The organism is Alteribacter salitolerans, assembly GCF_016901055.1.
GTDB lineage: Bacteria > Bacillota > Bacilli > Bacillales > Salisediminibacteriaceae > Alteribacter > Alteribacter keqinensis.
In genome coordinates this window covers 115,343-346,028 of record NZ_JAFEUX010000002.1, presented here as the reverse complement: position 1 = coordinate 346,028, position 230,686 = coordinate 115,343, and the positions used below count along the sequence as shown (strand labels likewise).

The 230,686-nt window shown below is 45.6% G+C and carries 213 protein-coding genes and 3 riboswitches (2 of these 216 cut by a window edge); of the genes, 60 read left to right on the top strand and 153 right to left on the bottom strand.

The features are described 5' to 3' along the window. The 21 genes from JSY36_RS04725 to JSY36_RS04625 all read right to left on the bottom strand — a co-directional run. Positions 1-396, bottom strand: partial view of an NlpC/P60 family protein gene (locus JSY36_RS04725; RefSeq protein WP_205165457.1) — the 5' portion only. The gene continues 1,923 nt to the left of window position 1, outside the view; only the first 396 of its 2,319 coding nucleotides appear in the window; it begins with the start codon at positions 394-396; the stop codon falls past the left edge of the window. 273 nt (positions 397-669) lie between these two features. Continuing rightward, positions 670-960 (bottom strand): hypothetical protein, encoded by a 291-nt coding sequence (locus JSY36_RS04720; protein ID WP_205165456.1) that lies wholly within the window; start codon positions 958-960, stop codon positions 670-672. 165 nt (positions 961-1,125) lie between these two features. After that, the gene (locus JSY36_RS04715; protein WP_205165455.1) at positions 1,126-1,728 is read right to left on the bottom strand and encodes a hypothetical protein; all 603 of its coding nucleotides are present in this window, start codon (positions 1,726-1,728) and stop codon (positions 1,126-1,128) included. A gap of 638 nt (positions 1,729-2,366) precedes the next feature. Next, on the bottom strand, positions 2,367-2,660 hold the full coding sequence (locus tag JSY36_RS04710; RefSeq protein ID WP_122900699.1) for a hypothetical protein: 294 nt from the start codon (positions 2,658-2,660) through the stop codon (positions 2,367-2,369). Between the two features lie 14 nt (positions 2,661-2,674). Next, positions 2,675-4,423, bottom strand: a complete 1,749-nt coding sequence (locus JSY36_RS04705; protein ID WP_205165454.1) for a hypothetical protein — start codon at positions 4,421-4,423, stop codon at positions 2,675-2,677. 316 nt (positions 4,424-4,739) lie between these two features. Continuing rightward, positions 4,740-5,177: a hypothetical protein gene (locus JSY36_RS04700; RefSeq protein WP_205165453.1), complete on the bottom strand. Its 438-nt coding sequence runs from the start codon at positions 5,175-5,177 to the stop codon at positions 4,740-4,742. Between the two features lie 341 nt (positions 5,178-5,518). Next, positions 5,519-7,081 (bottom strand): hypothetical protein, encoded by a 1,563-nt coding sequence (locus JSY36_RS04695; RefSeq protein ID WP_205165452.1) that lies wholly within the window; start codon positions 7,079-7,081, stop codon positions 5,519-5,521. Positions 7,082-7,134: 53 nt separating this feature from the next. Next, positions 7,135-7,878, bottom strand: coding sequence for a pilus assembly protein TadG-related protein (locus tag JSY36_RS04690; RefSeq protein WP_205165451.1), 744 nt, complete (start codon positions 7,876-7,878; stop codon positions 7,135-7,137). 42 nt (positions 7,879-7,920) lie between these two features. After that, positions 7,921-8,316 carry a TadE/TadG family type IV pilus assembly protein gene (locus JSY36_RS04685; protein ID WP_205165450.1) on the bottom strand — a complete coding sequence of 132 codons (396 nt, stop codon included), beginning with the start codon at positions 8,314-8,316 and terminating at the stop codon, positions 7,921-7,923. A gap of 31 nt (positions 8,317-8,347) precedes the next feature. Next, positions 8,348-8,566 carry a hypothetical protein gene (locus tag JSY36_RS04680; RefSeq protein WP_205165449.1) on the bottom strand — a complete coding sequence of 73 codons (219 nt, stop codon included), beginning with the start codon at positions 8,564-8,566 and terminating at the stop codon, positions 8,348-8,350. 81 nt (positions 8,567-8,647) lie between these two features. Next, entirely contained in the window at positions 8,648-9,592 is a 945-nt protein-coding gene (locus tag JSY36_RS04675) for a type II secretion system F family protein (protein WP_205165448.1), read from the bottom strand. Positions 9,593-9,595: 3 nt separating this feature from the next. Beyond that, positions 9,596-10,528, bottom strand: a complete 933-nt coding sequence (locus tag JSY36_RS04670) for a type II secretion system F family protein (protein ID WP_205165447.1) — start codon at positions 10,526-10,528, stop codon at positions 9,596-9,598. Further along, positions 10,525-11,850: a TadA family conjugal transfer-associated ATPase gene (locus tag JSY36_RS04665; RefSeq protein ID WP_205165446.1), complete on the bottom strand. Its 1,326-nt coding sequence runs from the start codon at positions 11,848-11,850 to the stop codon at positions 10,525-10,527. Before JSY36_RS04665 ends, JSY36_RS04670 begins: the two co-directional genes overlap by 4 nt. Positions 11,851-11,885: 35 nt before the next feature. Further along, positions 11,886-13,016, bottom strand: a complete 1,131-nt coding sequence (locus JSY36_RS04660; RefSeq protein WP_122900677.1) for a CpaE/TadZ family protein — start codon at positions 13,014-13,016, stop codon at positions 11,886-11,888. Then, a complete protein-coding gene (locus JSY36_RS04655; protein ID WP_205165445.1) occupies positions 13,013-13,798 on the bottom strand; it encodes an SAF domain-containing protein in 786 nt (261 codons plus the stop codon). The genes JSY36_RS04660 and JSY36_RS04655 overlap by 4 nt, the downstream gene beginning before the upstream one ends. 18 nt (positions 13,799-13,816) lie before the next feature. Beyond that, positions 13,817-14,608 carry a hypothetical protein gene (locus tag JSY36_RS04650; RefSeq protein ID WP_205165444.1) on the bottom strand — a complete coding sequence of 264 codons (792 nt, stop codon included), beginning with the start codon at positions 14,606-14,608 and terminating at the stop codon, positions 13,817-13,819. 911 nt (positions 14,609-15,519) lie between these two features. After that, positions 15,520-16,497: a nucleoside hydrolase gene (locus tag JSY36_RS04645; RefSeq protein WP_205165443.1), complete on the bottom strand. Its 978-nt coding sequence runs from the start codon at positions 16,495-16,497 to the stop codon at positions 15,520-15,522. Continuing rightward, entirely contained in the window at positions 16,497-17,306 is an 810-nt protein-coding gene (locus JSY36_RS04640) for a DUF2935 domain-containing protein (protein ID WP_122900670.1), read from the bottom strand. Before JSY36_RS04640 ends, JSY36_RS04645 begins: the two co-directional genes overlap by 1 nt. Before the next feature lie 60 nt (positions 17,307-17,366). Next, on the bottom strand, positions 17,367-18,035 hold the full coding sequence (locus JSY36_RS04635) for a hypothetical protein (protein ID WP_205165442.1): 669 nt from the start codon (positions 18,033-18,035) through the stop codon (positions 17,367-17,369). 214 nt (positions 18,036-18,249) lie between these two features. Continuing rightward, on the bottom strand, positions 18,250-18,381 hold the full coding sequence (yjcZ, locus tag JSY36_RS04630) for a sporulation protein YjcZ (RefSeq protein WP_122900666.1): 132 nt from the start codon (positions 18,379-18,381) through the stop codon (positions 18,250-18,252). 534 nt (positions 18,382-18,915) lie between these two features. Next, a complete protein-coding gene (locus JSY36_RS04625; RefSeq protein ID WP_205165441.1) occupies positions 18,916-20,226 on the bottom strand; it encodes an anaerobic C4-dicarboxylate transporter family protein in 1,311 nt (436 codons plus the stop codon). Positions 20,227-20,423: 197 nt separating this feature from the next. Between JSY36_RS04625 and JSY36_RS04620 the strand changes: the two genes are divergently transcribed. Next, complete coding sequence (locus JSY36_RS04620) at positions 20,424-21,545, top strand: glycosyltransferase family 2 protein (RefSeq protein ID WP_205165440.1); 1,122 nt, start codon at positions 20,424-20,426, stop codon at positions 21,543-21,545. A 75-nt stretch (positions 21,546-21,620) separates the two neighbouring features. On the opposite strand, the gene JSY36_RS04615 is transcribed toward JSY36_RS04620, so the two are convergent. Beyond that, positions 21,621-22,526 (bottom strand): diacylglycerol/lipid kinase family protein, encoded by a 906-nt coding sequence (locus tag JSY36_RS04615; RefSeq protein ID WP_122900660.1) that lies wholly within the window; start codon positions 22,524-22,526, stop codon positions 21,621-21,623. A 211-nt stretch (positions 22,527-22,737) separates the two neighbouring features. Between JSY36_RS04615 and JSY36_RS04610 the strand changes: the two genes are divergently transcribed. Next, on the top strand, positions 22,738-23,571 hold the full coding sequence (locus JSY36_RS04610) for a hypothetical protein (RefSeq protein WP_205165439.1): 834 nt from the start codon (positions 22,738-22,740) through the stop codon (positions 23,569-23,571). A 548-nt stretch (positions 23,572-24,119) separates the two neighbouring features. After that, on the top strand, positions 24,120-25,247 hold the full coding sequence (ytvI, locus tag JSY36_RS04605; RefSeq protein ID WP_205165438.1) for a sporulation integral membrane protein YtvI: 1,128 nt from the start codon (positions 24,120-24,122) through the stop codon (positions 25,245-25,247). Between the two features lie 39 nt (positions 25,248-25,286). On the opposite strand, the gene JSY36_RS04600 is transcribed toward ytvI, so the two are convergent. The 5 genes from JSY36_RS04600 to JSY36_RS04580 all read right to left on the bottom strand — a co-directional run bounded on the left by JSY36_RS04600 (position 25,287) and on the right by JSY36_RS04580 (position 29,427). Then, positions 25,287-26,276, bottom strand: a complete 990-nt coding sequence (locus JSY36_RS04600; protein ID WP_142996803.1) for a helix-turn-helix transcriptional regulator — start codon at positions 26,274-26,276, stop codon at positions 25,287-25,289. A gap of 295 nt (positions 26,277-26,571) precedes the next feature. After that, entirely contained in the window at positions 26,572-27,153 is a 582-nt protein-coding gene (locus JSY36_RS04595; RefSeq protein ID WP_205165437.1) for a DUF4352 domain-containing protein, read from the bottom strand. A gap of 164 nt (positions 27,154-27,317) precedes the next feature. Then, positions 27,318-28,337 carry a WD40/YVTN/BNR-like repeat-containing protein gene (locus JSY36_RS04590; RefSeq protein ID WP_205165436.1) on the bottom strand — a complete coding sequence of 340 codons (1,020 nt, stop codon included), beginning with the start codon at positions 28,335-28,337 and terminating at the stop codon, positions 27,318-27,320. Between the two features lie 30 nt (positions 28,338-28,367). Continuing rightward, positions 28,368-28,862, bottom strand: a complete 495-nt coding sequence (locus JSY36_RS04585; protein WP_205165435.1) for a hypothetical protein — start codon at positions 28,860-28,862, stop codon at positions 28,368-28,370. A 349-nt stretch (positions 28,863-29,211) separates the two neighbouring features. Continuing rightward, a complete protein-coding gene (locus JSY36_RS04580; protein WP_122900647.1) occupies positions 29,212-29,427 on the bottom strand; it encodes a hypothetical protein in 216 nt (71 codons plus the stop codon). Positions 29,428-29,572: 145 nt separating this feature from the next. Here JSY36_RS04580 and kynU point away from each other — a divergent pair, with 145 nt between their 5' ends. Further along, positions 29,573-30,850 (top strand): kynureninase, encoded by a 1,278-nt coding sequence (gene kynU, locus JSY36_RS04575; RefSeq protein WP_205165434.1) that lies wholly within the window; start codon positions 29,573-29,575, stop codon positions 30,848-30,850. Between the two features lie 52 nt (positions 30,851-30,902). Here the strand turns inward: kynU and JSY36_RS04570 are convergent, their stop codons facing one another. From JSY36_RS04570 to JSY36_RS04560, 3 genes are all read right to left on the bottom strand, one after another. Beyond that, positions 30,903-31,133, bottom strand: coding sequence for a hypothetical protein (locus JSY36_RS04570; protein WP_122900643.1), 231 nt, complete (start codon positions 31,131-31,133; stop codon positions 30,903-30,905). A gap of 83 nt (positions 31,134-31,216) precedes the next feature. Then, on the bottom strand, positions 31,217-31,975 hold the full coding sequence (locus JSY36_RS04565) for a TspO/MBR family protein (RefSeq protein ID WP_205165433.1): 759 nt from the start codon (positions 31,973-31,975) through the stop codon (positions 31,217-31,219). A 152-nt stretch (positions 31,976-32,127) separates the two neighbouring features. After that, positions 32,128-32,322 (bottom strand): hypothetical protein, encoded by a 195-nt coding sequence (locus tag JSY36_RS04560; RefSeq protein WP_122900639.1) that lies wholly within the window; start codon positions 32,320-32,322, stop codon positions 32,128-32,130. A gap of 279 nt (positions 32,323-32,601) precedes the next feature. Here JSY36_RS04560 and JSY36_RS04555 point away from each other — a divergent pair, with 279 nt between their 5' ends. Beyond that, on the top strand, positions 32,602-33,999 hold the full coding sequence (locus JSY36_RS04555) for a Glu/Leu/Phe/Val family dehydrogenase (RefSeq protein ID WP_122900637.1): 1,398 nt from the start codon (positions 32,602-32,604) through the stop codon (positions 33,997-33,999). A gap of 191 nt (positions 34,000-34,190) precedes the next feature. On the opposite strand, the gene JSY36_RS04550 is transcribed toward JSY36_RS04555, so the two are convergent. Both JSY36_RS04550 and JSY36_RS04545 read right to left on the bottom strand, forming a co-directional pair. Beyond that, complete coding sequence (locus JSY36_RS04550; RefSeq protein WP_205165432.1) at positions 34,191-37,427, bottom strand: SNF2 helicase associated domain-containing protein; 3,237 nt, start codon at positions 37,425-37,427, stop codon at positions 34,191-34,193. Positions 37,428-37,864: 437 nt separating this feature from the next. Further along, on the bottom strand, positions 37,865-39,778 hold the full coding sequence (locus JSY36_RS04545) for an ABC-F family ATP-binding cassette domain-containing protein (RefSeq protein ID WP_205165431.1): 1,914 nt from the start codon (positions 39,776-39,778) through the stop codon (positions 37,865-37,867). A 203-nt stretch (positions 39,779-39,981) separates the two neighbouring features. Here JSY36_RS04545 and JSY36_RS04540 point away from each other — a divergent pair, with 203 nt between their 5' ends. Further along, complete coding sequence (locus JSY36_RS04540; RefSeq protein WP_122900631.1) at positions 39,982-41,277, top strand: TraB/GumN family protein; 1,296 nt, start codon at positions 39,982-39,984, stop codon at positions 41,275-41,277. A 37-nt stretch (positions 41,278-41,314) separates the two neighbouring features. Continuing rightward, a complete protein-coding gene (locus tag JSY36_RS04535) occupies positions 41,315-41,509 on the top strand; it encodes a hypothetical protein (protein WP_205165430.1) in 195 nt (64 codons plus the stop codon). Between the two features lie 384 nt (positions 41,510-41,893). Here the strand turns inward: JSY36_RS04535 and desB are convergent, their stop codons facing one another. After that, positions 41,894-43,003 (bottom strand): Delta(10) desaturase DesB, encoded by a 1,110-nt coding sequence (desB, locus tag JSY36_RS04530; RefSeq protein WP_122900630.1) that lies wholly within the window; start codon positions 43,001-43,003, stop codon positions 41,894-41,896. Between the two features lie 218 nt (positions 43,004-43,221). Between desB and JSY36_RS04525 the strand changes: the two genes are divergently transcribed. Then, on the top strand, positions 43,222-43,410 hold the full coding sequence (locus JSY36_RS04525; protein WP_205165429.1) for a hypothetical protein: 189 nt from the start codon (positions 43,222-43,224) through the stop codon (positions 43,408-43,410). Between the two features lie 356 nt (positions 43,411-43,766). Further along, positions 43,767-46,079 carry an RNA polymerase recycling motor HelD gene (gene helD / locus JSY36_RS04520; protein ID WP_205165428.1) on the top strand — a complete coding sequence of 771 codons (2,313 nt, stop codon included), beginning with the start codon at positions 43,767-43,769 and terminating at the stop codon, positions 46,077-46,079. Positions 46,080-46,158: 79 nt separating this feature from the next. On the opposite strand, the gene JSY36_RS04515 is transcribed toward helD, so the two are convergent. Both JSY36_RS04515 and JSY36_RS04510 read right to left on the bottom strand, forming a co-directional pair. After that, positions 46,159-47,460, bottom strand: a complete 1,302-nt coding sequence (locus JSY36_RS04515; RefSeq protein ID WP_205165427.1) for a YheC/YheD family endospore coat-associated protein — start codon at positions 47,458-47,460, stop codon at positions 46,159-46,161. A 256-nt stretch (positions 47,461-47,716) separates the two neighbouring features. Beyond that, positions 47,717-48,850 carry a DEAD/DEAH box helicase gene (locus JSY36_RS04510; RefSeq protein ID WP_205165426.1) on the bottom strand — a complete coding sequence of 378 codons (1,134 nt, stop codon included), beginning with the start codon at positions 48,848-48,850 and terminating at the stop codon, positions 47,717-47,719. Between the two features lie 732 nt (positions 48,851-49,582). On the opposite strand from JSY36_RS04510, the gene JSY36_RS04505 reads away from it, so the two are divergent. The 3 genes from JSY36_RS04505 (at position 49,583) to JSY36_RS04495 (ending at position 54,612) form a co-directional block, all read left to right on the top strand. Then, on the top strand, positions 49,583-51,139 hold the full coding sequence (locus JSY36_RS04505; RefSeq protein ID WP_205165425.1) for an ABC-F family ATP-binding cassette domain-containing protein: 1,557 nt from the start codon (positions 49,583-49,585) through the stop codon (positions 51,137-51,139). A 391-nt stretch (positions 51,140-51,530) separates the two neighbouring features. Next, the gene (recQ, locus tag JSY36_RS04500) at positions 51,531-53,663 is read left to right on the top strand and encodes a DNA helicase RecQ (RefSeq protein WP_205165424.1); all 2,133 of its coding nucleotides are present in this window, start codon (positions 51,531-51,533) and stop codon (positions 53,661-53,663) included. A gap of 295 nt (positions 53,664-53,958) precedes the next feature. Then, a complete protein-coding gene (locus tag JSY36_RS04495; protein ID WP_236784562.1) occupies positions 53,959-54,612 on the top strand; it encodes an SIMPL domain-containing protein in 654 nt (217 codons plus the stop codon). Positions 54,613-54,666: 54 nt separating this feature from the next. Here JSY36_RS04495 and JSY36_RS04490 read toward each other — a convergent pair whose 3' ends face one another. From JSY36_RS04490 to JSY36_RS04445, 10 genes are all read right to left on the bottom strand, one after another. Continuing rightward, on the bottom strand, positions 54,667-55,512 hold the full coding sequence (locus JSY36_RS04490) for an SMP-30/gluconolactonase/LRE family protein (RefSeq protein WP_205165423.1): 846 nt from the start codon (positions 55,510-55,512) through the stop codon (positions 54,667-54,669). 261 nt (positions 55,513-55,773) lie between these two features. Next, complete coding sequence (locus tag JSY36_RS04485) at positions 55,774-56,562, bottom strand: YheC/YheD family protein (RefSeq protein ID WP_205165422.1); 789 nt, start codon at positions 56,560-56,562, stop codon at positions 55,774-55,776. A gap of 165 nt (positions 56,563-56,727) precedes the next feature. Next, positions 56,728-58,062: an aspartate aminotransferase family protein gene (locus tag JSY36_RS04480; protein ID WP_205165421.1), complete on the bottom strand. Its 1,335-nt coding sequence runs from the start codon at positions 58,060-58,062 to the stop codon at positions 56,728-56,730. Between the two features lie 24 nt (positions 58,063-58,086). Then, complete coding sequence (locus JSY36_RS04475) at positions 58,087-59,481, bottom strand: YjiH family protein (RefSeq protein WP_205165420.1); 1,395 nt, start codon at positions 59,479-59,481, stop codon at positions 58,087-58,089. Positions 59,482-59,752: 271 nt separating this feature from the next. After that, complete coding sequence (locus JSY36_RS04470) at positions 59,753-60,361, bottom strand: flavin reductase family protein (protein ID WP_205165419.1); 609 nt, start codon at positions 60,359-60,361, stop codon at positions 59,753-59,755. Between the two features lie 4 nt (positions 60,362-60,365). After that, entirely contained in the window at positions 60,366-60,980 is a 615-nt protein-coding gene (locus tag JSY36_RS04465; protein WP_205165418.1) for an alpha/beta hydrolase, read from the bottom strand. An 11-nt stretch (positions 60,981-60,991) separates the two neighbouring features. After that, positions 60,992-61,924, bottom strand: coding sequence for a ring-cleaving dioxygenase (locus tag JSY36_RS04460; RefSeq protein WP_205165417.1), 933 nt, complete (start codon positions 61,922-61,924; stop codon positions 60,992-60,994). A gap of 309 nt (positions 61,925-62,233) precedes the next feature. Then, the gene (locus JSY36_RS04455; protein WP_205165416.1) at positions 62,234-62,473 is read right to left on the bottom strand and encodes a BhlA/UviB family holin-like peptide; all 240 of its coding nucleotides are present in this window, start codon (positions 62,471-62,473) and stop codon (positions 62,234-62,236) included. A gap of 191 nt (positions 62,474-62,664) precedes the next feature. Further along, entirely contained in the window at positions 62,665-64,515 is a 1,851-nt protein-coding gene (locus tag JSY36_RS04450) for an ABC transporter ATP-binding protein (RefSeq protein ID WP_205165415.1), read from the bottom strand. Beyond that, positions 64,508-66,238, bottom strand: coding sequence for an ABC transporter ATP-binding protein (locus JSY36_RS04445; RefSeq protein WP_205165414.1), 1,731 nt, complete (start codon positions 66,236-66,238; stop codon positions 64,508-64,510). The genes JSY36_RS04450 and JSY36_RS04445 overlap by 8 nt, the downstream gene beginning before the upstream one ends. Before the next feature lie 362 nt (positions 66,239-66,600). On the opposite strand from JSY36_RS04445, the gene adh reads away from it, so the two are divergent. The 3 genes from adh (at position 66,601) to JSY36_RS04430 (ending at position 70,343) form a co-directional block, all read left to right on the top strand. Then, positions 66,601-68,121, top strand: coding sequence for an aldehyde dehydrogenase (gene adh / locus JSY36_RS04440; protein ID WP_205165413.1), 1,521 nt, complete (start codon positions 66,601-66,603; stop codon positions 68,119-68,121). A gap of 114 nt (positions 68,122-68,235) precedes the next feature. Further along, positions 68,236-68,589: a DUF779 domain-containing protein gene (locus tag JSY36_RS04435; protein ID WP_205165412.1), complete on the top strand. Its 354-nt coding sequence runs from the start codon at positions 68,236-68,238 to the stop codon at positions 68,587-68,589. Between the two features lie 80 nt (positions 68,590-68,669). Continuing rightward, positions 68,670-70,343 carry an acyl-CoA dehydrogenase family protein gene (locus JSY36_RS04430; RefSeq protein WP_205165411.1) on the top strand — a complete coding sequence of 558 codons (1,674 nt, stop codon included), beginning with the start codon at positions 68,670-68,672 and terminating at the stop codon, positions 70,341-70,343. A 139-nt stretch (positions 70,344-70,482) separates the two neighbouring features. Here JSY36_RS04430 and JSY36_RS04425 read toward each other — a convergent pair whose 3' ends face one another. The 3 genes from JSY36_RS04425 to JSY36_RS04415 all read right to left on the bottom strand — a co-directional run bounded on the left by JSY36_RS04425 (position 70,483) and on the right by JSY36_RS04415 (position 75,106). Further along, complete coding sequence (locus JSY36_RS04425) at positions 70,483-71,490, bottom strand: sigma-54 interaction domain-containing protein (RefSeq protein WP_205165410.1); 1,008 nt, start codon at positions 71,488-71,490, stop codon at positions 70,483-70,485. 765 nt (positions 71,491-72,255) lie between these two features. Further along, a complete protein-coding gene (locus JSY36_RS20810) occupies positions 72,256-73,632 on the bottom strand; it encodes a YheC/YheD family protein (protein WP_205165409.1) in 1,377 nt (458 codons plus the stop codon). Positions 73,633-73,762: 130 nt separating this feature from the next. Beyond that, positions 73,763-75,106 (bottom strand): YheC/YheD family protein, encoded by a 1,344-nt coding sequence (locus JSY36_RS04415; RefSeq protein WP_205165408.1) that lies wholly within the window; start codon positions 75,104-75,106, stop codon positions 73,763-73,765. A gap of 336 nt (positions 75,107-75,442) precedes the next feature. Here JSY36_RS04415 and JSY36_RS04410 point away from each other — a divergent pair, with 336 nt between their 5' ends. Further along, the gene (locus JSY36_RS04410) at positions 75,443-76,501 is read left to right on the top strand and encodes a M14 family zinc carboxypeptidase (RefSeq protein WP_205165407.1); all 1,059 of its coding nucleotides are present in this window, start codon (positions 75,443-75,445) and stop codon (positions 76,499-76,501) included. A 111-nt stretch (positions 76,502-76,612) separates the two neighbouring features. Here JSY36_RS04410 and JSY36_RS04405 read toward each other — a convergent pair whose 3' ends face one another. Beyond that, the gene (locus tag JSY36_RS04405; RefSeq protein ID WP_236784554.1) at positions 76,613-76,987 is read right to left on the bottom strand and encodes a nuclear transport factor 2 family protein; all 375 of its coding nucleotides are present in this window, start codon (positions 76,985-76,987) and stop codon (positions 76,613-76,615) included. Positions 76,988-77,181: 194 nt separating this feature from the next. Between JSY36_RS04405 and JSY36_RS04400 the strand changes: the two genes are divergently transcribed. Further along, positions 77,182-77,439: a hypothetical protein gene (locus JSY36_RS04400; protein ID WP_122900580.1), complete on the top strand. Its 258-nt coding sequence runs from the start codon at positions 77,182-77,184 to the stop codon at positions 77,437-77,439. A 364-nt stretch (positions 77,440-77,803) separates the two neighbouring features. On the opposite strand, the gene JSY36_RS04395 is transcribed toward JSY36_RS04400, so the two are convergent. From JSY36_RS04395 to JSY36_RS04375, 5 genes are all read right to left on the bottom strand, one after another. Further along, on the bottom strand, positions 77,804-79,462 hold the full coding sequence (locus tag JSY36_RS04395) for an AMP-binding protein (protein ID WP_205165406.1): 1,659 nt from the start codon (positions 79,460-79,462) through the stop codon (positions 77,804-77,806). Between the two features lie 134 nt (positions 79,463-79,596). Further along, positions 79,597-81,018 carry a YheC/YheD family protein gene (locus JSY36_RS04390; RefSeq protein ID WP_205165405.1) on the bottom strand — a complete coding sequence of 474 codons (1,422 nt, stop codon included), beginning with the start codon at positions 81,016-81,018 and terminating at the stop codon, positions 79,597-79,599. 259 nt (positions 81,019-81,277) lie between these two features. Continuing rightward, positions 81,278-82,030: a YheC/YheD family protein gene (locus JSY36_RS04385; RefSeq protein ID WP_122900576.1), complete on the bottom strand. Its 753-nt coding sequence runs from the start codon at positions 82,028-82,030 to the stop codon at positions 81,278-81,280. A 180-nt stretch (positions 82,031-82,210) separates the two neighbouring features. Continuing rightward, positions 82,211-83,533 (bottom strand): YheC/YheD family protein, encoded by a 1,323-nt coding sequence (locus JSY36_RS20805; protein ID WP_205165404.1) that lies wholly within the window; start codon positions 83,531-83,533, stop codon positions 82,211-82,213. 286 nt (positions 83,534-83,819) lie between these two features. Then, on the bottom strand, positions 83,820-85,280 hold the full coding sequence (locus tag JSY36_RS04375) for a protein adenylyltransferase SelO (protein WP_205165403.1): 1,461 nt from the start codon (positions 85,278-85,280) through the stop codon (positions 83,820-83,822). A 348-nt stretch (positions 85,281-85,628) separates the two neighbouring features. Here JSY36_RS04375 and JSY36_RS04370 point away from each other — a divergent pair, with 348 nt between their 5' ends. The 4 genes from JSY36_RS04370 (at position 85,629) to JSY36_RS04355 (ending at position 90,490) form a co-directional block, all read left to right on the top strand. Beyond that, positions 85,629-86,759 carry a glycosyltransferase family 4 protein gene (locus tag JSY36_RS04370; RefSeq protein ID WP_205165402.1) on the top strand — a complete coding sequence of 377 codons (1,131 nt, stop codon included), beginning with the start codon at positions 85,629-85,631 and terminating at the stop codon, positions 86,757-86,759. Further along, complete coding sequence (locus tag JSY36_RS04365; RefSeq protein WP_205165401.1) at positions 86,756-87,856, top strand: glycosyltransferase family 4 protein; 1,101 nt, start codon at positions 86,756-86,758, stop codon at positions 87,854-87,856. The genes JSY36_RS04370 and JSY36_RS04365 overlap by 4 nt, the downstream gene beginning before the upstream one ends. Before the next feature lie 29 nt (positions 87,857-87,885). Then, a complete protein-coding gene (locus JSY36_RS04360; RefSeq protein ID WP_205165400.1) occupies positions 87,886-88,908 on the top strand; it encodes a phosphotransferase in 1,023 nt (340 codons plus the stop codon). A gap of 235 nt (positions 88,909-89,143) precedes the next feature. After that, on the top strand, positions 89,144-90,490 hold the full coding sequence (locus JSY36_RS04355) for an amidohydrolase family protein (protein ID WP_205165399.1): 1,347 nt from the start codon (positions 89,144-89,146) through the stop codon (positions 90,488-90,490). 61 nt (positions 90,491-90,551) lie between these two features. Here JSY36_RS04355 and JSY36_RS04350 read toward each other — a convergent pair whose 3' ends face one another. Both JSY36_RS04350 and JSY36_RS04345 read right to left on the bottom strand, forming a co-directional pair. Further along, on the bottom strand, positions 90,552-90,797 hold the full coding sequence (locus JSY36_RS04350; protein WP_205165398.1) for a DUF6429 family protein: 246 nt from the start codon (positions 90,795-90,797) through the stop codon (positions 90,552-90,554). 320 nt (positions 90,798-91,117) lie between these two features. Then, a complete protein-coding gene (locus JSY36_RS04345; RefSeq protein WP_205165724.1) occupies positions 91,118-92,101 on the bottom strand; it encodes a tRNA dihydrouridine synthase in 984 nt (327 codons plus the stop codon). A 569-nt stretch (positions 92,102-92,670) separates the two neighbouring features. On the opposite strand from JSY36_RS04345, the gene JSY36_RS04340 reads away from it, so the two are divergent. Then, a complete protein-coding gene (locus tag JSY36_RS04340; RefSeq protein WP_205165397.1) occupies positions 92,671-93,528 on the top strand; it encodes a hypothetical protein in 858 nt (285 codons plus the stop codon). Positions 93,529-93,800: 272 nt separating this feature from the next. Here the strand turns inward: JSY36_RS04340 and JSY36_RS04335 are convergent, their stop codons facing one another. The 11 genes from JSY36_RS04335 to JSY36_RS04285 form a co-directional block, all read right to left on the bottom strand. Continuing rightward, entirely contained in the window at positions 93,801-94,760 is a 960-nt protein-coding gene (locus tag JSY36_RS04335) for a carbohydrate kinase family protein (protein ID WP_205165396.1), read from the bottom strand. Positions 94,761-95,012: 252 nt separating this feature from the next. Then, positions 95,013-96,473, bottom strand: coding sequence for a GH32 C-terminal domain-containing protein (locus tag JSY36_RS04330; RefSeq protein ID WP_205165395.1), 1,461 nt, complete (start codon positions 96,471-96,473; stop codon positions 95,013-95,015). A 20-nt stretch (positions 96,474-96,493) separates the two neighbouring features. After that, a complete protein-coding gene (locus JSY36_RS04325; protein ID WP_205165723.1) occupies positions 96,494-98,095 on the bottom strand; it encodes an extracellular solute-binding protein in 1,602 nt (533 codons plus the stop codon). 78 nt (positions 98,096-98,173) lie between these two features. Then, positions 98,174-99,085 (bottom strand): carbohydrate ABC transporter permease, encoded by a 912-nt coding sequence (locus tag JSY36_RS04320; protein WP_205165394.1) that lies wholly within the window; start codon positions 99,083-99,085, stop codon positions 98,174-98,176. A 19-nt stretch (positions 99,086-99,104) separates the two neighbouring features. Continuing rightward, entirely contained in the window at positions 99,105-100,067 is a 963-nt protein-coding gene (locus JSY36_RS04315; protein ID WP_205165393.1) for an ABC transporter permease, read from the bottom strand. 406 nt (positions 100,068-100,473) lie between these two features. Further along, positions 100,474-101,433, bottom strand: coding sequence for a LacI family DNA-binding transcriptional regulator (locus JSY36_RS04310; RefSeq protein WP_205165392.1), 960 nt, complete (start codon positions 101,431-101,433; stop codon positions 100,474-100,476). 162 nt (positions 101,434-101,595) lie between these two features. After that, positions 101,596-102,207: a YesL family protein gene (locus JSY36_RS04305; protein ID WP_205165391.1), complete on the bottom strand. Its 612-nt coding sequence runs from the start codon at positions 102,205-102,207 to the stop codon at positions 101,596-101,598. 596 nt (positions 102,208-102,803) lie between these two features. Next, positions 102,804-103,088 (bottom strand): hypothetical protein, encoded by a 285-nt coding sequence (locus JSY36_RS04300; protein WP_205165390.1) that lies wholly within the window; start codon positions 103,086-103,088, stop codon positions 102,804-102,806. Positions 103,089-103,766: 678 nt separating this feature from the next. Continuing rightward, a complete protein-coding gene (gene rlmD, locus JSY36_RS04295; RefSeq protein ID WP_205165389.1) occupies positions 103,767-105,143 on the bottom strand; it encodes a 23S rRNA (uracil(1939)-C(5))-methyltransferase RlmD in 1,377 nt (458 codons plus the stop codon). 169 nt (positions 105,144-105,312) lie between these two features. Beyond that, positions 105,313-106,026, bottom strand: a complete 714-nt coding sequence (gene cuyB / locus JSY36_RS04290) for a cysteate racemase (protein WP_205165388.1) — start codon at positions 106,024-106,026, stop codon at positions 105,313-105,315. 195 nt (positions 106,027-106,221) lie between these two features. Further along, positions 106,222-106,746, bottom strand: coding sequence for a hypothetical protein (locus tag JSY36_RS04285; RefSeq protein WP_205165387.1), 525 nt, complete (start codon positions 106,744-106,746; stop codon positions 106,222-106,224). A 176-nt stretch (positions 106,747-106,922) separates the two neighbouring features. Between JSY36_RS04285 and JSY36_RS04280 the strand changes: the two genes are divergently transcribed. Then, complete coding sequence (locus JSY36_RS04280) at positions 106,923-107,957, top strand: SEC-C metal-binding domain-containing protein (RefSeq protein ID WP_205165386.1); 1,035 nt, start codon at positions 106,923-106,925, stop codon at positions 107,955-107,957. A gap of 104 nt (positions 107,958-108,061) precedes the next feature. On the opposite strand, the gene JSY36_RS04275 is transcribed toward JSY36_RS04280, so the two are convergent. Next, positions 108,062-108,346 (bottom strand): hypothetical protein, encoded by a 285-nt coding sequence (locus JSY36_RS04275; protein ID WP_205165385.1) that lies wholly within the window; start codon positions 108,344-108,346, stop codon positions 108,062-108,064. A gap of 174 nt (positions 108,347-108,520) precedes the next feature. On the opposite strand from JSY36_RS04275, the gene JSY36_RS04270 reads away from it, so the two are divergent. The 4 genes from JSY36_RS04270 to JSY36_RS04255 all read left to right on the top strand — a co-directional run bounded on the left by JSY36_RS04270 (position 108,521) and on the right by JSY36_RS04255 (position 112,362). Then, positions 108,521-110,269, top strand: a complete 1,749-nt coding sequence (locus tag JSY36_RS04270; RefSeq protein WP_205165384.1) for a carbon starvation CstA family protein — start codon at positions 108,521-108,523, stop codon at positions 110,267-110,269. Positions 110,270-110,759: 490 nt separating this feature from the next. Further along, positions 110,760-111,011, top strand: a complete 252-nt coding sequence (locus JSY36_RS04265; RefSeq protein ID WP_122900544.1) for a cory-CC-star protein — start codon at positions 110,760-110,762, stop codon at positions 111,009-111,011. Positions 111,012-111,034: 23 nt separating this feature from the next. Beyond that, positions 111,035-111,955 (top strand): ArsA family ATPase, encoded by a 921-nt coding sequence (locus tag JSY36_RS04260; protein ID WP_205165383.1) that lies wholly within the window; start codon positions 111,035-111,037, stop codon positions 111,953-111,955. A gap of 167 nt (positions 111,956-112,122) precedes the next feature. Then, positions 112,123-112,362, top strand: coding sequence for a hypothetical protein (locus tag JSY36_RS04255; RefSeq protein WP_122900540.1), 240 nt, complete (start codon positions 112,123-112,125; stop codon positions 112,360-112,362). Positions 112,363-112,554: 192 nt separating this feature from the next. Here the strand turns inward: JSY36_RS04255 and neuC are convergent, their stop codons facing one another. Genes neuC through JSY36_RS04240 form a run of 3 tightly spaced genes read right to left on the bottom strand, consistent with a single transcriptional unit; the run spans position 112,555 to position 115,857 of the window. After that, entirely contained in the window at positions 112,555-113,688 is a 1,134-nt protein-coding gene (neuC, locus tag JSY36_RS04250; RefSeq protein WP_205165382.1) for a UDP-N-acetylglucosamine 2-epimerase, read from the bottom strand. After that, positions 113,678-114,730: an N-acetylneuraminate synthase family protein gene (locus tag JSY36_RS04245; protein ID WP_205165381.1), complete on the bottom strand. Its 1,053-nt coding sequence runs from the start codon at positions 114,728-114,730 to the stop codon at positions 113,678-113,680. Before JSY36_RS04245 ends, neuC begins: the two co-directional genes overlap by 11 nt. 2 nt (positions 114,731-114,732) lie before the next feature. Next, positions 114,733-115,857 carry a DegT/DnrJ/EryC1/StrS family aminotransferase gene (locus tag JSY36_RS04240; protein ID WP_236784552.1) on the bottom strand — a complete coding sequence of 375 codons (1,125 nt, stop codon included), beginning with the start codon at positions 115,855-115,857 and terminating at the stop codon, positions 114,733-114,735. A 204-nt stretch (positions 115,858-116,061) separates the two neighbouring features. On the opposite strand from JSY36_RS04240, the gene JSY36_RS04235 reads away from it, so the two are divergent. From JSY36_RS04235 to JSY36_RS04225, 3 genes are all read left to right on the top strand, one after another. Then, positions 116,062-117,078, top strand: coding sequence for a polysaccharide biosynthesis protein (locus JSY36_RS04235; RefSeq protein WP_122900534.1), 1,017 nt, complete (start codon positions 116,062-116,064; stop codon positions 117,076-117,078). Then, on the top strand, positions 117,078-118,403 hold the full coding sequence (locus JSY36_RS04230) for a capsular polysaccharide export protein, LipB/KpsS family (protein ID WP_205165380.1): 1,326 nt from the start codon (positions 117,078-117,080) through the stop codon (positions 118,401-118,403). The genes JSY36_RS04235 and JSY36_RS04230 overlap by 1 nt, the downstream gene beginning before the upstream one ends. Positions 118,404-118,667: 264 nt before the next feature. Then, complete coding sequence (locus JSY36_RS04225) at positions 118,668-119,288, top strand: acetyltransferase (protein ID WP_122900529.1); 621 nt, start codon at positions 118,668-118,670, stop codon at positions 119,286-119,288. 118 nt (positions 119,289-119,406) lie between these two features. Here the strand turns inward: JSY36_RS04225 and JSY36_RS04220 are convergent, their stop codons facing one another. From JSY36_RS04220 to JSY36_RS04185, 8 genes are read right to left on the bottom strand one after another with little or no spacing between them, the layout of a single operon-like run. Continuing rightward, positions 119,407-120,897, bottom strand: coding sequence for a CDP-glycerol glycerophosphotransferase family protein (locus JSY36_RS04220; RefSeq protein ID WP_205165379.1), 1,491 nt, complete (start codon positions 120,895-120,897; stop codon positions 119,407-119,409). Further along, positions 120,876-122,375: a UDP-N-acetylglucosamine 2-epimerase gene (locus JSY36_RS04215; protein ID WP_205165378.1), complete on the bottom strand. Its 1,500-nt coding sequence runs from the start codon at positions 122,373-122,375 to the stop codon at positions 120,876-120,878. Before JSY36_RS04215 ends, JSY36_RS04220 begins: the two co-directional genes overlap by 22 nt. 1 nt (position 122,376) lies before the next feature. Continuing rightward, on the bottom strand, positions 122,377-123,351 hold the full coding sequence (locus tag JSY36_RS04210) for a Gfo/Idh/MocA family protein (RefSeq protein WP_205165377.1): 975 nt from the start codon (positions 123,349-123,351) through the stop codon (positions 122,377-122,379). Continuing rightward, entirely contained in the window at positions 123,336-124,316 is a 981-nt protein-coding gene (locus JSY36_RS04205) for a Gfo/Idh/MocA family oxidoreductase (RefSeq protein WP_205165376.1), read from the bottom strand. Before JSY36_RS04205 ends, JSY36_RS04210 begins: the two co-directional genes overlap by 16 nt. A 21-nt stretch (positions 124,317-124,337) precedes the next feature. Continuing rightward, complete coding sequence (locus JSY36_RS04200; protein WP_122900519.1) at positions 124,338-125,159, bottom strand: SDR family oxidoreductase; 822 nt, start codon at positions 125,157-125,159, stop codon at positions 124,338-124,340. Continuing rightward, a complete protein-coding gene (locus tag JSY36_RS04195; RefSeq protein ID WP_205165375.1) occupies positions 125,143-126,066 on the bottom strand; it encodes a Gfo/Idh/MocA family oxidoreductase in 924 nt (307 codons plus the stop codon). Before JSY36_RS04195 ends, JSY36_RS04200 begins: the two co-directional genes overlap by 17 nt. Then, positions 126,060-126,854, bottom strand: coding sequence for an SDR family oxidoreductase (locus tag JSY36_RS04190; protein ID WP_236784548.1), 795 nt, complete (start codon positions 126,852-126,854; stop codon positions 126,060-126,062). Before JSY36_RS04190 ends, JSY36_RS04195 begins: the two co-directional genes overlap by 7 nt. After that, complete coding sequence (locus tag JSY36_RS04185) at positions 126,844-127,566, bottom strand: acylneuraminate cytidylyltransferase family protein (protein ID WP_122900512.1); 723 nt, start codon at positions 127,564-127,566, stop codon at positions 126,844-126,846. Before JSY36_RS04185 ends, JSY36_RS04190 begins: the two co-directional genes overlap by 11 nt. 196 nt (positions 127,567-127,762) lie before the next feature. Here JSY36_RS04185 and JSY36_RS04180 point away from each other — a divergent pair, with 196 nt between their 5' ends. From JSY36_RS04180 to JSY36_RS04150, 7 genes are all read left to right on the top strand, one after another. Further along, the gene (locus JSY36_RS04180) at positions 127,763-128,578 is read left to right on the top strand and encodes a YihY/virulence factor BrkB family protein (protein WP_205165373.1); all 816 of its coding nucleotides are present in this window, start codon (positions 127,763-127,765) and stop codon (positions 128,576-128,578) included. Between the two features lie 77 nt (positions 128,579-128,655). Further along, the gene (locus tag JSY36_RS04175; protein ID WP_122900508.1) at positions 128,656-129,003 is read left to right on the top strand and encodes a DUF5665 domain-containing protein; all 348 of its coding nucleotides are present in this window, start codon (positions 128,656-128,658) and stop codon (positions 129,001-129,003) included. Between the two features lie 21 nt (positions 129,004-129,024). Further along, entirely contained in the window at positions 129,025-129,534 is a 510-nt protein-coding gene (locus tag JSY36_RS04170) for a DUF948 domain-containing protein (protein ID WP_205165372.1), read from the top strand. Positions 129,535-129,558: 24 nt separating this feature from the next. Next, complete coding sequence (locus JSY36_RS04165) at positions 129,559-129,879, top strand: YtxH domain-containing protein (RefSeq protein WP_205165371.1); 321 nt, start codon at positions 129,559-129,561, stop codon at positions 129,877-129,879. Between the two features lie 212 nt (positions 129,880-130,091). Continuing rightward, the gene (locus tag JSY36_RS04160) at positions 130,092-131,540 is read left to right on the top strand and encodes an alanine/glycine:cation symporter family protein (RefSeq protein ID WP_205165370.1); all 1,449 of its coding nucleotides are present in this window, start codon (positions 130,092-130,094) and stop codon (positions 131,538-131,540) included. 281 nt (positions 131,541-131,821) lie between these two features. Further along, entirely contained in the window at positions 131,822-133,012 is a 1,191-nt protein-coding gene (locus JSY36_RS04155; RefSeq protein WP_205165369.1) for a DUF418 domain-containing protein, read from the top strand. A 155-nt stretch (positions 133,013-133,167) separates the two neighbouring features. Then, the gene (locus tag JSY36_RS04150) at positions 133,168-134,097 is read left to right on the top strand and encodes a hypothetical protein (RefSeq protein ID WP_205165368.1); all 930 of its coding nucleotides are present in this window, start codon (positions 133,168-133,170) and stop codon (positions 134,095-134,097) included. 136 nt (positions 134,098-134,233) lie between these two features. Here the strand turns inward: JSY36_RS04150 and JSY36_RS04145 are convergent, their stop codons facing one another. Both JSY36_RS04145 and JSY36_RS04140 read right to left on the bottom strand, forming a co-directional pair. Continuing rightward, entirely contained in the window at positions 134,234-135,148 is a 915-nt protein-coding gene (locus tag JSY36_RS04145; protein ID WP_122900496.1) for a diacylglycerol kinase, read from the bottom strand. A 302-nt stretch (positions 135,149-135,450) separates the two neighbouring features. Beyond that, positions 135,451-135,756: a DUF5658 family protein gene (locus JSY36_RS04140; RefSeq protein ID WP_205165367.1), complete on the bottom strand. Its 306-nt coding sequence runs from the start codon at positions 135,754-135,756 to the stop codon at positions 135,451-135,453. A 153-nt stretch (positions 135,757-135,909) separates the two neighbouring features. On the opposite strand from JSY36_RS04140, the gene JSY36_RS04135 reads away from it, so the two are divergent. Beyond that, positions 135,910-137,043, top strand: coding sequence for an amidohydrolase (locus tag JSY36_RS04135; protein WP_205165366.1), 1,134 nt, complete (start codon positions 135,910-135,912; stop codon positions 137,041-137,043). A gap of 203 nt (positions 137,044-137,246) precedes the next feature. Here JSY36_RS04135 and JSY36_RS04130 read toward each other — a convergent pair whose 3' ends face one another. The 3 genes from JSY36_RS04130 to JSY36_RS04120 form a co-directional block, all read right to left on the bottom strand. Further along, positions 137,247-138,299 carry a YheC/YheD family protein gene (locus JSY36_RS04130; protein WP_205165365.1) on the bottom strand — a complete coding sequence of 351 codons (1,053 nt, stop codon included), beginning with the start codon at positions 138,297-138,299 and terminating at the stop codon, positions 137,247-137,249. Positions 138,300-138,396: 97 nt separating this feature from the next. Then, positions 138,397-139,029 carry a pyridoxamine 5'-phosphate oxidase family protein gene (locus JSY36_RS04125; RefSeq protein WP_336511439.1) on the bottom strand — a complete coding sequence of 211 codons (633 nt, stop codon included), beginning with the start codon at positions 139,027-139,029 and terminating at the stop codon, positions 138,397-138,399. A 142-nt stretch (positions 139,030-139,171) separates the two neighbouring features. Beyond that, positions 139,172-139,531, bottom strand: coding sequence for a DUF3889 domain-containing protein (locus JSY36_RS04120; protein ID WP_236784546.1), 360 nt, complete (start codon positions 139,529-139,531; stop codon positions 139,172-139,174). 127 nt (positions 139,532-139,658) lie between these two features. Here JSY36_RS04120 and JSY36_RS04115 point away from each other — a divergent pair, with 127 nt between their 5' ends. After that, complete coding sequence (locus JSY36_RS04115; protein WP_236784608.1) at positions 139,659-140,156, top strand: GNAT family N-acetyltransferase; 498 nt, start codon at positions 139,659-139,661, stop codon at positions 140,154-140,156. 272 nt (positions 140,157-140,428) lie between these two features. Here the strand turns inward: JSY36_RS04115 and JSY36_RS04110 are convergent, their stop codons facing one another. From JSY36_RS04110 to JSY36_RS04055, 12 genes are all read right to left on the bottom strand, one after another. Beyond that, the gene (locus tag JSY36_RS04110) at positions 140,429-140,881 is read right to left on the bottom strand and encodes a hypothetical protein (protein WP_205165362.1); all 453 of its coding nucleotides are present in this window, start codon (positions 140,879-140,881) and stop codon (positions 140,429-140,431) included. A gap of 335 nt (positions 140,882-141,216) precedes the next feature. Beyond that, the gene (gene gatB / locus JSY36_RS04105) at positions 141,217-142,650 is read right to left on the bottom strand and encodes an Asp-tRNA(Asn)/Glu-tRNA(Gln) amidotransferase subunit GatB (RefSeq protein WP_122900485.1); all 1,434 of its coding nucleotides are present in this window, start codon (positions 142,648-142,650) and stop codon (positions 141,217-141,219) included. Positions 142,651-142,663: 13 nt separating this feature from the next. Beyond that, positions 142,664-144,118: an Asp-tRNA(Asn)/Glu-tRNA(Gln) amidotransferase subunit GatA gene (gatA, locus tag JSY36_RS04100; protein ID WP_205165361.1), complete on the bottom strand. Its 1,455-nt coding sequence runs from the start codon at positions 144,116-144,118 to the stop codon at positions 142,664-142,666. A 10-nt stretch (positions 144,119-144,128) separates the two neighbouring features. After that, on the bottom strand, positions 144,129-144,422 hold the full coding sequence (gene gatC / locus JSY36_RS04095; protein WP_122900481.1) for an Asp-tRNA(Asn)/Glu-tRNA(Gln) amidotransferase subunit GatC: 294 nt from the start codon (positions 144,420-144,422) through the stop codon (positions 144,129-144,131). An 870-nt stretch (positions 144,423-145,292) separates the two neighbouring features. Next, on the bottom strand, positions 145,293-146,744 hold the full coding sequence (gene putP / locus JSY36_RS04090) for a sodium/proline symporter PutP (protein WP_205165360.1): 1,452 nt from the start codon (positions 146,742-146,744) through the stop codon (positions 145,293-145,295). A 628-nt stretch (positions 146,745-147,372) separates the two neighbouring features. After that, positions 147,373-148,521, bottom strand: a complete 1,149-nt coding sequence (locus JSY36_RS04085; protein WP_205165359.1) for a CamS family sex pheromone protein — start codon at positions 148,519-148,521, stop codon at positions 147,373-147,375. A gap of 42 nt (positions 148,522-148,563) precedes the next feature. Beyond that, positions 148,564-150,570, bottom strand: coding sequence for an NAD-dependent DNA ligase LigA (gene ligA / locus JSY36_RS04080; RefSeq protein ID WP_205165358.1), 2,007 nt, complete (start codon positions 150,568-150,570; stop codon positions 148,564-148,566). Between the two features lie 12 nt (positions 150,571-150,582). Next, positions 150,583-152,844 carry a DNA helicase PcrA gene (pcrA, locus tag JSY36_RS04075; RefSeq protein WP_205165721.1) on the bottom strand — a complete coding sequence of 754 codons (2,262 nt, stop codon included), beginning with the start codon at positions 152,842-152,844 and terminating at the stop codon, positions 150,583-150,585. A 69-nt stretch (positions 152,845-152,913) separates the two neighbouring features. Further along, positions 152,914-153,600 (bottom strand): heptaprenylglyceryl phosphate synthase, encoded by a 687-nt coding sequence (pcrB, locus tag JSY36_RS04070; protein WP_205165357.1) that lies wholly within the window; start codon positions 153,598-153,600, stop codon positions 152,914-152,916. Between the two features lie 347 nt (positions 153,601-153,947). Continuing rightward, positions 153,948-154,253, bottom strand: a complete 306-nt coding sequence (locus JSY36_RS04065; protein ID WP_122900470.1) for a YerC/YecD family TrpR-related protein — start codon at positions 154,251-154,253, stop codon at positions 153,948-153,950. A gap of 31 nt (positions 154,254-154,284) precedes the next feature. Continuing rightward, positions 154,285-155,352: a DUF3048 domain-containing protein gene (locus JSY36_RS04060; RefSeq protein WP_205165356.1), complete on the bottom strand. Its 1,068-nt coding sequence runs from the start codon at positions 155,350-155,352 to the stop codon at positions 154,285-154,287. Positions 155,353-155,383: 31 nt separating this feature from the next. Then, complete coding sequence (locus JSY36_RS04055) at positions 155,384-157,126, bottom strand: adenine deaminase C-terminal domain-containing protein (RefSeq protein WP_205165355.1); 1,743 nt, start codon at positions 157,124-157,126, stop codon at positions 155,384-155,386. Positions 157,127-157,254: 128 nt separating this feature from the next. Between JSY36_RS04055 and JSY36_RS04050 the strand changes: the two genes are divergently transcribed. Both JSY36_RS04050 and JSY36_RS20910 read left to right on the top strand, forming a co-directional pair. Then, positions 157,255-157,503: a YgaP family membrane protein gene (locus JSY36_RS04050; RefSeq protein WP_122900464.1), complete on the top strand. Its 249-nt coding sequence runs from the start codon at positions 157,255-157,257 to the stop codon at positions 157,501-157,503. Positions 157,504-157,991: 488 nt separating this feature from the next. Continuing rightward, the gene (locus JSY36_RS20910) at positions 157,992-158,102 is read left to right on the top strand and encodes an EYxxD motif small membrane protein (RefSeq protein WP_419466026.1); all 111 of its coding nucleotides are present in this window, start codon (positions 157,992-157,994) and stop codon (positions 158,100-158,102) included. Here JSY36_RS20910 and purD read toward each other — a convergent pair. From purD to purE, 12 genes are all read right to left on the bottom strand, one after another. Then, positions 158,053-159,348, bottom strand: coding sequence for a phosphoribosylamine--glycine ligase (gene purD / locus JSY36_RS04045; RefSeq protein WP_205165354.1), 1,296 nt, complete (start codon positions 159,346-159,348; stop codon positions 158,053-158,055). The two genes, JSY36_RS20910 and purD, sit on opposite strands and share 50 nt — an antisense overlap. 13 nt (positions 159,349-159,361) lie before the next feature. Next, positions 159,362-160,897, bottom strand: a complete 1,536-nt coding sequence (gene purH / locus JSY36_RS04040; protein ID WP_205165353.1) for a bifunctional phosphoribosylaminoimidazolecarboxamide formyltransferase/IMP cyclohydrolase — start codon at positions 160,895-160,897, stop codon at positions 159,362-159,364. 647 nt (positions 160,898-161,544) lie between these two features. Further along, positions 161,545-162,126, bottom strand: a complete 582-nt coding sequence (purN, locus tag JSY36_RS04035; RefSeq protein ID WP_205165352.1) for a phosphoribosylglycinamide formyltransferase — start codon at positions 162,124-162,126, stop codon at positions 161,545-161,547. After that, a complete protein-coding gene (purM, locus tag JSY36_RS04030) occupies positions 162,123-163,175 on the bottom strand; it encodes a phosphoribosylformylglycinamidine cyclo-ligase (protein ID WP_205165351.1) in 1,053 nt (350 codons plus the stop codon). The genes purN and purM overlap by 4 nt, the downstream gene beginning before the upstream one ends. A gap of 15 nt (positions 163,176-163,190) precedes the next feature. Beyond that, entirely contained in the window at positions 163,191-164,603 is a 1,413-nt protein-coding gene (gene purF, locus JSY36_RS04025; RefSeq protein WP_205165350.1) for an amidophosphoribosyltransferase, read from the bottom strand. After that, entirely contained in the window at positions 164,579-166,807 is a 2,229-nt protein-coding gene (gene purL, locus JSY36_RS04020) for a phosphoribosylformylglycinamidine synthase subunit PurL (RefSeq protein WP_205165349.1), read from the bottom strand. The genes purF and purL overlap by 25 nt, the downstream gene beginning before the upstream one ends. After that, entirely contained in the window at positions 166,791-167,474 is a 684-nt protein-coding gene (gene purQ, locus JSY36_RS04015) for a phosphoribosylformylglycinamidine synthase subunit PurQ (RefSeq protein ID WP_205165348.1), read from the bottom strand. Before purQ ends, purL begins: the two co-directional genes overlap by 17 nt. Beyond that, positions 167,471-167,725, bottom strand: coding sequence for a phosphoribosylformylglycinamidine synthase subunit PurS (purS, locus tag JSY36_RS04010; protein WP_205165720.1), 255 nt, complete (start codon positions 167,723-167,725; stop codon positions 167,471-167,473). Before purS ends, purQ begins: the two co-directional genes overlap by 4 nt. Next, positions 167,725-168,441: a phosphoribosylaminoimidazolesuccinocarboxamide synthase gene (gene purC / locus JSY36_RS04005; protein WP_205165347.1), complete on the bottom strand. Its 717-nt coding sequence runs from the start codon at positions 168,439-168,441 to the stop codon at positions 167,725-167,727. The genes purS and purC overlap by 1 nt, the downstream gene beginning before the upstream one ends. Positions 168,442-168,723: 282 nt before the next feature. After that, complete coding sequence (gene purB / locus JSY36_RS04000; protein ID WP_205165346.1) at positions 168,724-170,022, bottom strand: adenylosuccinate lyase; 1,299 nt, start codon at positions 170,020-170,022, stop codon at positions 168,724-168,726. Beyond that, positions 170,019-171,167 carry a 5-(carboxyamino)imidazole ribonucleotide synthase gene (gene purK, locus JSY36_RS03995; protein ID WP_205165345.1) on the bottom strand — a complete coding sequence of 383 codons (1,149 nt, stop codon included), beginning with the start codon at positions 171,165-171,167 and terminating at the stop codon, positions 170,019-170,021. The genes purB and purK overlap by 4 nt, the downstream gene beginning before the upstream one ends. Continuing rightward, on the bottom strand, positions 171,164-171,649 hold the full coding sequence (gene purE / locus JSY36_RS03990; protein WP_205165344.1) for a 5-(carboxyamino)imidazole ribonucleotide mutase: 486 nt from the start codon (positions 171,647-171,649) through the stop codon (positions 171,164-171,166). Before purE ends, purK begins: the two co-directional genes overlap by 4 nt. 190 nt (positions 171,650-171,839) lie before the next feature. After that, positions 171,840-171,941: riboswitch (purine riboswitch) on the bottom strand. A 170-nt stretch (positions 171,942-172,111) separates the two neighbouring features. On the opposite strand from purE, the gene JSY36_RS03985 reads away from it, so the two are divergent. The 6 genes from JSY36_RS03985 (at position 172,112) to JSY36_RS03960 (ending at position 178,965) form a co-directional block, all read left to right on the top strand. After that, positions 172,112-173,419, top strand: coding sequence for a YheC/YheD family protein (locus tag JSY36_RS03985; protein ID WP_205165343.1), 1,308 nt, complete (start codon positions 172,112-172,114; stop codon positions 173,417-173,419). A gap of 158 nt (positions 173,420-173,577) precedes the next feature. Then, positions 173,578-174,867 (top strand): YheC/YheD family protein, encoded by a 1,290-nt coding sequence (locus JSY36_RS03980; protein ID WP_205165342.1) that lies wholly within the window; start codon positions 173,578-173,580, stop codon positions 174,865-174,867. A 187-nt stretch (positions 174,868-175,054) separates the two neighbouring features. Beyond that, positions 175,055-176,296: a YheC/YheD family endospore coat-associated protein gene (locus JSY36_RS03975; protein WP_205165341.1), complete on the top strand. Its 1,242-nt coding sequence runs from the start codon at positions 175,055-175,057 to the stop codon at positions 176,294-176,296. A gap of 48 nt (positions 176,297-176,344) precedes the next feature. Then, complete coding sequence (locus tag JSY36_RS20375) at positions 176,345-177,634, top strand: YheC/YheD family protein (RefSeq protein WP_205165340.1); 1,290 nt, start codon at positions 176,345-176,347, stop codon at positions 177,632-177,634. 52 nt (positions 177,635-177,686) lie between these two features. Beyond that, on the top strand, positions 177,687-178,061 hold the full coding sequence (locus tag JSY36_RS03965; protein ID WP_205165339.1) for a hypothetical protein: 375 nt from the start codon (positions 177,687-177,689) through the stop codon (positions 178,059-178,061). Between the two features lie 202 nt (positions 178,062-178,263). Beyond that, positions 178,264-178,965: a YheC/YheD family protein gene (locus JSY36_RS03960; protein WP_205165719.1), complete on the top strand. Its 702-nt coding sequence runs from the start codon at positions 178,264-178,266 to the stop codon at positions 178,963-178,965. Between the two features lie 456 nt (positions 178,966-179,421). Here the strand turns inward: JSY36_RS03960 and JSY36_RS03955 are convergent, their stop codons facing one another. From JSY36_RS03955 to JSY36_RS03900, 13 genes are all read right to left on the bottom strand, one after another. Continuing rightward, on the bottom strand, positions 179,422-179,628 hold the full coding sequence (locus JSY36_RS03955; protein ID WP_205165338.1) for an NETI motif-containing protein: 207 nt from the start codon (positions 179,626-179,628) through the stop codon (positions 179,422-179,424). A gap of 6 nt (positions 179,629-179,634) precedes the next feature. Then, the gene (locus JSY36_RS03950) at positions 179,635-180,162 is read right to left on the bottom strand and encodes a DUF2179 domain-containing protein (protein WP_205165718.1); all 528 of its coding nucleotides are present in this window, start codon (positions 180,160-180,162) and stop codon (positions 179,635-179,637) included. A gap of 216 nt (positions 180,163-180,378) precedes the next feature. Beyond that, on the bottom strand, positions 180,379-180,897 hold the full coding sequence (locus JSY36_RS03945) for an isoprenylcysteine carboxyl methyltransferase family protein (protein WP_205165337.1): 519 nt from the start codon (positions 180,895-180,897) through the stop codon (positions 180,379-180,381). Beyond that, positions 180,879-182,027, bottom strand: a complete 1,149-nt coding sequence (locus JSY36_RS03940) for a type III polyketide synthase (RefSeq protein WP_205165336.1) — start codon at positions 182,025-182,027, stop codon at positions 180,879-180,881. The genes JSY36_RS03945 and JSY36_RS03940 overlap by 19 nt, the downstream gene beginning before the upstream one ends. 148 nt (positions 182,028-182,175) lie before the next feature. Then, complete coding sequence (locus tag JSY36_RS03935; RefSeq protein WP_205165335.1) at positions 182,176-183,489, bottom strand: NCS2 family permease; 1,314 nt, start codon at positions 183,487-183,489, stop codon at positions 182,176-182,178. 212 nt (positions 183,490-183,701) lie between these two features. Next, positions 183,702-183,803, bottom strand: a riboswitch (purine riboswitch). 95 nt (positions 183,804-183,898) lie between these two features. After that, on the bottom strand, positions 183,899-185,437 hold the full coding sequence (gene guaA, locus JSY36_RS03930) for a glutamine-hydrolyzing GMP synthase (protein ID WP_122900421.1): 1,539 nt from the start codon (positions 185,435-185,437) through the stop codon (positions 183,899-183,901). A 103-nt stretch (positions 185,438-185,540) separates the two neighbouring features. Beyond that, positions 185,541-185,666: a hypothetical protein gene (locus JSY36_RS20615; RefSeq protein ID WP_272873251.1), complete on the bottom strand. Its 126-nt coding sequence runs from the start codon at positions 185,664-185,666 to the stop codon at positions 185,541-185,543. A gap of 247 nt (positions 185,667-185,913) precedes the next feature. Beyond that, positions 185,914-186,015, bottom strand: a riboswitch (purine riboswitch). 58 nt (positions 186,016-186,073) lie between these two features. Then, positions 186,074-188,314, bottom strand: a complete 2,241-nt coding sequence (locus JSY36_RS03925) for a DUF4129 domain-containing transglutaminase family protein (RefSeq protein ID WP_205165334.1) — start codon at positions 188,312-188,314, stop codon at positions 186,074-186,076. Then, complete coding sequence (locus JSY36_RS03920) at positions 188,298-189,557, bottom strand: DUF58 domain-containing protein (RefSeq protein WP_205165333.1); 1,260 nt, start codon at positions 189,555-189,557, stop codon at positions 188,298-188,300. Before JSY36_RS03920 ends, JSY36_RS03925 begins: the two co-directional genes overlap by 17 nt. Next, positions 189,554-190,531 (bottom strand): AAA family ATPase, encoded by a 978-nt coding sequence (locus tag JSY36_RS03915; protein WP_205165332.1) that lies wholly within the window; start codon positions 190,529-190,531, stop codon positions 189,554-189,556. The genes JSY36_RS03920 and JSY36_RS03915 overlap by 4 nt, the downstream gene beginning before the upstream one ends. Positions 190,532-190,715: 184 nt before the next feature. Next, the gene (locus JSY36_RS03910) at positions 190,716-191,450 is read right to left on the bottom strand and encodes a sulfite exporter TauE/SafE family protein (RefSeq protein WP_122900413.1); all 735 of its coding nucleotides are present in this window, start codon (positions 191,448-191,450) and stop codon (positions 190,716-190,718) included. A gap of 251 nt (positions 191,451-191,701) precedes the next feature. After that, the gene (locus JSY36_RS03905) at positions 191,702-191,992 is read right to left on the bottom strand and encodes a hypothetical protein (protein ID WP_205165331.1); all 291 of its coding nucleotides are present in this window, start codon (positions 191,990-191,992) and stop codon (positions 191,702-191,704) included. Positions 191,993-192,268: 276 nt separating this feature from the next. Beyond that, positions 192,269-192,910: a nitroreductase family protein gene (locus tag JSY36_RS03900; protein WP_122900403.1), complete on the bottom strand. Its 642-nt coding sequence runs from the start codon at positions 192,908-192,910 to the stop codon at positions 192,269-192,271. A 147-nt stretch (positions 192,911-193,057) separates the two neighbouring features. On the opposite strand from JSY36_RS03900, the gene JSY36_RS03895 reads away from it, so the two are divergent. The 3 genes from JSY36_RS03895 to JSY36_RS03885 all read left to right on the top strand — a co-directional run bounded on the left by JSY36_RS03895 (position 193,058) and on the right by JSY36_RS03885 (position 195,153). Beyond that, positions 193,058-193,849 carry a fumarylacetoacetate hydrolase family protein gene (locus JSY36_RS03895; protein WP_205165330.1) on the top strand — a complete coding sequence of 264 codons (792 nt, stop codon included), beginning with the start codon at positions 193,058-193,060 and terminating at the stop codon, positions 193,847-193,849. Between the two features lie 2 nt (positions 193,850-193,851). After that, positions 193,852-194,604 carry a fumarylacetoacetate hydrolase family protein gene (locus JSY36_RS03890; RefSeq protein ID WP_205165329.1) on the top strand — a complete coding sequence of 251 codons (753 nt, stop codon included), beginning with the start codon at positions 193,852-193,854 and terminating at the stop codon, positions 194,602-194,604. Positions 194,605-194,763: 159 nt separating this feature from the next. Then, a complete protein-coding gene (locus tag JSY36_RS03885) occupies positions 194,764-195,153 on the top strand; it encodes a 5-carboxymethyl-2-hydroxymuconate Delta-isomerase (RefSeq protein WP_205165328.1) in 390 nt (129 codons plus the stop codon). Positions 195,154-195,178: 25 nt separating this feature from the next. Here JSY36_RS03885 and JSY36_RS03880 read toward each other — a convergent pair whose 3' ends face one another. The 9 genes from JSY36_RS03880 to hpaI form a co-directional block, all read right to left on the bottom strand. Continuing rightward, complete coding sequence (locus JSY36_RS03880) at positions 195,179-195,634, bottom strand: SRPBCC family protein (RefSeq protein WP_205165327.1); 456 nt, start codon at positions 195,632-195,634, stop codon at positions 195,179-195,181. Between the two features lie 485 nt (positions 195,635-196,119). Continuing rightward, a complete protein-coding gene (locus tag JSY36_RS03875) occupies positions 196,120-196,470 on the bottom strand; it encodes a YidH family protein (RefSeq protein ID WP_236784541.1) in 351 nt (116 codons plus the stop codon). A 195-nt stretch (positions 196,471-196,665) separates the two neighbouring features. Then, positions 196,666-197,322 (bottom strand): lytic transglycosylase domain-containing protein, encoded by a 657-nt coding sequence (locus JSY36_RS03870; RefSeq protein ID WP_205165326.1) that lies wholly within the window; start codon positions 197,320-197,322, stop codon positions 196,666-196,668. 144 nt (positions 197,323-197,466) lie between these two features. Beyond that, positions 197,467-197,841, bottom strand: a complete 375-nt coding sequence (locus JSY36_RS03865) for a DoxX family protein (RefSeq protein ID WP_205165325.1) — start codon at positions 197,839-197,841, stop codon at positions 197,467-197,469. Between the two features lie 109 nt (positions 197,842-197,950). Next, entirely contained in the window at positions 197,951-198,412 is a 462-nt protein-coding gene (locus JSY36_RS03860; RefSeq protein ID WP_205165324.1) for a flavin reductase family protein, read from the bottom strand. Between the two features lie 19 nt (positions 198,413-198,431). Continuing rightward, on the bottom strand, positions 198,432-199,418 hold the full coding sequence (hpaD, locus tag JSY36_RS03855; RefSeq protein WP_205165323.1) for a 3,4-dihydroxyphenylacetate 2,3-dioxygenase: 987 nt from the start codon (positions 199,416-199,418) through the stop codon (positions 198,432-198,434). 15 nt (positions 199,419-199,433) lie between these two features. Beyond that, on the bottom strand, positions 199,434-200,909 hold the full coding sequence (gene hpaB, locus JSY36_RS03850; protein ID WP_205165322.1) for a 4-hydroxyphenylacetate 3-monooxygenase, oxygenase component: 1,476 nt from the start codon (positions 200,907-200,909) through the stop codon (positions 199,434-199,436). Positions 200,910-201,041: 132 nt separating this feature from the next. After that, positions 201,042-202,571, bottom strand: coding sequence for a 5-carboxymethyl-2-hydroxymuconate semialdehyde dehydrogenase (gene hpaE, locus JSY36_RS03845; RefSeq protein ID WP_205165321.1), 1,530 nt, complete (start codon positions 202,569-202,571; stop codon positions 201,042-201,044). Between the two features lie 75 nt (positions 202,572-202,646). Then, positions 202,647-203,570, bottom strand: coding sequence for a 2,4-dihydroxyhept-2-ene-1,7-dioic acid aldolase (gene hpaI, locus JSY36_RS03840; RefSeq protein ID WP_122900378.1), 924 nt, complete (start codon positions 203,568-203,570; stop codon positions 202,647-202,649). Positions 203,571-203,713: 143 nt separating this feature from the next. On the opposite strand from hpaI, the gene JSY36_RS03835 reads away from it, so the two are divergent. After that, positions 203,714-204,598, top strand: a complete 885-nt coding sequence (locus JSY36_RS03835; protein ID WP_205165716.1) for a LysR substrate-binding domain-containing protein — start codon at positions 203,714-203,716, stop codon at positions 204,596-204,598. A gap of 640 nt (positions 204,599-205,238) precedes the next feature. Here the strand turns inward: JSY36_RS03835 and JSY36_RS03830 are convergent. Both JSY36_RS03830 and JSY36_RS03825 read right to left on the bottom strand, forming a co-directional pair. Continuing rightward, positions 205,239-205,538 carry a rhodanese-like domain-containing protein gene (locus tag JSY36_RS03830; protein ID WP_205165320.1) on the bottom strand — a complete coding sequence of 100 codons (300 nt, stop codon included), beginning with the start codon at positions 205,536-205,538 and terminating at the stop codon, positions 205,239-205,241. A gap of 155 nt (positions 205,539-205,693) precedes the next feature. Next, complete coding sequence (locus tag JSY36_RS03825) at positions 205,694-206,530, bottom strand: VOC family protein (RefSeq protein ID WP_205165319.1); 837 nt, start codon at positions 206,528-206,530, stop codon at positions 205,694-205,696. A 351-nt stretch (positions 206,531-206,881) separates the two neighbouring features. Here JSY36_RS03825 and ectA point away from each other — a divergent pair, with 351 nt between their 5' ends. The 4 genes from ectA to JSY36_RS03805 all read left to right on the top strand — a co-directional run bounded on the left by ectA (position 206,882) and on the right by JSY36_RS03805 (position 209,847). Beyond that, positions 206,882-207,403, top strand: coding sequence for a diaminobutyrate acetyltransferase (gene ectA / locus JSY36_RS03820; protein ID WP_205165318.1), 522 nt, complete (start codon positions 206,882-206,884; stop codon positions 207,401-207,403). Between the two features lie 4 nt (positions 207,404-207,407). Beyond that, positions 207,408-208,682: a diaminobutyrate--2-oxoglutarate transaminase gene (ectB, locus tag JSY36_RS03815; RefSeq protein WP_236784537.1), complete on the top strand. Its 1,275-nt coding sequence runs from the start codon at positions 207,408-207,410 to the stop codon at positions 208,680-208,682. A 176-nt stretch (positions 208,683-208,858) separates the two neighbouring features. Continuing rightward, complete coding sequence (locus tag JSY36_RS03810; protein ID WP_205165316.1) at positions 208,859-209,248, top strand: ectoine synthase; 390 nt, start codon at positions 208,859-208,861, stop codon at positions 209,246-209,248. A gap of 113 nt (positions 209,249-209,361) precedes the next feature. Beyond that, a complete protein-coding gene (locus tag JSY36_RS03805) occupies positions 209,362-209,847 on the top strand; it encodes a glutathione peroxidase (protein ID WP_205165315.1) in 486 nt (161 codons plus the stop codon). Between the two features lie 83 nt (positions 209,848-209,930). Here the strand turns inward: JSY36_RS03805 and JSY36_RS03800 are convergent, their stop codons facing one another. Then, the gene (locus JSY36_RS03800; protein ID WP_205165314.1) at positions 209,931-210,584 is read right to left on the bottom strand and encodes a glycosyltransferase; all 654 of its coding nucleotides are present in this window, start codon (positions 210,582-210,584) and stop codon (positions 209,931-209,933) included. A 207-nt stretch (positions 210,585-210,791) separates the two neighbouring features. Next, positions 210,792-211,145: a PH domain-containing protein gene (locus tag JSY36_RS03795; protein ID WP_122900362.1), complete on the bottom strand. Its 354-nt coding sequence runs from the start codon at positions 211,143-211,145 to the stop codon at positions 210,792-210,794. Between the two features lie 388 nt (positions 211,146-211,533). Here JSY36_RS03795 and JSY36_RS03790 point away from each other — a divergent pair, with 388 nt between their 5' ends. Then, positions 211,534-211,743 (top strand): 2-hydroxymuconate tautomerase family protein, encoded by a 210-nt coding sequence (locus JSY36_RS03790; RefSeq protein ID WP_205165313.1) that lies wholly within the window; start codon positions 211,534-211,536, stop codon positions 211,741-211,743. Positions 211,744-211,804: 61 nt separating this feature from the next. Here JSY36_RS03790 and JSY36_RS03785 read toward each other — a convergent pair whose 3' ends face one another. Next, complete coding sequence (locus tag JSY36_RS03785) at positions 211,805-212,326, bottom strand: DinB family protein (protein WP_205165312.1); 522 nt, start codon at positions 212,324-212,326, stop codon at positions 211,805-211,807. Between the two features lie 118 nt (positions 212,327-212,444). Here JSY36_RS03785 and JSY36_RS03780 point away from each other — a divergent pair, with 118 nt between their 5' ends. The 4 genes from JSY36_RS03780 to JSY36_RS03765 all read left to right on the top strand — a co-directional run bounded on the left by JSY36_RS03780 (position 212,445) and on the right by JSY36_RS03765 (position 215,811). Continuing rightward, positions 212,445-213,353 carry a ketopantoate reductase family protein gene (locus tag JSY36_RS03780; RefSeq protein WP_205165311.1) on the top strand — a complete coding sequence of 303 codons (909 nt, stop codon included), beginning with the start codon at positions 212,445-212,447 and terminating at the stop codon, positions 213,351-213,353. Positions 213,354-213,494: 141 nt separating this feature from the next. After that, positions 213,495-214,457, top strand: coding sequence for a D-2-hydroxyacid dehydrogenase (locus JSY36_RS03775; protein WP_205165310.1), 963 nt, complete (start codon positions 213,495-213,497; stop codon positions 214,455-214,457). Between the two features lie 241 nt (positions 214,458-214,698). Continuing rightward, on the top strand, positions 214,699-214,947 hold the full coding sequence (locus tag JSY36_RS03770) for a hypothetical protein (RefSeq protein ID WP_205165309.1): 249 nt from the start codon (positions 214,699-214,701) through the stop codon (positions 214,945-214,947). Between the two features lie 216 nt (positions 214,948-215,163). Then, complete coding sequence (locus JSY36_RS03765) at positions 215,164-215,811, top strand: SGNH/GDSL hydrolase family protein (RefSeq protein WP_205165308.1); 648 nt, start codon at positions 215,164-215,166, stop codon at positions 215,809-215,811. A gap of 18 nt (positions 215,812-215,829) precedes the next feature. Here the strand turns inward: JSY36_RS03765 and JSY36_RS03760 are convergent, their stop codons facing one another. The 18 genes from JSY36_RS03760 to JSY36_RS03675 form a co-directional block, all read right to left on the bottom strand. Next, on the bottom strand, positions 215,830-217,098 hold the full coding sequence (locus tag JSY36_RS03760) for an MFS transporter (RefSeq protein ID WP_205165307.1): 1,269 nt from the start codon (positions 217,096-217,098) through the stop codon (positions 215,830-215,832). A 69-nt stretch (positions 217,099-217,167) separates the two neighbouring features. Beyond that, complete coding sequence (locus tag JSY36_RS03755; protein WP_205165306.1) at positions 217,168-217,764, bottom strand: TetR/AcrR family transcriptional regulator; 597 nt, start codon at positions 217,762-217,764, stop codon at positions 217,168-217,170. Positions 217,765-217,885: 121 nt separating this feature from the next. Then, positions 217,886-218,218 (bottom strand): hypothetical protein, encoded by a 333-nt coding sequence (locus JSY36_RS03750; protein ID WP_205165305.1) that lies wholly within the window; start codon positions 218,216-218,218, stop codon positions 217,886-217,888. Between the two features lie 105 nt (positions 218,219-218,323). Continuing rightward, positions 218,324-218,581: a stage VI sporulation protein F gene (locus JSY36_RS03745; RefSeq protein WP_205165304.1), complete on the bottom strand. Its 258-nt coding sequence runs from the start codon at positions 218,579-218,581 to the stop codon at positions 218,324-218,326. A gap of 134 nt (positions 218,582-218,715) precedes the next feature. Beyond that, positions 218,716-218,811, bottom strand: coding sequence for a YjcZ family sporulation protein (locus JSY36_RS03740; RefSeq protein WP_122900340.1), 96 nt, complete (start codon positions 218,809-218,811; stop codon positions 218,716-218,718). Positions 218,812-219,102: 291 nt separating this feature from the next. Next, positions 219,103-219,630, bottom strand: coding sequence for a DUF6241 domain-containing protein (locus JSY36_RS20800; RefSeq protein ID WP_205165303.1), 528 nt, complete (start codon positions 219,628-219,630; stop codon positions 219,103-219,105). Then, entirely contained in the window at positions 219,617-219,826 is a 210-nt protein-coding gene (locus JSY36_RS03730) for a hypothetical protein (protein WP_205165302.1), read from the bottom strand. The genes JSY36_RS20800 and JSY36_RS03730 overlap by 14 nt, the downstream gene beginning before the upstream one ends. Then, positions 219,819-220,082 carry a hypothetical protein gene (locus JSY36_RS03725; protein WP_205165301.1) on the bottom strand — a complete coding sequence of 88 codons (264 nt, stop codon included), beginning with the start codon at positions 220,080-220,082 and terminating at the stop codon, positions 219,819-219,821. The genes JSY36_RS03730 and JSY36_RS03725 overlap by 8 nt, the downstream gene beginning before the upstream one ends. Positions 220,083-220,228: 146 nt before the next feature. Beyond that, positions 220,229-220,708, bottom strand: a complete 480-nt coding sequence (locus JSY36_RS03720; RefSeq protein ID WP_205165300.1) for a DUF456 domain-containing protein — start codon at positions 220,706-220,708, stop codon at positions 220,229-220,231. A 152-nt stretch (positions 220,709-220,860) separates the two neighbouring features. Next, entirely contained in the window at positions 220,861-221,577 is a 717-nt protein-coding gene (locus JSY36_RS03715) for a hypothetical protein (RefSeq protein WP_122900332.1), read from the bottom strand. Positions 221,578-222,216: 639 nt separating this feature from the next. Further along, positions 222,217-223,383 (bottom strand): anhydro-N-acetylmuramic acid kinase, encoded by a 1,167-nt coding sequence (locus JSY36_RS03710; RefSeq protein ID WP_205165299.1) that lies wholly within the window; start codon positions 223,381-223,383, stop codon positions 222,217-222,219. Positions 223,384-223,397: 14 nt separating this feature from the next. Next, entirely contained in the window at positions 223,398-224,258 is an 861-nt protein-coding gene (locus JSY36_RS03705) for a MurR/RpiR family transcriptional regulator (protein ID WP_236784535.1), read from the bottom strand. 65 nt (positions 224,259-224,323) lie between these two features. Continuing rightward, positions 224,324-225,859: a beta-N-acetylhexosaminidase gene (nagZ, locus tag JSY36_RS03700; RefSeq protein WP_205165298.1), complete on the bottom strand. Its 1,536-nt coding sequence runs from the start codon at positions 225,857-225,859 to the stop codon at positions 224,324-224,326. Between the two features lie 63 nt (positions 225,860-225,922). Beyond that, a complete protein-coding gene (locus JSY36_RS03695) occupies positions 225,923-226,756 on the bottom strand; it encodes a carbohydrate ABC transporter permease (protein WP_122900324.1) in 834 nt (277 codons plus the stop codon). Beyond that, complete coding sequence (locus JSY36_RS03690) at positions 226,753-227,643, bottom strand: carbohydrate ABC transporter permease (RefSeq protein WP_205165297.1); 891 nt, start codon at positions 227,641-227,643, stop codon at positions 226,753-226,755. Before JSY36_RS03690 ends, JSY36_RS03695 begins: the two co-directional genes overlap by 4 nt. Before the next feature lie 118 nt (positions 227,644-227,761). Then, complete coding sequence (locus JSY36_RS03685) at positions 227,762-229,117, bottom strand: sugar ABC transporter substrate-binding protein (protein WP_205165296.1); 1,356 nt, start codon at positions 229,115-229,117, stop codon at positions 227,762-227,764. 60 nt (positions 229,118-229,177) lie between these two features. Then, positions 229,178-230,104, bottom strand: a complete 927-nt coding sequence (gene murQ, locus JSY36_RS03680; RefSeq protein ID WP_336511437.1) for an N-acetylmuramic acid 6-phosphate etherase — start codon at positions 230,102-230,104, stop codon at positions 229,178-229,180. 366 nt (positions 230,105-230,470) lie between these two features. Continuing rightward, a protein-coding gene (locus JSY36_RS03675) for a glycoside hydrolase family 10-like protein (protein WP_205165295.1) crosses the window boundary here: on the bottom strand, positions 230,471-230,686 show its 3' portion. The gene runs 1,284 nt beyond the window's last position; 216 of the gene's 1,500 nt are visible here — the last part of the coding sequence; the start codon falls outside the window, past its right edge; the stop codon is at positions 230,471-230,473.

Below are 230,686 nucleotides of genomic sequence, written 5' to 3'. Positions count from 1 at the left end.
ACCCACGTAAATCTCTGACCAATAATCACTCGTCTCCATATTTCTTTCTGAAATGCCGTCGCTTGTAACGATTACAAACCGGCCATTCCCAATATAGATCCCGGACATTAACGACGAGCCCTGGAAAAACACAACGTCACCAGCCTGTAAATCATCCCGGTTCACTTCCGTCCCTGCCTCTATCTGCTCCCTGGCGAAACGAGGGAGGGATATTCCTTTTGTTTGTTCAAATATATACTGGACAAGCTCTGACGTAATAAAACCCTGCTCATTGGGACCGACCATGTCAATAGCTAACGCCGCTGCAGCGTCCTTTTCTTCCTGCGCAAACGCGTCATCATGGAAGAGCCCGAACAGCATCAACAGGACGAAGGGGAAAACCAGATACTTTTTCATCCAACCACTCCTTTTACCGTTTCATAATTTCACAATATCCAAATCCATTTCCCCTGTTATTTTACTGTAAAACCACTATAGAGAACGAAAGGGTAAAGTCGCATGAAAGGTGCCTGTCACCTCCCGAATTGTGTCGAATTTATCATTCTTGAACGGAAAGACTCCATCCAAAACCACCAGATCTCACTCATTTCTTTCATGAGTAAAAATTCCTTTGGATAAAGACAGGTAAAGTCAACATTCACCGCTGCCTTTTCCTCTATGTACAGCTTTCTAAGTCCTTGAAAAATAAAGAAAAAGACCTAATAACAACACCATTAATACCGTCGCAACCACTGTTCCCTTCTTTAATCCTCCGTCTTTCTTTGCAGCAAAGCCCAGTGAAAAAAACAATAGCGCCGTAACTGCAGATAACCCGATTAATACCAACACCCAAGGATAATTCTGCGAAAATTCCGGCCCGTATTCCTGATACTTATTCCCAAAATAAACAAGACTCGAAAGTAACCCCACGATATAAACAAAGCTTACGAATTGCACCACTGTCCATTTTTTTTTAGTCATCTTCATCTCCAAACTGTCATTCCTCTATTTCAAACTTTAGCAAGACCTTAAACTTATTTATGAAACCACCTTTATGAAACCATTGTTCCATTTTCTGCGTTCCATCAGTAACCCTCATTTCTTACCTGACAGAGTAAACAACATCAAGGCTTTTTTGAATTCTGCTTACATTTCGTTCCTCATCTGATTACTAAGTTCGGGGTTCATCTTAATCATATATTTTCCGTAAAACGCATCGAATTTATTTACATATTGTTCCCTTGAATTGAGGAGGAGAATGAGTACAAATGCCAAGGTGATCTCTTCCCGGTGAGCGAGGACGTGTCCAATGGCCCGAAATCCTGCGATCATAAAGAAGAATAGTAAGACACTGATAAAAACCAGGAAGCCTAAACTATCAATTGGAGCGAAAATTAGCGCCATAAATAGAGCCGGGAGCAGGGAAAACACAACACCTAATATCCCCCATTTTGCGGTACGCTTCCCGTCTCTCAAAAACAAGAAACGAACCATGTGATAGAAAGGAAAATAACAAACAGCGAATGTGACGAGCAGAGCTGATACAGCCCGATACCAGTTTGCACCTGCTTTTTCGTCTTTATGATAGGCCGGATGCTTCAGAGAGAGCCATTTGTTAACAACCTCTTCATCTGTCGAATAAAGCTCCTCTATCATCTTACGCTTTCGACCTTCTTTTTTCGCCTTAAGCTCATATTCAAACGCCTTAAACGCTTTACCACTCTGCTTGTATCCCACAACCAAACTCAATGCCCATATCCCCACTATCCCTAAAAAGGTTGACAGTTGAATATCAAAGCGGGGATGAAAAAACATAAGCAGGGAAATACAAAAACTAAAGAACAACACCATGTATAAGATTCCGACATTCCTGTAAAGCTTCATCCCCAGTTTTTCATGAAGTATAGAAGAAAGAGTGCGGGGGAAATTGTTTAAGTGACACTTGCATTCATCCTTTCCCATTAATCTCGTTTACAGCAAAGACATCCGGATAGACTGAAAGAGGCTGGGACATAAAGAAAGTGTTTAGCTGAGAATCCGAACAATGCACGAACATAGCGGATGAAATATACGCAGACTCCTGCGGAATGAAAAGCAAAGGTGAGACCCCGCAGTGCGCAGCACTAGGAGGCTCACCAGCTTTCCGCGGAAAGCGGAGTATATTTCAGGAGCGATTTATTTGCACCGCATGTTGTTTGTTCGGATTCTCGTTGAGTAAAACACTTCTGTCCCAGCCTCTTTCGGCATTTGTGAATATTTATTATTTGCTCTCTGCTAAAGTACACGCTGATGCATAAGGAGACTGTAGTGAAATGTCACACACCGTATCTTTCAAACATAGCCAGACACCCTATAACTTTAAAAAATTAATTTAAATTAATCTAAACTTATCTCCCTTGAAAAAAATAGAGGAAAACACCAAACACCACAATCATAGAAACCGTTGTTACGACTGTTTGTTTATTTAATTCTCCTTCCTTCCTGACCACAAATCCCAAAACAAATAACAAAAGGGCAATGCCCGCTGTAATAAGAATCAAGATAACTACCCATGTATGTTGTTGCGCAAAGTTACTCATCACATCATAATACCGAGCTCCAAAATAAGAAGAGCCAATAACTAAGCCTAATAAGTACATGATGCTTAAAATTTGAATGATCGTCCATTTCTTAGTTGTCATGAAGTTTCACCTTCTTATACGTAATACTTTCCTGTATCGTGTTTAAATTTAGGTCCTTGTTCTTTTTCCAATTCCTTAATGTCTTTAAATGGGTCCGGTTCATTTTGTTTAAGTTGCTTATGAAGATCTTCTTTCATAGGTGACTTGAATTTATCCTCAAGCCAATTAAGCATCACATTTGGTAATAAAGACTTCGCCTGGGATTGAGAACCAAAAGTGACTTTTGCTACAATTGCTTTTTTTGCTAATCCGACAACCGGATTTGCAACAAATCCAAAGACAGCCCCTACGATAAAGCTATTTATCTCCCAGTTTCCCGTCATTACAAATTCTTTTAATAGCTCAGCTCCACCTACCAGTGTTCCTGATAATGTCATTAAGCCTAGCTTCCCTGCAGTTGAAGCCTTCTTAAATTTATCTAGTAATCCAAAAGTAGCAATAGACATTACACCAGCAAAGTTTGCATCAATTAACATCTCACTTAAAGGAATCAGTGGCTGACCTCCGATGAGCGCTTCAGCTTGTTTGATAAGGGATACAAATAAAGATGTAGCGAAACCCAAGCCATACAGCTGCGCACCTTTAACCATCGCCATCTTCATTCCTTTAAGTAATCCCACATTGCCGATTTTCCCAAACAACGAGCCGAGTACTGGAATTTTCCCGAGTCCCCGGGCAATCCAGCCTCCCACTCCTCTAGCTGCTCCAGCCAATGCAGAACCAATCGATCTGGCAGCTCCGGCGAGCCATCCACCTGAGGCTCTTGCCGCTCCAGCAAGCCATCCTCCAGCGGTTCTCGCAGCTCCTAAGGCTGCGGATCCTAACGTTTTTGCAGTTCCTGCGACCCATGAACCAGCCGCTCTTGCAGATCCTGCAAGCCACGATCCGGCTGCCCGTGAGGCTCCTGCCAACCAAGAACCTCCTCTTGACACCCATCCTGCTATCATTTGTGGACTTTGTCTCAGCCATGCCCAAGAGGACAATGCCGCTTTTTTACCCAGCGTTCCCAGAGCTGCGAGCGCCCCCGTCGCCTGTAAAATACCTCCAAGGATCGCACCACCGGTTGTCCAAAGAAGACCATGCACCCAGTTAAATGCATCGGTACCACCGTAAATGATAAAGTAGCCGATTCCAAAGACAGCAGCACCAATCCCGGCCACTATAGCTACAGGAACTGAGATGATTCCCAGGGCTACCAGCGCTACGATCCCCACACCGACTCCTACGATTGTAAGAACAGTCTTAACCAGGTCCTGTCCCCAGTCCCCCAGCCATTCCCAGGCAGAAGTAGCTTGATCTACAGTCCAGTCCCAGGCATCTACAGCCCGATCCCTGGTCCAATCCCAAGCTGTTTCCCCCATATCCGCCATCCAGTCCCAGGAGCCTGAACCAACTTCCCTTAAACCGTCCCAGGCGTCCGAGGCAAATTCTCTCGTATCATTCCAAAAATTACTTATTCCATTTAAAATCCGGTCACCCAGACTCGTGTCGTCGGCATTCGGATCTCCCGGGGCAGGAGAACTTGGTCCAGGCATATTTGTATTCGGATTTCCCCCAGGTAAAAATCCTCCACCATTCCCCGGCCCCCAGGCATCGTCCCCTGCATCTGTATCGGAAAGTGAGGAATTATCCCGGTCCGGGAATATAACGCCCCGATCATCGCCGGAAGCGAGGGCCGGGTTCCATAAAATTAACAAACTGCTCATTGCCATCAGAACGAATACAATCAAAACCTTAGAATAAGAACACTTTTTTATTTCCAACCCAACCACCCGCTTTTTTTAGCTTTTAATACATTTGAAAATGTCCGTTATCTCGCTCCGCACCATTAGTAATTCTGTAAAATGATGGATTATCATCATAAAATAGCAAGATTTTATCAAAAAAAGATAACATTCAAATATGAATAGTACTTCTATAATGACTAAAGTACAACTTGCTCTTTTAGTATCCGTCTGCTAAATGTGGTTTTGGACTGAACAGCTAAAATGAAAATGAGATTAAATAACTTTATAGTCTACCTTAACCATCTGGTGCTCTTTTCATCTCACTTCACTTTTTTGTCTATTATTTTGTCTATTAAAAACTAATCACTTTTTCATGTTTAGCCTTATTTACAAATCCATTAAAGATACTTTTAATTTCTTTTATCCCATCTCTTTTTACTTCTTGGACCAATTGTTCATTATCCAGATTAAATACCCACTCTCCAGTCCTTATTAAATCCTTCAAAGAACTCTTGGTATAGCCGTTTTCAGCCGCTATTTTCCTCATACTCTTATAAATCGGCCTTACTAGCCTAACATAGTACCTACCAAAAAAATCGATACCCAATTTATAAAAAATACGCTCCTGAACAATCATGATCCAATCGTATTCATCTCTGCTAAAATCCGTTGCAAACGTTTTTAATCCAAGGTCTTTTACTTCAAGTCTGAAAATTACTCGATATGGCTTAATATCCTCTTCCACATAGTCTTCTTCAACACTCAATGTATAAAAATCTTCTTTTCTCACTAGCTATCCCATCCTACATATATAATGATATTTTTATCGATTGAAAAACATCCATCCAGCAATAGCTATTAATAATACAAATAAACTGGAAATAAAAACGGAAGCGTTGACCTCTCCAGTTTTTTTTCGGAATTCTGCAAAATAAATCATGTAAAGAGCAAATAACATAAATATAGCCATGATACCCCACAAGGTTTTATATTTATACATGATCTCCTCACTTAACTGCGAATCAGACGTACCTATCCAAAACGTTATTGAACCAGAGAGAATAAGGTACATTATTGCCACTAATTGTACTAAGTTCCATTTTCTTTTTTCCAATTTTAGTTCTCACCATCCTATCTATAATACTTTCTATCTAGATTAGCAGGGGCTTTACCTTCTGTAACATCTATTAACTCTTTTCTTTCTCTATCTATAGTGGGATGATCTTTACTTACTTGATTCCCTTCATATTCCATCCATTTTTCCACAAAAGTTTCCGCCCCCTTTGTAGCAAATTTTTCAGCAATCGAATACTGTGAAAAATTTCTGATTTGCCACAGTATCTTTACTGCCTCATATTCAATCTGTTTTATCTTGTTACTTGAGAGTTTAATAAGAACAGAGAATACAGGGGATATAATTAATCCCACTCCAAATCCAATTATGAAATTGCTTATATCAAAGACCCCTGTGAGAGCATAATTTCTAAATAATTCAATAGATCCACCAGTTACTCCCGATAATCCGAACCATCGAAGTTTACTTAATCCTTTTGCAGCAATAATGCCTGCTGCATATTTAACACTTATAGCTCCCGCGCTACCATAGAATAAAGTATTAATCAACAATTCCCTGGTATTAAATCTAATAGGCTCTCCATTGATCACAAAATTCCCCCATGCAAAAGTAAATTCTAAACCAAGGTATGATACGCCACTAATAGCAGTAGATTTCAGAAAACCTCCAGCCATTTTGCCTATCGTTGACCCCATGAAAGCTTTGAATGTAGATCCAATACCCTTCATACTTGTAAGAAGTACACCCTTACCAGTGGTAAACAACCAAGAAATCCTAGATTTCATTGTTGCAACCACTCCTCCTGCTTTCCCTAAAACAAACCTGGCACCTCCTCTTGCTGCAGCCCATGCAGCAGCAAGCAATCCTGATCCAGCGGCTCCACCGGCTAAGCCCCCAGATACGGTCCAGAGTAAACTATGGAACATATTAAAGTTGTCGGTTCCTCCAAACAGAAGAAAGTAAGTTCCTCCCAGGACAATGGCACCACCCCCTGCAACAACAGCAACTTTGGCTCCGATTATACTAAGTGCAACAAGACCTGCCGCTCCAATAATGACAAGGGTTATATTAACGATACTTTTAATTAAATCCTGAATATAAGGACTGAACTCATTCCATAAATTAACCAGTCCTTCTGCAACAGGGTCGTATACATTTTCTTTTGTCCACTCAAACAAATTGATATAGTTATCAATTCGGTTATTAATACGTTCACCTACACCAGAGACAATACTTTTTGTCCCGTCGACGATCCAGTCACGGGCTCCTTCTAAACTGAAACCATCAATAACGTCCCGTGCGTCGTTCACCCTATCCCTCAGCCATTCGGGCATCCAGCTGTTTTCACTGCCCTCAGGGGTGTTCGTATTCGGATCATTAGGATCTTGACCGTTCGGCCCCGGAGTATTCGTATTGGGATTTCCACCAGGCTGAAAGCCCCCGCCACTCTCAGGTCCCCAGGCGTCGTCGCCAGCATTTGTATCAGACAGGTTGGAATTTTCCCTCTCAGGGAAAGTTACTCCCCCTGTGTCTGTCTCAGAAGCAAAACCGGCAGTGGCGGTAAAGAAGGTCACGATGCATAAGCATAAAGCAATGAATAAAGAAACACGTATCTTCATTTAATCCTACACTCCTTTTTTACCTTCTAACAGACAGACTTTGGTACTGATTCCTACTGACACCTTCCTACAACAAACTGGAAGCCCGGGATGGATTCGACGTTTGCAGCTGCCTGTGCATACAGGTCATTGTTTGAAAGGTCTTCGCTGCTTACAGTTACATAAGACGGGTTTCTTTTGGCATATACTTGTACCCGCATTTCGTTGTTATAGGGAAAACGAACGATAACATCATCCGGGCCTTCGTTAACTGCCCCGTTCTTTTCAGCAAAATAAGTGGCTGCCTCTTCAATACTTCCCCATCTCTGCTGGATCCCCCGGCACATGATCGCTGTTACGTCTCCATGGTCTCCTTCAAAAAAGTAAAGGATGGCATCTACTACATCAATTTCGGCGGTAGGATCCTTCAGGCGTTCAAGAATGGAGTCCGGAATCTCCCAATCATCGTAAATCTCATCGAGAAGGTCATCTTCATCAATTTCTTCTTCGTCTTCTTCCTCATCTTCATCCCTGGCGTCAAGAAGCTCTTCCAGACGATCGTCCAGCTCATCTCCTATATCATCGGCCAGGTCATCAAATCTGGACAGAATTTCATCAGTGAGCTCTTCTTCATACGCATCACGAATCTGGTTGGCGGCTGCAATAGCCCCGGCATCGGCGCTGGTTTGACTGACCCGCTTATTGGCAAACGTCGTAAACATATCAAAAAAGATAAAACTAAGGAAAATAGCAATCATTAAAACACCGACAATCACAAGTAACGTACTGCCCCGCTCTTCTTTCAAAACCTTTTTCACACGATGCCCTCCTTTTCCCATACTCGCTTTTCCGTCTATTTATCAGTCATCCTCGTCCACTTCATACGGCATCGTTGCCGTAGAGGTGACGTTCTGGTCAAGGTTACGAACGAATGGCATCTGAACCATCGGAACCTTTGTGACGACAGTAACCGTAACCTCCTGGCCGTAAGATGACTCAGAAATAGACCGCCCTGGTGTACCTACGATATCAAGACCGACAGCCGATGACTGAACAGCCTGTACATAATCGCCGTCCACCGATGCCGCCCGGGCACCATCCCGGGCAGCTGCTTCGGTAACGACAATGGCATAAGAGACTAACGCCATCTGCCAGATAAAGAGGAAGGCAAAGATAATCAACGGAAACACAGCTACAAACTCAAGTGTCTGGGATCCTTTTTGGTTTTTTCTCAGTCTTTTAAAATGTTTTCTCATTGGTATTCCTCCTCTTTACCTGTTCAGGCTGTTACTGGCCAATCTGGTTGATGAATTCTGTAAGTCTTGCTCGAATGGCATTACCAAATGTTTGATCGTCGCTGAATGCCATCATAACCCCTGAGATAACAACGATAACGAGAAGGCCAAGCGCTACCCACTCAAGGGACAGAGCTCCGCGCTCTTCTTCCAGTGTGTTTTTAACCTCATTCAGCTTCGTATCTGCTTTCACATACAATTTTGTTAACATGTAAATCTCTCCTTTTAAAATTTTTATAGTCTAAAACTTATTGACAACGATGATCTATCATAAAATGGGACTGCTGCCCATCTATGAACCAAAGAAAATATCAAGCCCGAATGCCCCCGGATTATAAATCAGGTTCAGCACCATCAGTCCAACAACAAGAAGAAGGACAGAAGGAGCTACAAGGAAGGTCGTTACCAGCGTGATCTGCGGACTTGCTTTAGCCGCCTTCTCCTTCGCTTTAAACCCTCTTGTATGCCTTAAATCACTGGCCTGGACGTTAAATGTCTGTGAGATTGGAACCCCGAGCTCTTCCCCCTGTACGAGAGAGGTTACAAGACTCTCCAGCTCCTTTGACGTATTCCGTTCCAAAAGTTGGCCAAATGCCGTCTTTCTCGGGACCCCCAGGCTTGTCTCCCGGGTAAATCTGCTAATCTCTTCACTCAACGGACCATCCATACGTTCGGATACCTGCCTCAATGCCCCATCCAGGGAAGCACCGGCTCGAAGAGAAATACTCACCGTATCCATAAAATCCGGCATGGTGGCACTGATAATTTCCTGTCTTTCTTTAGCTCTCAGGCGAATCCAGATGTTAGGAAAGAGAAAACCTGCAATTGGCATGAGCAGCATGAGAATAAGCCCAAAAGGCATGCCCAGCATATTGTAGATCCAGAAAACGAGTAAACTTCCAAACCCGAGGAGGTAGCGCATGCCGTAAAAGCCTTCCAATGTCAGTCCCATTGGGTGACCGGCGTACGTGAGCTGTTTTTCATCTCTTTCTTTATTTACAAACAATGGATATTTAACCGCTGTGGGACCTACATAATGACTGCCTTTTAAGACCGGCTCCCAAAGCTTCTCTTTCAAGGACCGCTTCTTCTTTTTCTTTTGCTTCGACTCGCCTACGTAACGGATGAGCTTCTGTTTTTTTGCCACATACAGCCAGATAAACACAAATGAAATAAGGAGTAAGAGGAGCACAATGGCATTTAACATCGTTACAACTGACATAAATCCTTCATTCATACGCTACACCCTAATCTTTGTAATCTGACGTATAATCCCTACTGCAACGAGCTGGAATACTATGAATACAGCAAGGAGAATCAATCCCAGCGGGGTAAACAGAGGGTTTAAAAATCCCGGAATAATAAAATTCATCATCAGTGCCATGACCACCGGAAGCGCAGGAAGCATAATTGCAATCGTCCGCGCCTCTGCTGTTAGCGTATTGATCTCTTTGTTTACTCTCTCCCGCTCCTCGAGCGTTCCAGCCATGATTCCGAGAACCTCTGCCAGGTTTCCTCCGACCCTTCGCTGGATCGAAATTGTATTAACGAAGATCTTCAACTCTTCACTGGCAATTTTGTGTGTAAGACCATTCATCACTTCATCAAAGTTTCCACCCAGATTCAGCTCCTGGTTCATTTCCCTAAATTCCAGACCAGCGGGAGCCGGCAGCTCTTTTGCTACAATGTCGATTCCCTGGTGGAGCGTCATTCCGGCTTTAACAGTGTTACTCATCATCCGGCAGATTTCCGGCAGCTGCTTATTAAATTCATTGGAGCGTTTGTTCTTTTTTGAATTAAGAAAGAGTTTCGATCCACCCCAGACGAGAAAATAAGCAAGTACCACATCAAGGGGAAAGAGGAGCTGCAGCAGAAAATGATGTAAGAACCACAGAACAGCAAAAAGGAGGATACATACCGCCGCATACTCCGACGCTTTCATGGACATATTCGCATGTGCAAGCTTTTCCTGAAGGTTATCCGAAAGCTCCGACTCGTCATATTTATCACCAAACAGGTAGATAAAACTCTTTCGCTTCTGTTCATCTTCCGCTTCAAACCAGACTCTTGCCCGTTTTTGCGCCCGTTTTGCCTGCTTGCTTTCCCAGTAAAAGTAAAAGGCTGTGAAAAAGGCGAAAAACGTGGCGCTTAAGGAGATCACGGCTGCATTCATGTGAGCTCACCTTCTTTGAAGATGTCCGGCGTAAGGTCGATTCCGAAGGCCTTTATTTTTTGATAGGCTTTCGGTACGTATCCTGTGGCTTCGAAATGTCCGAGGACGTTGCCCTCATCATCCAATCCGACACGTTTATAGCGAAACACATCTTTGATCAGGACTTTCCCGTCTTCTTCAATGATTTCGGATATATTCACGAGCTTTCGCTGTCCATCCGGCAGCCGCTCGCTTTGTACGATCAGGTCAAGGGCTCCGACAAAGTAGCCCCGGATCACATCGACGGTCAAAGGCAGTCCCGACATAATCACCATCGCTTCCAGACGGCCGAGGGCATCCTTTGGCGTATTGGCGTGAACCGTTGTGAGTGACCCTTCGTGACCGGTGTTCATGGCCTGAAGCATGTCCAATGCTTCCGTACCACGTACCTCACCGACGATAATCCGGTCCGGCCTCATCCGGAGGGCGTTTTTCACAAGGTGGCGAATAGCGATCTCCCCGCTTCCTTCCATGTTCGCAGGCCGCGCTTCCAGGCGTACGAGGTTGTCGTAATCAAACCGGAGTTCCGCCATATCCTCGATCGTCACGATTCGTTCCCCTTTAGGAATCGATGCACTTAACACGTTCAGGAGGGTCGTCTTCCCGCTCCCGGTGCCTCCGGATACGAGCATGTTGCACTTTGCTTTTACCAGTGCACGGAGAAATTCACCCATCGTTTCGTGGAAGGAGCCGAATCCAATCAGCTCGTCCATGGAGAATGGATCTGCTTTAAACTTCCGTATGGATATAACCGGTCCGTCAAGGCTGATCGGCGGAATGGCCGCATTTACCCGGCTTCCGTCTGTAAGCCTGGCATCCACCATTGGAGAACTCTCATCGACCCGGCGCCCGATCGGGGCAATGATGCGGTCAATGATATGGCGGATATGTTCTTTGTCCTTAAAGCGTACCGAGGTCTTTTCAAGCCTTCCGCGCCGCTCAATAAACACGTCTTTCGGGCTGTTCACCATGATCTCCGTAATATCAGGCTGTTCAAGGAGGGCTTCAAGAGGTCCGTACCCCACGCTTTCGTTGATCATCTGCCGGATGATTTCCTGCATCACCTGGGACGGAATGATCACCCTCTCTTCCTCAATCATCTTTGAAACAAGGCGTTCGATCGTCTGCTTCCGCTCATTGGCATCCAGCTTCGTTATCGACTCAAGATCCGCTTCTTTAATCAGGCGGGCTTTATAATGCCGAACCCAGCGGTCCACCTCCTGGTCCTGCACGTTGACCGGCTCTTTTGTAGCTGTTGTATTCACTCTTTGCATCCAGGACATGTGTCTCACCTGCTTTCCACTGAGAATATGCTACTTTATGAAACGACGCTCTTTTCTACAAAGCGCTCCACATCTTTCGTTACTTTCGTTTTCGCTTTTTTTCCGTTGCCTAAAAAGAACGGCATCCCCATATTTAACAATGGCTGAAGTCCGAAATAATCAGACCGGATGACTCCCCCGACAGGCACTTCGATAATTTTTTTCACATCCGCTTCGGTCATTTCGTCCTTTTTATCCGTCCGGTTTAAAATGAGGGAGAGCCCCTGTTTTTTCCCCAGCTGGAAGCGGTCAAACAAGGTGAGTGTGTGCTTCAATACCCTGAGACTCATACTGTCAGGATTCAGCACATAATAGATGTGGGATGCCTCGTTCAGACCCATAAAACTGAGTGCTGACACACCGCTTGGCATGTCCACAATCACGTAGTCGTAATGTTCCTTACATACGCGGATCATCCGGCTGATGAGCTCATCTTCCACTTCTTCCGCCTGTTCCGGGTTCGACGGTCCCAAAATGACATCAATCCCCGTCTGTTCATGGGTAATGGCAACATTCTGAATATGGTGAATCGCAAGTTCGTCAAGGACAGGTTTCAAGTCATAGTACGAGCGGTTATGCTCAAGACCGAAAGTCACATCCAGCCCGCCGAACTGGGCATTTAAATCGATGATGACAACATCCTTCTTATGCTTGCCTTTTAAACATTGGGCAGTCATCGTTGACAGGAGGGTTTTTCCTGATCCGCCTTTTGAGCTGTAAAAACTCAGCACTTTCCCCTGGGCCTGATAAGAATCGGCCGTTGCTGCGGAAAACTCGCCCCGTTCCACCTTTTCCTTCAAGTGATGGACGAGGTCTTTCAGTCGGTCCGATTCCTCTTCTTCCACAATCACGTCATATACCCCGAGCTTCATATACGCTCTTACCGCGTCAAAGTTTCGTTCCTTGGCAACAGCGACCACATACATATTCGGCGGTGTCCAGAGGGAGCTTTGTTCTTTTAAAAACACATCATCTATAAAAGCGACAGCGTAGCCTTGCTGGAGACTCTCGTCTTTCAATTCTTCTTCTTTAACCACCGTGAACGAAGCCTCCGAAAGCGCCCCCTCCAGATTTTCTGTAAGCTCTTTATCAGGTGATATGATTAACGCACGCAATGTGTTCATCATTCGTCATCCTCGTCTTCGTTTTCGTCATCTTCTTCTTCGTCGTCTTCGTCATCCTCTTCTTCGTCTTCAGGCTCTTCCTCAGGCTCTTCTTCCTCCTCTGGTTCCTCCTCCACCTGCTCTTCTTCCACAGGCTCGTCTTCCGGAGCTTCCTCCTGCTCGTCCTCTATACCGGACTGCTGAACCTGGTTGGCAAGAAGGATTCGAATGGAGTCTGCTGTATTCTGATGATGGATAAAGCGCTCCGCGTCAGTCAAAGGCATGGACACTTTAATATCGCTCATGCCTTCGCCGCCTTCTTCACGCTGGACTACAGTGACGTTTTCAAAGAGACGCGTTGTCGTAAACTCCTCATCAGCGTCATAGGTGACGATAATATCGACCGTATCGCCTGACGCTACAGGCTGATCCATGACTACGTTACTCGTCGCATTCATCCAGACGATCCGGTGGTCTTCAGGGATGTCTGCCCCCGCCCGGAGAACGTTACTTGTAAGAAGATCTCCCCGCTGCATATTTACTATGGCAATAGTGCCTTCAATTTCACTTGCGTCCCGGACAAATGAGCCGAGGTTTTCAACCTGGGGAATCTCCACCCATTCGATCATGTCTTCCGTAATTTCCGTATACGTCTGAATATCTGTTGCGGCTACAGCCACCTGTGTCCGTTCCCCGAGGGAATCCTGGGCTGCCCTGATCTGGCTAAGAATCAGAATGCTTGTTACAACCGCAAGGACAAAAGCGATGGTTAAAAAGATGGCGGCCTTTCGTTTCGCGTCTATCATAAAGCGTCAACTCCGTCTTTAAGTGTATGTGAGTACTTTTGCTGGTGCAGTCTGAACAAATTGAATATAAGGAATATTTACCGGCAATGTTTGTTCGGATAATGTAACCTCTTCGCCTTTTCCTTGAAGATCAAGCTCCTGATCCAATCCTTTTCGAATCACAAGCCAGTTCTCCCCCTCTTTTAGAACAGCTTCCACGAGCTTGTCCAAGGGCCCCTTTAAAGCAGTCTTCACGGTCTGACCGTGGACTTTTATGAGAGAATACTCTGTGATCTCTTTTTTCTTATATATAGAGAACCTCTTTTTTTTCTCCAGTAACGGCTTGGCCTTCGGTGTAGTGATCACCCACACAGTGCTGCCAGTCTGCCGTTCATCGGTAAAATGACTGAGGTTCTCATAGTCTGTGAGCCCGTCCTTATGTTTAAGGAGTTCTTCAATCAGGAACAGTACCTCTGCGGCTCCTGAAAGGCTGCCCACCGGGACCGGATGTAAAGACGTTTCAGGTAAAAGCCAGTTTCGAACCCGCAGAATCACATCACTTGCCGTGTACTGCTCATCGTAGAAATATACGACCGGCCCGCCTTCCTCTGACACCGACTGGAACCAGGCTACTTCCTCCTGAAGGGAATAAGGAATCGTCTTGACCCCTTTTCTCAAGAATCCGGGCTCCGTTTCCTTTAAATAGTCAGTTAAATGCTGGTCCTTTTTGGAAGAGACCCGCGTGTCCTTGATCACGGCTGCCTCAGGACCATACCGCTCATCTGCCGCTTCCTTTGTAATACCGATACTTTCATCAATTACAAGTTTCATAGGATTGCCCTTCCTTTGTACCTAGTAATATTTCAATAAACCTGGTTCATTTCCATCGACCCGGGCCAAACCTGCATTTCGCCCTTCACCGTCAGAAAATGTGTCCGAATGGTGAATTCTATTTACTATGTTTACCACACGTATACCCAGTTGCCAAATCACGGGTGAAATCGTTTTAGGTCTTTATGACTAATGAATTCTGTAAAAAAAACACACCGGGGAGTATTGCAATCTTATACACTTTTCATTAAACAAGTACTATTGACTCAACCCTCCTTTGGAACTCTAAGTTTTATATGTAAACTTTCCTACTAAGAGTAAAACGCTGTCTTTCAACCACCGCAAAGCTTCATCCCCTCCTCCTCCACCCTTTACTATCATCGCATTTTCCTCTCACGCAGTTCTAACCGACTATTTTTTCGACATTTTACGCACCTGTTAAGTCTATATAACCGGATATAAAAACCTAATTAAAGGTCACTATATTAACATCAGTGGCTATTTACCTTCTTTCATTACCCCACCCAAAAGCTTTACAAACCTTACCATTTTACCTTTTTTTCTCCTTTTACCGAAATGACAGTAATATTTATCCATCACCCATCACATATCAAAAGTCCCCCCTTCTTTCTGTCGAAAAGTTCGGGGGACAGACCCCCGAACAATTGTGTAAAAATGCGGAAAAGGGCGGCACGTGCGCTCTTGTCGAACGCTCGTGCCGCCCTTTCTATTTAAATGGTTGATTAGAGCGGATGTGAAACACTCCTGCGGGAAATGCGAGTTCCGGGGAGACACCTTAAGCGTAAAGCGCTGAGGAGGCTCCCGAACCGCCCACCGCGGAAAGAGAGTACAGCAACAAAAATCAACACCGTACGTAAAAAGACCCTTCCATAAAAGAAACCCATCACTTTTTACATATCCACATCTTTCTTCCGGGACAATATCCTTACAAAATCGTTTAGAAATGCGTGTTCATCTGCCTCCACCGCGACCCGGTGCACAGGACCCGGCTTCAGCTCCTCCAAACGCCTGAGATCAGGAAACGTCACACCCGCAGTGGATGTGTCAGACGATTCTACAAAAACCCGGTAATCGACAAACTCGTAAAACTCTGGATTTACAAGTACGCTCAATGCCACCACATCATGCAACGGAGTACCCAGGAGCTCATCCACCGTCGCCGCTTCATAAAAATCATAGTAATAATCCACCAGCGCCTCAAAAATCACATACCCGTTATCAAACGCAATCTCCCGGATCACTTTCATAGGTACCAAAAGCTGATCGGTCACATTCAAAGGGACAATCGTGATCATCGACGCCTTCCCGATCACAAGCTTCGCCGCAATCGGATCCTCATAGATATTCGCCTCAGCCAGAGGCGTAATATTGCCCGGCACGAAAAACGCACCGCCCATCACCACATACTCAGAAACAACCCTATGCATCAGCATCGGATAAAATGTACAAAGAGCCGCAAGAGACGTAAGCCGGCCCGTTGTCACGATCACCACTTCATCTCGGTAATTCTTAATAACATCAATCACGTCAAAGAAATTCTCAAACGGCTCCACATCAACTTCCTCCGGCACATTGATCGTCCCAAGCCCGAATTCCCCGTGAATATCCGGCTGTTCCTGCACTTCTTTCCCCGTCAGCGGTCCCTCGGCCCCGGCAAACACCGGCACATTCTCCACATGCAGCAGCTCAAGAAGATACACTACGTTCCGTACCGCATTTTCCCGCGTCGTATTTCCGTAATCAGCCACAATCCCCACAAGCTCAATCTGCGGATGCATCACCGCGTAAAAAATCGCAACCGCATCATCAATCCCCGGATCGCAAAAAAGAAGCACCTTCTTTTTTTCCTGATGCACTCTCCCCTTCATCACATCTCATCCTGAAGTCTCGGCTCAGACGGATCACACCCGGGCGCTTCCTGCCCACCCGCCTCAGCCACTTTCATCAGATAGTAGCACTCTTCTCTTGCCATATGATCAGCCATCAGAGGTGAAAACGTACTCAACAGCTCATCAGACAGCTCCATTTCCTCAATCTCATGCAAAAACCCTTTGAACAGCTCGATCTTCAGCCGCACATCATCATTAAACCGCCGCAGGGCAGGAAACGAATCCACATTCGCCCGCAGATACCCGCTCAACTCCACAGCCTTCACATAAAAATCCTCAAACCCCTTTACAAACTCATTGCCCTTCTCCTGCATCTGCTTCTCCACCATATCCAAGCTTCCGGATATGCCTGACGCATGCCCCGCCGCATCCAGGAGCCAGACAAGGTGGTGATGCAGCTCATGAAAAACAGGCGGCTTCTCACCCTTAGCCAGATACGACATCACCAGCTGATACTCCTCAAGCTCGTTAACCATATGATTAATAAATGTCGGCGGCAAATGAATGCGAATCTCCCCATTCAACTGCCTTCCAATAATCGAGAGCTTAAAGCTTCGAAACTGGTCCGTCAGCCGCTCCACACCTTTCGTAAATGAACGGAAGTCACCGACCCCGTTCCTCACTTCCTGCAGCAGCCGATCATACTCCGCCCGGTATTCCTTCGTAATCTCCACATCTTCCATCTCACTAACCGGCAGCGAATCCATGAGAAACCGCGCATGATCACCCATTACCTGCAGCCAGAAGCCATGCTCAAACCGTGCTGTCTCATCAAACAAGAAACACATCCCCCTTCCATGAATACTCCACAATCTACCCTATTCATGAAAATAAAAAGGTATGTGCCCCTACTCAAACCCTTCCAAATACCGCTTCACACTCTCCGACTGCCCCTCATACCCAAACGCCTCCGTAATCCCCCAGTGATCCCCATCCGCCTCATTAATATTCACATCAAGGTCATGAACCACCCTGTGTAAAAAACGCAAAGCCTCCCTGTCTCCACTGACCTCCGCCACTTCGGCAAGCATAAGCGCTGTCCTCACGTCCTCCTTCGCCTTCGAAGCACCGAAACTCTCATATAAATAGTCCAGCTGACCTTTTAGGCGCACCCAGTCAGCATCCCGGGAAAGCATCGTCACATCAATATCCTTCAAACGCCCCCAGCCCGTAAGCTCATTCAGATACTCATGGGCCATCCCCAGCGTCAGCTTTGTGTTTTGTTCCATCCCCGGTTCATAAGCGACAGCCTCAATTTCCCCTGCCTCATCCTCCACCGCTGCACCTTCGCCTTCTTCACTCTCTTCACTCTCAGGCTGTCCGTGGGAACGCTCCTCACTCTCATCTTTTTCCTCTTCCACAGCCTCTTCTTCAACATCTTTTGTCTGTTCCTTTTCCTCCTCATTCGCAGCGGCATCCCGTTCTTCAGGCGAATAAAACGTCATAACAGCGACGACAATACAAAACACTACAAAACAAATTGCCCACACACCATTCTTTTTCATAAACCCCGCCATATGATTGCACCCTCCCCCGGTTGATTGGTACTACACCATTCAACTTTCCGGCGCGCATCTCCTTCGTAAAAAAATAGGAGAGATTGTCACAATTCATACCCGACAAAAAAAGGCTGCCTGCAACAGATGCAGACAACCTTCACTATAATTCACACCCGGTCCGGAGGAAGCAGCAACGTGCGTCCGCCATTTCCTCTGCCAGGTTCATTTTTTTTTACCAGCCACAGCCGCAGCCGTAGCCGTAGGAAGCTCCTCCAACCTGACCGCCGTTGTAGCAAGCACAGCCGATGATCACTAGAAGTACAAAAATGACAAGGATAAAAGAAGCACCATGTGATTTACTCATTCCATTTCCCTCCTTTTCCATAAGCTCCATACAGAATATGTATAAGCTTAATAAGAAGGGCAGGCTGTTATAACGGTTTATCTGAAAATAGACAAACAACCTTACATGCAAGTTAAGCGGCGAATATCGAATCCCATTAAAATGAAGCATGATGAACCTCGAACGTCCATCGCTTTCCGCGGAGGTACCGGTGAGCCTCCTCACTTCCGCAGGGTGATTTTGAGGCTGAAGCGGTGCCCGCGGAAAGCGTCCGCCTGGAGCTTCTGAAACCCTAATCAGTAAATCAAAACAGGCAGTTAACATAGTCTTCTACAAAAACAGACACCCATTCCAACTCATTCACACCATCGCGCAGGAAGATAGGCATGCGGTCTTTTCTGGCAAACCTAACATTTCTGGTTCAGCGTATTGTGCGTAGTTGAACGGAATAAGCGACACTCCTGCGGAAGTGCGAGACAGGCTCAGCGCGAGTCCGCGGAAAGGGAGCGTATTCCGTTCAACGAAGCTTAGAAAACCGATGACTTAATAGCAGTCCTACAAAAACAAAATAAACAAAAACCCGAGTGCCACAGCCGTTACCGTCGTTACAAGCCCCGGAATCATAAAGCTGTGGTTCAGCACATACTTCCCGATTTTCGTCGTCCCTGTGCGGTCAAAGTTAATCGCCGCAATAATCGGCCCGTAGTTTGGAATAAAGAAATACCCGTTCACCGCCGGGAACATGGCAATTAAGAAGAATGGATTAATGCCAAGACTCAGTCCCAATGGCACCAGCGCTGTCACCGTTGCAGCCTGACTGTTAAGCAGAATCGATAAGACAAACAAGGCAGCCGCAAAAAGCCATGGTGCTGCTGTCACAAGACCCTGCATCGATGACTCAATCGCTTCGCTGTTTCCCTGGAAGAACGTATCTCCCATCCAGGCAATACCAAAGATTGCCACCACTGCCACAATCCCTGCCCGGAACACGCTTCCGGACGCAATTTTTCCCACATCCGCTTTGCAGAACAAAATAATCACTGCCGCTACCGAAAGCATAATGATCTGAATCGCATACGGCATGGACAGCTCTTCAACACCGCCACCCGTTTCCCATGCCGGTCTTAACTCCGGAAAGCTTCCGAGAATCACAATGAATATAGAAGCAAACAGAAACAGCCCGACAGCAAACTTCGCCTGTGCTGTTACTACAATCTTCGCTCGCGCCTCCCGGATTGGCTCGAGCCCTCTTTCCAGCCGGCGTTTGTATTCCGGATCTTCCTCAAGCTCCGCCCCTTTTTTACTCACCACAAAAGCCGCCGTCATAATCCCGAGAAACGTTGCCGGAATTGTGACGCCTAAAATCTGAAGAAGGGTTACATCAAAGGGGGCGAGTAATGCCAGGAGCGCCACCGTTGCAGCCGAAATCGGACTCGCCGTAATCGCCTGCTGGGACGCGATCACCGCCACAGACATAGGGCGCTCCGGCCTTACCTTCGACTCCTGACTCACCTCCGCTATAACCGGAAGCAGTGTATAAGCTACATGGCCTGTCCCGGCAAAAAACGTAAACAAATACGTGGTCACCGGGGCCATAAACGTAATCCGTTGTGGATTTTTTCTAAGTATTTTTTCAGCCACCGTCACTAAATAGTCCATTCCCCCGGCCGCCTGCAGGGCTCCGGCAGCTGTGACGACAGCTACGATCATAAGCATTACATCAATGGGTGGTTCTGTCGGCTGCAGGCCAAACCCGAACGTCAGAACCCCAAGGCCCACGCCACCCATTACACCTAATCCGACACCGCCCATTCTTGCCCCGATAAAAATGGCAAGCAGAACGACAGCCAGTTGAATCCAAATCACTGCATCATCACCTTCTCTTCTCGTTGTCCTTTCACCGCAGCAAAGGGTTAAAAGTGGTACCTTCTTTTTTATCATAAAAACTTAAAATGCTCAATACTTCACATAAATTTCCACTCATCAGAACCGTTCTTTTATTCGTTTCAAGCCTTCAGTGGTAAACTAAAATAAACCACCAATAGAACGGGGGGGGGATTCCTTTGATCATATTCATTTACACCAGTACCGTGCTTCTTTTCGTCACCATGATCTGTCTCCAATGGTACTGCGGGATCCGCGAGATTCCTTTTATTACCAGAGCGCCAGACCCCGTCAGCACCGATGAGGCACTCGTCAGTGTCATTATAGCGGCCAAGGATGAAGAAACCGAGATCGAATCAACCATCCGCTCTTTGATGGCCCAGTCGTATACGAACCTTGAAGTAATTGCAGTCAACGACCGCTCAGACGACCGCACCGGCGCCATACTCGATCGGCTCGGGGGGGAGTTTCCCGCTCTTCAGGTTATCCATATCCATGAGCTCCCAACCGGCTGGCTCGGGAAAAACCACGCGCTCTATAAAGGGTACGAACAATCCAGAGGCGACTGGCTTCTTTATGCCGATGCAGATATTCTTTTTTCCGAAAAAGCTGTAGCGGACTCTCTGTATTTTGCCCGTACCAAAAGCCTTGATCACCTGGCTCTTCTCCCGGAAAACAGAGGCGGCACTCTTCCCTACCGGATTTTCTACACGTTCTGGGGTATTATCGGCGTCTGGAACTTCATCGCAGCCGGTCACGCCGGCGTAGGGGCGTTTAACTTAATGAAACGCGATGTTTATAAGCATGCCGGTACACATAAAGCGATCGCCCTCCGCCCCGATGACGACCTTAAGCTCGGAAAAACAATCGTAGACGCCGGATACAAGCAGCAACTCGGCTTCGGCAACGGCATTATTTCCATCCAGTGGTACGAAACGCTTAAGGACATGAGCCTCGGCCTTGAGAAAAATCTGTTTGCCTTTATGCAGTACCGCCTGAGCTTTGTGCTGCTTGCAACAGTGGGCGTCCTTTCTTTTCATGTCACACCTTTTATCCTCGTGTTTCATTCGGACGTTATTGTTCAGCGGCTCAGCGCTGCTGTTGTGGTTTTATATGTGCTCATGTATGTAAAAAACGGCCGGTACTTTTCCCACCCCTGGTGGTATGTATGTACGGTTCCCTTCAGCGCCCTCGTTTTTCTCTACTGCCTGTGGCGGTCTATGATTAAAACGTACAAAAACGGCGGCGTGGAATGGCGGGGGACAAAGTACAGCCTCAAGGAGCTGAGGCAAAAAAAGTAGGCGCTTATCCCATCCCGCGGGCGAATCACATCTTTTCCCTATTAAAAAACCGCTGCTCACCAGCAGCGGTTTCAGTCAGTTTTCATTATATTCCTCACCTGTAATAAACGTGAGATGCTCTTTATACAACCGTATCCGTACAGGGGTTTCATTGTAAACTTCCCCATCCATATCGAGCTCCATCGGGTGGTCCGTCGTGATGGTCAGCTCATTTGCCTCCATAAAATCAAAGGCCTCGTTGTTCATATCCCACTCGTTCAAATCTTTATTCTGAATAAATTCCTTTAAAACAGCCATGCCTGCTTCCCGCAGAACAAACACATTTACATTTCCGTCGTTCATGTTTTCATGAAGGGAAGGAAGCTGATTCGTCCCCAGATAGTTACCGTTTGCCACGAGAATCATGACGGCATGGTCCTGAATTTCCCCCCCGTCGGAAGTTTCCATCGTAAAGGAGAAGGGTTTTGATTCCCGGACCGTTTTGATGGCACTGATAAAGTAACTGAGACGGCCGAATGTTCCTTTCAGGTTCGGGTCGATATTTTGGGACGCATCCGTAATAAGGCCAAGTCCCACAAAATTCGTTACCCACCGATCGTTGACTTTCATAATGTCCACTTTCTCTTTTTTATCTATCAAAATGGTGTTTGCAGCCTGTTTCATATTCTGTGAAATGCCAAGGGACCTGGAAAAATCATTGCACGTTCCTCCAGGGAGAATCGCAATGACCGGAGGATTGGCTAAAGAAGCGAGTCCGTTGATGCATTCATGAACAGTTCCGTCTCCGCCTAAAATACAGACGAGATCCACCTCTTCTCCCCGCTCTCTGCAAATCTCTTCAGCGTGACCTTTTTGTTTCGTCCGTTTTAATGTGAGCTCTTCCACTTTCCCTGCCAGAGCCCCTGCGACGGTCTGAATATGCCTCTCTACTTCTGACTGGCCCGCATTTCCATTATAAATAAGTAAGACTTTGTTATACATTGTTAAACCCCGATTTAGTCAGACGTATCTTTATTTTACCCTGAAACCTCTGTTCCTTAACACACAACGGTACTTCCAACCTATTTATTTCGCTCACCTAAATATATTTAGATAATTTCACATATTTAAAAACAAACGTAAAACTTTCGAAATCCATTAAATATTGTTATAATTTGATAATATTGACCTAGAGAAAAGGAGATGTTTAGTAATGAAAATCATGGCAAAAACGCTTACCGCCGGGATCCTTACTGCGGCTCTCGTCGCATGCGGTTCTACAGATGAGGAAGAGGATACCGCATCAGGCAGCGGCGGTTCGGAAAGTCCTGATACGGAAGAATCAGCCGGGGATGACGAAGGACAAAATGAAAGTGACGAAGAGTCAGGTGAGCAGGAAGAGGCTGCTGCATCTGAAAGCGAAATCACTCTTATTGCAGCCGGAGACGACCAGATCGCCTACGATATAAACGGATCAGAGAGCGTGATTGACGCTGAAGTCCACGAAACGGCTTTCGGCGCAAAACTAAAGCTGCCGGAAGGACTGGAGCTTGAAGACCTTGAAGGCGGAGCACCTACGGCTCAGGTTCTTGTTGATGATGAAGATCATGACCTCTACGGATTGACGATGACTTTGACAGAAACTACAATTCTTGACGCTGAAGGAAACCCGATGGAAAGAGCCATCGACCTGGACCGGGAACTTGACATGGAAAAACGCATGGTCGGTAACCGCGGTCATGTGGAAAACTATGAATCTTTCTACATGCAGGCCGGGGCGGAATTTGACTTTTACATCCGCTCAGAAGGTGATGCAAGTAAACCTGGCAGCTGGTCAGAGGCCATCCGTGGTAATGACTATGTAAACTATGAGTTCTTCAAGATTACCGACACAGGGAAATATACCGTATCTGTTATGTTCCCTGAAGAATCAGCTGACGAAGACTTCGAAGCAAAAGCCACAGCGATAGCGACGACGTTTGAAGCACCTGAAGAAACGGATGGAGAGGAAGAAGAAGAGGCCGAAACCGAAGAAGATCAGGAATAACGATTGCGGGGAGCGCATGGAGGGTAACACTTTCAGGCGTTCTCCTTTTATGATTTAGAGGGCACTGAAAAAGTCCATTTTCTTTTAAACAGGCTCAGAAAAGTCAGGGGTTGATTTCCGCTCATTGCACTTTCCGCGGGCGGTTCGGGCGGTTCGGGAGCCTCCTCAGCATGCTGCTTCTTCCTCTGCCAGCCAGGCTCCGAAGGATATACGTCGAAGCAACTCGAAGCTTATTCATGAAGCAACGCTCGTGCTTGACCGGGTCTCCCCGGAACTCGCTTTTCCCGCAGGAGTGTCGCTTCATTCTCTTCAATCAACACTTTTTAATAACAACAATGATTTTTAGTACATAAAAAAATAATTAAAACTCACATTATGTTGCAATCAAAGCCCTAAAGTGGTGACATTATTATCGGGCTTTGACTTTTTCAGTGGCCTCTGATTTAAGGCAGGAGATTATCAATTTTAGTCGAAACCTATGGAGCACAGGTTTTGGATTCGTTGTTTCCGGAAAAAATAATAGGATAGTGATCGGAGGTGATGGTTGAATGACAAAAGAACAAGCCTGGGTTTTTGTACGGGCAGTGATTACAGCTCTCGTTTTAATTGGCGTATTGTGGCTCACCGGCCGTTTCTTATCCCTTACATACCCGTTTTTAATCGCCGCTCTTCTTGTGTGGCCACTGCTTCCTTTAATCAGGCTGCTCAGAGAACGGCTCCGATTTCCAAACGGCCTCGCTGTACTCACCGCTTTACTGGTGGGTCTCACAACCATTGCCGGTGTGTTTACGGGTCTCGTATTTCTCGCCATTTTCGGTGTTCAGCAGTTTACAAAACATGCTCCACAGTGGTTTGAAACAGCAGCTGTTCATATGCAGGAATTTTTTAACGAAACCATTCTCCCGATCTGGGAGCAGGTTATCGGCATTATTGCCACCCTTACCCCGGAGCAGCAACAGGCTTTTCGTGAAAGCATTACAGGTCTCGGCACGCAGGCAGGCGAGCTTCTCGGCCAGTTCGGACAGGCACTCGCAGACGGCCTCCGCCAGCTCCTGATCGCTGTGCCGTCATCAATTATCATCATTCTTTTCATTCTTTTATCGGTTTACTTTATCGGTAAGGACTGGGGAAAAATGCGGGCATACATATACGATGTGTTTTCCGCACCTGCCTTAAAGAAAACAAAGCTGTTCGGCCGGGCATTCAGAGTCCGCGTCTTCGGCTTTATCCGTGCCCAGCTCATCCTCATGGCTCTGACCAGTGTCATCGTCCTTGTGGGACTCAGCATCATCCGGGTGGAACAGGCTGTTACACTGGCCATTGTAGTGGGGATTGCTGAGATTCTCCCGTATCTGGGGTCCGGGACCATTTTAATCCCCTGGGCCATCTACCTGTTCATTACAGGAGACATTACCCTCGGAATCGGGGTTGCCATCGTCTACGGGGTTACCCTTGTGGCAAGGCAGTCCCTGGAGCCGAAAATCCTGTCATCGAGTATGAATCTTCATCCTCTGGCAGTCCTCATTTCCCTCTTTGCAGGTCTTCAGGTGTTTGGGGCGTTCGGACTTTTCCTTGGACCGTTGTTCCTTGTGATCATCGTGATTTTAAAAGACATTGGAGTCATCGGAGACATCAAACAGTTTGTAAAGCACGGCTTTAAAGAAGAAAAACAATGACTCAGACGGGATCACTTCCCTTCTGAGTCATTGTTATAGTCAGCGACCTTTTTCGTACTTTCCCAAAAGAGTCCGGTATTCTACTGCCATCTGCTCCCTGACCTCTTTTGGCTCAAGAACCTCCGCATTCATTCCGAATGACCGGATCCACCTTAAGAACTCCTCGTTGCTGTTTACCGTCGTCCTAAGCAAAAGGGATCCGTCTTTTTGCGGCATTCTTTCTGTGTCCACGTGAAAGTCGTCTTCCAGCACATAACGGGCCGCTTCTTTTTCAAACCTTACCAGAAACGTCGTCTCCGTATCATCGGAAATGATTGACCAGCGACGGGACAGAAATTCATCAATATTAAAGCTGCGGGGAATCTTAAACGTTTCACCCGTCGGCTTTACCGATTCGAAACGGCTGAGCCGGAACACCCTCATCACTTCCCGAAGGTGACAGTAGGCAATAACGTATAAATGACCTTCCCTCGGAACTAAATAATACGGATCAAGCTTGCGCTGTGTTTTTTTATCCCGGTGAATTGCATAGTAGGTAACCTCAACGGTCTGGTTCGCCGCAATCGCAGGAATCATCGTCGGCATCACATTAAACTGCGACGGATCCTTCGGGCGGGAGTGGAGCCTGATCCGCTCACCAAGGCCTGCCCCGGCCCCTGACAGTTCGTCCCCCTTCTGCACATAAGCCATGACTTTCTCAAGACCTGTCCGGTATGAATGATGAAAGGGATGCTCTCCCGACGTGATCCCTTCAGATAAAATCGGATAAAGGGTAAGCGCCATCCACTCCTCCTTCGTGAGACGTCCTCCGAACTGAATCGGCTTGTGAATCATTTTGTATCCGTACTGTCCTTCCACGTCCAGTGTTACGCCGAGATCAACGAGCTTTTTGATATCCCTGTAAATGCTTCGCACCGATGTATTGCAGTGCTCCGCAAGTTCATTGGCCGTTGCATACTCATGATTGGTCAGGTACTGCAGGATGTAAAAAAGCCTCTCTACTCTCTCCAGCCGCTTTACTTGTGCCAACGAAACCACCGTCCTTTCTAAGTCTATTGTTACATTCTTCTTGACCTTCCTTCAATAAAAACTTCCTTTTTATGCAAGCTGGCTCTGAACCCGATGTATACTTTGGAAGAATGAAATGCATTTTTGATAGAATTAAATGTATTCTTGACAGTATTTAACTGATTTTTGATAGAATAAAATGCATTTTTAATAGTATTTCATCCCGCGCTGAGAACGTAAATCAACACACACGTTTAACAGAGCCTTATGGAAATAGCCGGGAGAGATCCCCCTCCCGGCTTCTTCCCCCGTTTCTTTAGTTCCAGTCCGAACTGTCCATTTCCCAGATTGCCTGACCGCTCATAAATGGATCCTCGAAAATAAATTCAAAGAAATCCGCATCTTCCACGTCAAAGCTGATTTCACCTGCCATCGTACGTCCGGCACCCACTTCGCCGTCAAGACTTCCTCTCGTATCCACAAAGATATCCATGTCCTGGCTGTACCCGCTTGGATCCATGAGGCTCATCTGCATCAGTGTTGAAATGTTTGCTGCTTCATCCGTCGTATTTTCAATGCTCACGTCAAGAATAAGGAAATAGTCGTTGTCCGGTGTTTCCCAGTCTCCGTCCCCCTCATATTTACGAACCTCGTTGACCGTCACATGAAGTCCGTTAAAGTTGACTGTGTCCCCAATGCCGAGCCCTTCTTCTTCAACCACTTCTTCCTCGGCAACATCCTCGGTTTCCGCCGCTTCTTCCTCCACTGCTTCTGTGTCTGTTTCAGTTGCCGCTGCTGCGCTCTCCTCTTTATCTACGTTCTCAATCGTCGATTCCCCGCATGCCGCCATTACTCCTAAAATAAATAACCCTGCCATTAATCCTCTTACTTTTTTCATGTTTTATTTCCCCTTTCAGTATGTGATTACATTTATTACTATAACGACAGCACTGACACAAACTGTCAGGGGAATGGATGTTTGGGGTGATTTTTTTAAAAAAAGTTTATTCTGACTATTATTTCACAACTAAAAAACCGCCTGAGATTCAGACGGTTTTTCATTTAGATTTCCTTTATACAAGCGGCATTGATCCGTTGCTTTTGTAAAAACGGCGGCCATTCCAGGGGAAGTTCGGTCCAGCTTTCTCCCTGATCGGCAGAACGGTAGATACCCCGGTTACAGACGGCGTAAAAAGCCCCCGGCTCTCCCGTATGGGTAAGGAGGTGCGGAACGGTTGTCCCCTCCTCTTCCGGAAGACCATCAGCGATTCGTTCCCACGGGCTTGTTCCTTCTTTTCTGAACAGGCGGTACCGTGCTGTGTCCGGCACATACGCCGTCCCAGGTCCTTCCGCTCCCGCCGCAATCACCACGTTGTGATCGGAAGGATCTGTCGCTGCCTGGACCAGATACGTAAAGTCGCCGAGCCCTTGATTATCCGTTGACCAGGTCCGGCCGGCATCCCGGCTTACGGCGAACCCTCCTCCGGCTGCTTCATAGATGACATCTTTTTCAATCGGATGGAGGACGATATCATGCACGTCGAACTGGGAGCCCTCTTTGCGATCCTCAAACGTATCTCCGCTATCAACCGAACGCATCACCCCGCCAAGTTCAATTCCCGCGAGTATCAAACCCGGCTCATGATAGTTTGTTGCGATGGCTTGGACGTGGTGGGTTTCCGGACGTGGCGGAAAGCTCCATTCAGATTTTGAAGGCAGCTCCGTTAAGGCAGGCATCCGTTTCCATGTTTCCCCTCCGTCAGCCGACCGGTACAACTCACTCGGCTCGGTGCCGGCATATAACGTTCCGTACGTCCCCCCACCTTGCAGCGGAGCTACGTGAAGTGCCGTTACCCGTTCGTGCAAAACATCCTCTCCAATTCTCTCGAAGGTCTCTCCTCCGTTTTCAGACCGGTACAAACCGTGGTCAAACGTTCCTGCAAATATCGCTCCACTGTATGGATCCACAGCGAGAGACTGGATGTCCCCCTTCTCAAGGTCCACATCGTTTACACTCCAGGAATCCCCTTCACCTACTACATGTACAATGGATCCGTGTGATGAAAAATAGATGTTCACCATTGGCTTCGCCTCCACTTTGTTTATGAAAAACTAAAATAGCTGCACAATTAAAATAAAGATTACTAATAAGACAATATAAAACACGATAGCAACCGCGTCGCTTCCTTTCGGCTGATCCTTCTCTTTTGCCACTCCTTGCTCCTTCAGAAGCGCTTCGTACTTTCTCTGAAACAAATAAACGATAACGAAAAGACCGGCTGCTATGACAGCCAGATACACGACACGGTCCACAAGAGGGCCCCCCTGCACTACCTGCATGGTCACAAGAAACGCCGGTGATACCCAAAGGCCCAGAACACTGTATTTACGAAGACGGTTCACCGTCTTGCGCATGTCGTCTGTAACCGATGACTGTTTTGCAAAAATGCGGTAAATGAAAAGCAGCACCGAAAGTCCCGCCACCCCCATAGATAGCATATATGGCCACCCACCGGGATAACCTGCGGGAATGATGGCAAGCACCAGCCCGACCTGAAATAAATAATCAAACCGATTCTGTTTTCCTTCTTGAGGTGTATGAGACATTGCGACTCTCCTAACTCTATTCTCTTTTTCCAGGTAAATGAAACACCTCCACCAGCTTACCACGCTCTTTTTACGGAAACAAAACGGAGATGGTTTTTGATTTTTCATGAATCCGGCAGCCTTTAGCATGAATCTTTTCTTTATATCATGAAGTTCCCACCACTTTTCCTGAATCTATTCTTTTTTCCCTGAATCTACTGTTTTTTTCCTCAATCCACTGCTATTTTCCCGAAATCCATTCTTAATTTTCCTCAATCCTCCGTCTTATTCCCTGAATTCCCCAACACCCACCTGCACTCCCTCCTTCGCACAGAAAAAGCCGCCCCATCCCGGAGCGGCAGCCTGACTCTTACTCACGCAGTTTCATATCTTCCCTTTTCTTTACATCCTCCTCGTTAACCTCACCTTCTTCAAAGTACTCATCCTGATCATAGAAGCCTTCCATCTGCCCTTTTGACAGTTCCACTTCTTCTGCATTCCTCAGTTGTATGAGGTAGTCGTGTACCTCATCAAGCTCAGCCTGATCGAGATGATCAACGATTCTGTGAAGCTCTTGTTTATTCATGTCACTCATCCTTTACAAAACGTTGTACAGCTTCTTTTCCCAATTACCGCATCTTTCAATCCCCTCTTCTATCCATTGGAGGATTTCAAAACCTTCATCTAGAATGAAAGAAAAGAGACCTAAGACTTTAAAGGAGGCATCAGCCATGACCACCGATTTTTCAGAAAAGAAAGCAGTTGAACTCGACAGACAAGACCCCCTCTCCAAATACAAATCAGAGTTTTATATAAATGAAGGTACCATTTACATGAACGGCAACTCCCTCGGCCTTCTTTCCAAACGGGCCGAACAGGCACTCTACACCTCACTTGAGGACTGGAAAAATCAAGGGATTGACGGCTGGATGAACGGGGAAGAACCGTGGTTTTATTTCTCCGAAAAGCTCGGCCGAAAAACCGCCCCCCTTATCGGGGCCAAGCCTGAGGAAGTAATCGTGACCGGATCCATTACCGTGAATATTCACCAGCTTGTATCAACCTTTTACAAACCAACAAACAAGAAGACGAAAATACTCGCCGATGCGATCACATTTCCATCAGACATCTACGCCCTGAAAAGCCAGCTTAAACGAAACGGCTTTGAACCCGCTGAACACCTTATCCAGGTAGAAAGCGAAGACGGACAGACGCTGAATGAAGATTCGATTATCGAAGCGATGACTGATGACGTCGCTCTTATTCTGCTTCCATCTGTTCTTTACAGAAGCGGTCAGGTTCTCGACATGAAGCGTCTCACAGAGGAAGCCCGTAAGCGCGGCATCATCATCGGGTTTGACCTAGCTCACTCGATCGGTGCACTGCCGCACGACCTCCATGCCTGGGGCGTAGACTTTGCCATGTGGTGCAATTACAAGTACATGAACAACGGCCCTGGCGGTGTGGGCGGTCTCTACGTCCACGAGCGTCACTTCGGCACTGAGCCGGGGCTTGCCGGCTGGTTTGGATCGGATAAAGACAAGCAATTTGATATGGCTCATACGTTTACCCCGGCTCCTGATGCCGGTGCCTATCAGATCGGCACCCCCCACGTGCTGAGCACAGCTCCTCTTCTCGGTTCTCTTGAAATGTTCCTTGAAGTGGGAATCGACTTGGTAAGGGAAAAATCATTGTCACTGACCGATTACTTTATTACACTTGCGGACCAAAAGCTTGAAGGGCTGGGTTTTACCCTTGAAAACCCTCGAGAGCCTCACCGCCGGGGCGGGCACATATGTTTGAGACATGAAGAAGCTGCAAGCATATGTAAAGCCTTGAAAGCCAAGGGTATCGTCCCGGATTTCAGATCACCAGACGCCATCCGTCTTGCACCTGTCGCTTTTTATACAAGCTATCACGATGTTTGGCAAACTGTTGAAACCCTTGCTTCTATTATCAAAAACAAAGATCACAAAACGTATTCCAACAAACGGAACGTGATTGCATAAAAAAAGTCCGGCCAATCAGATTTCTGACAGGCCGGATTTTTTGATTATACGTCTAACGTTCACTGTCGCCGCCTCGGTCCCGGTGGGCAAGGTCATCGGTTACGCTAACGTCAGCAGCTTTTGTTTTTGAATCCTGCTCGTGGGGTCCGTCTTCCCCTTCATCTTTAGCATGCTCCATCTTTTCCGTATCTACAAGTTTCTCAAGGTATTCGTGAACAGCTTCCACCTGCTCTTCTGACAATTCATCAATCATTGTACGAACTTCTTCTTTTGTTGCTGCCATGTATAACATCCTCCTTGTTTCCATTGGGTTCAATAAAAGTGTTATACAGGGTATTCCCTTCTGCAGTGGAATTAATCTTTCTTTTACTGGTAAATTCTTTTTTTGGTCACAAAGTAGTACACAAGATACAAGCTGAGAATCGCTGCTGCCGCCCAGGCCGAAACGGCAATGGCCGGGTATTCTCCCTGCCTTTCAACGCCAATACCGATAAAGGCCCAGACAAGAACAAAGGAATAAAACGGATCACGGTTTGTGGCTGTAAACCAGATTCCAAGAGCCAGAGCCACAATCAGGAGCAGGATCGTCCACGTTACGTTTGAAAGAAACAGCCCTTCCTCAAAACCGAGGCTGTTAAAAACAACGCCTACATTCACGATCGTCGCTACCGAAACCCATCCCAGATAAACAGAGAACGGCAGGCACATAAAAAACGTCGTATGAGGGGTGAGCATAATCACCCTGTAGATAATGATCAGGCTGATAAGCAGACCAAGCATAGCTACCATTGTCAGGAGAAAGTATTCGTAGTGAAACAACAAAAGCCACGCTACGTTAAAAAAGCAGCTGATAACAAACCAGTACCCAATGTTTGCATACGCTTCCTCATCGGCAGGCCGGGCAAAAAACTGACGGATGACCCAGATGATCACGAGGAGATAGATCACACTCCATATGGAAAAAACATATCCTGCCGGAGTGAACAAGACATTTAACCTGTCTGAAATTTCCCCTGCCGTCTGACCGTTTATAGGCAGCGTATTGGAGAGCACATTTACAACAATCACAATAACGAGGGCAAAGACGTTCGTCCATTTGAGAATCTTTGATTGCTGGTAGTTCATCGTTTTTTCCCCTTTCGCGTATTATGTTTTTACCCGAATAAAGAAAAATAAAAAGTTCCTGTAGTCATACGTTATTCTGGGTGCATGTCATCATATGCATAACATAATGTTCAAAGAAAGAAGCATGCACCGGGGCATGCTTATAACATCCATTATTCATTTTCCATTTGGGCCGATTCCTCTGTTGAACCGGACGCTTTTTTCTTTGGTCCGGACGCTTCACCGTTCATCGAACGCCGTTGCCTGTTTTCTTTTTTTAGTTTCACAATGTAATGGTATACTTTACCTAATTCACGATCATCCAGATGATCGAGCATCAAACGGATTTCTTCTTTAGTATAGTACAAAATTGGCCTCCTTCCATGGCCTCGTCAACCTGGATCTTTAATTAAACGATTAGTATGCTGTACCCTCCAAAATAGAAAAACAAACCCTTCTCATCCATCATTATCCTTTAATCCAAAAGACAACCAGCTCAAAGTAATACCTCTCCTTTCCCTGCTCCCTGCTTTACTTTGCCGCTAAAAAAACATAAATACCCGAGGTTCAGACAGTGGAAATGCCGTTTCAAATACAGCAGTGAGGGAAGGTGAGTAGTTAGAAGCATTTCTATAGGAGGGGTCGTTTTGAAACGAGAAGAAACACAGGCACTTATCGAAGACGTAATGGACGTACTATCAGATGAAAGCGGATTCCTCGGTATCCGCGAAGAAGAGAAGCGTACAGAAGTATGCGCTTCGGCGAAGGAAATATTGAAAACAACAGATAAGATCATTAAAAGCTACATCCGGGTCTCCCGTGAAAAAAACGGCATTGTAAGAATCCCCGCATACCGGGTCCAGCACAACAACATCAGCGGCTTTTATAAAGGGGGAATCCGCTTTAACGAAAACGTAAGCGAGTCCGAAGTGGAAAACCTGGCTATTCTTATGACAATTAAAAATGCCCTTCACCGCCTGCCTTTCGGGGGGGCCAAAGGCGGGGTTCACATCAATCCAAAAGAATATTCCGATCGGGAACTGAACCTGATCGCAAAAAAGTATGTCCAGCGGTTTAAGCCGGACCTCGGACCGAATCACGATATTCCTGCACCGGATCTTGGCACAAACGAACGAATCATTGACTGGATGGTTGGCGAATACAAAACCATCCACCCCGGAGAAACGTATCTCGGTTCTTTTACGGGTAAAAGTGTGGAAAACGGGGGTGCCAAAGGGCGGCGCGAAGCTACCGGAAAAGGCACCTATCTAAGCTACCAGTGGCTTCTTAACGACTGGTTTAATGACCTTGCGGATAAAAATGAAGTGGAGCGGACCGGGCAGTGGCGTACTCTTGAGTACATTCACGAAGAATACACGGAAAAAGGCCACATAGATATTGCCATTCAGGGTTTCGGCAATGTAGGAAGCGTGGCAGCCAGAGAAGCGTTTGAAGATGAAAAACTCACCCACCACGTTGTAGCCGTGTCAGACCGGGAGGTGACTCTTTACAGTCAGGACGGCCTCAACATTGAAGTCCTCGATGCGTTCGGCTACAGTCACAACCGCCTTCCCAACACCCGGGAGGAACTTACAGATCTCGGCATTAAAGCGGATATTTACGAAGCAGCCGATGTGCTGACTTTAAGTTCGGATGTGCTTATTCTTGCAGCTGTGGAAGACCAGATTCACCGGGACAACATGAAAGCAATCCCTGCCCGGATTCTTGTCGAAGGAGCGAACGCACCTTTATCCCAGGAAGCGGATCAGTACTTTGAAGAGACAGGGAAAATCGTGATCCCTGATATTCTTGTAAACGCGGGCGGGGTAATCGTGTCCTATCTTGAGTGGAAGCAAAGCAAAATAACGGAGCACTACAGTGAAGACGAAATCATTGATGAAATGGCAGCCCAGATGACGGAGACGTTTAAGCGTGTGTACGATACGTATTTTTACTCTGAGGGCGAAACCATGCGTTTTGGCTGCTTCTATCTTGCGTTGGAACGGCTCACGAGCCTTCTTTATAAGCACGGCAAGCTGTTTTAGGTGTAATGATAAAAACCGGGCCCCTTTATGGAGGCCCGGTTTTTTATGAAGAATTTTTCGGTTTTATGGAGAACTTTGGGGTGTTTATGCAGAATTTCAGACGATTTATGGAGAACTTCCGGCCGTTTATGCAGAATTTCAAGCCACTTAAAGAGAATTCGTCACCATTCGACGCCCTCTGCTTCCACCCCCTAAACCTGCAGAAGCTCCTGAATATCATCCTTATTCAGAGACGTAATCGACGTCTCCCCTGTCTGAATCACTTTGTCCATCAGCTCCCGCTTCTGATCCTGAAGCTGGTGGATTTTCTCCTCGATCGTTCCCGCAGTTACAAGCTTCACCACCTGAACCACCTTCTTCTGACCGAAACGGTGGACCCGGTCCGCCGCCTGCTCTTCCACAGCCGGATTCCACCACGAATCAAACAAAATGACTGTATCCCCACCGGTGAGGTTGAGCCCGGTACCTCCTGCTTTTAACGAAATTAAGAACAGCGGCTTACCACCGGCGTTATACTCTTCCGTCATGGCAACCCGGTCACTGGACGGCGTCTTTCCATCAAGGTAGTGATACTCCCAGCCATGCTTTTCAAGCTCCAGCCTGATCATGGCGAGCATCTTCGTAAATTGGGAAAAGATCACGACCCGTTTCCCTGAAGGGACAGCTTCCTTCAGATACTCCATCAGGCGATCAAGTTTACCCGAGTTTCCGGTGTAATTTTCCATAAACAGCTTCGGGTGGCAGCAGATCTGCCGCAGCCTCGTAAGGCCTGCCAGAATTTTCATCCGGTTCTCCTGGAACGAGTCTTCCCGGATCGCCGTCTTCACTTCATTTCTAAGCATCTGCAGCTGAGCGAGGTAAACGGCTTTCTGGCTGTCACTGAGCTCCGTGAACTGGACGTTCTCAATTTTATCCGGCAAATCGGAAAGCACGTCTTCTTTCACACGGCGAAGGACAAAAGGCCGCACGCGTTTAGCTACGTCGGTTTCCTTCATTTCTTTAAATGCCTTCTTGCTCCGGAACAGCCCCGGCAGTACGACTTCAAAGATTGAATAAAGCTCATCCAGTGAATTTTCAATCGGAGTCCCGCTCAATGCAAACGCCTGGCTTGCCCGGATGGCTTTCACCGCCCTCGCCGTCTGGGTCCAGTCATTTTTAACATACTGGGCTTCGTCAAGAATAAACACCGAAAACACCGTTTTTATGTAGTGCTCCGTATCCCGCCGCAACAGCGGATACGAGGTGATCACAACGTCTGCTTCCTTCGCCCCTTCCAACAGGCTCAGACGCTCGGCTGAGGGTCCGGAAATCACCGCCGTGCTGAGTGACGGGGCAAACCGCTGAATTTCCTTTTGCCAGTTGTACACGAGACTCGATGGACATACGATCAGCGCCTGGCCTTCTTTTCCGTCCGCTTTTTCCGACAAAAGATACGCGATCGTCTGAATTGTTTTTCCAAGTCCCATATCATCGGCTAAAATACCGCCAAACCCATAAGTGCCGAGGGTTTTCAGCCAGCCGAATCCGACCTTTTGATACTCCCGCATGGTCGCATTCAGCGTTTCTGGAACGGTCGTATCCACTTCTTCAGGATGATAAATCCGCTCCAGCAGTTCCCGGAACCGTTTGCCTCGCTTGATGGATTCCGCCCCGGCCTCATCAAGCAAAAAAGCCTGCATGAGAGGCACCTGACTCTGCCGGGCGTAGCCATCCATCGGCGTCGGCATCTGCTCCAGAACTTGCTTCATGTTCGCGAAGCGCTCATCCTGGAGGTTCATGTAAGCACCGTTCGAAAGCTTATAGTACTTCCTGTTTTCAGCAAGAGCCGTAAGCATGGCCTCAATTTCCCCGCCTTCAATTCCTTCAAACTGAAAGGTAATATCAAGCAGGTTCATTCGTTCATTTTTTTCCACATGAATTTTCGGATCATCCACCGGTGTATGAATAAACCGTTGGACCTCGGAGGTGGTGTACACTTCCATCATCTCCGAAAGTACCGGCAATTCCACTAACAGAAAATCGAGCACATCCTCCCACACTTCCAGATAGAGCTCTTTGCCGTTGTACTTGAAGGGCAGGCTCTCGATCTGCGATAACAGAAGCATCTCTTTTTCCACATCCCGGACGACAATCTCTTCGCTGTCCGGCTGTTCAAGGTCGAATGGGGATAACGTCATGTCCCCGTAGACAAATTCGAGACGGGCTGTCGCCATGTCATCCACCATATCCACATACAGCTTTCCTGTAAGGGGTTCTGCTTTGATGAGCTGCTTTACGTCCGGGGCCACATCCACAGTTCCGACAGCCATAAGCTGAGGCAGCACAACGGAGGAGAAATCCATCATCTGCTCTTTCGGCACTGTCACCTCTTCAATATCCGCAAACTGACGGTCAATCGTGAGGAGCGTCCGCTTCTCTTCATCGGTAATAAAATAAAATGTCCCATCGAAAAACGCCACATTGTACTTTTCCCCGATTACCATCAGCTTCTCCTTGCTCGTAAACCGAAGCTGGTACTGCTGCCTCTCTTCATCCAAATACTGGAGGGTAAAATGAAGGGGGAGCTTCTCCGGATTGTACTCCACATCAAGTCCTGTGAAGTGATCCCCCGCCCCCATGTTCGTTTCTACCTTCACATCACACACCTTCAGTGCCTCAAGTGTGTCCTTTAAAAAAGAATTGGGAATCTGCATCCGCCGTTTGTCGTCATTTAAACCTGAGTTCCGGTAACCGAAAGACAGGATCTCCTCTTCCACGTGAAAGATTCTTGATAGCTGTCTGAACACACGAAGGTCCTCGTCCTTAAACGAGTAGTCGGACGGGTGGTATGTAAACAGCTTTGAAAACCGTACAGCATCGGACTGCTCCATGGCGAAAAGAAATTCCTTTATGTCTTTTACAACGTAGCGCCGTTTCGGCCCGATTTTCATTTCAAGGTCAATCGCCCCGCTATACGTCCCCCATGAGCTCGTAAGGTTCAGGGTAAACTCTACCTGGAGCTGCTCTTTTTCACTGAATGACTCCTTTTTCCGGTCGTAAACCTGATTGAAGCTTTCAATCAGACTTTTCGCATGATCCTTTCTTCCAACCGTGGCACCTGTCACCGGGGTAAGCCTGCCTCTCTTGTTCTTTCCCGCTTCGTGAAGGATCTGGAGTAAAAAGGCCGATAAATGTTTACAAAGACCCGGATAGGTATCAAAAGCCTGGCACGTGCACCTTGCGCTTGCAATGTCTATATTTCCATTGTTCACATCTACCATCACATCGTAATCGTCCATCCCGATGACGGTAGCTTCATAAACTTCTGCAACACTGGAAAAGGAAAGGTCCTCTACCGCACCATCTTCAAAGTAACGCCGGCCTCTTGAAAAAACGGTAGCTGAGCTTGAAGCATCTTTAATTCGGTCTTCCGTTAATCCTCTAAACACGGTTATCCTCTCCTGCCTGCTGGACAATCAAATTCTATGGATTTTCACTTTCATTGTAGGCTTATTCGTTCTTGAAAATACAGGATAACTCCCGGTTCCTTTCCTCATACTAAACACCAGGACAAAGGGTAAGTTTAAATTCCTTGTTTTTTCGGGAATAGTAAGACAACCCCACAAAAGAGCAGAGGTGAAAGCCATGAGTGTCATCATCCGAAGAATAGTGCGCCTTTTCCTGTTCAGCTTTCTTATGAAATTAGCATCCCGCTTTATCGGGCGTGCTGTAAACCGCATGACAGGAACCGCAAAACGATAATGGATAGAAGGAAGGGTCCCCCTCATAACGGGGTGCCCTTTTTTATTACGCTTTTGTCGGAACGCGGCTCTTCAGGGGACGTTTTTTTGTCCGCACATCTCACCGGGGAAGAACCTTTTGTTACTTACTTTTTAGCAGCATCAATTTCTTCCACGAGCAGAGACAGCTCTTCCCACCGCTCCATCGCCTGTTCAAGTTCTTCTTCTGCTTTTTGCTGTGCGGCATAAAGTTCCTGTACTTTTACAGAGTCACTGCCCGCGCTTACAATTCCTTCCTGAACCGTCTCAATCTTTTCTTCCAGTTTTGCAATGCGGTCTTCAATCGTATTCCACTCCTGCTGTTCCTTATAGGAAAGTTTCTTTGTTTTTTTACCGGCAGAAACAGGCTGTTCCGCCTTTGTCTCAACGGCCGGTTTCTCAAATGCCTGTTTTGCCTCAGCAAGTGACCCGTGCTCTGCCATGTAATCTGAATAATGGCCGAAAAAACGATCTACGTGACCCCGTCCTTTAAACACAAGAAGGCGGTCTACGACACGGTCAAGAAAATAACGGTCGTGGGAAACGGTAATGACCACTCCAGGGAACTGATCGAGGTAATCTTCCAGTATGCTCAACGTCTGGGTATCCAGGTCATTCGTCGGCTCATCAAGAAACAGAACGTTTGGCTCCCCCATCAGCACTCGCAAAAGATACAGACGACGCCTCTCTCCTCCAGACAGTCTCCGGATCACATTCCACTGCACCGGCCGCGGAAACATAAAACGCTCCAGCATCTGTTCAGCAGTAATCACGTCCCCGTCTGCCGTGTGGACAATTTCTGCCGCTTCTTTAATATATTCGATGACTCTCAGGTTTTCGTCCATTTCCTGATGATCCTGTGTATAATAGCCAATCTTCACCGTCTCACCCGTTTCCACATGACCTCCATCCGGCGCAAGGCGACCGGCTATGATATTTAACAGGGTTGATTTTCCCGTTCCATTCGGTCCGATGATGCCAAGACGCTCTCCCGGCACCACGAGATAGTCAAGGTCCGCAAACAACGTCTTTCCTCCCAGATGTTTTGTGACACCTTGGAGTTCAATGACCTTTTTCCCAAGACGGTTTGCCCCGATGGCAAAGTCAAGGTCCCGCTTCTCCCGGTCAAAAGATTCTTCCTGCATGGCTTCGGCCCGCTGGATCCGGGCTTTCTGCTTCGTTGTTCTCGCTTTTGCCCCCCGCTTCAGCCAGGCAAGCTCCCGGCGCAGAATGTTCTGGTGCTTGGCTTCCTGTATTTCCGACTGTGCTTCCCGCTCGGCTCTTTTTTCCAGGTACGTCTCATAATTTCCTTCATATGCGTACAGACTCCCGTGATCGAGTTCGAAGATATGATTGGTAACCCGGTTTAAAAAGTACCGGTCGTGAGTCACAAGAATAATCGCCCCTTTATACTGGGCAAGAAACTGCTCAAGCCATTCAATCGTTGCATTATCAAGATGGTTCGTCGGCTCATCCAATATAAGAATATCCGCCGGCTGAATCAGGGCTTTCGCAATAGCAACCCGCTTCTTCTGGCCTCCGGATAAATGTTGAATCTGCTTCGTAAAATCCGTAATCCCAAGCTTTGTAAGAACGGTTTTAGCGACAGTACTGGCTTCCCAAGCTTCATTTTCCTCCATACGTTCCTGCTGCCTCATCACTTGTGCCTGAAGCTTCTCACTTGATGGATCTTTTTCAAGCTCATGGGAAGCCTTCTCATAATCACGCATGACCCGCATAATGGTTGAATCCCCGTAATAGATCTGTTCAAGTACCGTTCGTTCAGGATCGAGTTCAGGCTCCTGAGGCAGGTATTCAATATGAAAGTCGTTGGCATGGTCCATCCTGCCCCCCTCTGAGCTCTCAATCCCGGCCAGTACTTTCAAAAGCGTTGACTTCCCTGTCCCATTTACACCTAAAAGGCCGATTCGCTGCCCTTTTTTAATGGAAAAAGAAAGGTTGTCAAACAACACTTTTTCACCATATGTTTTTGTTAATCCGTCCACAGATAAAATCGTCATCGGTTTACCCCTTTGAAGTCGTTATCATAATCATCCCTTTATTGTAGCTCATTTTTTGCCGGTTTGAAAAATCTTTTTTAAAACATTTACTTTGCCCTATTCTCAACCCTTACATTATTTAGTAGTATGGTAACTATCATAATTATTCGGAAGTATTACATATTCTCACACAACCTTTATTTTTCACTGCCAGGAGGATACCTATGAAGAGGTTACAAATCTATATGATCCTGATCGCCCTCCTGACCATTGCAGGATGCACAGCACAACCAATGGAGAGTAAAGAATCGTTCTTTAAGGACAGACAACTTGAGGAAGCTGTCAGAGATGCTCTCGGCCAGCCGGAAGGCGATCTCACAGAAACAGGTCTCAGCCAGATAAGGACCCTCCATGCTTTTGAGCGTGACATTAAAAGTCTCGAGGGGATCGATGTCCTTACGTCTCTGGAAGAACTGATCATATTTGGAAACGAAATCGAAGACATCACTCCTCTCCTCGATCTCCCGAGTATTGAGAGTGTGGATATTGAAAACAACCCTCTGAACCTTTCTGTAGGCACAGAGTCATACAGCGTTGTAAGAACCCTCATCGACAATGATGTGTTTGTTTTTATTGACGAGGAACGTTTCGCCCTCGATATGGAGCCTTCCCGCGGGATCTTTTACGAAGTTACCCACGGGGAAAAAACAGTTTACCTTCTTGGATCGATTCACATTGGGTCAGAAGAGCTTTATCCGCTCAATGATGAGATTGAAGAGGCATTTGAATCCTCATCCGCCGCTGCATTCGAAATTGACTTTAATGAACTCTCTGATGAGCGCATGATGGAACTGGCCACAGAAGCAGGAATGCTGGGTCCCGGCGAGGAGCTTCAGGATTACATTACAGAAGAAGAATTCAAACGACTGGCCTTCCTTCTCCGTCCGTTTGGTGTATCAAGCGATGACCTGTCACAATTCAAACCATGGTACGTTCAGGAATTCCTTTTATCCATCGTCTCCATGACGGCCGGATACTCTCCTGAGCTTGGGATTGACATGCACTTTCTCGAACGGGCATCTGATGATGGAAAAGAAATCATCGGCCTTGAAACGGCAGAAAGCCAATTGGCCGTCCAGGAAACACTCACCCTCGATACCCAGGGAGAAATGCTGAGTGAAACCCTCGAAGAGTATGATGAACTCGGAGATGAACTGCTGGAACTCATGGCCATGTGGCGTCTCGGTGACCACGAGTCCCTTACCGAACTCCGTTACGCAGAAGACGATGCACCGGAAGACTATCAGGAATACATCCGCATGCTTACAGATGACCGCGACCGGGCAATGACCGATAAAATTTCAGAGTTCCTCGAAAGCGGTGAACACGACACTTACTTTGTCGTTGTGGGCGCCATCCACCTCCTCGGGGAAAACAGCATCACAGACCTCCTTGAGCAAAGAGGATACGATGTTGAATTAGGTCTCGATCCACAGGAGACGGAAGAGGAAGCAGTATAAAAAATGGAACCGCACTCTCAAACAGGGAGTGCGTTTTTTGTGTTGGACGTATCTACTTTTAGCTAAACGACTAAAAAAACAGACGAAACTGTTAATTGGGGTGATGAAGCCGTTAATGGGGCGGTGCAACCCGGTAATTGTGGCGCCGAAGCCGTTAACAGGCCGGGAGAAACTGTTAATGTGCGAGATGCAGTCCTCTAATGCAGCCCGGCAGTGGTGCGATATCATCTAAACGTAAAATGTCGTCTTGGAAGTGTAAAAAACGGTGCTCTAACTGTAAAATAGCCGGAGCCAAGTGTAAAATAGCACGAGCTAAGTGCAAAAATGATGGATGTAAGTGTAAAAAGCGCAAAACTTAAGCCGCCGGGAGTAGTGAATCCCGGCGGCTTCGTTTAGCAGCCTTCTTTTTTACACTTAGCTGCCATCATTTTACGGTTAGCATCTCTCTTTTTACGGTTAGCATCTCTCTTTTTACACTTATTTCATCGTATTTTACGGTTACCCTCCACATCACCGTATTAAGCTGTCCCCGCGAAAAAACCGCCTCCCTCACTCTGAGGAAAGCGGCTTTATCTCTTTTAACTGTATAATTACACGACTTTTTGAACCAAGTCCACTACTCTTCTTTCTTCTTCCCCAGCTTCAGCTTGCTCAAATCCACATCACGGCTCTTGATATCATTCGGGTCAAGGCCATTACCGAGAGATCCGTATGCCGCAGCCCTCGTCGGGTCCACAAGCTGATCCTGCTCAAAGTAAACCCGTGGTGTTTTCCACAGCGCAATCATTGCCTTACTCATCGGCATTTCGTGATAGCGATCCGGCCACATATCTTTAATGCGGCGCTTCACAATCGGGTAATACTTCGGATTCATACCCGGGAACAGGTGATGCTCCGTGTGGTACGAAAAGTTAAAGTGAAGCACATCCACCCACTTCGGCACCGTGACCGTCAGGCTGTTCGCAAGAGGATCATTAACCGGCACAAGGGGATTCAGGCGGTGATTTGTTGAAATATACGCCATGACAATAAAGTTAGCAATCAATAGGGGCAGCAGGAATGCAAAGATCCACTTAACCGGCCCGATCCACAACAGAAGTCCGATCCATGTCGCCCAAGGAAGGATAAACTGGACCCACACCTTGACCTGCTTTTCTTTATTAAAGTCCTTAATATACGTGACAAACATATGTGAAGAATGAAGGGTAAATGTAAACGCCAGAGCGATAAAGCCCGACAGTGCCCGGATCGTAAACGGAATGCGGTACATCCAGCGCAGGAAACGGCTTTTCGCCAGCTTATTCACCGACGGCCATGCATCAGGGTCCTTATGCTCATCCTGTGTGTGGTGATGGTGCTCCATATTATGCCATTTCTTCCACAGTTCCGGACCGGTTGTCAGAGGCCAGAATGCCACAGCGCCGAGGAAATTACGGAGCCACCGCTTTCTCACAACCGTGCCATGGAGAATTTCATGGCCTAAAAAGCCAAGGGAAGCAAAGCTTGAACCAAGTACCCCTGCAATCAAAAATTTAAGCCAGATATTTAAGTCAAAAAACGCAATGGAGAAAATACCTCCAAGAGCAATCACAGCATAAATCAATCCGCCCCACAATCGTCCAGGTACAGCCTTAAACGCCTTTTTCGGCATATGCGGCGATACCCTGGCAGCATACCATCCGAATGAATGAAACTCGGCTTGTTCTGCGGGCTTATTATTTTCCATATAAACTCACTCCCCAGTGTAAATTTCAATTTTCCGATATTTCGTACTAAACCTGATCTAAACGCTTTCCTTAATCCTACCAAAGGAAAGGGTGCAAATGCAATGGTTTTTTATTACCAGGTACTAAAACTTGGTCTTAGTTTACCATGCCTCACTCTCTATTGATATGAGCATAAAGGAGCGATTAGGATTTATACTAAATGGCGGAGGTGAAGACGATGGATAAAAACAAACAGCCTTATGCCACACACAAAGAAGATGAAACGGAACAGTACCCGAAAACAAGTGTCAAAGACGCCCACTACCGGGGAGATTCCGCTGATGAACTGAGTGCACTTGAAGAAGCAAACCACGACATGGCCGCAAAAGAACTGGGCCAGCAGAACGAAAACGGAGCAGGGAACTAATATCCAACCAAAAGATGATGTCTCAATAGGTAAGTAGATTGGCAATGGCTGACGCACGCTGCTCGCCCCGCAGGAGAAACACACTCCTGCCATACTCTTTAAAAAGGGCAGCGGCTCCACTGCTCCAAATATTAACACAAAAGGGAAAAACCAATCTTTGGGTCAACATCACAAAAAGCCTCTCTTTGGAAGAAAAAGAGAGGCCGCTTTCATATCATTATTTTATTGAATTTCCCACCGGGGCTGTGCTACAATAAATGCACTTGTGTAGTTTATTCCATTTAGTTAAAATTTATCCAATTATAGTTTACTACACTTCCTCTATTGAAGTCAACTATTTTTAAAGGAGTGGTCTTGTGAGCAGCGAAAACGAGCAGCGGCTTACCGAACAAACCCGCGTCGACCGGGTCGTGAACAGGATTGAACAAAAACAAAAGGTGCTCAAAGAAACCTCCACCGAATTAAAAAAAGACATTATTGATGTACGAAAAAGCTTCTGGGACGACGTTACCGTCAACCTGGACGACCCTGATGATGTAATTGAAACCCAGGCCAGCCTTAAACAGCAGGCTGAATTTTTATCTGAACGGGAACGCAGTCACGGACAGCAGTCCGAACGCATGAAAACCCTCGAGGATCTCAGGGATTCTCCTTATTTTGGCCGGATCGACTTTCAGGAAAACGGAGAACCGCAAGCAGAACCCATCTACATCGGGATCTCCTCCCTCATGGACGAAAACGATGAGGACTTCCTGATATACGACTGGCGCGCACCCATTTCAAGCATGTACTACAACTATTCCCCCGGACCGGCGGAATACGAAACGATGGACGGCACCATCGAAGGGGAAATAACCCTCAAGCGCCAGTTCATTATACGAAACGGCCAGATCAAAGGTCTCTTCAACACAGGTGTAACCATCGGGGACAAACTGCTCCAAAACCTGTTAGGCAGCGAATCAAGCCCCCAGATGCGAACCATCGTCTCCACCATTCAAAAAGAACAAAACAAAATCATCCGCAACGAGCGAAGCCGCTACCTCGTTGTGCAGGGCGTGGCCGGCAGCGGTAAAACGAGTGCCGCCATGCAGCGCGTCGCCTACCTGCTTTACGCACACCGGGAGTCTCTCACCTCCGAAAACATGGTCCTTTTCTCCCCAAACCCCCTGTTCAACAGCTACGTGGCAACCGTACTGCCTGAACTGGGTGAAGAAAACATGTGGCAGACCACCTATAACGAATACGTGCAAAAAGAGCTCGGTGCCACCTTCCGCGTAGAAGATCCCTTTGAGCAGATGGAATGGTTTCTTGAAGCTTCTGAAACAAGCGCTGACCAATACCGCAACGAGGCCGTGCAGAGAAAATCGTCACTGACCTTCAAAGACCTTATCGACAAGTATGTAAAAAGCCTTGAAACGGACGGCATCCACTTCCAAAACGTCCGGTTCCGTGGTGAAACGCTCATCGATAAAAACGACATCCAGACGTATTTCTATTCTCTCGACGGCTCCATCTCCATTCCAAACCGGATGGATCTCACATATGAGTGGCTCATGCAGAAAATCAAAGCTGTTCAGCGCACAGAATGGGAAAAGCTCTGGGTGGAAGAAGAAATCCAGCTCATGGACAAAGAGGAATACCTGGAAGGCTTCAGAAAGCTTGAAAAGGACAAGGAGTTCAGCGGCGCTACATTCGATGACTTTGACCGCGAGCGAGAATGGCTGAGCAAACGCGTTGTCAAAAAACGTCTTCTCCCGTTGAAGCAAAAAATCAAAAAACTCGCCTTCGTAAACGTCGTGAAAACATACAGAGATTTTTATACCGAGCTCAAAAACGATCCTGATTGGGAAGCGATCGCTGAAGCGACGATCGAAAACATCCATAAGAAGAAGCTTCTGTGGGAAGATGCAACAGCGTACCTGTATTTTCTTGACCGCCTTAAAGGACGCCGGCCCCTTACCCATATCAGGCATGTGTTTATTGATGAAGCCCAGGACTACTCGCCGTTTCAGTTTGCCTATTTAAAGGATCTCTTCCCTCAGGCCAAAATGACGCTTCTCGGTGATGTGCACCAGTCCATCTACCTTCACGCCATCACGAACCCGACGCCCATCAGTGAGGGGCAGGAAGAAAAAGCAGAGCGAATCACCCTGATGCGCAGCTACCGCTCCACACGGCCGATCGTCACGTTTACGTCCCAGCTCATTGAAGGCGGCGAAGAAATCATCCCCTTTACAAGGGATGGAGAAAAACCCGCTTACATTGAAACGTCTTCCCAGCAGGAAATGCAAAAACGTACGCTCAAGCTTGTGAAAAATCTGTTCACAAAACAGCACGAAACTGTGGCAGTAATCTGTAAAACATCAAGGGAGAGTGAAGCCGTAAGCGCCTATTTAAGTGAGCACTTTGAATACGTACAGCTCATCGGCAAAGAGACACACACTTACAAAAAAGGCCTCGTTGTCATCCCGGCCTACCTTGCCAAAGGAATTGAGTTCGATGCCGTCATTCTCTACAACGCATCACACACCCATTACGCCAAAGAGTCCGAGCGCAACCTGTTCTATACCGCCTGCACCCGGGCCATGCACGAGCTTTACATCATCTCAAACGGCGGTATGAGCCCCCTGATGAAGCGAGTCGACCGGAACACATACGAAACTATCTAATAAAGGCTGTCTCATAAGGTCGATCATTGCCTTAAGAGACAGCCTCTTACTCTATTGTTTCCTCTCCATTCAATTCCATCTAGAATCCGGACAAACTTCTGGCATATTCAAGAGGCTTTGTTAACACTTTGATCTGCAGCTCTGGATCATGATCTTGATAAGCTAAAATTAAATGGTTATGAAGAGCATTCATTTCGAGAATCCATATATTTCTCTCACTGTCTATGATAACATCCAGCCCCACGTCACCGAGATGTCCCAATTTGTCTTCTACTGCTTCACACGCCTCAATGCACCGTTCTACCATTCTTGAATATAAAGCCTCTGCCTCCTTTTTACTGAGGTTTAAGCTCATTTTCATTACTTCAGTACCAGAGGAAATGAGGGAAACATGATTCGTAACGATGACTCCCCTTTTTCCAACCTTGGCCACAACACCGGTTTCTGTCCAGTTTCTATTTCTCCCCTTTTGAATAATGACCCGGTAATCAACCGGCTTACCTTCATACATTAAGGGAACGCTTTGTTGAATCAGGTATCTTCTTTTCATCTTTTTTTCGTTAAAGATCGCCAGAACTTCTCCTATTTCCTCACATTCATGCTTAATTCCTTTACTCTCTGACAGCACGTAGCCAGCAGAAGTTTTATCCAGCTTAAAGCACCCTTTTCCCAAGTTCCCGTTTATAGGTTTTAAATAGACAGATTGATATTTATTAAGCATCTCCGTTACTTTTTCCTGCGTTGAGAAAAACATCGTGTCCGGGGTGTGGGCATAGCCGGCACTTACCAGTTTTTTATACAGCTTCCACTTGTTCATCCTTTTAGAGTTAAATATCATTACATTAAAAGATTTCCGGAGCTTTCTCAATGTTTTTTTCGCTGCCCCCGTCCTGCGGTAAACGACACTCGGTATCGGAAACACCGCCTCTTTCCAAACGTCTTCACTTTTATCGTAATAAAGTCCGGATATCGTTTTATTGTTGAAATCAATGGCATTCTCACAAAATAAAAATACGAGACCGCCTTCTCTCATATAGCTCTGTACCGGCTCCTTCCACACAGACTCAAATCCCCGCTTCGTATGCATAGCTATTCTTCTTTCCGAAACAAGTACTCCTGTCACAGGCCCTATATGAAAGTCTTCTCCTGCAAGTTTCACCTCGTACGGGAAAGTATCCGGAATGCCTCCTCCAGGTAAAAGTGATGCTGATAAAACAACATGATTCTTTTTTACCGCATCCGTTGGCTCGACTGTCACAATGATTGAAAAAGCCCCAATATGGAGGGCCACCTCACTACCTGTAAAGGTCATTTGCTCATAATTCTCTCTTGCTAAAAGTACACAATTATTACGAAGTGTTGAATCCCAGATTATATACAACGTTATCTACTCCTCTCTACTCTATACAATGCCCGTACAAATAAAACGAAACGGTCATATGTGGAGGTGAAAACTGAGAGAGAAAAATAGGCAGAACATAATATAATAAACTTTTTCACCAGGCGGAAGCCGATGAAAAATCCCTATCCAGAAAACATAGCAATCTCTATCTGACGACACTTCTTTAAACACAGGATTTAACGTTTTTCAGGCATAAAAAAAACAGCAGGACCTCCCCGGGCCTGCCGCTTCTTGTTTATTTTCGTTTGACATCTACCAGGCGTCCACGATTGAGCTGCTGCTGCCTAAGCTCAACACCCGCTTCTTTCGCCGCCCGTTTTAAATCACGCTCTTCCCTCGGCTGTACTAGAGAAATCACCGTTCCATCCTGTTTGTTCCGGCCGGTCCGCCCGGAGCGGTGAATGTACTGCTTCGCGTCACGCGGCACATCCATTTGAATCACATGGGTCAACTCCTGAATATCGAGTCCGCGGGCTGCGAGGTCCGTTGCCACCATCAGTGACGTGTCACCTGAACGGAACCGCTTGATCGCCTGCTCACGCTCCTGCTTTTTTGTCTCTCCGTGCAGCACACTTACATCTATCTTTTTAAACTGAAGCTTCTCACCGATTACGTTCACTTCCCCGATGTCGTTCACAAAGGCCAAGGCTTTAATCGACTGGTTTTTCACGAGGCTGTTCACTACTTCGATCTTTTCCCGTGCTTCACATACCACATACACATGCTCCACGTTCCCCGTTGCAATCTGGTCTTTTCCAACACGGACAACTTCAGGCTCACTCATCAGCGTAGCCGCCTTTTTTTCCACCTGCTCAGGCACTGTGGCTGAAAACAGAAGCAGCTGACGGTCTTTCAGCGTTGACTTGATGATCTGCTCAATTGTTTTTTCGTGCTCAGGAATGAGGAGCTGGTCTCCTTCATCAAGAACAACGGTTCTCACTTCGTGCATCTTCAGCTTTTTGATCTTGATCAGCTCGGCCAGACGTCCCGGCGTTCCTGCGATGATTTGCGGCTTCTTTTTCAGCTTCTCCAGCTGGCGTTTCGTGTTTGCCCCGCCGATAAATGACGCAGACTTGATGCCGCTTCCCTGAGACCAATTCTGAATCTGTTCCAGTATTTGCATCACCAGTTCCTGTGAGGATGCTAAAATAACCGCCTGCACGTCCTTCTTTTCCGGGTCGATTTGATGTAAAATCGGCAAGAGGTAGGCTAACGTTTTGCCCGTCCCGGTCGGCGATTCGGCGATCACATCTTTTTTCTCCAGAACAAGAGGTGCTGCCACTTCTTGAATCCGGGTCGGTTCAGTAAAGCCTGCTTTTTCCCAGGCTGTTTGAATAAACGGTTTTAAGTTGCTTGTATAATCGCTCATATTGTTCTCCTTTATGTTTCATCTACCCCTGAGTGTACCCTACCAGAGGGCATAGAGTAAAGAAGAGGACAGCTGTGGATGTATTAAGCTCCTTTTTTAAAATTGTTAGCTATACAAAGTATTGATGTGGCTGCTGCCTCCATGCCTTTCGCTTTCCGCGGGGGCGCCGGCATTCCGACTGCACCACCTTCTCTGTAAAGGCGACTTCAAAGTACAGATTAGGAACAAAAAAGGTTCCGCCTACATCTCCACCGACAATTGAAACCTTTTAACTATCTACCAAAAAATTGTTTTCAAAACAAAAATCCAGTCCTATCGGCTGGTAATGTTTCGTTGATTGGAATATGGGACACTCTTGAGGAAATAAGTGAGAGTCCGTCTTAGGTTTGGCTTTATTTTTGTGATGTGCAAAAAGTCCTTGTTGTTATAAAAGAAGTGTTGATTGAAGCGAATGCGTGACACTCCTGCGGGAGGAGCGGGTTCCAGGGAGACCCCGCAAGCGCGCAGCGCTGAGGAGGCTCCCGACCCGCCCGCGGAAAGTGCAATGAGCGGAAATCAACACGTAACTCTTCTGAGAAAAGTGACTTTTTCAGTGCATCGGCAGTTCTGAAGAGGCTCGGCGCCAGGCCGCGGAAAGCGAAAGGCATGCAGGCAGCACCAACAATCTTTAATAAATGTAGAAAGCCAACAACATAACAAAACAACAAAGAATCAATAGAGGATGTGCGTGTAATGAGTATTTTAACAGTAAAGAATTTAAGCCACGGTTTCGGTGACCGTGCCATCTTCCATGACGTCTCCTTCCGTCTCTTAAAAGGCGAACATATCGGACTCATCGGAGCAAACGGGGAAGGTAAATCCACGTTTATGAACATCATCACAAGAAGTCTTGAGCCGGACGAAGGAAAAGTCGAGTGGGCCAAAAACGTCCGCGTCGGTTTCCTTGATCAGCATACCGTTCTGGAAAAAGGCCTCACCATCCGTGACGTATTAAAGAGCGCCTTTCAATACCTGTTCGACATGGAAAATGATATGAACGCTCTTTACGAAAAAATGGGAGACTCCTCTCCAGAAGAACTCGAAAAACTTCTCGAAGAAGTTGGCACGATTCAGGACATGCTCACAAACAATGACTTCTACACCATTGATGCGAAGGTCGAAGAAATCGCACGAGGTCTCGGTCTTGATGAAATCGGCCTTGAGCGCGACGTAAACGATTTGAGCGGCGGACAGAGAACGAAAATCCTGTTGGGTAAACTGCTTCTCGAAAAACCGGACATTCTGCTTCTCGACGAGCCCACCAACTATCTGGACGAGCAGCACATCGAGTGGCTGAGGCGCTACCTGCAGGAATATGAAAATGCATTCATCCTGATTTCACACGACATTCCGTTCCTGAACAGTGTCATCAACATTATCTACCACATGGAAAATCAGGAGCTTACCCGTTACGTCGGTGATTACGATCACTTCATGAGCGTCTATGAAATGAAAAAGCAGCAGCTTGAATCCGCTTATAAAAAACAGCAGCAGGAGATTGCCGGGCTCAAAGACTTCGTTGCCCGAAACAAAGCACGAATCTCTACTCGAAACATGGCCATGTCCCGTCAAAAGAAGCTCGATAAAATGGACGTGATCGAACTTGCCCAGGAAAAACCAAAGCCTGAGTTTCACTTTAAAAAAGCCCGTACATCAGGAAAGCTGATTTTTGAAACGAACGAGCTTGTGATCGGGTATGACGAGCCGCTGTCACGACCGTTGAACCTCCGCATGGAGCGGGGCCAGAAGCTCGCTCTTGTAGGAGCAAACGGAATCGGGAAAACCACCCTCCTCCGCAGTATTTTAGGGGAAATCAAGCCGATCTCAGGAACCGTTGAACGCGGAGAGCACCTTCACATCGGCTACTTTGAACAGGAAATCAAAACGTCGAACAACAAAACGTGTATCGAAGAAGTATGGGACGAGTTCCCGTCCTTTAACCAATACGAAGTCCGATCGGCTCTTGCCAAATGCGGTCTTATGACAAAACACATTGAAAGTAAAGTCAGCGTGCTGAGCGGCGGGGAAAAAGCCAAGGTCCGCCTTTGTAAACTCATCAACAATGAAACAAACCTGCTCGTACTCGATGAGCCGACCAACCACCTTGATGTAGATGCGAAAGCTGAACTCAAGCGGGCGCTTCAGGAATTCAAAGGAAGCATTCTCATCATCAGTCACGAACCTGAATTTTACGAAGACATTGTAACCGACGTGTGGAACTGCGAAGACTGGACCACGAAGGTGTTTTAAAGAATGTTGAGTATCCTCTATACCTGAGTTACTCTGTCTCCAAATCAAAGAGTTGGTGCAACCCAGCGTCAACTTTCAACATAATCAATATTTATCCTGGAATTATGAGAGAATGCTGACGGAGTTTTGATTCTTTGATGTGCTAGGTTATTGGCGTTAAAAAAGAGTGCTGGTTGGAGCGAATACGCGACACTCCTGCGGAAGTGCGCGACAGGCGAGACCCCGCAGGGGCGAAGCCCAGAGGAGGCTCGGCGCGAGTCCGCAAAAAGGGAGCGTATTCCGTTCAATGAAGCTGAGTTTGAATTCTTTTTCAGGGAGCATTTAACAAAAAGAACTTTAATAATAACTTCACGCGGTTTTCATACCGCCTTATTTTGAAAGGAGTGGACCGGTGATTACCCAGGCTGAACAAACGTTACACGAATATTTTGGCTACACGTCATTCCGTCCCGGACAGAAGCAAATCATTGAACAGGTTTTCAGCGGCACACCCACTATGGGGATCATGCCCACGGGAGGCGGGAAATCCATCTGCTACCAGGTCCCATCCCTTCTCCTGCCCGGCCTGACCCTCGTCATCTCCCCCCTCATATCGTTAATGAAAGACCAGGTCGACGAGCTACACGAAGTCCAGATCAGCTCGTCCTATATTAACAGCTCACTAACGTATGAGGAGACAGAAGAACGCATCGCCGACATCCGCGCCGGTCACACCAAGCTTCTCTACGTCGCACCTGAGCGGTTTGAAGTCCCTTCGTTTGTTAACATGCTCAAAGGACTCAACGTGAGCCTGATTGCAGTCGATGAAGCTCACTGTGTATCACAGTGGGGTCATGATTTCCGCCCGAGCTACATGCGGATTCCCCAGGTGTTAAGCCAGTTCCCGAACCGGCCTGCCATACTCGCCCTGACAGCCACCGCTACACCCGCTGTCCGTGACGACGTATGCCAGGCGTTCGGCATCGAACAGAGCAACGTCGTACAGACAGGCTTTTCCCGTGAAAACTTAAGCTTTCACGTATTAAAAGGGGAAGTAAGAGATCGGTACTGTGCTGATTACATTAAGAAAAACGAAGGCGAACCGGGGATCATCTATGCATCGACGAGGAAAGAAGTAGAAAGCATCCAGGAATTTTTAACCGCAAAAGGCATTGACGCCGGCAAATATCACGGCGGCATGAGCCAAAACGCCAGGGCAAAAAGCCAGGAAGACTTCGTGTACGACCGCATTCAGGTGATGGTTGCCACGAACGCCTTTGGAATGGGAATTAACAAATCCAACGTCCGCTTCGTCATTCACTACCAGATTCCAAGAAACATTGAAAGCTACTATCAGGAAGCAGGACGTGCAGGACGGGACGGAGAGCCAAGTGAGTGCCTTCTCCTCTACTCTCCCCAGGACATCCGGGTGCAGCAGTTTCTGATCGACCAGTCTGACTCAAGCGATGACCGGAAGCAAAATGAATACCGGAAGCTCCACCAGATGGTTAACTACTGCCACACTGAAGGCTGCCTCCAGACGTACATCCTCGACTACTTCGGGGATAAAGACGCCGTACCGTGCGGACAGTGCAGCAACTGCACAGACGACCGGGAAACAGAAGATGTCACCCGGGACGCCCAGATGGTCTTTTCCTGCATCAAACGGATGAACGAACGCTTCGGAAAAACGATGGTCGCCCAGGTGCTTACCGGTTCCCACAACCAGAAGCTTAAGGACATGGGATTTGAGCGCCTCTCGACCCACGGTCTTATGAAGCAGTATACGATCAAAGAAGTCGCCCAGTTTATCGACTACCTCGTTGCAAAAGACTACCTGCGCATGACCGACGGCGCCTACCCGGTGCTCATGCTCACTGAAAAAACACTGCCTGTTTTAAAAGGCGAACTCCCCGTCGCGAAAAAAGTGGAGAAGCGCCCGACTGTTATTACAGAAGCTCACCCGCTCTTTGCCGAGCTGCGGGAACTCCGGACAGCTTTGGCTAAAGAAAACAGTGTAGCTCCCTACATGGTCTTCTCTGACAAGACGTTAAAGGAAATGTGCGATAAGCTCCCTCTTGATGAAGAAGCGATGCTTGAAGTCAAAGGCTTAGGTGCTCAAAAGTTCGACAAGTACGGTGAAGCCTTTCTCGCCAGAATCCGGGGCTATCTCGAAGCGAACCCGGAAGAAACTCCGGCAAAAACAAGCACACCAGCACGGAACAGCGGCATCGCAAAAAAAGACAAGACTCCGAGCCACCTGATTACACTCGACATGTTCAAAAGCGGAAGGACATTAGAGGAAATCGCATCCGAGCGCGGATTTAAAGCTGTGACAGCCGGCGAGCACCTCATCCGCTGCGCAGAAGAAGGGCTCGAAGTGGATTTCACCCGCCTCGTCTCTCAAGAAGAAAAGCAGACGATCCTCAGTGTCATTGGAGAAGTAGACCCTTCTGAAGGTCTTAAGCCCGTTAAAGAAGCTCTCCCGGAAGATATTGATTATTTCCAGATCAAAGCAGTCCTTCAAGGGTTCGTTCATGCCTGAGTCTGTCCCCGGTCATCAGCGAAGGCACTGAAAAAGTTCGATCTTTAACCTTTTCCAGTGCCTTCTAAGCAATGAGCGTAACGCTTGCACTTTTTAAAAGCCTGATACGAGTGGGTTTCTCGTAACAGGCGCGCAACCGGGTGGAGCCATTGCCATTCAAATAAAAGGTACTGAAAAAGTTGTTTTGTACTTTTTCAGTGGCCTCGTCATCAGTGGCCCGGGCTTTTGCATACCTCCTGGTTTTCACTCATACGATGGGTAATAGCAAATCGCATGAAAAAACAGGAGGTTACACATGTACCCTTACCGATACCCCCAGCACCAGGCACGCAACAACACCAGTAAGCTGAAAGTAAAAGGCGAGGGCTCCGTTTCCGCAGCACCGGACAGAGCCAACATCACTGTGGGCGCCGTCACAGAGTCCACAGAAGTAAGCGAAGCACAGCAGGAAAATGCCCAAATCATTTCGCAGGTCACATCGGCGATCACCACATTGGGTGTACCGGAAGAAAGCATTCAAACCGTGGAGTACCGCATCGATACCCAGTACGACTTTGTAGACGGAAAACAGGAGTTCCGCAGCTACCGCGTCACCCATCTGCTGCAAGTAACACTTGATGACATTACCCTCACCGGTTCTGTAATCGACGAAGCTGTAGAAGCCGGCGCCAACACGATCTCTTCCATTTCATTCTCGTTATCCAACCCTGAGGTTCTTTATAATCAGGCCCTTGAACTGGCCCTGCAAAACGCGAGGGAAAAAGCCGAAACAATAGCCGCCGAGCTCGGTGTTGCCTTAAGCACACCACCTGTTTCAGTTGTCGAGATCTCACCTTCCACCACACCAGTCCCGTTCCAGACAGCACTCTACGCCACATCAGAAGGTACACCGATTCAGGCAGGGACCTTGACCATCCTCGCGCTGGTTGAGGTTGAATATAGGTATTAACGAGCGTCCGGATGAGAACCGGCGCTTTCCATCAAAAAAAAACACCGCCCTTTTCTATAAAGAGCGGTGTACTTTAATATGAAACAGGCTCCCTGAATCAGGGTACTCCACCATATCAGGTTCCTGTAAACCTTCAGTCGCGGTGGTGATAAACAATTCATCACCGTCAGGGCCGCCGAACACACAGCACGTCACATTTTTAGCCGGCACCTCAACCTTATCAATCCACTCCCGTTTCCCCGGATCCACAACAGCGACACCGTACCCGCCAAAAAGGGCAATCCACAGGTTTCCGTCCCCGTCAATCGTCATGCCGTCCGGATAACCGTCCTCTTCCTGAAACGTGTAAACGACCTCTTCGTTGGCCAGTGCACCTGTTTTGGCATCATAATGGAACTGATAAACCGTTCTTGTGGGTGTATCAATGTAATACATTGTCTGAGCCCGTTTGTTCCAGGCAAGTCCGTTGGAAATGGACACGTTCTCCATCACGGTCCTCCTCGTTCCATCCTCGAGCCACACGTAGAGAGCGCCTTTTTCCAGCTCTCCCTTCTCATTCATCGTTCCTGCCCAGAGGCGTCCCCAGGGATCTTTTTTTCCATCATTAAACCGGTTGTCGTCCCCCACATCCACACGGTCAACGACTTCAATCTTGTTCTGCACTTTTTCCCATATATAAAGGCCGTCCTCCAAAACCACATACAACTCGTTATCATTTTTTTCTGCCAACGCACACGGCCGTTTATCCATCAGGTATTGCCGGACTGTGTTATCAGCCCCATCCATTTCATAAATAGCTCTTCCTTCAATATCAACCCAGTAAAGCTTTTCTTGACTTTCGATCCAAAGAGGACCTTCTCCAAGTTTATTTTCACAGCCGATCAACTTCTCAGCCTTCATGTCCGCCTCACTCCTACTCACTTTCTGTAATAGTAAAGTCTACCACCAAGTAAGGAGGAAGAAACATCTCTCCTCAGCTGCCTATAATCACAACTCAGTTTCAGCTTTAATATACGCAACTATATACTACAGAGATTCGTTATAATCATTTATATTTTTCCCGAGGAGATTCCCGCTAAAAGCGAGCGTTTGAAACGGAGCCTCCTCCCAAAGAGCATACCTTCTTTTCTTTTATGGAAGGCAGAGATGCACCTTATTATGTTAATTAGAGGTTCTTGTATTTGATTTAAATTTCTTTTTGGCTTTTCTGCCCGCTCTTATATACTCTTTTATTGTTTTCATATGATCAGGGGTAAAGCCTCTCTTTGCAGGACCTCGGTTAATCTCAAAGACGTGGATGCTGCCATCTCTCATCACTCCCACATCTGTACCAAAAATCAGCTGATAGTTATAAGATGGACCAAGAACCTCTGCGGACAGCAAAGAGACTTGTTTAATTTTCTCAAGCAGACCTTTCTGTTTATTAAGAGGTATGTTACAGTTGCTCATCGCTTCTTTAAAGCTCACGACACTTCCCCCTGTATTTGCGTTTGTAATCAGCTTCCCATCACCGGCCACTCGCAATTTATAAGCTGTCACCTTCCATGGGTCATTGATTGAATTGCGCTGGATAATGACCCGCATATCAAAGGGGTTGCCATTGACCACTGCCGTGTGGATTCTTTTTTGAATAATATATGATACCTTCCCAATCCGCTCTCGTAAAAATCTGTATAATTTATGTTTTTTAATAAATAAAAACTGTTCATCAAAGATTTGTACTACATAACTGCCATCTTGCTTTGAGACAAAATAAATGTTTTTCCCCTTAAGCCCTCTGTTCGGTTTTATTACTATATCCCCATGCTCATCAAGCATTTGATATAACCTTTTTTTCCCTACCCATCTTCGTGTATGCGGAAGATACGGGGCCAGCTCTTCAGATTTTTTCATAGCCAGGTACATTTTATACTTATTTCTTCGCTTTATTTTAATCGGTTTCATGCTCATCTTTGTTACCTCCAGAAAAAGACACATTATATAGATAAGCTATGCTCGTTTATAAAAAGGGGGCAGGGTATTTGAAGGAGATCAAAGACATTCTTTTTTTAGCTCATAGCAAAAAGAAGCTGCCGGGTCTTATTACCCGGCAGCTTCTTTCCCTTTGACAATCTCTCAATATACAGCAGAGATCCCGTACTGGCTTTCTTTTTCCTTTACAAAAGCTGAGATGGCGTCATCAAGCATTTTCAGTCCATCATTAACCTGCTCTTTTGTAACAGTAAGAGGGGGGATCATACGAATCACTTCACTTTCGTTTCCGCAAAAATAGAAGAGCACCCCATTCTCCAGCGCTTTATCAAGAATGTTGAAAAGAGCCTCTCCGTCCCCTTCGCCGGTATCAGGATCTACAATTTCAATCCCGATCATAAGCCCGACAGCGCGGATCTCACCAATAACCGAATGCTTCTTTTTTAAATTTTCAAGTTCTGATTTCGCATACGCTCCAAGGTTTTTTGCATTTTCAAGCAGATTCTCTTCCGCGATCACATCCTGAACCGCAAGTGCTGCTTCACAGGCAATCGGATTGCCTCCAAAGGTCGTACCGTGACTTCCCATCGGCCACTTGGCCATCAGTTCTTTCGACGCAACCGTGGCACTCAATGGAATCCCGTTGGCAATCCCTTTCGCAATCGCCATAATATCCGGCGTTACTCCGAACGTCTGGGCAGCGAACATTTCTCCCGTTCTCCCAAAGCCTGTCTGCACTTCATCAAAAATGAGGAGAAACCCGTAGTGATCACAAAGCTCCCGCACTTTCTGAAGCCAGGATGCCGGTGGAATCACGTAGCCGCCTTCTCCAAGAACCGGCTCCAAAATAACTGCCGCCACCTCTTCAGGCATCACCTGATGGTTAAACAACGCTTCAAAGTCCGCTTCCAGTTTATCCATTAAGTACTGCTCTTCATCCACCCCTTCAGGTACCGCACTTCTATCGGCAAACGGAACTTGAAAGGTGCTCGTATGAGGCTGAAATTTCCGGTATTTGGCCTTGGACGTACTCACACTCATGGCTCCCTGACTCCTGCCGTGAAAGCACCCTGTAAAGGAAATCACATAAGGCTTCGCCGTTACGTGACGGGCAAGCTTCAACGCCCCTTCGATCGCTTCCGTTCCGCTGTTGGCAAAAAAGAAGCAGTCAAGATCACCTGGAAGGACCTCCGCCAGACGATCAGCCAGTGTCAATATGGATTCATACATAATCACACCGGACGGACCGTGAGCAAGAGAATCCGCCCCTTTACGGATCGCTTCAACGACCTTCGGATGACGGTGCCCTACATTGGTCGTGGCAATCCCTGATGTAAAATCCAGATACGTCTTCCCATCCGCACCGTAGTAATAGCAGTCTTCTTCTTTGACCACCGGCAGATTCGGATGGTCCTTCGCCATGCTCGGAGCAAGGCGGTCACCCATGTTGTCGTATTTGTCTTTCCATGTATAAGTCATGATCCATCGCTCCTTGTCAGCAGTTTAAAAGAAAAACAGATGTGCCATAAGCGCCGCAATCGGCAGCGTAATGAGTGTTCGCTGGATAAAGATCACAGCAAGCTCTGTAATGGTGAGTGGTATTTTCGAACGGATCAGCAAGATCCCGATTTCAGACATATAAATCAGCTGGGTCAGAGAAAGTACCCCGATCACAAAGCGCGTCAGCTCGGATTCAATTCCGCTTCCGATCACTGCCGGCAGGAACATGTCCGCAAATCCGACGATCATCGCCGGTGCCGCAGCCTCCGCTTCCGGCAGGCGCAACAGTTCCAGAACCGGCACAAGGGGCGCTGACAAAATGTTAAATACCGGCGTAAACTCCGCCACGATCAACGCTACCGTTCCAAGCGCCATCACAAGAGGCAGCAGTCCGACCCAGATGTCCATAACGTTGCGCACTCCTTTTACAGCTACAGACTGGACACTTTTCACGCTCTGGGCCTTCTCAACACCCTGTGTCACCGCCCACTTAAAGGTGGACACATCACTCGGGGTTTCTTCATTAATTTTCTGACCCACCGGTTCGTAGTACGTATCTTTTTTCCAGGACAGCGGGGGAATACGCGGGCAGATCACCGCAGCCGCAAGCCCTGCCACAATAACAGTAAAGTAAAATTCAACAAAACGGTGTTCAATTCCGATCACATTTGCAATCACCAGACTAAAGGCGATGGATGCAATAGAAAAGTTCGTCGCTACTACCGCTGCTTCCCTCTTGGAATAATACCCGTCTTCATACTGCTTTGTTGTAAGCAGCACGCCGACCGTCCCGCTTCCCATCCAGGACGCCATAGCATCCACCGACGAGCGGCCCGGCAACTTGAATAAAGGCTGCATCACCTTTCTCACAAGGGTTCCGATAAAATCCATCAATCCGTATTCAAGCAACAGAGGCATGAATAAACTTGCAAACAAAAACCAAACCGCCAGTACAGGTAAAAGATCATATAATACGACCCCGCCGGTAAACTCATGGCCGATGAGTGCCGGCCCCCACTCCATGAGCGTCATGACCGCAAACGCCCCGCCAACGAGCCTGAGCGTGAGCCAAAACGGAGGAACCCGGAAAACAGTTGAAACTCCGGGATACTTGTCCATCATCGAAGCTGGTGCAACAGAAGCCAGCAAACTCACAACTCCCGAAACAGCAAGTACACCTGCCAGTATAACAGGAAGAGAACTTCCGAGCGCGTTTTGCATACCGTCCGCCATAACACCTAGTCCAATCGTTACCGTGCCGTTAATAGACATCGGAACGAGGAAGAGCAGGATTCCTATTAAAGAAGGAATAATAAACGTTAAGTACTGCCTCAGTGTATATCCTTTTGATTTCGTTTCTGCATAATTTTCCTGATAGTGTGCGCGCTCCGCTTTCATTACAGTTCCCTCCGGTTGTATTTATATAAATGATAAAGTATAAAAATTAATGGATCCGATAGTTTGTAATACTATCATACTACTGTATATACATACAATACTATTTTTGAATTTACAGAAGGCAGTTTTTTCTAAGCTCTATTTTTCACTTTCGTTTGTTTATTTTTCACTTTGAGTGATTTATCTTTCACTTTTGCCGCTTCATTTTTCACTTATCCGGCTGCACAAAAAAAGCTGCCGAAAGGGCATCACCCCTTCAGCAGCTTCTTACTTATTTCGGCCTGTCAATCGTAAAAATCTCTCCCAGCGGTGCATACTCTTTACCGCCAAGACGGGCAATCGGTTTAAGTTTATCAGCCTCCACTTTCCCCGCCTCGTCAAACACCTCATCTGCTACATGATAATGAACGATCCGTCCGAAAATCACATCCGTCTCCCCTTCATTACCGGTGAACGTCAGATGTTTTTCAAGTTTACATTCAAACCGAACCCTCGCTTCTTTTAACCCGGGCACGTCAATAGCTGTACTTTCGACCGGTGTGAGGCCTACTTTTTCAACCTCACTTTCATCGGGAGGAAGATTCGCCGCAGTCGCATTCATTTCCTCCACGTTCGCCTCGTCCGTGACGTGAACAACAAACGAGCCTTTCTCCACAATGTTACGGGACGTATCCTTCTTGTCTCCACCCCGCCTGCCGATTGAAATCATCACCAGAGGCGGGTCTGCGGACACGACATTAAAATAGCTGAACGGAGCCGCATTCAAAACCCCGTCCTCAGAAAGGGTCGTCACAAACGCAATCGGCCTGGGCACAATTGTCTGGGTTAAAAAAGCATAGTTTTCTTTTTTTGAGAGACTTGCCGGGTCAATGGCTTTCATTCTATTACTCCCCCTTTAACAGCTTTTTGTACCAGGAAGCGGCATTTTCGATCTCTTCACGGGTGAGCTGATGTCCCTGATTTGCCCAGAACACCTCTACATCGGCACCCGCTTTTGCAAGAGAAGCTTCAAGCTCCTCTGTTTCTTCCGGCGCACAGATCGGATCATTTTTACCCGAGCCGATAAAGACAGAAGTCCCGCTCAGATCAGGCAGATCGATGCCTCTTCTTGGCACCATCGGATGAAGAAGTGCTGCACCGAAAAGCGCGTCTTTATAGTGGTAAAGCAGGCTTCCGGCAATGTTCGCCCCGTTTGAGTAGCCAACCGCAATCACCTTGTCACGGTCAAATCCATGCTCTTTCGCCGCCTCATCTAAAAATGTATGAAGCTCTTTTGTACGAAACACGAGATCCTCTTCATCAAACACACCTTCACGCAATCTGCGGAAAAAACGCGGCATCCCGTTTTCCAGCACGTTTCCCCGGACACTTAAAACAGATGCTTCTTTATCAATCATGTCTGCGATCGGCAGCAGATCCCGTTCGTCTCCTCCTGTTCCGTGCAGAAGCAGCAGCGTATAAGGATTGTTCTCGCTTCGCTTTTCGAAAATGCTTTTCATTTTATCCACCTCTATTTTGGAATAGTTATTGGTAGTACAATATTTTCGATTTTTTCCCGTGCCGGTTCAAGCCACGGAGGCAGCTTCAGGCTTGTGCCCAGCTCAGGTTCTTTTTCATCCCACCCAAAGCCGGGCGGGTCGGTAGCAATCTCAAAAAGCAGACCACCTTTATCTCTGAAGTAAATAGCCTTAAAATACTGACGGTCCATTACTTCTGTCGGCCGGTATCCGTGCTCCTTCACATGACTTTGCCAGTTGAGCTGATCCTCATCATCAGCCGCACGCCAGGCGATGTGATGAACGGTACCCACACCCAGGTTTCCGAGCTCTGTAATGGACGTATCCAGGTCAATGATGTTCCCCAGGTTCCCTTCAGCTTCAAAGCGTACGAAATTGCCATCGGTCCCGACCTCTTTCAGCCCCATCACATTCGTAAGAAGCTCCCCGGTACTGTCCGGGGCTCCGGTATAAAGAACGGCACCGCCGAATCCTTTTATAGCCTGCTTTTCAGTAATGTTCTCATAAGACCAGTCACTCTCCAGCCCCTGGTCCCGGGCTGCAATTTCAAGCTTTAGTCCATGTGGGTCGGTAAAACTGAGGAACTTTTCCCCGAAGCGTTCCGTCTTGTCGTAGTTGTACTGTTTTCGAGTAAGTCTCTCTTCCCAGAACGGGAGCGCTCCTTCAGGAACCACAAATGTGGTCACACCTACCTGACCGGTACCGATTTTTCCTTTTGCAGCTTTATCCCACGGAAACGTGGTCATAATTGTGCCCGGCGATCCTTCACGGTCCCCAAAGTAAAGATGATACGTTCCCGGGTCGTCAAAATTCACCGTCTTTTTAACAAGACGAAGTCCCAGAACATCAACGTAAAAATCAACGTTCTCCTGAGGATTCCCTACAATTGCCGTTATGTGGTGAATACCTTGAATCGGTCTGTCCATAAGGTCCTCCTTAAGTCTGAATGTTCATGCTTTCAAAAAGTAAGTAGCTATCTATGTATTATGATATACCCCTTTCACAGTGATTTCAAATCATATGATTTAGTCTGCTCGAATTGAGAAGTGCCATTCCGGAGGGAGGATGATTTTTATGGAGAACTATTACCCATTTATGCAGAGTTTCATAGTGTTTATGAAGAACTTCCGTCCATTTCTAAACACTTTCCGCCCGGTTATGCAGACATTCCGACCCGATAAAGAGAATACGACACTATTCGCCAATCCTCCACTCTCTCGAACAAAAAAAGCCTGTTAAGGCCTTTGGCGGTAAATATATTCTTTTATCTGCTTAATATCTCTTTGGGCTTCGTCAAGGCTTTTCAGGCTGTCCGCCTGCTTTTCAATCACAGAGATATAGCGTTGTTCCCGCTCATTATTCATCTTGAATACCCAGCGAACGCCATAAATAGCCGTGCCGAGCAGCATGACGAAGAGCAAGCCGAATATTCCCAGACCTGTCTGAATGCCGTAGCTGATTAATGAATCCCACATAGCGTTCTTCCCTCCTATGAATCTAGTATTTATAATCTATGTACTATCAGCATATGCAGGTGGACAGGTTTGTTTCGGGCAGGATGCCAGCGTCAAAATTCATATTTTTTCAACCTTTATTAACGCCTCCTGCTATTTAACTACTCAAAAAGAAGCGCCTTCTCAGTTGTCACCCGAGAAGACGCCCTTGTTTATGATGTTGTCTGCATTTCCTGTTTGAGCTGGCTGTGATAGAGACCGTGATAGAACCCTTCCTCTTCCAAAAGGTCATCATGGGATCCTTTCTCTACGATCTCTCCATGGTCGAGAACGATAATCTGATCAGCATTTTGAATCGTATTCAGGCGGTGGGCAATCACAAAACTCGTGCGCCCTTCCATCAGCCGTTGAAGAGCTTCCTGAATTTTTATTTCCGTCACCGTATCAATACTGCTGGTGGCTTCGTCCAGAATCAGGATCGACGGATCGGCCAGGATCGCCCGGGCTATGGCCAGAAGCTGGCGCTGTCCCTGACTGATGCCACCGCCGTCCACACTGAGCTTTGTATTAAAGCCATCCGGCATTTTTTCAATAAACGAGCGTGCATTGGCGAGGCTCGCCGCCCTCTCCACTTCTTCATCTGTTGCATCAAGGCGCCCGTACCGGATGTTCTCCCGGATCGTTCCTTCAAACAAAAACGAATCCTGAAGTACAAAGCCCATATGCTGACGGAGATTCTCCCGTTTCACCGTCGTAATGTCCTGACCATCGATCGTAATTTCCCCATCAGTGGCTTCATAAAACCGGCTCAGAAGATTAATGAGCGTTGTTTTCCCCGCCCCCGTCGGCCCTACAAAGGCGACCGTCTCACCAGGGGCTGCTTTAAAACTAAGGTCATTGATCGTGTCATCGTTTCCTTCATAAGAAAACGACACGTGATTAAATCGAACAGCACCGGCAACCCCGGCAAGCTCAAGGGCCTCCGTTTCATCACTCGCCTCTTCTTCCTCATCGATAATGTTAAACACCCGCTCAGCACCGGCAACCGCAGATAACAACAGGTTAAACTGGTTGGCCAGGTCGTTTAACGGACGGGTAAACTGGCGGGCATACTCTGCGAAAATGACGATAACCCCGATGGAAATCATCCCATTTAACGCCAGAATTCCACCGACAAAGGCAATGACTGCGAAGCTGAGGTTATTTAGCATATTCATCAGCTTCGGGATAAAACCGGAGAAGGTCTGGGCCCAGAACGCTGTGCCACGGAGCTTTTCGTTTTTCTCCATAAAGTCTGCGATCACTTTTTCTTCCTGGGAAAAGGTCTTTACGATCCGCTGGCCGCTCATCGTTTCCTGAATGTAGCCGTTCAGTTCTCCAAGGTTTTGCTGCTGGGCTTTAAACAGCTTGCTTGTGCGTTTCGTAATCCACTTCATGCCAAACACCATCGCCGGTATGATCAGCATTGTAATGAGGGTAAGAAGCGGACTGAGCCAGAGCATGACAGCCACTGTTCCCACAAGAGTAAGGACACTTGAAACAACCTGGATCACCGAACTGTTCAGTGTGTTACTTACGTTTTCCATATCGTTGGTGACGCGGCTCATCAAATCACCGTGCTGGCGTTTATCAAAAAACGGAATCGGCAGCTTATGAAGGTGCCGGAACAGCTGGGTCCGCATTTTGAAAACCGTATCCTGGGCAATCCGGATCATCCACATATGCTGCTGCCAAACCGACAGGGAATGAAGCACATAAACAACGGCCAGAGCAATTAGCATGTAGCCAAGAGCACCGATATCGTTTTCCACAATGTAGTTATCAATGGAGACCCCTACAAGGAAAGGTCCGAGAAGAGCCATGGCTGAACTTAACACGATCATCAAAATCACGTAGGTGAGAAGGCCTTTACTCTCAGCAAGGTAGCGGCCGATCCGCTTCACCGTGCCCCAAAAGTTATCGGCTTTCGGTTTTTGAAACGAATAAGCCCCGGCTTTTTTTGTTTCAATTTTATCGAGGTCAATTTTTTTATACTGGAAAGGCTTTTTCAACTCGTTAAGCATGGCCGGACCTCTCCTCTCCAAGCTGTGAATGGTAAATCTGCTGATACAGGGTGGAGTGCTCGAGCAGCTCGGCGTGGGTTCCTTCTGCTGTCACTCTGCCGTCTTCCAGCAGCAGTACTTTATCCGCATTCATGGTGGTGCTCATCTTCTGCGTAATCAGAAGAGTCGTGCACTCGTAAGTATCGAGAGCGTCTAGGAGTCTCGCTTCGGTTTTCATATCAAGGGCACTGGTGCTGTCGTCAAGGAGGAGAATTTTCGGCCTCCGGATCAGCGCCCTTGCAATGGACAGGCGCTGTTTCTGGCCTCCGGAAAGGTTGACCCCTTTTTGCCCGAGTTCCGTGTCATACCCGTTCGGCAGCTTTTTAACCGTCTCATGAATCTGGGCATTTTTTGCCGCTTCCACAATCTCCTCCATGGAGGCGTTTTCCTTCCCCCACAGGATATTGTTTTTGATCGATCCGGTAAACAGCAACGCTTCCTGCGGCACAAATCCGATCTGCTTTCTCAGTCTCTCCATTGTCATGTTGCGGATGTCCGATCCGTCAATATAAATCGTTCCTTCATTCACGTCATAAAGACGGGGAATGAGCTGGAACAGGGAAGACTTACCCGAGCCGGTAGCCCCCATAATCGCCACCTTTTCCCCCGGATTCACCTGGAAGGAAAGATCTTTCAGTACCGGTGTTTCTGTTCCCGGATAATGAAAGGACACCCGGTCAAAGGCAATCTTTCCGTCCTGGATTTTTTTATCGGCACTCGCATCTTTTCCGTCAACAAGATCAATCTCTTCATCAAGAACATCCGCCACACGCTGGGCTGACGCTTTTGCACGGGAAAAAATCATAATAATCATAGAGAAAACGGTCATCGCTCCACTCATCCTCGTTGTATAGTTCACGATTGCTACAACTTCCCCGACTGTCGCGCCTCCGGTATTCACCTGGAAACTTCCGAACCAGAGAACAGCCATAATACTCAGGTTCATAATGAGAAGAATGATCGGCATTGTGATTTCCACTGTACGAAGAGCAGATACGGTCCGGTCCTTCAGCTCACCGCTCGCCTTTGTGAACCGTTTATTTTCATGGTGACGGCGGGTGAAGGCTTTAATTAGGCGGATCCCTGCGAGGTTTTCCTGAACCACACCATTCACATTGTCGACGCGCTTTTGGACTTCCTTAAAAAGACGGCCTGCTCTTTTCATGATCGACAGAAGAAACGCAAGGAGGAGCGGTACACCGATCACCAGAATCAGTGCCAGCATAGGGTTGACGATAAACGCCATAATCACACTTCCGATAACGAGAAGAGGTGCACGAAGCATAATCCGAAGACTCATAAACAGCGTATTCTGCAGCTGGGTCACGTCATTCGTCATGCGTGTAATCAGAGATGACGTAGGGTATTTACTGAAATTCGAAAATGAGAAGGCCTGAATTTTACGAAACAGACTGCTGCGAAGTTCGTACCCTGCGCCCTGGGCTGTGTGGGCAGCAAAAAACGAGTTCGTAATCCCTGCTGCAAAGGCCACAAGGGAAAAAGCAATCATAATGATTCCCCAGTACATCACCTGGGAAAGGTCTCCCTGCATGATGCCGTCGTCAATAATACGGGACATAAAATAAGGATGTAATAATTCTACTGCCAGCTCCACCAGTGTGAGGGTTAACGCCACCGCAATCGGCAGCCGGTAAGAGCGTAAAAAGGGAAACAAAGTTCTCATGTTGCGATCCTCCATTGACTCAGTCAGTAACCATGTGTATTCCGTAATGGGAAAATTCAGAAATTACTTCCCGTAAAAAGTTCGTTAATCTAAAGTTTATCATAAATTTACTATTTCGGGTAACGAAGTGATTCGTTTTCTTCTAGTTCTATTCCCGCTTTGCAGAAGAACTTATCATTTTTTAGAGTCGAGCCGAAAAAACGTCAATTCATAGCCGTTTTTTCGGCTTATTTTATCTGAATCGACTGATTATTCTAACTTAAAACCGCAATACATCAGCATAAGACACACTTCAACAGTTGGCATCAATATTGCATTATAGTGTAAGCGGTTACATAATTTGATTTTTGGGAGGGGTTTGCATGATTTACAGCAATCCGAATACTGATGGTTCAAAGGTTCAATTTAAGTCAAAGTACGACAACTATATTAATGGAGAATGGACAGCTCCGGTTAAGGGAGAATACTTCGAGAACGTTTCACCTGTAACCGGCCAGGTTTTCTGTGAAATTGCTCGTTCGACCTCTGACGATATCGATTTGGCTCTAGACGCTGCTCATGCGGCAAAAGCAAGCTGGGGTCAGACGTCTGTAACTGAGCGTTCCAACATTCTTCTTAAAATAGCTGATCGCATGGAAGAAAACCTTGAAATGCTCGCAGTAGCAGAAACATGGGATAACGGGAAAGCGGTTCGTGAAACGCTTAATGCCGACCTGCCTCTTGCGATCGACCACTTCCGTTATTTTGCGGCTGCGATCCGGTCCCAGGAAGGTACGAACAGCCAGATAGACAACGATACCGTCGCGTATCACTTCCATGAGCCCCTTGGCGTTGTGGGACAGATTATTCCTTGGAACTTCCCGCTGTTAATGGCAACATGGAAGCTTGCACCGGCTCTTGCCGCAGGAAACTGCGTTGTATTAAAGCCCGCAGAGCAGACACCGGCCTCAATTTTTGTATGGCTTGAGCTCGTACATGACCTGTTGCCAAAAGGCGTACTGAACGTTGTAAACGGTTTCGGTGTTGAAGCAGGAAAGCCTCTTGCTTCAAGTGACCGTATTTCGAAAATCGCCTTTACGGGTGAAACAACAACTGGCCGTCTGATCATGCAGTATGCATCTGAAAACATTATTCCGGTCACACTTGAGCTTGGCGGAAAATCACCGAACATCTTCTTCCCTGACGTCATGGACGAAGATGATGCATTCCTGAACAAAGCAGTGGAAGGTTTCGTGATGTTTGCCTTAAACCAAGGTGAAGTTTGTACATGTCCTTCCCGTGCCATCGTACACGAGTCCATATACGACAAGTTCATGGAGCGTGTGGTGGAGCGAGTAAAGCAGATCAAAACCGGCAATCCGCTTGATACAGATACGATGATGGGAGCCCAGGCTTCACAGGAACAGCTTGAAAAAATTCTTTCCTACCTTGATATCGGAAAGCAGGAAGGTGCCGAGTGCCTCGTCGGCGGTCAGCGCAACCAATTAGACGGGGATTACAAAGAAGGCTACTATGTTCAGCCGACGATCTTCAAAGGCGACAACAAAATGCGTGTGTTCCAGGAAGAAATCTTCGGACCTGTTGTATCCGTTACAACGTTCAAAACGCCTGAAGAAGCACTGGAAATTGCCAACGATACCCTTTATGGTCTCGGTGCCGGAGTCTGGACGCGAAACATCAACACAGCGTACCGCTTTGGACGTAACATCGAAGCCGGCCGTGTATGGACAAACTGTTACCACGCCTATCCGGCTCACGCTGCCTTTGGGGGATATAAAAAATCCGGTATTGGACGTGAAAACCACCATATGATGCTCAACCACTACCAGCAGACAAAGAACATGCTTGTCAGCTACAGCGAAGACGCTCTCGGGTTCTTTTAAACCAACCTCTTACCAAAACGGTTGAACCGCAACATTGCGACAGAGTTCTGCCCGGTCGCAGGTAAATTGTGGAGAAGAAAGTCCACTCTTGATAACCACCAAGGAGGTTACCGCATGATCGAACGCGTGACGGCTACAGACGACGCTCTTGAGCTTATCGAAAAACTGAAAGACAAGTTTGGTCCACTCATGTTTCACCAGTCGGGAGGCTGCTGTGACGGAAGTTCTCCCATGTGTTATCCGGACGGGGAATTCCGCGTAGGACAATCTGACGTCAAGCTCGGTGAAATCGGCGGAAGTTCTTTCTTCATTTCCAAAGATCAGTATGAATACTGGAAGCATACCCAGCTCATCATCGATGTGGTCAACGGCCGCGGTGGGATGTTCTCTCTCGAAGGTCCTGAAGGGAAACGGTTTTTAACCCGTTCCCGCGTGTTTACCGAAGAAGAACGGGAGCAGTTAAAGTAACTAAATGAAAGCACCCTGGGTCCGTATTTCGGGCAAAGGGTGCTTACCCTTTTTTCCATCAAATTGTGAGGTGATAGGAAATGAACTTTTACAAGGATGACCCGTTAATTCAAAGCATCCTGAAAGACTCACTGGCACCCGATTTTTTTGAATGGGCAGATAAGGAGCTCAGTGCGTTTGGAGAAAAATGCGCCACGGTGATTGAGGAACGGGCACGGCATACTGACCGGGAAGGGCAGCCCAGACTGGTCCGCTACGACGCCTATGGCAATGAACAGCCCTATGTGTGGGTAAATGAAGGATACAAGCAAACGGTAAAAGAAACCTACAACAAAGGCATTGTCGGCTATATACATAAACCCATTCCGGAACTCAGCCACAAAGGGAACTACCTGTACTCTTTTGCCCAGGGGTACCTGTTATCCCAGACAGAGCCGGGCTTTTACTGCCCGGTTACCCTCACTATGGCTACCGCCTATCTCGTGGAGCAGTATGGCGATGCTGAATTAAAGGCGAAGTATCTTCCCCACATCCTTTCCACCGGAGACGATGAGCTCTATGAAGGAGCAACATTTCTTACCGAGCAACAGGGAGGATCGGACGTTGGCGCTAATGAAACCCGGGCGATTTACGATGAAGAAAAAGGAAGCTACCGCCTGTATGGCTTAAAGTATTTTGCCAGTAATGCGGGCATGTGCGGGGTGGCGGCGGTACTCGCCCGTCCTGAAGGTGCTCCGGCCGGCACTAAAGGATTATCGCTCTTTTTAGTCCCATGGAAAAAGGGGTCAAGTGACACGTCGGGGATAAAAGTGAGACGCCTGAAGGACAAGCTCGGTGTCCGTGCCGTTCCTTCGGGCGAAGTTGAGTTCGAAGGCGCTGAAGCATACATGATCGGGGAAAAAGAGCGGGGCTTCTATTACATGATGGAAGCACTGAATCTGTCCAGAATCTGTAATGCTGTGGCGTCTGTCGGGATAATGCGCAGAGCGTATACAGAGTCTTACTCCTACGCGAGTGAACGGGACGCCTTTGGGAGAAAGCTGATGGATTATCCGATGATTCAGGACAGCCTCGTGAAGATGAATGTGAAGCTGGAGGCAGAAGTCCGCACGGTGTTTGAGCTGGTCAAGGAATTTGATATGTGGTACAACGACCGGTCATCTGTTCCTGAAGACGGTATGCTCCGCCTTATGATCGCATTGATTAAGGCGGAAACGGCGGAAGAGGCTATTCATTTTTCCCATGAAGCCATTGAAATGCACGGCGGAAACGGCTATATTGAGGACTTTGTGACGTCCCGCCTTCTCCGTGATGCCCAGGTGCTTACGGTCTGGGAGGGGACGGCGAATATTCTCGGTCTTGAAGTGCTGCGCCTGTTTACCAAGTTTGATGCCGGAACCCGTTTTGCCGAACGAATGGAAAAAGAGCTGAGTGCCTGCTCGGATGGTATTGAAAAGACAGAGTTGCTTCAGTGTCTTTCCTGGCTGCAGGAGGAGATCAGTGATTTGGAAGATATGGATGAGGCTGAGAAGACACGGCGGATCAAGCCATTGCAAAAGAAAATGGTGTCAACACTCGAAGCGGTTACTCTTTTGAAGGCGGCTGAGAAAAGCGGGAATGAACGGAGCCAGAAGGCTGCTCAGGTCTATGTTGAGCACTTCCTCTATCCGTTATGGGGAAACAGTCAGGAACCCTGGTCATTACAGGACGGTTTAACGATTCTGTCTGCAAAAGCGGCGGTGGAGAAGGGGTAAAATACAGAAGGTGTCTAAGTAGAATGGCAATGGCTCTGCACGCTGCTCGCCGGCAGGAGAAAACCCACTCCTTCCGGCCTCTTTAAAGAAGGCAGCGGCTCCGCTCATTGCTTCGACATTGACCCAAGGGGGTCAATCTCTATTTTTCGTTAAGCCAGTACCGAAGCTTTCGTTCTGTAAGGTCGAGAAGTTCGGCAGCTCTTTTACGGTCGCCACTCGTTTCTTTCAGCACCGTTTCAATCCGTGCCTGAATAAGCTCCTTCTCATACAATCGGACTGCTTCCAGCAGCTCTGGAACGGTACAGTCTGACTCATGGTTCAGGAGGAGCCTTTCATCCAGCCGGCTTTCTGGCAGAGCGAGGTCACCCTCGTCAATGATTGTTTGTTGCGCTGGGAGAGTAACCGCCGTTTTTATCATCACATGGTTAAGTTCCCGGATATTGCCGGGCCAGGGATGACTTTCGAGCCGCTTAAGAGCTTGATCAGTCAGGGTTCTTTCCGGAAGTCCTTCCTTTTGAAAAAGAGAAACTACCAGATCCGGAATATCCCTGAGTCTTTTCGATAAAGGAGGCATGGTGATTTTCCCCACATCGAGACGGAACATCAAGTCTTCCCGAAACGCCCCTTCCTCCACTCTTTTTCTAAGGGGCCGGTGGGTAGCCGTGATGACACGAGCTGTCATTGGCAGGGACCCTTCCGCCCCGATCCGGTAAAATTCCTTTGTCTCGAGGACCCGGAGAAGTTTCACCTGAATAGCTTCTGATGCTTCACCGATTTCATCAAGGAAAAGTGTTCCACCTGCTGCCTGCTCAAACAACCCTTTCCGGTCCCTGTGGGCGCCTGTAAAAGAGCCTTTTTCATGGCCGAACAATTCACTTTCAAGAAGTGAATCTGCCATAGCCCCGCAGTTAACCGCTACAAAAGGGCGGTCCCACCGCTCGCTTGCGTGATGAAGAAACCGTGCCATCAGCTCTTTCCCCGTCCCCGTCTCCCCTTCAATCAACACTTGGTAATCCGTCTTCGCCCAGCGGAAAGCGAGGTCCAGTACTTCTTTCATGACCGGACTTTTCCCTACATACATCCCCACTCCCGCCGACAAATCCACCGGAGTTTCATCAAGTACCGTCATATCGCTCTCATTAGTCAAACGATCACCCCATCATTAGAAAGCGCTTTCGTTTGTATTCGATAAAAGTACCAAAAATCCTTCCTCCGCCAAAAAACGAGCAAACAAGAGGTCAGACAGCAAAACACCATGTTCAGGGGTCTGACCCCATATCCATCAAGTTAAGGAGTGACACTTCATATCGAAGCAAAAGTGTTAGATATGTGACCGGAATGTCCTTCGCTTTCCGCGGAGGTGCCGGCGAGCCTCCTCAGGCTTCGCCCTGCGGGGTCTCACCATGGCCCCCACTTCCGCAGGAGTCTTCGGACATTCCGGTCACATTCGTTTTCTACGCCAAAAAGTCTCATTGGAGTGGCTTACAGGCAGGGGCTGGAGTGTATACCTCCTTTTACAAAATTAAAGGAGGTACTTTTCAGGGGAAAAGCCGTTTTAAAGAAATGAAACAAGCCTTCCGTCCCACTTTTTCTAAACACTCTCTTGATAAGATCGCAAAAGATTGCACGTTTGTTGGAGTCTGACCCCGTAGCGCTTACTGTTTACAGACACAAAAAAGCTCCTGTTGCAAAATTCGTTCCCGCTCTTCTGCAAAAGGAGACTGACATGTGTAAAAGTATAGGCCATAATCATCTCATTTGATGATGCCTCGATAAAATCCCATTCCTGGACGGGTCTCAATTACGCCCCAATTCTCACCGAAACGAAAGTGGCAAACGTTTAAACCAGTATATTTTTACTGACTGCTGTGCAACGCTATTGGGTCTGCCCCCTGCCTCAAATAGTGTGTAATTATCCTGTCTTGGTGAGGTCGGATTGGTTTGTTTGTTGTTTTCCCACCGCGAAACCTTGATATTCAGTCGCATGAATGAACGGCAGCCAGCACAAGTTGTTAAACAACTCAGGGTCATGAAACCGGATTGTCTGGTACTGAGCGATAAAGTTTACTTCCATAAATCTGACCTTCTCATTTTTATCGATCCCAACATCCATTCCAATGTCTGCAAAATGATCATTTGGAAACGTTTCATCAAGAGCATAGCAGAAGCGTTCACAAAAATCACTGACCTTCTTGACAAGCTCCTGCTTCTTCCTTTTTGGATATCCGGAGAATACCTTATCTACTGTGAAAAAGCTCCCTCCTTTTGACCGGTTTGTGATTTTCTGTTTTTTACCAGCTACCCGGGCCATCATCCCACTGCACACCCACTTGTTCTGGTCCCTCTTTTGTACATACACTCGCAAATCAAATGGACGCCCGTTTTTTCGGATAAACTTCACCCACTCCTGAGCGAGATACCTTCCACTCTTCAAATTGATTGTTTTTAGGAAGGTTAAAAAGTCTCTTTTTGAAAAAACGGAGTAATTACACCTTTTTAACCCCCTGTAATCATATACATGATAAGTTTCGTCCACTTTTTTAACAAAGAAGATTCCATTTCCTTTTTTTCCATTCTTAGGTTTTACAATAATGTCTCCATGCCGGTCAAGCTCTGACAATACATCCTTTTTGCTTTTCAGCTCCACGCTTTGAATAATATTACTCTCTAATCCCTTTGTTTTGCCAACCTTTGTTTCAACTATGAGCTTATTATACACATTGGAATTGAATACAAGGCCCCCACGCTCATTGTATTCTTTAAGGATCGTTTTTCTTCGCTTTTTTGACATAGCACATCGCACGAATAACACTTCGGGTAAAGGTATCATTGTCTCAACCCACTTCTTGTTATGATATACCTTTCCTTTTGTGAACCCCTCTTCCGGGCTGAACAACTCAAGCGTGATAACGGCAAAAAGCCCCCCCAGCCTGGAGTAAATATCCGGTTTTCTCCGCTTTCGGGTAAACCGGTCGTTACGAACAAGAATACCGGTTACAGGTCCTAGTTTCAGTGTTTGGTCCTTCATCAGCATTCGATAAGGTAGTCCTTCAATAACAAACATCTTTTTTATTAATGCTGAAGAAACCAGAACTGTGTAGGGCTTAAGCTCAGTCCCGTTTTGTAATTCATCTGTCTCTTCCTCTACCTCCTTCACTGCAAGAGGGAGTTTAATCAGCCCGTGTTGAATGAATTCAGCCTCATTGTACTGGGAAATTAGATTGCCCGGCAGGTGAATTTCATACTCAGACGACTGAAATGTCTGTATATTAACCCAATTAGATTTCACTCGATCACCTTCTCATAAGAAATAACTTCTTATAATCAGTTTATGAAATGAGATCCTTTTCTGTATAACCATATATCCAGAAACGATAAAAAAAGAAAGTCTGTCTCATAAGGCCTGAGACAGACAATTGCTAAGATGCTTTCTTATCCACCTTAAACCCCTGCAGCTTTGTTGCATGAATTAAGGGCTGACAATTTATTTTTCTGTAAATCTCCTCGCTGATTTTCTGGAACCCCTTAAATTGCGGATGAAAGTTGACCTCAATAAAATGAAGCTTCTTCCGTTTATCAATGGCAATGTCAATACCTAAATCTGCAAAACATTCAGAAGGGTAGTTTGTTTCAAGTGTTGTACATATTTTCAAACAAACATCAACAACCTCTTCTTCTAAAGCACGTCTCCTTACCCCTGAGCTCGAAGACAATGCTTCAGAAAGCGATAGAACCGATCCACCTTTTGATATATTGGTAATCTTCTCCCCTTTTTGTGCCACCCTGCATTCAATTCCCGCGCACATCCACGACCTGTCGTCTTTATGCATGTGAACCCTGAGGTCAAAAGGACTTTTATTATAGGTTAAAAACCGGATCCACGGCTGAACCAAATGTGGCTTCCTTTTGAAATTAATGGTATCCAGCAGTTCTGCTAATTTTTTTCTTGAAATAACAGAGTACACTTCTGTATCGCTTTTATTTTTTCTATAGTAATAAACGAGATATTCATTCCTCTTTTTTCTCTTAATAAACATAATACCGTTTCCTTGAACACTCCTTACAGGTTTAAGTACAATTTTCTTATGTGCTGATAATGCTGAGAAGACATCTTTCTTATCCAGTACAGTCCTGCTTTTGATGACATACTTTTGGAGTTCACTCCTTTGCAGCACAGCATTCTCCACTTCTGCTTTGTTGTACCTGTTAGAATTGTAAAATACTCCTCCAAGAGCTTGGTATTTAGTAATTAATTTGACTTTTTTCTTTTTTTTCATTAAAGACCGGTTAAAAATGACCTCGGGGAGCGGTACGGTTTTTAATACCCACCTACTTTTACTGCTGTCATAAACCTCTCCAGTCACTATTCCCTTTTCCCAATCAAATTGACTAGGACTGACCAGTATGCCCCCCAGATGGGGATACACTTCTTCTCTTAAGTTTAACTCTTCCTGGCTTCTGATCATGATGCCGGTTACGGGGCCGAATTTAATGGTATCCCCTCTCGTAGTAAGTCTGTATGGGATATCCTTCAATAAATACAAATCATTCACCAGTGAAGCTGAAACATCAATGATAAAAGGATTCTCTTGAGTGCCTTTCTGACTGTTGTCAGTTAATTTTGCTTTTACAGTGCCATTCTTTTTTAGTAATCCGTGTTGAATTAGAGATAAATGTTCCAGGTGAGTAAAGATTATACTTGGAACACGTATGATTGGGTTTTCTCCAGCTGTTTCATTTATTTTTACCCAGAAACAATTCATTTTTTCACCTTCCCGACGCCTGCAGTTTTGTACAAGATATCTTATGATGGGTCAACTTGGTTGGTATACTCAGATAACTATTTTTCAGCTGGTTATTTCATTGTTCTCTTTCCTCCGTTTATGCCTTGGGGGCAGACCCTGTGTGGAAAGGGGTTACATATTGACAGGTGATTCGGACTGACATTTTTACCTCATTTTTACATAAAATGATACTGATTTCCTGTGATGGAAAATTGGTAGATAATCAGATGGTCTTATTTATTCGATTCTCGAAGGAAATGGATGTCGAAATAACGAAACCGTAGTCGACACTATTTTCAGGAGGGATTTTATATTATGAACCGAAACATCATGAAGCTCGTTTTTGCAAGTGCGCTCACGCTTGTCCTTTTACTGGCATCCCTGCCCTTTCAGCAGGCGGGTGCAGTCGGAAACGGACCGAACATCAACCCGAACCAGTCAATCAACAAAGACCGGGTAAAGACGTACGAAGAAATGTCTGATTTTCTCTATCATGTAACAGACCGATCAGACCGCCTGGAACTTGAAGTCATTGGTCAGTCTGTAAAAGAACGTGACCTCTTTTTAGTAAAATTCGGCAATAACCCTGACAATCCAACGATTGTTTTCCTTACCCAACAGCACGGTAACGAAGAAATGATTACAGAAGGCGCTCTTCATGTCATTAAAAACCTGAGCGGAAACAGCCGGCAGGTCCGTGAGCTTGAAGAAAAGGTAAATGTATTGTTTGTGCCGCGCATTAATCCTGACGGGGCTGAGGGTGATGTGAACTTTGACATCAGTGATTACACAGCAGGGGGAACGTCCACCCGTTTTAACGCCAATGAAGTCGATTTAAACCGTGACCACAATGACCGTACTCAGCCTGAAACCATTGCCCTTCATGAGAATGTTTTGCAGAAATACGATATTGATTATTTAATTGATTTCCATCATCAAGGGACATCACCGGTCCTCGATGACCGCTATGTATCCGGTTCCATGCTTTATCCAACTAATCCTGGTGTAAGTGAAGAAACTGTGATCGGGTCCAAGCAGCTTGGAAGTGTCATCTATGACGCTGTAACTGCTAAAGGATGGGGCCACCTTGCTAAATATCCGGGTGGAAGCGAAAATACCATTGCTCGTAACGGACTTGCATATGAGTATGACTTCTCAACATTATTGTTTGAAATGCGCGGCATGACGGATAACAGCCGTGAAGAAGCTGTTCTTGGCCAGAAGAGTAACGGATACTTAATTAAACAGGCTGTCGTATCCATGGAAGCAGCGATGGAAGCCATTGCTGACGGATCGATTCACGATGCAGATATCAACTTCTGGGACGACCTTCCTTATCAGGAGTACAGGGATCAGGAAGAAGGGCAGGAATAAAACGAAAAACCAGGCGCTAAGATACAGGGCGTCTGGTTTTCGTTCATATTTCGGGAAAGCCGTTATATAGTATTCTTAGTTTTAAAGGTGTTGAGTTTTCTTTTGACTTAATTAAACCTGGCTGCTATCTCTCATTACCGTCCCCTGATGAAAAAACATCTGCCAGCGTCCACTTTCAAACCTCCATACAGAACTTCGTAATGACCTGACCTTTCGTGTTTGGTCATCACATACATACGTTGCCAGAACATCATTCTCCCCCAAAGAATGCAAAGAGAAGCCGGATAGAGTCATCTCTCTTACCCCTACTCCCCCTTCACCAGTACAATCTTTTTTATAAAATACCACTCCCGAACTTCCGTGCTCAAAGAAATCATCATGAAGAAGTTCATTTATTTTTACCGGGTTCGTACGTACGGCAGGACTGAGAAGAGAAACTTCCAGCTCTTTTATACGCTCTTTCAATTGAGTGTTTTCTTTCACCATATTTATCACCTTTCATTCTTTTATTTGAAACAAAGCTTATACGAGGTTAGTCTGCTTTAACTTATGGTCATGGGAATGCCCCCAAAAATTTAATTTCCTATGAAAAATGTACGTTTCTACCAGGAGAAACGTACATTCTCTTAATCGTCATTTTTCATAGAATACAGCATAAAGACCGAAAGGGGGTGAAGCGAATGGGACTTTTAAATTTTTGCTGTGCCGAAGTTACTGCTGATATTTCATTATTAGGAACAGAAATTGCTGCTGATGTAAATTTAGGTTTGTTCACCTTTCCAGTTGATGCTGCTGGTGTAGGAGTTATTGAAGTATTAGGAGTGGTTGTAACAGTAGAGTGTCCAAGCATTGATGCTGTAGTAGATATTACAATAGCACCTGGTCTTACAGCTGAACTAACAATTAATACTACAGAGGGAGCTTGTACGCCAGAGTAACTCTCTCATTTAAAGTTTGACAATCGTATTAAATTGATGAGTAATCAGTGGTGTCCTATAATAGTGTTTTTACTTTATAGGACCCTCTGACTCTGAAAATAAACGTAGCTACTCTCCTCTTTAAAGCCCGATGCAAAATTGATAAGAGCGTGGATTGAACAGGATCGCCAGTTGCTTCGGAGAGGCTGTTCTTTGTAACTAAAAATAGTATATATTTTTTAACTCCGAAAAAACGAGAAGAAATCACTATGATTACTTCTCGTTTTCATTATGTGTTTCTATTCTTACAGAAAAAGGTACGGGTATTTATGACAGCTTTTTATCGATTATTTTCGTAGAGAGAATTTACTTAACCTCACACCTATCATTTTTCCACCCCAGCCCCCGGCTTTGATAATTTATCCACTGCCATTTCCCGCAGCCTGAACTTCTGGATTTTTCCCGAAGCTGTCATCGGGTATTCATCCACAAACTCAATGTAGCGGGGGATTTTGTGCTTGCTTATTCTGCCATCAAAGTAGTTCTTAATTTCATCAGCCGTCGCCGTTTCTCCTTCTTTTAGAACGATCCATGCGGATACTTCTTCCCCGTACTTCTGGTCAGGGACCCCGACAATCTGAACATCCAGTACTTTTGGATGCTGATAGAGAAATTCTTCAATTTCACGGGGATATATATTTTCCCCGCCACGGATAATCATGTCTTTCAGTCTTCCTGTTACTTTTACATAGCCGTCTTCGTCCATCACAGCCAGGTCACCTGTCCTGAGCCACCCGTCCTCTGTAATCACCTCTTTTGTCGCAAGAGGATCTTTATAATAGCCTTTCATCACGTGGTATCCACGAGTGCATAATTCCCCCTGCTGTCCGCGTGGTGCTTCTTCATCTGTGCCCGGATATACAATTTTCACTTCTACATTTGGAAGGGCCCGTCCGACAGTCTCCGTCTTTCGTACAAGGGAATCATTTACCCTGGTCTGTGTAATAACAGGGGATGACTCTGTCTGACCGTAGGCAATGGTCATTTCTTCTGCTCCCATTTTATCAATGACACCTTTCATGACTTCCACCGGGCAGTTGGAACCAGCCATAATCCCTGTTCGAAGGTGTGTAAAGTCATGCTGGTCTATGGCTTTTTCATTCAGTTCAGCGATGAACATCGTCGGCACCCCATGGAGAGCGGTACATTTCTCCTTAGAAACCGCTTCCAATACTGCTTTTGGGGTAAACTCCTGTACCGGGACCATGGCAGCACCAGCATTCACACACGCGAGTGTACCGAGAACACAGCCAAAACAGTGGAAGAACGGAACAGGGATACACATCCGGTCTTCGTTTGACAGATTCATGCACTCAGCAATATTCGCCGAGTTGTTAACCAGATTACTGTGCGTCAGCATAACCCCTTTCGGAAATCCTGTCGTACCCGATGTATACTGCATATTAATGACATCATCCGGCTCAAGGCTTTCCATTCGTTCGTTAAGATCATCATCCGAAATCTCTTCAGCTTTTGCCAAAAGGTCAGGCCAGCTCCACATACCGGGATGCTTTTCCTCGCCCATAAAAATCACGTTCTTTAAGTATGGCAAGCGTTCAGACTGCACCTGCCCGGGTTCAGACTCTTTCAGCTCAGGTACAATCTCGTAGAGCATATCAAGGTATGATGCTCCTTTAAATTCATCCATCAGGATAATTGTCGTTGCATCCGACTGTTTGAGCAGGAACTCCAGCTCAGCGGTTCGGTAATTGGTGTTAACGGTTACAAGAACAGCCCCCATCTTCCCCGTAGCGAACTGAGTTGTTACCCATTCCGGTTTATTTGAAGACCATATTGCCACATGTTCGCCACGCTCAATACCCAGCTTCATAAGTCCCTTCGCTACTCGGCGGCACTCACTATCAAACTGCTCATATGTAAGACGCAGCCCCCGGTCAGGATAGACCAATGCATCGTGATGGGGCTGTTTTGCAGCTGTGTCTTCCAGAAGTTTCCCTACTGTTGAATGAATCATTTCTGCCATATCGAACGCCTCCTATTAAATTCACCTGTTACTGTGATTATAGAGGTTGAATGAGCGCTTGGTCAATCAGATTTCAGAATGTTTCGTCTGTTCCGCGGTCAAATTATTTGTTTTCCTGTTCTCCTTGCCCAGATCTATCCATGCTTTGCATTATGGTCGTTCTTATTTTGTTCCATAAACGATCCATTCTCGTTTGATTCACTTTTCATGAAGGAAGGTGATGACCTTTCATTTATATACCCCTGACACTGTGCGGCATAAAGAAGTGGCTGCCAGCTGATTTTTTTATACATAAGCCTGTTAAAACTCCGAAAGCCTTTAAACGCAGGTGAAAAGTTGACTTCAATAAAGCGAATCGTATAATCTTTTTCCAGACCAATATCCATACCAACGTCCGCAAAGTGATCATCCGGTAAAGCTTGATCTAAATGAGTGCAAAACATATCGCAGAAATGAAGGATCCTCTCCTTAACCATGTCCCTTATTTCTTCGGAACAATTTCCCATTGCCTGGCTGAATGAGATCGCTTTTCCTCCCTTCGATACATTCGTGATCTTTTCTCCTGCTCTGGCAACCCGGCATTCTATTCCATTGCATATCCAACTGCCTTCATCTTTCTGCATGTGAACTCTCATGTCAAAAGGGGCTCCTCTGTACTGCAAAAAGCTGATCCACTCTTGCATTATATATCTTTTACGCGTTGCTAACTGGTTCAAGTACGTCTGCAGTTCCTGGTGGCTGACTACCTGCTGACGTGCTTTCCTCGTTTTCCTGTAATCGTAGATCTGATAAATATCAGTATCTTTCTCTTCAATGAAGATTACTCCTTTTCCCCTTTTACTTTTTGAGGGCTTGAGTACAACCTTTTTTTTGTCTTTCAAAAAATGAATAACACTGTCGGCGTTTTCAATCAAGGTACTTGTAATAAAAGCATCTTTTAACTCTATTATGCCACCTAAATGGTGTTCGATCTCATACTTGTCATGACGCCTTGTGTTAAACAAGATTCCCCCCATTCTGCGATACTCATCCAGCAGCAAATGCCGGTATTTTTTCAAAGTCCCTCTTACATATATCACTTCCGGTAAAGGAACCGTTTTTCCAATCCACACTCTGTTTTTGTGATCATACACTTTTCCTGCCACGGTTTTATTAACGAGGTTTATACTCTTTCTGTTTAAAAAAACCAGTATTCCTCCAATGACGTGGGTTATTTCCTTTCGGGCCGTCCCACTTACCCGATCAGATTTATCCACTATAACCCCTGTAACCGGTCCGATTTTGAGTGTACTGCCAATAACAATTGCCTGAAAAGGCAGATCCTCAATAATGTACAGGCTCTTAATCATTGAACGGGGCATCTCTATCATTAATGGCGATTCCCTGGTCCCTTTCTCCTCTTCATCAATGTCTCGTATTTCAAACGTACATTGTTGTTTCAACAGCCCATGTTGAACATACGCCAAATGACTGAGCAGATGATCAAACTTCCTTGGAAGCTGTACATCACTTTTCTCACACTCTACATTCCTGATTTTAATCCAAATTGAAAACATCTGTCTCCCTCTCTGTCTCATGTAGTTAACCTCTTTCTATTCTATGACCGGTTCATTTTTTTGGCCGAGCATTCACCTAACAGAGAGGAATCTGTGCGAGCTTACCCACAGTTATGCACAGCCTCCATAAAAAAAGAGAGCGATTCATGAGGTATAATGCCGTCTCATGTATCGCTCTCTGAATAAAAGCGCAGCCGCCACTCTCTATTATGAGCAGCGAGCAAGTCTTTTTCAGTTTGATTCTGACTTTAACCGGACGTCACATGCTCTTACGAAAGGCAAGGATATTATTGTATACGCTCTCATCTTCCATCCCCATGAACATGTTAATCATAGGTTTGAAGTTTGCTTCGATAATCCACAGGCGTCCGTATTTATCAATTGCCAAGTCAAGACCAATCTCTTTATCTTTTTTGTAATACTTTTGCAGATGCCTTGCAAGAATAATAGACAGATAGTCAATTTTTTGATTTAACCGTTCGACGGATACACGACCTTCCAATGAAGATTCGCCAATCGCTTCTTCTAATGTTTTAACTTGGATGCAGGCGTTAGAAATAATGTAGTCTTCAAAAGTAACCTTTACGGCTTTTCCGGAAACAACCCAATTCTTTGACCTTTTTTTTCTTTGCAGCATGATCCTCATATCAAATAGTTGGTCATCTATCGTAGCCAGAGGAATGTACCGTTGGATGACGTTTTTTTTCCGGTCTTTTATTCTTTCTACGTAGAATAGCATTGACTGAAAGTTATCAAATGTTTTTGAAGTATTGCCTATATGAACTTCATATTGTTTTTTCCCAAAAAAATAGTTCCTTCCCAGGTCAGAAATCTTGATAACCCCTTTGCCAAGTTTTCCTACATTCGGTTTAATAATGACCTGCTTGTGTCTACCAAGCATTAACAATAATCTCTCTCTTGTATAAAGACACGTTTCTGGAAGATAGTTCGCCAGAAAACGATTTTTTTTCATAATTTTATATTTGGTATATTTTGATTTAGACCTTCCCACACTTTCACCCCCTTTCTACTTTTCTACTCTACTTCCAGCATATTCTCCTCATCCTGCTTCGCCACCGTCAAACACATATATTTCTCTTGCACAATCTGCAATTCAGCTGTTGCAACAGAGAAGACTAAACGAAAACCCGGCGCACAAAAAAACCTTCCCTTGGAAGGTTCAACTCTCTTATTATGAAGCAACAATAAATCCCTGTTTTGACGTTGAATAATAGATTGGCCTTTGACAAATGTCCTGGTAAGATGATGGGGAGATTTTTTTGAACCCTTTAAATAATGGACGGCAGTTCGCCTCGATGAACCATACTTTTCCCGCACTATCCAGTGCAATATCCATGCCTATATCTGCAAAGCAGTCGTCCGGGTACGCCTGATCGATGGCCTCACCTATCGTTTTACAAATTGTTGTGAGTTCGTCTTTCAATTGGTCGCTGTCTGTTTCAGACTCCATAACGGCTTCAAAAGAAAGAGGCTTCCCTCCCTTGGCAAGATTTGTAACCTGCTGGCCCGAAGCAGCCACTCGGCTTTCAATTCCACTGCAAATCCAGCCTTCATCGTTTTTCTGCATATGAAACCGCATGTCAAAAGAATTACCTTTGTAAGTTTTAAATTGTATCCATTTTTGAACGATAAAACGCCCACTATCAAGGTTCCGCTCCTTCATAAAGCTTATTAGTTGATTGGTTGAGAGAATTCTACTCATTGCAATTCTCACATTTTTATAGTCCGCAACCTTAAACCTGTTCCATCCGATTTTCTCGATGAATAATACACCGTTCCCTCCTACCCCGGCTTTTGGTTTGACAACAATCTTTTTAAACCGGTATACCATAATGAATATATCTCCTATGGTGTTTACACCTCTCTGTTCGATAATAAATTCCTTTAATGTTTTATCTTTTGCGAGTATTGCGTCGAGGGCTCCTTTATAAAGGGGTCTCGTATTAAAAATAGTGCCACCCATTTCTTTATATTTTGTAATCAGTTCATCCGAAAATTTTGATCCTCTTCGATAAATAACATCAGGTAACGGAACGGTAGCCAACTTCCACTTTGTCTCGTTTCCTGCATAAACCCTGCCTTTTACTGTTTTATTTTCCCAATCAATATTACTCTTTTTAAACACGGTAAAGATTCCACCGGTTCTGTGATAATTTCTTACCCTATTCATCCCTGTGGATTTGTCACTGGAGACAGTCATACCGGTCAGTGGGCCAATTTTAATCGAAGATCCCTTAAAAATAACCTGATATTTAACACCTTGAAACAAATAAAGCTTTTCCATGATCTTTTTTGAAAAGCTGAGAGTCAATGGACTATCAATTTCTCCACTTTCGCCTGTTCCTTTTTTTGTTATGATCTTGCAAGGAAAGTGCAACAAGCCATGTTGAATACTGGTATGGTTATAAAATTTCTGAAGAAATTCCTCAGGTACAGCAATCTGGTTATCCTCACATTCACTTTCTATCATTTTTGCCCATAATACTCTAGTCACTTTGTGCACCTCCGTCCTATTTCTTCCTTCTATAGTTTATGAACCAAGCTCTTAAATGCTGTAGTTATAAGACTAGTTCGTTAAATGAGGATGGAAGTACGTAAATGACTGTCGTATATGCTGTCATTGAAGAACAAAAACGCTGGCGCTGGACGTGGAAAAGTTTCACCATAAAGTTATCCACATTTTAGTGATTTAAAAATCTCTGGTGTATATAAAATGGACTAAACCATAATAAAAACGCTTCCTTTATACACGGCATAAAGGAAGCGTTCGTGAAGTTTGTTTATGTTCCGCAAAAGGTGCGGTAAGATCGATTGGATGGTTCCGGAGGAGTTGTATATTCCTTCTCTGGTTTTTTTGTGTAGGGTTTGGACAGAGCATCCAGAAGACGTTCCAAAACACTGAAATCCCCTTCTCCAGCAGCTTCCAGTGCCTCTTCCACCTTGTGGTTACGAGGGATAACAGCAGGGTTGGTTTGCTGCATCACTTTCCGGGAAGACTCATTAGATCCTTCCTGCCTGTTCAGCCGTGACTGCCACTGCCCATACCATTCACTAAATTCTGCAGAGCAGGACAATTCATCCACAGGCTGATCAAATGAAAGGGCACGGAAGGTATTCGTATAGTCAGCTTTGTTTTTCTGCATGACACTCAGAAGTTTCTCAACAAGAGATTCGTCTTCTTTTTCTTCGTTTAACAAACCTAATTTTTTTCGCATACCGTCAAGCCAGATACGCTTGTAACGTTTACTGAAATCAGCCATCACAGCCTGTGCAAGCTTTACCGCTTCTTCCTCATCCTTGTGAAGCAGAGGCAGGAGAGCTTCTGAGAACCTTGCAAGATTCCAGCCGGTAATATAAGGCTGATTTCCATAAGCATAGCGACCCTGAACATCGATAGAGCTGAATACGGTTTTTGGGTCATACGTATCCATAAATGCGCACGGTCCGTAATCAATCGTCTCCCCGCTTATAGTCATATTATCGGTGTTCATGACGCCATGGATGAATCCGATATGCTGCCATTTCGCCACAAGGGAGGCCTGAGACCTCATCACTTCCTTAAGGAAGGAAAAATACCGATTTTCATCGTTTTTTACATGGGGATAATGGCGCTCTATTGCATAATCTGCAAGAGTACTGAGGTCATCCACTTTTCCCACTCCTGCACTGTACTGAAAAGTTCCGAATCGAAGGTGACTGGCTGCTGTCCGGGTCAGGATAGCACCCGGAAGTTCCGTTTCACGGTAAACGGGCTCCCCGGTAGTAACGACAGAAAGACTCCGGGACGTCGGGATACCGAGTGCATACATGGCTTCACTGATAATATATTCCCGAAGCATCGGGCCAAGTGCCGCACGACCGTCTCCTCCACGGGAAAAAGGGGTAGGTCCCGACCCCTTCAGCTGAATATCGACCCTCTCCCCATCCGGGGTCATCTGCTCCCCAATCAGCAGTGCGCGGCCGTCTCCCAGCATGGTGAAATTCCCGAACTGATGCCCGGCATAGGCCTGGGCAATAGGTATTGAATCTTCCGGAACATCGTTCCCTGCAAGAACATTTATCCCCTCCTTGCTTTGTAACTCTTCAGCATTCAGGCCCAGTGTGGCTGCCAGCTTACTGTTAAGTACAACAAGCTTTGGATCTTCAACCGGGTTTGGATTGATCAGGCTGAAAAACGATTCAGGCAGCCGGGCGTAGCTGTTATCTAAATTCCAGCCTTTTTCTTCTGGTAATTTCGTCATGAAATCTTCCTTTCTTCATTATATTCCTTTATACAGGTTTATGGTCTTATTAACGTCCGCCGGTCTTCGTTTATTATACGTTTCTAATATGCCTCTATTTTAACTGTAACATTAATGCTTTTCGTGTGTGAAACATATGACCCCTCATACCTGAATCAGGCGAAACCCAAATTGTCTTCCTCTCAGCTTTGTAAGAAATACTCTCTTCGTACATAGTCATATTATCTCAACATTGAATCTTAACTATTATCTCTCCACTAAATTTGTCCTCTATTAGGTAATAGCTGTCGCAAGAGACTCGTTAATACATATAAGTAACAGTAGCACAATAGAGGTGATGAAGCCGTTATGCGTATATTAATGATTGCTCCAGAAAAATTTCCCGTACCACCAAAGGACGGGAAATCGGTTGAAATTTGTATATATAATATTGCTAAAAAATTATCAGAGAAACATATGGTAACCGTGATCAGTGTAAAAAGAAAAAGATTACCCAGAAATACAACAGACGGGAATCTGCAAATCATAAGAGTCAAAGGAGGGCTGAAAAAAAGATATCTCTCACAAGTAGGGAAAGCAGTAAAAGGACGTAAATTTGATATTATTCAGGTTGATAACCGCCCCTCATTCCTTCCTCAAATTCGGAAATTGTTTCCCGATATACCTATCAGCCTCTTTTTACACTCTTTAACATTTGTAACTCCCCCTAAATTATCCAACTCCAGAGCCCAAATGTATCTAAAGTATGCTAATTGCATTGTTGCAAACAGCGATTCTTTAAAAAAAGAATTGAGATTTCTATTTCCCCAACAAGCTAAAAAGATGCACATCATTCATTTAGGGGCCAACCTCACACATTTCCGTCCTCCTACTGGAAAAGAAAGAAAAAGAAGCCGCTCAAAGTATAGAGCTGATGGTCACTTTGCAGTCCTTTATGCAGGACGCTTCATCCCCCTAAAAGGGATTCCCAACTTGCTTAAAGCAGTGCGTATTGCCTCTAAACAGATTCCAACCATAAAGCTTTTTTTGGCAGGGAGTGGAAGTAAAAAATATACTTTCTATTTAAAAAAAGAAGCAGCCAGATTAAACATTCCTGTTCAGTTCCTTGGACGCATTCCGATTAAAGAAATGCCAAAGGTATATTGGATGTCTGATTGTTTTGTCTGCCCGACAAAAGGTCACGAGGCTTTTGGCCTGGTAAATGTGGAGGCACTTGCATGCGGAGTACCAACCATTGCTTCTAAAACAGGAGGGATTCCTGAAATTATTAAGCATCAAAAAACAGGACTACTGGTTTCAAAAATAAACACCCCTCACGCCTTTGCTGCTTCAATGAATCAGCTGGCATCCGATGGTGAACTCGCAAGCCGGTTATCACTTAACGGAAGAAACAAATGTGTCTCTGTATTCAGTTGGAAAACGACCGTCACGAACCTCGAAATCCTATATACATCTTTTATAAAGAGGAGTAAAAAATGAAAAAGAAAACAGTGCTTCATATGTGGGTTTTGACAGCAGAATATGAACCGTATCTACTCGGTGGTTTGGGGACGGCAGCGACTCAATTGACACATGAACTCTCAAAAGAGAAGTGTAAAATAACGGTGATCACCAGACACCAGTCAAAGTCAATGTCCGTTGTACGAAAAGGTAACCTAAACATTCTGCGCTTCCCTACCCACTATAGGTCAAAAAGAATAAAAAGAATTTTAAGAGAGAAGAAACTCCCTCTTCCAAACGTTATTCACATTCATAGTTTGCAATATTTACCCTTAGTCAGAACAATGAAAAAGACTGGTAAAATCCCTGTAGTTTACACATCACACTCAATCGTGAAAGAGAGTAAGGGGAAACGGTCCGTTTTTACACCGAAAAACCAGAAGTCGTTATACAAATTGGCTGACGCCATTGTCGTACCTAGTCAGAGCGAAGCTTTTCTTTTAAAAAGAAAATATCCATTGTTCAAAAATAAAATAACCGTGATTGAACACGGTGTAAAAGGAAGTAATCATACAACCAGCGCCCCTCCCCACTTGTTAGTTTATGTAGGCAGACTGGTAGAAAAAAAAGGGGTTAAACAGCTTTTAAACGCCGTGCCTGTTTTGGTGAAATACAACTCCAGCATGAGGCTGTTTTTTATAGGGGAAGGACCCAAATCCTACGAAAAAAAACTAAAGCAACATGTGAAAGCCTTAAAAATTAAACCTTATATTAAATGGGTTGGGAAATATCCATACAGCAAACTCCAGAAATCCTACCAAAAGTTTGGAGCAGTAATCATGCCAAGCACAACCGAATCATTCGGCTTAGTGGCATTAGAGGCACTGGCCCACGGTGTACCGCTTGTTTCAACACGGGAAGGCGGACTCAGCCTTTTTGTAAATAAACATGTGGCACAGGTTATTCCTAAGGTGGACTCCAAATCAATTGCTGATTCAATTATAAAAATGTGGAAAAACCCGCGATTAACAAAGAAGAGAGTAATAGAAGGAAAAAAGGTTGCCAACTTATATCGTTGGGAGGAAGTTAGCAAGCGCTATTACAAATTATTCATTAACGTTACCAGAAAACGCTAAAGTGAATAAGAAAGGAAGAGGAAGAGAAATTGAAACATTCAACATTACTAAACAGGCTGTCAAATCAATTTAAGATACACGTTTCTAAGAGTCATCGAATTGTTAGTGGAGTATATAAAGTCCGTCTTACGAATGGAAGTGTATATGCTTTAAAATCCATGCCCTATCCTATTTCTAAAATTAAATGGATAGACCGTACTTTGAATCAATTAAGAAAGTCCGGGTTTTCCAAAGTATCCTGGCGTCACCCCTCCAAAAAGAATGAAAAAGTTTTATATGCAAGAGCAGCCTCAAAAAGAGTACCATATATCCTGACTCCTTGGGTTAAGGGAAGATGGGCCTCCCCATATTCAAAAAAAGACATGATTGCCAGCGGAAAAATATTAGCAGAGTTTCATTTGCATGCCGCCTCAATAAAACCTTCTGAAAAGGGAGCGAATAACCGGATCGGATCTTGGCCTTCTGAATTGGAAGAGAAGTACTTGAAATTAAATAAGCATATACAGCTGGCTGCAGCAGGCGGCTATAAAAATATATTAGACAGCCATTTTCGTACCCACGGGGAAGAAATAAAAAAGTACGCCCACCAGTCGTTAAGGCTTTTAGAGAAAAGTTCTTACCAGACTGCGTGTAAGGAAGCTCTTAGGAAAAATCCACTGTGCCATGGGGACGGTGGTCCGGGGAATATCATTATTACGAAAACCGGCCCCTGTTTAATTGATTTTGAAACGTTATGTATTGACCTTCGCTCTTATGACCTTTACCGCGTTATTTTTAACTCCTGTCACCAACACAACTGGGATTTCACTAGTGCAAAACACATTTTGGACGGATATCAATCCGTTACATCACTAAAAAAGAGGGATTTTGAGCTGCTTAAAGTATTGCTTCGTTTTCCTCGTACTACAGCCCTCGTTCTCAATAAGTATCACCGGTCAAGATTGAAACGAAAAAAAAGAGTTGCTAAGAAATTACTTCAGACTATTCATGCTGAAAGGAAAGTTACATCCTTTATTCACCAATTGGATTTGTATGCAAAAAAAAGCAAATAAAGCCTCGTCTACAATTGAGCTGATATTCGAATTACTTTAATAATACTGGCCCGGTTTTGAAACGAGTGTTCCATAAAGTGAAATATAACCTTATGGAACACTCGTTTTGCTTTATGTTAATTAGTCGTATTCACTATCAAGAATTACGTAACGTCCCGAAAAAAGAAGCGATATGTTTATGGTCACACAGGGTATACGTTGACAGAAAGCAATTTATAGAGGAGGGCTAGTCTCAATGAACAAAAAGATAATCAAAAATGGGACTGTGTTAGATCGTCATTTTATCAGGAGTAAATCTGACATTCTGATCGAGGGAAAGTACATTAAAGCCATTCAGCCGGACCTTACTGCTGACAGTGAAACAGAGACGATTGATGCAGAAGGAAAAGTTGTTATGCCCGGCTTTGTCGATTCTCACCGTCATGTCTGGGAATCTCTCATCCGCCATATCGGAACAGACTGGTCACTGCCTCAGTACCTCGAAAACATTTATTACGGGAATTTAGGATCCATGCTCACAACAGAAGACATGTACCTTGCAAACCTGTGGGGCTCTCTTGAAGCCCTGGACGCCGGTGTGACTACGGTCCTTGATTACTCCATGCTGGAAACTCCGGAACACGCGGATGCTGCAATCAATGGTCTTCGCGAAGCAGGAATACGCGCTATTTTTGCTCACGGGGTCTCGGGGCGCGGCGAGTACTGGAACAGGGAGAGTCGGTTGAGGCATCCCGAGGACAGCCGAAGAGTAAAAAAAGAATACTTCCAATCCTCCGATCAGCTTTTAACAATGGGGCTGGCGATTCGAGGGCCTGAATTCAGTGCATGGGAAACCGCCGTTGATGACATTAAGCTTGCAAGAGAACTCGATGCCATTGCATCGATGCACATAGGGTTCGGCAGCTGGGGACCTCATGACAGGTCCATTTCCCGCCTTCATGATGCAGGGCTGCTAAGAGAAGATTTGAATCTGGTACACGTCAACCGCATCCAGCCTTATGAATATAAGCTCATTGCCGAGAGCGGTGCGTCCCTCTCCGTGACTCCTGAAATTGAAATGATGATGGGTCACGGATACCCGGCAACCGGTCGCCTTCACGAACACAATGGCCTGGTGACGCTGGGAGTCGATGTCGTTGTGTCCACAGCAGGGGACATGTTCTCCCAAATGAAGTTTGCCTTACAGGCTGAAAGAGCACGGCAGAATGAGATAATACTGGATAAAGGGGACATGCCAATGGAACTTGGAATTACGACAAAGGATGTTCTAACGTTCGCTACACAAAATGGAGCAAAAGCCCTTCATCTTGATCACAAAGTCGGGACGCTCGAGCCGGGGAAAGAAGCGGATATAATTATTATTGATCCGTCTTCAACGAACCTTCATCCACTCAACAACCAACCTGTAGGGGCTGTTGTCCAGAGTGCCCGCCCTGAGGATGTTGAATTTGTCTTTGTTGCCGGAAAAGCCCTTAAACGTGATGGTAAGCTGGTTTACGGTGAACAAAAACGCCTTCGGGAGCAGGTAGAGGCTGCAAGTGAAAGGATCTTTCAAAGACAGAGAGAGGCTGTGAAGAAGTAGGAGGGTATTAAAGGTGCACCGGTCCATTTCCCGGTGCACCTTCTCTACTATAATCTCAAAGTTAAGAAAAATGACCTTTCCCTAAATACTTCTGCATTAATTTTTCGGCTTCTTTGATACCCTCTTCCGTTAAGTAAACGGACTTTGACCGGGTACTCCCGCGAATAAAATCTTCATCAGTTAATTCATCTAACGTTTCAAACCGGTAGCCCTTCCAGCTTCTTCTCATTTCTTCAAAAGGAGGCTCATCTTTCCAGGATGTTAAGTATAAGAGTAATAATGTAAGGTCCTTCACTTCTTTTTCCATTTTGATAAACCCCCTTTCCTCATATATGATTATTCAGCTAAAAAAGCGATCAAGGTGTTTGCAGGATTGTTGTATTTCTTTTAGTCGTGCCACATAATCCTCATGCTCAGAGTGTATGTGGTAACACAAGCGGCGCTGGTGATCTTACAAAAACTAACGGAGCCAGTATTGCCTGCTTCGTCAGGAATATCTTTCTGCTTCATTCAGGTTTAATTATTGAAGAAATAATAATCTTACCCTAATTAAAGATTACTATTCTAACTATTTGGAGGCACACCAGTTTAACACACTGCTTTACTTTCCCCTTGAATCACGACCTTCTACCGTTCCCCAATGCCCTGCACATTCTTTAACTCAAAGTTATCGAGTAATTCACGGACTTCATCTGTTGACTCTGTGCTCATCAGTTGATTTCTTAATTCACTCGCCCCGCGGAATCCTTTGACATAGATCTTAAAAAAGCGGTGAAGAGCCTTGAACGGACGCAGCCCTAAATGTGAATATTTATCGTGAAGATCCAGATGCAATCTTAAGAGATCAAGCAGTTCCTTACTGCTGTGATCTTTCTTCTCTTTTTCAAAGGCAAATGGATTATGAAAAATACCACGGCCAATCATCACCCCGTCAACACCATATTGATCAACGAGTCTCAAACCGGTTTGACGGTCGGGAATATCCCCATTGATCGTCAAAAGTGTATCCGGTGCTATCTGGTCACGGAGTTTCTTAATCTCCGGGATCAACTCCCAATGGGCATCCACCTTGCTCATTTCATCTCTTGTACGCAGGTGAATGGAAAGGTTAACGATGTCCTGCTTCAAGATGTGGGTAAGCCAGTCCCGCCATTCATCTACTTCCGTAAAACCGAGCCTTGTCTTTACGCTTACGGGGAGCCCGCCTGCTTTCGCTGCCTGGATTAATTCTGCTGCAACTTCCGGACGCCGGATAAGGCCGCTCCCCTTCCCATTGTGTACAACATTAGGTACAGGACAGCCCATATTGATATCGATACCGCGAAAGCCCAGTTCCGCCATACCAATACTCATTTGCCGGAAGTATTCAGGCTTATCCCCCCATATATGTGCAACCATCGGCTGTTCATCCTCTGTAAAAGTCAAGCGCCCGCGCACACTGCGGATCCCCTCAGGGTGACAATAACTCTCCGTGTTTGTAAACTCTGTAAAAAACACATCAGGTCTGGCTGCTTCACTCACTACATGGCGAAAAACTACATCGGTCACTTCTTCCATTGGTGCCAGTATAAAAAAAGGTCGTGGGAGTTCACGCCAAAAATTATCTTTCATCATTAAATCAAAACCCTCTCATTATGGGATACCAGACCAACCGGTTATCCCAAAATTCAAAAGCAGGATGTCCCTGTTTCTTCTACACTTATACCATGTTTAAGCCCTGTTTATCAAACGGATCGGAGATGGTAATTTTTCTTTTATAATCTCTTTACTGCCAAAATATATCTTCCTGATATCCGCCAATTCAATCAGTTCGGAAATTCACTGAAATTATGAAAAGAAAGCGGAAGATCGGAGAAGGCCGGAACAGGAAAAAGGCCCTGAAATCGAACAATTATAAAATTTTTCTCTGGATAGATGACGGTACCATCATGGATATAGAGGATACGCATACTATTTATTTTTTGTCTGAGGAATCTGTGGAGCGACTCAATGATATATTAAACGAGCATTTAACAACAGATTAGACAAATAAACTTCAGATAACTTCAAGCTACTTACCCCTATGCTGAAACAGCTCTTTCTAAAGCCCTTTTACGCCATTCTATTAATTACATGATAGTAAACATATATACTACCTTGTATAATGAATACAAAGTGCTTTAATAAGGAAGTGAACATCTATGGATTTAAAGACCGCGTATGAGATTATGGACGTCTCAAAAGAAGTAACAATAGAGCAGCTTGAGGATCAGTATCTGCTGTGGATCAAAAAACTAAAAGCGCAACAGGACAAGACTAAGACCACTGATTCAAACGTTGCCATTGATATAGGCAGAATTACAGAGGCCTATCATGTTATCAAAAGAAACATCCAGCCTGAAAACAGTACTACAATGAATGCTAGAGAAAAAATGGAATATTTCTTTGAACATTACAAATTCCATACATTGGCTATACTCAGTTCAGTGTTTATATTTGGAGCTATCCTGTATAATTTTATTGACTACAGAATAGAACAATCCAGGCTGGCAGACATACTTCCCCCTGACCTGGAAATCCTGTTCTTAGGAGAATATTATGCGGACGATAGCACTGTAATAAGTGAGGCTATAGAGCAGGAATTCCCTAAATTTGAAAACGTGGAAGTGAAGATAGAATATATCCCTGCCACTTTAACCTCAGAAATGGACATTGCATCCACTCAGAGAATTCCTATTATATTAATGAGCGAAACTCCCGACATTTATATCACGGACCAAACACAGTTCGATTTCCTCTTAAGTATGGAGCCATTTCAGTCTCTAGATTTGCCCGGTGAACTGGAACAAAACCTTCCCTACATTATACTGGAGTATTATCAAGGTGAGACAGATGAAAAAGAGCTGTACGGCGTTGATATATCGGAGAGCGCTATTTTCACCAGGGTTGAAATTGGTGGAGCTGGAAAAATCGCTGCAATTCGCTCCGGTGCTGACCAGCAGGACAATGCGTTAGCCTTTATGGAAAAAGCGATACAGGAACTGCCGGAAACAGAGTAACCGAAGAAAAGCCCATGCGCAGATTTCGTCGGCGGTATGGGCTTCATTATTAAATAAAATCAAAGCTACTTTATTCTCTTACATTAATGATTCCGTTCATAGACCCGATTTCAGGTGATTCAATGGGAAAAGGCCATTTAGCAACTAAGTATTTTTTAATTCATATAACCTTTATTCATTTTTCCATTCTTATTTTATACTAATGTAAATAACCATCTATTTAAGCCTGATAGTGAGTCATAGTTTAAAGACTTAGATATATAGCCCTGCTTTTACTTTAATACTTCTTCAAGGGAAGGTAGTGCAGAAATGGCCCCCACTTTTGTGCATACAACAGCTCCAACCTTATTGCTGAGAGCCGTGATACTTCTTAGCTTATTAAAATCCTCAAGTTCTTTTTTCGGATTTTGCGCTTTTGACAACTGATAAAGCATTGCCCCGACAAATGCGTCACCTGCTCCAGTAGAATCTATCGCATCTATCTCAATGCTTGGAATGATTTCATGGTTCTTTCCGTTAGAAATCAGTGTCCCACGTTTTCCTAGGGTAACTGCTACTGTGTCTGCTCCAAGGTCATGCAGATATTGAACCCCTGCTGTTAAGCCCTTGGTTTCGGAGATGATTCTAAGTTCTTCATCGCTGACTTTTATAAAGTCCGCTTTTGCGGCTACCTTTCTTGCCAAGCTTGTAAAAACAGCTTTTCTGCCTTCCCAGAGGTCGGACCTGTAATTAGGATCAAAGGAAATTAATTGCCCTCCGTTTGCAGTTGCTTCTATCACGTTTAAATAGGTATCCCGAAATGTCCCCTCCAGTAATGCTGTAGCTGAGCCGAAATGCAAAATGCCGGCTTTTCTTAGCCTGCCTTTATCCAACTCGTCTTCCCTTAGGTAAGCATCGGCACCTCTATTAAATACAAAATCCCGTTCTCCATCCGCTTTTAATGATACAAATGCCAATGTTGTTGGATTTTGATTATCCATTACGAGCATGGATGTATCCACATTTACTTCATTTAATGTATTTTTTAGAAATAGTCCGAAGGGATCTTTGCCAACCTTACCTACGAACGAGGCTCTTCCACCCAGCTTCACAATTGCTGCACATACATTGGCAGGTGCTCCCCCAGCATGCTTCTCAAAACGCTTCCCTTTAACTAAGTCAATGTCTACATCTGTACAGAAAAAATCTATCAATATCTCACCTATACAAATAACCGACGAATTTTCGTTCATTATTTTCAAACCCTTCACAATTAATATTCTTTATAATATCAACTCTGATAAAAAACAAATAATTGACCAAGTAATGTTGTTTTTGCAGTTCTTTGTCATCCTGGGTTAAATGAATCAGGCGAGTCCCTGGAGATCGGAGCTCGAGGATGTGCGGCGGAAAAGACACAGATTTGCTACAATATCAACAATCACTATAATATACAAGCAGATAAAAAAGGAGGAAAGATATCCTCTTCCCTCCCCTTTATTAGATTATGTGATCTGATTTTTTTGAGGTTGCGATACATAGCTATCTGTAATCTTAACTGTTCCATCTACAGCAAATACAGAAAATTCTTCGCCAATTTCATCCGGATAAATTAAACTTGTCAGTGCATAAGCTCCATCATTTACAAAGACTTCGACCGATGATGAATCAATCACTAAACGAAGCTGCACTTTAGTTGTGTCTTCCAGCTTTAAAGACTGCTCTTTCGAAAAGTTCTCGGAAAAATCATGCGGTCCTGATTTTAAGCGATCCAGTACTAGCACGTCTTCCTTTGAATCAAACTTCAGAGTTGTTGACTGCTCCTCTGTATGCTTCAGCGTTATACCAAATTGTGTTGCGTCAACCCTCTGAATATTTAAAACAATCTCACCGTAAGAATTAGTCATTTTATAGGATTTCGTTTCAGACTCCCTGACAATAGTCTCCTCCAGGTCTTCCTTATTCGAAAAATAGGAATCTAATTCTTTAACGGCTTTTTGAACTACTTGGTATTTATCTGCCACTTCGCGAAGTGACAACTCACGTGGAAGCGTCATCTGGCTGCGCCAGCCTTCTGTCGGAACTTCATTTGCATATCTCCAGTTACTCATCCAGCCGAGATAGATTCGTCTGCCATCAAGAACGTCGGAGAAACTAACGCCTGCATAATTGTCTTTACCAAAATCGAGCCATCTGATGTCCGTATGTTCTGCTTTGAAAGTGGACCCGTCAAACGATCCGATAAAATACTGTGTACGTGATCCAGCATCGAGTTGAGGGTTATCTCCAATACTTACAAATAAAACCCATTTCTCTTCGTTACTTCCTTCAACCTTTAATTGTAATAAATCCGGGCATTCCCACACACCATCATGAGAGCCGATATTATCTCCAAATTCACTTTCAATCTGCCAATCTATTAAGTTAGGTGAAGAGTAGAAAGTTATTGTCTGCCCTGTAGCCAATACCATAATCCATTTATCCGTATCCTGAAGCCAAAATACTTTAGGATCCCTGAAATCCACCTTTGTTGCATGGCCAAGTACAGGATTTCCTTCATATTTTGTCCAGCTTCTCCCTTTATCATGGCTGTATGCTAAGCTCTGCGTCTGAACTTGCGGTTTTCCTTCAACGCCGTCTTTATGATGTGTAAAAATAGCAACTAAACCAGGTTCATCCGGGAAAAATCCAGTAGTGTTTTTCCAGTCTACTACAGCACTTCCTGAAAAAATTGTCCCGTTCTCATCCGGATATAATGCTATATCCAGCTCTTCCCACGTGATCATATCCTTACTGACAGCATGGCCCCAATGCATAGGACCCCACACGCTGTCATTCGGATTATATTGAAAGAACAGATGATACTCCCCTTCGAAATATACTAAACCATTTGGGTCGTTCATCCAGTTTTCTTTTGGTGCAAAATGTATTTCCGGTCTGTATTTTTGCAAGTCTTGAATTGCCACTGTTTGCCTCCTGTATTGCTTTATTCTGTACTTCTGTCGTAACCATCTTGTTTAATTTCCAGCCATTCAGATAATCCTAAGCGTTCCAGTTCTTCCAAATGTTCATCCCACTCTTCTTCCACTTTTCCATTTGAAATCCATTCAGCTTTCTTTCTCTGTACATAAGGGATTAAATCAGCTTCTATATTAGAGAGGCGATTCAGTTCATCCATTGAGTGGAATACTCTTGGATAAATATTGTCTGCCTGCATGTGAGGAACCATCACTTTTTCCATTAAGCCTAATCTCCATGCAGCATCGTCTGGTTTTGTTGTAAATGTGCCATAATAGCTGTCTAAAATTGCTAATGGACCACCAACGGATGTTCTCTCTCTCAGCTCAACAGGCGCTGTGCCATCGAGTGGAAGATGCCTTAACATTTCTTTATCCTCATCGTATTCAAAAATGTTTTGCATTTCGTCATCGCCATAAGTACCCCAGTTGTTTTGAACAGATTGATGCGGATCATACATTTGATCAATCCATTTTGCTGTTAACTCAAGATTTCGGTTGGCACTTGTAATAACCATTCTTGAACGGTCGAAGCCCATCCCGTTTGTTCTTGCAACGTTAATATGGCCATCTGGACCAGCTAAAGGAGGCATAAGATCATACGAGTCATTCATCCCTGAAATATTCCCTTTATCCCAAGTAAAATATAAACCATAACGGCCCTCTTGCCCTTTAGCTACATATGACGGCCAATCGTGCTCAAAACCTTCAATATCCAACAGATCTTCTTCGTATAACTCATTCATAAATTTAATAGCTTCTTTGTAGCCTTCATCAGCTGAAGTAAGTTTAACTTCTCCATCATTGGTTACTACCGTATGATCCCAGTTGTCACCAAGACCGAAGGAACCGAATAAGAAGCCAGGATCCTGCCCGCCATCGTTGATAATGAAGGACATTGGGATTGTTTGCCCGTCTCCTGCCGGATCATTATCCCTAAACGCGATTAACACTTCTTTTAACTCATCAGTTGTTTCAGGCATGTCTAATCCTAGTTCATCCAGCCATTCCACATTGATCCAAGGAAAGTTATCCACTGAGTGAATACTTTCTCTTCCTTCTCCTAACTCTTCAATCCATGGGAAAGCGTAAATATTTCCATCTTCAGCAGTCATCATTGCTCTGTATAGCGGCGCCTGTTCAAGCACCGCCTGTAAATTAGGCATGTAGTCATCAATTAAATCATTAAGTGGGATAATGGCTTCATCTCTTGCCATCCTTAATAATTCATAGTCACTGTATGCTGCATTTTTTATTGCATCCGGCATTTCACCGCTGGACATAGCCAAGTTTCTTCTGTCAGTAAAGGCTTCACCGACAAAGTTCCTCCACTCAATTTTGACACCAGTTTCCTCTTCTAAGCGTTGGTAGATTAACTTATCATTAGGATCCTCAGGCGCTAACGGCGAGCTTGATGTCATGATTTTTAGTGTTACATCTTCTTCAACTGGAAATGAGATATCTGAGAGCCCATAATCTTCAGACCATGTTTGATCATCGTTCCCCCCGCATGCTGCTAAAACTACTCCTCCAAGTAGGGCTGCCGTCAACGGTTTAGCTATTTTTTTCATCATAAATCCCCGCTTTTCTTATTTATTTTGCTAAACAAACTTAGTTACTTATTTCCACTCGAATCTTTAAAATAGCCTTTACTTTAATGATCCTACCATGACGCCTTTTTCAAAATACTTTTGAAAAAAAGGATACATAATCAATAATGGCAAACTTGCAACAACAATTGATGAGTACTTAATCATTTCAGCAACTCTCTGCATTTCTGCTCTTGCAAGCTGATCTGCAATCATTCCAGGCTGAACTTCATTTTGAATGAGAATTTCCCGTAAAACTAATTGGAGCGGATAAAGTGAACGGTCTTCCAGGTAAATCATAGCGTTGAAGTAAGCATTCCATTGTCCTATAAATGCAAACAGTGCAAGAACAAAAACAATTGGTTTAGCTAACGGCAATACAATCTTCAGAAAGATCATAAAATCAGATGCTCCATCAATTTTTGCAGCTTCCTTTAACTCATTTGGGAGCCCTTTAAAGTAAGTCCGTGCAAGAATGATATTCCATACAGTTACTGCTCCGGGCAGGATAATTGCCCAAGGGGTATTAATTAATCCTAACTCCCTTACTAGAAGATAAGTTGGAATTAAGCCACCGTTAAAGAACATGGTAAAAAGGAAGAAGATCATTAAAGCCTTTTTACCGACCAGCTCATCAACAGATAATGCGTAGCCTGCAAGGATAGAAAATGTAATGGACACCAAGGTAAATCCTCCGGCATACAATACAGAGTTCAAAAAACCTCTCATGATTGAGCCATCCTGGAAGATCCGTATATATCCATCAATTGTCCAGTGTGCAGGATCAAGTGAAATCCCCCTGGTCATCAGAACATGGGGTTGGAGAAAAGAGCCGAGTAATACATATAAAAGAGGACCAGTTACAATGACTACAATTAAGCTCAACAGAATTTTGTTAATAAGCAGTATTAACCGGTCTGTATTTGAGTTATTTATAAGTTGATTTTTCTTTGTGTTACTTAAGTTGCCCATCCTGATTGTCCACTCCTTTCTAAAAAAGGGATTCACCTTTAAGTTTTTTAACTACTTGGTTCACAGTTATTAGAAGCATAAGGTTAATAACTGATAAGAATAATCCTACTGCAGCACCAAATGACCAATCTGCCGCCTGCAGCCCCCGCTTATATACATAAGTCTCGATAATTTCTGATGCAGGTAAGTTCCTGGCAGTCTGAAGGAGATATGCTTTTTCAAAACCTACAGCCATAATTCCTCCAACCGCCAGAATAAATAATACTGCCATAACCGGTTTTAATACTTGTACGTCAATATGCCATATTCTCTGTAACAAAGAGGCTCCATCTATCGTAGCTGCATCATGCAGCTGCGGATCAGCGTTTGAAAGTGCAGCAACATAAATAATAGATGCGAAACCTGCAGACTGCCATATCCCAGATGTAACGAAGATAGTTCTGAAATAATCCGGGTCGGACATAAATGAAATCGGTTGGCCTAAGAATATTGTTAACAAGGCATTTAGAGGCCCTGCTGGTGAAAGAAACATAAAGAGCATGCCGCCAATTACAACTACAGAAATAAAATGCGGTGCGTAAATAACTAATTGTATATTCTTTTTGATACCTACTCTTCTAATCTGATTCAACATAAGAGCGAGAATAATAGGAATAGGAAATCCAAACAGAAGTTCATACGCACTTAATTTCACAGTATTTGTAAATATTTGATAAAAATTAGGTGATTTCATGAAATTTGCAAAGTGAGCAAGTCCGACCCAATCACTTGCCATGATCCCTCTTACTGGACTAAAGTCTTTAAAGGCAATAATTACTCCATACATCGGAATATAATTAAAGATAAAGACGGAAAGCACTGCAGGAAGCAAAAATACATACAACATGATATTTTGCTTCATATACTTTATTGGATTCTGTTTCTTTGTTATTTGCTTTTTAGATAATTGATCACCAATAGTGGTTACCTTGACTGGATTCATAAATTTCACCCCCTAGGGAAATCTAAAATAAAATTTACGATGGTTGCTCAATAATGCTACCCTCATTTTAATACTATTTTTTCTCCCTACCTCCCCTTTAGGAATGTTGTTAGAACTTAAAGTAATGATATTAATCGAAGAACTAACTTCCCGTTAAAACCCCTTAAATGTAATCGCTTTCCAATGTAGCCGATAAATAGATTCAAACTTTAGGAAGTTTGAATCTATTTATCTAACATTTTTTAAAAAGATATATCAAACGCTTTCACAAATAACTTTAGGATCTTATCAGGAGAGGCTTCTTCATAAGCAAAGTATATGTCATCCGGTTTCATGTGTCAACCGGATGACATAAAAAAAACAAAAAATTATTTCCCGGTTTTCAAGATAAAAATCCTCGTTGATTCTATGTTGTTTCACTATCTATAATCTTAACTGGTAATATTCGTTCTAATTCCATACCCTTCTTTTCGCCTTCAATTTGTTTTATCAATAAATCGAATGCTACCTCTGCAATTTCCTTAATAGGCTGCTGCACAGTGCTTAATTCCGGCAGTAAAATTCTAGTGGTCTCTGTCCCGTCATAACCAATTACTTTTAAATCTTTAGGAATATTAATTTTCCTCTGCCTGGCTTCTCTTAATACATTTGCCGCAGCCAAATCATCACTTGCGAAAATACCATCCACATGCGGATTTTCATCAAAAAGTTTTTTTATCACATTATCGCCTATTTCATACGTGTTAACAGATAAATTGTTCTCTCGTATTACATCTTCATATGCTTTTTTTCTCATGTGTGCAGGTGTTTCTAGAGAAAGTGAACCGTGAATATGAATTATATGCTTGCAGCCTTTATCAATTAACAATTGTGTGGCTTGTTTTCCTCCGTCATAGTTATCACTGGAAACTACAGGTACATTCATCGATAAATATCTGTCAACACCTACTAGCGGCAGATTAGGTTTATTATATTCCACAATCCCAGTATTATGGGCACCTGCTATTATTCCATCTACTTGGTTTCTTTGAAGCATTTCTAAATATTTTTTTTCCTTTTCTTCCTGCCCCTCACTATTACACAATAAAATCTTATAACCAGATGAAGCGGCTATCTTTTCCAAATGAAAAATTAACTGGCCAAAAAATGGATTACTTGTTGTTGGAAAAATAACACCAATCAAAAATGTCTTTTTAATAAAAAGGGATCTTGCAATATCATTCGGAAAATAATTCAATTCCTTCATCGCTTCGTGAACTTTTTTTCTTGTTTTTTCTCCTATATAACCACGATTGTTTAAAACTCTCGAAACAGTAGTTGGCGAGACACCAGCCACTCTGGCAACATCACTAAGTTTAACTGTCATTGTTATCTCCCTCTATGCAATTTTATAAGAAATCTATTTTCTAATAGTTTTTTGAAGATGTGGCAAAATTCGTTCCCACCCCTGGTAATTTACTTCTCATTAATTTAACATTACTTTTACTTGACCTTTAGAAAACGGATACAAAAGTTCAAATAAACAAAACTAAATATTTTCTTTGCGAGGAAAGGACAAGGAAGCAGATTTCATAATCACAAAAGCAATCATGCTCATCCCAAATATGAAAATTAACACCATAAAATTTATATACAAGAACAATACAACTGCAAGCCCTGTAATCATAAATATTGTTTGAAACGGCCTGGCAATTGCCAGTATGAGCGCCCGTTTTGGGTATTCCCAGAACTTAAAATTGAAGTGAACAAATATAGGGAAAATATATAGCAACATTAATAAATATACTACAGATATAACAAATGTAATACTAGCTAACGTTAATTGTAATAAGTTGTTGTCTAAGGTTTGCAGCACTCTTAAGTCTATATATAAAAAAATTCCAACAATCAAGAAAAGGTAGCCAATTAAATTGGACTTAACAAACTCTGCTTTAAAATTAATGAAAAATAATTTGAAGATATCCTGATCTTCATCTTCCATAATTAATCGTCTTAGTACTGCAAACAAAGCCGCAGTTGCCGGAAAAAATCCTAATAAAATTAGTCCAGACAGAGTAAATAAAAACCAAAGCAGATTCAAATAGACGATATTATATCCCCAAGTTCCTAATCTCATATACCACTTAGAATAATCTAACATGTTATCACCCCCCCCATTCACTTATGATAAGTAAAAGCTACCAGGCTTTTCACTCCAAAAAATTGCTAAAAAGCAGTTATGAAAAAGAATACACTAATTACTTCACATAGTAAAATGAATATAATATAACAATCCTTCAGTATATGGAAATACTTCTTTTAAACAAAAAAGTACTCCTTGATTGTTTGATCCGGTCTGAATATTCCGAAAGTTGATGCTAGCGTCTGGGCGGAGATGACCGATATAAGGATCAGAAGTATAAATATTCTTGAAAAAGGTAAAGACGTCTCCCATTGAGGTGAAACTGCGGCAACAGTTTCACCTCAATGGGAGACGTCCATCATAAAAACATTATGGTCTTTATATCAAATTATACCTTACTTGGGCAGCAATCAGGCGTTTATTGTTAGAAGTACGCAACGAATCCCCTGCCCTTGTTTTGGTAAATCCCTTAAAGGGGCTTAAGTAGTGGTCTCAGAATATTAATGTAGTGGTGTTTACCTTTTATACTCGTGAATACTTATAGTTGAAGCAGAATTAAGACCTTGGATTATTATCTCGATTTGTCTCATATGGCATGTCTTCACTAATGTGATCTACTCATCTAGATATATATTTTCTTTTGTAAAGCCAATGTTTATCAAATTAATTAATTTTCTAGCCTGTTGTGAATCACCTAATGTATATTTACACATATATTCCAAACTTTCTTTTTCAATTGGTAATGCCTTTACTTTTAATTCACAAAATAAATTATACAGCTCCCCAATCACTCCAAGTATTATTGCCGTTTCACTAGTGTAAATTAGATTTGATTGGTTTTTGATATATTCCCTTTGAAAGTAGTTCTTAAAATTTCCCACTACTATATTAAAATCCAATTGTTAATACCCTTCGAAAGAGTAATTCTCAAAATTTCTTTCTTCTGAAAGATGTTGCGAGTAACTATTGGTCATTTCAGTAATACCAAATTCACTGGTAATTAACTCCGAATACCTATTCCAAACATAACCATGTGAACCACCGCTACCTAAATTATTTGTAACCATCAGCTTTCCTTCATTCAAAAATGCATTAATATCAATTTCAATACCATACTTTGCATGACTAGCTACAAAATTACCGTTCTTATTAATATTCCTTCGATAACTTTTTATTATTTACTAGTTTATAGATTTCTTCAACGAAATTATTACTACGCCCAGAAACTATATATCTTGACTTCCTAAAGGAACACCTATAATTCACTATCGCTTCTCCGCTCCAGAAATTGAAAAAAATACAGCAGGTAACCCCTATATAGGGAATGCGGGTTGGAGGGGGGGAGATTTAGGAAAAGTTTAAATTTGATTTTTCCGACCGCCCCCATTTTGAAGGATTTTCGAATCAAAAGTGGCCGTTTTTCAGCCTGTTTTTTCAGGTTTTTTGGGAAGTTAAAATAAAGTTTACCGATAATGGAAAGAAGAGAAAAACGAAAGATAGATGGGCAAGGGCTGGTGCATGAAAAAGACCCGGAAATCGGAAATGTTTATTTTCACTGAGAAATGTTTATTTTTGGGTTACACTTTTTTAACTATCTGCGACACAACCTCCACATGTGTCGTCTGCGGAAACATATCCACCGGTTGGACTTCTTTCGTCTCGTATCCGTGCTCGTCCAGGTACTTCAAGTCCCGGGCAAGGGTGGCCGGGTTACAGGAAACATAGACAACACGCTCGGGGTTCATGTTTACGATCGCTTCGAGGAGTGCTTCGTCGCAGCCTTTTCTCGGAGGATCGACGACGACCACTTCCGGGCGGACGCCTTGTGCGTACCACCACGGCATCACTTTCTCCGCTTCACCGACAACAAAGTCCGTGTTAGTCAGACCGTTCAGTTTTGCATTGTTTTTGGCGTCCGTAATCGCTTCCGGTACGATCTCCACTCCAAGAACCTTTTTCGCTTTTTGAGCCAGAAACAGGCTGATGGTGCCAATGCCGCAGTAAGCGTCGATTACCGTTTCACTGCCGGACAGATCGGCGTATTCGAGAGCTTTATCATAGAGAACCTTCGTCTGTGACGGATTCACCTGATAAAACGACCGGGGAGAAATAGCGAAGCGGATGTCTCCAATGGAGTCGTAGATTACGTCTTCGCCCCACAGGACTTCTGTTTTTTCTCCAAAAATGACGTTCGTCCGTTTCGGGTTAATGTTCTGCACAATCGACGTCACGTGGGGAAGGTTTTCCCGTATGTCGGCGACGAGATTCTTCTTATTAGGAAGCTCTTTGCCGCGGGTGACGAGGACAACCATCAGTTCGCCAGATGTTTTGCCGTGACGGGTCACGATGTGGCGAAGGGTGCCTTTGTGTTTGTGTTCGTCATATCCGCGGATTCCGTACTTTACCGCGAGCTCCTTCACCAACTGGACCACCTTATCATTCTCTTCGTGCTGAATGACACAGTTTGGCATGTCCACAATTTCGTGGCTCCGCTCGGCGTAGAAACCTGCAATAATGTGGCCACCCCGCTCGCCAACCGGAACCTGTGCTTTATTTCGGTAGCGCCATGGATCGTCCATACCTAGCGTTGTGTAAACCGGAACATCGGGCAGACCCCCGATCCGGGCAAGCACATCCTTCACATGCTTTTGCTTGTACTCCAGCTGTCCTTCATAGGATAAGTGCTGAAGCTGACAACCGCCGCATCGCTTGAAAATCGGGCAGGGGGGCTCAGTGCGGTTGCTGCTCTCTTTTGTTACGTTTATTAACCGGCCAATGGCAAAGTTCTTTTTTACTTTTACAATTTTGATTTCCGCTTCTTCATCAGGAAGGGCTCTCGGTACAAAAATCGGGTAGCCGTTTACTTTCGCTACGCCCGCTCCGTCATGTGTAAGGTCTTCAAACGTCACATTGATCGTGTCGTTCTTCGCTACAGGTGTATCATGTTTAGTCATTATCGTCGTTCCCTTCCGCTCAATCATTCTGCACATGATTGTACCACAAACAAAGCCCGGACAGGAAACCGCCCGGGTTACTTGGAACACCACTGATGAAAACATGCATAAACAAAAGGTCAGACCGCCCAAAACCATGTTCAGGGGTCTGACCCTATTGGCTCTTACCCTATTGGCTCTTTAATTTTTTGCCGCACTTTTTGATGGCTGCACGAGCTAAAATCAAGGTTGGGTCAACCGCATTTATTCCAGTCAAATCCAGATGAGGATACATGAGGGGAATTTCGGTACACCCTCCTATAATCATGTCGATCATATTGTTTTCTTTATAATGCTCTATAAGGTCCTGGATAAGCTTATAGTCACTTGTGTCACATAGACCGCGCTTGATTCTCTCAATCGTATTATCCACCACCCTTTGCTCTCGTTGGTTTGGCGTCAGAATAACTGCACGCTTGTCTAATTCTTTTTTATAGAGCCCCGCTTTTACTGTCCCTTCTGTTGCTAATAACAACACCTTTGGAACGGTTGTCCCTGCTGCATCCTTAATTTCTCTGGCTGTTTCTTTTATTATGTGAAGTACAGGTACATTCACCTGCTCAGTAATTTGGTCATACCAGTAATGAGCGGTGTTGCAGGGCATTACTACAAAAGAAGCTCCCACCAGTTCAAGCAGACGAATCCCTTCTATTATAAATGGAAGAGGAGACTCCCCTGCTCCTGAAATACCTTTTACTCTTGAGGGAATCTGTGGGTTGTTGTTTATAATCACATGGATATGGTCTTCTTCTTTGTCTACTGACGTATTCGAGACCATTTTATCAAAAAAATCAATTGTGGCGGCCGGTCCCATACCACCGAGAACGCCAAGCACAATTTTCACAGTCTATCACCTGGCCTTCCTGTTTGGAGATTCATCAAACCAGCCACTACCTTTCCTCAATCTATTCATAGATTAGTGTATTCTCCTACCCTTTCTTTGTTTGGACAGGTATCCTCTCATCATGCTCTTTCCACATAAAGAGGCCTGTCCCGGAAAGTTGGTACCCTTTCCGAAACAGGCCTCTTTTACAATTGTTTACTCTTCTGTATCCATCTCTCCCTCTTCTTCCCATTCGAGGTTGTATTCTTCAATGTAGTCATCAATCATGTCAAACAGGCTGTTTTCCTGACGCTGGGCTTCTGAGATGAGGCTCTGGAGTGTCAGCTCTTCTTCTGCCCCGAACGCACCTGATGCTTCGGCAGCAATTGCTTCGTAAAATCCTTCAAGGAAATCATCCACTGCTACCACATACTCATAAAACTGATCCTGCAGATCCTGAACAGGCTCGGAGTCATAGCTTCTTCCCTCAAAGGAATCACGGATGGCTCTTATTTCGTCCCTGGCAGCATCCATCATGCTTTCTCCTTCTTCTGTTTCACCGTATTCCAAGCGGATCAGCCCTTCATCGAACCGGTTAAGCTGCTCGTCCACATCCTCCCAGGCCGGATGCATTTCTCCATTATAATAGTCTACAATCGCATCCTCGTCTCCGCATGCAGCCAGAATAACGGTAAGCATAAAAACAACAGGTATGACTAACCACTGCCTCTTCATTCTCATTTTGTCCTCTCCTCGCAATCGTGTTTTCCCGGTTCTTTACCCTCAAATCACACAAATAATCCCTAATATTGTTTATTTTTAGCAAAAAACACAGTGCTTTTGATTCATCCTTAACCTTTCGTTCAATCACTGGTATGATAGGAAGGTCGATTTATTTGAACGAGGTGACCAGAGGAATGGCAAAAGTAAGACGAAACGATCCCTGCCCGTGCGGCAGCCGGAAAAAATACAAAAAATGCTGCATGAACAAACAAGAAGCTTTATCAACAGCAACGTTGCAGGATGAAAAAGATTATCAGCAGTTTTTACCTAAAGTAGTGGAATTCAGTACACCTTATGAAAAAGAATTGCAAGCAAGCATCTGGAAGGATGTCAATGAACTGTGGGTACTGAAAAAAGCCGATCAGCAGGCTTTTGTCCAGAGCATGTCTCTCTGGAGCCTGTTCAATGCAAAGGTCGTTGACGGCAAAACCATTGTGGAAATGTATATTGACGAAAACGGTGCGTCCTACTCGGAGTCCTTCCAGCAGTTTCTGACTCAGTGGCAACAGATTCGCCCGGCCGTTTACCGCGTGGAGCAGGTAGAAGGCAAACAGATGACGATTGTGGAATGGTTCGATAAAACAAGAATTCCTGTGGAAATAACAGAAACGACGAAGCAGCTTTCCAAACAGGATCTGATTATTGGATACCTGTACCCTACTCTCTCAGGCTACGCTCTCGGAAGTGACATCATGATTATTCCTGAGGACTTTGTTGATACATTCGAGTACGAGTGGAAAAAGTTCTACACCTTCTTCAGTAAACCCGGGGAATCGCAGCGTGACCTTCTGACCCGTGAATATCCGTCTGCCCTCCAGATCCTCTCAGGGATCCTGACTGAACTGGCCGTAGGGATCAATGACGATATCCTTTCAGATAAAGCACAGGAGTGCTTTGACATTCTGATCGAGAATATCACCCTCAATGAATTCCCTTACACAAAGATCATTCATGCGAGACTGTTGTGGACGGAATTTATCGAGAAGAAATCCCCACGTATTACAAAACCTGAAGTATTTGCAGCAGCACTTGAATACTGGATGTACCAGTTAAGTGCCCCTGAGAAAAAAGTGAGCCAGAAGAGCCTCGCAGAAAAATACGGTGTATCACCGTCTACAATTTCAAGCAAGTTCAAGCAGTTTGATCTAGACGGCCTGGATACAAAATAACACCTGTAAGAAGCCTTTCAGTAAAAAAGGCTTCTTTTTTCGTATATGGATATGATAGGGTTTGCTTGCCCGAATCACAATACAGCTAAATAAACGAAACCGGTCTACATATCTGCAGACCGGTTTTTCGTGGTGTTCGTATTTGGTTCGAGCCATTCTCCGTATTTTTTTAACCATCCCCGGTACAAATGAGGCCGGACTTCTTTAACCGCCCGGGGGAGACTTACCGATGAGAAACCAAGAAGCATAAGACAGCCTGATAACCGGAACATCCAGTCGCTTTCCGGTTTCCACATCATCAGGAGTGTACTGCAAAGAAGTGTGAGTGCCCCGACAAGCACAGCCTTCCAGGTAATCCTCCACCGTAATTTATGGTTTTGTCCCCACATTTTATTTCCTCCTTCCACTTTCTTCTATATAACTTGCGCCATTTCCCTTTTTTTATGTATTTTCCAAATAAATTATTTGATTATTTAGAACAAAACGAAAATAATAGAAGTGAGGGGATTGAAAGCGGTTACTATTTATCCCCCCTTAAATCAGATAAAGAGAGGGGAAGAAAAATGAGTGCAATTATTTTAGCTGTTGTCGGAATGGCTGTCTTTTTTCTCGGCTATAAGTATTATTCCAAGTTCGTAGCCGAGCGTATTTACCGGCTCGATCCTGATTATGTGACACCTGCCCACAAGTATAAAGATGGTGTCGACTTTGTACCAACGAATAAATGGGTGTTGTGGGGGCATCACTTTACGTCCGTTGCCGGAGCAGCTCCGATTGTAGGACCTGCTATCGCCATCTACTGGGGCTGGCTCCCTGCCTTTTTGTGGGTCGTATTAGGTACGGTGTTTGCTGCCGGGGTTCATGACTTTGGCGCACTTGTTCTGTCTGTAAGGAACAAAGGTCAGTCCGTCGGGACACTGGCCAACAAGATTATCGGCCAGCGGGCAAAAATACTGTTCTTATTTATCATTTTAATTCTCGTATTAATGGTAAACGCCGTATTTGCATGGGTGATTTCAAGCCTCTTCATCAATTTCCCATCAGCGGTATTATCGGTTTTCATTCAAATTCCACTGGCGATCTGGATCGGATACCTCGTTTACAAGCGAAGCGGGAACATGCTTTTCCCGTCCATTGCGGCTCTGGCTACCATGTATATTACAGCCATCATCGCAGCCCGTGTGCCTGCCCTTCAGATTGACCTGCCCAGGTACTTTGGCGGTGCTGAAAATACGGTAGCATTCGGTCTCGACGGTGTTTCCATGTCGTTCTTTGTATGGATTATCGTTCTTATGATCTATGTGTATATCGCATCGACACTGCCGGTGTGGAAGCTTCTTCAGCCACGGGATTATATCAACGCTCACCAGCTTATGGTCGGTCTCGGTATTCTTTACCTGGGGCTGTTATTTTCAAACCCGGAAGTTACTGCGCCAATGATGAATACAGAAGCAACCACGCCTTGGTTCCCGCTTCTCTTTATCACCATTGCGTGTGGAGCCATTTCCGGTTTCCACGGACTTGTTGCCTCTGGAACGTCGAGTAAGCAGCTCAACAAAGAAACCGATGCCCGCTTTGTCGGTTACTTCGGGGCTGTCGGTGAAGGGTTGCTCGCTCTGATTGCCATCATTGCCGTAGCCACATTCTTTGCCAACCCCGGTGCATTCACAGCTGCTTATGACAGCTTCGGCACTGCAGGCAACATCGGATTAACAACGTTCATCCAGGGGGCCGGCCAGCTCGCAACCGGAATCTTCATTCCGGCAGACATTGCCGCAACCATCGTTGCCGTTATCGTCGTAAGTTTCGCCGCTACGACGCTGGATACATCGGTCCGTCTTATGCGCTACATTATCTCAGAGCTTGGCAGCGAGTATAAAATCAAGTCCCTTACGAAAATGCACGTGGCTACAACTATCGCCGTTGTATCTTCTGCAGCTCTTGTACTCCTTCCAAGAGGGCCTCAAGGATTTGGTTCCGGCGGTTACTTACTATGGCCGTTGTTCGGTACGTCAAACCAGCTCCTTGCAGGGATTACTCTGCTGTTGATCACACTTTGGTTAAAACGGCAGGGACGCAACTACCTGATTACATTAATTCCGATGGTCTTTCTCATGATCATGACCCTGTGGGCCATGGGGCAGCAGGTATTCTTCCAGTGGTCAGGTCTTGGAGATGCGGAAATGAACCTGCTCCTCTTCATGCTCGGTGCTGTCATTTTCGTCTTTGCCATCTGGATTATGCTCGAAGCAGTCAGTGCCTTGCGTAAAAACAACACGAATATACCAACCGATAAAGATCAGTCTATGTAAATCTCGTAGAAGAGGTTGGGACATAAAGAAAGTGTTTAACTGAGAATCCCAACAATGCGCTAACATAGCGGATGAAAGATACGCAGACTCCTGCGGGATGAAAAGAAAAGGTGAGACCCCACAGCGCGTAGGAGGCCACTGAAAAAGTCAAAGTCCGAAAGGTCATTGTTGTTATAAAAAAGATGTTGGTGGGAGCGAATGCGCGACACTCCTGCGGGAAAAGCGAGTTCCGAGGAGGCTCCCGAACCGCCCGCGGAAAGGGAGCGCGATGAGCGGAAATCAACAGCTGACTTTTCTGAGTCTATTTAAAAAAATTGTACTTTTTCAGTGACCTCACGCAGCACGATGAGGCTCACCAGCTTCCGCGGAAAGCGAAGTATATTTCAGAAGCGAGTTATTTCCGCATATGATTTTTTCAGATTCTCACTGACTAAAACACTTCTTTCCCAGCCTTTCTCTATGCAGGCCAAACAGCAAGGAGGGATTGATAATGGATTTTAAAAAGATCCTTCAGCTTTACGATGAGATGCTCAAACAGGGCCACAGGACCGAAATTGCCAGAGAGCTCCGGGACGAGGACGACTTGTTTATGATTCTCTGTTACTCGGACATGCTGGGTATCCCAAACCCTGCTTTCTATTACACACTGGAACTTTATCCCCACATGCTCGAGCGGTTCCATGAGTGGCACTTGCGCATGGGGATGGACAAGTCCCCCATCAACGGCTTTCGCTGCTGTTAACATTTAAGAAGGAGTGATACATCATGACAGTCGAAAAAGCCATCCTGTTTGTTGGCGGAAAAGGCGGTGTCGGTAAGTCTACCACTTCCTCCGCTCTTGCCCTCGCCGCCAGTAAAGCCGGCAAGCGCACTCTCTTAATCTCAACAGATCCGGCTCATAACCTGAGCGACCTTTTTCACACGAAGCTCGGCAATAAGGCGAAGGAAGTCTCACCCTCTCTTTTCGTGATGGAGATTGACCCTGAAAAAGAGAGTGAACGCTATATTGAGCAGGTTAAAGCAAACATTTCAGGTCACGTTAAAGCAACCATGATTGAAGAGGTTCACCGGCAGATGGATATGGCCAAAACGAGTCCCGGAGCAGATGAGGCTGCTCTTTTTGACAGAATGACGTCCATCATTCTGGACGAGCGTCAAAAATATGACCGCATTATTTTTGACACGGCACCTACCGGACACACCCTCCGGCTGATGAACCTCCCGGAAATGATGGGGGTCTGGATGGACGGAATGCTGGAGCGGCGGCGCAAAACAAATGAGCACTACACACAGCTGTTAAACGACGGTGAACCTGTGGAGGATCCGATCTTTGATACACTCCAGGCCAGACGGGAGAAATTCGCCCAAGTAAGGGCGATTCTGCTGGACAAAAAACAGGCAGGCTTTCTGTTTGTCATGAACCCGGAGCGTCTTCCTATCGCCGAAGCTGTACGTGGTGTGAATACGTTAAAGCAGCACAACATTCCGGTTAAAGGGATTGTCATTAATAAAATCATTCCCGATGACGTGGACGGGCGCTTTTTTGAAAAGCGGAAAGCACAGCAAGGCAATTATCTGGATCAGATAAACAGCTGTTTTAAAGATATTGCTCAAATACGTATTCCATTATTGGAAGAAGACATCTCCACTGTGGATCATTTGGAAAAGGTAGCCTCTCTTATTTAAGATTTAGTAAAACGCTTTTATAAATTCCACTTAATAACCCCAGAGAGAATCTGTGAATGTAAAAAGGAAATCAATCTATATTTTTGTTCAAAACATAGTGGAATGTACATGCCCCTTCACTCTTTTTTACATATGATGTAGAAGTACAAAAGATTGGAGGGAAAACTATGGGATTAGCAGTATTTGCGGAAGTCACAGTCGACATTCTTGCTGTTGGAGGCGTACCTTTAGAAACCAGGGTACAACTCTATTCTGGTATCTACCCGGTATCCGGTGACAGCGTTACTTTTCAGTTGTTAGGATCAACAATCACAGGTGAAGTAGGCTCTGTATTCATTACAACAATTCCTCTTCTCGAAACAGAATTGACAGTAGAGGTAACAATTGATTTACTTTCAGGAACGTAACCATTTATCTTTCTTATCATTTTCCGGGTGGAGACCTTCCACCCTTTTCTTTTTTGGGATTGGTATTTACATAAATGCATAAGTGCACGGAGTATGCGTAAGTAACTGAGTTATAAAAGATGAATATAACTAGAAAACAAGTTTTGTTCCTCAAAAAAAAGCCCTGCTTATTATCAAGGCCGTTTTAACTATTTAATTCATGAGCGTGATCCACTGTTTTATTTTTGCAGTGATCAGTTCAGCCGGAGAATCAACTATATCGTAAGGGTTTACAGTAAATTCTCTCTTACTGTCTTTTATAGTTCTTATGGTACTTTCAATTCGTTTTATATTGTAATCCAGATGAATCACATTATCTCCGGACTCTCTGTTCCTTTGACGATCTCCTATATTTATAAACGGAAGCTTTAAGAAGGGAGCTTCTATAATACCGCTACTTGTATTGCCAAGTAATACTCTTGCTTGTGACAATAAATATAAGTATTCATCAGAAGTCATACTTTCAATATAACGTGCATTCGGGTTTGTGGTTAAATATGTCCTTACCTGTTCCCTAAAGACATTCCCTCCCGCATCACTGTTCGTTCCGATAACAACAACTTTTATGCTGCCCAATGACAGTAATGCCGCTAAAACTGCATTCACCTGGTCTTTATAATTGACCGACACCTCTTTTGTATCAGGATGCATGGCTAGGATAATAAGATCGTTTAGTTGGTCATAATTCAATTTATCCTTTAATTGGGCCTTCAGCATTGGCTCCTTACCTGCCAATGATTGAATATCATGCTTTCGTAATGATCCGCTTACGATTATGTTTTCTGCATCCTCTCCCATGGCGATCAACCTTTTCTTCGAATCATGTGTGGAAACAAAATGGTACATTGAAAGCTTTGAAATCGCGTGACGGACCCTGTCATCAGCAGAACCGGAGACTTCACCGCCATGAAGATGGAACGTCGGGATGTTTTGATAATGACAAGCAACGGCAGCAGCAAGCATCTCTCCTCTGTCTCCAAGTAACAGCACACCATCCGGTTTTTCTCTGTCAAAAACATCCGCGAAATAAAGAATTCCCATCCCTGCAGCCTGACTCATTGAAAGTGTGGAATCGCCCTTAAATAAAATTGAAGGTGTTGCAGCCACTTGAAAGTTGTCACGATAAATGGCTTCAATTGTATATCCGTATTCTTCCAGAAGATGCATTCCAGTCACCACTAACTGAAGGTTGATTGCCTTTTCTTGCTTCAGGGAAAATAACAATGGCCTGAATATCCCATAATCGGCTCTGGTACCGGTAACACACAGAATTTTTTTACTTGTCATAGGATACCATCTCTAAATCTGTCCACCTGAGGGCATCTCCACTGCTTTTTGCTACTTGTAATTTTTTACCAATAACATCAAGGTAACTAGAAGCGCTTATGTTCCCTTCAGGCCGAAGGAATAAAAGGTCCTCTTCATGAATAACGTGTCCCGGCGGATAATCTCCGTTCAGATAAATACCGCGCCTGACCAGTATCCTGGTCTCCAGTTCTGAAGGTCTCGTTACTTTTTCTTCTGAACCTAAAGCGCTCTCGATGGCTCTAATACCTGCAACCATTCTGGCAAACTCATCCGGCATCAACGAAGCTTGATGGTCTGGTCCTTCCAGGTCCCGCCCAAGGGTAAAATGTTTTTCAATGATGTTATACCCCATCGCTGCAACAGCAAATGGAACTTCAAGACCAAGGGAATGATCTGAGTAGCCAATAGGACAGTTGAATACCCGTTTAAGCGTTTGGATGACATTAAGATGAAGGTCTTTAAATGGTGCCGGATAGGCAGAAGTACAATGGAGTATAGCGACTTCTGCTGAGTTTCCAAGAAAAGATACAGCCTTTCTGATTTCTTCTAAGCTTGCCATTCCACTTGAGAGGATTAACGGTATTTTGTAACCGGCCAATTCTTTTAAAAGATGATAATAGGTAAGATCACCGCTTCCAACCTTTATGGCATCCACATTCATTTCTTTTAGCAATCTGGCACTTGTTACATCAAAAGGCGTAGATAAAAACACAATTCCCTTTTTATCGCAAAATGCTTTTAACCTTTTAAACTCTTTTTTGGAGAGTTGATACGATTTAAGCATTTCTCTTTGAGAGGAATACATCCCTTTTTTCTGATAATTTACAAGCGCTGCTTCTTCGGAAACCAATGCGTCTGTTTCATAGGTTTGGAATTTAACAGCATCCGCTCCTGCTTCACAAGCCTTTATAACAAGTTTTTTTGCCATCTCATAGGATCCGTTGTGATTAACTCCTATTTCCGCAATAATAAACATCGGACTCCCTTTGCAAATCACTTTTCCTCCAATTTGAAGTGCCACGGTTAACGCTCCCCTTCTGTATCAAGCGCTGTTTTTAAGTTTCTTATCACATATTCCTGCTCATGGAACTGCATATTGGAAAAGAAGGGAATGGCAAGTGTCCGCTCTGACATTTCTTCACTTACCGGGAATTTACCTGACTGAGAACCAAATTGATTGACGTAACTGGTTTGTTTATGAATGGATGGAAAATAGGGTTTTGCCTGTATTCCTTTTTTCAGCAGTTGACTAATGATCTTGTTTCTGTCTGTTTTTTTAGGCAGTATCACAATGTACACGAACCAGCTCATTGAACATGCGGGTAAAACTTTTGGGATTGTAACTTCCACCTGATATCGTTGCAACAATTCAGTGTAACGTTTAGCGACATCCTCTCTCTTTTGAAGAATGTGCTCAAGACGTTCCATCTGACCAACACCCAATGCTGCCTGCAGCTCAGAAATTCTGTAATTGTAACCGACATATTCATGGTCAAGCCACTCACTTGATGTACTTCTACCCTGGTTGCGAAGAGCCCTTGCAATTAGCGCCGCATCTTCACTTTCTGTAACCAGCATTCCCCCTTCTCCTGTTGTAATTTGCTTATTAGGATAAAAAGCAAATACTCCGGCATCACCGATTGTTCCAACAGGTTTTCCATTCCACTTTGCACCAATTGCTTCACAAGCGTCTTCAATGACTTTCAGCCCGTAAGTAGAAGCCACTTCCATAATCGAAGACATATCACAGGGCTGCCCGAAGATATGAACAACTAAAATTCCTTTTGTCTTAGACGTAATAGCACTTTCTATCCTTTTAGGGTCAATATTAAGTGTGTCCGGGTCTATATCAACAAACACCGGAGTAACCCTTTCATATAAAAGGCAGTTTCCGGAAGCAATGAAACTGTATGGCGTCGTAATAACCTCGTCGCCTTCTTTTAAACCAAGTGCTTTGACAGCCACATGCAAAGCACTCGTTCCACTGTTCATAGCTATTGCAAAGCCCGACTTATATTTCTCTATAAATAAAGATTCAAACTTAATCGTTTTCTCTCCGATACTAAGTTGACCGGAGTTTAAAACTTCACTTACATATCTTCTTTCCAAATCGGATATGTCAGGTTTGGATAAAGGGATAAACATCATTCATCAGGTCCTTCCTGTTTCCACATTTTATTCCATTACACTTATGTTATTAAATGTAGATTTCTATTAATTGCCCCGGACAAGTGACTCTATTATCCACTTTTTGTATTCTATACAATTAAATTAGATAACTAACCAGGACAACATCATCCCTGCTCGCATACTTTATAAATGTGTATCCCATAGACCAGAGGTGAAAGCCAGGTGGAAAATCTACCTGAATTAAAACAATTCTTTAAAGATAAAACAATACTGGTTACAGGTGGTACTGGCTCAATAGGAGAACAAATCGTATCTTCCTTACTTAGTTACCAGCCAAAAAAAATAGTCATCTTTAGTAAAGATGACAGTAAGCAGTATTTAATGAAACAAAAGTATTTAACTTATAAAAATCTATTCTTTCTTTTAGGAGATATTCGTGATTATGACTCAATCGAATACGCAACCAGAGGAACCGACTTCGTCTTCCATGTCGCAGCATTAAAACAAGTACCCATCTGTGAAGAAAACCCGTTTGAAGCAGTCAAAACGAATATAATCGGAAGTGAAAATGTTATACGGGCATGTATTTTCAATAATGTAAAAAAAGTAGTAAATGTCAGTACAGATAAAGCCGTTAACCCCACAAACACGATGGGAGCAACCAAGTTTATTTCAGAAAAGATGTTTACTAACGCAAACACCAAGCTGAACAATAAAGAAACTGTTTTCTGCTCCGTGCGATTTGGTAATGTTATTAACTCGCGAGGTTCTGTTATTCCTTTATTTATGAAACAGGCTAAAGATGGGAAACCCCTGACTGTCACTGACCCGGGCATGACTCGATTCATTATGAGTATTTCAAATGCAGCGAATCTGACGCTAAAATCTATTTACTTTTCCCGGGGCGGTGAAACGTTTATTTTTAAAATGAAAGCCATCAGGATTCTGACATTGGCAGAAGTTATTCAAAGCCATTATGCAAATAAAGGAGTAACCAACTTAACTGTACAGGTTGTTGGCAGCCGTCCCGGCGAGAAACTATTCGAAGAATTAATCTATGACCACGAAGTGAACCATGTAGTTGAAAACGATGAATTATATGTCATTCTTCCACAGAAAGGCAAAGACATCCTCCCATTTCGATCATGTCCTTCCCCCATGATTCGTTCTGATAAGCTGGAATTTTTGAGTAAGGATGATATTCTTAAGATGATTGAGACCCTGGAGGATACCTGGTAATGGCTGATAAATCCAAAATACTTTGGAGCCATTCAATCGACTTCCTGAGGGCGTTTTCAACAGTAACTTATGCTGGTGTTCCTGTTTCGCTTCCATTATTCAGGGATTTTCAATTATTTGTTTCCGCTCATAAAAAGACAGCGGCCACCGGCAGGGAAAAGTTTACTCATCAGATTCACAAAGCATGTTCACCTTACCTGATAAACGGCCGTTCCCGTTCCAACTTTAACCTGTCAGGCTCCATCTTGGTACGTGCTGAGCTGGCACCACTAATCCCGAAGAACAATAATATAAGCGTTGTCTATTTAGCTCATACTAAAAGTGAATATAACAAAGCAATGAAGAACCCTTCCTGCCGCCCTCTTTACTATCTTCCTAAACTGCCACAAACAAAGCTGCCTCTTGAAGAAGAACAAAAAGCTATGAATGAGATTGCGATCATTACAAATGCAGAAAATACACCGCCATTTTTAAGGAGTCCTTTATTTGTTACATGGATGAAGAAAAAGGCAGCTAAATTAATGAGTAATATTAAAAGACTTCACAGCTTGTTTGAGTATCATCCTATTAAAAAGACGTTGTACGGTTCAACGATCAATTGTCACGGTGCCCTGGTAACGACATTTGCCCAGAGCAGAATGATACCGACCATCAATTACCAGCACGGTCTCCTGGGAGAGGAAGGTCATCTTCCTGTAAACGCAGATGTACACCTTGTCTGGGGAAATTCGCATAAACAATATCTCCAGTCCCACGGTGCCCCCTCACACTTGATACACGTAGTTCAGCCCTCATTTCAGGATAATGTAAGGTCTAAAAAGACCAACATTAAGAAATCATCAAAAAAACAGGTGCTTATCGCTTTGCAGCCTCTTAGTCACAGGTTCAATAAGAGAATGATAAAAACAATTGAAGCAGCAGCTGAGAAGTTCAGTAAACACCTGCACCTGACTGTGAAGCTGCACCCGGCTCAATCCGGCCACCGTCTGAGGAAAATCATCACTCCCAAGATGACAACCCTACTCCCCCATGGAAGTGTACCTTTATACGACCTGATTGAGCAGGCGGACTTGGTTGTTACATCCTTTTCCACAGTAGGATACGAGGCACTCCTGCTTGGGAAACCGGTTATTTATTATTCGAATAATCCCTCCTTTTTTTATTTTTTAAAGAATAACCCGGTATGCGGGACGAAACAGGTTCAGTACGAAAGATTGTTTAAAAGCCTGATCCTCACAAATGATAGCCTGGTAAAAACAAATGTCCGAGACGATTTAAAAGATTACGGACAAAAGGCGCCCGGGCTTGAATACTATTTAAGATGAACTAATTCTTCCGTCAACTGTCATGAGTGATTTTCTCACATTCTTCCTTTCTGTATAACTGCATTTTATGCAGCTATATACGAGGATATTTAAGCATAGAAATCGATTGGCTTTTGCAGTGATGAGGGTTATTTCTGTTACCGGCGGACCTGAAAAGCTCCCCGGTAAAATAGTAAAGACCTTAAAACTGATGAGCTGTGGATGTAGTGTAGAAAAACATACTTATGGTCATCAGTAAAACTACCATTTTAGGAGATAATAAAAATGATTGGTGTTATAGGTGCAGGCGGGCATGCAAAAACCGCAGTTGCTATCATTCAGCGTTGTTGTTCCAATGAGAAAATCGTTTTCTTCTCTGATTCATCCAATTCCTTTTTCAAGGACTATCAACTATTCCCCGCAGACCTTCATTCCTTATTATCAATGCAGGAAAAAATTCACCACTGGCATATTGCCCTTGGTGACATTCAAAAGAGAAAGAGGTTTGAAAAAGAACTGACAGAGCATAATCTGCCATTGAAAACATTAGTTCATCCTGGAAGTATCATAGAAAAATCTGTTGACATCGGTCATGGGTCCATAGTGGTTGGAGGGGCAATAATAAACTCATGCAGCACGATAGGCAAATGTTGCATCATTAACACAGCCGCCACTATTGATCATGATTGTTCTATTTCCGACTTTGTTAATATTGGGCCGGGGTGTCATTTGGCCGGTAACGTAGAAGTCGGTAAAGAGACCGACATCGGGACAGGAGCGATCATCATTCCGGGGATAAAGGTCGGAAGAAATTGCAAAATTGGTGCAGGGGCTGTCATTATTTCAGATATACCGGAAGATAGTATGGCTGTCGGGGTTCCCGCCAGGATCATCCGGCGCATTTGAATCCTCCCATACAGAAAAGTTCAATTTATAACTGAATCGTAAAAAGCCCGCCCTTTGGCAGGCTTTTTTAAATTGCAGCTCAAAAGGAATTAATTCAGAATATACGCTATGATATTGCTTATGTTGATTTTTTCTCATTGAGTTCCCGCAGAATGCGGCTTATTACCATAGAGGGTGATTTCTCCGGTGAAATCATTGATTTAAGAAAGCTTTGACCTTGATTGTATGTTTTTGTATAGTAGGCTTTGTCCTGTATTAACCTCTCTATCTCTCTTTTCAATTCCGCGCTTTCTTTAACGACAATTCCAGCAGAGGCATTCTCCAAAAAATAGTTAAAGGAGTTATTATTTAATTCGTAATGGTAAGGGATACGGGGTTTTAATACAATGAGCGGTTTCTTCATGATTGCTGCTTCAATAGCGGTATTTGATGATATCGTTAACAGAAAATCAGTAACATATAAATTGTCATATAGCTCCATGTCTTCCCTGGAGAGTATTAGGAAATTTCCTTTTTTTCCCGCTAATTGTTTATAGTCTGAATTGTCGGAGGGGTGGGGGCGAATAATAAACGTTAAAGGAAGCATCTCTGTCTTTTTCAGCCAGTCCAGCACTTGTTCATTTACCGCTTTTTCAAAAGGCTGGGTAGTCCATGTGGCAATGTAATGATTTTGCGGTATATTGTGTTTTCTCTTAAACTCGCCAACGTCTATAGAAGTATTCAGCTTCTGTCTGGCATACTCAAAGTTCATATTTCCCACAATTTCTATTTTAGAAGTATGGATTCCACGTTTGATTAACCACGCTTTATACATCTTTCCCCAAACCAGATATTTTGCAGCCCGGCTGGGAATAATGGAACGGTCCGTCATTAGCACCTGAGGTACACTAACGTAGGGAATATCATACTTTAATCCAATAAGAGAAGTAATACAACCCGGAACAGTAATATCCACATGATCAATAATCACTCCGACCTTCTCTTTCAGGATAAGGCTTTCGTATACATGAACCATTTTTGCCATCCTGAAGATATACCCTCTCAACCAGGTAAAAAAAGAGGGGTCTTTAAATAGGAAGTGGCTTTCAGATAACAGACTCTCCTTTTTATTGATAAACTGACTTAACTGTTTTCTTTTGGCGGCAGGTAAATGGACTGAGGGAAGATGGTCACCTAATTGAAACGTAGAGAAATTACCGGGCAGTTTTTTTCCTTTGATTGCCTCTGTATCAGCTGCACTTGTTAGTGTAAACACAACTTTATCAGTTGAAAAATGATCCAGCGCCAGTTGAACAAAACGTCCGGGCATTAGATAGGTTTTGTAATGGTTCGCATTATAAAGTTTTTTTCTTACAGGTTTATTTTGAGAAAGGGCCTGTTGTGCGTCCCTTACAGACTGCATAGGATGTTTCAATTTTAAAAAGGTTAGGAATGGTTCATTGCTTATGTTTTCATCAACAAATTCTTTTATCCTCAAATGAAAATGCCTTACAAGACATGTAGGAAGTTCAATTCCACTGTAGTTAAGTCCATTGAATTCATCAAAAAATTCTTTTGTAAGGGCATAGCGTAAAAAGTAATGATTATTCAACTTCTCTTCTCCAAACAATGTTCTTCCCCCCGGCTGTTTATTTGATTTATAATAAATGACCGAATAACTCTGGAAGGCCTTACGTTTAAATTAATCGTTTCCCCGACAAACTTCTTCGCTTTCTCTAAAAGGTCTCTTTCAAAAACAGGATTATGGAGGATATCCTCAACCACATTTAACAGCGATTCACCGGATTGAATCACACTTCCTGCGTTCCCCTTCACTAAGAATGAATTAAAATCGTTATTGTGATGCTCATAGTGATAATCCATGTCGGGCTGCAGTACAATAATTCCATTATTCATAAGTGCCCCTTCAATCGCTGTGTTTGAAGAAACCGTCATTACAAAATGACTGTGATGGAGTAAATCATAAAGTCCGAGCCTGGGATTCGAAATACTCACATTCCCGCTGCCGCTGAAAAATTCACTGTAGTCAACATGATCGTACGGATGTGGCCGTATCAGAAAGTGAGCAGGTAGGTTTTCTTTTTCGACCCTCTTTATCCAATTGATGATATGAAGATTTGTTTGATCTGTAAAAGGCTGTGAAGTAAATACAAATATCTTATGATCCGGGGACACCGGGCAAATGTCAGCAAATTGGTGAGCGGTCATGAATGAACGGGAATGATATTTATTATCAAAGTTCAAGTTTCCTGTTTCTAATACAGAAGAAGCCGGGACTCCCCTTTTTACCAGCCACTGCTTATAGTTCCTTCCCCAGGCAAAATGGTGTGAGGCCCTTGTTGGAATCAAAGAACGATCCGAAATGAGTACCTGGGGCATGTTAACAAACGGAAGGTTGTATTTTTTAGCCAGGATACCCAGTGTGGTCCACGGGTTGATTATTTCTACCGGACAAATAAAAAGCTTTATCATCTTCTTTCTTACCAACCTGTCTAAACTTGTAATGATACGAACCGCGACAGGAATTTGTTTATTCAGCCAGTATTTAAATGTTTCTCTTTTAAACAAGGTGTTAATTTCTTTTTTAGGATGGATCCTTGAAGCTTTTCTTCTAATAACGTTTACCGTTTTCCTGGGGAGCCTCACAGACGTAATACCTTTTCTATAGCTGTATATCTGAAAGTTGCGGGGTAACGCAAGGCTGTTTAACATCTTTTCCTCTTCTTCATTAATTGCCATCAGGATAAGGCTTTCTTTTTTTAAGTTTTCTAACGCAAACGATACAAGAGAGGCGGGTATAACGACAGTTTTTCGATTAGGGAAAAGAGACAGGTCTTTATAGACTTTTGGAGATCTGGTCAGGGCATGTTGAACATGTTTCATATCTGTCATGCTGTGTTTTACGATATTGTTCTTTTTTTGGTAGTTTCTATCTACGTAAACCTTAATATACTGGTGAAATACTCTGATTAATGTAGTCGGAATTTCAACCCCTTTATAAGTAAGGTCAGAGTAGCCTTCAAAGAAGCTTCGAGTCAAACCGTATTTCAGAGATGAATAATCATTTAGCCTGCTGTCACCATACATTTTAAAAGGTACCTCCATCTGCTATAGGTTCATACCAGTTGATTGCGTGTTCGTATTGTTCTCCTATAGTTACAAGGTTACGATGGCTTGAGTGAAGGAATTTCAGAACCATATTATATAAGCCGGGTTTAAACTGAAGATCTAAATGGTTATTCAATGCTATTTGCTCCACTTCAAATGAGCCGCGTTTCTGAATAAACAGCTTCTCTACAGGCTGTAAAAGCAATTTTGACTTTTCGGTATTTACCTGAATACCCCACCTTCCCGGAGAGATCCAGTTTGCATTGTAGGAAAACAAAGCTCCTTCGCCGGTTTCTCCGCATCCCGTAAAAATGGCCGCTTCAGGGTGCCAGTTCAACGCATCTTTCCCGCTTATTTTTGCTTGCAGTTTAATCGGGTTCCCTCCCAGATAAAAGGCAGTATCGATGATATGGGACGAGTTTGCCAGGAGCCAGGAACGCTTTACTTTGTCATGAATAGCGGATGTCGAAATCGTGTGACTCAGTTCTGTAAAGTCAAAGTGGAAAGATAAAACGCCTCCCTCTTGCCGGACCATTTCTTTGATCTTTTCTACAGAGGCATAGAAACGTCTGTTATAGGCGACATATACATTCGCCTGCTTCATCTTTGCTCTGTTCCCAAGTTCTTTTATTTCACCTGCATCCATCCCCCCGGGCTTCTCAACCAACAGCTCGTTCAGGCCGTGATGGAGCAGGGCTTTCGTAACTGGATATAATTGTTCAACGGGCACCGCAACAATGCCTTTTGCCGGAACCTCTCCGATATTTTTTAAATAGGTGTGGATCCCGCCTGATACAGGACGTATACCTGTTTGTTTAAAAAAATTTTCACATGAAGCCTCTCCTCTGCCCACACAAATATACTTTTGTTTTATGGCACTAAGTACCTTTGCATATTCAACAGCCATCTTTCCGGAGCCGACCAGCAGAACGTGATTTTTTATGTGATTGGACAAGAAGCCGCCTCTCCTTTGCAGTAAAAATGGTGAGACAGGGACTGGAGTAGTGGAATATGCAGATTCCAGGATTCCCTGAAGCCGGGCAAGTCGCAGCTTTCTGTTGAAAAAAGTTGTTGAAGATATAAACATGTCAGTTCGCTTTGTAAAGGAGATTTATAGTCTACTTCTTCCCAGGTCCATTTATGATCTGCACAGGCTAACCAAGCTTTATTCTCCAACACCCTGATCACAGCTCTCCATTCATTGGATTGGCAGGTGATAACCGGTGGAATCCCACCTTGATCAAATGAAGTCATGTTTAGTGTACTGTGATTTCTTGTATATGCACTCAATGTTCCCGTGCACTCAAAAAAGCCTTTCCGCTTACTTGAAAAAGGCGTATTTAACAAACGAGGATCAACGACTACAACGTTATCTTCAGAGAGATAGGTAATCAGATCCAGATGGTGAATAACATTTGATGCCAGATTTAACTGTGAGCCAGTTACAGTATAGTGAATGGGAGAGGGACCAAAACGACGTTTGATTTCCTTAAAGAACGGATATGTTCTCATCGGGCAATTAACCCACACCGTTACTTTTTTTTCATTAAACAGTTGAGATATTTCACTAAAATCTGAGACTCTTTGAAAAACAACCTTTTCCAAAATCATAAACCTTGCCGTTCTTTTTTTCAGGAATGCTTCGATAATGTTACGCCTTACATTGGATGGAGAAGCAATAATGACTATATCAAGAAAATGGGGAAGCGTATCCAGTGTTGTGCCGCATGATAAGGAATGAGGAAATGTGGATGATTTGAATTCTTCAGCCATCATCTTTTTTGCTGATGTTATCCCTTCTTCTTTTTGATCAACCAGAAAAATATCAGCACTTTCTTTCAAATAAAACAATGATTGGAAGTGCCTTCTTCCAATATGACCCAACCCTATAATTCCAACTTTTTTTCTGTCTGTCTGCATACTTTACTGCCCCTTTCCCGGTCACCAAGCAGTTAAGCCACCATCTACCACAATATTCTGACCAGTTATATAAGAAGATGCCTCCGAGGCTAAAAATAGTAAGGCTCCAACCAGCTCGTCAGGCTGCCCCATCCGTGCCATAGGTACTCTATGAGAATACTTTCGAATAAAAGTCTCATTTTGACCGCTTTCTATGCCTCCGGGGCTTAACATGTTTACTCGAATGCCCTTATCAGCCCAATACGTCGCCAAGTATTGTGTCAAACCCCAGACTGCTGCTTTTGAAGCGGCATATACCGCAGGAGTGTTTATTTCCATGCCCAGATATTTAGAGCCTGCATATATGCGATTGTCGACTCCTTTAATACCATAAATCGAGGAAGTTTGAATAATGACACCACGTTGTTGCTTCAACATTTGACTGCCTACCTTTTGTGCTGTCAGATACATTCCCTCAACATTTACCGCCATGACTTCCCTCCAGGTTCCGAGTTTGTATTCCTCAAAAGAAGTAAAATATTCCTTTAAATTCTGTGTTTTCGTGGCTGCGTTATTGTGGAGGATATCTATTTCAGAATACTTATTAATGACTTTATTCACCATCTTATCAACCTGATCGGGGGAGGTAATATCGCATCCAATACCTAAGCAATCGGTTTTATATAAACGTGACAGGTATTTTGCAAATGCTGTACAACTATCTTCTTCAACATCCACTACCACCACATTTGCTCCGGATTCCGCCATGCCTTCACAAAAACGTTTCCCAAGTATTCCAAGTGCTCCAGTTATGAGTGCTGTTTTTCCCTTCAACAGGAACTTTTCACTAAATGACGATTTCATCTAAGTAAACCTCCCCCTTTCCAGCCTTCGATTGAGTGCCTGCCATTAAAACTTTCATCAACGTTAACGTGCTTGCAGGGGAAATTTCCGGCTTCTTTGTCTCGATAGATTTGAAAAAGTGCCATAATGTCCTGCGAAACATTGAGAAATTATCATTTATAATTGTCTGGGAATGGGTCTTCTCTCCAAAAAAATCAATAAGAAAAGGAACCTTTAAATTCCCCAGTGTATTGACTAACAAGGTAGTATGATCTTTGAACCTGATAATATAGGAATCGTGAGTTGATGAATGATAGAGGACCGAGAGAGGTTCTGAAGGATAAAAAGGGATAATGGCTTCCAGCAGATGTATTCCGTACTTAACCCAGGACAATGGGCCAGCCGCACGTATGAGATGCAATTTTCCATAAATTAAAGGGTCTGAATGATAAGAGTCCAATTCACGGGCAAACCTCATAGAAGAACACGACATCAGCTTTCCATGCATCAGGAATGGTGTAAAGTACTTTAACTCTTCTTCTTTAACAGAGAGCGGCTTATCAATAAATACAGGAATATCTTTTTCAAGAAAATGTGCTGACAGGCTTTTATGACATTCAAAATCATCTCTTGCTATAATCACAGCATCCACTTCATTACACATATCCTCGATATTTGTTATTGCATTAGGTATAAAGCAAGCTTTACAAAGTTGCTTGGTAGTTAAAGGGTCTTGTGTCCAGGCATGGGTCACTTTTATATTACCGAACCCAAACTCAGAAAGGTCTCTCCTGTCAAGATAGTTACGGATAACTTCCCATCCTGCAGACGTAATTAGTGAAGGGTCATACCCATTAATGATAGCTGAAAAAGAAAACGGATGTCCGTTCCCCTTATTGTATCCGACTATTCCTACATTCTTTACCATACAGCCCATCCACCATCAACGCAGATATTCTGTCCTGTCATATAGCTTGAGGCATTTGTACATAAAAGTGCCACAGCTCCCTTTATTTCATATGCTTTCCCTATTCTGTTCATAGGGTTCTTAGAAGCCAGCTTTTGAATAAATTCCTTGTTTTCCTGTGTTTGTTCGTGTGGAAAAGGACCAGGGCTCAGGCAATTCACACGAATTCCATGTGGAGACAAGAAACTTGCTAAATACTTTGAGAATTGGATGACTCCTGCTTTTGCTGCTCCATAACTTGGGGGGTTGGTAAATTCTTTTCCATCATAAATTCGGTAATCAGGTGCAACGTGCCCGTACATGGACGTGACATTCAATATAACGCCTTTCTTTTCAATCAGCCCCTTCACTGCTTTCTTAGTACAATAAAATACTGAATTTAAACTCATATCAATGTCATATTCCCAATCTTGGTCTGTTATCGTTTCAAATGAATTCTTGTTACCCGACCAGGCATTGTTTACAAGGATGTCAAGGCTGCCAAATTGGTCTTCAATTTTTTTAAAGCAATGATCGATAGACACTTTGTTCATTAAATCAAGTGTAAGCGGAAAGAGATCTCCCCCTTTTGGAAGGCTTTTTTGTATTTCTTCACATTTTTTTTGACATTTATTGTAGTTCCGGCTTGCTACTATCACCGTTGCTCCCAGTTCCGCTAATGTTGCACTGATTTCAGTTCCTAAATAACCCGCTCCCCCTGTGACAAGTGCAGTCTTCCCCTTTAATGTAAATAATTCATCAAGGTTCAACGTTGTACTCCCTCCTATGCAATAACTCTGCCAGCATGAAATCAATTTCATTGTCGATATCAATTGAACGTTCTTCGGGCATTAAAACAGCACCCGAAGGTTCCGGGAGCAGGTGAACCGCCTTTTCATCAATATCACCTATGCAAAAAGCATATACGGCTCCATTTAATTGGTAGGCTTCAGGCAGTAATTGTCTCGGAAGCCACGGGTTAGCTCCTCCAATAAAGGCTTGTGGTGTTCCTCCTGCAATTTTCCAGGCTCTATGGGGATTTAATTCAGCTGTTGTATAAGTAGCAGCCGACCGATAACGGGTTGGTTGCTCTGAATGATTGATAAGTTGTAAAGTTTCCTGTATGTCTTTCGGGATTCTAAGAGGGCTTGTGGGTTCCAGATAAACCATCGTTTCAAAGGCGGCCCCTTCCGTTTTCAGTCTTGAAATAACACTCCTTATTACATCAATCGGCAAGGCGAAATCTGAAGCCAGCTCTTTATCACGATGGAAAACTTCAGCCCCGTACTTTTTTGACACTTCACTGATTTTCTTATCATCCGTAGAAACGATGACACGGTCAATTTCCGGCGTTTTTAATGCTGCTTCAATGGTCCAGGCGATTAAAGGCTTACCATTAAATTGTTTTATGTTTTTGTACGGAATGCTTTTGCTCCCCCCTCGTGCAGGGATGAGAGCTACTGTTCGGTTCTTACTGTTCATTCACCGACCTCCTGTTTCTTTGAATCTTCTCTAATTACTCGCCTGCATAAAGGTATTTGATTTTTTTGTAGTGCTCCCATCCTCCACAATATGTAGTATGAAATTGAATTATCACCTTCGCTTCGTGCCTCCTGATATATTTATTTCTTTTCGGTCATCCTAATCCCATACACCCGTACTAAAGGAGTTTCTTGTCATGGTGAAATGGATAACTCAGTTTTTTCACAAATTAAAAGAAGGCCAGGTGATTGATTTATCCGCGCAGCTGGCGTTTTATTTTCTCCTTATGTTTGTGCCGTTTCTTCTCTTCGGGCTGGCACTTCTCAGCTTTTTCCCCATCGATGGCAAAGTCCTGCTTGAGTATGTGTCTGCTATGGCACCCGGAGAAGTGGGAACCATCATTGACAGAAACGAGGACATGCTTCTTGGAATCAGACATGGCGGCTTTCTTTCGTTCGGACTCCTGTTATCCGTCTTCGCTACAACAAACAGCCTGCATGCTACTATAAGAGCACTAAACCTCGCTCATCACAAAAAAGAAGAACGCTCTTTTTTACGCATCAGGATGCTGTCTCTCTTTTTTGCCATTCTCATTATCGCGGCAATCCTTATCCAGCTCATACTTCCGTTTTTTATCGTCACACTCGACCGTTATGTGGCCTCGATGTTTCACATTCCCAGCGGTATTCTTGCTTCATGGGAATGGATTGTGTGGTTTGTGAGTACAGCTACTGTTTTCGGGGTTCTCGTGTTTTTGTACAAGCTTGGTCCTAATGTAAGGTCATCCTTTAAACAAGTTGTTCCCGGGGCAATATTTGCCACTCTCGGGTGGCAGGTTACGTCCTTTGGCATGTCATTGTATGTGCAGTATATGGCGAACCTGTCTGCTCTTCACGGAACACTGAGCAGCGTTATCATCCTCATTATCTGGTTCTACCTCGTCGGATTCGTTCTCCTTACAGGAGGTCTGATTAATGCCATGGAGACAAGACAAGATCCCCTCCTATCCTGATCGCTTACCAAACGTTTACAAGTACGTAAGGATGGGTAAGTGAAAACAAGAACCATTTTGTTCAGGAGGAGACTGTTATGCCCCTTACAAGAGAACAGGAAAGCCGTAAAGTACCCGCTAAACACCGCAAGGAAGCAGAATCAAAAGAAGAGCAGGAGCGCCTTGAGAAGCTTCTTGATAAAATTGAGGAAATGACCACAAAGGGGCATTTAAAGGATATTGCCTATCATTTCACGAATAAACGGGAAGTGATTAAAACAAATCTGCTTGCAGGTATGGCGCGTGGAGTCGGCTTGACGGTGGGAACCGCAATCTTTATCGGCCTCCTCGTACTCATTCTCACTCAGATTGTTTCTTTGCCGATCGTCGGGGAGTATATTGCCGGACTTCTTGATATGATTGATACGTACCGTACAACAGACTAACAAATTGCAGGGGTGATTGATTTGGACTTTTTAGGCATTGGAATTTTTATTATCGCATTGGCATTTGCAGGACTCGTGGTTTATCTTACAAAGGTGTTATCAAAACTAACAGAAGTACTGACCCACACGGCAAAAACCGTTGAAAATCTTGAAGGACAGATTGGTGAAATAACGAGCGAAACGAAGCTCACTCTTTATAACACAAACGAAACAATTGCAGATGTAAATCACAAGCTCACACAGCTTGACCCGATCTTCTACATCGTCAATGACGTAGGGGAATCCGCCCATCGCGTCACTTCGTCTCTTGTGAAGCTCTCCAAGCGCACACAAAGTGATGTGGATAAAGGAGCAACCAAGATTGACGAGAAAGATGTACGGGGCTGGATGCGCACCGCTTCCTTTGTTTACTATCTGGTGAAAAAACGTAAAGAGAAAAAAGCGGCAGCCGAAAAAGTAAGTGAACAGCACCGTATGGATGTAGAGGTTGAAGTAGCTGAAGAGCTTCAGCGCGAACATATGAACGTTTAGAACAGAACCGGGAGTGATCTGAACATGGGTAAAGGCACGGGAATCGGATTTGTATTTGGCTATGCTGCCGCCGGAATCACGGCTTTGCTGATGGCACCAAAGTCCGGATCGGCTGCCCGTCACGAAGTGAAAATCCGTTATTACGAACAGAGAAAACGTCTTGAACGGACATTTGAGGAAATCAAACTGGAAGCCAGCCGTCTAGAAAGCGTCTATGACTCCGTAAAAACTCACGTTGCAGAAGAAATGGATGCCATTACAGCTGATGCTGTTGAGGCTGCCCATGAAGAAGTACACATAAATAACAGGCAGAAACTGCTTCCGCCTGCCGAACAGGCCTTTTAATTAAGGCCTTTTTTTACTTAAAAGCTGAATAATGGTAACATGGGTCACTGTTGCGCCTTCGCATCTGTTTTCCCCGAAACGTTACCTTCCTTAATTTTCAAGTACATCTATGAAATAAACATTTACAGAGAAAGTTATTTTGATATAATAGTACAGGTTATCAGTGTCATATAACAAAATACAATAAAACAATAGAAAAGGAGACATTATCAATGAATGGAGAAGGTAATTCCTTTGTCGGTGCAATAGAATGGATCGTCGACGGTGCCAATGATATCCTTTGGACTTATGTTCTGATTGCTTTACTCATTGGATTGGGTATTTATTTTACTATACGATCAAACTTTGTTCAGTTCCGTCTGTTTGGCGAAATGTTCAAGGTTATTACAGAAAAAAGCACGATCTCAAAAGAAGGAAAACGCGGTGTTTCGTCCTTTCAGGCATTCTGTATCAGTACGGCCTCCCGGGTCGGTACAGGGAACCTGGCCGGGGTAGCCCTTGCAGTGTCGCTTGGTGGTCCCGGAGCCGTATTCTGGATGTGGCTAATCGCCCTCCTCGGTGCTGCAACTGCCTTTATTGAAAGTACACTGGCTCAGGTTTATAAGGTGAAAGACGGAGAGAATTTCCGTGGCGGACCTGCCTACTATATGGAAAAAGCTCTTAAAGCCCGCTGGCTCGGAATATCTTTTGCTATTTTAATTACATTATGTTTCGGTTTCATTTTTAACATGGTACAAGCCAACACCATTTCTCATGCATTTGAAAATGCCTATGGCGTTAACCGCGCTGTTGTCGGTGCCGTACTTGCGCTTCTTGCCGGTCTGATTTTCTTTGGCGGTGTTCAGCGTATTGCTAAAGTAACTCAGGTTATTGTACCGGTCATGGCGGTCATTTACCTTGTATTTGCGCTTGGCATTTCCATTGTAAATATTACAGAACTGCCGGCTGTAATCAGCTTAATCATTGCCAACGCATTTGGTCTTGAAGAAGTTGTCGGCGGCGGACTTGGTGCCGCACTCATGCAAGGTATACGCCGAGGCTTATTCTCCAACGAAGCCGGTATGGGTAGTGTGCCAAACGCTGCTGCCACAGCTGACGTTAAGCACCCGGCCAAACAAGGTCTTGTGCAGTCACTCGGTGTATTCGTTGATACACTCGTTATCTGTACAGCAACAGCTTTTGTCATCCTTCTGACTGACGTGTACACACTCGGTGAAGAAGAAGGTATCGCGATTACCCAGATGGCTCTAAGTGAGCACATCGGTGGATGGGCTGTCTCGTTCCTTGCCATTGCGATCCTGCTGTTTGCGTTCAGCTCCATTGTAGGTAACTACTATTACGGTGAAACAAACATGGAGTTTGTGAAGAAAAACAAATTCCTGATCAACTTCTACCGTTTTGCTGTAATGGGTATGGTTTTCCTTGGTGCTCTTGCCGAGCTCAGCCTAGTATGGAACATGGCTGACTTGTTCATGGGACTCATGGCCGTCATGAACCTAGCCGTTATTGCTATTCTTGGTAAACTGGCTCTTAAAGTGCTTAAGGATTACCAGGAGCAGCGTAAAACCCAAAGTGAGCCCGTATTTAGGGCAGATCGTATTGAAGGTCTGACAGGTACGGAATGCTGGGATGGCGAGGAAGAACAGCGCCAGGCAAAATAACAAGGGATTTAGAGGCGTGACCACCGTGGTGGTCGCGTCTTTTTTGTTTGTTAAAGGTTTACAGGTCACGAGGCGGTTTGTATAGGTCCGGCTCACACGGTGCCGGACGGGCGGTAGCGACAAAAAGATCCTGCTTCGAAAGTGGATCGATATGGTATCGTGGAATGAAGCTTGCTTAAAATTGTACGGGGACAGACCCCTGAACTTTTGGTGAAACTTATTGACTTTACGGGCGTATAGATCATGTGCAGGTTTATTGATATGAAACTGGGGGTTTTGGGATGAATGAACGACAGGAGAGGTTTACGCCTCTGGAGCCCGGAGAGCGGCTTTCTCATGTTGACAGTCTGAGGGGCTTTGCTTTATTCGGGATTTTACTCGTTAACAGTATGTATTTTCAGTATGGCATGTTCAGCTTTGAGCGTTTTGCCGAGACTTTCAGGACAGCTGACAGCAGCGTAGCAGCTGTCAATTCTCTTTTCTTTGAAGGGAGCTTTTATCCGCTCTTCTCCATGCTGTTTGGATTTGGTGCGGTCATGATCTGGCAGCGGACTCAGGAAAAGGGCCGTTCGTTTGGCGGGCTGTTTTTCCGTCGTATGGTGATTCTTGCTTTTCTCGGTCTTCTCCACACGTATCTCATCTGGGATGGAGACATTTTACTTACATACGGACTCAGCGGTCTGTTTCTTCTTTTATTTATAAAATGTAAGCCGGCAACGATACTCGGTTGGGCGGTCGGTATCTTTTTACTCATCGGCCTGCCGGGGCTTATTCCAGACGACGGTTCTGTAGGAGACATGGACTTCACAACCATTCAGGAACAGGAAATCTCCGCTCTCTCTGAAGGGACGTATACGGACGCCCTCATATACAGGGTCACAGCCGACCCGTTTCAGGATATGGAAGGTGGGTATGCTGTTGCGGTCTTCATGTCCATTTTTATGGGGCTTCAGATTATCGCACTCTTCCTTACTGGCGCTTACCTGGCCAAAAAAGGATGGATTCACAGGCCGGCCGAGCACAGGCGGATTCTTATCAGAATCGCTTCGATTTTCTTTCCACTTGGCCTGACATTAAAGGGAGCTTACGTCTTTACAGGTAACAATCAGCTCGAGTATTTAAGTATGATTTTCGGCGGTCCGTTTTTAACACTAGGATACATTGCCGCCTTTCTCCTTCTTCACCAGGCCGGCGTGTTTGCAAGATTGTTTACCGCCTTTGGCTACGTTGGAAGAATGGCGCTCAGCAACTACCTGAGCCAGTCAGTCATCATGACGCTTCTGTATTTTAATTATGGGTTTGGGTTATTTGCTGAACTCGGGTTAATCATAGGCACTTTCATTGTGATTGTTGTTTTCGTCCTTCAAATCCTCGCAAGCCGCTGGTGGCTAAGCAGGTTTGCCTACGGGCCGGTGGAATGGTTCTGGCGTGTCGGCACGTATATGCGGCCTCAATCGTTAAAAAGAAAATAACCACAAAGAGGAGTCCGGTTTTCATATCGGGCTCTTTTAATTTGTAAAACAATAACAAAACAGATGACTAACTTCCATCGTATCAGGGTATGAGTTTAGGTAAAGTATATATTTACAACGATACGATAGGACATTCAGTAAAGGGAGCTAGTATAATGAAAACTTTATCACTTCAACGATTCCGTCTTGCTGCAGACTTTGTCCATACCCATGCCCGCCTCGTGGATCAGCGTTTGTTTGAGTACTATTTTACAAACGGCTCCTCTGAGGATGTGATGGAAGCACTGGTCCCCTATCAGAATGAAGACGGTGGCGTGGGACACGGTATCGAGCCCGATATCAGGATGAAAGCCTCCAGCCCCATTGCCACTTCGGTCGCACTTCAGTATGCAAAGGCAGTGAATGCGAAAGGAAGCCATCCATTTATTCAAAAAGCCATGAACTACCTTTCATCCGTATACGCAGAAAGCGGATTCTGGCCCCTGAAGCTTAAAGCAATGAATTATGAACCTCATGCAGAGTGGTGGCATTTTACGGAACCTGCAACTACATTTGAAATAAATCCCGGTGCTGAAATACTCGGATATTTTCACAGCTATCCGCAAATTCTTGAACAAGACCTCTTCCCTATTTGGCATGAACAGGTTTTTACCTACCTTGAAGATGCAGAGAAGCTTGACATGCACGAATTACTCGCCTATATGCGTCTTTCTCAAATGATGCCTTCGCCCGGGAAAAATCAGCTGATTGACATGATAAAACCCCATATCAGAAAAGTCGTCACTACCGATCCTTCGAAATGGGGTGCATACTGCGCCAAGCCTCTCTGGTTCGCTCCAAACCCGGATTCTCCTTTTTTTCCCATGTTTGAGGAATCGGTTATAAAAAACCTTGACTACGAAATTGCCACACAGGATAAGAACGGAGCCTGGTCCCCTTCGTGGGAGTGGAAACAATACAAAGATGTATGGGAGTCTCAAGCGAGGAAAGATTGGCAGGGAGAATTAACTGTAAAAACCCTCAGATATCTTGCCAGCTACAACAGGATTGAAGGACTCAATTCTTCCAGTGAAGGGGCTGTATGACTATTAAGCGCCGTAATCATAATAAAAAACAATGGCTCTGTCTGCCTTCCACCTAAGATTGGGGGAAACAGACAGGTGCCATTGCTTTTGAAGGGTGATTCAAAAGGTTTAATACAGACCTTTTGAATCACTTTTTTTAATAAAGTTCCTGAAAGTTTGACAATGGTTTGTTCGGTACCATCATCGTAAAGTGATTATGGAGATTTACAAATTCCCCCGGAAGTTTCCCTCCGTATTCCCCGTCAAGGTTCAACTGCATTTCATTTTGCGAGTGAATCTTAATTCTGTTTGCCTGAACATATATGACCCGCTCGTCATTGATGTGCTCACCGCGCAGAGCAGCACCTGTGAGTCTCACTACATCCGCAAGGTTTGTCTTTTTCAGGATCAGCATATCAAACAGTCCGTCATTGATGAATGCTTTTGGAGCAAGCTTCTCAAAACCACCTACTGAATTAGTGTTCGTCACTAAAAACAGCATGATCTCACCTTCAAACCACTTACCGTCATATTCGATCGTGACGTGGTTCGGACGAATCCGAGGCAGTTTTTCAAAACCTTTCACGTAATACGCCAGCTGGCCCATCATCGTTTTCAGCCTGCTCGGCACTTCATAAGTGAGCTCGGTCAGCGTTCCGCCTCCGGCAATATTGATAAAGTACTGACTTTCAATTTTTCCGATATCAATAGACTTTTCAAGACCGTCACAAATGACGTCGCAGGATCCTTCAATTTCTTTTGGAATCTGAAGGGCTCTGGCAAAATCATTTGTTGTGCCTGCAGGGATCAGACCCAGTTTTGGACGGTCCTCTTTTTCCGCCATACCGTTAATCACTTCATTAATTGTTCCGTCTCCGCCGGCAGCAATTACGAGGTCAAAATTCCGGTCTGCTGCAAGTCCCGCTGCCCGCTTTGCACAATCTTTCCCGGTAGTCGCATGTGTCGATGCTTCATACCCGCTCTTTTCGAGCCTCTCTAATATATATGGAATGTTGCGTTTGAAGTTTTCACGCCCTGAAGAAGGGTTATAGATCAGTCTGGCTTTTTTCATGTTCGGTACGCTCCCATCACGATCCTGTCCTGTTCAACCAAGTATAGCACGCTTGTCATGGAATGAGAACAAATGCCCCCTGTCCAGCGCACTTGTGACAAAGCCACTCTGGTTACTCGTATCCTATTCTATGAATAGCATGGGCACATTTGAACGTATATAAAACAACATCTTCCGCCTCTGCAGGGTAGAAGAGTCTGCCGTATGGTGTCGAATTCTTTATAATTCTACTGAAGTTTTTCATAAAGCTTCCCCCAAGCCTGCATAAACCACCAAAAGTTCTCAATAGAAACCTTCACCAGTCACCACACCCCGAACCATAACCCAATCCATGCTAAATGAATGCCGTGAACGAACACATACCCGGTAAAAGCAACGATCACCATACCCGCGATGGACCTTCTCAGTGGGTAATGCAACACAGGAATAAGGATGATTGTTGCTGCTGTAAGCACGAATTTGACTGTTAAAAAGAACAACGGATCGATGGCATAGGCCCATGCCATGACCGGATTCGCTTCTTCAATCTCTCCCATCCTTATCCCTGCTACCGTAAGCAAAGCATCGGTCATATTAAGCAGAGCTGTACTTAACAAAAGCTTTTTCATCACCGTTTCACCTCAAGGGTTTGTTTACCTTAAGTATATAAGTTCTTAATAAAGAACAACTTCACAATTATGTTACAATTACGAAAAAACGCAGGAATTATATTTAGAGTATCGAATTAGTTCATGATGAATGAACTCGAAAGGATGCTGAATATGAAAGCTTACACAAACGCCACTCTTTTAGACGGGCTCGGAAACACGATTAAAAATGGAACGGTCCTCATTGACAGTGAAAAAATTATTGCTGTTGGGGAGCATATTACCGTTCCTGGAGATGCTGAAACCATTGATTGTGAAGGAAAGTTTGTTACTCCTGGAATTATTGATGTACATACGCATTTAGGTGTTCATGAAGCTGGCGTCGGAGCTGAAGGACGGGACTTTAACGAAACGTCAAGTGCTGTGACGCCCCACATCCGGGCGCTGGACGGGATTAACCCTCGTGAGCGGGGATTCCAGGATGCCAGAGAATGCGGCGTAACAACCGTTCAGGTAATGCCTGGAAGCGCCAATGTTATCGGGGGAGAAATGGTTGTTTTAAAAACAGCAGGACATGCGATTGACGACATGCTTATCCGTAACCCATCCGGTATGAAAGGAGCTTTCGGTGAGAATCCGAAGCGGATTCACGGACAGAAGGTCGTCACAAGAATGGGAGTTGCCGGATTATTTCGGGAAACACTCATAAAAGCCGAGGATTATAAAAGGAAAAAAGATAACGGAGAATTAAAAGACCGGGACCTTGGTATGGAACAGCTGATTCCCGTACTCGAGAAAAAGATTCCTCTTCGAACCCATGCACACAGAGCAGACGATATTCTCACTGCCATCCGGATCGCAAAGGAGTTTGATGTCGATTTAACGATTGAGCACTGCACAGAGGGCCATCTGATCGCAAAAGAAGTGGCCGAATCAGGTTACCAGGTCTCTGTAGGGCCTACCATGAGCACCCGTTCGAAAGTTGAACTTGCAGACAAAGGGTATCACACCCTCGTTGAGCTGGAAAAATACGATGTCCCTATTTCTATTACAACCGACCATCCGGTGATTGGTATCGAATACCTCCTCACTCAGGTAACTACAGCTGTGAAAGCCGGGCTTAGCGAGGAAACAGCGTTCCGTGCTATTACGAGCCAGGCCGCCCGTCACCTCGGTGTAGAGGATCGTGTAGGTTCTCTTGAGGAAGGAAAGGACGCCGACCTCGTTGTATGGACAAAGCATCCTTTTGATGCTTATGCAGAAGTCGTTGAGACTGTTGTAAACGGGCAAACTGCGTTTTCAAAATAATGGTATTCCTAAAACCCGGGGATATTTTATAAAGGCGGTCCGACAATGAAATACACCATCTTTAAAGTGCTCCTCTTTTAAAACCAAGCTTATGCCAAAAAATGCCCGGCACGAATGTTATCTCGTACCGGGTCGGCAAGATGCAAGATATTGTACTATTGCTTTCACCTTTAAAGAATTTCGGGGTCACAAAACTGCCATTACTATGTGTCTTTTGCCATTTCTCCTGCGATAAATCGAAGAGGCTGGGCAACAGATTGGTACCAGTATTCGTATTCCCCCGCACTCATGTATGTTAACTTCATATCCCTCAAGTTCGCTTCAATAAACCATACGTTCCCTTCATCATCGACCATTAAGTCAAACCCGAAATCTATCGCCGGAATCTTTTTAGCAAGCTGTTTTGCTAGCTCTTTACTCGCGCTTTCAACAGTCGATTTAATGTTTGGCTTTTTGAAATACTTTTCATTAAAAGGTACACCTTTTGCTCCTTGTGAAATGTTCGTCAGGAAGTCTTTTTTCTTGGATAAACGCAGTGCTTTAGCTGAAACCACCCAATCAGAAGCGTTTTTCTTATGGGTGCTTACCCTCACCTCAACAGTGCGGTCAGCTGCCTTAGTTGCTCTCACCTTTTGTTGCACAATGTATTTTCGCCCAGATAAACTAGTGATGATCTTTTTTAAAACTGTTGCTTTCACAATTTTAACTTTAAGCTTCTTTTTCGTTTTGGAGCTGATTTTAAAATGAGGACCATCTTTTCTTATCATAATAACTTTCCGTCCAAGGGACCCTCTGATTGGTTTAATAATTACTTCACCATATTTCTGTATCAGGTCTTGAAAAGAAGCTGAGGTCATCCGTCGGGATTCAGGTACATAGCTTGCAGTCTTTGAATTCCCGGTAAGAATCGCGATATGACGCCACTTATTTCTTTCTCTTCCTGTCTGAAGCTGATAAAACTTCATTCCGGTCCTGCGCATAAGCCGTTTCAGTCTTCTTTTTGTCTGCCCTCCAACAACCATTCTGCAGAAAGTATGTTTAGGTGGTTTTATTTTTTTCTTACGGGGTTTTGAATTGGGAGAAAACACAACCACGTTAACAGGTGCTCCCCGGAAGAGATCTTCACTGATATAATAAAAAGCCACAGGCATTTTATGTTCCTTTGCAAAACGCTGGTAATTCCCAGGACTCTCAATCTTTGTTGTACCTTTTACCACCGCTTTGAATGTTTTTTTACTAACCAAGACTCCAATCATACGACACCTCTCCATAAGCTGTATTCTTCTATCAGCATATGGAGTTGGACATCCCGTACCTGTGTGAAACCATCAATATCCCCCCCAAAAAAAAGTGTTAATATAAATTCTCCCTGTACCCCTTTTCCAGCCTTTTTGCCAGTGCGTTCTCATCCTGATTTTTTAACGCCGCGTGGTCCGAAAGCATTCTGGCAGCAGTGGGCATTGCACCTGTATCCGGCCAACGCTCCTGATCCCAGATGCCGGAACGCTTCATCGCTTTGGCACAATGAATAAAACATTCCTCTACTTCCACGCCAATCCCCAATGATGGTGCCTTTCCTCTGACTGACAGCGGTGCAAGAATCTCTTCATCTTTTATAACAACACCTTTCCCGTTGATTCTTAACGTTTCACCGAACCCTGGGATTAAAAACAACAGACCAATACGGTTATTTTCAAGAAGGTTTTTGAGAGTGTCCATTCGCTTATTTCCAGGGCGCTCCGGGATGATGAGGTGGTGCTCGTCCAGAATGTAGACAAAACCGGGATGATCTCCTCTTGGTGACGCATCACACCTCCCGTTTTCATCGGAAGTTGAAAGGACAGCAAAAGGGGAATGAGCCAGAAACGTCCGGCAGTGACTGTCCAGGTGATCAATGGGTTTCGCCTTTACAAGCGGGCTCGGATCCCCGATGTATCCGGTTAATTCTTCTTTTGATTTTATCTGCTTTATACCTGAAAAAAACATCTTCATTTCCCCTTTTCCCCGTCTTTTCGACTTTCAAATAAACGTTTGTTTAAATGTCTGTTTTACACGAAAAAAAGAAGAAGACATTGCCTCTTCTTTTTTCTCTATTATTTCATTCGCCTTTAACAGGTTCCGGTCCTCTTTATCTGTCGGTTTCTTCGTATTCGATCACAATTACTTCATCCGAATCTTCCTCAAATGTAATGGTAACGAAAACACCAAATTCCCGTTCCTCTCCCCGCAGCCAAAGCTTAAACTTTTCAGAGGCTTTCCCTTCTCCAAGCTCTTCCCGCCCCATATGAAGGTAATCCACCACTTTCGCTTCAGGATAGCGCTCCTTCACTTTTTCCACAGCCAGCTTCCCCCACTTTGCATAAGCAGGTTCTTCCTGTTGCTCCCTTTGTGCAGGCAGCCCTTCTCCTTCTTTCTCAAGAGCTGAAACCATGAGGGGACTGATGTGGAAATGGGCAAGTAAAATCGTCATCACCAGAAATATTTTCATTGTTTTTCCTCCTGATAACCGTTTCCCTTTAGTCTGTCCAGCTTTCCTTTCAACATTTCTATAAAAGGAGATTTAGATGCAATCACGAATACATATAGACTCGGGAGTTTTTATTGAGGTGAAAACGATGAAAAAAGAGGCATTTACATTTGTAAGGCTTAGGCGTAAACATGCAGAAGAGATTGTATTCTGGAAATACCCTGAGCCTTACGGATTATATAATCTTGATCCGACAATCGACTGTATAAACGAGCTGATCAAGGAAGACTACTACGCTTGCTTGGACCACGGGGGAAAGATGATCGGTTTTTGCTGTGCCGGTGAGGAGGCTCGCGTGCCCGGCGGTTATAAAGAAGGAATTTACCGCGATGCCCGCTATCTCGATGTTGGAATTGGCATGAAGCCTGCTTTGACCGGGAACGGTCTGGGCAAAACGTTTTTCTCACAGGTTCTCACGTTTCTCAGTGACACCTATGGTACGAAACGGTTCCGTCTGGTTGTGGCAACCTTCAACAAGAGGGCTATCCGGTTGTACAGGAGTCTCGGATTTACAGATGAAAAGGTGTTTTACAGTCAGGTAAAAGAAAAGCCCGCGACGTTTTTATGTATGATTAAAGAAATGTAGAATAAAAGCGTAATTGGTGCGATAAAGAAAACTTGGCTTTTCGCCATGATGGCGAAAGTCTTAGTTGCTCTTATGCTTTAGAACAAGCATTTGAGGGATGCCATCAGATTGATGCCGCTTTTCGGCTTCTTCTGATGGAATAAAAAGACCTTGAGCTCGCAGGCGCTGGAGCCGGACGTGGAAAAGTCTAACGAAAAAGTTTATCCCGTGTTAAGAACTTAATAAATTCTGGACAACTTAGAAAACGAGACCGTTCTGGCGGCCTCGTTTTTTTAATCTCTTGACAGTGACTCTTCCAGGTTCTTTTTTCTCAGTTTACGTGCGTACTCGTTCATTTTTGCAAATACAACCTTCGCCATAATAACCATAGCTGCTGCGAACGTCACCATTCCGATGTTCGTAAAATTCACGCTTGTTATGGCTGTGTTCAATCCGATGAGGTAAAGAACAAACACCGCGATTTGAAACAGACTCTCCACGTATGGGAAGACGATACGGAGCGGCCTACGCTGCACCGGGAGCATCCGGATCAGCGACAGCAGCTGCAGAGGAATAAGCCACCCGAATGTAGCGAGGGCAAACAACATTACGCTGTATCCTGATTCTATTTGTACGAGATTGGAGCCGATGCCCCAAATGCCGACGATTACAAGGGAGATTAACCCTGTAAAAAACGTGATCGTAACACTTGCCATTGTGAAAAACTGAAGTGCTTCTTTTTTCATAAGGTTTTCCTCCCTTTTTTAATACAAGTAAAGTATGTGCGGACAAGCAGAATTATACTTGCGGGACCACACAATAATGTATCCTAACAAAGTGGGAAGTTAATGGCAAACAGGAGGATCGGGGGTAAAAGCCCCCAGGATGGCGTATTCTCCCTTAAACGTTGCTTTAACATAAGATTCCTTACTTAACCTGATGATGTGGCTTTTTCTTTGCTGTTTAAAAATAAAAGGATTACGTTTCACGGTATTTTAATTAAATTGGGACTTTTTATCATCCCGCCTTCCCATAACCTGAAAATCCCGCTGCGTAAACTTTGCAACGGGATTTTTACTTTCTAACGCTTTTTAATTTCATCTACAAGAAGGGTATTGACCATCTGAGGGTTTGCTTTTCCACGGGAAGCTTTCATCACCTGGCCTACGAGGAAGCCGATGGCTTTTTCTTTTCCATTTTTGTAGTCTTCGATGGACTGATCGTTGTTGTCCAGAACATCGTTGACCATCGTACGGATTTCACCTTCATCCGTTATCTGTACGAGACCTTTTTCCTTTACGATCTTCTTCGGATCTCCGCCTTTTTCAATGAGTTCTTTGAACACTTTTTTCGCAATTTTGCTGGAAATCGTTCCATCTTCGATCAGAGCGATCATGCCAGCCAGTCCTTCTGAGGTCATTGGCACATCTGTGATTTCTTTTCCGTTGGCATTTAAATAGGCACTCACTTCACCCATCATCCAGTTGGATAAAAGCTTTGCAGGTGCTCCGTGAGTAAGGCCTTTTTCAAAGAAGTCACTCATGGCTTTTTGCTGGGTAAGAACCTGAGCATCGTATTCAGGGAGCTCCAGGTCCTTCACGTAACGCTTCTGACGCTCGTCGGGAAGCTCAGGGATTTCCGAGCGGACCCGTTCTTTCCATTCGTCTTCGATGTAAAGTTCCACAAGATCCGGTTCAGGGAAGTAACGGTAGTCGTCAGATCCTTCCTTAATCCGCATAAGAATAGTCTTCTTGTTGTCTGCATCCCAGCGGCGTGTCTCCTGAAGGATTTTACCTCCGGAGAGCAGTTCTTTCTCCTGACGGACTTCTTCGTAGGAAATTCCTTTTTGGACGTTCATGAATGAGTTTAAGTTTTTCAGCTCTGTTTTTGTTCCGAACTCTTTTTGTCCGGCGGGACGGATCGAGATGTTTGCATCACAGCGGAGAGAGCCTTCTTCCATTTTGCAGTCGGATACCTCCGTGTACTGCATGATGGCCTTTAATTTTTCAAGGTAGGCGTAGGCCTCTTCCGGTGAGCTGATATCAGGCTCGGAGACGATTTCAACGAGGGGCGTGCCCACCCGGTTGAAATCGACTAATGAATGGTGCTCACCATCCGCGTGGGTGAGCTTGCCCGCATCCTCTTCCATATGAATACGGGTGATCCCGATGCGCTTCTTCTCCCCGTTCACTTCAATATCGATCCAGCCGTTTTCACCGATGGGCTGATCAAACTGGGAAATCTGATACGCTTTCGGACTGTCAGGATAGAAATAGTTTTTCCGGTCAAATTTCGTTTCTTTTGCCACGTCGCAGTTCAGTGCGAACGCCGCCCGCATGGCATAGTCTACAGCCTGCTTATTTAAAACCGGCAACACACCTGGATGCCCAAGGCAAATCGGACAGGTATGTGTATTTGGCGGAGCGCCGAACTCTGTGGAGCAGCCGCAGAAAATCTTTGATTTTGTTTTTAGCTCTACGTGGACTTCAAGTCCAATGACCGTTTCAAATGACATTCGCTGTCCCTCCTTATAGTTCCGGCTTTAATTTATGATGTTCTGTTGATTGTTCAAATGCATGGGCCACACGGTAGACCATTGCTTCGTCGAAATGATTTCCGATAATCTGCAGTCCTACTGGAAGACCTTCAGCAAGTCCGCACGGAACACTGATCGCTGGTACACCTGCCAGGTTTACGGGAATCGTTAAAATATCGTTCATGTACATCGTCAGAGGATCTTCAATTTTATCCCCGATCTTAAATGCCGGTGTCGGTGTAGTCGGTCCGATAACCACGTCATACTTTAAGAACACTTCATCGAAATCCTGTTTAATGAGTGTACGGACCTTTTGTGCTTTTTTATAAAGAGCATCGTAATACCCCGAGCTCAACGCAAACGTCCCGAGCATAATCCGGCGCTTCACTTCATTACCGAAATATTTACTTCTAGTTTTCATATACGTTTCGATCAGGCTGTCATCCTGCACGCGCTCGCCGTAGCGGATACCGTCAAAACGGGAAAGGTTGGCTGAGGCTTCGGACGAGGCCAGCAGATAATAAGTAGCCACGGCATACTTCGTGTGAGGAAGAGAAACCTCTTCAACTGTCGCACCCTGCTTCTCCAATGCCGCTAATGCTTCACGGATTCTGTTACGGACCTCAGGGTCAACCCCTTCTGTAATGTACTCCTTCGGCACAGCGATCTTAAGCCCTTTTACATCTCCTGTAAGGGCATCGCTGTAGTTCGGCACATCTACCCCTGCACTCGTAGAGTCCATCCGGTCGTGCCCTGCAATCGCCTGCAGCACATGAGCGTTATCTTCTACAGAGCGGGTAATCGGTCCGATCTGGTCAAGTGAAGATGCAAATGCCACCAGACCGAAACGGGATACGCGGCCGTACGTCGGCTTCAGTCCCACGACGCCGCAGAATGCAGCCGGTTCCCGGATGGATCCGCCTGTGTCTGAGCCTAAAGAGAACAAGACTTCGCCTGCAGCAACCGTTGCAGCCGAGCCACCGCTGGAGCCACCTGGTACTCTCTCTGTGTCCCATGGGTTTTTAACGATTTTATAGCCTGAGTTTTCATTTGATGAGCCCATGGCAAACTCGTCCATGTTGACTTTACCGATATTGATGATGCTCTCCTGTTCAAGCTTTTCCATAACGGTTGCGTTATAAAGAGGCTTGAAATTATCAAGAATTTTACTCGCACATGTGGTGCGAATCCCTTTAGTGCTGATGTTATCCTTGATTCCTGCCGGCAGGCCAAATAAAGCCCCCGCTGCTTGATCTGTACCGAGAAGCTCGTCCAGTTCCCCTGCCCGTTTTCTTGCTCCTTCTTCGTTTAGGTGCAGAAAGGAACCGATGTTTTCGTCTACGTCTTTTATCCGTTTGTATGAAGCATCAACAAGATCTGTGACGGATATTTCTTTTTTATGTAACTGCTCCTGGATCTGAGCAAAACGCTGATCTAATATCGACATGTTTTCACCCCTACTTCTCGAACACGGAAGGTATTTTGACTTGACCGTCTTTTTGGTCAGGTGCATTCTTTAATGCGTCTTCCTGACTGAGTGACGGTTTGACTTCATCTTCTCTGAGAACGTTCTTCACATCAAACACGTGTGACGTTGGTTTCACGTTTGTCGTGTCCAGTTCGTTCAGTTGTTCTGCATAATTGATAATCGAATCGAGCTGCTCGGAGAACATCTCTACTTCGTGATCGGTGAACTCAAGACGGGCAAGGTGTGCCACGTGCTTAATCTGAGCTTTTGTAATCCGCTCCATTTTTTACCCTCCATCCATGAAATAAAGGCGCTGTCACAGGCGCCTTTCCGTTTCTCAATAATAAACTGATCTTATCAAAGATCACCCTCACAATCAACAAACGGGAGAAGGTACAGACTGACCACAATAACTTATTATATCTGAATTACCAACAAGTTAATGAACAGATCTAAATAATATAGCTGCAGACTCCGGATGCTGCCGGAATGTTCTTCGCTTTCCGTGGCGGTGCCGGCGACTTCTCGGGCTATGCGAGGATATAAAAAGCTGAATTTCTTAAGAGGGCAGATGTTGGTTTACGCTCATTGCACTTTCCGCGGGCGGTTCTCACTTCGTTTGCGGGGGTCTCTCCCGGCCCACATTACCAAAGGATTCTTCAAACATTCCGGTTGCATCAACTCTTATTGAATAAAATAAGGTTAATATAAAAGAAGTATTTATGGGTTATGATCGGCGATGGTATATACCATGAGGAACTTCATTTATTAAAGATTGTAACTTAAAAGTCTTCAGAATACACAGCTGAAATCGAAAGATACGCAGGCTTCATCTTCTGTTTACAGGAAGTGAGACAACAGACACCAATGCTAAATTATTCCCAACCTGAAAATAGACACCTGTTTTTAGCAAAGTTATCTTTATCCTCATTTTCTCAACGAAATATGCGGAGTTGAACGGAATACGCGAGACTCCTGCGGAAGTGCGAGACAGACGAGACCCCGCAAGGGCAGAGCCCTGAGGAGGCTCGTCGCGAGTCCGCGGAAAGGGAGCGTATTCCGTTCAGCGAAGCTGAATTTCAATTCTCTTTCAAAGTAGACATTGCAAAAGAACCTCCCCCAATATTCATTGGGAGAGGTTCTGTTAGAAGCCTTAGAGGCTCTTCTGATATTCGTCAAACTCATCTTGGATTTCTTTACTTGGCTCAGGGCCGATTAAGCTGAATACTACGACCGCGATCCATGCAAAGATGAATCCAGGAATGATTTCATACAGGTCACTTGGCACAAAGAGATCCCAAAGGATAACTGTCGCACCACCGACAATCATACCTGCAAGAGCACCTGTTTTCGTCATGCGCTTCCAGAAAAGAGCAAGGATAACGACCGGACCAAATGCGGCACCGAATCCAGCCCAAGCGTAACCCACCAGCTCAAGAACCGTTGCTTCAGGATTGTAGGCAAGGAAGATCGCAAACAACGCGATAAGCAGAACGCCGAAACGTCCAACCCATACAAGCTCCTTCTGTGAAGCATTCTTACGGAAAAGAGCTTTATAGAAGTCTTCCGTCAACGCACTTGAAGAAACAAGAAGCTGGGAGTCAATTGTACTCATAATCGCCGCCAGGATCGCTGCAAGTAAGAAACCAGCTACCCATGGGTTAAAGAGTACTTGTGTAAATTGAATAAAGACTGTCTCTGAGTTTTCAAGTGGTGCATCTGCGAAAAATGCGATACCTACAAAACCAGTGAAGATGGCGCCGAAGAGGGCAAATACCATCCAAGTCATACCGACAAGACGGGCTTTAGGAATCTCGTCTTTGGATTTAACAGCCATAAAGCGGGCAACGATGTGCGGCTGACCAAAGTAACCAAGACCCCATGCCAGCAGGGAAATGATTCCCACAAAGCCGATTCCGGAGAATACATCAAGTCGTTCCGGATCGATCGCACCAACAGCATTTACGGTCTCATTCCAGCCGCCCATCTGGCTGATGGCAACAATCGGTACGATAATTAAAGCAAGGAACATCAGGATACCCTGTGCAAAGTCTGTCCAGCTTACTGCCAGGAATCCTCCCAGGAAAGTATATGAAATAATAACGATAGCACCAATCCAAAGCGCTTGTGTATAACTAAAACCAAAAGATGATTCAAACAGCAATGCTCCACCGACAAGACCGGAGGACGTATAGAAAGCAAAGAAAACTAAAATAACAATGGCTGATACAATACGAAGGACTTTACTGTCGTCCTTGAACCGGTTTTCAAAGAAATCAGGAAGTGTAATGGAATCTCCTGCAATTTCTGTATACATACGAAGACGTGCGGCAACAAACTGCCAGTTTAAGTAAGCTCCGATGGCAAGACCGACTCCGATCCAGATTTCTGTCATCCCGGCAACATACATGGCACCAGGCAAACCGAGTAAAAGCCAGCTGCTCATATCAGACGCTCCGGCACTTAATGCTGCGACACTTCCGCCCAGGCGGCGTCCTCCTAAAACATAATCAGATAAATTGCTTGTCATTTTGTATGCTACAAGTCCGATTGCGAGCATACCGACTAAGTAAATAATAAACGTAATTAAAGTAGACGTATCCATTCGTTATTTTCTCCTTTCAGTGAAAAATGTAATAATTGATAGAATGACGAGAATTGGCATTGGCACGAATAGCCAGAACCAGGTTGCTGCTGTCAGTGCGTAATCTTCCACAATGTCCCCTCCCCTATTTTTGTGCAATTTTAAGTATTCGTTAGCATTCGCTATTTTGACTGACCTTACTCAAAATATACCCTACTTATTCGCCAGAACGGCAATATTCACCTTTATGCAGTGATTGCCCTTAAAAGTGGCACCCGCTCCTTCCGAAAATCAAGGCACAAGCAGAACTATAACACAATATTTAATTTTGAACATTCTAAATATTATTTTATGCACGTTTTAATGAATAAATATTCACCAAAACCTCGTTTTTAACCGCTTTCAGTTTTATATAGACATATATATTCATAAAAAAAAATTAAAATAAATATCATCTTTTCACATAATCGACACATCCTCACACTTGTCTGACACCTTTTTTAGGTAAAAAGGAATGGCATCTTCTCATATTAGTAACTTTTATCAATCCCTCTTAGGTCTTTAAGCCCTGCAAAAACGAATACCCTCATCACAAGAACTCACAGAAAAAAACCGCAGGTCATATGAACTGCGGTTTTTTATGCGTTTTTTAATAGACATGAACAAAGGGTTCATCCTGTCCCGGATACTTTACCACGAGAGCTTCAGTCCCGTTAACCGACTCCAGGTTCACCGTAACCGGCGCATCGATGTTAAAGTGCTGCTCAATCCGCCCGCTCACATACTGGGTAAGGGCAATGATTTCTGCCTTTCCGTGAGACTGAAGGTTTACATCGATCTTTAATTCCTCAATGCTGCCGCTTTTATATCTGGCTTTTCCAACAATACCTATTGAACGGCCAAAGAAGTCATCAACATCCTGTTTAAATTGATTAAAGGAGTCCGCATGATCACGGTTGTTCTCTGTTGCCTGGTTTGACGGGAAGAAATAATACTGATCATTGATTTGTTCCCAGTTTCCCAGCTGGTCTCCATTTGATTCAGCCATGGCAATATAGGAACCCGGAACGATGGAATTTCGCTTTTCCTCCTGGTACAGGGCAATCGTAATCGGGACATCTTCCAATCCTTCTTTTCCCCTCATGCGGCTCAAAATTTTCTCAGCCGCTTCTTTTCCGTAGGCCTCTACAACATCATCGTCCAACGGAACTTCATAGCCTGTGTAGTCATCGTCCCGGAAATAATAAATGGTCCTGAGCCCGATTCCAATCACAATGCCGCCGAGTTTCACTCCATCTTCACCGTCTTCGTACATATAGTTATGCTCCATCAGGTGAGAAATAATGGACGGTGAATTCCGCAACCGGTCAACCTGGTCTTCCTCTTCACCGAGAGCAGGATTGAGCCCCAGTTCATTATCTTCACTTTCACGGCCAAGCCATGCCTTCACTTCGTTACTGCCGAGGATCTGCCCTTCCTGGAAGTAATAATCATCCTGGCTGAAGCTTGCTGAAGCAATCTCCATAAGACCTACTTCAAACTGATCAATATCAACCCGGTTCGACATGGAATAACTGACATTTCCCCTTGTCGGGCTACGGTGGTACTGGCCGTCGCGGAGTACGTTACGGTAAAAGTTCTCCGGTGTCTCGATCGTCGGTGTGATGACGTATTCAACCTCATCTTCTTCTTCCTCATCAACAACAATCACTTCTTCTTCACTTCTGTCCATGGCAGGCAGACAGCCTGTCAGAAAAAGCAGACCTGCAAGACTGATAATCCCAAGTCGTTTTGTCATCCTCTACACCCCTTACATGGGACCACAGTGTCGACAGAGGAATTATTTACCTAATTCCTCCAGCATTCTCGCTTCATCCCATATTTCTATGTTTAAATCCTGTGCTTTCTTTAATTTCGACCCGGCTTTTTCCCCTGCAATAAGGAGGTCGGTATTTTTACTCACACTTCCTGTCACATTCCCGCCAAGCAGTTCGATCTGCTTTTTCGCTTCATTACGGGTCAACTGCTCCATGGAACCGGTAAGAACGATTGTCTTTCCTGCAAAAACAGAGTCAGACTCTTCGGTGTCCATCAACTTCGGACCTTTGTATGTCATGTTAACACCTGCTTCAGCCAGTTCCTCAAGAAGCTCGCTCACTTCAGGTTTATCAAAGTAAGTGACAATGGCGTCTGCCATTTTATCCCCGATTTCATTAATGGCAATAAGGTCTTCCTGGGTTGCTTTCTGCAGATTGTCCATTGATTCAAAATGCCGGGCAAGGGTCTGAGCTGCTTTCGCTCCTACATGACGGATCCCGAGACCGAACAGTAATTTTTCCAAACTGTTTTCTTTTGTTGCTTCAATGGCGTTCAGGAGATTTTCTACTGATTTTTCTCCCATACGCTCCAGCTTTAACAGCTCTTCTTTTTCCAGGCGGTAAAGGTCAGCCACATCGTGGACAAGACCGTGGGCAAACAGCTGCGCAATGACCCTCTCGCCAAGGCCGTCAATGTTCATGGCATTTCTGGATACAAAGTGAATAAGCCCTTCTCTTATCTGCGCGGGACATTTCGGGTTCATACAGCGAAGAGCAACTTCTCCTTCAATCCGTTCCAGCTCACTCTCACACTCCGGACAGTGGGTAGGCATGGAAAAGTCCCGTTCGTCCCCTGTACGCTGGTCTGTCAGGACGTTAATTACTTCCGGGATAATGTCACCGGCTTTCTTAATTGTTACTTTATCTCCAAGCTTCAGATCTTTTTCACGGATAAGGTCTTCGTTGTGAAGAGAGGCACGCTTTACTGTTGTTCCGGCTACGGCAACCGGAGTTAAAACGGCTGTCGGTGTGACAACACCTGTTCTTCCTACGTTCAGCTCAATATCTTCCAGTGTGGTGATCACTTCTTCAGCCGGAAATTTATAGGCAATCGCCCAGCGGGGGCTTTTTGCTGTAAATCCAAGATCCTTCTGGGCACCAAGGTCGTCCACTTTAATCACGATGCCGTCAATTTCATAAGGAAGATCAGCCCGTTTATCAAGCCAGCCTTCGCAATAGGCAATGACGTCGTCAATAGTGTCGCACACCTTATGTTCACGGTTTGTCTTAAATCCTAGTCGGTCTACATACTGAAGAGCTTCGTAATGGGAATCCACTTCTTTCCCTTTCAGCTGTCCAATAGAATAGACGAAAATATCAAGATTTCGTTTCGCTGCAATTTTCGGGTCCAGCTGGCGAAGAGAACCGGCAGCCGCATTCCGCGGGTTCGCAAACAGCTGCTCTCCCTTTTCTTCTTTCGCTTCATTCAGGCGCTCAAAGGACCGCTTCGGCATAAACGCTTCTCCACGGACCTCAATGTCCACTTCTTCATTTAAACGAAGAGGAATGGAAGGAATTGTCTTCAGATTACTCGTAATGTCTTCCCCCACTGTACCGTCCCCACGGGTAGCACCTAGGATAAAGCGGCCTTTTTCATACTTTAACGTTACAGCAAGACCGTCAATTTTAAGTTCACAGCTGTAGCGGTGGGGGCGGCCGGTATTTTGCTGGACACGACGGTCAAAGTCACGGAGATCCTCATCATTAAAAGCGTTTGAGAGGCTGAGCATCGGAACATCATGCTGCACTTTTTGAAACCGGTCGAGAATCTCTCCGCCTACACGCTCGCTCGGGGAGTCGTCCCGTTTAAGTTCGGGATACTGCTCTTCCAGATCAATGAGATCACGGAGGAGCTGGTCATACTCCGCATCTGACACTTTTGGTATATCGAGAACATAATAGTGATAGGCATATTCGTTTAACGTATCCGTTAAGTGATTGAGTTGTGTTTTTGCTTCGTTACGATCCATGGGGTTCCCACCTTACTGCTTTGTTATCGGGGCAAACTTCGCGAAAAGACGCTTGATCCCCACTTCAGGGAACGCAATATCAAGCTCTACGTTCTCGCCTTCCCCTTTCATACTTACCACAGTGCCCGTTCCCCACTTTTTATGGGCAGCTTTATCTCCCACCGACCAGGAGAATGAGTCGCCTCCTGTTGTGGTGGTAGACGTACGCATCTGAGCTCTTGCCGTGGCACCCGGCGCACGGCCTGGCTGACCCGACATGCGAGTTCCTGCTGAACCTGCTGAACGGGACGTTTTCATCCACGCAGGTGCTGGCTTTTCTTCTTTTAAGGAATCAAGAAGGTCTTCCGGAATCTCGCTTAAAAAGCGGGATGGTGGATTCATGTTTGTCCGGCCGTAAAGGGTCCGCATCCGAGCACGGGAAAGATACAGCTCTTTTTCGGCACGGGTGATCCCCACGTAGGCAAGGCGCCGTTCTTCTTCCATCTCCACTTCTTCCATAAGAGACCGGCTGTGAGGGAAGACCCCTTCTTCCATACCGATCAGAAACACGACTGGAAACTCAAGACCTTTGGCAGAGTGAAGGGTCATGAGAATAATCTGCTCGCCATTTTTATCCTCGTCTTCATCATCTACTTTATCGATATCGGCAATGAGAGCGAGGTCTGTTAAAAAGGCTACGAGTGACTTATCTTCGTTTGTCTTTTCAAAATCCTGCGTAACGGATAAAAACTCGTCGATGTTCTCCAGCCGGCTCTCTGCTTCAAGACTTTTGTCGTTTTTGAGCATGGCACGGTAACCCGTTTTCTCGAGAAGCTCTTCCACGAGCTCCGTTACAGACAGGTAGTCCTGCATCTGGACCCAGTTTGTGAGCTGGCTGATAAATTCAGAGAGGGCGTTGGCAGCCCGGGCGCTGAGTCCGATTTCACGAACATCCTGAAGAGCACGGTAAATCGAAACATCCTGCATCGCTGCAAACTGCTCGATTTTTACAAGAGTCGACGCACCGATGCCTCGTTTTGGCACGTTGATGATCCGTCTCAGGCTGATATCGTCGTCAGGGTTCGCCATTACCCGGAGGTAGGCAAGGACGTCTTTGATTTCTTTTCTGTCATAGAACTTCGTACCGCCAACGATGGTGTAGTTGACGTTTGATTTCACGAACATCTCCTCAATCACACGGGACTGTGCGTTTGTCCGGTAAAGAACGGCAATATCTGACTCGGTATATTTACCCGAGTCGAGCATTTCTTTTACTTTCCCGACGATATGCTGGGCTTCGTCGTGCTCGTTGTCAGCTTCATAAAGGGCAAGCTTGTCCCCGTCATCGTTTTCCGTCCACAGGTTCTTCGGCTTTCGGCTGGCGTTGTTCTGAATTACGTCGTTGGCTGCCTTCAGAATCGTCTTCGTTGAGCGGTAATTCTGTTCCAGCATAATGACGGTTGCATTCGGGTAATCCTTTTCGAAGGAGAGGATGTTCTGAATGTCGGCCCCGCGCCAGCGGTAGATTGACTGATCAGAGTCACCTACGACGCAGATGTTTTTATGACGGTCCGCAAGCATTTTCACAAGCATATACTGTGCTTTGTTTGTATCCTGATACTCGTCCACCATCACGTACTGAAATTTGCGCTGGTAGAATTCGAGAACTTCAGGTACCTTTTTGAACATTTCGATTGTCTGCATGATCAGATCATCAAAGTCCATGGCCGAGTTTTTCTTCAGTTCTTTCTGATAGGCCGTATACATCTTTTCAACGGTATCTTCGTAAGGGCCGTTTGCTGTTTTTGCGTAATCCTTCGGTGTTTTCAGTTCGTTTTTAGCTGAGCTGATCGAGCCGAGGATGCTTCTTGGTTCAAACTTCTTCGTATCAATATTGTGCTCTTTCATAAGACGTTTCATCACAGTAACCTGATCTGATCCGTCCAGAATTGTGAAATTGCGGTTAATTCCGATCCGGTCTACGTCGCGTCTGAGCATACGAACACACATGGAGTGAAATGTGGAAATCCAGATATCTTCTGCCCCCGGCCCTCCAATAATTTTGGAAATACGGTCTTTCATCTCCCGTGATGCTTTGTTCGTAAATGTGATCGCCAAAACAGACCACGGTGCTACTCCTTTTTCCCCAAGAAGGTAGGCTATACGGTGAGTAAGCACCCGGGTTTTTCCACTTCCCGCCCCGGCCATAATTAAAAGAGGACCGGCTGAATGTTTCACAGCTTTCTGCTGTTCAGGGTTCAATCCTGACAGCAGATCGTTTGTTACACGTTCCATCATCAATCACCATCCAAACGTATGTTCTTATTTAATACCAGTTTAGCCTAGTTAAGGTCGGTTGTACACTCACTTTTTGACGGCATCAACGGTTTTTAATGCCTGCTTTAAATCGGTATAAATGACGTTCCCCACAACGACCGTATCGGCATGTTCCGCCATTTCGGCTGCCTGGGCTTTGTTTGTAATCCCACCGCCGTAAAAGAGCCTTGTAGTCTTCAGAACGTTTTTCGCGGCTTTTACAAATTCCGGATTTCCGTAGGTTCCGCTGTATTCAAGATAAAAGATCGGCATGTGAATAAGGTGCTCGGTCATTCGGGCATAGGCAATCACATCGTCTTCATCGAGGGACGTGACCGCTTCTGTCAGCTTTGCTACTTTCGCATCCCCATTTAAAATACAGTAAGCTTCCGAGAGTACTTCATCCCAGTTCATGATCGGGCCGAGATTCTTAATCGCCTCATGATGGCGGCCGTTCATCCAGTCCGCGTTTTTCGTATTGAGAACAGATGGGATCAGGTAGTAGTCAAACCCGGGTGTAACAGCATCCAGATTGGACACTTCAAGGGCACAGGCCACAGAGTAGCGGCGAATGCGCATCAAAAGATCAAGCGTGTTGTCTTCAGTAACACCGTCTGTTCCGCCAACGATCACTGCGTCCGTTCCTGATTCACAAATGGCCTCGAGGGCTTCATCGTCTATTTCTTTATTCGGATCCAGTTTAAAAACATGCTTCCAGTCCTGATATTCAAGCATGGTCATATCCTCCAGCTTCTTTTTCCGTTAGTATGCGCCCGGCAGAGGTTCTCCTGCAGGCTGCGTTTACGTATAGCCTAATCAATTCATCACATAAGTATATCAAAAATAATGGCTAGTCTCATTAGTATCGGGAGTTGTTTTGTGGATTTTTCTTGGAGGGGGCGCGTGTCGAATTGTGATGAATTCTCTTTAAGTGGCTCAAAAGTCTGCATAAACGGCCGGAAGTTCTCCATAAAACCCCGTGAATTCTGCATAAACACTCCGAACTCTCCATAAAACCCCTAAAGTTCTCCATAAAAAACGCACCCTGCTAATCAAAGCAGAATGCGCCTGTCTTTTTATAATTATTTTGCTTCCTGTTCTTCTTTTACCCGATCCAGTGCCATGCGATAGCCGTCATTTCCGTAGTTAATGCACCGTTTTACCCGGGAGATCGTTGCGGTGCTCGCCCCCGTGTCTTTTTCGATCTTCTGATACGTGTCCCCGTCCATCAGCATGCGTGCCACTTCCAGACGCTGGGCAAGGGATTGAATTTCGTTCATCGTACAAAGATCATCGAAAAATTGATAGCATTCTTCAGAGTCTTTCAGGCTTAGAATCGCATTAAAGAGCTGATCGAGTTCTTTTCCTCTTAATTTGTTGATTTGCATGTCGGTCATCCTTTCTTTGGTGGCTGGCCTGCTACTCCATACCTTCAATCGCCACGTGCGAAGAAAGCCCTCCGTTTTCTTTCGGAACAATGTTAATCCATGTCTGGCCAGGTACAAAACCTGCAGGCTCGTTATCTTTATAAGGAAGAATAACGCCGTTTTCATTGCGCCATTCAAGCTCTTGCATTACTCCTTCTTGAAAGAGGTACGCTTTTCCTCCCGACGAAAGATCGATATCCCGTCTACCGGCGTCGTCAATGACCCGGTGTGAGGATTCCAGTACGAAGACGTTTTTCGGTGCAACAGGCGTGCCGTTGGCTGCGTCTTCTGTCGGTACGCCCCCGTTTGAACGGCGGAACCCGCCAAGTTCTTCATCGTAAGCGTATTGAACGTTATTGCTTGTACTGCCGTATTTCACTTCAAAACGGTCCGCTTTTTTACCCTCGGGCTGATCGGAAGTGTAGGGAAGTGACGGCGGAACATTGTTCATATCATAGCCGAGTTTTTCTGCAGCTGCTTCAAGGTTTGAAAAACTTGTATACATATTGTGCGGGGCACTCCGGTCTGATGAGCGGGTAAAGTAACGCCCGTCATAGGCGAGTCCGCTGATAAAAGGAACATAGCTGCCTTCAGCAAGGGCCAGGCCGTCTGGACTCCCTCCGGCTGATACATAAATGGCGCCGTATCCTTTATTTAAATGAACATAATAATCCCGGGCACTTCTTACAGGACCGATGGTGTCAGGCTCCTGACTGTGGTAGAAAGCGAGAAATCGTGTGATGCTCGCTTCTGACAGCACTTCGTAAACCACATCCGCCTGATAAAGTCCCGTCTGGGGTCTGGCATGGGTGGAGTTTTCAATCATCACACCAAAAGCACTTCGGGTCAGTTCTTCTTCCGTTCCGATTCCTGTTAACGGTTCAGTGTAAGGGGCGTTTTCGATTACAGGGTCTTCGTCCTCGTCCACTGTTGTTTCTGCTGCTATATCATCTGCTTCATCTAATTCGGTTCCGGTTGCTTCATTTTTACTGCAGGCTCCGGTTAGTAACATACACGCAATGGCACCGCATAAAAACACCCGCTTTTTACTTGCAATCATGATCTTTCTTACCCCTTTATACTTTTATAGTTTAACGCATAATCGAAGGAAAGAGTACTTTTTTCTGTTTCACATCATAAATCCCTTTTTGGGTGACCCTCACATACGGCAGGTGTGTAGCCGAGAAGAAAAGAAGTGAATACACCGGGTCTCCATAGGCATAGCCTTTTTCAGAAAGTACGCGGACGAGATGCTCTTCTTCTGCGGCAATATCTTTGAGCTCTTTATCCGACAGGGCGCCGTTAATAACCAGGGGAATCGAAGCTTCGGTTCCTTCTTGCCCTACAACAACGATGCCTCCACCCTGGTTCTTGAGTGCCTGAAATGCGTCGAGAAGACCTTCTTTACTTTTTCCGATCAAAATGATGTCTCCTGTATTGGAGTAGGAGCTGGCCATGCCGTAAAGACTGTCTGCGAATCCTTTAATCACGGTGTTTACACGCCATTTTCCGTGCCGGTCTGCCAGGACAAAATAACATTCATCCTTTTTCCCGCCGATCTCATCACTCATCAGATCCACTTCCGGGCGGTACGGTTTCATGATGACATCATTAACCATTTCAATTCCAAGGGGCATGGAAAACTGGAGGTCTTCCATTGTCAGGTCCCAGCTGAGTGTAAACGGCTTGAATCCAAAACGTGGCCATTCAGGGTCAGGAATGTGATTTAACACTTCGTTGTCCTTTACAATCCATTCTCCTTTTCCAAGAACAGAAACAGGGGTCGGATCGGTTTCAGACTGGAGGATGTTGATGTTTGCCAGTCTCCCCGGTGCAATCATTCCGAGGACGTGGTCAAGGCGGTAGTGTCTTGCTACATTATAAGTGCACATGTTAATGGCATCAATAAATGGAATATCTTTGTCGATGGCAAGCTGGATAACGCGGTCCATGACCCCTTCCTGCATGACCTTTGGAGGCGAGCCGTCCGTTGTCATTAGCAGTTTGTCACTGCTGCTTAAACCTTCTTCCCTCACCGTATCAAGAAGGCCGGGCAGATCAGGGCGAATCGAAGAGTACCGCATGGAACAGGTATACCCAAGATTCAGACGCCGCAGCAGCTCCTCGCCGGTCATTGCCTCATGGTCGCAGTCCACACCTGCGAGAGCCATTTGTGTGAGGGTTTTTTCCCCCGCTCCTGGAAGATGTCCCTCAATCGGCATGCCTTTTGCCTTTGTTTCCTGCATCCATTGAAGCATTGCGTCATCACCGTGAAGAACGGAAGGCCAGTCGGTTAATTCTCCCCCTTGTACAACATATGGGTGATGAAGCCAGTCCATCACATTTTTATAGGAAAAGTATTTGTCATGTTCATTGAGTGCGGTCTGGGCATCGTACCTTGCCCACCAGAGCATGAGTACGGGAGATTTCTGCAGCTCCTCTATAAATGTAAACGCTTTCTTTTTTGGTAAATGTAAAAACAGCTTCATGTTATCACTGATGAGCGTGGTTGTTCCTCTTTCTGATGCATACCTGGCAAGGCTCAGGGGATGATATAACTGAAATGGATGTGCATGATGTTCAATATAGCCCGGCACAACAGGGGCACCGTTCACGTTTTCAATGTCTGTACCGTCAGTACAAGAAGGCATGTCAGAACCTACGTACACGATCCGGTCACGGTGGATCCAGATATTCCCGGAGCTCCACTTTTTCGTGATACTGTTCAGCCATTTTGCATTTTCAATCACTTTCGTAGGCGGAAGATTTCCTTTGACTACTTCCAGCTGCTCGCGTATTTGTTTTTTTGACCATTGTATTGGTTGATTGGACATTGTGATCACCTGAACATTTTAGTATGGGTAAACAGAACGTTTACGTTTTATTTATCGTAACACTTTTATCTATTTAAATCATCAAAGAACTTCAAATTATCCAAAAACAGTAACAGGAGGGTTCAATAATGAGACCGAATATCGGAATTGTCAATGCCATGATCAGACTGACTCTGGGGTTTACGCTCCTCGCGTGGGCAACAGCTAAAATGGGACGCCGCTGTCACAAAGGAACACCACTTTTTGTAGCTATTATCGGAGCTATGAAAGTAGCGGAAGGGATTACAAAATTCTGTCCGGTGACGTATGCCGTTGAAGAACAGGCCGAAAAGATGTCAGAAGATGACTTTGATATTGGACCGATGAATCCGTCATAGGGTCCATGGCCTGAAAAAGAGGGTGCCCGGTAAATGGACACCCTCTAACATTTTAGTATAGGCGCTAGTTAAAAAAAGGGGGCTGTTTAACTCAGGTGTTGATTTCCGCTCAGGGCACTGCTCTGCAACCCCGGGGTCTCACCCGGGCACATGCTCCGGAAGTTTTTTCGCCTGTGTTACCTTTATCCTCTGGTCTTCATAAGGCGTTATGCGTAGTTGAACGGAATATGCGACACTCCTGCGGAAGTGCGAGAGAGACGAGACCCCACAGGGGCAAAGCCCCGAGGAGGCTCGGCACGAGTCCGCGGAAAGGGAGCATATTCCGTTCAAAGAAGCTGAATTTCAATGAAGTTGGCTACTTCCTAAATTGTATTTTCAAGGCAGCCTAAAAAAAGTAGTTGCTGTCTCCCTGTACTCGCCTTTTCACAGAGAGCCCCGGACCCCACAACAGCATCCACAAACGGATTGAAATCGAAAGGAGTCATACTATGCTTTGGGAATATGCTACAGATACCGTATTTTTGTACCTGCTTGTTCTGGGCAGTCTCGTTACTGTTTTTTATCTGGTGATGAAGCGCCGGCGTACGAGGCCGAAATAGCCCGGCTGCCGATATCGCTCCGGTAAAAGAGACCTTCTGACGGGTCTTGTTCAAGGACACTGTAAATCGCTTGCTGCGCCTTTAATAAAGAAGTATTCATGCTTGTCACGATTCCTACACGCCCTCCGGCTGTAATCCAGCCGTCAGCTGTTTTTTTGGTACCTGCATGGAAAAACGGTCCCGCAGCTTCCGATAATAGATGTTCATTTACCGGCACACCATTCTCATAAGGGCCCGGATAGCCTTCAGATGCAAGGACGACGCCCATGACCGCTTCCTCAGACCACTCCACTTCCATTTCCTGATTTTTCAGCACACTGAAAATCACTTCGTCCAGAGGTGTAAGCAGCCGCGGAAGCACGACCTGGGCTTCGGGATCCCCGAAACGGGCATTAAACTCAATCACTTTCGGCCCGTCTTTTGTAATCATGAGCCCCGCATACAAGACTCCTGTAAACAAACTGTTTTCCTGTTTCAGTGCATAAGCCATTTTCCTGACAATCTGTGTCTCGGCTTCCCTGATCACCTGATTACTGATATGAGGAACGGGGGAATATGCTCCCATCCCCCCGGTATTAGGGCCAAGGTCACCATCGTACGCACGTTTGTGATCCTGAGCCGGAACCATAGGAATAACTGTCTCTCCGTTTACAAACGCCATTAAAGAGCATTCTTCCCCTTCAAGGTACTCTTCAATGACCACGCGGGATCCTGCTTCCCCAAAGTGCTTTTCATCCAGCATTTGCTCCAGTGCTTCCATCGCCTGCTCTTCGTTCATGGCTACGACAACACCTTTTCCTGCAGCCAGTCCGTCCGCTTTAATTACAATCGGTGTTCCTTTTTTTTCCACGTAGGCTTTCGCATCTGTGAGCGAATCAAATACGTCATATTCCCCTGTAGGGATGTCGTACTTCCTCATCATTTCTTTTGCAAACTCTTTGCTTCCTTCCACCCGGGCCGCCTGCTGTGAAGGGCCGAAAACACGAATGCCTTCTTCAGTGAGGCGGTCGCCAAGTCCGGCAACAAGAGGGGCTTCCGGTCCGATTACCACAAGGTCCACCAGCTCTTTTTTCACAAGGCTCACGATTTCTTCGTGGGCATCTTCAGCGATATCCACACATCGTGCCACAGAGCTGATCCCGTCACTTCCCGGCAAAGCTATGACCTCTTTCACATAGGGGCTTTTGGCAAAAGACCAGCAGAGCACATGCTCACGTCCGCCTTTTCCGATCACGAGTACTTTCATCCCGGTTCCTCCTTTAATGCTTAAAGTGGCGTACGCCTGTAAAGATCATGGCCACACCGTATTCATCTGCCTTATCAATGGATTCCTGATCCCGTTTTGAGCCGCCCGGCTGGATGATGGCGCGAATGCCGGCCTGAGCTGCTGCTTCTACTGTGTCGCCCATTGGGAAAAAGGCATCGGATGCGAGAACAGCCCCTTTTACTTTTTCCCCTGCCTGTTCAAGTGCGATTTTCGCTGCACCTACACGGTTCATCTGGCCTGCGCCGACACCGATTGTACTGTCTTCTGTGGCAAGGACGATGGCATTTGATTTCACGTGTTTTACTACTTTCCAGGCCATCTCAAGCTGACGAAGCTCTTCATCCGTTGGTTTGCGTTTAGTTGGAATCGTTGTTTCCACGTCTTCAAAACTGAGGGTATCCGTATCCTGGACAAGCGCTCCCCCGGATACAGTGCTGATCCGCTGCTCCATCGACTGGGCATCCTTAAAGGAGATCGTCAGCAGACGAAGGTTCGGCTTTTCACTCAGTACTGCAGCTGCTTCTTCCGTAAAAGAAGGGGCAATGACAATCTCAAGGAAAATCTCTTTCATTTTGAGAGCCGTCTGTTTGTCTACTTCCCCGTTACAGGCAATAATACCGCCGAAAATGGAAATGGAATCTGCTTCGTACGCTTTTTGGAACGCTTCTTCAATCGTTTCCCCGATTCCCACACCGCACGGATTCATATGTTTAATCGCCGCTACAGCGGGCTTCGTAAATTCTTTTACAACACCAATGGCTGCATCTGCGTCGTTAATATTGTTATAGGAGAGCTCTTTTCCCTGAAGCTGCTCGGCTCTTGCGATTGACGTCTGCTTGCCGAGAGGGCGCTCGTAAAACGCCGCCTGCTGGTGCGGGTTCTCCCCGTATCGCAGAGACTGTTTTTTGTTATACGTGACGGTGAGAGTCTCGGGATATTCTTCTCCCGCATGCTCTGTCAAGTACTCGGCAATAAGGGCGTCATATGAAGCAGTATGGCGGAAGGCTTTTGCCGCCAGCTTCTGCTTAAACTCAGGAGAGATCTCTCCCTCACTGCCCAGCTCATCCAAAAGACGTGTATAGTCCGCAGGATCCACGACAACCGCGACATCACGGTGATTTTTAGCCGCTGAACGGATCATGGACGGGCCGCCGATATCAATGTTTTCAATGGCATCTTCAAATGTGGCTTCAGGGTTTTCAATCGTAGCCTGGAATGGGTAGAGGTTCACGATCACCATGTCGATCGTGTCAATGTTGTGGTCATCAAGGGCGCTCATATGAGCATCGTTGTCACGAAGGGCAAGGAGACCGCCGTGAATACGAGGGTGAAGGGTTTTAACCCGGCCGTCCATCATTTCCGGAAATCCGGTCACTTCTTCCACCCCGATGGCACTCACACCTGCGGCTTCAATAGCCCGCTTTGTGCCGCCGGTGGAGATAATTTCTACACCTGCTTCAGACAGGCGCTTCGCCAGTTCTTCAATTCCTGTTTTATCCGATACACTGATCAATGCTCGTTTATTCATGAATGGAAACCTCCTTGGCTTGTTTGGTAAGGCTGCTCTGTAAAAGAATGATGACACGGGTGCTAAACCCTTTCTTGTATTTCAGTAGCTTCGTTGAACGGAATGCGCTCAGATGTTGATTTGCGCTCTTTTCGCTCCCTCTCCACGGGCGGCTCGATCTTCAGCGTTGCGCGCTTGCGGGGGTCTCCCCGGAACTCGCTTTTCCCGCAGGAATGTCGCGCATTCGCTCCAATCAACACTTTTTAAAACAATGTTGTCCTTTAACACAGCATAAGTACTTTTTTAAAATCGGAGTGTGTTACCTTTTTTTCGACAAATGAGGCCTGAAGTGCTGACATTAATTTAAATGAGTTTACCTTACGTCAGAGCTCCACTGAACGCCATCCGCTCGCTTTCCGCGGCGGTGCCGGCGAGCCTCCTCGGGCACTGCCCTGCGGGGTCTCTCCTGGCTCCTACTGCCGCAGGAGTCTCGTTCCTGGCGTTCAGCTGCGCTTGACAAAGAAGGCACCAGATTTTCACATTTAATAAAGAACGCTTCACTGGCGAAGAGGTATACTTATCTTAATTTATATATCAAGGCACTTGCTTTACTCCTGTGGAATCTCACCTGTCCCGAACTTCAGCAGGGGTGTTTCCACACACTTCAGCTATTTAACGTTCTTTGATAAAGCAATAATCTCACCGATGGTCTGAGGATAGAGGATGTGTTCTACTTTCTGCACTTTTTTCTGGACACTTTCCCGTGTGTCCCCTTCTTCTATTGTAACAGCTTTTTGGGCAATGATAGGACCGGTATCCATTCCGCTGTCCACATAATGAACGGTCACACCTGTTACTTTTACCCCTTTATCCATGGCCTGGCCAATGGCATCAAGGCCCGGGAACGCAGGCAAAAGGGAAGGATGAATGTTGACAATTCTCCCCTCATACTGCTCGAGAAGGGTCGGCCCTGCGAGTCTCATATAACCGGCAAGAATAATCCATTCACATCTGTTCTCTTCAAGCTTAGAGACGATCGCTTTTTCAAACTCTGCTTTACTGCTGTAATCCCCCGGGCTTGTGACAAAGACCGGGATTCCTGCGGTTTCTGCTCTTTCAATGACTTTGGCACCTGGTTTGTTGCACACAAGAAGGGCCACTTCGGCATCAAAGAGTCCTTCGTTGACTGCATCCACGATCGCCTGAAAGTTGCTGCCGCTTCCGGAAGCAAACACGGCCAGACGGGTCATAGGCACACTCCTTCAATGATGACCGGTGCTTCACCAGCGCCGGCCCGTTCAATTTTACCGATCTGTACCGGCTCTTCTCCGGCTTCTTTTAAAAGGGACATCGCTTCCACGACCTGATTTTCACTTACAGCAAGGACCATCCCGATTCCCATATTAAACGTTTCGTACATATCTCTTTGCACAATACCGCCGAGAGTACCCATCCACGTGAAGATCGAAGGCTTTCGCCAGGCCGATGAGTCTACCACCGCTTTCACGCCTTCCGGAAGCATTCTCGGTACATTTTCATAAAGGCCCCCGCCGGTGTTGTGGGCGGCACCTTTTAACAGACCTTGTTTTACAAGGGACAGAACCGGTTTCACGTAAATCTTAGTCGGTGTGAGGATCCATTCTCCCACCGTTCTCCCCCCTTCATCGTCGGGCATTGGATCAGAGTACCGGATTCCCCGGTCAGCGATGACTTTTCTTACAAGAGAAAAACCATTACTGTGAAGCCCGCTTGAAGGCAGACCTATCAGGACATCCCCCTCTTGAATGGCTGAGCCGTCAATAAGAGCTGATTTTTCTGCTGCACCGACCACAAACCCTGCAACATCATATTCATCAGTCTCATACATCCCCGGCATTTCTGCTGTTTCCCCTCCGATAAGGGCGCACCCTGCTTCTGCACAGCCATCAGCAATGCCTTTGATAATCTTCTCTACCACGTCCGGTTTATTTTCACCGAGAGCCAGGTAGTCGAGGAAAAAAAGCGGTTCCGCTCCTTGAACAACAATGTCATTTACACACATAGCGACAGCATCGATCCCAATCGTATCGTGAATACCTGTTTCCTGTGCCACCATGAGCTTCGTTCCCACTCCATCGGTTCCTGACACAAGCACAGGTTCTTTGTATCCTTTTTGGGACAGGTCAAACATCCCGCCGAAACCGCCGAGACCCCCCATGACTTCAGGGCGGCGGGTCCGTGTCACGTGACTCTTCATTCGGTTTACGGATTCGTATCCGGCTTCGATGTTTACACCAGCTTGTTTATAGGCTTTAGACATAGGGTCCTCCCTTGATTACACTTTTTCGTAAGGATGCATTGTGTGCGGATAAATTTCAGTCGGGTACTCTCCCGTGAAGCACGCGAGACACTGCCCGCAGTTTTCCATCTCTTTCGGACGGCCGATCCCGTCCATCAGGCCGTTTACAGATAAATAACGAAGTGAATCGGCACCAATTTCTGCTTCGATTTCCTCAACGGTCTTGGACGACGCGATCAGTTCTCCGCTAGTGGAGGTGTCAATACCGTAGAAACAAGGGTTTTTGATCGGTGGTGCGCTGATTCGCACGTGCACTTCCTTTGCCCCTGCTTCCTTTAATAGTTTGACGATCCGTCGGCTTGTAGTGCCACGGACAATTGAATCATCGACCATGACGACACGCTTTCCTTCGACTACTCCCCTAACGGCAGAGAGCTTCATTTTTACCCCTTGTTCCCGAAGCTGCTGGGAGGGCTGAATAAATGTCCGGCCCACGTAGCGGTTTTTGATCAGACCGAGCTCGTAGGGAATCCCTGTCTGCTCTGCGTAGCCGATGGCTGCCGAGATACTTGAGTCCGGCACACCTGTAACCACATCTGCTTCAACAGGTGCTTCCATGGCCAGTTCCTTGCCGAGGTTTTTCCGCGCAGTATGAACATTAATCTGATCGAGGTGGCTGTCCGGTCTGGCAAAATAAACGTACTCCATCGAGCAGATTGATTTTTTCGCCGAAAAGGAAAACCGTTCACTCCGGACGCCTTCATCATTAATGATCAGCACTTCCCCGGGTTCCACTTCACGAATGTATTCCGCACCGATAATATCAAACGCACACGTCTCAGAACTTACCACATAGCCATCACCAAGACGTCCTAAAGAGAGCGGACGAAGCCCGTTCGGATCGAGGGCGACCATGAGCTGCTCTTCTGTCATGGCCATGAAGGCATACGCTCCTTTCACCATCGTGAGGGCGTTCATGAGACGTTCCTCGGGCAATTCATAGCCGCTTCGCTTAATGAGGTGGGCAAAGACTTCCGTGTCCGATGTGGTCTGAAAAATGCTGCCCTGTCTTTCCAGCTGATGCTTTAAGGCATTGGCGTTTACGAGATTGCCGTTATGAGCAACAGCCAGGCTTCCCGTCTGGGAGTTAAACAAAAGAGGCTGACAGTTTAACAGATCGCTGTCTCCTGCTGTTGTATACCGCACGTGACCGACAGCGGCGTGTCCTGTTAATGCTTTTAAATTTTCATCATTAAACACTTCATTTACCAGGCCGAGACCTTTACGGATCCGCAGTTTTTCACCGTCGGAAACGACAATGCCCGCCCCTTCCTGACCACGATGCTGCAGACTGTGCAGACCATAGTAGGCAATGCGGGAGGCTTCTTCGTGACCCCAAATACCAAACACACCGCATTCTTCGTTTAAGCCTTTGATTTCAGCAAACACGGAATCGCCCCTCTCCAAGCTTTCTCTAATTCAGATGTCTGGGCTGACAGAACCGTTTCACCTGCTTTTCCAAACACATTCAACTGCGCTTCCCCTGTGACTTCGCCGATTAATAAAGCATCATTTACCATGCCCTCAAATTGTTCACGGTTTTCTTTTCTTACACTGATCAGGTAGCGTGACGGTGTTTCACTGAAGCTTTCAGTGACCAGGTCATCTCCGATGGTGACGTTTGCCCCGAAGCCTGTTTTCATCATGGACTCGGCTAAAGCAACGAGAAGGCCTCCTTCTGCCAGATCATGGGCAGAGGCGACAGCGCCTGCTTTGATCGCTTCGTGAACGTCTGACTGACGCTGTTTTTCCACGGCTAAATCAATCATTGGCGGCTGTCCGGAAATATTGCCGTCCTTGAGCTTCTGCAGTTCGCTTCCTCCGAAGTCAGGGCGTGCTTCGCCTACAAGATAGATGATATCTCCTTCGTTCTTAAACTGCTGGGTTGTAATATGAGCAAGATCTTCAATCAGGCCGACCATCCCGATTACCGGCGTCGGATAAACCGCCTCGCCGCTTCGTTCGTTGTACAGACTGACGTTTCCGCCAATTACCGGCGTTTCAAGTGCGCGGCAGGCCTCACTCAGACCGTCAGTGGATTTTTCAAGCTGCCAGAAGATTTCCGGACGATCCGGACTTCCGTAATTTAAACAATCCGTTACACCAAGAGGTTTCGCACCGGAACAGACGAGGTTACGCGCGGCTTCCGCTACGGCAAGCTGCCCGCCCACTTCCGGGTCCAGGTAAAGATAGCGGGAGTTGCAGTCTGTTGTCATGGCAAGGGCTTTTTTCGTGCCGCGGATGCGAAGAACAGCTGCATCTGATCCCGGCATTACCACCGTATTGGTGCGGACCATATAGTCGTACTGATCGTACACCCACTCTTTACTTGCGATCGTTGGCTGGGATAAAAGAGAGAGTAACGTTTCTTTCATGTCTTCTATTTGTGGAACAGGAGTGTCCTGTTTCTGGAACGTTTCATAGTAAGCCGGGACCGTAGACGGTTTGTGATAAACCGGTGCTTCTTCTGCGAGGGCATCTACCGGTACTTCCGCAGCAACGCGCCCTTGATGAGTCAGGCGAAGCGTCTTGTCATCCGTTACTTTTCCAACGACTTTCGCAAGCAGCCCGTGGCGCTCAAAGATGGAAATGATTTCGTCTTCCCGTCCTTTTTTCACCACCAGAAGCATCCGTTCCTGTGATTCAGAGAGCATCATTTCATAAGGTGTCATGCCTTTTTCCCGCTGTGGTACGGCGTCCAGGTCCATTTCAATACCGGATCCGGCTTTACTCGCCATTTCCGCTGAAGACGAAGTGAGCCCCGCAGCGCCCATGTCCTGAATCCCTACGAGAGCGTCGTTTTTCACAACTTCAAGGCACGCTTCCAGAAGGAGTTTTTCCATAAACGGATCGCCTACCTGGACTGCAGGGCGCTTTGCATCACTTCCTTCGTTCAGCTCTTCAGAAGCAAAGGTCGCCCCGTGAATTCCGTCTTTCCCGGTGCTTGCCCCTACATAAATAACGGGATTGCCGACACCTTTTGCCTGGCCCTTTTGAATATCTTTATGGTCGATAAGCCCGACACACATGGCGTTCACGAGGGGATTCCCTTCATAGCAGGGGTCAAACTGGACTTCTCCCCCGACCGTTGGGATTCCAATACAGTTGCCGTACCCTGCAATACCTGCTACGACTTGCTCGAATAAGTAGTTTACCCGGGGTGTTCCAAGTTCCCCAAAGCGCAGGGAGTTTAACAGAGCTACCGGCCGGGCTCCCATGGAGAACACGTCACGGATAATTCCCCCTACTCCTGTAGCTGCCCCCTGGTAGGGCTCGATGGCAGACGGGTGATTGTGGGATTCGATTTTAAACACGACAGCCTGATCGTCACCGATATCGATGATTCCCGCCCCTTCACCAGGGCCTTGAAGGACACGTTCCCCTTCAACCGGGAATTTTTTCAAAAGGACTTTGGAGTTTTTATAGCTGCAGTGTTCCGACCACATGACCGAGAACAAGCCTGTTTCTGTAAAGTTCGGCAGTCGGCCGAGGATATCTTCAACCATTTGAAACTCGGTATCTGTGAGTCCCATTTCCGAGTAGAGCTTTTCGTCTTTAATCTGCTGCGGCGACGGTTCATGAAGTAATTGCATGGGATTCCCTCCATTGCTTGAGTAATGACTGAAACATGTGAAGCCCGTCTGAGGAGCCGAGAAGATCGTCGACAGCCCGTTCCGGGTGAGGCATCATGCCAAGGACATTGCCACGCTCGTTTGTAATACCGGCGATGTTATCGATGGAACCGTTCATGTCTTCTTTATATGTGAAGGCAATTTGATTGTTTTCTTTCAGCTCTGCCAGGGTTTCTTCGTCGCAGAAGTAGTTTCCTTCGCCGTGGGCAACAGGGATAGAGATGGACTGGCCGTTTTCGTATGTTGAGGTAAAGACAGTCTGGTTGTTTTCTACGATGAGGGTTGCCGGCTTACAGATAAATGTAAGCTGACGGTTTCTGCGCATCGCTCCAGGGAGGAGCCCGAGTTCAAGAAGAACCTGAAATCCGTTGCACACACCGAGGACCGGCTTCCCGGCTTCGGCTGCTTCTTTAATCCCCGCTGCAATCGGCAGACGGGCAGCAATGGCACCGGAGCGTAAGTAATCACCGTAGGAAAACCCGCCTGGTAAAAGAACCGCATCATAGTCTTTTAAACTCGTTTCCCGATAATCCACATAGGCGGCCTCTTCACCGAGTTCGTCTTTTATGGCATGGTACATGTCAATGTCACAGTTCGATCCTGGAAAGACGACAACGGCAAACTTCATTGGGTGAGGGCCTCCTTTATTTCGAAGCGATAATCTTCAATAACCGGGTTGGCAAGGAGCTTGTCACACATTTCTGTTACTCGGGCTTCAACCATTTCTTTTTCTCCGTTCATTGTAAGGGTCAGGACTTTTCCGATCCGTACATCCTCTACCTCACTGTAGCCGAGCTGATTGAGCGAGTGATTCACTGCTTTTCCCTGGGGGTCTAAAACGGCTTCCTTTAACGTGACAAATACTTGAATTTCATACATCATTGCTGAACTCCTCCTAAGCGTGTAAGTATGGTTTCATACCCTTTGTTTAAATCTCCGAGTTGAAAGCGAAACAAATCTTTATCCAGTGAATCCCCTGTTTTTTCATCCCACAGACGGCACGTATCCGGTGACACTTCGTCAGCCAGGAGCACACTACCGTTTTCATCTCTGCCAAATTCCAGTTTGAAGTCAACGAGGGTGATTCCGGCTTCTTTGAAAAGAGACGTGAGTACGTTGTTTACCCGTATGGCGTCTTTACGGATCCGGCTGAGTTCTTCATCGGCGGCAAGCTTTAAGTAGGCGATGTGGTCGGTGTTGATGAGTGGATCGCCGAGCTCATCGTCTTTGTAATAAAATTCGATGATCGGCTCAGGGAATCGTTCTCCTCTTTTCAGGCCGAGGCGTTTTACCAGGCTTCCGGCTGCCACGTTTCTGACTACGACTTCCAGAGGAATGATTCGGACCTTCTTTACGAGCTGCTCGGTTTCTGTAAGGCGCTCAATGAAATGGTTCGCGATACCGGCTTCGTGAAGCTTTGAAAATACGAGACTGCTGATCTCGTTATTCAAGCGTCCTTTGCCATCGAGTACGTCTTTTTTTTCACCGTTAAAGGCTGTGGCTTCGTCCTTATAGACGACGCGGTAGACGTTCGGATCGTCAGTTTCATAGATTCGCTTTGCTTTCCCTTCGTATAAACACGCTTGATCAGACATGTGAGTCCTCCTTTGATGTACGAAGATTCATAATATTGGCAATACGATTGGTTGTAAGGGGTCCATATGGGCCCACTTTTTTTACTGTTGAATGGGTGTTGATGCTGTCTCCAAGCCCTTCGCTTTCCGCGGAGGTGCCGGCAAGCCTCCTCGCGCGTTGCGCTCCGGGGTCTTGCCTTGGCCCCCACTTCAGCAGGAGTCTCGGGCTTGGAGCCAGCATCCTTCTATTTTCCCTGTGAAGGAAATCAGCAACTTTCACCATTCTTTTCAAAACCGTTTTTGTTATTTTGTTAATCCGCAGCGTTCAAAGATTGTATCCACGTGTGTTAAGTGGTGACGGTAATCGAAGCACTCATCGAGCTCTTCTTTTGAAAGCAGGTTTGTGATCTTTTCATCAGCATCCACAAGCTCCCGAAACGGCACTTGCTTTTCCCAGGCTTCCATCGCTTTAGGCTGGACAAGGTCGTACGCTTCTTCGCGGACAAGGCCTTTGTCGATGAGGGAAAGGAGCACGCGCTGAGAGTAAATGAGACCGAACGTGCGTCCCATGTTGCGCTTCATGTTTTCCGGAAACACCGTGAGATTTTTCACGATGTTGCCGAAACGGTTAAGCATATAGTTCAGGGCGATTGTGGCATCCGGCAGTATGATGCGTTCCGCAGAAGAATGGGAAATGTCTCTTTCATGCCAGAGCGGTACATTTTCATAAGCGGTCATCATGTGGCCCCGGATGACACGGCTTAAGCCCGTCATATTCTCAGAACCGATCGGGTTCCGCTTGTGAGGCATGGCTGAAGAGCCTTTTTGCCCTTTTGCGAAAAACTCTTCAACCTCGCGCATTTCTGTTTTCTGCAGTCCCCGAATCTCTACGGCCATTTTCTCAATGGATGTGGCGATTAACGAAAGTGTCGCCATATAGTGGGCGTGGCGGTCCCGCTGCAGGGTCTGTGTTGAAACCGTCGCTGCTTCAAGTCCGAGTCCTTCACATACGTAACGCTCGACGAACGGGTCGATGTTCGCGTATGTACCGACAGCTCCTGAAAGCTTTCCGACGCGGACGGTGTCTGCTGCCTGCTTGAACCGCTCCATGTTACGCTTCATTTCTTCGTACCAGAGGGCAAGCTTCAGGCCGAATGTGGTCGGTTCTGCGTGAACCCCGTGAGTGCGCCCCATCATGACGGTGTCTTTATGTTCAATTGCTTTGTCTTTCAGAATGTCCACAAAGCGCTCAAGATCTTTAAGGATGATGTCGTTTGCCTGTTTTAATAAATAGGAAAGAGCCGTGTCAACCACGTCTGTGCTTGTAAGGCCGTAGTGAACCCACTTGCGTTCTTCTCCGAGGGTTTCCGATACGGCGCGGGTAAATGCCACAACATCGTGACGGGTTTCCGCTTCAATTTCAAGGATACGGTCCACATCAAAACCTGCGTTTTCACGGATTTTTGCTACGTCTTCCTTGGGGATGTCGCCTAGTTCAGCCCATGCTTCACAGGCTTTGATTTCCACTTCAAGCCATGCCTGATAGCGGTTTTCATCAGTCCAGATTGCGCCCATTTCCGGGCGGGTATAACGTTCAATCATTGATTTGCCTCCATTACTTGTTGTTCTCTCCAGATTGGGGAGGAGTTGATGCGCACGAGGATCTCTTCAATATTGTCCCCAAGAATGGTTAAATGCCCCATCTTGCGGCCGGGTTTGGCTGCTTCTTTCCCATACAGGTGCAGATGGCCTTTCGGAAAGTCGTCCATTTTTTCAAGGATTCTCGGTACATGCTCCCCTAATATATTAACCATCACAGCAGGCTTTAGTAAATCCGTCTTTCCGAGGGGCAGGTCACATACGGCTCTCACGTGCTGTTCAAACTGTGAGGTATCACAGGCATTGATCGTAAAATGACCGGAGTTGTGGGGCCGCGGTGCCAGTTCGTTTACGTAAAGCTCATCGTCTTCCGTAAGAAACAGTTCAACAGCCAGTGTGCCAACAAGACGAAACGATTCAGCGAGCTTTTCTGCCAGAGCAACAGCCGCTGCCTGAACGCCGCCTGAGATTCTTGCCGGGACGATCGTCTGATGAAGAATATTGTTCTGGTGCACATTTTCCGCAACAGGAAACACGCTCGTGCTGCCTGAGACGCTCCGGGTAATGATCACGCTCAGTTCTTTAGTGAAGGAAATCCATTTCTCAAGGACGAACGGGCCTTTCCCTTCAAGTACGTTCCAGGCTTCGAGAAGATCGGCAGGGCTTTGGATAACGGCCTGCCCTTTCCCATCATAGCCCCCGCGGGTTGTTTTCAACACCGAAGGATAGCCAAGCTTGCCTGTAGCTGAGTAGAGCTCTTCAATGGTGTTCACCTCTTCATAAGGGGCAACGGGCACACCGAAGGAAGTAATGGCTTTCTTTTCCTCGAGACGGTCCTGGGAAATAGCGAGAAGATTGCTTCCCTGGGGAAAGTTTGCATTCTCTTCAAGCCAGGATGCTGTATTGGCGTCGATGTTTTCGAATTCATAGGTAATCACGTCGGCTTTTTGGGCAAGTTCTTCAGCACCCTTTACGTCGTTGTATGCTGTCATGACTTCCGTGTCTGCGACCTGGCCTGCAGGTGAGCCTTTGCCCGGCTCAAGTATTGCGATACGGTAGCCCATTTCCCGGGCGGAGAGTGCCATCATTCTTCCAAGCTGTCCGCCGCCGAGGATGCCGATCGTTTTTCCGGGTAGCACTCTCGTCATAGAAGATTCGCCCCGCTTTCCATCACTTCTTCTCGTTTATTGTCACGACGCTGCTGCAATTTGTCCGCGATTTGGTCGTCGTGAACCGCAAGCTGCTGGGCTGCTAGAAGGCCGGCATTTGCTGCTCCCGCTTTCCCGATCGCCACTGTCGCAACAGGAACCCCGGCTGGCATCTGTACGATGGAGAGGAGGGAATCAAGGCCGTTCAATGCTTTGGACTGGACCGGGACACCGATAACGGGAAGAAGAGTTTTTGCAGCAACCATCCCTGGAAGGTGCGCGGCTCCCCCTGCTCCGGCGATGATCACTTCAAGCCCCCGCTCTTTTGCCGTTTCTGCGTATTCGAACATAAGATCCGGCGTCCGGTGGGCCGAGACGATTTTTTTCTCATATGGAACTGAAAGTTCTTCGAGAACGTCTGTTGCGTGCTTCATCGTGTCCCAGTCTGATATTGAACCCATAATCACACCGACTTTTGCCATAGCGAAAACCTTCTTTCTGCTGGGGATTTTGTTTTGTGTAGAGATCTATGAAAAACAAAAAACGTGTCCATTTGCCCGTAAGAGGACAAACGCACACGTTCCCGTTACTAGACAGACCGGTGGCATAATTCGAAACTGTTCGTCTGTAAACTACGGACGGTTCGCTGCCTTATTGTCTGCTCTCGCACTCACGTATACTGATCGTCCTCATAGGCCGGCGATTTACGGTCGCCAGGTAGAGACTTTCGGGCCCTATTCCCGAGATTATATGAGGTCTGTTCAATTCGTTTTATCGGTTACATCGTAACAAGGGAACGGGGTTGGTGTCAACTAAAATCGAACGATAACCTCGACACTTTAATTCATCGTTCGGATTTCGACCCACCTACACTGTCTGGGTCATGGCACAATCATGCTTTTTGCACTCGAGTATATTATACAAGACAAGAGAGGAGGTAAACGATGCCGGAAGTTATTATTGATAATTCTATACAGGAACCCATTCTGATAATGAATGAGAAAACCCTGTTTCTTCATCAATTTTCATTTGATTCCACTATCGTTCATCTGGGAGCTTCTAAAGTACGCTACCGCATTGACATTAATAACAGTTTGAAATCAGATGTAATTCGTATTTCCCCGTTCTTTTCAGAGAAGATACAGATTCCCGCGCTGCCTTTTGACAGCTATGTAAGCAATAAAGAGCTGTTTATCGGGCCAGTGATAGGGTTTATTCCTTCCAGGTATTTTTATAACAATCCTCAAAGGCTAAAAGAACGATTTACTGATTACGAACACGTGAAAGGATTAATTTATTTCTTTAATAAAAAGAATATCAATTTCCATAAGCGGATTATTCACGGGTATTACTATAATCCTGCAGACGATGTATTTACTGAAGGAACGTTTCCCCTCCCTTCTGTTCTCTATACAAGAGTAAAATTGTCGAAGCAGGAGTTTGTATACTTTAATCACTTTCTAAAAGGAAAATTGTTTAACTATACACCATTCCCCATTACCAAAGATTCTTTACGGAAGATTATCCCTCTCCCTTCAAGCACGTTAAGAACACACCTCCCTCATTCCATCACGTATAACGGAGGAAGGTCCATAAAAAGAATGCTCACAAAGTATTCCGGCGTATATGTAAAGCCTGTTAACCTATCCCGTGGAAGAGGTATACATTATGTTTGTAATAAGAATGCAGGTTATCAAGTGTATGACACGAATGGAAAGGCAGCCTATATAAAAAACACCAAAGCATTGACGGCTTTTTTCAAAAGAAAAAAACATAAGCATCTCCTTGTCCAACAGGCGATCGATACGATATTTAAAGGGCACAGGCTCGATTTTCGGGTATATATGCAAAAAAACAGCGAACACGTCTGGCAGGCCTCGGCTATATCAGGAAAAGTAGCCGACAAACGAGTAATTGTGACCAACTATCCTTACCGTAAACACATTGTTACAGGGGAAGAGGCTCTTTCCTTTTATTACTCATTACCTCAATCTGAAGCATCTGCAAAATTAAAAGAAGCTGAAGTCTTGTGTCGGGAGGTCCTTACCCTCTTTGAGAGAAAGAGGAACTTTTTTCTCGGGGACGTGGCGGTCGACCTTGCCGTAGACAATAAATTGAAAATCTGGCTGCTGGAAGTTCAAGTACGTTATGCAGCTGATATTAAAGAACCACTTCCTGATGACGAATCAATTATTTCAAAGAACATCCTTCCTACACCTTTTCATTACGCCAAATCTCTTACTGAATTTTAATCTGCCTCAACTCCGGTTTAGCCCAGGTTGAGGTCTTTTTATGTGCCTCCATCATCAACTGCTGCCTTACCTTCCTGCCTGATTTATCCGCTGGAAACAACTGCTTACACACTTCCGCCTCCATTGAATATAGTGTGTGGAAAGGAGTGACGAACAGCATGATTGAGATAAAGATAGACCGTTTACTATCTGATAATAAAATATACATGAGTGAAGATACGTATAAAAGTCAAGATCTTAGTTCAACCAAAGTAGTACTCCACTTTGGTATTCTTAAAAAGGAATTAAACATAGAACTTACTAATCGTCTGCCTGCAGGTCAGATAATTTTACCGGAACGCTTGACGAGTACGATCTCCCTTCCGAACCTTCCCTATGAAAGTTTCTTTAAAGATGATCAATTTCATTTAGGTCCTGTTATCGGCTTTATGCCTAACACCTTATACTTAAAAAATCCCTCTTTATTAATGCAACGGTTTAAAAATTACAATAAAATCAAAGGGTTAATTATGATATTTAAAGAAAAGGACTTGAATAAAAAAGACCTTACGATAAATGGATATTACTACAATCCACATACAGCCGAATTAACAAAAGGGACCTTCCCATACCCATCTGCAGTCTTTGTTCGTGCAAGGATGACTAAGAAAAAATTAAGACACTTAAAATCACTGGGAATTAACCTGTTTAACTACCCTCAAAGAAATGTAAACAAACTTTGCTTTTGGGAAACAGTATCGCAAAATCAGGAATTAAAATCTCACCTTCCATACACATGTATGTATAGCGGTACCTCTTCAGCCGAACAGATGCTGTCAAACTGCAGCGCAATCTATTTGAAACCATTAAATAAATCCGGTGGCAGAGGGATCTACAAACTTGAAAAACATAAAAGCGCTTTTTCCCTCACTGACAAAAAAGGTAATATTAGCAGGCTGGACGACTTGTCAGATCTGGAAAACATCATAAAGACTCAAAAATACCTTATGCAACAGGAAGTCCCAGTACCGTTCATTAACAAAAAGGTTGACTTCCGGATCTATATGCAGCGAGGGTACGATGCAAAATGGAAAGGAACAGCTATTGAAGCCCGTATTGCAAAAGAAGACAGTATTATTACAAACTCAACCGGAAGAGAGCGAGTTTTGCCCGGGAAAGCAGCCATGAAAGAAATATACGGAATGTTCAAACATGAGATTGATAATAAAGTCTCTGAGATTACAGAATTGTGTATCGAAGCACTGACCCTCTTGGAACAACAGGGAGATCATTACGGAGATGCAGCATTTGACTTTATTATAGACAGCCGGATGAAGGTTTGGTTACTTGAAGTACAAATCAGGTATGCCGCTGAAAGGAAAGTATTCTGGTCCAAGGAAGACCAGATTATCCTTCCTGAAGTTCTGCCGGCACCATTTGAATATGCGAAGGCATTAGCAGGATTTTAATGATTATTTTCTATTACTAAACATCACCGTTCTAAGAGTGGAGAAAGAGGCTTCTGCTTAATGGGATAAGGTGTACAAGAGTTTATACCATTTAATAAGAAGGTGCATAGAATAGAACATCTTGAAAGGAGTGAACATGTTGCCTGATATAAGAATTGACAAGTCTATTAAAGAGAATTCCATATTTATGAGTAAAGATACGTCAGAGCATAATAAACTCAATTCCAAGAACATTGTTCTTCATTTCGGCCTTCTCAAAAAGCAATTAAACATTAAAATTAACAATCATTTACCCTTTGACCAGATCGTCCTTCCCCAACGCTTAACGAGACAGATCGCCATTCCAGACCTGCCCTATGAGAGCTACTTCAAAAACAACCACCTGCACTTAGGTCCGGTAATCGGTTTTATGCCAAACGGTATTTATCAAAAAAGGAAATCTCTGTTATTGCCCCGATTTAAGGATTACAAGGACATTAAAGGATTAATTTTCGTATTTTCAAGGCGTAAGGTGAATAAAAAAAGCCGGACAATCACGGGGTATTACTATGATCCGTCCAGTAAAAAAGTAGTTAAAGGTATCTTCCCTTATCCAACCGTCATTTTCAATCGCGCCTTGATGTCACGAAAAAGACTTAAGTATCTTAAATCTCAGGGTATCAAAATATTTAACAACCCTCACAGGAATGTTAATAAGTATACATTTTGGAGCCGCGTGTCAAGAAACCGCCGCCTGCTGCCGCATCTTCCTCAAACTTCGATCTACAGAGGACCTTCTTCTGTACAAAAGCTGTTATCTGCCTATAAAACGGTTTACCTTAAACCTTTGCGTAAAGATGCAGGAAGAGGAATTTACAGGCTGGAAGACCGTAACGGATCATTCATTTTAACGAACAATAAAGGAAGAGTGTTCTCGTTAAAGGGATTAACCCAGTTGAACAACATTATTGGAAAACAAAAATACCTTGTCCAGCAGGAAGTAAAAGTTAATATTAATAACAGGAAAATCGACTTCCGGGTTTATATGCAAAAGGGAAGAGATAAGTCGTGGAAATGCACGGCCATAGAAACAAAGGTAGCAAAAGCCGGCAGTGTTATTACCAATTCCTCAAACAGAATAAAAATCATGCCCGGACTTCAGGCTTTTAAAGACATTTTTCAGTTGAATCAGAAACAGACAGAGCATTTGACAGAAAAGATTACCAGAGTATGCACCCAAGCTCTGGGGCAATTCGAAAAAGCCGGCCATCGACTTGGTGATGTTGCTTTTGACATTATTATTGATAAAGACCTTAAGATTTGGCTGCTGGAAATGCAAGTTCCTTATGCAGCAGAAAGAAAGGCTTATCGCAGAAATGATGAACGTCAGGTATTATCTGTCATCCTCCCTGCCCCCTTTGAATATGCCAAATCCCTCTCAGGGTTCTGATGAATTCAGATAGTCTTATATAACTGTAATAAAGGAGGCCTGGATACCGTGATATCTGCTATTATTGACCCTGCAGGTAAAAGTAATGAGGTTCATATTAGTGGATCTGCATTTTTAAAGTACAACCTTAATAAAGTTATCATTCTCAAATTTGGTAATATGAAGAAAAGGATGATAGTAAAAGTAAATCCTGCCTTAAAAGAGGATATCGTTAAATTGCCAAAGAAACTTAGTAAATTCATTTCGATCCCTTCGCTCCCTTTCGATTGTTACCTCCGCAAAGACAGATTACATTTAGGACCTGTAATAGGCTTTATGCCTAAACCCTTCTTTTATAGTAACCCATATAAAATGATGCTAAGGTTTCAAAGTTACCCCTCTATTAATGGACTTATTATTATATTCAACAAAGATGGGATCAGCAAAAAAAGCAAAACAATTAAAGGCTATTATTACGACCCAGCATCCAAGAAGTTCATTAAAGGTACCTTCCCCTATCCTTCTTCTATTTTCAGCGTTATCCCCCTCAATAAAAGAGATTATTCCCATCTGAGAAAAAATATAGGGAACACTATTTTCAATTATCCATTTCGAAACTTTGATAAATTAACATTTTGGAAAATGACGTCCCAAATACCCCGCTTAAAAAACCACATTCCTGAAACAAGAGCGCTTAGAAGCAAGGATACCATTCTACAGATGCTCTCAAAAGACCGGGCGATGTACCTTAAGCCATCCAAAACCTCACAGGGCAGAGGGATTTACCATTTGAAGATGGATAAGATGCAGTTTGTCCTGACAGACAATGAAGGGAACAGAAAATACTATTCCTCGTTAGATCAATTTATTAATAAGTTCCAGAAAAGAAGCTACCTGATTCAAGAAGAAGTGTTAATAAGAAAAAAAGATAGAAAAATAGATTTTCGAGTTTACATGCAAAAAGGGCTGAATAAAAAATGGAAGCAGACAGCTATGGAAGCACGCGTTGCTAAACAGGACAGTATCATTACGAACTCCAGCGGCAGAGACAAAGTTCTGCCGGGTTCAACAGCAATGGAAAAGCTATATGGCTTAAGCAAAAAAGATATACAAAAAAAGGCAGAAGAAATCACTTCATTATGCGCAAAGATATTATCCCTTATAGAGAAAAAGGGGCATCATCTTGGAGATGTGGCCTTCGACTTTATTCTTGATGAAGATAACAAGGTTTGGCTGCTGGAAATACAGGTAAACTACGCTTCGGACAAGAAGATATTCTGGACCCGTGATGATCATGCTGTTCTGCCTCATATCCTTCCAACTCCCCTTGAATATGCCAAAGTACTGGCGGGGTTTTAGCTCATAATGCCCTGCTTGATTTATAGTGACTAAATAGAGAGGAAGGAATTTCGTGTTATCGATAACTTTAGACAAGAAGGCATCAGGAAATGAAGTGGTAATGAGTGAACAAACGTACAGAAGATATAGATATAAATCCTTCAAAACGGTATTACATTTCGGTGTGTTAAGAAAACCTCTGACAATAAGGATTAACAATTCACTTCCGTCAGACAGTATCATTATTCCACAAAAATTAACGAACCATATCAGAGTTCCTGAACTGCCTTATGTATGCTTTGTAAAGAACGAAGAACTCTTTTTAGGTCCCGTTATCGGGTATATGCCAAAGAAGTTTACTATATCAAATCCACAGATATGGCTTAATCGTTTTATGGGATACGAGAAAGTTAAGGGACTAATCTTTATTTTTAATAAAAAAGCATAAACAAAAAGAATAAAACCATTCGTGGATATTATTACAATCCAGAAACAAAAAGTTTAATCAAGGGGATATTCCCCTACCCCTCCTCCATCTTTACACGCACCAGAATTCATAAGCATATATACAATCATTTAAAAGCGAATATCGGAGAGAGAATCTTTAACCACCCATATAAAAACATGAGTAAACACTTGTATTCCGGAATATCCTGTCTAAATCTGCAGCTTTAAAAAAACACCTCCCTGAAACGACTGAATATCAAGGTATACATTCAATTATGAGAATGCTTGAAAAACACGAAACACTTTATTTAAAACCTAAGGTAAACCTTCTTGGAAGAGGGATTTACCGGCTTGAGAAAAATAAAAATGGCTACATTTTGACAGATAGCAAAGGTACAAAAATACACTGCAAATCAAACCAAAACCTCTCTAAAGTATTAATAAACAGAGTAAATTCTACGTACCTCATCCAACAGGAAATCATTGCGACAGCTTCCACTTCCAAAGTAGATTTTCGTTGCTATATGCAGAGAGGAAGAAATGGAAAATGGCAGTGTTCTGCGATTGAAACCCGGGTCGCTAAAAGTGACAGTATCATTACAAACCCTTCTGGCAGAGAGAAGGTCCTGAATGCCGAACTGGGGATGAAAGTATTTTATAACCTTTCTCCTGAACAGATCTCCAACGTTATCAAACGAATTGAAAGTGTATGTACAAAAGTACTCTTTAATATAGAGAGAAATAAGAAATACCATTTAGGTGAAGTGGCATTTGATTTGATCCTGGACAAAAATCTTCACATCTGGCTATTAGAGCTTCAAGTAAATATAGCTGCAGAGACTAAGGCGTTAATGTCTGAAGACAATCATTTTGTTTTACCGGCTATCATGCCTGCTCCATTCTAGTATGCAAAATTTATAGCTGGGTTTTAATACTCAAATCATTCAGTCGGATTCTACAGGAAAGGAAACGTATAGACGAAGCGTTAAAAGCAGTCGTAATCATCATACCTCCAAACCTGACTGAGAGAGTTAAGCTGCTTGATTTATCCTACGATTGTTATATAAAAGACAATCTAATCCTGCAAATCCCATTTGTATATGGTAAAATGCTCCAAGTTCTTATTAAAAAGGCTCGGTTTGATACAGATGTTGCCTTCATCTTATTACGATGAACCCTTGCCGTCGGCGGCCTGGAAGTCTTATCGACGCTTTTCGTTTGCAGGGTTCTCCCCGGAGCACTCTTTTGCCGCAACAGTACCGCGCATTCGCTCTAATCAACACCTTGTAATCACAAATGAGCTTTAAAGATTCCATATACAAAAAAAGCCGGTCCATCAAAAACAAATGGACCGGCTCTTTTTATTCATCTTTCTTTTTTCCCTCAAACATAATCCTTTGGTGGGAGACTTCAACTTCTGTTTTTCCGTTTCGCTTTACTTCTTTCAGTACCGGCTCTTCCATCCGTCGGACTGGTGTATAGCCGGCCGCTGACATCCGGTCCAGGCAGTTGGCAATCGTCTCGTTTTCTTCAACGTAGAATTTCTCTTTCTTTTGCCCTTTTGACATCGTTAGTTACCTCCGTATCCCTTTGACCCAGAATCCGCCGTAGAACATCTTCGTATCATGGGAGATGATAAACGCGTAGGGGTCAAGGGCTTTGACTGTGTTGTATAAGTGCGTCTGGGATTTTCTTGACGTGAGAATTTCCATCATGAGCCGCTCTCCCTCACGTCCGTACGCCACCCAGTTTGTAACGCCGTATCCTTTGTCGCGCAGGGCGTTTGGGATATCCGGCTCGTATTCTTTTGTAATAACGTTAACTGTAATATACCCCAGTGCGAGCTTTTCTTCAATTTTCATTCCGACAATAACGCCTATTCCGTAGCCTATGGCATAGGCAGCCAGGTTTGCCGGCCGGTCGAGGTTATCAAGAACGAGACCCAGTCCTACAATGTATATGACAATTTCAATCACACTCGTAATGGCCGCCAGGTAGCGCTGGCTTTTGAGTGTGAAAATCATTCGAATCGTAAAAAGTGTCACATATACGATATTGATCACAAAAATTATGACCAGCATCCCCACTACGTTATCAAGCATCCACTGGAGCAACCTCCACTCCCCCTATTAACCTGCCTTTAAGCTCACTCTCTCTTCTCATCTACAACCATTCTATTTTAAGAGAGTCGTGATTAGTCTGGTTTTTTTAAAATAAGAGAGAAGTTTTTTCGTAGGTTTCACCCGCAGACAAGGAGAATGCTCCCTGTCCCCTGTCAACCTATTTAGAGGAATTGTGCGGGGACAGACCCCGCACAATTATGTTTTTTGGTTTATCGCCCAGCCGAGGGCTTTTTCTTCTTCGGGTATTCGGATTTTCAGGAGGAGGAGTGCATTTAGGAGGGTGAAGATGACGAGTGTGGCGTAGGCTTGAAATATAAGTGGGATAACGAGAAATTCCAGAGCCACGATGACGTAATTGGGGTGGCTGAGGAAGCGGTACGGTCCTCTTTTGACCAGTTCTGCTCCCGGGAGGACGATGATCTTCGTGTTCCAGAAGCGCCCGAGTGAGGAGAGGGCCCAAAGTCTGCCGGCCTGGGCCATCAGGAAAAGAGTAAACGGGACGGCCCAGAAAGGTGCTGCAGTTTTCCCGAACAGGAGCACTTCAACTGCCAGGAAGGCGAAAAAGCCTGCGTGCATAAGAACAATCCACTTATAGTGGGTCTGCCCGAATTCCTTTGCTCCTTTACTGAGCATCCAGCGTTCGTTGCTTTTAGCGACAACAAGTTCAATGCCGCGCTGGGCGATGACGATGCCGATCAGTGTCCAGAAGAGCATGGTGACCCCTCCCATATCAAGTGCAAAAGCTCAGAGGAAAAACCAGGTCCCAGGGCAGTCATAATGCCCTGGCTTCCTACTGAAGGCTGTTGGAGCATGATGTCTTTTAATACATAAAGGACGGTTGGTGAACTCATGTTTCCGTTATTGGTCAAAACCTGCCGGGGAATTTCCGTCATCTGCTCCGAGTAATTAAGTGCGGTTTCATACGCTTCCAGTACCTTCCGCCCACCCGGATGAGCGACGAAGTAATGAATGTCCTCGTGTTTCAGCTCCTGCTGCGCAAGAAATGTCTCTACGTTCGGGCGGAGCCAGTCCCGGATAATGGACGGAATATCCCTGGAGAAAATCACGTGAAGGCCTGAGTTTTTAATGTCCCATCCCATCACGTCCTCACTGTCCGGCATGAGTGTGGACTGGGTACCGTGAATAGTCGGGAGAGCCGGGAGCTTTGGTTTGCCTGTATTAACACCCTCATCACCGGTGACCAGGGCGCAGGCCACTCCGTCTGCAAACAGGGACGTTCCTACGAGGTTGCTTTTACGTGTGTCATTGCGCTGAAAGGTGATGCTGCAGAGTTCGATGCAGACAACGAGAACTTTGGCATCCGGGTAAGCCCGGCAGTATTCGTATGCTCGGCTCATGCCCACAGCGCCCCCGGCACAGCCGAGTCCCCAGATAGGGATACGTTTCGTGTGAGGGGAAAACGGCAGCTCATTCATGATTTTTGCGTCAATGGTGGGTGTTGAAAACCCGGAACTGGAGACTAGGATGATGGCGTCGATGTCTTCAAACGGGACTGCCTCAGTGAGAAATTCACTCGGTGCAAGGCATGTGCGGATCGCACCGCAGCCGAGACGAACGGCTTCTTTTATATATAGATCGTTTTTTTCTTCAAATGAATGGTCTTTTTCAAACCATTCTTTCGGCACCACGAAATTGCGGCGTTCAATCTGACTGTTCCCGAAGATTTTCATCATCCGGTCGATGTCTGTGAACGACTCCCGGAACAGCTCTCTTACGATGGCTTCTGTTTCTTCCTGCGCGATTGTATATGGGGGGATTTCTGTACTTACGGATAAAATTGCCGGCATTGATTTGTCCTCCTGCCTTAGCCTGAATTTCTTCATAGTGTGACCAAATCGCCCAGGATCATCCATCTTTTGTATGGAGAGATTTGTTTCTGTTTTTTATCCGGACAGTTGTTCAGGTATCTGGTAACACGCAGCACAAAAAACGCACCTGCCGCAGTGGCCGGTGCGTTTCTATTGTAATCTCTTACTCTCCTAAATAAACAAAGTAAATGATGAACACGAAGAACATGACATACATGATCGGGTGAACTTCTTTCCAGCGTCCTTTTGCTACCATCGTGATCGGGTACATGATAAAGCCCAGGGCGATACCTGTTGCGATGCTGAAGGTAAGAGGCATGGCGATGACCGTGAGAAAGGCCGGTACAGCAATTTCGAACTTTTTCCAGTCGATGTTCGATAAGGCACCTGCCATGAGTATGCCTACGATAATAAGCGCCGGTGCCGTAACCTCAGAAGTGATAACGACGAGTAGCGGCGAGAAAAACAGAGCCAGAAGGAAGAGTCCTGCTGTGACAAGGGATGCAAAACCGGTTCTTGCTCCAGCGGCAATTCCTGATGACGATTCGATATAAGCGGTTGTGGTTGATGTTCCGAGCACAGCCCCGATTGACGTGGCTGAGGAGTCTGCAAGAAGAGCGCGCCCGGCCCGCGGAAGCTTGTTGTCTTTTACATAGCCAGCCTGGTTTGCCACCGCGTAAAGTGTTCCCGCTGTATCGAAGAAGTCAACGAATAGGAACGTCAGGATGACAATTAATAATTGGATGGTGAATATCTCACCGAGGCTCATTGTGGCAAAAGGAGCAAATGCGGCTCCGAATGTTGGCTCAAGGCTCGGGATGGCGCCGACAATGGACGTCGGTGTCTGGATAACACCTGTAAAAATTCCCACCAGTGCAGTGAGGAGCATACCGTAGAAGATCCCGCCCTTAAGGCCGATTGCCATAAGGATGACCGTAATCACCACACCAAACACGGCAAGAAGTGTTGCCGGGTTGGAGAGGTCACCGATTTGAACAAGGGTTGCCTCTGACATGACGACGATCTGGGCATTTTTAAGCCCGATAAAAGCGATGAAAAGACCGATACCTGCGGCTGCGGCATACTTAAGTTCTGCCGGAATGGCGTTAATGATCGTTTCCCGGACGCCAGTGACTGAAATAAGAAAAAGTAAAATACCTGATACAAATACGCCGAGAAGCGCTGTTTCCCAAGGAATTCCGAGGCCGAGTACAACGGAAAAAGTAAAGAAGGCATTAAGCCCCATTCCCGGTGCCAGTGCAATCGGGTACTTCGCTATAAGTCCCATGATTGCTGTACCGATGGCTGCGGCAAGAGCGGTTGCTACGTATACGGCTCCTGTGTCCATTCCCGTCGGCTCCAGCACGTTCGGGTTTACAAATAAAATATACGCCATCGCAAGAAACGTTGTCAGTCCCCCAAGAAATTCGCGTTTGTAATTCGTCCCCAGTTCATCAAATTGAAAATAACCTTTCATCTTTCGCACTCTCCCTTCAAGTCTTGCGAACCCCATAATCTTACACAAAATTGTGCGGGGACAGACCCCCGTTTTTGGCATGAAAAAAGCTCCGGGTCTTTTGTAAGGCCCGGAGCGTAAGTTCTCTTGTGAACGACGATAGGTGGAAAGTGCGGCTTGTTGCCCTTTTGCGTAACTGGTGCTCGCAATGGGACAGTTTGCCTTTTGAACAGCTTTCCGACTCGATCGTTCGTAGTCAGATCATTTACGGTGATCTGGTAGAGACTTACGGGCCTTATTCCCGTCGTTATACGAACTTCATTTGTGACATTAGTAGTGTAACAAATTGTCGAAAAGCGTGTCAATAGAAAACACGAATATTATTTTTTACCAAACAATTAATGTTCGTGTTTTAACGATAACTACTCTCTTATTCCCACTCGATCGTTGAAGGCGGCTTGGACGTAATGTCATACACGACGCGGTTTACGTTTGCCACTTCGTTTACGATACGAACGGAGATTTTCTCCAAAACGTCGTAAGGAATACGTGCCCAGTCGGAAGTCATACCGTCGATGGATGTTACGGCACGGACACCCACTGTGTAGTCGTACGTTCTTTCGTCACCCATTACACCAACACTTCGCATGTCAGGAAGGGCCGTAAAGTACTGCCAGATTTCACGGTCAAGTCCGGCGTTTTTAATCTCTTCACGAAGGATCGCATCGGATTCACGTACGATTTCAAGCTTTTCATCTGTAATTTCCCCAAGAACACGGATCCCAAGACCCGGTCCGGGAAACGGCTGGCGCCAGACTACTTCTTCAGGAAGGCCAAGCTCGGCTCCTACTTCACGCACTTCATCTTTAAAGAGAGTGTTCAACGGCTCGATCAAATCAAACTTCATGTCTTCAGGAAGTCCGCCTACGTTATGGTGGGATTTGATCGTCTGTGCTGTATCTGTACCACTTTCAATGATGTCTGTGTAAAGAGTCCCTTGTGCAAGGAAGTCCATATCTTTAAGTTTCGCAGCTTCTTCTTCGAACACATAGATAAATTCGTTACCGATGATCTTACGCTTTTGTTCAGGGTCGGAAACACCTGCAAGCTTGCCAAGGAAACGGTCCTGTGCATCAATTTTCATTACTTTCATATCAAAGTCTTCCGTGAACGTCTTCATGACACTCTCTGCTTCTCCTTTACGAAGCAGACCGTGGTCGATGAACATACACGTAAGCTGATCACCGATGGCTTTGTGTACAAGAGCCGCTACTACGGAGGAGTCAACACCGCCGCTAAGTGCGCAAAGAACCTGACGCTCCCCTACAGCTTCACGGAGTTTTTCCACTTCCATGTCGATGAAGCTTTCCATCGTCCAGTTGCCTTCACATTCACAGATGTTGTAGACGAAGTTCTTTAACAGTTCATTTCCGTATTCACTGTTTCGGACTTCCGGGTGGAATTGAACGCCGTAAAGCTTGCGGCTTACGTCACTCATTCCCGCAACAGGACAGGATACGTTTGTGGCATCAACGACGAACCCTGCAGGAGGTGCAACCACTTTGTCTCCGTGGCTCATCCATACTCCCTGTTCCTTTGGCAGACCTTCGTACAATTTATTTTCATTTTCAACATTGATCGTAGCTTTACCATACTCACGACGGTTCGCCGCATCTACTTTTCCTTTAAAGTGGTGCGTCATTAGCTGCATGCCGTAACAGATGCCCAGGATTGGCAAATCCATGTCAAAGATCGCCGGATCACAGGAAGGTGCGCCTTCAACGTAGGCACTTCCCGGTCCGCCGGAGAAGATGATTCCTGTCGGATTCATTTCCTTCAGCTCTTCTGCTGTAATTTTATGAGAACGAAGCTCACTGAACACACCAAGATCGCGAATACGGCGTGTAATTAACTGGTTGTATTGTCCACCAAAGTCGAGGACAACAATCTTTTCCTGAATTTCCTGCATCATTCATCCACCTTTACCTTTATTTAGTCCGAACCTTCCAGTACGTTTTAGTATGGCCGGCTGTCCCGCTGTTTCATGCGTATTCCTTAGGTTTTCAGCATATTTACAGGGCCGGCTGATGTGCAAGAGCTGATGCTGCCTCCATGCCCTTCGCTTTCCGCGGAGGTGCCGGATGCATCGCTTCCTTTACAGCAAACTTCTGCAGACCTGGATGTTGATTTCCGCTCATTACACTTTCCGCGGGCGGCTCGATCCTCAGCGTTGCACGCTTGCGGGGTCTCCCTGGAACTCGCTTTTCAAGCAGGAGTGTCGCGTATTCGCTACAATCAACAACTTTCCAACATAAGCATGGCACACAGCCTTACAGACAGTCATTGTGACCTTTATACACCAGCAGGACTTGACTATATAAAAAAACCAGAACTCTCCCTTGCTATCACGAAAAGACAGAAAGGCAGAATTCCAGTTTTATTAAAAAACATAGATTCTGCCTTCATAGTCAGGTCGTTATTGGCAACCCGGTAGAGACTCTTAGGCCATATTCCTAAGGATATACGAAGGATATTCATTTATTGTTACACACGTACAGTACACTCATTTCGAACGGATTCATTTTACCAATGTCCTGCGTCCCGGTCAAGACTTGAGGGCATTCACCAATTCTTCCCAGGATCTGCGCTCCTCAGCCCATTCGTTTCCGGTGGTGCGGCCGCCGTAGCAGATCTTCTCGTACCGCTCCGTCAGGCGTCCCATGGCCATCGTACCTGTAATATGGTCCACACGCTTTGCATATTCCCGGAGCGTCTCCCCTTCTGACAGAGGAATGCCTTCATTATCAAGCAGCCAGAGGGCACGCTCATAGGCGGTGGTAAAATTCTGATCGTTTCCTGTGAGCTTATAATGAAACAGGAAATAACGGTTCAACAACCGGTGTTTCTTTTCATACAGCACCATCACAAGGACCATAACGAAAAGAGAAATTAAGACCGTTTTTGGCGAGATCCATTCTTCCGCAGTAAAGGAAAATGGTCCGCCTCCTGTTTCTCCGCCGGCACCTGCACCGCCTTCGTCAATGTCCTCATCGTCAGGGAACAGCATATCATCCCGCTCGGGAATATCCGGCTCCTCTGTACTGCCGTCTTCGTCCTCTTCTTCCACACCGGTATCTGCATCCGGTGTTTCTTCACTGAAGTCGACGTTGTTGCTGAACCCCTGTGTCGGCTCGAACGGTACCCAGCCGACTTCAGGGAAATACACTTCCACCCATGAGTGGGCGTTGCCATTTGTAATTTCATAACGTTCACGGCCGTCCTCCAGGGCGTCCACCGACTCCCCTTCAGTAAAGCCTTTTACCCAGCGGGCAGGGATGTCAAGAGCCCGGAGCATAACGACCATGGATGTGGAGAAGTTGTCACAATACCCGCGCTGGGTTTCAAATAAAAACTGGTCCACATAATCCTCGCCTTCTTCCGGCACAGGAATGTCCGTTGTGTCATACACGAAGTCATTGGCGTTAAAATACTGTTCTACTGCAACGGCTTTATCGTAACGGTTATCATATTCAGCAGTAATTTCCTCCGCCAGTTCGCCGACCCGGTCCGGCAGATCATCAGGAAGCTGCAGGTACCTTTCTATCTCTGCCCCGTCCCCGTCTTCGGGGGATTCTTCCAGGGTATTGATGGTAAATGACGGGTACTCATATGTTAATTCGTAGTCAAGAAGAAGAACATCGTTCCCCGCCCGGACCTGTCCTCCGATACTGTCTGTCTCAAACTGCGGGGAGTCTCCATTTGCCACATCATTTACACTCAGACCTGTGAGCTGACCCGGGTAAAAAAGATTCGAAAACCCGACTCCGTCCTCCATTTCAAGGCTGGCTGTGTAGCTTTCCGTCGCTACATTTGATGTGTAGAGGGAGTACGACACCTCATTCAAGGCAGTCTCTTCGTACTGAGGGGAGCTGACCCACCCGTGGCCGGTGTATTCATCCTTTGACTCACCACGCCAGTAGCCGGGCTGTTCCACATCGGCGTAAAAAACCGGATTGTCATCCTGGATAAAACCGCCCCCAAGACGCTCATCATTGTCCCCGTAGCCGACACGGCGCACACCGGACCCGCTTCCGCCGGACTCGCCGGTGACCCAGCGTTCAAAAGCAGGCACAGGGTCCCGCCACTGAGGCTCAAACTTAGGTGCTGCATAGCCCACTGACGCTGCGGTGAGAATCATCACCACAAGGGTGTACAGCCAGGCTGTCGACATATAAGATGCAGAGCGCCGGCCGATCTCTTTTTCCTTCGCCTGAACCGTGAGCATATGAAGCATCGTCACGAGGAAAAAGCCGATCACAACAATCCGGACGATGGCCATGCTCGCATCCAGGGGCGTAAACGTATCTAGAAGGGTAATATAAACGATCGTAATAAACAAAAAGAAGAAGATCTTCTTAATATAAAAAACCCAGTAGTACATCAGATAGGCCACGAGACCGAGAAGGAGGAAGAACAGAAACGACCGGAACGGGTCTGTAAGCGCCTGCAAATCCCAGCTCAAAATCAGCCCGAGGTTATGGGCGGCATCCGAAAAGAAAAACCGGACTGATTCGCCCCCGCCTTCCCTTGAAAGAAAGCTCCCCTCCCCAAAGATCGTATGAAGCCCATACAGGCTTCCGAGAAAGAGAAGAGGTACGGTTGCATAGTAAGGCACTCTCAAAAACGTCAGGAGAAAAGCAAACAGAGCAAACAGAATAAACACGTGAATTTCCCCTGTGTTTGTGACCACCGGAATGGGCTTCAGCCACTCCCAGATGAGGAGAAATCCGAGAGCATACACAAGAAAGTGAACAAATGTATGTGTTTCTTTAACTGATGGTTTCATAGCGTTCACCTTCATCCGTTTCAAGTGAGTCAAAAAAATGACCTTCTTTCACCATATATGTGACTGCTCCCTGGCGTTTCAGCTCATAAAATCGCTTTTCTTCCCAGCGGCTTCGATCAGATGTTGTCACCGTCAGGCAGACATAGACCTGTACGCGTCTCCCCGTAAGAACGTTCACACGCTCAAGAAGTTCATCCGTAATCTGAGTGGTCACGATAATCAAAGACGCTCCCTGGGGAATCTGATCATCCGCTTCTTTTAACCGGGCCTCAAAATGGCCGTAACGGGAGGCTTTCACCTTGGCCAGGTGATGAACAATCATCTGCTGGTGGTCGCTCCCCCGGTCGAGAGGAAACCGGACCACTCCTTCTCCCATTGTCCAGAGGCCGTAATCAAGTTGCTTTTGCTGGGAATACATGACGATGGAGGTGACGAGTTCCACCGCTTTTTCAAATGACTCCAGCGTGTCCGCCTTCGTATCAAAAACCTGTTCATTCAACATCACGAGAAAGTTCTGGCCGATATATTCTTCAAACTCCTTTGTCATGAGCTTGTTCGTTCTTGCGCTCACCTTCCAGTCAATGCTCGTAAGCTTATCACCCGGCACATACTCCCGGGCACCGGCCACTGAGGTCATGTCTTCGACAAAGTCTGATGTGGACATGCGTGTTTCCGTATCGTGGCGCTCATAAGCGTCCCATCCCTCAATGTGGTAATGATCGGGATAAACAAGAAGTTCTCCTTTGGCCTTCACATACCTCTCTTTTTTAAACAGACCGAACATGTCGCTCGTCTCAACGCGAATGCCGTAAAAAGCATATTCGCCCCGCTTCAGTTTAGGAATGGTGTAGGAAAAGGTCAGTTCTTTTTTGATCGTCGGGTAATAGATAATCTTTGGTGTGTTCCCGAGCTGTTTTTTCAGCCCCTCATCCATCACATCTTCCACTACGAGATATAAAAACGGAAATGGCCACTTGCGCTTTATCTTTACATCGACGGTGAGCTTGGACCCTGCCACAGCTGCTTCCTGACCTGTCGACCGCGACATTTCAAGGCCCCCGAGGGGGATAGCTAAATACAAAAGCATGACGGTCAGAATAGTGGCTACCGTATAAAAAAGAAACCAGGACACAAAGCCTCCCTGAAACATGGCGTAGCTGAACGTACCGGCAATTACTGCGAACAGGAGCACGAGTTTGAGGACTCTTTTCACAGCCTCGTAAACCGCCTTTACGTAGCTCATCTTCGCCCAGCTGCCTTTTTCACAGGAACCGTTACCTGCTCGATAATGTCACGAATAACTTTATCGTTCGTCATGCTGGACAGCTTCGCAACCGAATTTAAAAGGACACGGTGACCCAGGGCATACGGAGCCAGATACTTAATGTCATCAGGTATCACGTAATCACGGTTTTGCATGTACGCATAGGCCTGACCGGCTTTCATCAGGGCAATGGAAGCACGGGGGCTGGCCCCCAGATGCACAGCGTGATGCTTACGAGTCGCATTCACAAGGCTCACAATATACGATTTCACCGTCTCATCCACATACGTTTTTACCGCTTCTTTCTGCATTCCAAGAAGTTCATCGAGCGTGAGGACCTCTTTGAGCTCATCGATCGGATGCTTTCTTTCTACCCGGTTAAGCACTTCAAGCTCTTCCTCTTTTGTTGGATAGCCAATTTTAAATTTGAACAGGAAGCGGTCAAGCTGGGCTTCCGGAAGAGGATACGTCCCTCCGTATTCGATCGGATTCTGAGTGGCCATAACAAAAAACGGCTTATCGAGTTCACGGGTCATGCCGTCCGTTGTGACACTTCCCTCTTCAAGGGCTTCAAGAAGGGCTGCCTGGGTCTTCGGTGATGTACGGTTAATCTCATCGGCCAGCACCACATTGGACATAATCGGTCCTTTGCGGAACACAAAGTCCATCGTCTGCTGGTTGTAAACGGATACGCCGGTTACGTCAGACGGCAAAAGGTCAGGGGTAAACTGAATCCGCTTGAACTCTGCACCAAGTGACTTGGCAATGGCCCGGACCATCATCGTTTTCCCGACACCGGGAACGTCTTCAAGCAGGACATGCCCCCCGCTGAGCATGGCGATCAGACTCAGTTCAATCTCTTTCCTTTTACCTACAACCACTCTTTCCACATTTTCGATAATTTTATCTGCAAACGGCTGTGAAACCGCTGATTCAGGTGCTCGCTTTTCCATTATGATTCCTCCCAATCCGATCTGTTTCTACATATTCTGCCTCACACATAATCTAGTTCTATCATATCATGAGTACCGGGAAAATTCGTGGATTCAACCCTGAATTACCAGATTTTATCCTATTATAAAAGAAAAAGACGGTACAGCAGGGTTTTTCCCCAACTGAGCCGTCTCTTTCATGTGTTTACGCTGAAAAGATAATTAAATTGATTCCCGCCATGAAGACAAGAATCATGGCAAAGGTCCGGATCACGTTACTTGGTAGTCTCTCAAACCACTTCATCCCAAGATGGGTTCCGATTAAAGCACTGGCAACCCCGACGATCACATAAAGTGTAAATTCCGGATAGAAGTCTCCGCTCAATCCGTGCAGGGAAAGAGACATGACGCTCGTGACAATCACGATCACCTGCAGATTTGCATTGTAATGGCGTTTGTCTCTGTACACCATGAGGAAATAAAACACAAAAAACGGGCCGCCGACCGCAAACACTCCCCCTACAAATCCGCCCAGGGTACCGAGGATAATCGGAATTAACGGGTGATAGGTTTCCTTTGGCTTCGTTTTGCTCGTTACGATCAGATAGAGGACCATGGCGATTAAAAAGAACCCGAGCCACTGCTTGAGCACTTCCATTTCACCGTAGGTAGTAAGTACATAATAAGCACCGATTCTTCCAACGATGGCAGAAACGATGACGATAAGCAGTCCTTTAAGCAAAATATGCTTGTACACTTTTCTCATAATCGTCAATGACGCTACAAGAAGCAGCACCATGACAAGGAGAGTACTTTCTTTTATGGAAAGAAGAAGAGGCAGAAATCCCATAACTACGAGACCAAGGCCGAAGCCGCTTGCCCCCTGGACAAAGCCTCCAACGAGGATAATAAGAAACAGCAAAATAAGTTCGACAATCACATCTATTCGCTCCAATCCGGATGTAGTACAGTGAACATCTTACTACAGTTGGGAACGTTTCGTTGGATTCAGGATCGAATCCCACAAAAAAAGAGAGGTTGATCCAAAAGGGCGTTTTTTACCTTTTGGATCAACCTCGAAGCAATGAGCGTAGCCATTGCCGATCTATTTTGATCTTTTGAGTGACCTTCATTGAAAGAGTACAGAAGCCGCTGCCAGTCTGCTTTCGTTCTTTGAAACTCTCTTTTACTTTATAAACCGCGCTTCATGTGGTGATGGGGCTGATGGGTCTGGATGAGGGGATCTGCTTTCATCCGCTCTTCCGGATCCCGCTTGTGAGGCTTGCCGATATCCTTTTCCACTTCAACGGTTACGACAAAATCACCCTGTTCAAAGTAGCGGGTGTAGTGCTTCGCTTCTTCGTCTTCTTTGGAGATAATCGTAATATCGTTTTCGCTGTATCCTTTATCATTAATGAGCTCGTTAAACACATCGTCTTTTTGGTCCATGGAATTCATCACTGCTACAACAGGTCGTGCCATATTCGTGCACCTCCAGGTTTGGGTAGATAGTTAGGAAATACCCTGTTGGAGGTTTTTTAAACAAATAAGGCGGCAGTTGACAAGGCAGCACCTCTTCATGCCAAGGTGATTTTACGTTTAGGTGTGGCTATTTTACAGTTAGATGCGGCTATTTTACGTTTAGCAGCGGCTATTCTACACTTTACCGGAATTATACTGCGTTTAGCACCTCCTATTCTCCACTTAGCGTCAACAAAATAAAAAAACAGCCCTCATCAGAGAGCTGTTCAAAAAGATTTAGAAGCTATTTTTCACAACGACACGGTCCAGTTCAAAGCGGGCTGACTGGTGGGCGGGCTTAGCAGCTTTACCAACAGTAAGAAGCATAACTGGTACGTAGCGCTCCGGTACGTTAAACTGCTCGACGAACTTCCCGCGCTGGAAGCCGCCCATTGGGCACGTGTCGTAGCCTTTTGCTTTCGCTGCGAGCATCAGATTCATGGACGCAAGAGACGCATTCAGAACTGCCTCGTCACGTGGAAACGGCGTATCCCCTTCGTATGCATTGTTGATCTGGCCCACAAGGGTATCCTTCACCTGTTCAGGCATGAACCCGTTCTCCACGGCTCCCTGATAGACCTCTTCTGCGTTTTCGTTTGCCTTAAGATCACCAAGAATCGCAATCACCGCTGAGGAGTCCACAACCTGCTGCTGATTGTAGGCAATCGGAAGGAGCTCTTCTTTTTTCTTCTCATCGTCAATCACGAGAAACTTCCAGTGCTGCAGGTTCCAGGATGATGGAGCCTTTGTTGCTGCTTCCAATATTTCGTTAATCTCTTCCTCAGAGATTTTCACTTCAGGATCGTAGTTTCGTACAGAGTGACGCTCATTTATGGTTTGAAAAAGACCCAGATCTTGCTGATGTGCTGTCATAGACATATCTAGTCATCTCCTTTTTCTGTGTGGTCGTTCATTTTTTCAGTATAACAAGACCACTGCCAGAGCTCAAAGAGGACGACTTTACCAATTTTCCACAACGGGTGTTATACTAATAGAGTGAACATTCAGAATTAAAGGAGTGGTAGTATGCAAAAAGTAAGAGTCAAGCTTGCCGGTCAGCGTGACGCACTCGTTGCTTCTTTTGACCAGGTTCAGGCCAGCCTCAAGTACGAAGGAGTTCAGCGAAATATTGAGGAACTTCAATACGATACAATCGTTTCAGGAACTGTATACGGCACACTTTTAAACTTCAAAGGGGCTTTGGCGAAAATGGGCGACGCCGTTTATCAGGACCCTTATAAAAAGCCGCCCCAAGCTCCAATCTTATACATAAAGCCGAAAAACACCCTCACAAGCCACAACCAGCCGATTCCTCTCCCTCAGGGTATCGACCAGCTTCAGGCAGGGCCTACTCTCGGCGTTGTAATCGGCCGCACGGCTTCCAGGGTGAAAAAAGGAGAAGCCCTCCATTTTGTAACCGGTTACACCGTAGCAAATGATGTTACTGTTCCTCACGAAAGCGTGTTTCGTCCGGCTGTTAAACATCGGGCAAGAGACGGATTCTGTCCGATCGGCCCGTGGATTGTAGAGCAGGGAAGCCTCGATTCTCCGGACAACCTGACAATCCGGACGTGGGTAAACGGAAAGCTTGTTCTTGAAAATACAACAGAAAATCTCATCCGCTCAATTGCTGAGCTCATTGAAGACGCAACCGCGTTTATGACGTTAAATCCCGGGGACACCCTACTTGTTGGGGTACCCGAAGATGCTCCGTTAATCAAAGCAAATGACCAGGTCCGGATTCACATCGACGGTGTCGGATTTTTGGAAAACACCGTTAAGCACGAGAACGAATTGACCGTGAAAGGAGGAAGATAACCATGAGACGCGCCCGGGTTGTTTATCAAGGAGCCATACACGACGTCACCCCCCTGGACGGGAAGCTTCGCCTCGCCAACGGCAGGCTCATAAATGAGGAAGCCGTTCAGTGGCTGCCGCCCTTTGAACCGCAGACCGCGTTCGCTTTAGGGTTGAATTACGCTGATCACGCAAGCGAACTGGCCTTTAATGCCCCGACGGAACCCCTTGTCTTTTTAAAAGGACCAAACACATTCGTCGGCCATAACGGGGCAACTGAACGTCCTGATGACGTTACATTTATGCATTACGAATGCGAACTGGCCGTTGTAATTGGGAAAGTGGCCCGTAACGTGAAAAAAGAGGGAGCGTACGAATACATTGCCGGCTACACGATCGCCAACGACTATGCGTTTCGTGATTATCTTGAAAACTATTACCGGCCAAACCTCAGAGTTAAAAACCGGGATTACTGTACACCGATCGGCCCTTGGTTTGTAGACGCCGAAGACATTCCCGACCCGATGAACCTGAAACTCCGTACGTTTGTAAATGGAGAAGTTACTCAGGAAGGCACCACAGCGAATATGATTTTCGGCATACCCGAACTCATCGAATATTTAAGCAGCTTCATGACGCTGAGTGTGGGCGACGTGATCCTCACAGGCACACCGAAAGGAACAGTTAATGTAGCCGTGGGTGATGAAGTTGTGACTGAGATTGAAGGCCTCGGCAGTCTAAAAAATACCATTACACGAGAGCTGAAAAGTGAGTAAAATCATGATTATACGGCTTTTATAAAAGAATCCCTTCTCCTCGCAGAAGAAGCAGGAAAACGGGGTGACCTGCCGATCGACGCAGTCATTGTAGATGATGGAAAGCAGAACCTGCCATAAAAGGTATACACCTGCACCACCGTAAAGAAAGGAGATCCGATGCCTCATATAACCGTAGAATACACCGATAATCTGAAAGAGGAGACAGACATTCACCACCTCCTCGGAAAAATCAATCAGGTGTTCGTTGACCACCAGGATATCTTCCCAGTCGGAGGGATCCGCTCCCGTGCACTCCCTCTCTCTGATTACGTCGTTGCTGACGGCACCCATAAAAATGATGCCTTTGTACACGTAACGGTAAAAATCGGCGCCGGCCGATCAGAAAAGGACAAGACCGGCACGAGTGAAGCTGTGTTTGAAGTGGTAACCGACCATTTTGCAGACGTTTACGAACGCCGCTACCTCGCTTTGAGTCTTGAGCTCGTGGAATTCAGCGAGGCCGGCACGATGAAGAAAAATAACATACATGGACGATACAGAAAATAAGCAGCGGAGCACCCGCTGCTTATTTTTACTGCCCTGCACTTTTTAAGGCCTCTGCCTCCACCGTGTCCATGAAATCATCGACTACTTTTTTGTTGTTTTTTTCGCCACCCAGCTTTAACAACGTTCTGCCGGCAAAGTTGACCCCTTTGTTCCTGCCCTCGTAAATAAATACCGTTTGTGACTCCCCGGCTTTAATGAGAGTAAACGAAAACGTAATATCAAACATTTTAGCCAGAACGAAGCCGAGCTTCAGGTATTTTCCCTCTGCTGTTTCTTCATATCCGAGAACATGGACAGTGTACGTTTCCACCCGTTTGCCTTCCTCGTATTTCTGCCTGTACTTCGATCCGACAACGCCGTCTTCTTTATGGATAAGGGTGTGTTCCTTCACCTTTGGCATTATGTTTTGAATCTGCTCATCTGAGAACAGCGTCCAGACCGTCTCGATATCAGTCAGCCGCTCTTCTTTCCATTTAATCATGTTTATTCTCCCTTTCCCCCGTAAAGCTGTCGTTTTTCGGCAAGGATATTTTTTCCCTCTTCTTTCTCAACACATTGTGCGTAGTTGAGCGGAATACGCGAGACCCCGGTAGAAGTGCGGGACAGGCGGGACCCTGTAAAGGCAAAGCGAGGCCACTGAAAAAGTCCATTTTCTTTAAAACAGGCTCAGTTAAGTTAGGTGTTTATTTTCACTTCAATCAATTCGTATAAATCAAAAAGCTGTTTTCAAATAAATTGTTGCTTTTCAACATAAAGAATGGAGCCAATGGCGGCGACTCCAGCGACAAGCGTTTACATCAAGAATAAACGTCGAGTTGCTTCGACGCAGACACTTCGAAGCAATACGCTAGTAGAGGAAGAAGCAGGAAAACCGCGGCTAAAGTTACCATTGTAAGATCAACAATTTATACGAAAACAGCGATCAAAAATGACCTTTTATAAAGCCTTTCAATACAATCAGAAAAATTATGGAGTAGAAGATGTCAAAAAGTACGTTAAAAGAAGGAATAAAACAAGAATGACGACAATACTGGTTGAAACGATTGCCACGCTGGATGAGGTAAACTGCTGGGCGTTGATTGCCTTTCTGTTCCGTAAATAAAGATAGAGAGCCGTGCTGATGATCAGAAGTCCGGCTGTAAAGGAAGCCACGCTGATCGTAATTGCCATCGTATAGGAATAGTGTTCATGCATCAGTGTCGTAAAATGAAGACTGGTAGCCAGAAAGCCGATGCCTTTTAGAGCAAGAGCAGTCCTGACCCAGGCAAGAAACGTCCGTTCGTTTGCCAGATGCTGCTGAATGTATTGTGATTCCAATGTTTTGGAGTCCGGATTTTTTTCTATATCTGTTCACTCCCTGAAAATCCATTTATACCCCTATGGGTATATAACCATTATAGCACGATGCTTCCTTTTGATCATCCCGTTTCTATACTTTTCTCTGTTCGCTTTCAATTTAGCCGTTAAAATAAGCAACGGAGCTGTATTGCCCCCGTTGCTTTGAGATGTTTTTTATTCTGCTGAACCTTCCTCTTCTTCGGCTACATACCGGTCGGCGTAGGCAATGACGTCCTCCACGTACCAATCAGCCCGGTTATAGGCATAAACCGCCCTTTCGTACTCCCCGTCCGCAGCACCGCTGGCGGCTAAATAGTTTGCTGCTGAGTAAATGGCATCTTCAATATCAAAAGGATCGGCAACACCGTTTCCCGTTGCATCAACACCATAACCCCCGTAGGTTTCAATCTGTTCAGGGTCTGTCTTCACGTCCTCAGGGATATCCCCTTCCCCAAGACCTCCACATGTGGGATGGGACCAGCCCGTCCACGTACAGGGCATGAACTGCATATGACCTTCAGCGCCAACCGGCGATAAAAGGGGATCCATTGTGGAAAAGATTGTCTCCATACGGTGGATGGCTGCAAGAAGGTTCCACGGCACCCCGTACTCCTCTTCAGCAGCTTTATAAATCGGCAGATACTCCTGGGGAACCTCATCTCCCCCTCCTTCAGGCAGATGTTGATCCCAGTCTATGCTGCCCGCGATACCGATCACGAGAAAAACAATCAGCAGCACGGCACTGAACACCTTCAGGCTGTGCGGGACAGGAAAGCCGCCGCCTTTCTTACGTTTCTTTGGTTGTTTTCTGTATGGCTTACGCTGACTCATCCATTCCACACCTCCCGTCTCTTCCGTCTTCGTTTCATTTTACACGATAACCGCAGTCATCTTCACGTAACTTATCTTACATGCAAAAAAAGACCCGGCACCTTTTTAAGTAACGGATTCACTGTGGGTATTTACTTCCGGCGCCTAATCGTCTTTTTTCCTCCCAAGCGTTAAGGCTCCAATAATAAGGGGAATCTGCAGGGGAAGGCGCAGCCACAGAATCCACGGGCTGGTAGGTTTCCCAGGGGTAAAGGAGATTTTCTTTTTTGCCATGTACACATTGGCCGGGAATACAGCGACCATAAACAGGGCCAGCAATTTGCCCGTAATCTCCTGCCCTTTTTTTACCCAGAGAAGAATGGCGAACACGATCTCCAGTGCACCTGAAATGAGGACGATGGCCTTCCTGAAAGGAAGCTGTTTGGGAACGATTTTACGAAACCCGCGTTCATGTACAAAATGTAAAACTCCTGCTGTGAAGAGAAGCACGGAATACAGTGCTCTCAAAACCTTTTTCATACATCTGCCACCTTTCTTATTTCTCTCTAAACGTTCCCTTTCCCGGCGGAAACAAACCCATAAATAAACCCGGCACCTTTTTACAGATGCCGGGTTTGATCCTTTACAATTATGCCAGGTCGTAATACTTTCCTGAGAAGTACGCGAGAGGCTTTCCTTCGTCATCAACGCGGATATCCCGTACCCGCCCGATGTAAAGAGTGTGATCTCCTTCCAGGTGCGTATTGTGCACATCACACGTGATCGTGGCAATCGCCCCGTGAAGGACAGGCATGTTGTCAAACACATCAAACTCAACGCTTTTGTCATCTTTTTTCTGGCCGGCAAAATACATACTCAGATCAGCCTGGTTGTCGGCAAGCATGCTTATGGCAAACGAACCAGCGTTATCCAGATAGCCCTTCATCATCGCTTTGTTGGCAACGGAAATGACAATCAGCTTCGGGTCAAGACTAACACTCATGAACGCATTCGCTGTCATCCCGTGAACGTTTTCTCCAACCTCTGTCGTCACAACCGTCACACCGGTTGCAAATTTCCCCATTGCCCGCTTAAATAACTGGTCGTCCATTGGTCGGACTCCTCCTTTTTTAAATCACAAATGTCGGTTTTCGCTGTTTAAGAGTCGGCTCACCTGTCTCCATCAGCTTCTCTGGAGCCAGCACATTCTGCACCGCACTCGCTTCATTAAACCAGCTGTCCGGTGCCGCATGACCCCAGAACGTCTGGCGGCGGGGGTCGTTAATATCCCAGCGGACCGGTTTGAAATCCGGGTCGCTCGTCAGGTAATCCCCGTTGTAGAGCTCAATTCTGTGACCGTCAGGATCCCGCAAATAAAGGAAAAACGCATTGGACAACCCGTGGCGCCCCGGCCCGCGCTCAATGTTTTCCGTATACCCCATCGCTGCCAGAACATCGCACGCATGAATCAGACTCATCTGATCACTCAGCCAGTAGCCGATATGATGCAGACGGGGACCATTCCCGTTCATAAATGCCACATCATGAACGCTTGGCTTTCTGTGTAGCCACGCTGCCCAGATTTTCTCAGCCTCAGCAGCAGTATATTCCGAGCAGGCAAATCCCAGCTCTTTCGTATAAAATTCATACGCTTTTTCCACGTCACGGACCATACAGTTAAAATGATCAATCCGCTGCACACGCGCACCCTTATACAGATCATAGCGCTGAAGCATGCGCTCCACCGTCTCCATCTCCGCATAAAACTCAAGAGGCAGCCCGCTCACATCCTGCACACGGAGAGTACGCCCCACTGCGTGCTGAGTTCCACGTTCCATCCACCGGGTTTCAAGTCCTTTTTGTGAAAAAAGGCGGTCGAGTCGCTCCAGATCCATATCGTCGTAAACTTTGTAGCCGATCACTTCGACTGACGGCTCCTCTGCTTTTTTCAGAAGCAGCGAATGGTGGTTGTGTTCTTCAAGGCCACGAAGGTAAACGTGCCGGTCGTCAGATTCCGTTTCAATAAAGCCAAGGGCATCCACGTAAAACGCTTTGGAACGCTCAAGATCTTTTACATTCAAAACCGCCCGTCCTGTCCGGATAATATTAAAGTCCATTGTCAGCGCCTCCTTCTACACCTTTGATACGTTCGGTTTTTTAGCCACAGACTGGTTAAGAAAGTCCTGAACGTACTGTTTGTATGTGTCTTTTTCGTATTGATCGAAATACGTCATTCCCATGCGGACCGGATCACCGAAGAAGTAATACTCGTAATGCATCTGGCGGCTTCCGAACGCACTCATGGTCATGTCCCATGCTAGACGGAACAGCTGAACCCGCTCAAACCCTTCAAGGTTTTTCCCCTGAAGTCCGCGGTTCAGGATCGGTCCGATTTCCTCGTGGGCAAAGTCTGCCTCCGTCGGTGTTCCCATCAGACCTGACGCTCCAAGCACACGGAGGATTTCAACAAGTCGCGGATACACTCTCGGATACCAGTTTCGGGCAGCGTTAAGAGCGTCAAAATCAGGCGTCATCGTACCGGATTTATCAAGCTTCGCATTATGCTCCGCCCGGTACAGGTGAGATTTCATCGTCTCCAGCGTAAGCATGATCTCGGTTCCTTTGTCCTGGACGTGCTGGAACTGATCGATGCCGATCGCATCCATCATGCTGAGAGCCGTACCGAGAATAAATTCAGTCTTCACGATGTTTTTCGCCACAACCTGATGGGCCATATGAACAACGGCGTTCGTCTCTCTGAACGTCCGGTTGCATATGGACGAGTTGCCGCAGACAAATACCCGCTCCCACGGTACAAACACGTTTTCGAAGGATACGATGGCATCCCCTTCTTCAAAACGGGACGACAGCGGGTGATCCCACTCGCTTTTCCCATAGTCAAAGGACTCACGGCTCAAGTACTTCAGCCCCGGCGTATTGTTCGGAATCGCAAAGGCGAGGGAATACGGATCATCCAGTTCCCCTGCTTTTTTAACCGTTGAAGGAAAAACGAGAATCTCGTCTGTGATGCCGCCCTGGGTGGCTAAAAGCCGGATCCCGTCCACGATAATCCCGTCGTCTTTTTTCTCCACAAGGTGAAGAGCCACATTTGCATCCTTCTGCTGGTGCTGGGCTTTCGCCCGGTTCACCTGGGGATGGATGAGAGTGTGGGTAAGGCTGATGTCGTTTTCTCTTGCAAACTCGTAATACTTCCGGGCGTTGTCGGCAAACATTGGGTCAGCTTCTGTGAACAGTTCATTGTTCATGCCCATGGCCATCACTTCTGCGTTCAGGTAATCAGGGGAGCGTCCCAGCATTCCTCCGGACGTCCGCGCCCACTCCTGAATCGCTTCGCGGCGCTTGATCAGATCGTCAACCGATGTGGGCTGAAGGAACGTCATACCCACTTTCTCTCCGGATGTTGGAGAGGTATAAAGCATTTTTTCCGGTTTTTCGAATTGAAGGTCGTACAGTTTCGCCATTGATTTCACGACGTTTTTAAGTCCCGGATGCTCGGTTACATCTTCGACTCTTTCTCCGTGGAGATAAATATTGTTGCTCGCTTTTTTCAAGCGGCTGATATACTGGTCACCTGTTTTCGCCGGCATGTTGTTTCCCCCTTTTATATGGATGAGGTGGTGAAAGTGAAAAATAACTGGGCTGAACCGAAAAATAATCGGGTTAAAGTGAAAACTCATTCATCAAAAGCGATAAATTATTCACCCTCAGCGCAGGTCTGCCTAAGTCCGCTTCTCTTTTCCAAACTGCGGAATCGGGTGATCGCTCAGTGCTACGTGCACAACCTGGATCTCCGTGTAAAATTCAAAGGCATAGTAGCCGCCTTCCCGGCCGATGCCGCTGTGCTTGGAGCCGCCAAACGGCGTACGCAGATCTCTTACGTTCTGCGAGTTCACCCACATCATTCCCGCATCCACTGCCTGGGCAACACGGTGTCCCCGCTTCATGTCGTTTGTCCACACGTACCCGGCCAGGCCGTATCGTACATCGTTGGCCATTTCCACCACTTCTTGTTCATCTTTAAACGTCATCACTGACATCACCGGACCGAATATCTCTTCCTGAGCCACGGTCATTTTGTTGTTTACGTCTAACAGCAGCGTCGGCGGCACAAAGTTCCCATCCGCATACGTTTCATCAACATAGCCGCTGATAACCCGGGCCCCTTCTTCTTCTGCAATGCCGAGATATCGTTTCACATTTTCATAGTGGTCGGTATGAATAAGCGGGCCGACCTGGGTTTTGTCATCAAGGGGATCGCCGACACGGATGTTTTTCACCCTGTCAATGAGCTGTTCCACAAATGTGTCGTAAAGGTTTTCGTGGATAAACAACCGTGAATTTGCCGTACATCGTTCGCCGTTGAAGGAGAAAATACCCCACGTACACGCATCGATCGCCCGGTCAACATCGCAGTCGTCAAACACAATAATCGGGGATTTGCCGCCAAGCTCCATGGAGAAGCGCTTTAACGGATCGGCTCCGTTTTTCATAATTTCAGAACCGGTTTTCGTTTCACCTGTAAACGAGATAAGCGGCGCATCAGGGTGTGCCACAAGGGCTGCTCCCGCTGTTTCCCCAAACCCGTGAACAACGTTGAATACGCCCTTTGGAAGATCCGCTTTGTCGATAATCTCCGCCAGTCGGTTTGCTGTGAGCGGGGACCATTCGGCCGGCTTTAGAACTACAGTGTTGCCTGTTGCGAGTGCCGGGGCTATTTTCCACGTTTCCAGCATGAATGGCGCGTTCCACGGCGTGATCAGCCCCGCTACCCCAACGGGCTTATGGACGGTATAGTTTAAAAATTCATCGTCTACCTGATAAGCATCGCCTGTGAGGCGGCTTGAAACCATCTCGGCATAAAAGCGGAAATTCTGTGCAGCCCGTGCCACCATCTTTTTCGTCTGGTGAATCGGAAGACCTGTATCAAGTGATTCCAGAGGCGCAATTTCGTCGATATGCTCGTCAATGAGGTCCGCGATGCGGTTCACATACACGAGTCGGTCCTTCAGTTTCAGCCGTCCCCATTCCCCTTTAAAGGCTGCTTTTGCGGCAGTTACGGCCCGGTCAATGTCATCTGAGGTGCCGGACGCTACCTGGTTGATGGGACGGTTGGTGAAAGGGTTCTTATTTTCAAAGGTTTCATTTGAACTCGCAGGTACAAATTCCCCGTTTATATAGAGCTTGATATCAGCAAGCTGACTGTCATGAGTGAGCTGCGTCGCAGTAATCGTTTCCGTTTGCTTGGTCATAAGTGAGAACCTCCTGTATGTTTGGTCATTTCCATCAAAGGGCGGAGCAACTGCCCCTTTGTATCCGCTTACACTTTATTTGGAAACAACCTGATCAGCCACGTTGGTATAGGTTTTCAATACTTCCCGGATTTCGCTCTGGAGCGCTTCTGTCGGAAGGTCCATCGGCATCCGGAGAACCGGCTCAATTTTACCCATCATGCCAAGGGCTGCTTTAAGGGGTGCAGGGTTCGTGTCTTTAAAGAGCACATCGTTTAGGGGCATCAGTTCAAAGTGAAGGTCCTGGGCGCGCTTCACATCGCCTTCTTCCCACGCATTGTAAATTTCCGCTACTTTTTCCGGCATCACATTGGCTGTGGCGCTTATGTGACCGGCGCCTCCTATGGCAAGCATAGGGTAACAGAGAAGCTCAATTCCCGAGTAAAGGTTGAAATCCCTGCCGCAGTTTAACAGCACACGGTTGATATGCTCAAAGTCTTTATTGGATTCTTTCACCCCAATAATGTTCGGGCAGTCTTCGCTCAGGCGGGCCAGCGTCTTCACATCAAGATTTGTGGCCGTTCGTCCCGGGATGTTGTAGACGATCAGAGGAATGTCCACACTGTCCGCCACTGTCTTGAAGTGCTTGTAAAGGGCATGCTGGGAAGGTTTATTGTAATAAGGAACGATCACAAGTGCTGCATCCGCCCCCATCTCCTGGGCTTTTTTCGTCAAGTCGACGGTTTCGTCATGATTTGTCGATCCGGTTCCCGGTACGAACGGAACCCGGCCGTTCACGGCTTTAGCCGCCGTTTCCATTACGGTAATTCGCTCTGCCGCTGTGAGTGAACTCGGCTCCCCCGTCGTTCCCGTTACACTGATCGCATGGCTTCCACTCTCCACATGCCAGTCAATCAGTTCCTTGAGTTTATCCAGATCCATGGAATAATCCTGCTTAAATGGCGTCACTATCGGGGCAATGGAACCTCTTAATTTTCGTTTCGCTTCATCATATCTCATCAACGCTCTCTCCTTTTTATTGAAAAATAGACATACTTATCCGAATATTCCTACAAATAGACCGTACCATGTGCTACGCTATATGAGAAATATTGATTTCATATGGAATGAATACGAAAAACATATAGCACTTGGAGGTCCCCATAATGGATATTAAACAGCTGAAATACTTCTGCACCATCGCTGAAGAAAAGCAGATTACAAAAGCGGCAAGACGGCTTCATATGGCCCAGCCTCCCCTTTCCCAGCAGCTTAAGTCCCTTGAGACGGAGCTCGGTGTCATGTTGTTTGAACGGAACGGACGGACAATGGAGCTTACCCAGGCAGGGACACTGTTGTTGAAAAAAGCCGAGCGGATCCTTCAGGAGATGGACGAAATCCGCCATGAAGTAAAAGAAAGCGACAAGGGTCTTCGGGGCAAACTCGCCATCGGCACCGTCAAATCATGTTTCTCTTATTTGCCTGAACGAATCAGAGATTTCAGAGCCTCCTATCCTGCCGTGAGCTTTTTGCTCAGGGACGGGGATTCCTATCAGATTGGGGAACTGGTGAAAAACAGAGATGTGGAGCTTGGGATTGTGAGACTTCCTCTTGAAATGAGAGAGTTTGATCACATCCAGCTTCCGGACGAGGAGTATGTAGGCGTGTTTCATCGTGATCTGGCCCCACCAGATATGAATGAGACGTTGCAAATGGCTTCCTTTGAAGGGGTTCCGCTTCTTCTTTTGCACCGCGTCAGTGGCGCCGGGCAGTATGAAATGATTCTGGAAGAGTGCCGCAAACATAATTTCGAGCCGACAGTACTTTGTGAATGCCCTGATGTAACGATGCTTTTATCTTTGGTATCCAAAGGCGTTGGGGCTACTATTGTGCCTCGGTCGACTCTCCTTTCCTTCCAGTCACCGGAGCTTGCTGTTTTTGACATTGAGGATGCAGAAGTGAGGGCAAAAAGCGCGTTGATCTGGCTCAAACAGCGGCATCTGTCCAAGCAGGCGAGGCGGTTTACGGAGGAGTTTAAAGACATGTAAAAATCCCCGGTGGCAGGGGCGGGGAGCGTGTGTTACCGCAAAACACCTAAAAAGGAGTGGAATCTCCCATGCCTCCAATAAACTTTTCATCATGGTATTATCCAGAAGTCTGTACATAGTGACGAGTACGCCGGTGAGCAGCCAATTCAAATGACAGGCTGTGTCGAAATCCGGGTTATTTTCCGGGAAATGATCGAAAGAACGAAAAAGAGGCTGGGACAAAAGTGTTTTAGTTAACGAAATCCGAACGAATAACATGCGGAGCCTGTAAACCGCTCCTGAAATATACTTCGCTTTCCTCGGGAAGCGGGTTACCCTCCTCACTTCGTTGCGGGGTATCACCTTTGCTTTTCAGAAGGTACTGAAAAAGTTCGATTTTTAACTTTTCCAGTGCCTTCTAAGCAATGAGCGTAAAGGTTGCCATTTTTTAAAGCCTGGTATGAGTGGGTTTCTCATATCAGGCGCGCAACCGCTGAAGCCATTGCCACTCAAATAAAAGCCACTGAAAAAGTTGTTTTGTACTTTTTCAGTGGCTTCCTTTTAATCCAGAGGGAGTTTGCGTATATTTCATCCGCTACTTTCGTGAATTGTTCGGATTATCAGCTAAACACTTTCTTTATGTCCCGGCCTCATATCACCATTACTTCTGAACTTCATCTTTCCACTCGAGCATACCGCCGCTCATATTGATGACGTCATACCCTTCTTTTTTCAGGAAGGATCCGGCCCGGCCGCTTCTGGCTCCTGAACGGCACACCATAATGTGTTCTTTATCCTTATTAAGTTCATCGAGCCTGTCCGGTACCTGTCCGAGAGGAATGTGGCGCGCGCCGGGAATCATTCCCTCTGCCACCTCTTCATCTTCCCGCACATCGATAATGCTTACATCCTTGTTGTTCTTCGCAGCTTGTGCTACTTCTTCCGCTGTCATTTCTCTCATCTTATTTTCTCCTCTAATTAATTGGCATAATGCCTTTTTAATGGACATCTATGTCACCTCTTATTTGCTAGTATGACCACGTACAATTTGATTATATCACAAAAACCCAAATACCCATAGGGGTATAAAAGGGTGAGTAATAACTGCTTCTCTCGTTAACCTTTTCCATTCTCCGCTTGTCTGAACTGATAGTTCCCATTATGAATGATCCGTTCTTCCTTTACAGGCGCTCCCTCAAGCGTCACCTTAAAAGGACGCTCGCCCCGTTCACGGAGCACCCGGGCTGCGGGACCCTCCCCATTCGGGGAAGCAAAGTACAGATCCCCTCCCTCGAGGTGAAGCTTCTGAACGCGTGCATTGAGATCTTCATCTTCATATATGTCACCTTTAGGCAGTCCGAATAACAAAGCCCACCTGGCGACCGTCTCATCCAGGTTTTCCACAGCGATCGTCACATGAGACAAGGACGCTACGCCACTATCATTGGGGGAAATAACGTGATGCATCTTCAGTTCTTCACGCCGTTCATCATCGGTCTGATGCCAGTCGATAAAAAACGGAAGAGGTATTTTTGAGTTTTCGTCTTCAATAAACAGAAGAGACCACTCGAGGACACTCCCGTCCGGCCGCTTGCGGCTGAGAGGAACAGGACCTGTAACCTTCAGTCCTTTTTCCGTGAATGTGACTGCCAGTGTGTCCAGCCCCCGGGTACGAAGAGCAATCCGTGAGAATCCTTCTGTGAACTGATCGTGTGCAATGGTGGCAAACGGGCTCGAATCCCTCTTCTCTTTAATAACCTTCTCGAACAGCGCCCGGTCTTCAATACTCAAAAACTCGATGTAGCTCAAATCAAAATGACAAAGCGTGTTGTATGTGCCCTGATTTTCGTGTCTTCCTCCGGTTACGGCATGAAGTCCCAGTTCCTGGAACGCTTCCTTCGTTTTATTCGCATCCTCCACGTAATGAATAATATGATCAAAGTGAAACACCATGATCGCCCTCCTTCAAGTGACATTCTTCTTTTCTTTACCCTGTTTCTCATTTCATGTACCATCCGAAGCTCTGTCATTCCCTCAAAACCTGTAACACAACTGTAACAATCACTCCTGTCTCATTGGGTATAAAAACATAGACGGCACAGAATTCCCTTAATTTTCAGAGTTATCCAAACAATGACCCCGTTCTTCTCTACTCACTTGTACTCACTGGAATCTTTAGCCAGTCACGCTCCTTTATGCCGTTTGATTAAAATCAGTCCTGTTACTATGCTTATCTATGTGCTTTAAAAAACGCTTTCAAAAGGAGAGGGTTCTTATCAGGTCCATTAAAGGCGGTTTATTTTTATGAGCACAAATTCGACCGTACGCGATGTCACGTTTTCAAAGCCGACCGTGAATGACGGGGCTGCCATGTGGAAGTTAGTGAACAGCACCTCCCTTGATCAAAACTCATCCTACAAGTATCTGATGATGTGTGAGTTTTTCGGGGAGACGTGTGTAGCAGCAAAAGAACAGGACCGTTTGGTTGGCTTCATCACCGCTTTTATTCCTCCCAAACAAGAAGACACGATCTTTATCTGGCAGGTTGGCGTCGACCCTTCCCAAAGGGGAAAAGGAGTCGCCTCAAAAATGATGAACGAGCTCCTTTCGAGAGAAGCTTGCAGAAATGTCCGCTTCCTTGAAGCAACCGTGACCCCTTCAAACGGAGCTTCCGAAGCTCTTTTCAGAGGACTGGCGCGGGATTTTTCAACCTCGTGTGTCGTATCAACCTGCTTTCCTGCCGAACTTTTTCCAGAAGATGATCACGAATCTGAACTTACATTCAGAGTTGGACCAATGACTGAAAAACGCAATGGAGGGATTTAGGAACATGACAGATCTGACAATTTTTGATGAGATGGAATCCAGTGTGCGCAGCTATGTAAGAAGCTTTCCGGCTGTTTTTACAAAAGCGAGCGGCTACAAGCTGTGGGACACTGAAGGAAAGGAATATCTCGACTTTTTTGCCGGGGCAGGCGCCCTGAACTACGGACATAATGAGCCACGAATGAAGGAAAAGCTCATTGACTATATCCAGAATGACGGGATTACCCACTCCCTTGATAAGGCGACTGAAGCAAAAGCTGATTTCCTGAAGCGGTTTAACGATGTCATTTTAAAACCCCGCGACATGGAATACAAGGTGATGTTTCCGGGGCCGACGGGGACCAACACCGTCGAAAGCGCGTTGAAAATTGCCCGCAAGGTTACGGGACGCACCGATGTGATCAGCTTTACCCGCGGATTTCACGGAATGACGATCGGGTCACTCGCCGTGTCTGGAAATTCGGCTAAACGAAAAGGGGCCGGTGTCCCCCTCACCAATTCGGTGACGATGCCGTTTGATAATTTTATGGATGAGAACGAAAGCCTCGATTACCTCGAGCGTTTTCTTGAAGATAACGGGAGTGGCGTGGCAATTCCCGCTGCCATGATTCTTGAGACTGTCCAGGGAGAAGGGGGCATTAATACCGCCCGTTTTGAATGGATTAAGCGAATTGAAGAGATCTGCGAAAATTGGGGAATTCTTCTGATCATCGACGATGTTCAGGCCGGGGTCGGCCGCACAGGCACATTCTTCTCATTTGAGAAAGCCGGGATCAAGCCCGACATCATCTGCCTGTCCAAGTCCATCGGGGGCTATGGTCTTCCCCTTGCCCTCACATTGATTAAGCCGGAGCACGACCAGTGGAGTCCCGGTGAACATAATGGCACGTTCCGTGGAAACAATCATGCCTTCGTAACGGCCACCGAATCCCTTACTTACTGGGAGGACAGCGCATTTGAAGAAAGCATTAAGGAAAAGTCCGGGAAAATAACAGCGTTTTTGAACAGCCTCGTCCGACGCTTTCCTGATCTGCAGGGAGAAGTACGGGGGCGCGGATTCATGCAGGGCATTGCCTCACCTGTTGAAGGGCTTTCGTCCAAAATAGCAGAAGAGGCGTTTAACCGCGGTCTGATCATGGAAACATCCGGGGGCAATGATGAAGTGTTCAAGCTTTTCCCCCCTCTGATCATCGATGACCAGGGACTCGAAGAAGGCTTTGGAATTATTGAGGAAAGTATCAAAAGCGTACTCGCCAATCACAAGCAGGTTGCAGACTGAACAGAACGCACTGAAAAAGTTCGCTCTTTAACTACTTCCAATGCTTTCTAGGCAATGAACGTAACGGTTGCCTTTTTAAAGTCTGTTACGAGGGGAGTTCTCGTAACAGGCGAGCAACCGAATGGAGCCATTGCAACTCAAATAAAAGCCACTGAACATACAAGGAGGTCAAAACAATGAAAGTTGTAAAACTGGAAGATGTGCTAAATACAGAAAACGAAGTAAAAGGCGAAAACTGGACGAGCCGCCGCCTGATTTTAAAAGACTCCGGCATGGGCTACTCCGTGCACGATACAGTTATTAAAGCCGGCACCGAAACCCATATCTGGTACCAGAATCATCTGGAATCGGTGTACTGCATCGAAGGGGAAGGCGAAGTGGTGACGCTGAAGGATAACAAGGTTCACCCGATTTCCGCCAACACGCTCTATGCTCTCGATGAGCACGACGAGCACCTCCTCCGGGCAACAACGGACATGCGTATGGTTTGCGTGTTTAACCCGCCTATTACCGGTCAGGAAACCCATGACGAAAACGGTGTCTATCCCCTTGTTACAGAAAGCTAGAATTTCCCCTCTGTCACTTTTGGCAGGGGGGTTTTTGTGTTTTAAGCATATGTTTTGTTTTTCTCCCTTTCTGTTTTTATGATAAACCTATCAAACGTAAAGGAGGAGACATCATGGCAGAAACAGTACATGATTTCTCAGTTAAAAAACCAAACGGAGAAGAAGTCTCTCTTCATGAATACAAAGGACAGCCGGTGGTTATCGTCAACACAGCCACGAAATGCGGCCTTTCCGGGCAGTTTAAAGAACTCGAGCGCCTTCATCAGACGTATAAGGATGACGGGCTCGCCGTCCTCGGTTTCCCCTGCAACCAGTTTATGAACCAGGAGCCGGTAAAGGATGAAAACATGACGGAAACGTGCGAAATCAATTTCGGCGTCACCTTTCCTCTCTTTTCCAAAATTAAAGTGAACGGAGACGGAGCCCACCCGCTTTATAAACACTTGAAGGCGTCCCAAAAAGGATTACTGAGCTCTGAAATCAAGTGGAATTTCACGAAGTTTCTCGTTGATGGCAATGGTGAAGTGGTGAAGCGCTACTCTCCTCAGACGTCACCGAAAAAGATGGAGAATGACGTACGGAAGCTGTTAAAAGACTAAAGGAAAGCCGTAATCATCCTGGGGATGGTTACGGCTTTCTTGATTTTTCCTTCGTGTTTAATTAAGGAGAACTTGATCCTCATTCAGTTGAATTGATCGGGAAATTGCTTAATAATACCATCTGTCAATGCATCGGCCAATACGATGATATGGTCTTCACCTGTATCAAAAGCAAGAATATCTGCGGCCCAATCTTTGTTCACTCTTGCTGTAACTATATCAGCAACCAATTTCAAATGCATGTACAGTAAATCCTGCAGTTCGTTATAGGACCAGTTTGGATTGGCACTGCTGAGAAATTCAGAAATATCATCTGCATTTTTGTACCATTCCTTATTGTACTTATCTATTTCTGCAGCGTTTTCGTTTTTAACCGCTCCGACCAAACTGCCTGCAATTATAATGTGCTCACGTAAAAGCTCAGCTAGTTTTTGGCCTGCTTCTTCTCCATAATACGGTTTTATTGCATCTCCTAAGTCATCCTGGTTTTTCAACAGCCTCTCCAGTATCTTTTCCTGATCTTCCAGACCTTCCAGGGCGCTGACGATATAACTTCTTGTCCATATTGTATGGTCAATCCACAGTTTTCTGAGATCTCCTTTTAACTGGACGGCAGATTCCGTCATACATTCATCATTTTGCGGATTATTCGTCTCTGCATTTACATCCGTGAGTGGTGAAACGAAGAAAGTAAAGATCGTGGTAATCAAAAGTGTAAATATCAGTAGTTTTTTCAAAGCACTGTCTCCTTTTGTTTAATTGGCAATAAAGTGAACATTTTTTCATTAATAGTATGGATTGATCCATATTTTTCATACGAAGAACATTCGAACATTCTTTATTGAGGCTCCTGTCCCCACTTCAATGTTGTCGAAACCACCGGCTTATATTAGGACAGGCACAAAAAAAGCTGTAATCATCTTTTGATGGTTACAGCTTGCGTATTACGTACAGATTCGTTTGGATAAATCCCTGTAAAACTGCATCACGTCGGTGTCTTTCATAAAGCGCAGGGAGTGGGTCGTACGTTTTGTTGCGATCTCGATGTTGTTGGAAAAGGAAAATACACCGGTTTTTTCAATGGCAATTTCTTCGATTTTTTCATAGGGAATAGAGTATACAGCAGACTTTGACTTCGACATGAGAGAGCGGTCTACAAAAAGAATCCGGTGGCTCGTAAAAGCCACGAAGTCGATCATGAGGCCGTATGTCCCTTCAAGAGTCTCCCCTTCAAACAAAAACTCCTCTGCCTGCTGCATATGTTTTTCCCGGTTGTCACCTTTACTGAAAAAGCTCATTACAACATGCCTCCTTTAGGGGCAACTATACGCCCTCTCTTTAGTGTTTTCAACGAAGGAGGATCGTTTTTGTGGGTTTGTGTTAAGATATCCGCCGTGAAAGATATGCCGGATGAATTTTAATATATCAAGGATTTAGGTTAAGATATCCAGATCCGGATCCAGATAATTCCCAATCGCGCCGTGCCACCCCCTGTTCTTCCGGCTGACTCAGAAATTAGGGAAATTCAGAGTGAAGTCAGGCAGCCTGCGCTCTCCATGAAAGACGCAAGCAAAGAGGTGCTGGCAGGCAGTGAGGTGACCCAGCTCAGTTTGAATTTTCCAAAGAACAGGAAAGAAGACAATAGGAAACGTTATCTGCCATCATTGAATGAGGAGGTGTATGTCCATGCCATATGTAAACATTAAAGTGACTAAAGAAAACGGTGGACTTACAAAAGCGGAAAAGGAGACCCTTGTAAAAGGCGTCACCAATCTTTTGGAAGAAACATTAAACAAAAACCCCGCTTCAACCGTTGTCATCATTGACGAAATCGACACCGACAACTACGGACTCGGCGCCGAACTTATTACCGACCGTCGAAAAAGAGGGCAGTAGCACGTAAAAAAAGCAGTGGATTTCTCTGTGGAAATTCCATTGCTTTTTTGTTTGCCTTCCTTCAAAAGTAATCCCTTATGATAAGATCAGACGAAACTGGCTTCAGGCCAACCTCCCTCGACCACACGGACACCTGGCCAATGTGATGAATTTCATGGGTGATAATGTGGAGAATCACTTTATCATACGAAAACGACCGGATCTCCCCCGTCCTGCTGCTCTTCACCTCAAGAATCCGGTCTTCCCCGGACGTTGCATACGACTCCAAAAAGGCCATTGTGACCGGCTTTGTGATACGTGAAAATTCTTTCACTTCTTCAAGAACAGTGATTGATTTCATGTCCGTTTCAATCACAGGCTCTCCCCGCATGTGATTAATCCAGAGCTGCTCGCAATTGATCACGTGAAACAAATTATGCAGAATGCTTTCCATTCCGCCCGTACGCTTTTTCACAAGCTCTTCGTGTGGAACCTCTTCACACCAGTCAAACCACTCTTCCCGAACTTCCCAGTTGTATTGAAAAAGCTCTATCATCGGAATCCTCCTCATTTTCTCTTTCTTCATTTTATCACTCTCTTCCATCTTATAATCTCCTAAGCACTTTGCCCATTCCCCCTGCTATGATTCATGTATAATAGACTTATAATTTCGACAAATACCGGGGAGTGACAGGCACCCGGGAAAATAAAGGGAGGGCACTATGAAACTACTAATGGTTGGTGCAGGAGCGATTGGCGGATACTTTGGTGGCCGCCTGGTGGAAAAAGGCGAGGACGTGACGTTTCTCGTCCGTGAACGAAGACGCAAACAGCTCGAAGAAACCGGGCTGCATATCCGGAGTATTCACGGTGATTTCCAAACCACCCCCACTCTTATTCAGGCCGGCGAAATAGCCGGACCTTTCGATGCGGTCCTTCTTTCCATGAAGGCGTACCAGCTGGATCAGGCGATAGAAGACATCCGGCCTTATGTTGGGGAAAATACGATGATTATCCCTCTGTTAAACGGCATTGCCCACATGGACAGGCTGATTGCCGCTTTTGGTGAAGAAAACGTCCTCGGAGGCCTCTGCTTTGTGGAAGCTACGCTGAACGAACAAGGGCACATCATACAGTCCAGCGGCACCCACGATTTCATCTTCGGGGAAAGATCAGGGGAGCGCTCCGAGCGTGTTTCAAGGCTCGAAGACACATTCAGTAACACGAAGAGTAACTTTGTGCTTTCTGAAACGATCCTGGCCGATATGTGGAAAAAGTACTTATTCATTTCAACCCTGTCTGGCGTTACGTCCCTTTACCGCTCGCCAATCGGACCGATCCGTGATGATGAATACGGCAGTAAAACAGTGAAAAAGACGCTTACAGAAGCAGCGGCGATTATGAAATCCCTCGATGCACCTCTGCCTGACGGAGTGGAGGAAGCGAACTGGGACAAGCTGCATGACATCGAGCACACAATGAAATCATCACTCCAGCGGGACATGGAGAAAGGCCTTTCCGTAGAAGGAGACCACTTCTTCGGCTACCTTCTTGAAAAGGCAGACGAGCAAGGCATACCGGCTCCGACACTGGAGACGATTTATGCGAATCTGAGAGTGTACGAGAACTAGAAAGGTGCCTGTCACCACCCGAACTTTGACGAAACCATAGGTCTTTTTCATACGAAATTTTCTTATAGAAAAGGACTACGAATTCGACAGGATTCGGGGAGTGACAGGCACCACAAAACCAACACCTGGAGGTACATAACCATGACCAGACGTAAGCTTGTGATCACACATACGATCGATCACGCTCATGCTGAGAAAGTAAAATCACTCGTCCCTGACTGGGATGTGATTATCGGAAAAGAAAAGGAAACGTGGAAACCTCATTTAAAAGATGCCGAGGTGATTGCCGGCTGGAAACCGGAGATGAACAATATCGTCGCTGAACCTGAAACAAACCTGCGATGGCTTCAGGCTTGGAGTGCAGGTATTAACGGCCTGCCCCTGGATAAGCTCGAAGAAAAAGAAGCGATTGTCACGAGTGCAAATGGTGTTCACGCCTACCCTATTTCTGAAACGATCTTTGGACACATGCTGGCTCTGACGAGAAAAATTCATACATACGTTAAACAGCAGCAGACGAAAACGTGGCACCATGCGAATATGAATCTCGAGCTTCACGAAAAGACTGTGGGGATCATCGGTGTCGGTGCGATCGGAAAAGAAACGGCGAAGATTGCAAAGGCGTTCGGGATGACGGTTCTTGGAGTGAGAAACTCCGGGGAGCCTGTTGAAAACGTAGATGAAATGTATAAAGCCGACTCTCTTCATGACCTTCTTCCCCGCTGTGATTATGTGGTCGTGACCCTTCCCCTCACGGAAAAAACACACCATCTTTTTGGGGCGAAAGAATTCTCTCTTATGAAAGACACGGCATTTTTCGTTAACATCGGCCGCGGTCAGCTGGTGGCAGAGACGGAACTGATCACTGCCCTTAAAGAAGGTGCGATCGCCGGAGCAGGACTTGATGTGTTTGAAAAAGAACCCTTGGGAGAAAGCAACCCCCTCTGGGAGCTGGATAATGTGATTGTTACGCCTCACACAGCGGGTTCTACTGAATTTTACAATAAGCGGGTGATGGAAGACATCTTCATTCCAAATCTGGAGAGCTATGTAAATAGGGATACGCTGCCTGTAAACCGGGTTGATTATCGCAAAGGGTATTAGTTTTCTGTAAGAGGACTGAGAGAGCGTTTCATAGTTTATGAGACGCTCTCTTTTTCTTGCCTGTTTGCCTGCGCAAATCTATCAAATGAGCATAGAATATAGTATTTCAAGAAGGAGGGAGGGAAAGATATGTTCAGCTATGACCCATACGGAAAAAGAATCAGTATTCACGACTACGTGACGGACCGGAAACACCATAAAGCATGCGACTATGTATGTATGTGCAAAAAATGCGTAGACGATGATAGAAAACACCATCATCACGATCCTTGCAGAAGAGACCATGATAAATGCCGTTGTGATGTGGATCATCACAAAGGCCATCACGACCCTTGCAGAATTGATCACGACAAATGCCGTTGCCACTATTGCGATCCATGTAAAAAAGACCACTGCCATAAAAGACACCGATCGAAAGATAAGTGCCAAAAATTACGTGAAGAAACTAAAGGGTACAAAGAAAAAATTGCAAAATACGAAAGAAAATTAGACGAAGCCAAAAAGAAATTTAAAAAGAAATGCAAAAAAGATAGGTACGATTGTTAACTTCCCTAAAGAATCCGCCCGGCTTTGAGCCTGAGGCGGATTTTTTTCCAAACAGACCGAAACTTTTCGTTTCCTCCGACAGGACTTTCCATAAAAAAGAGGAATAGATCCCTGCTTGGGAGAAAGAGCTATCATCAGGAAAGACACGGGAGGTCAGGTTATGATATTTACTCACGGAAAGAAGCTGTTATTTATCGGAGACTCGATCACGGACTGCGGACGGGAGAAGCCTGATGGCGAAGGGTTATTCGAAGAGCTTGGGAATGGTTACGTTTCGTTTGTGAATGCCCTTGTTCAGTCTCGTTATCCAGAGCTTGGGCTGCAGGTTGTGAATAAAGGTGTGAACGGGGATACAGTAAGGGAACTTGCGGAAAGGTGGCAGAGGGATGTTGTGGATCAGAACCCTGATTTTCTCGCTATCATGATTGGGATAAACGATGTGTGGCGACAGTTCCACAGTCCTTTTGAGAAAGAGCAGCACATATACATAGCGGAGTATAAACGCACCCTGGAAGGATTCATGGAGGGAGCCTGTCCACATGTGGATAAGCTCATTCTCATGACGCCGTTTTTTCTGGAGAAAAACAGAAACGACCAGATGAGACTGCAGATGGACCGTTACGGTGAAGCGGTCAGTGAGCTGGCTGAAAAATATGCATGTGTTTTTGTGGATACACAAAGGGCTTTTGATGATTACCTTGAGCATGCCTATACGTCTTCTCTGGCATGGGACCGGGTGCACCCGAACGCCACGGGCCATATGATTCTGGCCAGGACGTTCCTGAGTGCAGTTGGGTGGGAAGAGTAATATTAACGGCCCTGAATTCTACATAGTGGCCGCTGCTCTGCCTGCCTCATGTACCGGCTCCTGTGTGAGCCGGTTGAAGGTGATCAATGACACAGCCCCCATCGCTGCAAAAACAAAGGTAAACAGCCACGCCGGCACCCAGGCGCTCAAAATAATAAAGGCACCGGCAGTACTCACCCCCAGATAAGTAAAAAGATAATAGATGCCCATATAGGTGCTCCTGGCGTGGTCCGGAATCAAGCCGGCCAGCAAGGCTTGTTTGACTGGAATATGAAGCACCTCTCCTGCACTTGCGATAAACATCGCTGCAAGGAGCACGATTGGCACTTCACTGAAGCTGATGATGGTGTAGCCTGTAAAAAACAGCGTGAGGCCGGTCATGAGAACCCATCGGTCGTTCAGCTTCCGGATAAAGGCAGAAATAAGCACCGTTAAACAGATCACAAGAATCGTGTTCTCTGCTTTCAGAATACCGACAGTATTTAAGCCATCAACCTTGACTGGCAGGAACGGAAGAAGCGGCCGGGGTTCTGTGAGGGCATCCACAAGCCGGACAGCAGTAACCGTGGTAAGCTGCTCTTCCACAGAAACAATGAGTAAGTGGGCACATGTAAAAGCCATGAAGACACGGTGAAGCAGGACTTTCCTGTAGCCCGTTTTGAAAGATGCTTCAGCTTTCGAAGTGTTAACACGCCTTTGCCCGGATCGTAAGGGAACGTAGGTGTCCGTGATAAAAAAGGCGGTCACAATAAACGAAATGAAAAGGCAGAAAGCCACACCAAGAAACAAGTAGAAGTGATGATCCATAAACAAAAAGGCTCCTGCAATTCCCCCGACCGCCATACCCAGGTTTCGCAGCCAGTAAGCATAGGTATAGACGGACCGCCGGTTTTCCGGTTTGCTTACATCGATCAGCAATGCCTGATAAGCCGGCTCCCCTGCGCCGGTGGAAAACTGAATCATCACAAACAGAAGGAAAGCCGCAAAAGGCAGAACCAGCCAGGGTGAATTAACGAATGCGACAGCGATAAAACCGAAAACAGCAACCCCTTCAGTCCAAAGAATCACCTGTTTTCTTCCGGCTTTATCGGCAAGGAGCCCTCCGGTCAGAGAGCCGGCAACAGTAGCTGTGATCACGCCCAGGAACATAAATCCTGTGGTGACGGTGCCAAGTGTGGCTGAGAAATAAATAACCAGATAAGGCACGACCGACATGGTGGCCATCGTAGTGAGGAACTGTAAAGCGAGTCTTATTTTAATGGTCCGGTGAAAGCGAAAGAATGACATTGGTTTGCCTCTTTTCTACGATTGATTGATCAATCATTATTGGTGGAAAAGAAAAACCGAAACAATAGCTCATTTCGGTCCAAAAAGCTGCACCGTGCTTGGAACGAGATGCTCCCACGTATCGCTGTCGGGTTCATCAGTCAGATTCAACCGCAGTCCCATCAACAGACTGGTATATGCTACAGCCGCATAAGTCGGGTCCTGCTCACGGAGCACGCCCTTTTTCTGTCCTGCTGCAACCAGCTCCCGAACCTGGTTTCGCAAGTTCTGATGAAATGCATCGAGGACTGTAAAAGTATCAGGAAACTTTTTGTTATGGCTGATCACGTGGACAACCAGGTTTAAATAATGGCTGATACTTGAAAACACTTCGATATGCTTTACCACCATGCTCTCAAGTTCTTTCACAGGGTCTTTTGCTTGCGGATCAAAATCAAGTAACGACCTCTCGTAATCCGCCAAAGGTTCCGTCACAGTGGCATGAAACAGCTGATCTTTGTTCTCAAAGTAGGTAAACACGCTGCCAAAACTGACTTCGGCAGCTTTGGCGACCTTCTTAATTGTCGTACCCTCAAACCCGAGTTCAGAAAAAAGAACGACCGATTCATACAGGATCCGCTCCCGCTTTTGTTCCATATTTTTAATCTGATTTTCTGAAAGTGGCATGGACGATCCTCACTCCCTAATAATGATTGATCAATCAAACGTTAATAAAATTGTAAAACATTGGTTTTGATTTGTAAAGCCTGAAAAAAAAAACGAGAAGCCATTAGCTCCTCGTTTTCTCTTACTCTTTTTGTTCCATATAGGCATCATTCTGTTCCAGCTTTTCCTTTGCCGCTTCGTAGTCCGTTTCCTCCACATCACACTCCAGAATGTACTGAAATGCTTTGTTTTCATCTTTACTCATTGTTAACTTATTTTTTCCCGCTGCCGGGGGAACAACGCCGGCTGCTGCCGTTCCTGATCCCACATTCGCTGCGGGGACGATCACGATATTCTCACGGCTCTGCTGCGGAATTTCATCTACAATGACATTGCTCACCCGGAGCTGCTTGAGGCTGATCGAAGCCGTTTCTGCATCATTTTCGGTCCTGAAATACGCTTGAAGCTTTTTCATGTACGGATTCCACTCCTCTCTTTTATACCTTTCCAATACCCTTAAAATCCTGATTGCAAAACAAAAATAAGACTGTCAGCTACTTTGCCGACAGTCGTATTTTCATTATTTTTTGTCCTTCATCATTTTTTGAATAGCACCGATGTCCTTCGGTACGTTTCCGCTCATAATTGCCTGTACGAGCTGATCTTCTTTTTCTTTTGTTACTTTACGGTTGGCGACCTTTGCAATCCGCTGAATCAGGTCTCTTACCACTTTTTCATCCTTGAGATTAGCCGACTGGACTGATTGTGCAAGCTTCAGCACTTCATTCATCCCAACGCCGGTTTTTTTCTCAAAACCGCCAAAGAATTTGTTAAACAAGCTGTTCCACTCCTTCCCGCTTCCACCTTATTCATATCCTATGATCAAACAGGAAAAGGGAGTGGCCATTCGCCCAGACGCAAAGAAAAAGACCCCGGGGAGAAATCATCTCCTCAAGGTCCCTTTATCAACTCCTAGCAGCCGCAGTCGATGTAAGATACACCGATGATGACCAGCAGGATAAACAACACAACCAATAACGCAAAACCTTCATTTTTACCGTATGACAATGGAATTCCCTCCGCCCCCGTGTAGGATTCTTTTCACCACACAATATGTACGTTTCCCCCGTTGAGTGTGGGCGTTTGCTTTGAATAGGCGGATGGAGCGGAAAAATATACAAGCTTCCAAATCACACTTGAAAATGTGTCTGCAGTGGACAGGCCATGAAAATCCTCATTGAGCATCGAACATTTTTGTTAAACACAAGTGGAGCTGTATGCTCCAAATTTCGATACTGGAAAAAACAAAACCGGTGTCCAAAAGATAGCTGATTTCATCTTTAGAGCACCGGTTTACTCTTATTCATCTTCAAAATGCCTGATAATATAAAGCCTTTCCTCTTCTTCTGAGAGAAGCCGCGTTGCCTCACCGACCGTTCCTCCCTGCAGCTGCCAGATCGTATTATGATCCTCCACTGCTCTGGAGAAATCATCCAGTCTCCAGCGGGTGAGGATGTCGTGATACACCGCACTGTGAGTATAGCTGTTCTCTTTGTTTACTTCCAAAAGACGATCGATAATCTCATCCGTAATAAAGACGTGTCCCCACTTTTCAGTTGCATACACTTTCTGATGGGACATGGCATGAATCGTATTCTGCATATTCGTTTCACTCATATCAAAAGAGTACCGCTCCTCAATCTCATCCACTGTAGGCACATCAACAATCTCTTCAATCGGCACAGGCTCACCTGTTTCCTCATCGATTATATCCTCGACTTCGCCTGAGGTTTCAGACACTTCCCGGCTGTCGAGCCATTGGTGGGTAGTGAAGCCCGCTACAGAAAGAAAAACGAGAACAATGGCTGTGACTTTAATGATTTTCACGACGTTCACCTTCATACCTCTGCCCGTTTAACTTGCAAAGGTCTTCTCTCAGTTCCTGAGTATCAGGAAAAACAAACACCTGATACCTCAGATTGTTTCTGTTTCTCATCGTATGCTCCAGATCATGACCCATTCTGATAAGCTGAATCGCAAGAGACTTTTTATAAATGTTCTTTAATGGCGGCTTCTCACGCATAGCAGCCACCACACAATTCACTGAGCTTTCCGCCGGCCTTGCTGTCATAAAGCCCGATTACGTCGCTAAACTCGCAAACGCCGTTATCCTTCAACACCTCGGCAAGCTTATGTAAATCTCCTAAAATATAAATATCACTTTCCGGATCGAGCACGATGTCCAAATATTTGAAAAAGAAGTATTTTCCTTCCCTCGTGCCGCTCTCATGATTATCCTTTAACAACACAACAATGCTTACCAGCTCACGGTAATCCATCAAACCCCTCCCAACCATTCACTAGTTAATATTATCTAGTAAATTGGAATTGGTTTCAAGGTGTCTGTGAACATTATCCACACATGTCCTATGTCTATTTTCCTGTTTTATCTATAAGGGTGACTGATCATCGTGCCACCCTGACTCTACATCAACCACACATCAAGAAAGAAGATCACGATGATAACCACTTGAATGACAAACTTCGCAAACGTACTGCTCAAAAAAGCAAACACGGTTCCCGTTCCGATTTTTAAAGCGGACGTTATATCTTTTGTAACGAGATATTCAGTAATCACAACGAGAGCAAAGGGCACAAGAATAATGCCAAAAGGCGGTACAACGAAGGCCCCTATGATAAGACCGGCGATTGCCATCCTCCCTCCCCACTTCGAACCGCCCCGGCGTTCCACGAAGTACATATTCGCCACAAAATCCGCTGCGAAAATGAGAACAGTCAGAACGAGAAGGCTTCCCCACGACCAAAACCCGAGGGAATCCATAAAAAAGTGGTACGATGCAAATCCGAGCCAGATCATGAGAATGCCGGGGATCACAGGATAAAAAAGACCCACAAAGCTTAACAGAAAAAATGAGACGATAATCAACCAGATTAAAATATCCATACATGCTCCTTATGACTAAAATAGACTGCTTAAAAGTGATTGTACCCGGAAACGGAGGTTTCTAATAGTAAAAGAGGTTGATCCAAAAGGCGGTTCTTTACCTTTTGGATCAACCTCTTTTACATTATGCTCTTTTGAGACATCTTCTACGATTATTTTCTGAACATAGAAAAGAGCCTCTCAAAACCACCTTTAGGTTTTTGTGCAGCTTCTTCCAGCCGCTTGTTAAACTCGTTTTGTGACCTCCATTCCTGCCTCTGTTCCTCACGCATCGCCTGAATCTCTTTTTGAAGAAGCTCGCTTTTTTCCTTTTCCTGTTCAAGCAATGCTTCATAATGGGACTTCTGTTGCTCGGTCAGTCGTTCAATCTTGGACTGTGTCCGCTGTGCTGAATTTCCGATTCCGGAACTGATGACGTGATGGTCCTGCTGAAGCTGGGCTACCGTTCGTTTAAGGTGCGTCATGCCTTCTCCCAGCTGCACATTCATCTCCCGTGTAGCCGCCAGCTCTTTCGCTAAAAACATCAGACTTTCTTTCAATTGGTTCGGATCTTGAGGCAGGCTGCCGTATGTATCGGGTAGCGCTACGTCTGTTGTATGAGAGTCTTGTGAACTGTCCAATCTCTCTTTCTGCTCAATTACAAGGTCTTTCGCCGTGTCGTCCAGGGGCTTGTCCGTATCGCGTATCGCTACAAGGGCATCGATGTCAGATTGGACAAAGATCCGCCGGTCTCTATCCTTAAAAAACTCGTATCCGTTCCGCTCCAGGATCTGGCCATACTTCCGTACTGTTGGCGTTGCAATACCTACTTGTTCTGCCACTTCCTTCGTTGAGAAAGAGCGTTCATTCGGCTGTATATCGTGTCGCATATCGGACCTCCTTATCTATTATAAATATGAAGGTTTTTTGTCGAATTTGCAAGATGTATGGCCATCCGATACGAGGATTTGTCAGATAAAATAGAAATTAGGTACGAGGTCTCATAAGGATAAGGATAGCGCTATATCGCCTGGCAATCTTTGTGTATCGTTTTTTTAATTCAGTATCTGTGAACGTTTGGTGTTAATTTCCGCTTATTGAACTCCCTTTAAGATATGAACTAGATTCTTAACTTTTGGGTCTATTAAACCCAGAGGTTGATTCCCCCCTGCCTCCTTCTCCTTTATTTTGTGGTATCGCTATGCGATACCAACAAGATTGTTAATCTTTTAAAGGGAATGTATCGCCATACGATATGCCTGCCACGCCGTCTCCAATCTGTCTTATTTAAACTTTGTGTCGTCTCGTACTATGACCAAGTATTTTTTCCCCTTATAAGGCATATCTATCACTATCAACCGCGTTTTCCAAGCCTGGTTTCATAACGTATCGGCGAGCGATACGACACCACTGATTGATGGTCGGGGAACTCGTATATCGCCTACCGATATGGGGCCCCTGCCTCACATATCGCCTTACGCTTCATCCGCTATACACGCAAAAAACCAGCCCTCCGGCTGGTTTTTTCCTTAAGGCAATACCACTTTCCCCATCGAAACGAGCTTTTTTGCCCCTGTCGCTTCCGGTGCGTTATTCGGCCGTCCTTTCAGCCGGTAAAGCCCAAGGACGGCAAAAACAGCTGCTTCTTTAAATTCCGAAGATACCCCCAGCTCCTCCATCCGGTTAACAGACATTCCGAGCTCTTTTCCCAGTTCTTCCATCAGATAGTGATTCTCAGCTCCCCCTCCCCCAACGAACACGTCTTCAAGTCCGAGCTGACCAATAAAAGGGGTAACAGCGTCACGGATCGACCTGACAGTGTAGCTGGAGATTGTGGCTGTAATATCTTCTCCTGATAAGCCTCTGCTTTTTCCTTCTTCAACAAGCCTTTCAGCCATTTCCCTGCTGTAACGCTCACGTCCGGTGCTTTTAGGAAGAGGCTTCTTAAGAAAGCTGTCCCCTTCTATCAGGTTGTCCAGCCATAAGTGATCCACCTGACCTGCAGAAGCATATGCTCCACCGCGGTCATAGGTGTGCTTTCCCCCGGTTAAAATGGCCATACACTGATCAATCAGTACATTTCCGGGTCCCGTATCTCCGCCAATCATCGGCCTGCTAACGGATGCCGGAGACAGGAGGGTGACATTCGCCATTCCGCCAATGTTCAGAAGAACCCGCCCTTTTTCCTGATGGCGGAAAAGAAGGTGATCCACGAAGGGAACGAGAGGAGCTCCTTCTCCTCCCACACTCATATCACACGGGCGGAAGTCGCCTACGGTGAGCACGTTCGTTTGTTTGGCTATTTCAGAGAGTTCTCCGATTTGCAGCGTTGCTCCCGTTTCCGGCATGTGATAAACGGTCTGCCCGTGGGAGCTGATGAAGGCTATGTCCGCCATTGTTCTGCCGCTCTCTTTTACTACACGTTCGGCAGCAGCTGCGAAATCCCGGCCCAATACGACGTTGAGCTCACAAATATCACGGATATTGGACCGCTCTATGTCCATGGCATTCTCGATCTGCTCTTTTCTTCCTGCTGAAAAAGGGACGGTCACTCCTTTCACCTGTTCACACGAGTGTACGTCTCCCTTGCCATCCACCTTGAGTTCCACGAGGGCGGCATCAATACCGTCCAGGGAGGTGCCGGACATAAGGCCGACCGCCATGTATGTGGTGGCTGGTACTAAATAATCGCCCATCCTGCCTCTCCCCTTTACTTCTTTCGAATGAAGTCAATGGCACTTCTTGTTTCTTCAAGATGCTTAATGACCACGTCAAACTGGTTGTTTGCCAGAAGCATAAACAAAATATCAATCACCGTGAGCTGGGCAATTCGTGACGATGTGGCCCCGCTTCGGAAGGTGGTTTCCTTGGACGTGGACGTCTGGAGAAGAATATCAGCCACTTTGCCCACGGGGGATACGCCGAAACGCGTTAACCCGATTGTCGTGGCTCCCCGCTTTTTGGCCAGCTGCATGATCCGTTCGACTTCAAACGTTTCACCGGAAAAAGAAATGCCAAATACCACGTCCCCGGGCTGGACGTTGGCAACATGCATCGCTGCTACGTGAAAGTCCGAAAACGAGTGGGCACGCTTATTGATCCGTGAAAGCTTGAGCTCCGCATCCTGGGCAATGATCTGAGAAGCCCCGACTCCGAAAAAGTGAACCACATTCGCCCCGGCAATCGCGTCAACCGCTCGCTCCAGCTGATCTATCTGAAGCGTCTGCAACGTCTCCTTTAACGTCTGTATGCTGTTGTTCGTGACCTTTGCAACAACAGATGCCGGTTCTTCCCCGGGATGCAGATCGTGAAAGCCTTCATCATAGTCGTTCGTCAGTTCTCCTGCAATTTTTAATTTAAGCTGCTGAAAGCCTTTATAGCCAACCGATTTACTGAAACGAACGACCGCCGCACTGCTCGTATCGCTTGCCTCTGCCAGCTGGTTCGCTGTCATCCCGATCACTCGTGACGGGTGCTCAATCACATACGCTGCCAGCTTCTTTTCAGAGGGGGAAAGCTGATTGGTCACCTCGGCAATCATTCGCAATGCCCCTGATTTTATGTTATTCATCGTATCCCTTCCCATCTTTATACTGACTCAATTATACCTGTTTGAGAAAAAATCACACAATGACGTCATTGCGTGATGGGGACTCTTCCTGTTGGTTCTTCTTTTCCGGACAAGACCTCACAAAGAGCCGTCATTGCCCCTTTTGTGCTCTCGAATCCGGTAATATACCGGCGGATAAACGGCAACTCTTCTGCATCGTACGGTGAGCGTAAACTGACACCAACCATGTCGGAGTAGTGTTTCGACAGCTCTTTTGCCAGGAGGCGCTGATTCTCGTTATTTCCCGGTAAATAAGAACAAAAAACGACTGTACTGCCGCCGTCGATCTGAGACAGCACGTGGACGACTTCTTCCTTGGAAGGGTTACTTTCTACAGATGTAGAAGAAACGTCAAACCCCCTTGCTCTCAGCTGCTCTGCAATCAGATTGGACTCATCTGTCTGCTCATCCGCATAGGACTGACGGTGGGGCCTGCAAAAAACGACGTGAACCTTTTCGTCTGCCGAAAGGGGCGTCCATGTGTCTGTTAAAGAAGAAATCGTCCTCTTCCGGATCCCGTCTACTGTCTCCCGGTGTTTTTCAACGAGTATTTCTATCCGGTTCTCGTTCCTTTTTCCTGTCCCGTGCTTGGCCTTCAGGCGTTCAATCCGGCCAAGGGCTTCCTCCACCCGCGCCAGTGAAAGGTGGCCGTTTTTCACTGCCGCCACAAGTTTTCGGTGGGTTTCCCGCTGAAGGGATGTCGTGTGGGAAACTAAGACGATATCAATCCCTGCCTGAATCGCTTTTACAGCAGCATCAGCCGTTCCATACGTCTTCGATATCGCGTCCATTTCCATACAATCCGTGATGGCTACGCCTTCAAATCCAATCTCATCCCGGAGCAGCCGGCTGATAATCGGCTTACTGAGGGTGGCCGGATAATCTGGATCGAGGGCGTTAAATTTAATGTGGGCACTCATGACAAGGTCGGCTTCAGAAGCTGCTGCCCGAAACGGTGCGAGCTCCACTTCCTTTAAGCGGTCCAGGTCATGGTCCAATTTAGGGAGGGCCAGGTGGGAGTCGACGCTCGTGTCACCATGTCCCGGAAAGTGTTTGATCGTCGCAGACACGCCGCTCTCCTGAAAGCCCGCTACGGCTTCCCTGACAAACGACGCCACTGTGGAAGGGACACTTCCAAAGGACCGGACACCAATGACCGGGTTCGCCGGGTTGCTGTTCACATCGGCGCACGGAGCAAAGTTCACGTTAATTCCAAGGGCTGCAAGCTCTTTTCCGCTGATTTGTGCCAGTGTCCTTGCAGCGGCCGGATCGCCTGTGGCCCCGATTGCCATCTGACCGGGGATCTGTGTGACCCCGTCTCTGATACGGGCCACCATTCCCCCTTCCTGATCGATAGCGATAAGAAGCGGCGAACTGCCCCTGTTTACCTGCTGGAGGCGTTCCGACAGTTCTTTTACCTGAGCTGGCGATTCCACATTCCGCTGAAAGTAGATTACACCACCCACGTAACAGTCCCGGACCAGCTGTACGGTTTCTTTGTCCACTGTGGTACCCGGAATGCCGATCATCATGAGCCGGCCGACTTTTTCTTCAATGTTCATGCGATCATCTCCCTTATGTAAGGCACTGGAAAAAGTTAAGACCGAACTTTTTCAATGCCTTTTTTAAGTATTTACGGAGCCCTGTACAAGGCCCTTCGTCATTTTTCCCTGGAAGAAAATAAAGAATAGCAGAACCGGAATCGTCGCAATGGTTGAAGCTGCCATCAGTCCCCCGAAATCAGCGGTAAACCTGCTGAAAAACTGTTGCAGGGCCAATGGAAGCGTGCGGAGCGAATCGTCCTGAATGAACGTAACGGCAAAGACAAATTCATTCCATGCAGTAATAAAGGCGAAAATGCTTGTTGCAGAAACACCAGGCCAGGCAAGGGGGAAGATGACCTTCCGGAAGGCCTGCATTCTCGTACACCCGTCAATCATGGCTGCCTCTTCAATTTCCACCGGGATCGAGGCGAAATAGCTTCGCATCATCCAGATACAAAACGGCAGAGCAAACGTCAGGTAAACGATCACAAGTCCGACCAGGGAGTTGACCAGACCCAGTCTGCTCATGACGATAAATAACGGAATGATCATCACAACGAGAGGGAACATCTGGACACTCAGTATCATAAGGAGAATCGCATTTTTTCCTTTAATATTGAAGCGTCCGATCGCATAGCCTGCCAGAGCAGCGATCCCTGTGCCAAGCAAGGTTACGGTTCCTGCGACCATTAAGCTGTTGGTGAAATAAACCCAGAAGTTTGCCCGGACGAAGATATTGTAGTAGTGCTGGAACGTAATATCATGGGGCCAGAACGTCGGCACGCTGCTGAAAATCTCTGAAGATGGTTTTAAGGAACTGATCACCATCCACCAAAACGGGAACATGGAAACGACAAACACAAAGATGGCAGCTGCATAGATCAGAACTTTCTGGAACGTTGTTTTTCGCTTCATGCCTGCTTCCCTCCTTTTTCCTCTCGGAGAAAGTAAATGTAGATCACAATAAAGAACATCAGTAATACGAACATGAGCATGGCGATGGCAGAAGCCATGCCGAAGTTCAGGGAGTTAAAGGCTTCGCTCCAGGAATAGAGGGCCAGGACGTACGTGCCCCGTGCCGGTCCGCCTTCGGTCATGACGTAGATCTGGTCAAAGATTTTAAAATCCCAGATCGTTGAAAGAATAAACAGAATAAGAAGAAGAGGCTTTAACATCGGCAGGGTAATTTTTGTTACTTTATGCCACGCATTGGCGCCATCAATCTCCGCTGCCTCGTAAAGCGTATCGGGAATTGTCTGGAACCCCGCCAGAAGGGAAACGGCGATAAAGGGGAAGCTCTGCCATACAATCATAAAGAAAATCACCGTGAATGCCGTCCAAGGTGTGTTAAACCAGGCAAACCCGTCAAACTGGGTAAGGCCGATCTGTGTGAGGAGGTAGTTGGCCACTCCGTACTGGTCGTTGAACATCCAGCGCCATACGATTCCCCCTGCAACAGCCGGGAATACCCATGGAATCAAGATGACAATCCCTAAGATCCGGCTGCCCTTGAATTTTGTATTCAGCAAAAGCGCAACCAAAAGTCCTGCAATCATGGTCCCGAACACACAGGCCAGACCAAAGACGACGGTGTTTCTCGTTACCGTCCAAAAGAATGGATCTGTGAGCGTTTCCGTATAATTGCTTAACCCGACCCAGGAAGAAACACCCGTCATGAGGGAATACATATCATATTGTCTGAAAGATAGGTAGAACGTGTTAAACAGCGGGTAGATGGTTAAGGTGAGGATTAGAATCAGCGCTGGTGCCAGCAAAAACCAGGGAAGCCATCGATTGTTCATCTCTTTCCAACTCCATTCTTCTAAAGACTTTGCGCAGTATGTATGGAAAAGTCCGTCAGAGAAATAGTCTCGACGGACTTTTGCCGTTTTGGAACAATTCGCTGTTCCGTCACTCGTGTTATTCTGTTGAGAATGCGTTGTTCATGCGTTCAGCTACGTCATCCATAGCTTCCTGGGCGGTTTTGGATCCTTGCATAATCTCCTGGATTGGAGCGACGAAGAGATTTTCCCCTTCAAAGCGTCCCCATGACGGGCTTGCAGGGTAAGAACGCCCTTCCACCAGTGCATCGGAGAACACGCTCAGCGTCTCATCTTCTGAGAACATCGGGTCGTTCAGACCGTCAAGCGTTCCCGGGAAGAATCCAGTGAAATCAGCCCACTCTGTAATGAACTCATCAGAGACGAGAAGCTTTAAGTATTCGGCTGCCAGTTCCTTGTTTTGAGACTGTTCGAACAGGGCCAGGTTGGATCCGCCTACGAAACTCGCATTTGAGTCGTTACCCGGAAGCGGTGCAACACCGATTTTATCTTCAAGGTCCGGGTTCTCATTAATCATCGCATTAATACCAGGTGGAAGATCGATCGTCATGGCCAGGTCTTCCTGGGCAAATGCCTGACGAGTATCGAGTACAGACCAGTTCAATGCGCCGTCAGGAACAAAGCCTTCTTTGTACATATCCGTATAGAATTCTACAGCTTCAACAGCTTCAGGCTGATCAACTTGGGATACCCAGATCATTTCGCCGTCATCATTTTCTTCCTGTACAGCCAACTCTCCGCCGAAGTGCCAGATCTTAGGCAGGACAAAGTGCTGGGAAATTCCCACTGCCGGGTAGGCATAAGCGTCGGTATTGTTGATAATGGCTTCGCCGACTTCCCACAGGTCATCGTATGTCTCAGGCACATCCACACCTGCTTCTTCAAAAAGCTCTGTATTGTAAACAAGCTGTCTGACACCTGCGTACCAAGGTACACCGAAGAGAGTTTCATCGTATGTTGCTACTTCTTCAAGAGCATCGACCCAGCCATCTTCCATGCCCCAGTCTGCAACGATATCATCCATGTCGGCAAGAGCTCCCATCGCTGCGAACTCAGGGTTCCATGTGGTTCCGAGCTCTGAAATATCCGGAGCACTTCCCCCTGCAATGGAAGTAATCAGTGTCTGGTGGGCAGAGAGCCACGGAATAAACTGAACATCGACTGAAACGTTAGGGTAGTCTTCATTGAAACGTTCCGTCACCCGGTCAAAATAGTCCTCTGCTTCTTCAGGTGAACCTGTCTCCATGATCCAGACGCGAAGCTCGGCTTCTTCGTCAGATCCCGCAGCATCATCAGAATCCCCTTCATCTGCTGTTTCTTCGGTATCGGTCTCTTCATCGGCACCTGCATCTGCATCTTCCGCATTGTCTGTACATGCAGCCAGCATCAGTAAACTAAGTGAAATACCCGTGATCAAACCCGCCTTCTTTTTCATGCAACCTTCATCCCCTTTTTTCAAAATATCTATGGAACCTTTTTCAGGTCTCCATTGCCGTTATGACGAACGCTCATTTTTCGTCGATGTGATCGCCTGCCTGACTGCCCCATTAGCGTTTGCCAGCCGTTCTTTTGCCTGCTCAACCGAAGCGCCTGTTTCAATGAGTACAATGGCGAGTTTCACATCGTGCTCCGCCTTTTCCAGAGCTTCAGCAATGACGTCTTCCTTTGCATTCGTCACTTCATGTACAATCCGTTTTGCCCGTTCATAAAGCTTGTAGTTACTCGCATGAAGATCGACCATCAGATTCTCGTAAACTTTCCCAAGCTTAATCATGACTGTCGTGGAAATCATGTTGCATACCATTTTGTGTGCCGTAGCCGACTTTAATCTCGTGGATCCGGTGAGGATTTCAGGGCCCACGATCGTCTCGATGCTGATCTTTGCCACACTGCCAATCTCTGATGATGGGTTGCAGCTCAGGGCAACGGAAGCAGCCCCTGCCTTATTGGCAAATTGAAGAGCGCCGATCACAAAAGGCGTCCTTCCGCTCGCGGCGATCCCGATAACGATGTCACGCTTGGAGAGCTTCACATCCTCCATTGCCCTCGCTCCGCCTTCAACGGAATCCTCTGCTCCCTCTTTCGCACAAAACATCGCCGAATTTCCTCCTGCAATGATCCCTTGTACCATTTCAGGCGGCGTGCGGAAAGTGGGGGGACACTCTACAGCATCGAGGACGCCGATCCTGCCGCTTGTGCCGGCCCCCACGTAGAACAGCCTTCCTCCGCGCTGGATGGCATCAACAGCCAGGTCCACTGTCTTTTCAATCTCGTCAAGACAGTCATGGACGGCCCGGGAAACTTTCTGGTCCTCTTCATTCATCAGCCTTAAAATTTCTTTTGTCTTTTTCAAATCAAGCCCTGCAGAAGCGGTGTTTCGCTGCTCTGTAAGTAAGCAAGACAGGTTCTGTTCCATGCTCATCACCAAATTTCATCAGGAATTACCTTCTCAGATAACGAAATAATATTTCAGTAATTTAATATTTTAAATGTAACTAAATTTCAAATTAAAAGCAAGTAAATTTTTGAAATTGTCCGATAATTCTAGTTTGAGAAGTGTTTTTTGTTTTATCGGTCGTTTTTGCCGGTTTATCCGTCGTTTTGGTGCTTTTATAAGTCGCTTTCGGGCATTTTTCCGTCAATTTACTGAATATATCGGTCATTCTGCAAAATACGACACAACCCGACACATACATACGCCCGCGCCCCCAAACCCCAGCTTCCCTGTTGCAAAAAACGGCTCACAAGGTATCCTTCCACCTCATAAGCCGCCCCACTTCTCTCACGTTTACTGTTCGAACGCCGTCACTGATCCTTTCTTCACCTGAACACGGGTGGACTCTCCATCCACGTGGACAAAGTAGTTGCCCGGCTCAAGATCAGTAAACCCGGCAATGCCGGATCCGTCAATTTTACCGACGGCCACTTCCTCGCCTCTTACCCCTCTCGTAACAACCACTTTTTCTCCTGATAAGTCAGAAGAATAGCTGCCCAACAGGTGACC

Coding starts and splice junctions, on each gene's coding strand:
- JSY36_RS04720 (WP_205165456.1), bottom strand. CDS start 960: ATGACTAAAAAAAAATGGACAGTGGTGCAATTCGTAAGCTTTGTTTAT.
- JSY36_RS04710 (WP_122900699.1), bottom strand. CDS start 2,660: ATGACAACTAAGAAATGGACGATCATTCAAATTTTAAGCATCATGTAC.
- JSY36_RS04695 (WP_205165452.1), bottom strand. CDS start 7,081: ATGAAGATACGTGTTTCTTTATTCATTGCTTTATGCTTATGCATCGTG.
- JSY36_RS04685 (WP_205165450.1), bottom strand. CDS start 8,316: ATGAGAAAACATTTTAAAAGACTGAGAAAAAACCAAAAAGGATCCCAG.
- JSY36_RS04680 (WP_205165449.1), bottom strand. CDS start 8,566: ATGTTAACAAAATTGTATGTGAAAGCAGATACGAAGCTGAATGAGGTT.
- JSY36_RS04675 (WP_205165448.1), bottom strand. CDS start 9,592: ATGAATGAAGGATTTATGTCAGTTGTAACGATGTTAAATGCCATTGTG.
- JSY36_RS04670 (WP_205165447.1), bottom strand. CDS start 10,528: ATGAATGCAGCCGTGATCTCCTTAAGCGCCACGTTTTTCGCCTTTTTC.
- JSY36_RS04665 (WP_205165446.1), bottom strand. CDS start 11,850: ATGTCCTGGATGCAAAGAGTGAATACAACAGCTACAAAAGAGCCGGTC.
- JSY36_RS04660 (WP_122900677.1), bottom strand. CDS start 13,016: ATGATGAACACATTGCGTGCGTTAATCATATCACCTGATAAAGAGCTT.
- JSY36_RS04655 (WP_205165445.1), bottom strand. CDS start 13,798: ATGATAGACGCGAAACGAAAGGCCGCCATCTTTTTAACCATCGCTTTT.
- JSY36_RS04650 (WP_205165444.1), bottom strand. CDS start 14,608: ATGAAACTTGTAATTGATGAAAGTATCGGTATTACAAAGGAAGCGGCA.
- JSY36_RS04645 (WP_205165443.1), bottom strand. CDS start 16,497: ATGAAGGGGAGAGTGCATCAGGAAAAAAAGAAGGTGCTTCTTTTTTGC.
- JSY36_RS04640 (WP_122900670.1), bottom strand. CDS start 17,306: ATGTGTTTCTTGTTTGATGAGACAGCACGGTTTGAGCATGGCTTCTGG.
- JSY36_RS04635 (WP_205165442.1), bottom strand. CDS start 18,035: ATGGCGGGGTTTATGAAAAAGAATGGTGTGTGGGCAATTTGTTTTGTA.
- yjcZ (WP_122900666.1), bottom strand. CDS start 18,381: ATGAGTAAATCACATGGTGCTTCTTTTATCCTTGTCATTTTTGTACTT.
- JSY36_RS04615 (WP_122900660.1), bottom strand. CDS start 22,526: ATGTATAACAAAGTCTTACTTATTTATAATGGAAATGCGGGCCAGTCA.
- JSY36_RS04610 (WP_205165439.1), top strand. CDS start 22,738: ATGAAAATCATGGCAAAAACGCTTACCGCCGGGATCCTTACTGCGGCT.
- ytvI (WP_205165438.1), top strand. CDS start 24,120: ATGACAAAAGAACAAGCCTGGGTTTTTGTACGGGCAGTGATTACAGCT.
- JSY36_RS04595 (WP_205165437.1), bottom strand. CDS start 27,153: ATGAAAAAAGTAAGAGGATTAATGGCAGGGTTATTTATTTTAGGAGTA.
- JSY36_RS04590 (WP_205165436.1), bottom strand. CDS start 28,337: ATGGTGAACATCTATTTTTCATCACACGGATCCATTGTACATGTAGTA.
- JSY36_RS04585 (WP_205165435.1), bottom strand. CDS start 28,862: ATGTCTCATACACCTCAAGAAGGAAAACAGAATCGGTTTGATTATTTA.
- JSY36_RS04580 (WP_122900647.1), bottom strand. CDS start 29,427: ATGAATAAACAAGAGCTTCACAGAATCGTTGATCATCTCGATCAGGCT.
- kynU (WP_205165434.1), top strand. CDS start 29,573: ATGACCACCGATTTTTCAGAAAAGAAAGCAGTTGAACTCGACAGACAA.
- JSY36_RS04570 (WP_122900643.1), bottom strand. CDS start 31,133: ATGGCAGCAACAAAAGAAGAAGTTCGTACAATGATTGATGAATTGTCA.
- JSY36_RS04565 (WP_205165433.1), bottom strand. CDS start 31,975: ATGAACTACCAGCAATCAAAGATTCTCAAATGGACGAACGTCTTTGCC.
- JSY36_RS04545 (WP_205165431.1), bottom strand. CDS start 39,778: ATGACGATTTTATCTGTGGACGGATTAACAAAAACATATGGTGAAAAA.
- JSY36_RS04540 (WP_122900631.1), top strand. CDS start 39,982: ATGAAGAGGTTACAAATCTATATGATCCTGATCGCCCTCCTGACCATT.
- desB (WP_122900630.1), bottom strand. CDS start 43,003: ATGGAAAATAATAAGCCCGCAGAACAAGCCGAGTTTCATTCATTCGGA.
- JSY36_RS04525 (WP_205165429.1), top strand. CDS start 43,222: ATGGATAAAAACAAACAGCCTTATGCCACACACAAAGAAGATGAAACG.
- JSY36_RS04510 (WP_205165426.1), bottom strand. CDS start 48,850: ATGAGCGATTATACAAGCAACTTAAAACCGTTTATTCAAACAGCCTGG.
- JSY36_RS04505 (WP_205165425.1), top strand. CDS start 49,583: ATGAGTATTTTAACAGTAAAGAATTTAAGCCACGGTTTCGGTGACCGT.
- JSY36_RS04495 (WP_236784562.1), top strand. CDS start 53,959: ATGTACCCTTACCGATACCCCCAGCACCAGGCACGCAACAACACCAGT.
- JSY36_RS04490 (WP_205165423.1), bottom strand. CDS start 55,512: ATGAAGGCTGAGAAGTTGATCGGCTGTGAAAATAAACTTGGAGAAGGT.
- JSY36_RS04485 (WP_205165422.1), bottom strand. CDS start 56,562: ATGAGCATGAAACCGATTAAAATAAAGCGAAGAAATAAGTATAAAATG.
- JSY36_RS04480 (WP_205165421.1), bottom strand. CDS start 58,062: ATGACTTATACATGGAAAGACAAATACGACAACATGGGTGACCGCCTT.
- JSY36_RS04475 (WP_205165420.1), bottom strand. CDS start 59,481: ATGAAAGCGGAGCGCGCACACTATCAGGAAAATTATGCAGAAACGAAA.
- JSY36_RS04470 (WP_205165419.1), bottom strand. CDS start 60,361: ATGAAAGCCATTGACCCGGCAAGTCTCTCAAAAAAAGAAAACTATGCT.
- JSY36_RS04465 (WP_205165418.1), bottom strand. CDS start 60,980: ATGAAAAGCATTTTCGAAAAGCGAAGCGAGAACAATCCTTATACGCTG.
- JSY36_RS04460 (WP_205165417.1), bottom strand. CDS start 61,924: ATGGACAGACCGATTCAAGGTATTCACCACATAACGGCAATTGTAGGG.
- JSY36_RS04455 (WP_205165416.1), bottom strand. CDS start 62,473: ATGTGGGATTCATTAATCAGCTACGGCATTCAGACAGGTCTGGGAATA.
- JSY36_RS04450 (WP_205165415.1), bottom strand. CDS start 64,515: ATGCTTAACGAGTTGAAAAAGCCTTTCCAGTATAAAAAAATTGACCTC.
- JSY36_RS04445 (WP_205165414.1), bottom strand. CDS start 66,238: ATGAGAACTTTGTTTCCCTTTTTACGCTCTTACCGGCTGCCGATTGCG.
- adh (WP_205165413.1), top strand. CDS start 66,601: ATGATTTACAGCAATCCGAATACTGATGGTTCAAAGGTTCAATTTAAG.
- JSY36_RS04435 (WP_205165412.1), top strand. CDS start 68,236: ATGATCGAACGCGTGACGGCTACAGACGACGCTCTTGAGCTTATCGAA.
- JSY36_RS04430 (WP_205165411.1), top strand. CDS start 68,670: ATGAACTTTTACAAGGATGACCCGTTAATTCAAAGCATCCTGAAAGAC.
- JSY36_RS04415 (WP_205165408.1), bottom strand. CDS start 75,106: ATGAATTGTTTCTGGGTAAAAATAAATGAAACAGCTGGAGAAAACCCA.
- JSY36_RS04410 (WP_205165407.1), top strand. CDS start 75,443: ATGAACCGAAACATCATGAAGCTCGTTTTTGCAAGTGCGCTCACGCTT.
- JSY36_RS04405 (WP_236784554.1), bottom strand. CDS start 76,987: ATGGTGAAAGAAAACACTCAATTGAAAGAGCGTATAAAAGAGCTGGAA.
- JSY36_RS04400 (WP_122900580.1), top strand. CDS start 77,182: ATGGGACTTTTAAATTTTTGCTGTGCCGAAGTTACTGCTGATATTTCA.
- JSY36_RS04395 (WP_205165406.1), bottom strand. CDS start 79,462: ATGGCAGAAATGATTCATTCAACAGTAGGGAAACTTCTGGAAGACACA.
- JSY36_RS04390 (WP_205165405.1), bottom strand. CDS start 81,018: ATGTTTTCAATTTGGATTAAAATCAGGAATGTAGAGTGTGAGAAAAGT.
- JSY36_RS04375 (WP_205165403.1), bottom strand. CDS start 85,280: ATGACGAAATTACCAGAAGAAAAAGGCTGGAATTTAGATAACAGCTAC.
- JSY36_RS04370 (WP_205165402.1), top strand. CDS start 85,629: ATGCGTATATTAATGATTGCTCCAGAAAAATTTCCCGTACCACCAAAG.
- JSY36_RS04365 (WP_205165401.1), top strand. CDS start 86,756: ATGAAAAAGAAAACAGTGCTTCATATGTGGGTTTTGACAGCAGAATAT.
- JSY36_RS04355 (WP_205165399.1), top strand. CDS start 89,144: ATGAACAAAAAGATAATCAAAAATGGGACTGTGTTAGATCGTCATTTT.
- JSY36_RS04350 (WP_205165398.1), bottom strand. CDS start 90,797: ATGGAAAAAGAAGTGAAGGACCTTACATTATTACTCTTATACTTAACA.
- JSY36_RS04345 (WP_205165724.1), bottom strand. CDS start 92,101: ATGAAAGATAATTTTTGGCGTGAACTCCCACGACCTTTTTTTATACTG.
- JSY36_RS04340 (WP_205165397.1), top strand. CDS start 92,671: ATGGATTTAAAGACCGCGTATGAGATTATGGACGTCTCAAAAGAAGTA.
- JSY36_RS04335 (WP_205165396.1), bottom strand. CDS start 94,760: ATGAACGAAAATTCGTCGGTTATTTGTATAGGTGAGATATTGATAGAT.
- JSY36_RS04325 (WP_205165723.1), bottom strand. CDS start 98,095: ATGAAAAAAATAGCTAAACCGTTGACGGCAGCCCTACTTGGAGGAGTA.
- JSY36_RS04320 (WP_205165394.1), bottom strand. CDS start 99,085: ATGGGCAACTTAAGTAACACAAAGAAAAATCAACTTATAAATAACTCA.
- JSY36_RS04315 (WP_205165393.1), bottom strand. CDS start 100,067: ATGAATCCAGTCAAGGTAACCACTATTGGTGATCAATTATCTAAAAAG.
- JSY36_RS04310 (WP_205165392.1), bottom strand. CDS start 101,433: ATGACAGTTAAACTTAGTGATGTTGCCAGAGTGGCTGGTGTCTCGCCA.
- JSY36_RS04305 (WP_205165391.1), bottom strand. CDS start 102,207: ATGTTAGATTATTCTAAGTGGTATATGAGATTAGGAACTTGGGGATAT.
- rlmD (WP_205165389.1), bottom strand. CDS start 105,143: ATGACTAAACATGATACACCTGTAGCGAAGAACGACACGATCAATGTG.
- JSY36_RS04285 (WP_205165387.1), bottom strand. CDS start 106,746: ATGAGAATGAAGAGGCAGTGGTTAGTCATACCTGTTGTTTTTATGCTT.
- JSY36_RS04280 (WP_205165386.1), top strand. CDS start 106,923: ATGGCAAAAGTAAGACGAAACGATCCCTGCCCGTGCGGCAGCCGGAAA.
- JSY36_RS04275 (WP_205165385.1), bottom strand. CDS start 108,346: ATGTGGGGACAAAACCATAAATTACGGTGGAGGATTACCTGGAAGGCT.
- JSY36_RS04270 (WP_205165384.1), top strand. CDS start 108,521: ATGAGTGCAATTATTTTAGCTGTTGTCGGAATGGCTGTCTTTTTTCTC.
- JSY36_RS04265 (WP_122900544.1), top strand. CDS start 110,760: ATGGATTTTAAAAAGATCCTTCAGCTTTACGATGAGATGCTCAAACAG.
- JSY36_RS04260 (WP_205165383.1), top strand. CDS start 111,035: ATGACAGTCGAAAAAGCCATCCTGTTTGTTGGCGGAAAAGGCGGTGTC.
- JSY36_RS04255 (WP_122900540.1), top strand. CDS start 112,123: ATGGGATTAGCAGTATTTGCGGAAGTCACAGTCGACATTCTTGCTGTT.
- neuC (WP_205165382.1), bottom strand. CDS start 113,688: ATGACAAGTAAAAAAATTCTGTGTGTTACCGGTACCAGAGCCGATTAT.
- JSY36_RS04240 (WP_236784552.1), bottom strand. CDS start 115,857: ATGATGTTTATCCCTTTATCCAAACCTGACATATCCGATTTGGAAAGA.
- JSY36_RS04230 (WP_205165380.1), top strand. CDS start 117,078: ATGGCTGATAAATCCAAAATACTTTGGAGCCATTCAATCGACTTCCTG.
- JSY36_RS04225 (WP_122900529.1), top strand. CDS start 118,668: ATGATTGGTGTTATAGGTGCAGGCGGGCATGCAAAAACCGCAGTTGCT.
- JSY36_RS04215 (WP_205165378.1), bottom strand. CDS start 122,375: ATGTATGGTGACAGCAGGCTAAATGATTATTCATCTCTGAAATACGGT.
- JSY36_RS04205 (WP_205165376.1), bottom strand. CDS start 124,316: ATGCAGACAGACAGAAAAAAAGTTGGAATTATAGGGTTGGGTCATATT.
- JSY36_RS04200 (WP_122900519.1), bottom strand. CDS start 125,159: ATGAAATCGTCATTTAGTGAAAAGTTCCTGTTGAAGGGAAAAACAGCA.
- JSY36_RS04195 (WP_205165375.1), bottom strand. CDS start 126,066: ATGGTAAAGAATGTAGGAATAGTCGGATACAATAAGGGGAACGGACAT.
- JSY36_RS04185 (WP_122900512.1), bottom strand. CDS start 127,566: ATGAACAGTAAGAACCGAACAGTAGCTCTCATCCCTGCACGAGGGGGG.
- JSY36_RS04180 (WP_205165373.1), top strand. CDS start 127,763: ATGGTGAAATGGATAACTCAGTTTTTTCACAAATTAAAAGAAGGCCAG.
- JSY36_RS04175 (WP_122900508.1), top strand. CDS start 128,656: ATGCCCCTTACAAGAGAACAGGAAAGCCGTAAAGTACCCGCTAAACAC.
- JSY36_RS04165 (WP_205165371.1), top strand. CDS start 129,559: ATGGGTAAAGGCACGGGAATCGGATTTGTATTTGGCTATGCTGCCGCC.
- JSY36_RS04160 (WP_205165370.1), top strand. CDS start 130,092: ATGAATGGAGAAGGTAATTCCTTTGTCGGTGCAATAGAATGGATCGTC.
- JSY36_RS04155 (WP_205165369.1), top strand. CDS start 131,822: ATGAATGAACGACAGGAGAGGTTTACGCCTCTGGAGCCCGGAGAGCGG.
- JSY36_RS04150 (WP_205165368.1), top strand. CDS start 133,168: ATGAAAACTTTATCACTTCAACGATTCCGTCTTGCTGCAGACTTTGTC.
- JSY36_RS04145 (WP_122900496.1), bottom strand. CDS start 135,148: ATGAAAAAAGCCAGACTGATCTATAACCCTTCTTCAGGGCGTGAAAAC.
- JSY36_RS04140 (WP_205165367.1), bottom strand. CDS start 135,756: ATGAAAAAGCTTTTGTTAAGTACAGCTCTGCTTAATATGACCGATGCT.
- JSY36_RS04135 (WP_205165366.1), top strand. CDS start 135,910: ATGAAAGCTTACACAAACGCCACTCTTTTAGACGGGCTCGGAAACACG.
- JSY36_RS04130 (WP_205165365.1), bottom strand. CDS start 138,299: ATGATTGGAGTCTTGGTTAGTAAAAAAACATTCAAAGCGGTGGTAAAA.
- JSY36_RS04125 (WP_336511439.1), bottom strand. CDS start 139,029: ATGTTTTTTTCAGGTATAAAGCAGATAAAATCAAAAGAAGAATTAACC.
- JSY36_RS04120 (WP_236784546.1), bottom strand. CDS start 139,531: ATGAAAATATTTCTGGTGATGACGATTTTACTTGCCCATTTCCACATC.
- JSY36_RS04115 (WP_236784608.1), top strand. CDS start 139,659: ATGAAAAAAGAGGCATTTACATTTGTAAGGCTTAGGCGTAAACATGCA.
- JSY36_RS04110 (WP_205165362.1), bottom strand. CDS start 140,881: ATGAAAAAAGAAGCACTTCAGTTTTTCACAATGGCAAGTGTTACGATC.
- gatB (WP_122900485.1), bottom strand. CDS start 142,650: ATGTCATTTGAAACGGTCATTGGACTTGAAGTCCACGTAGAGCTAAAA.
- gatA (WP_205165361.1), bottom strand. CDS start 144,118: ATGTCGATATTAGATCAGCGTTTTGCTCAGATCCAGGAGCAGTTACAT.
- gatC (WP_122900481.1), bottom strand. CDS start 144,422: ATGGAGCGGATTACAAAAGCTCAGATTAAGCACGTGGCACACCTTGCC.
- putP (WP_205165360.1), bottom strand. CDS start 146,744: ATGGATACGTCTACTTTAATTACGTTTATTATTTACTTAGTCGGTATG.
- JSY36_RS04085 (WP_205165359.1), bottom strand. CDS start 148,521: ATGACAAAACGACTTGGGATTATCAGTCTTGCAGGTCTGCTTTTTCTG.
- ligA (WP_205165358.1), bottom strand. CDS start 150,570: ATGGATCGTAACGAAGCAAAAACACAACTCAATCACTTAACGGATACG.
- pcrA (WP_205165721.1), bottom strand. CDS start 152,844: ATGGAACGTGTAACAAACGATCTGCTGTCAGGATTGAACCCTGAACAG.
- pcrB (WP_205165357.1), bottom strand. CDS start 153,600: ATGCTTGAATATCAGGACTGGAAGCATGTTTTTAAACTGGATCCGAAT.
- JSY36_RS04065 (WP_122900470.1), bottom strand. CDS start 154,253: ATGCAAATCAACAAATTAAGAGGAAAAGAACTCGATCAGCTCTTTAAT.
- JSY36_RS04060 (WP_205165356.1), bottom strand. CDS start 155,352: ATGATTGCAAGTAAAAAGCGGGTGTTTTTATGCGGTGCCATTGCGTGT.
- JSY36_RS04055 (WP_205165355.1), bottom strand. CDS start 157,126: ATGTCCAATCAACCAATACAATGGTCAAAAAAACAAATACGCGAGCAG.
- JSY36_RS04050 (WP_122900464.1), top strand. CDS start 157,255: ATGAGACCGAATATCGGAATTGTCAATGCCATGATCAGACTGACTCTG.
- JSY36_RS20910 (WP_419466026.1), top strand. CDS start 157,992: ATGCTTTGGGAATATGCTACAGATACCGTATTTTTGTACCTGCTTGTT.
- purD (WP_205165354.1), bottom strand. CDS start 159,348: ATGAAAGTACTCGTGATCGGAAAAGGCGGACGTGAGCATGTGCTCTGC.
- purH (WP_205165353.1), bottom strand. CDS start 160,897: ATGAATAAACGAGCATTGATCAGTGTATCGGATAAAACAGGAATTGAA.
- purN (WP_205165352.1), bottom strand. CDS start 162,126: ATGACCCGTCTGGCCGTGTTTGCTTCCGGAAGCGGCAGCAACTTTCAG.
- purM (WP_205165351.1), bottom strand. CDS start 163,175: ATGTCTAAAGCCTATAAACAAGCTGGTGTAAACATCGAAGCCGGATAC.
- purL (WP_205165349.1), bottom strand. CDS start 166,807: ATGCAATTACTTCATGAACCGTCGCCGCAGCAGATTAAAGACGAAAAG.
- purQ (WP_205165348.1), bottom strand. CDS start 167,474: ATGAAGTTTGCCGTTGTCGTCTTTCCAGGATCGAACTGTGACATTGAC.
- purS (WP_205165720.1), bottom strand. CDS start 167,725: ATGTATGAAATTCAAGTATTTGTCACGTTAAAGGAAGCCGTTTTAGAC.
- purC (WP_205165347.1), bottom strand. CDS start 168,441: ATGTCTGATCAAGCGTGTTTATACGAAGGGAAAGCAAAGCGAATCTAT.
- purB (WP_205165346.1), bottom strand. CDS start 170,022: ATGATTGAACGTTATACCCGCCCGGAAATGGGCGCAATCTGGACTGAT.
- purK (WP_205165345.1), bottom strand. CDS start 171,167: ATGACGAGAGTGCTACCCGGAAAAACGATCGGCATCCTCGGCGGCGGA.
- purE (WP_205165344.1), bottom strand. CDS start 171,649: ATGGCAAAAGTCGGTGTGATTATGGGTTCAATATCAGACTGGGACACG.
- JSY36_RS03985 (WP_205165343.1), top strand. CDS start 172,112: ATGCCGGAAGTTATTATTGATAATTCTATACAGGAACCCATTCTGATA.
- JSY36_RS03980 (WP_205165342.1), top strand. CDS start 173,578: ATGATTGAGATAAAGATAGACCGTTTACTATCTGATAATAAAATATAC.
- JSY36_RS03975 (WP_205165341.1), top strand. CDS start 175,055: ATGAGTAAAGATACGTCAGAGCATAATAAACTCAATTCCAAGAACATT.
- JSY36_RS03955 (WP_205165338.1), bottom strand. CDS start 179,628: ATGTCAAAAGGGCAAAAGAAAGAGAAATTCTACGTTGAAGAAAACGAG.
- JSY36_RS03950 (WP_205165718.1), bottom strand. CDS start 180,162: ATGCTTGATAACGTAGTGGGGATGCTGGTCATAATTTTTGTGATCAAT.
- JSY36_RS03945 (WP_205165337.1), bottom strand. CDS start 180,897: ATGCTCTTCTGGACACTGATCGGCATCGTCATCGCCCAGCGCGGCATT.
- JSY36_RS03940 (WP_205165336.1), bottom strand. CDS start 182,027: ATGAAGAAATTCAGGCTAAGGCAGGAGGACAAATCAATGCCGGCAATT.
- JSY36_RS03935 (WP_205165335.1), bottom strand. CDS start 183,489: ATGAAAGGTTATTTTCAATTTGATGAACTGGGGACGAATTACAAACGC.
- guaA (WP_122900421.1), bottom strand. CDS start 185,437: ATGCAGGAAATTCAGGAAAAGATTGTTGTCCTCGACTTTGGTGGACAA.
- JSY36_RS20615 (WP_272873251.1), bottom strand. CDS start 185,666: ATGAGCGGAAATCAACATCCAGGTCTGCAGAAGTTTGCTGTAAAGGAA.
- JSY36_RS03925 (WP_205165334.1), bottom strand. CDS start 188,314: ATGAAACCATCAGTTAAAGAAACACATACATTTGTTCACTTTCTTGTG.
- JSY36_RS03920 (WP_205165333.1), bottom strand. CDS start 189,557: ATGAGCTACGTAAAGGCGGTTTACGAGGCTGTGAAAAGAGTCCTCAAA.
- JSY36_RS03915 (WP_205165332.1), bottom strand. CDS start 190,531: ATGGAAAAGCGAGCACCTGAATCAGCGGTTTCACAGCCGTTTGCAGAT.
- JSY36_RS03905 (WP_205165331.1), bottom strand. CDS start 191,992: ATGGCACGACCTGTTGTAGCAGTGATGAATTCCATGGACCAAAAAGAC.
- JSY36_RS03900 (WP_122900403.1), bottom strand. CDS start 192,910: ATGTCTATGACAGCACATCAGCAAGATCTGGGTCTTTTTCAAACCATA.
- JSY36_RS03895 (WP_205165330.1), top strand. CDS start 193,058: ATGCAAAAAGTAAGAGTCAAGCTTGCCGGTCAGCGTGACGCACTCGTT.
- JSY36_RS03890 (WP_205165329.1), top strand. CDS start 193,852: ATGAGACGCGCCCGGGTTGTTTATCAAGGAGCCATACACGACGTCACC.
- JSY36_RS03885 (WP_205165328.1), top strand. CDS start 194,764: ATGCCTCATATAACCGTAGAATACACCGATAATCTGAAAGAGGAGACA.
- JSY36_RS03880 (WP_205165327.1), bottom strand. CDS start 195,634: ATGATTAAATGGAAAGAAGAGCGGCTGACTGATATCGAGACGGTCTGG.
- JSY36_RS03870 (WP_205165326.1), bottom strand. CDS start 197,322: ATGAGTCAGCGTAAGCCATACAGAAAACAACCAAAGAAACGTAAGAAA.
- JSY36_RS03865 (WP_205165325.1), bottom strand. CDS start 197,841: ATGAAAAAGGTTTTGAGAGCACTGTATTCCGTGCTTCTCTTCACAGCA.
- JSY36_RS03860 (WP_205165324.1), bottom strand. CDS start 198,412: ATGGACGACCAGTTATTTAAGCGGGCAATGGGGAAATTTGCAACCGGT.
- hpaD (WP_205165323.1), bottom strand. CDS start 199,418: ATGGACTTTAATATTATCCGGACAGGACGGGCGGTTTTGAATGTAAAA.
- hpaB (WP_205165322.1), bottom strand. CDS start 200,909: ATGCCGGCGAAAACAGGTGACCAGTATATCAGCCGCTTGAAAAAAGCG.
- hpaE (WP_205165321.1), bottom strand. CDS start 202,571: ATGACCAAGCAAACGGAAACGATTACTGCGACGCAGCTCACTCATGAC.
- hpaI (WP_122900378.1), bottom strand. CDS start 203,570: ATGAGATATGATGAAGCGAAACGAAAATTAAGAGGTTCCATTGCCCCG.
- JSY36_RS03830 (WP_205165320.1), bottom strand. CDS start 205,538: ATGAGAGAAATGACAGCGGAAGAAGTAGCACAAGCTGCGAAGAACAAC.
- JSY36_RS03825 (WP_205165319.1), bottom strand. CDS start 206,530: ATGGTGTTTCACTTTGATCATATTATTCATTACGTGGAGGATGCGAAT.
- ectA (WP_205165318.1), top strand. CDS start 206,882: ATGAGCACAAATTCGACCGTACGCGATGTCACGTTTTCAAAGCCGACC.
- ectB (WP_236784537.1), top strand. CDS start 207,408: ATGACAGATCTGACAATTTTTGATGAGATGGAATCCAGTGTGCGCAGC.
- JSY36_RS03810 (WP_205165316.1), top strand. CDS start 208,859: ATGAAAGTTGTAAAACTGGAAGATGTGCTAAATACAGAAAACGAAGTA.
- JSY36_RS03805 (WP_205165315.1), top strand. CDS start 209,362: ATGGCAGAAACAGTACATGATTTCTCAGTTAAAAAACCAAACGGAGAA.
- JSY36_RS03795 (WP_122900362.1), bottom strand. CDS start 211,145: ATGAGCTTTTTCAGTAAAGGTGACAACCGGGAAAAACATATGCAGCAG.
- JSY36_RS03790 (WP_205165313.1), top strand. CDS start 211,534: ATGCCATATGTAAACATTAAAGTGACTAAAGAAAACGGTGGACTTACA.
- JSY36_RS03785 (WP_205165312.1), bottom strand. CDS start 212,326: ATGGAAGAGAGTGATAAAATGAAGAAAGAGAAAATGAGGAGGATTCCG.
- JSY36_RS03780 (WP_205165311.1), top strand. CDS start 212,445: ATGAAACTACTAATGGTTGGTGCAGGAGCGATTGGCGGATACTTTGGT.
- JSY36_RS03775 (WP_205165310.1), top strand. CDS start 213,495: ATGACCAGACGTAAGCTTGTGATCACACATACGATCGATCACGCTCAT.
- JSY36_RS03770 (WP_205165309.1), top strand. CDS start 214,699: ATGATAGAAAACACCATCATCACGATCCTTGCAGAAGAGACCATGATA.
- JSY36_RS03765 (WP_205165308.1), top strand. CDS start 215,164: ATGATATTTACTCACGGAAAGAAGCTGTTATTTATCGGAGACTCGATC.
- JSY36_RS03760 (WP_205165307.1), bottom strand. CDS start 217,098: ATGTCATTCTTTCGCTTTCACCGGACCATTAAAATAAGACTCGCTTTA.
- JSY36_RS03755 (WP_205165306.1), bottom strand. CDS start 217,764: ATGCCACTTTCAGAAAATCAGATTAAAAATATGGAACAAAAGCGGGAG.
- JSY36_RS03750 (WP_205165305.1), bottom strand. CDS start 218,218: ATGAAAAAGCTTCAAGCGTATTTCAGGACCGAAAATGATGCAGAAACG.
- JSY36_RS03730 (WP_205165302.1), bottom strand. CDS start 219,826: ATGCGTGAGAAGCCGCCATTAAAGAACATTTATAAAAAGTCTCTTGCG.
- JSY36_RS03725 (WP_205165301.1), bottom strand. CDS start 220,082: ATGGATTACCGTGAGCTGGTAAGCATTGTTGTGTTGTTAAAGGATAAT.
- JSY36_RS03720 (WP_205165300.1), bottom strand. CDS start 220,708: ATGGATATTTTAATCTGGTTGATTATCGTCTCATTTTTTCTGTTAAGC.
- JSY36_RS03715 (WP_122900332.1), bottom strand. CDS start 221,577: ATGCGACACGATATACAGCCGAATGAACGCTCTTTCTCAACGAAGGAA.
- JSY36_RS03710 (WP_205165299.1), bottom strand. CDS start 223,383: ATGGGCGATTATTTAGTACCAGCCACCACATACATGGCGGTCGGCCTT.
- JSY36_RS03705 (WP_236784535.1), bottom strand. CDS start 224,258: ATGAATAACATAAAATCAGGGGCATTGCGAATGATTGCCGAGGTGACC.
- nagZ (WP_205165298.1), bottom strand. CDS start 225,859: ATGAACATTGAAGAAAAAGTCGGCCGGCTCATGATGATCGGCATTCCG.
- JSY36_RS03695 (WP_122900324.1), bottom strand. CDS start 226,756: ATGAAGCGAAAAACAACGTTCCAGAAAGTTCTGATCTATGCAGCTGCC.
- JSY36_RS03690 (WP_205165297.1), bottom strand. CDS start 227,643: ATGAACAATCGATGGCTTCCCTGGTTTTTGCTGGCACCAGCGCTGATT.
- JSY36_RS03685 (WP_205165296.1), bottom strand. CDS start 229,117: ATGAAAAAGAAGGCGGGTTTGATCACGGGTATTTCACTTAGTTTACTG.
- murQ (WP_336511437.1), bottom strand. CDS start 230,104: ATGAGCATGGAACAGAACCTGTCTTGCTTACTTACAGAGCAGCGAAAC.